The 228,165-nt window shown below is 71.7% G+C and carries 196 protein-coding genes, 4 tRNA genes, 1 pseudogene and 1 riboswitch (1 of these 202 only partly in view); of the genes and pseudogenes, 87 read left to right on the plus strand and 114 right to left on the minus strand.

Annotation, left to right across the window (positions count from 1 at the left end; all coding sequences use genetic code 11):
- Positions 1-435: 435 nt before the first annotated feature.
- A complete protein-coding gene (locus ABZT74_RS02410; RefSeq protein WP_356433051.1) occupies positions 436-2,004 on the plus strand; it encodes an RICIN domain-containing protein in 1,569 nt (522 codons plus the stop codon).
- Between the two features lie 157 nt (positions 2,005-2,161).
- On the opposite strand, the gene hutI is transcribed toward ABZT74_RS02410, so the two are convergent.
- From hutI to hutU, 4 genes are all read right to left on the minus strand, one after another.
- Entirely contained in the window at positions 2,162-3,337 is a 1,176-nt protein-coding gene (gene hutI / locus ABZT74_RS02415; RefSeq protein ID WP_356433053.1) for an imidazolonepropionase, read from the minus strand.
- A 137-nt stretch (positions 3,338-3,474) separates the two neighbouring features.
- Positions 3,475-4,833 carry a formimidoylglutamate deiminase gene (locus ABZT74_RS02420; protein ID WP_355872249.1) on the minus strand — a complete coding sequence of 453 codons (1,359 nt, stop codon included), beginning with the start codon at positions 4,831-4,833 and terminating at the stop codon, positions 3,475-3,477.
- Positions 4,830-6,053, minus strand: a complete 1,224-nt coding sequence (locus tag ABZT74_RS02425) for an allantoate amidohydrolase (RefSeq protein ID WP_356433055.1) — start codon at positions 6,051-6,053, stop codon at positions 4,830-4,832. The genes ABZT74_RS02420 and ABZT74_RS02425 overlap by 4 nt, the downstream gene beginning before the upstream one ends.
- A complete protein-coding gene (gene hutU, locus ABZT74_RS02430) occupies positions 6,050-7,723 on the minus strand; it encodes a urocanate hydratase (protein WP_355872254.1) in 1,674 nt (557 codons plus the stop codon). The genes ABZT74_RS02425 and hutU overlap by 4 nt, the downstream gene beginning before the upstream one ends.
- A 175-nt stretch (positions 7,724-7,898) precedes the next feature.
- On the opposite strand from hutU, the gene ABZT74_RS02435 reads away from it, so the two are divergent.
- The 5 genes from ABZT74_RS02435 to ABZT74_RS02455 all read left to right on the plus strand — a co-directional run bounded on the left by ABZT74_RS02435 (position 7,899) and on the right by ABZT74_RS02455 (position 12,218).
- Positions 7,899-9,542 (plus strand): diaminopimelate decarboxylase, encoded by a 1,644-nt coding sequence (locus ABZT74_RS02435; protein ID WP_356433057.1) that lies wholly within the window; start codon positions 7,899-7,901, stop codon positions 9,540-9,542.
- 473 nt (positions 9,543-10,015) lie between these two features.
- The gene (locus ABZT74_RS02440; protein ID WP_081217681.1) at positions 10,016-10,423 is read left to right on the plus strand and encodes a hypothetical protein; all 408 of its coding nucleotides are present in this window, start codon (positions 10,016-10,018) and stop codon (positions 10,421-10,423) included.
- A gap of 92 nt (positions 10,424-10,515) precedes the next feature.
- Positions 10,516-11,247 (plus strand): transcriptional regulator, encoded by a 732-nt coding sequence (locus tag ABZT74_RS02445; RefSeq protein ID WP_355872517.1) that lies wholly within the window; start codon positions 10,516-10,518, stop codon positions 11,245-11,247.
- A 64-nt stretch (positions 11,248-11,311) separates the two neighbouring features.
- Entirely contained in the window at positions 11,312-11,827 is a 516-nt protein-coding gene (locus ABZT74_RS02450) for a roadblock/LC7 domain-containing protein (protein WP_355872259.1), read from the plus strand.
- 16 nt (positions 11,828-11,843) lie between these two features.
- Entirely contained in the window at positions 11,844-12,218 is a 375-nt protein-coding gene (locus ABZT74_RS02455) for a hypothetical protein (protein WP_351427757.1), read from the plus strand.
- Between the two features lie 22 nt (positions 12,219-12,240).
- Here the strand turns inward: ABZT74_RS02455 and ABZT74_RS02460 are convergent, their stop codons facing one another.
- The 3 genes from ABZT74_RS02460 to ABZT74_RS02470 all read right to left on the minus strand — a co-directional run bounded on the left by ABZT74_RS02460 (position 12,241) and on the right by ABZT74_RS02470 (position 15,459).
- Positions 12,241-12,810: a hypothetical protein gene (locus tag ABZT74_RS02460; RefSeq protein ID WP_356172212.1), complete on the minus strand. Its 570-nt coding sequence runs from the start codon at positions 12,808-12,810 to the stop codon at positions 12,241-12,243.
- A gap of 163 nt (positions 12,811-12,973) precedes the next feature.
- Positions 12,974-13,921, minus strand: coding sequence for a MurR/RpiR family transcriptional regulator (locus ABZT74_RS02465; RefSeq protein ID WP_356433059.1), 948 nt, complete (start codon positions 13,919-13,921; stop codon positions 12,974-12,976).
- A complete protein-coding gene (locus ABZT74_RS02470; protein ID WP_356433061.1) occupies positions 13,918-15,459 on the minus strand; it encodes an aromatic amino acid ammonia-lyase in 1,542 nt (513 codons plus the stop codon). Before ABZT74_RS02470 ends, ABZT74_RS02465 begins: the two co-directional genes overlap by 4 nt.
- Before the next feature lie 142 nt (positions 15,460-15,601).
- Here ABZT74_RS02470 and ABZT74_RS02475 point away from each other — a divergent pair, with 142 nt between their 5' ends.
- From ABZT74_RS02475 to ABZT74_RS02495, 5 genes are all read left to right on the plus strand, one after another.
- The gene (locus ABZT74_RS02475; protein WP_356433375.1) at positions 15,602-16,636 is read left to right on the plus strand and encodes an ATP-binding cassette domain-containing protein; all 1,035 of its coding nucleotides are present in this window, start codon (positions 15,602-15,604) and stop codon (positions 16,634-16,636) included.
- A complete protein-coding gene (locus ABZT74_RS02480) occupies positions 16,633-17,274 on the plus strand; it encodes an ABC transporter permease (protein ID WP_355872270.1) in 642 nt (213 codons plus the stop codon). The genes ABZT74_RS02475 and ABZT74_RS02480 overlap by 4 nt, the downstream gene beginning before the upstream one ends.
- Positions 17,274-17,936, plus strand: a complete 663-nt coding sequence (locus ABZT74_RS02485; RefSeq protein ID WP_356433064.1) for an ABC transporter permease — start codon at positions 17,274-17,276, stop codon at positions 17,934-17,936. The genes ABZT74_RS02480 and ABZT74_RS02485 overlap by 1 nt, the downstream gene beginning before the upstream one ends.
- Positions 17,937-17,949: 13 nt before the next feature.
- The gene (locus ABZT74_RS02490) at positions 17,950-18,885 is read left to right on the plus strand and encodes an ABC transporter substrate-binding protein (protein WP_356172221.1); all 936 of its coding nucleotides are present in this window, start codon (positions 17,950-17,952) and stop codon (positions 18,883-18,885) included.
- 93 nt (positions 18,886-18,978) lie between these two features.
- On the plus strand, positions 18,979-19,416 hold the full coding sequence (locus ABZT74_RS02495; RefSeq protein WP_355872273.1) for a hypothetical protein: 438 nt from the start codon (positions 18,979-18,981) through the stop codon (positions 19,414-19,416).
- 513 nt (positions 19,417-19,929) lie between these two features.
- Here the strand turns inward: ABZT74_RS02495 and ABZT74_RS02500 are convergent.
- The gene (locus ABZT74_RS02500; protein WP_355872276.1) at positions 19,930-21,324 is read right to left on the minus strand and encodes a cystathionine beta-synthase; all 1,395 of its coding nucleotides are present in this window, start codon (positions 21,322-21,324) and stop codon (positions 19,930-19,932) included.
- A 144-nt stretch (positions 21,325-21,468) separates the two neighbouring features.
- Here ABZT74_RS02500 and ABZT74_RS02505 point away from each other — a divergent pair, with 144 nt between their 5' ends.
- From ABZT74_RS02505 to ABZT74_RS02515, 3 genes are all read left to right on the plus strand, one after another.
- Positions 21,469-22,497, plus strand: a complete 1,029-nt coding sequence (locus tag ABZT74_RS02505) for an SGNH/GDSL hydrolase family protein (RefSeq protein ID WP_356172224.1) — start codon at positions 21,469-21,471, stop codon at positions 22,495-22,497.
- 730 nt (positions 22,498-23,227) lie between these two features.
- Positions 23,228-24,448: an acetyl-CoA C-acetyltransferase gene (locus tag ABZT74_RS02510; protein WP_356172227.1), complete on the plus strand. Its 1,221-nt coding sequence runs from the start codon at positions 23,228-23,230 to the stop codon at positions 24,446-24,448.
- 294 nt (positions 24,449-24,742) lie between these two features.
- Entirely contained in the window at positions 24,743-25,549 is an 807-nt protein-coding gene (locus ABZT74_RS02515) for a hypothetical protein (RefSeq protein ID WP_356172230.1), read from the plus strand.
- A 60-nt stretch (positions 25,550-25,609) separates the two neighbouring features.
- On the opposite strand, the gene ABZT74_RS02520 is transcribed toward ABZT74_RS02515, so the two are convergent.
- A complete protein-coding gene (locus tag ABZT74_RS02520) occupies positions 25,610-25,921 on the minus strand; it encodes a hypothetical protein (RefSeq protein ID WP_355872286.1) in 312 nt (103 codons plus the stop codon).
- Positions 25,922-26,025: 104 nt separating this feature from the next.
- Between ABZT74_RS02520 and ABZT74_RS02525 the strand changes: the two genes are divergently transcribed.
- Positions 26,026-26,256: a DUF4287 domain-containing protein gene (locus ABZT74_RS02525; RefSeq protein ID WP_355872289.1), complete on the plus strand. Its 231-nt coding sequence runs from the start codon at positions 26,026-26,028 to the stop codon at positions 26,254-26,256.
- A 107-nt stretch (positions 26,257-26,363) separates the two neighbouring features.
- Here the strand turns inward: ABZT74_RS02525 and ABZT74_RS02530 are convergent, their stop codons facing one another.
- From ABZT74_RS02530 to ABZT74_RS02540, 3 genes are all read right to left on the minus strand, one after another.
- Positions 26,364-27,245, minus strand: coding sequence for a Bax inhibitor-1/YccA family protein (locus tag ABZT74_RS02530; protein ID WP_356172236.1), 882 nt, complete (start codon positions 27,243-27,245; stop codon positions 26,364-26,366).
- A gap of 215 nt (positions 27,246-27,460) precedes the next feature.
- Entirely contained in the window at positions 27,461-28,666 is a 1,206-nt protein-coding gene (locus ABZT74_RS02535; protein ID WP_356433066.1) for a 4-hydroxybenzoate 3-monooxygenase, read from the minus strand.
- A 144-nt stretch (positions 28,667-28,810) separates the two neighbouring features.
- Positions 28,811-28,893, minus strand: a tRNA-Leu gene (locus tag ABZT74_RS02540).
- A gap of 416 nt (positions 28,894-29,309) precedes the next feature.
- On the opposite strand from ABZT74_RS02540, the gene ABZT74_RS02545 reads away from it, so the two are divergent.
- Together ABZT74_RS02545 and ABZT74_RS02550 are read left to right on the plus strand one after the other, a co-directional pair.
- Positions 29,310-30,080, plus strand: coding sequence for an ABC transporter ATP-binding protein (locus ABZT74_RS02545; protein WP_355872296.1), 771 nt, complete (start codon positions 29,310-29,312; stop codon positions 30,078-30,080).
- A 135-nt stretch (positions 30,081-30,215) separates the two neighbouring features.
- Complete coding sequence (locus ABZT74_RS02550; RefSeq protein WP_356433068.1) at positions 30,216-32,744, plus strand: ABC transporter permease; 2,529 nt, start codon at positions 30,216-30,218, stop codon at positions 32,742-32,744.
- Between the two features lie 86 nt (positions 32,745-32,830).
- On the opposite strand, the gene ABZT74_RS02555 is transcribed toward ABZT74_RS02550, so the two are convergent.
- The 9 genes from ABZT74_RS02555 to ABZT74_RS02595 all read right to left on the minus strand — a co-directional run bounded on the left by ABZT74_RS02555 (position 32,831) and on the right by ABZT74_RS02595 (position 43,575).
- Positions 32,831-34,120 carry a cyclopropane-fatty-acyl-phospholipid synthase family protein gene (locus ABZT74_RS02555; protein WP_356433070.1) on the minus strand — a complete coding sequence of 430 codons (1,290 nt, stop codon included), beginning with the start codon at positions 34,118-34,120 and terminating at the stop codon, positions 32,831-32,833.
- 249 nt (positions 34,121-34,369) lie between these two features.
- The gene (locus tag ABZT74_RS02560) at positions 34,370-35,764 is read right to left on the minus strand and encodes an NAD(P)/FAD-dependent oxidoreductase (protein WP_164370913.1); all 1,395 of its coding nucleotides are present in this window, start codon (positions 35,762-35,764) and stop codon (positions 34,370-34,372) included.
- Positions 35,765-36,195: 431 nt separating this feature from the next.
- A complete protein-coding gene (locus tag ABZT74_RS02565) occupies positions 36,196-37,137 on the minus strand; it encodes a Ppx/GppA phosphatase family protein (RefSeq protein ID WP_356172247.1) in 942 nt (313 codons plus the stop codon).
- Positions 37,134-37,703: a DUF501 domain-containing protein gene (locus ABZT74_RS02570; protein WP_356433072.1), complete on the minus strand. Its 570-nt coding sequence runs from the start codon at positions 37,701-37,703 to the stop codon at positions 37,134-37,136. The genes ABZT74_RS02565 and ABZT74_RS02570 overlap by 4 nt, the downstream gene beginning before the upstream one ends.
- 40 nt (positions 37,704-37,743) lie before the next feature.
- Entirely contained in the window at positions 37,744-38,220 is a 477-nt protein-coding gene (locus tag ABZT74_RS02575; protein ID WP_356172253.1) for a septum formation initiator family protein, read from the minus strand.
- A gap of 125 nt (positions 38,221-38,345) precedes the next feature.
- On the minus strand, positions 38,346-39,632 hold the full coding sequence (eno, locus tag ABZT74_RS02580) for a phosphopyruvate hydratase (RefSeq protein ID WP_355872310.1): 1,287 nt from the start codon (positions 39,630-39,632) through the stop codon (positions 38,346-38,348).
- Between the two features lie 343 nt (positions 39,633-39,975).
- On the minus strand, positions 39,976-40,683 hold the full coding sequence (locus ABZT74_RS02585) for a transglycosylase family protein (protein WP_356433074.1): 708 nt from the start codon (positions 40,681-40,683) through the stop codon (positions 39,976-39,978).
- A 4-nt stretch (positions 40,684-40,687) separates the two neighbouring features.
- A riboswitch (cyclic di-AMP (ydaO/yuaA leader) is annotated at positions 40,688-40,879 on the minus strand.
- A 183-nt stretch (positions 40,880-41,062) separates the two neighbouring features.
- Entirely contained in the window at positions 41,063-42,043 is a 981-nt protein-coding gene (locus ABZT74_RS02590) for a transglycosylase family protein (protein WP_356433076.1), read from the minus strand.
- 260 nt (positions 42,044-42,303) lie between these two features.
- Entirely contained in the window at positions 42,304-43,575 is a 1,272-nt protein-coding gene (locus ABZT74_RS02595) for a cytochrome P450 (RefSeq protein WP_356433078.1), read from the minus strand.
- A 156-nt stretch (positions 43,576-43,731) separates the two neighbouring features.
- Here ABZT74_RS02595 and ABZT74_RS02600 point away from each other — a divergent pair, with 156 nt between their 5' ends.
- Positions 43,732-44,937 carry a globin domain-containing protein gene (locus tag ABZT74_RS02600; RefSeq protein ID WP_356172262.1) on the plus strand — a complete coding sequence of 402 codons (1,206 nt, stop codon included), beginning with the start codon at positions 43,732-43,734 and terminating at the stop codon, positions 44,935-44,937.
- Positions 44,938-44,950: 13 nt separating this feature from the next.
- On the opposite strand, the gene ABZT74_RS02605 is transcribed toward ABZT74_RS02600, so the two are convergent.
- The 6 genes from ABZT74_RS02605 to ABZT74_RS02630 all read right to left on the minus strand — a co-directional run bounded on the left by ABZT74_RS02605 (position 44,951) and on the right by ABZT74_RS02630 (position 52,354).
- Positions 44,951-46,021 (minus strand): nucleoside triphosphate pyrophosphohydrolase, encoded by a 1,071-nt coding sequence (locus ABZT74_RS02605; RefSeq protein WP_356172265.1) that lies wholly within the window; start codon positions 46,019-46,021, stop codon positions 44,951-44,953.
- 82 nt (positions 46,022-46,103) lie between these two features.
- Positions 46,104-46,763 carry a SurA N-terminal domain-containing protein gene (locus ABZT74_RS02610; protein WP_356172267.1) on the minus strand — a complete coding sequence of 220 codons (660 nt, stop codon included), beginning with the start codon at positions 46,761-46,763 and terminating at the stop codon, positions 46,104-46,106.
- A 137-nt stretch (positions 46,764-46,900) separates the two neighbouring features.
- A complete protein-coding gene (locus ABZT74_RS02615; RefSeq protein ID WP_355872329.1) occupies positions 46,901-47,728 on the minus strand; it encodes a glycoside hydrolase domain-containing protein in 828 nt (275 codons plus the stop codon).
- A 274-nt stretch (positions 47,729-48,002) separates the two neighbouring features.
- Positions 48,003-49,484, minus strand: a complete 1,482-nt coding sequence (locus tag ABZT74_RS02620) for a serine/threonine-protein kinase (protein ID WP_355872522.1) — start codon at positions 49,482-49,484, stop codon at positions 48,003-48,005.
- A gap of 38 nt (positions 49,485-49,522) precedes the next feature.
- Positions 49,523-50,128, minus strand: a complete 606-nt coding sequence (locus ABZT74_RS02625) for a hypothetical protein (protein WP_356433080.1) — start codon at positions 50,126-50,128, stop codon at positions 49,523-49,525.
- 198 nt (positions 50,129-50,326) lie between these two features.
- A complete protein-coding gene (locus ABZT74_RS02630) occupies positions 50,327-52,354 on the minus strand; it encodes an N-6 DNA methylase (RefSeq protein WP_356433082.1) in 2,028 nt (675 codons plus the stop codon).
- A 298-nt stretch (positions 52,355-52,652) separates the two neighbouring features.
- Between ABZT74_RS02630 and ABZT74_RS02635 the strand changes: the two genes are divergently transcribed.
- A complete protein-coding gene (locus ABZT74_RS02635) occupies positions 52,653-53,402 on the plus strand; it encodes a hypothetical protein (RefSeq protein WP_356172275.1) in 750 nt (249 codons plus the stop codon).
- 76 nt (positions 53,403-53,478) lie between these two features.
- Here the strand turns inward: ABZT74_RS02635 and ABZT74_RS02640 are convergent, their stop codons facing one another.
- Positions 53,479-54,213: an HNH endonuclease family protein gene (locus tag ABZT74_RS02640; protein WP_356433376.1), complete on the minus strand. Its 735-nt coding sequence runs from the start codon at positions 54,211-54,213 to the stop codon at positions 53,479-53,481.
- 170 nt (positions 54,214-54,383) lie between these two features.
- Here ABZT74_RS02640 and ABZT74_RS02645 point away from each other — a divergent pair, with 170 nt between their 5' ends.
- On the plus strand, positions 54,384-54,566 hold the full coding sequence (locus ABZT74_RS02645) for an Rv0909 family putative TA system antitoxin (RefSeq protein WP_356433084.1): 183 nt from the start codon (positions 54,384-54,386) through the stop codon (positions 54,564-54,566).
- A gap of 263 nt (positions 54,567-54,829) precedes the next feature.
- On the opposite strand, the gene ABZT74_RS02650 is transcribed toward ABZT74_RS02645, so the two are convergent.
- Positions 54,830-55,792, minus strand: coding sequence for a hypothetical protein (locus ABZT74_RS02650; RefSeq protein WP_356433086.1), 963 nt, complete (start codon positions 55,790-55,792; stop codon positions 54,830-54,832).
- Between the two features lie 108 nt (positions 55,793-55,900).
- On the opposite strand from ABZT74_RS02650, the gene ABZT74_RS02655 reads away from it, so the two are divergent.
- Positions 55,901-56,491, plus strand: a complete 591-nt coding sequence (locus ABZT74_RS02655) for a TetR/AcrR family transcriptional regulator (RefSeq protein WP_356433088.1) — start codon at positions 55,901-55,903, stop codon at positions 56,489-56,491.
- A 94-nt stretch (positions 56,492-56,585) separates the two neighbouring features.
- On the opposite strand, the gene mfd is transcribed toward ABZT74_RS02655, so the two are convergent.
- The 3 genes from mfd to ABZT74_RS02670 form a co-directional block, all read right to left on the minus strand.
- A complete protein-coding gene (gene mfd, locus ABZT74_RS02660) occupies positions 56,586-60,137 on the minus strand; it encodes a transcription-repair coupling factor (protein WP_356433090.1) in 3,552 nt (1,183 codons plus the stop codon).
- A 344-nt stretch (positions 60,138-60,481) separates the two neighbouring features.
- A complete protein-coding gene (locus ABZT74_RS02665; protein ID WP_356433093.1) occupies positions 60,482-63,046 on the minus strand; it encodes an FtsX-like permease family protein in 2,565 nt (854 codons plus the stop codon).
- Positions 63,043-63,831, minus strand: a complete 789-nt coding sequence (locus tag ABZT74_RS02670; protein WP_355872349.1) for an ABC transporter ATP-binding protein — start codon at positions 63,829-63,831, stop codon at positions 63,043-63,045. Before ABZT74_RS02670 ends, ABZT74_RS02665 begins: the two co-directional genes overlap by 4 nt.
- A 493-nt stretch (positions 63,832-64,324) precedes the next feature.
- Here ABZT74_RS02670 and ABZT74_RS02675 point away from each other — a divergent pair, with 493 nt between their 5' ends.
- The 3 genes from ABZT74_RS02675 (at position 64,325) to ABZT74_RS02685 (ending at position 68,434) form a co-directional block, all read left to right on the plus strand.
- On the plus strand, positions 64,325-65,827 hold the full coding sequence (locus tag ABZT74_RS02675) for an MFS transporter (protein ID WP_356433377.1): 1,503 nt from the start codon (positions 64,325-64,327) through the stop codon (positions 65,825-65,827).
- 598 nt (positions 65,828-66,425) lie between these two features.
- Positions 66,426-66,803 carry a DUF485 domain-containing protein gene (locus ABZT74_RS02680; protein WP_355872530.1) on the plus strand — a complete coding sequence of 126 codons (378 nt, stop codon included), beginning with the start codon at positions 66,426-66,428 and terminating at the stop codon, positions 66,801-66,803.
- Positions 66,800-68,434, plus strand: coding sequence for a cation acetate symporter (locus tag ABZT74_RS02685; RefSeq protein WP_356433095.1), 1,635 nt, complete (start codon positions 66,800-66,802; stop codon positions 68,432-68,434). The genes ABZT74_RS02680 and ABZT74_RS02685 overlap by 4 nt, the downstream gene beginning before the upstream one ends.
- Before the next feature lie 120 nt (positions 68,435-68,554).
- Here ABZT74_RS02685 and ABZT74_RS02690 read toward each other — a convergent pair whose 3' ends face one another.
- From ABZT74_RS02690 to ABZT74_RS02700, 3 genes are all read right to left on the minus strand, one after another.
- Positions 68,555-69,442: a cellulose-binding protein gene (locus tag ABZT74_RS02690; protein WP_356433097.1), complete on the minus strand. Its 888-nt coding sequence runs from the start codon at positions 69,440-69,442 to the stop codon at positions 68,555-68,557.
- 372 nt (positions 69,443-69,814) lie between these two features.
- A complete protein-coding gene (locus ABZT74_RS02695) occupies positions 69,815-72,685 on the minus strand; it encodes an SUKH-4 family immunity protein (protein ID WP_356433099.1) in 2,871 nt (956 codons plus the stop codon).
- A 7-nt stretch (positions 72,686-72,692) separates the two neighbouring features.
- Positions 72,693-73,751: an SMI1/KNR4 family protein gene (locus ABZT74_RS02700; protein ID WP_356172294.1), complete on the minus strand. Its 1,059-nt coding sequence runs from the start codon at positions 73,749-73,751 to the stop codon at positions 72,693-72,695.
- 228 nt (positions 73,752-73,979) lie between these two features.
- Between ABZT74_RS02700 and ABZT74_RS02705 the strand changes: the two genes are divergently transcribed.
- On the plus strand, positions 73,980-74,483 hold the full coding sequence (locus ABZT74_RS02705; protein WP_355872359.1) for a YwqJ-related putative deaminase: 504 nt from the start codon (positions 73,980-73,982) through the stop codon (positions 74,481-74,483).
- 80 nt (positions 74,484-74,563) lie between these two features.
- Positions 74,564-75,097 carry an SUKH-3 domain-containing protein gene (locus ABZT74_RS02710; protein ID WP_356433101.1) on the plus strand — a complete coding sequence of 178 codons (534 nt, stop codon included), beginning with the start codon at positions 74,564-74,566 and terminating at the stop codon, positions 75,095-75,097.
- Positions 75,098-75,361: 264 nt separating this feature from the next.
- On the opposite strand, the gene ABZT74_RS02715 is transcribed toward ABZT74_RS02710, so the two are convergent.
- Positions 75,362-76,741 (minus strand): histidine kinase, encoded by a 1,380-nt coding sequence (locus tag ABZT74_RS02715; RefSeq protein ID WP_356433103.1) that lies wholly within the window; start codon positions 76,739-76,741, stop codon positions 75,362-75,364.
- Between the two features lie 166 nt (positions 76,742-76,907).
- Here ABZT74_RS02715 and ABZT74_RS02720 point away from each other — a divergent pair, with 166 nt between their 5' ends.
- The 7 genes from ABZT74_RS02720 to ABZT74_RS02750 all read left to right on the plus strand — a co-directional run bounded on the left by ABZT74_RS02720 (position 76,908) and on the right by ABZT74_RS02750 (position 82,627).
- Positions 76,908-77,783, plus strand: a complete 876-nt coding sequence (locus tag ABZT74_RS02720; protein ID WP_356172304.1) for a hypothetical protein — start codon at positions 76,908-76,910, stop codon at positions 77,781-77,783.
- 15 nt (positions 77,784-77,798) lie between these two features.
- Positions 77,799-77,870, plus strand: a tRNA-Gln gene (locus ABZT74_RS02725).
- A 116-nt stretch (positions 77,871-77,986) separates the two neighbouring features.
- Positions 77,987-79,435: a bifunctional UDP-N-acetylglucosamine diphosphorylase/glucosamine-1-phosphate N-acetyltransferase GlmU gene (gene glmU / locus ABZT74_RS02730; RefSeq protein WP_356172307.1), complete on the plus strand. Its 1,449-nt coding sequence runs from the start codon at positions 77,987-77,989 to the stop codon at positions 79,433-79,435.
- A 125-nt stretch (positions 79,436-79,560) separates the two neighbouring features.
- Positions 79,561-80,535: a ribose-phosphate diphosphokinase gene (locus ABZT74_RS02735; protein WP_355872372.1), complete on the plus strand. Its 975-nt coding sequence runs from the start codon at positions 79,561-79,563 to the stop codon at positions 80,533-80,535.
- A gap of 212 nt (positions 80,536-80,747) precedes the next feature.
- Positions 80,748-81,344 carry a 50S ribosomal protein L25/general stress protein Ctc gene (locus ABZT74_RS02740; protein WP_355872374.1) on the plus strand — a complete coding sequence of 199 codons (597 nt, stop codon included), beginning with the start codon at positions 80,748-80,750 and terminating at the stop codon, positions 81,342-81,344.
- A 73-nt stretch (positions 81,345-81,417) separates the two neighbouring features.
- A complete protein-coding gene (pth, locus tag ABZT74_RS02745; protein WP_355872376.1) occupies positions 81,418-82,029 on the plus strand; it encodes an aminoacyl-tRNA hydrolase in 612 nt (203 codons plus the stop codon).
- 100 nt (positions 82,030-82,129) lie between these two features.
- On the plus strand, positions 82,130-82,627 hold the full coding sequence (locus ABZT74_RS02750; protein WP_356172313.1) for a hypothetical protein: 498 nt from the start codon (positions 82,130-82,132) through the stop codon (positions 82,625-82,627).
- Between the two features lie 117 nt (positions 82,628-82,744).
- On the opposite strand, the gene ppc is transcribed toward ABZT74_RS02750, so the two are convergent.
- On the minus strand, positions 82,745-85,477 hold the full coding sequence (gene ppc, locus ABZT74_RS02755; protein ID WP_355872381.1) for a phosphoenolpyruvate carboxylase: 2,733 nt from the start codon (positions 85,475-85,477) through the stop codon (positions 82,745-82,747).
- 349 nt (positions 85,478-85,826) lie between these two features.
- Between ppc and ABZT74_RS02760 the strand changes: the two genes are divergently transcribed.
- Complete coding sequence (locus ABZT74_RS02760) at positions 85,827-86,840, plus strand: fatty acid desaturase (protein ID WP_356433106.1); 1,014 nt, start codon at positions 85,827-85,829, stop codon at positions 86,838-86,840.
- On the plus strand, positions 86,837-87,517 hold the full coding sequence (locus ABZT74_RS02765; protein ID WP_355872386.1) for a TetR/AcrR family transcriptional regulator: 681 nt from the start codon (positions 86,837-86,839) through the stop codon (positions 87,515-87,517). Before ABZT74_RS02760 ends, ABZT74_RS02765 begins: the two co-directional genes overlap by 4 nt.
- Positions 87,518-87,524: 7 nt before the next feature.
- On the opposite strand, the gene ABZT74_RS02770 is transcribed toward ABZT74_RS02765, so the two are convergent.
- Positions 87,525-87,944, minus strand: a complete 420-nt coding sequence (locus ABZT74_RS02770; RefSeq protein ID WP_356433108.1) for a glyoxalase — start codon at positions 87,942-87,944, stop codon at positions 87,525-87,527.
- Positions 87,944-88,756, minus strand: a complete 813-nt coding sequence (locus ABZT74_RS02775; RefSeq protein ID WP_356433110.1) for a trans-aconitate 2-methyltransferase — start codon at positions 88,754-88,756, stop codon at positions 87,944-87,946. The genes ABZT74_RS02770 and ABZT74_RS02775 overlap by 1 nt, the downstream gene beginning before the upstream one ends.
- A gap of 150 nt (positions 88,757-88,906) precedes the next feature.
- Between ABZT74_RS02775 and ABZT74_RS02780 the strand changes: the two genes are divergently transcribed.
- The gene (locus tag ABZT74_RS02780; RefSeq protein ID WP_081217735.1) at positions 88,907-89,404 is read left to right on the plus strand and encodes a MarR family transcriptional regulator; all 498 of its coding nucleotides are present in this window, start codon (positions 88,907-88,909) and stop codon (positions 89,402-89,404) included.
- Here ABZT74_RS02780 and ABZT74_RS02785 read toward each other — a convergent pair.
- Positions 89,363-90,130, minus strand: a complete 768-nt coding sequence (locus ABZT74_RS02785; RefSeq protein WP_355872393.1) for a response regulator transcription factor — start codon at positions 90,128-90,130, stop codon at positions 89,363-89,365. The genes ABZT74_RS02780 and ABZT74_RS02785 overlap by 42 nt on opposite strands.
- Positions 90,131-90,385: 255 nt before the next feature.
- Here ABZT74_RS02785 and ABZT74_RS02790 point away from each other — a divergent pair, with 255 nt between their 5' ends.
- A complete protein-coding gene (locus tag ABZT74_RS02790) occupies positions 90,386-90,859 on the plus strand; it encodes a GNAT family N-acetyltransferase (protein ID WP_355872535.1) in 474 nt (157 codons plus the stop codon).
- Positions 90,860-90,932: 73 nt separating this feature from the next.
- Here ABZT74_RS02790 and galK read toward each other — a convergent pair whose 3' ends face one another.
- The 3 genes from galK to galT are packed head-to-tail and all read right to left on the minus strand — an operon-like array spanning position 90,933 to position 94,138.
- Positions 90,933-92,075 carry a galactokinase gene (gene galK, locus ABZT74_RS02795; protein ID WP_355872538.1) on the minus strand — a complete coding sequence of 381 codons (1,143 nt, stop codon included), beginning with the start codon at positions 92,073-92,075 and terminating at the stop codon, positions 90,933-90,935.
- 12 nt (positions 92,076-92,087) lie between these two features.
- Positions 92,088-93,053, minus strand: a complete 966-nt coding sequence (gene galE, locus ABZT74_RS02800) for a UDP-glucose 4-epimerase GalE (protein WP_356172322.1) — start codon at positions 93,051-93,053, stop codon at positions 92,088-92,090.
- Positions 93,050-94,138 (minus strand): galactose-1-phosphate uridylyltransferase, encoded by a 1,089-nt coding sequence (gene galT / locus ABZT74_RS02805; RefSeq protein ID WP_356433112.1) that lies wholly within the window; start codon positions 94,136-94,138, stop codon positions 93,050-93,052. The genes galE and galT overlap by 4 nt, the downstream gene beginning before the upstream one ends.
- 179 nt (positions 94,139-94,317) lie before the next feature.
- Between galT and ABZT74_RS02810 the strand changes: the two genes are divergently transcribed.
- The 4 genes from ABZT74_RS02810 to ABZT74_RS02825 all read left to right on the plus strand — a co-directional run bounded on the left by ABZT74_RS02810 (position 94,318) and on the right by ABZT74_RS02825 (position 98,836).
- Entirely contained in the window at positions 94,318-96,018 is a 1,701-nt protein-coding gene (locus ABZT74_RS02810; protein ID WP_356172325.1) for a sodium:solute symporter family protein, read from the plus strand.
- A 40-nt stretch (positions 96,019-96,058) separates the two neighbouring features.
- The gene (locus ABZT74_RS02815) at positions 96,059-96,388 is read left to right on the plus strand and encodes a hypothetical protein (protein ID WP_356172328.1); all 330 of its coding nucleotides are present in this window, start codon (positions 96,059-96,061) and stop codon (positions 96,386-96,388) included.
- 209 nt (positions 96,389-96,597) lie between these two features.
- Positions 96,598-97,884 (plus strand): M48 family metalloprotease, encoded by a 1,287-nt coding sequence (locus ABZT74_RS02820; protein ID WP_356433114.1) that lies wholly within the window; start codon positions 96,598-96,600, stop codon positions 97,882-97,884.
- 55 nt (positions 97,885-97,939) lie between these two features.
- A complete protein-coding gene (locus tag ABZT74_RS02825; RefSeq protein ID WP_356172334.1) occupies positions 97,940-98,836 on the plus strand; it encodes an NAD(P)-dependent oxidoreductase in 897 nt (298 codons plus the stop codon).
- A gap of 89 nt (positions 98,837-98,925) precedes the next feature.
- Here the strand turns inward: ABZT74_RS02825 and ABZT74_RS02830 are convergent, their stop codons facing one another.
- From ABZT74_RS02830 to rsmI, 10 genes are all read right to left on the minus strand, one after another.
- A complete protein-coding gene (locus ABZT74_RS02830; protein WP_355872408.1) occupies positions 98,926-99,636 on the minus strand; it encodes a response regulator transcription factor in 711 nt (236 codons plus the stop codon).
- 248 nt (positions 99,637-99,884) lie between these two features.
- Positions 99,885-101,822 (minus strand): PQQ-binding-like beta-propeller repeat protein, encoded by a 1,938-nt coding sequence (locus ABZT74_RS02835; RefSeq protein ID WP_356433117.1) that lies wholly within the window; start codon positions 101,820-101,822, stop codon positions 99,885-99,887.
- 79 nt (positions 101,823-101,901) lie between these two features.
- Complete coding sequence (locus tag ABZT74_RS02840; protein ID WP_356433119.1) at positions 101,902-103,740, minus strand: PQQ-binding-like beta-propeller repeat protein; 1,839 nt, start codon at positions 103,738-103,740, stop codon at positions 101,902-101,904.
- Between the two features lie 356 nt (positions 103,741-104,096).
- Entirely contained in the window at positions 104,097-105,902 is a 1,806-nt protein-coding gene (locus tag ABZT74_RS02845) for an ABC-F family ATP-binding cassette domain-containing protein (RefSeq protein WP_355872416.1), read from the minus strand.
- Positions 105,903-106,016: 114 nt separating this feature from the next.
- Positions 106,017-106,919: a 4-(cytidine 5'-diphospho)-2-C-methyl-D-erythritol kinase gene (locus ABZT74_RS02850; RefSeq protein ID WP_356433120.1), complete on the minus strand. Its 903-nt coding sequence runs from the start codon at positions 106,917-106,919 to the stop codon at positions 106,017-106,019.
- On the minus strand, positions 106,916-107,869 hold the full coding sequence (rsmA, locus tag ABZT74_RS02855; RefSeq protein ID WP_355872422.1) for a 16S rRNA (adenine(1518)-N(6)/adenine(1519)-N(6))-dimethyltransferase RsmA: 954 nt from the start codon (positions 107,867-107,869) through the stop codon (positions 106,916-106,918). The genes ABZT74_RS02850 and rsmA overlap by 4 nt, the downstream gene beginning before the upstream one ends.
- Positions 107,870-108,239: 370 nt before the next feature.
- Positions 108,240-109,724: a ubiquitin-like domain-containing protein gene (locus tag ABZT74_RS02860; protein ID WP_356433378.1), complete on the minus strand. Its 1,485-nt coding sequence runs from the start codon at positions 109,722-109,724 to the stop codon at positions 108,240-108,242.
- A gap of 472 nt (positions 109,725-110,196) precedes the next feature.
- Positions 110,197-111,087: a TatD family hydrolase gene (locus tag ABZT74_RS02865; protein ID WP_356433122.1), complete on the minus strand. Its 891-nt coding sequence runs from the start codon at positions 111,085-111,087 to the stop codon at positions 110,197-110,199.
- 67 nt (positions 111,088-111,154) lie between these two features.
- Positions 111,155-111,619: a hypothetical protein gene (locus ABZT74_RS02870; protein ID WP_356172351.1), complete on the minus strand. Its 465-nt coding sequence runs from the start codon at positions 111,617-111,619 to the stop codon at positions 111,155-111,157.
- A gap of 231 nt (positions 111,620-111,850) precedes the next feature.
- The gene (rsmI, locus tag ABZT74_RS02875; RefSeq protein ID WP_356433124.1) at positions 111,851-112,708 is read right to left on the minus strand and encodes a 16S rRNA (cytidine(1402)-2'-O)-methyltransferase; all 858 of its coding nucleotides are present in this window, start codon (positions 112,706-112,708) and stop codon (positions 111,851-111,853) included.
- A 95-nt stretch (positions 112,709-112,803) separates the two neighbouring features.
- On the opposite strand from rsmI, the gene ABZT74_RS02880 reads away from it, so the two are divergent.
- The 5 genes from ABZT74_RS02880 to ABZT74_RS02900 all read left to right on the plus strand — a co-directional run bounded on the left by ABZT74_RS02880 (position 112,804) and on the right by ABZT74_RS02900 (position 119,661).
- Positions 112,804-114,543: a phospholipid carrier-dependent glycosyltransferase gene (locus ABZT74_RS02880; RefSeq protein ID WP_355872432.1), complete on the plus strand. Its 1,740-nt coding sequence runs from the start codon at positions 112,804-112,806 to the stop codon at positions 114,541-114,543.
- Positions 114,544-114,784: 241 nt separating this feature from the next.
- Complete coding sequence (locus ABZT74_RS02885; RefSeq protein ID WP_356172357.1) at positions 114,785-116,407, plus strand: penicillin-binding transpeptidase domain-containing protein; 1,623 nt, start codon at positions 114,785-114,787, stop codon at positions 116,405-116,407.
- A 104-nt stretch (positions 116,408-116,511) separates the two neighbouring features.
- Positions 116,512-118,182 carry a penicillin-binding transpeptidase domain-containing protein gene (locus ABZT74_RS02890; RefSeq protein WP_356172360.1) on the plus strand — a complete coding sequence of 557 codons (1,671 nt, stop codon included), beginning with the start codon at positions 116,512-116,514 and terminating at the stop codon, positions 118,180-118,182.
- A 106-nt stretch (positions 118,183-118,288) separates the two neighbouring features.
- Positions 118,289-118,819: a YbaK/EbsC family protein gene (locus ABZT74_RS02895; RefSeq protein ID WP_356433126.1), complete on the plus strand. Its 531-nt coding sequence runs from the start codon at positions 118,289-118,291 to the stop codon at positions 118,817-118,819.
- Positions 118,816-119,661, plus strand: coding sequence for a DMT family transporter (locus tag ABZT74_RS02900; protein ID WP_356433128.1), 846 nt, complete (start codon positions 118,816-118,818; stop codon positions 119,659-119,661). Before ABZT74_RS02895 ends, ABZT74_RS02900 begins: the two co-directional genes overlap by 4 nt.
- A gap of 44 nt (positions 119,662-119,705) precedes the next feature.
- Here the strand turns inward: ABZT74_RS02900 and ABZT74_RS02905 are convergent, their stop codons facing one another.
- The 4 genes from ABZT74_RS02905 to ABZT74_RS02920 all read right to left on the minus strand — a co-directional run bounded on the left by ABZT74_RS02905 (position 119,706) and on the right by ABZT74_RS02920 (position 123,565).
- Entirely contained in the window at positions 119,706-120,866 is a 1,161-nt protein-coding gene (locus tag ABZT74_RS02905; protein WP_356433379.1) for a serine hydrolase domain-containing protein, read from the minus strand.
- 74 nt (positions 120,867-120,940) lie between these two features.
- Positions 120,941-121,732 carry an ABC transporter ATP-binding protein gene (locus ABZT74_RS02910; protein WP_356172367.1) on the minus strand — a complete coding sequence of 264 codons (792 nt, stop codon included), beginning with the start codon at positions 121,730-121,732 and terminating at the stop codon, positions 120,941-120,943.
- A complete protein-coding gene (gene cbiQ / locus ABZT74_RS02915; RefSeq protein WP_355872446.1) occupies positions 121,732-122,493 on the minus strand; it encodes a cobalt ECF transporter T component CbiQ in 762 nt (253 codons plus the stop codon). Before cbiQ ends, ABZT74_RS02910 begins: the two co-directional genes overlap by 1 nt.
- A gap of 1 nt (position 122,494) precedes the next feature.
- On the minus strand, positions 122,495-123,565 hold the full coding sequence (locus tag ABZT74_RS02920) for an energy-coupling factor ABC transporter permease (RefSeq protein ID WP_356172369.1): 1,071 nt from the start codon (positions 123,563-123,565) through the stop codon (positions 122,495-122,497).
- 283 nt (positions 123,566-123,848) lie between these two features.
- Between ABZT74_RS02920 and ABZT74_RS02925 the strand changes: the two genes are divergently transcribed.
- Positions 123,849-124,205 carry an SsgA family sporulation/cell division regulator gene (locus ABZT74_RS02925; protein WP_355872452.1) on the plus strand — a complete coding sequence of 119 codons (357 nt, stop codon included), beginning with the start codon at positions 123,849-123,851 and terminating at the stop codon, positions 124,203-124,205.
- A 4-nt stretch (positions 124,206-124,209) separates the two neighbouring features.
- Here ABZT74_RS02925 and ABZT74_RS02930 read toward each other — a convergent pair whose 3' ends face one another.
- Together ABZT74_RS02930 and ABZT74_RS02935 are read right to left on the minus strand one after the other, a co-directional pair.
- On the minus strand, positions 124,210-126,426 hold the full coding sequence (locus ABZT74_RS02930) for an MMPL family transporter (protein WP_356433130.1): 2,217 nt from the start codon (positions 126,424-126,426) through the stop codon (positions 124,210-124,212).
- Positions 126,427-126,586: 160 nt separating this feature from the next.
- The gene (locus tag ABZT74_RS02935) at positions 126,587-127,177 is read right to left on the minus strand and encodes a TetR/AcrR family transcriptional regulator (protein ID WP_355872458.1); all 591 of its coding nucleotides are present in this window, start codon (positions 127,175-127,177) and stop codon (positions 126,587-126,589) included.
- Positions 127,178-127,373: 196 nt separating this feature from the next.
- On the opposite strand from ABZT74_RS02935, the gene ABZT74_RS02940 reads away from it, so the two are divergent.
- Complete coding sequence (locus ABZT74_RS02940) at positions 127,374-130,646, plus strand: S41 family peptidase (RefSeq protein ID WP_356433133.1); 3,273 nt, start codon at positions 127,374-127,376, stop codon at positions 130,644-130,646.
- 76 nt (positions 130,647-130,722) lie between these two features.
- Here ABZT74_RS02940 and ABZT74_RS02945 read toward each other — a convergent pair whose 3' ends face one another.
- From ABZT74_RS02945 to ABZT74_RS02960, 4 genes are all read right to left on the minus strand, one after another.
- On the minus strand, positions 130,723-130,917 hold the full coding sequence (locus ABZT74_RS02945; protein WP_356172378.1) for a hypothetical protein: 195 nt from the start codon (positions 130,915-130,917) through the stop codon (positions 130,723-130,725).
- Between the two features lie 140 nt (positions 130,918-131,057).
- A complete protein-coding gene (locus ABZT74_RS02950; RefSeq protein WP_355872466.1) occupies positions 131,058-131,942 on the minus strand; it encodes an SDR family oxidoreductase in 885 nt (294 codons plus the stop codon).
- Positions 131,939-132,904 carry an alpha/beta hydrolase gene (locus tag ABZT74_RS02955; protein WP_356433135.1) on the minus strand — a complete coding sequence of 322 codons (966 nt, stop codon included), beginning with the start codon at positions 132,902-132,904 and terminating at the stop codon, positions 131,939-131,941. Before ABZT74_RS02955 ends, ABZT74_RS02950 begins: the two co-directional genes overlap by 4 nt.
- Positions 132,901-134,433 (minus strand): NAD(P)/FAD-dependent oxidoreductase, encoded by a 1,533-nt coding sequence (locus ABZT74_RS02960; protein WP_356172383.1) that lies wholly within the window; start codon positions 134,431-134,433, stop codon positions 132,901-132,903. The genes ABZT74_RS02955 and ABZT74_RS02960 overlap by 4 nt, the downstream gene beginning before the upstream one ends.
- Before the next feature lie 298 nt (positions 134,434-134,731).
- On the opposite strand from ABZT74_RS02960, the gene ABZT74_RS02965 reads away from it, so the two are divergent.
- On the plus strand, positions 134,732-135,373 hold the full coding sequence (locus ABZT74_RS02965) for a MerR family transcriptional regulator (protein ID WP_355872547.1): 642 nt from the start codon (positions 134,732-134,734) through the stop codon (positions 135,371-135,373).
- A gap of 64 nt (positions 135,374-135,437) precedes the next feature.
- On the opposite strand, the gene ABZT74_RS02970 is transcribed toward ABZT74_RS02965, so the two are convergent.
- Positions 135,438-136,241 carry an exodeoxyribonuclease III gene (locus tag ABZT74_RS02970; RefSeq protein ID WP_356433137.1) on the minus strand — a complete coding sequence of 268 codons (804 nt, stop codon included), beginning with the start codon at positions 136,239-136,241 and terminating at the stop codon, positions 135,438-135,440.
- A 139-nt stretch (positions 136,242-136,380) separates the two neighbouring features.
- On the opposite strand from ABZT74_RS02970, the gene ABZT74_RS02975 reads away from it, so the two are divergent.
- Positions 136,381-136,857 (plus strand): GNAT family N-acetyltransferase, encoded by a 477-nt coding sequence (locus ABZT74_RS02975; protein ID WP_355872477.1) that lies wholly within the window; start codon positions 136,381-136,383, stop codon positions 136,855-136,857.
- A gap of 135 nt (positions 136,858-136,992) precedes the next feature.
- Here the strand turns inward: ABZT74_RS02975 and ABZT74_RS02980 are convergent.
- From ABZT74_RS02980 to galU, 7 genes are all read right to left on the minus strand, one after another.
- Positions 136,993-137,066 (minus strand) — tRNA-Ala (locus ABZT74_RS02980).
- Between the two features lie 97 nt (positions 137,067-137,163).
- A complete protein-coding gene (glpR, locus tag ABZT74_RS02985; RefSeq protein WP_356433140.1) occupies positions 137,164-138,447 on the minus strand; it encodes a gephyrin-like molybdotransferase receptor GlpR in 1,284 nt (427 codons plus the stop codon).
- A gap of 173 nt (positions 138,448-138,620) precedes the next feature.
- Positions 138,621-139,310, minus strand: a complete 690-nt coding sequence (locus ABZT74_RS02990) for a GNAT family protein (RefSeq protein WP_203661077.1) — start codon at positions 139,308-139,310, stop codon at positions 138,621-138,623.
- Positions 139,307-139,846 carry a MogA/MoaB family molybdenum cofactor biosynthesis protein gene (locus ABZT74_RS02995; protein WP_355872484.1) on the minus strand — a complete coding sequence of 180 codons (540 nt, stop codon included), beginning with the start codon at positions 139,844-139,846 and terminating at the stop codon, positions 139,307-139,309. The genes ABZT74_RS02990 and ABZT74_RS02995 overlap by 4 nt, the downstream gene beginning before the upstream one ends.
- Positions 139,843-140,355 carry a cyclic pyranopterin monophosphate synthase MoaC gene (moaC, locus tag ABZT74_RS03000; protein ID WP_355872487.1) on the minus strand — a complete coding sequence of 171 codons (513 nt, stop codon included), beginning with the start codon at positions 140,353-140,355 and terminating at the stop codon, positions 139,843-139,845. The genes ABZT74_RS02995 and moaC overlap by 4 nt, the downstream gene beginning before the upstream one ends.
- 161 nt (positions 140,356-140,516) lie before the next feature.
- Positions 140,517-141,839, minus strand: coding sequence for a gephyrin-like molybdotransferase Glp (gene glp / locus ABZT74_RS03005; RefSeq protein ID WP_355872490.1), 1,323 nt, complete (start codon positions 141,837-141,839; stop codon positions 140,517-140,519).
- Between the two features lie 5 nt (positions 141,840-141,844).
- Positions 141,845-142,747, minus strand: a complete 903-nt coding sequence (gene galU, locus ABZT74_RS03010) for a UTP--glucose-1-phosphate uridylyltransferase GalU (RefSeq protein ID WP_356172395.1) — start codon at positions 142,745-142,747, stop codon at positions 141,845-141,847.
- Between the two features lie 132 nt (positions 142,748-142,879).
- Here galU and ABZT74_RS03015 point away from each other — a divergent pair, with 132 nt between their 5' ends.
- Entirely contained in the window at positions 142,880-143,455 is a 576-nt protein-coding gene (locus ABZT74_RS03015) for a 5-formyltetrahydrofolate cyclo-ligase (protein ID WP_356172398.1), read from the plus strand.
- Positions 143,456-143,553: 98 nt separating this feature from the next.
- On the opposite strand, the gene ABZT74_RS03020 is transcribed toward ABZT74_RS03015, so the two are convergent.
- The gene (locus ABZT74_RS03020; RefSeq protein ID WP_356433142.1) at positions 143,554-146,310 is read right to left on the minus strand and encodes a penicillin acylase family protein; all 2,757 of its coding nucleotides are present in this window, start codon (positions 146,308-146,310) and stop codon (positions 143,554-143,556) included.
- Positions 146,311-146,517: 207 nt separating this feature from the next.
- Here ABZT74_RS03020 and ABZT74_RS03025 point away from each other — a divergent pair, with 207 nt between their 5' ends.
- The 6 genes from ABZT74_RS03025 to mscL all read left to right on the plus strand — a co-directional run bounded on the left by ABZT74_RS03025 (position 146,518) and on the right by mscL (position 152,658).
- Positions 146,518-148,107: a potassium/proton antiporter gene (locus ABZT74_RS03025; RefSeq protein ID WP_356433380.1), complete on the plus strand. Its 1,590-nt coding sequence runs from the start codon at positions 146,518-146,520 to the stop codon at positions 148,105-148,107.
- 262 nt (positions 148,108-148,369) lie between these two features.
- A complete protein-coding gene (locus tag ABZT74_RS03030; RefSeq protein WP_356433144.1) occupies positions 148,370-149,632 on the plus strand; it encodes an MFS transporter in 1,263 nt (420 codons plus the stop codon).
- Positions 149,633-149,700: 68 nt separating this feature from the next.
- Positions 149,701-150,024: an FmdB family zinc ribbon protein gene (locus ABZT74_RS03035; RefSeq protein ID WP_356433146.1), complete on the plus strand. Its 324-nt coding sequence runs from the start codon at positions 149,701-149,703 to the stop codon at positions 150,022-150,024.
- 163 nt (positions 150,025-150,187) lie between these two features.
- Positions 150,188-151,066, plus strand: coding sequence for an S-methyl-5'-thioadenosine phosphorylase (locus tag ABZT74_RS03040; RefSeq protein ID WP_356433148.1), 879 nt, complete (start codon positions 150,188-150,190; stop codon positions 151,064-151,066).
- Between the two features lie 512 nt (positions 151,067-151,578).
- Complete coding sequence (locus tag ABZT74_RS03045) at positions 151,579-152,073, plus strand: hypothetical protein (protein WP_356433150.1); 495 nt, start codon at positions 151,579-151,581, stop codon at positions 152,071-152,073.
- Positions 152,074-152,187: 114 nt separating this feature from the next.
- Entirely contained in the window at positions 152,188-152,658 is a 471-nt protein-coding gene (gene mscL, locus ABZT74_RS03050) for a large conductance mechanosensitive channel protein MscL (RefSeq protein ID WP_356433152.1), read from the plus strand.
- Positions 152,659-152,680: 22 nt separating this feature from the next.
- Here mscL and ABZT74_RS03055 read toward each other — a convergent pair whose 3' ends face one another.
- Positions 152,681-152,863 carry a hypothetical protein gene (locus ABZT74_RS03055; RefSeq protein ID WP_356433154.1) on the minus strand — a complete coding sequence of 61 codons (183 nt, stop codon included), beginning with the start codon at positions 152,861-152,863 and terminating at the stop codon, positions 152,681-152,683.
- 124 nt (positions 152,864-152,987) lie between these two features.
- Here ABZT74_RS03055 and ABZT74_RS03060 point away from each other — a divergent pair, with 124 nt between their 5' ends.
- The 4 genes from ABZT74_RS03060 (at position 152,988) to ABZT74_RS03075 (ending at position 157,613) form a co-directional block, all read left to right on the plus strand.
- Positions 152,988-154,211 (plus strand): low temperature requirement protein A, encoded by a 1,224-nt coding sequence (locus ABZT74_RS03060; RefSeq protein WP_356433156.1) that lies wholly within the window; start codon positions 152,988-152,990, stop codon positions 154,209-154,211.
- Between the two features lie 64 nt (positions 154,212-154,275).
- Complete coding sequence (locus ABZT74_RS03065) at positions 154,276-155,304, plus strand: P1 family peptidase (RefSeq protein ID WP_355882965.1); 1,029 nt, start codon at positions 154,276-154,278, stop codon at positions 155,302-155,304.
- Between the two features lie 175 nt (positions 155,305-155,479).
- Positions 155,480-156,706 carry an Ig-like domain-containing protein gene (locus tag ABZT74_RS03070; protein ID WP_356433158.1) on the plus strand — a complete coding sequence of 409 codons (1,227 nt, stop codon included), beginning with the start codon at positions 155,480-155,482 and terminating at the stop codon, positions 156,704-156,706.
- 157 nt (positions 156,707-156,863) lie between these two features.
- The gene (locus tag ABZT74_RS03075; protein WP_355882971.1) at positions 156,864-157,613 is read left to right on the plus strand and encodes a DUF6227 family protein; all 750 of its coding nucleotides are present in this window, start codon (positions 156,864-156,866) and stop codon (positions 157,611-157,613) included.
- Positions 157,614-157,659: 46 nt separating this feature from the next.
- On the opposite strand, the gene ABZT74_RS03080 is transcribed toward ABZT74_RS03075, so the two are convergent.
- From ABZT74_RS03080 to ABZT74_RS03100, 5 genes are all read right to left on the minus strand, one after another.
- Complete coding sequence (locus ABZT74_RS03080; RefSeq protein ID WP_355882973.1) at positions 157,660-157,917, minus strand: hypothetical protein; 258 nt, start codon at positions 157,915-157,917, stop codon at positions 157,660-157,662.
- A gap of 109 nt (positions 157,918-158,026) precedes the next feature.
- Positions 158,027-160,171: a fructose-specific PTS transporter subunit EIIC gene (locus tag ABZT74_RS03085; RefSeq protein WP_356433160.1), complete on the minus strand. Its 2,145-nt coding sequence runs from the start codon at positions 160,169-160,171 to the stop codon at positions 158,027-158,029.
- A gap of 142 nt (positions 160,172-160,313) precedes the next feature.
- A complete protein-coding gene (gene pfkB, locus ABZT74_RS03090) occupies positions 160,314-161,267 on the minus strand; it encodes a 1-phosphofructokinase (RefSeq protein ID WP_356433162.1) in 954 nt (317 codons plus the stop codon).
- Between the two features lie 97 nt (positions 161,268-161,364).
- Complete coding sequence (locus tag ABZT74_RS03095) at positions 161,365-162,126, minus strand: DeoR/GlpR family DNA-binding transcription regulator (protein ID WP_355882981.1); 762 nt, start codon at positions 162,124-162,126, stop codon at positions 161,365-161,367.
- A 344-nt stretch (positions 162,127-162,470) separates the two neighbouring features.
- Complete coding sequence (locus ABZT74_RS03100; protein ID WP_356433164.1) at positions 162,471-164,024, minus strand: MFS transporter; 1,554 nt, start codon at positions 164,022-164,024, stop codon at positions 162,471-162,473.
- Positions 164,025-164,086: 62 nt separating this feature from the next.
- On the opposite strand from ABZT74_RS03100, the gene ABZT74_RS03105 reads away from it, so the two are divergent.
- Positions 164,087-165,061 (plus strand): YafY family protein, encoded by a 975-nt coding sequence (locus ABZT74_RS03105; RefSeq protein WP_356433166.1) that lies wholly within the window; start codon positions 164,087-164,089, stop codon positions 165,059-165,061.
- A gap of 196 nt (positions 165,062-165,257) precedes the next feature.
- Here the strand turns inward: ABZT74_RS03105 and ABZT74_RS03110 are convergent, their stop codons facing one another.
- On the minus strand, positions 165,258-165,932 hold the full coding sequence (locus tag ABZT74_RS03110; protein WP_356433381.1) for a TetR family transcriptional regulator: 675 nt from the start codon (positions 165,930-165,932) through the stop codon (positions 165,258-165,260).
- Between the two features lie 626 nt (positions 165,933-166,558).
- Positions 166,559-167,557, minus strand: a complete 999-nt coding sequence (locus ABZT74_RS03115; RefSeq protein WP_355882989.1) for a sigma-70 family RNA polymerase sigma factor — start codon at positions 167,555-167,557, stop codon at positions 166,559-166,561.
- A 168-nt stretch (positions 167,558-167,725) separates the two neighbouring features.
- Between ABZT74_RS03115 and ABZT74_RS03120 the strand changes: the two genes are divergently transcribed.
- A complete protein-coding gene (locus tag ABZT74_RS03120) occupies positions 167,726-168,250 on the plus strand; it encodes an N-acetyltransferase family protein (RefSeq protein WP_356433168.1) in 525 nt (174 codons plus the stop codon).
- A gap of 62 nt (positions 168,251-168,312) precedes the next feature.
- On the opposite strand, the gene ABZT74_RS03125 is transcribed toward ABZT74_RS03120, so the two are convergent.
- Positions 168,313-169,119 carry a class III extradiol ring-cleavage dioxygenase gene (locus tag ABZT74_RS03125; RefSeq protein ID WP_356433170.1) on the minus strand — a complete coding sequence of 269 codons (807 nt, stop codon included), beginning with the start codon at positions 169,117-169,119 and terminating at the stop codon, positions 168,313-168,315.
- A 142-nt stretch (positions 169,120-169,261) separates the two neighbouring features.
- On the opposite strand from ABZT74_RS03125, the gene ABZT74_RS03130 reads away from it, so the two are divergent.
- The gene (locus tag ABZT74_RS03130; protein ID WP_356433172.1) at positions 169,262-169,771 is read left to right on the plus strand and encodes a MarR family transcriptional regulator; all 510 of its coding nucleotides are present in this window, start codon (positions 169,262-169,264) and stop codon (positions 169,769-169,771) included.
- 135 nt (positions 169,772-169,906) lie between these two features.
- On the opposite strand, the gene ABZT74_RS03135 is transcribed toward ABZT74_RS03130, so the two are convergent.
- Complete coding sequence (locus tag ABZT74_RS03135; protein ID WP_356433174.1) at positions 169,907-171,451, minus strand: MFS transporter; 1,545 nt, start codon at positions 171,449-171,451, stop codon at positions 169,907-169,909.
- 259 nt (positions 171,452-171,710) lie between these two features.
- The gene (locus ABZT74_RS03140; protein WP_356166947.1) at positions 171,711-172,358 is read right to left on the minus strand and encodes a TetR/AcrR family transcriptional regulator; all 648 of its coding nucleotides are present in this window, start codon (positions 172,356-172,358) and stop codon (positions 171,711-171,713) included.
- Between the two features lie 810 nt (positions 172,359-173,168).
- On the opposite strand from ABZT74_RS03140, the gene ABZT74_RS03145 reads away from it, so the two are divergent.
- The 4 genes from ABZT74_RS03145 to ABZT74_RS03160 all read left to right on the plus strand — a co-directional run bounded on the left by ABZT74_RS03145 (position 173,169) and on the right by ABZT74_RS03160 (position 177,949).
- The gene (locus tag ABZT74_RS03145) at positions 173,169-174,443 is read left to right on the plus strand and encodes a M6 family metalloprotease domain-containing protein (protein ID WP_355883007.1); all 1,275 of its coding nucleotides are present in this window, start codon (positions 173,169-173,171) and stop codon (positions 174,441-174,443) included.
- A gap of 186 nt (positions 174,444-174,629) precedes the next feature.
- Entirely contained in the window at positions 174,630-176,675 is a 2,046-nt protein-coding gene (locus ABZT74_RS03150) for an IclR family transcriptional regulator C-terminal domain-containing protein (protein WP_356433176.1), read from the plus strand.
- A gap of 153 nt (positions 176,676-176,828) precedes the next feature.
- Positions 176,829-177,734: a ScbR family autoregulator-binding transcription factor gene (locus ABZT74_RS03155; protein WP_356433178.1), complete on the plus strand. Its 906-nt coding sequence runs from the start codon at positions 176,829-176,831 to the stop codon at positions 177,732-177,734.
- A gap of 142 nt (positions 177,735-177,876) precedes the next feature.
- Positions 177,877-177,949 (plus strand) — tRNA-Arg (locus ABZT74_RS03160).
- A gap of 71 nt (positions 177,950-178,020) precedes the next feature.
- Here the strand turns inward: ABZT74_RS03160 and ABZT74_RS03165 are convergent.
- The 14 genes and pseudogenes from ABZT74_RS03165 to ABZT74_RS03230 all read right to left on the minus strand — a co-directional run bounded on the left by ABZT74_RS03165 (position 178,021) and on the right by ABZT74_RS03230 (position 186,160).
- Positions 178,021-179,171, minus strand: a pseudogene (locus tag ABZT74_RS03165) (site-specific integrase).
- Complete coding sequence (locus tag ABZT74_RS03170) at positions 179,171-179,359, minus strand: helix-turn-helix domain-containing protein (RefSeq protein ID WP_356433181.1); 189 nt, start codon at positions 179,357-179,359, stop codon at positions 179,171-179,173. Before ABZT74_RS03170 ends, ABZT74_RS03165 begins: the two are co-directional and overlap by 1 nt.
- Complete coding sequence (repSA, locus tag ABZT74_RS03175; RefSeq protein ID WP_356433183.1) at positions 179,356-180,738, minus strand: replication initiator protein RepSA; 1,383 nt, start codon at positions 180,736-180,738, stop codon at positions 179,356-179,358. The genes ABZT74_RS03170 and repSA overlap by 4 nt, the downstream gene beginning before the upstream one ends.
- Positions 180,735-180,938, minus strand: coding sequence for a hypothetical protein (locus ABZT74_RS03180; RefSeq protein ID WP_356433185.1), 204 nt, complete (start codon positions 180,936-180,938; stop codon positions 180,735-180,737). The genes repSA and ABZT74_RS03180 overlap by 4 nt, the downstream gene beginning before the upstream one ends.
- Entirely contained in the window at positions 180,938-181,123 is a 186-nt protein-coding gene (locus ABZT74_RS03185; protein ID WP_356433187.1) for a hypothetical protein, read from the minus strand. The genes ABZT74_RS03180 and ABZT74_RS03185 overlap by 1 nt, the downstream gene beginning before the upstream one ends.
- A 90-nt stretch (positions 181,124-181,213) precedes the next feature.
- Positions 181,214-181,771, minus strand: a complete 558-nt coding sequence (locus tag ABZT74_RS03190; protein WP_356433189.1) for a GGDEF domain-containing protein — start codon at positions 181,769-181,771, stop codon at positions 181,214-181,216.
- A gap of 89 nt (positions 181,772-181,860) precedes the next feature.
- Positions 181,861-182,169, minus strand: a complete 309-nt coding sequence (locus tag ABZT74_RS03195; RefSeq protein WP_356433191.1) for a SpdD-like protein — start codon at positions 182,167-182,169, stop codon at positions 181,861-181,863.
- A gap of 23 nt (positions 182,170-182,192) precedes the next feature.
- Entirely contained in the window at positions 182,193-182,348 is a 156-nt protein-coding gene (locus ABZT74_RS03200; protein WP_148014056.1) for a hypothetical protein, read from the minus strand.
- Positions 182,349-182,358: 10 nt separating this feature from the next.
- Positions 182,359-182,550 (minus strand): mobile element transfer protein, encoded by a 192-nt coding sequence (locus tag ABZT74_RS03205; protein ID WP_190034181.1) that lies wholly within the window; start codon positions 182,548-182,550, stop codon positions 182,359-182,361.
- Between the two features lie 18 nt (positions 182,551-182,568).
- A complete protein-coding gene (locus ABZT74_RS03210; RefSeq protein ID WP_356433382.1) occupies positions 182,569-183,243 on the minus strand; it encodes a DUF2637 domain-containing protein in 675 nt (224 codons plus the stop codon).
- Positions 183,243-183,446: a hypothetical protein gene (locus ABZT74_RS03215; RefSeq protein ID WP_356433194.1), complete on the minus strand. Its 204-nt coding sequence runs from the start codon at positions 183,444-183,446 to the stop codon at positions 183,243-183,245. Before ABZT74_RS03215 ends, ABZT74_RS03210 begins: the two co-directional genes overlap by 1 nt.
- 83 nt (positions 183,447-183,529) lie before the next feature.
- Positions 183,530-184,885 carry an FtsK/SpoIIIE domain-containing protein gene (locus ABZT74_RS03220; protein WP_356433196.1) on the minus strand — a complete coding sequence of 452 codons (1,356 nt, stop codon included), beginning with the start codon at positions 184,883-184,885 and terminating at the stop codon, positions 183,530-183,532.
- 2 nt (positions 184,886-184,887) lie between these two features.
- The gene (locus ABZT74_RS03225; protein ID WP_356433198.1) at positions 184,888-185,241 is read right to left on the minus strand and encodes a hypothetical protein; all 354 of its coding nucleotides are present in this window, start codon (positions 185,239-185,241) and stop codon (positions 184,888-184,890) included.
- Positions 185,242-185,380: 139 nt separating this feature from the next.
- Positions 185,381-186,160, minus strand: coding sequence for a GntR family transcriptional regulator (locus ABZT74_RS03230; protein ID WP_356433200.1), 780 nt, complete (start codon positions 186,158-186,160; stop codon positions 185,381-185,383).
- Between the two features lie 18 nt (positions 186,161-186,178).
- Between ABZT74_RS03230 and ABZT74_RS03235 the strand changes: the two genes are divergently transcribed.
- Positions 186,179-186,643 carry an NUDIX domain-containing protein gene (locus ABZT74_RS03235; RefSeq protein WP_356433202.1) on the plus strand — a complete coding sequence of 155 codons (465 nt, stop codon included), beginning with the start codon at positions 186,179-186,181 and terminating at the stop codon, positions 186,641-186,643.
- A 66-nt stretch (positions 186,644-186,709) separates the two neighbouring features.
- Positions 186,710-187,036, plus strand: a complete 327-nt coding sequence (locus tag ABZT74_RS03240; RefSeq protein WP_356433204.1) for a hypothetical protein — start codon at positions 186,710-186,712, stop codon at positions 187,034-187,036.
- Positions 187,037-187,384: 348 nt separating this feature from the next.
- On the opposite strand, the gene ABZT74_RS03245 is transcribed toward ABZT74_RS03240, so the two are convergent.
- Positions 187,385-188,557 (minus strand): AAA family ATPase, encoded by a 1,173-nt coding sequence (locus ABZT74_RS03245; protein WP_356433206.1) that lies wholly within the window; start codon positions 188,555-188,557, stop codon positions 187,385-187,387.
- Between the two features lie 339 nt (positions 188,558-188,896).
- The gene (locus ABZT74_RS03250) at positions 188,897-189,166 is read right to left on the minus strand and encodes a barstar family protein (protein WP_356433208.1); all 270 of its coding nucleotides are present in this window, start codon (positions 189,164-189,166) and stop codon (positions 188,897-188,899) included.
- Positions 189,167-189,467: 301 nt separating this feature from the next.
- Here ABZT74_RS03250 and ABZT74_RS03255 point away from each other — a divergent pair, with 301 nt between their 5' ends.
- The 3 genes from ABZT74_RS03255 (at position 189,468) to ABZT74_RS03265 (ending at position 191,000) form a co-directional block, all read left to right on the plus strand.
- A complete protein-coding gene (locus ABZT74_RS03255; RefSeq protein ID WP_356433210.1) occupies positions 189,468-189,656 on the plus strand; it encodes a hypothetical protein in 189 nt (62 codons plus the stop codon).
- A gap of 86 nt (positions 189,657-189,742) precedes the next feature.
- Positions 189,743-190,309 carry a Uma2 family endonuclease gene (locus ABZT74_RS03260; RefSeq protein WP_356433212.1) on the plus strand — a complete coding sequence of 189 codons (567 nt, stop codon included), beginning with the start codon at positions 189,743-189,745 and terminating at the stop codon, positions 190,307-190,309.
- Positions 190,310-190,559: 250 nt separating this feature from the next.
- Positions 190,560-191,000, plus strand: coding sequence for a hypothetical protein (locus ABZT74_RS03265; protein WP_356166964.1), 441 nt, complete (start codon positions 190,560-190,562; stop codon positions 190,998-191,000).
- A gap of 315 nt (positions 191,001-191,315) precedes the next feature.
- On the opposite strand, the gene ABZT74_RS03270 is transcribed toward ABZT74_RS03265, so the two are convergent.
- Positions 191,316-191,786, minus strand: a complete 471-nt coding sequence (locus ABZT74_RS03270; RefSeq protein WP_355883515.1) for a VOC family protein — start codon at positions 191,784-191,786, stop codon at positions 191,316-191,318.
- Positions 191,787-192,206: 420 nt separating this feature from the next.
- On the opposite strand from ABZT74_RS03270, the gene ABZT74_RS03275 reads away from it, so the two are divergent.
- A complete protein-coding gene (locus tag ABZT74_RS03275) occupies positions 192,207-194,240 on the plus strand; it encodes a cell wall-binding repeat-containing protein (protein ID WP_356433215.1) in 2,034 nt (677 codons plus the stop codon).
- A gap of 79 nt (positions 194,241-194,319) precedes the next feature.
- On the opposite strand, the gene ABZT74_RS03280 is transcribed toward ABZT74_RS03275, so the two are convergent.
- The 5 genes from ABZT74_RS03280 to ABZT74_RS03300 all read right to left on the minus strand — a co-directional run bounded on the left by ABZT74_RS03280 (position 194,320) and on the right by ABZT74_RS03300 (position 199,865).
- The gene (locus ABZT74_RS03280) at positions 194,320-195,126 is read right to left on the minus strand and encodes a hypothetical protein (protein WP_356433217.1); all 807 of its coding nucleotides are present in this window, start codon (positions 195,124-195,126) and stop codon (positions 194,320-194,322) included.
- Positions 195,126-195,665, minus strand: a complete 540-nt coding sequence (locus ABZT74_RS03285; protein WP_356433219.1) for a SigE family RNA polymerase sigma factor — start codon at positions 195,663-195,665, stop codon at positions 195,126-195,128. The genes ABZT74_RS03280 and ABZT74_RS03285 overlap by 1 nt, the downstream gene beginning before the upstream one ends.
- 158 nt (positions 195,666-195,823) lie before the next feature.
- Complete coding sequence (locus ABZT74_RS03290; RefSeq protein ID WP_356433221.1) at positions 195,824-197,500, minus strand: M48 family metallopeptidase; 1,677 nt, start codon at positions 197,498-197,500, stop codon at positions 195,824-195,826.
- A 140-nt stretch (positions 197,501-197,640) separates the two neighbouring features.
- Entirely contained in the window at positions 197,641-198,516 is an 876-nt protein-coding gene (locus ABZT74_RS03295; RefSeq protein ID WP_356433223.1) for a calcium-binding protein, read from the minus strand.
- A gap of 116 nt (positions 198,517-198,632) precedes the next feature.
- Positions 198,633-199,865, minus strand: a complete 1,233-nt coding sequence (locus ABZT74_RS03300) for an MFS transporter (protein ID WP_356433225.1) — start codon at positions 199,863-199,865, stop codon at positions 198,633-198,635.
- Between the two features lie 229 nt (positions 199,866-200,094).
- On the opposite strand from ABZT74_RS03300, the gene ABZT74_RS03305 reads away from it, so the two are divergent.
- The 4 genes from ABZT74_RS03305 (at position 200,095) to ABZT74_RS03320 (ending at position 203,779) form a co-directional block, all read left to right on the plus strand.
- A complete protein-coding gene (locus tag ABZT74_RS03305; protein WP_356433227.1) occupies positions 200,095-201,102 on the plus strand; it encodes an ArsR family transcriptional regulator in 1,008 nt (335 codons plus the stop codon).
- A gap of 9 nt (positions 201,103-201,111) precedes the next feature.
- Complete coding sequence (locus ABZT74_RS03310; protein ID WP_356433229.1) at positions 201,112-201,615, plus strand: glutathione peroxidase; 504 nt, start codon at positions 201,112-201,114, stop codon at positions 201,613-201,615.
- Between the two features lie 66 nt (positions 201,616-201,681).
- A complete protein-coding gene (locus ABZT74_RS03315) occupies positions 201,682-202,548 on the plus strand; it encodes a MerR family transcriptional regulator (RefSeq protein WP_356433231.1) in 867 nt (288 codons plus the stop codon).
- Between the two features lie 295 nt (positions 202,549-202,843).
- Positions 202,844-203,779 carry an alpha/beta fold hydrolase gene (locus ABZT74_RS03320; RefSeq protein ID WP_355883482.1) on the plus strand — a complete coding sequence of 312 codons (936 nt, stop codon included), beginning with the start codon at positions 202,844-202,846 and terminating at the stop codon, positions 203,777-203,779.
- A gap of 42 nt (positions 203,780-203,821) precedes the next feature.
- On the opposite strand, the gene ABZT74_RS03325 is transcribed toward ABZT74_RS03320, so the two are convergent.
- Positions 203,822-205,687: an MFS transporter gene (locus ABZT74_RS03325; RefSeq protein ID WP_356433233.1), complete on the minus strand. Its 1,866-nt coding sequence runs from the start codon at positions 205,685-205,687 to the stop codon at positions 203,822-203,824.
- Positions 205,688-205,890: 203 nt separating this feature from the next.
- Positions 205,891-208,203, minus strand: coding sequence for a D-alanyl-D-alanine carboxypeptidase (locus ABZT74_RS03330; protein ID WP_356433235.1), 2,313 nt, complete (start codon positions 208,201-208,203; stop codon positions 205,891-205,893).
- Position 208,204: 1 nt separating this feature from the next.
- Here ABZT74_RS03330 and ABZT74_RS03335 point away from each other — a divergent pair, with 1 nt between their 5' ends.
- The 4 genes from ABZT74_RS03335 (at position 208,205) to ABZT74_RS03350 (ending at position 211,523) form a co-directional block, all read left to right on the plus strand.
- Positions 208,205-208,753, plus strand: coding sequence for a hypothetical protein (locus ABZT74_RS03335; RefSeq protein WP_356433237.1), 549 nt, complete (start codon positions 208,205-208,207; stop codon positions 208,751-208,753).
- Between the two features lie 217 nt (positions 208,754-208,970).
- Positions 208,971-209,726: a GPP34 family phosphoprotein gene (locus ABZT74_RS03340; RefSeq protein ID WP_355883470.1), complete on the plus strand. Its 756-nt coding sequence runs from the start codon at positions 208,971-208,973 to the stop codon at positions 209,724-209,726.
- 425 nt (positions 209,727-210,151) lie between these two features.
- A complete protein-coding gene (locus ABZT74_RS03345; RefSeq protein WP_355883467.1) occupies positions 210,152-211,009 on the plus strand; it encodes a helix-turn-helix transcriptional regulator in 858 nt (285 codons plus the stop codon).
- Between the two features lie 304 nt (positions 211,010-211,313).
- Positions 211,314-211,523: a DUF397 domain-containing protein gene (locus ABZT74_RS03350; RefSeq protein WP_164371720.1), complete on the plus strand. Its 210-nt coding sequence runs from the start codon at positions 211,314-211,316 to the stop codon at positions 211,521-211,523.
- 121 nt (positions 211,524-211,644) lie between these two features.
- Here ABZT74_RS03350 and ABZT74_RS03355 read toward each other — a convergent pair whose 3' ends face one another.
- Positions 211,645-212,484 carry a hypothetical protein gene (locus ABZT74_RS03355; protein ID WP_356433239.1) on the minus strand — a complete coding sequence of 280 codons (840 nt, stop codon included), beginning with the start codon at positions 212,482-212,484 and terminating at the stop codon, positions 211,645-211,647.
- A gap of 106 nt (positions 212,485-212,590) precedes the next feature.
- Here ABZT74_RS03355 and ABZT74_RS03360 point away from each other — a divergent pair, with 106 nt between their 5' ends.
- Positions 212,591-213,376 carry an SDR family oxidoreductase gene (locus tag ABZT74_RS03360; protein ID WP_355883460.1) on the plus strand — a complete coding sequence of 262 codons (786 nt, stop codon included), beginning with the start codon at positions 212,591-212,593 and terminating at the stop codon, positions 213,374-213,376.
- 380 nt (positions 213,377-213,756) lie between these two features.
- On the plus strand, positions 213,757-215,334 hold the full coding sequence (locus tag ABZT74_RS03365; RefSeq protein WP_356166997.1) for a sodium:solute symporter family protein: 1,578 nt from the start codon (positions 213,757-213,759) through the stop codon (positions 215,332-215,334).
- A gap of 16 nt (positions 215,335-215,350) precedes the next feature.
- Here the strand turns inward: ABZT74_RS03365 and ABZT74_RS03370 are convergent, their stop codons facing one another.
- The gene (locus ABZT74_RS03370; protein WP_356167000.1) at positions 215,351-216,466 is read right to left on the minus strand and encodes an ADP-ribosylglycohydrolase family protein; all 1,116 of its coding nucleotides are present in this window, start codon (positions 216,464-216,466) and stop codon (positions 215,351-215,353) included.
- A 266-nt stretch (positions 216,467-216,732) separates the two neighbouring features.
- Here ABZT74_RS03370 and ABZT74_RS03375 point away from each other — a divergent pair, with 266 nt between their 5' ends.
- The gene (locus ABZT74_RS03375; protein WP_356433383.1) at positions 216,733-217,542 is read left to right on the plus strand and encodes a helix-turn-helix transcriptional regulator; all 810 of its coding nucleotides are present in this window, start codon (positions 216,733-216,735) and stop codon (positions 217,540-217,542) included.
- Positions 217,539-217,757: a DUF397 domain-containing protein gene (locus ABZT74_RS03380; RefSeq protein ID WP_356167002.1), complete on the plus strand. Its 219-nt coding sequence runs from the start codon at positions 217,539-217,541 to the stop codon at positions 217,755-217,757. Before ABZT74_RS03375 ends, ABZT74_RS03380 begins: the two co-directional genes overlap by 4 nt.
- Before the next feature lie 3 nt (positions 217,758-217,760).
- Here the strand turns inward: ABZT74_RS03380 and ABZT74_RS03385 are convergent, their stop codons facing one another.
- On the minus strand, positions 217,761-220,154 hold the full coding sequence (locus ABZT74_RS03385) for a tetratricopeptide repeat protein (protein WP_356433241.1): 2,394 nt from the start codon (positions 220,152-220,154) through the stop codon (positions 217,761-217,763).
- A gap of 284 nt (positions 220,155-220,438) precedes the next feature.
- Positions 220,439-223,033, minus strand: a complete 2,595-nt coding sequence (locus tag ABZT74_RS03390; RefSeq protein WP_356433243.1) for a bifunctional FO biosynthesis protein CofGH — start codon at positions 223,031-223,033, stop codon at positions 220,439-220,441.
- Between the two features lie 198 nt (positions 223,034-223,231).
- On the opposite strand from ABZT74_RS03390, the gene ABZT74_RS03395 reads away from it, so the two are divergent.
- A complete protein-coding gene (locus tag ABZT74_RS03395) occupies positions 223,232-224,773 on the plus strand; it encodes a CehA/McbA family metallohydrolase (RefSeq protein WP_356433245.1) in 1,542 nt (513 codons plus the stop codon).
- 94 nt (positions 224,774-224,867) lie between these two features.
- On the opposite strand, the gene ABZT74_RS03400 is transcribed toward ABZT74_RS03395, so the two are convergent.
- The 3 genes in view from ABZT74_RS03400 to ABZT74_RS03410 are tightly spaced (at most 14 nt apart) and all read right to left on the minus strand, a layout consistent with a single transcriptional unit that may run on beyond the window.
- The gene (locus ABZT74_RS03400) at positions 224,868-226,337 is read right to left on the minus strand and encodes an aldehyde dehydrogenase family protein (RefSeq protein WP_356433247.1); all 1,470 of its coding nucleotides are present in this window, start codon (positions 226,335-226,337) and stop codon (positions 224,868-224,870) included.
- A complete protein-coding gene (locus tag ABZT74_RS03405) occupies positions 226,334-228,064 on the minus strand; it encodes a D-aminoacylase (protein WP_356433249.1) in 1,731 nt (576 codons plus the stop codon). Before ABZT74_RS03405 ends, ABZT74_RS03400 begins: the two co-directional genes overlap by 4 nt.
- 14 nt (positions 228,065-228,078) lie before the next feature.
- A protein-coding gene (locus ABZT74_RS03410) for an LLM class flavin-dependent oxidoreductase (RefSeq protein WP_355880174.1) crosses the window boundary here: on the minus strand, positions 228,079-228,165 show its 3' end. Its footprint extends 1,032 nt past the window's final position; only the last 87 of its 1,119 coding nucleotides appear in the window; the start codon falls outside the window, past its right edge — the gene reads right to left on this strand; its stop codon occupies positions 228,079-228,081.

Here is a 228,165-nt window from a genome sequence, read left to right on the forward strand (position 1 = left end):
CGTGCCGCAAACACCCCTTAATTAAACGGCTGCTTGCAGCCACTTGTGGCTCCCCGTTCTGACCTTTTCGTACTTGTACCCGCCCCAGCGGTAACGGGCCGCCCCCACCGCGGGGGGCCGCGGCGCCGATGGCGCCGGACCGCTCCGTTTTCCGGCCACCCTGGTCTCCTTCCGGCCGCCCGCCCCGTCTCCGGGGAACTTCCGCGCCGTCTCCGGAGAACTCCCGCGCCGCCGGGCGGCTTCCTCGCCACGCGGGGAGGTTCGGTGCCGCCCAGGGAACGTCGGCGCCGGACAGAAGAGTTCGGCGCCGGTCCGCGAAATTCCACTCTGCAACTCTTTCCCCGGAGGGCCATCCCCGCCACTATGGGCACCCCAAACTGGCTGGTACGTCAGGACGGGGCGAGTGGAGCACCACGTGCGAGGAGGCGGACGAACATGGCGCAGGGCGACCCGGCCGACAGAAACGACGCGGCCGAGGGCAACGGACTGCCGGCGGACGCGTCCGACACACGGCTGACCGAGCTGCTGCGCGGCGGCACCTCGACCGCTTACGCCGCCCTCCAGGAGCTCCGCGGACGCCACCGCGCCTCGGTCCTCGCCTACGCGCGGCTGTGCACCACCGGTGAGTCCGGAGCCGGACAGCTCGCGGCGCAGACCTTCACCCTCGCGGCCCGCGAGACGGCGCGCGGCATCGACCCGAACGTCCCCTGGCGGCACCAACTCCTGCTGCTGGCCGGGCGGGTGGCCGCTTCGTGGGCCCGGGACCAGCGGGCCGCGGGACTGGACCCCGGCCTCCTCCTCGTCCTCAGCACTGCGGGCCCCGACGGTCCCGTCCCTTCCCTGCTCCCCGCCTTCCAGTCCCTCCCGTCCCGGGCCCAGGGCCTCATCTGGTACGCGATCGTCGAGCGTGAGCCCGCGGAACGCACGGCGGTCCTGCTCGGCCTCGCCCCCGGCGACATCACCTACGGCACGGACCAGGCGCTCCAGTCGCTGGGCCAGGCCTGTCTGAAGTCCCGGCTGGCCGCCTCCGACGATCCGCGCTGCGGAGACTTCCGCCGGCTGATCGAGGAGTCGGTGCGGCCCGACAACCCCCGCTCCAGCAAGGACCTGCACGCCCACATGGCGCACTGCGGGCACTGCTCGACCGCGTACGGGGAACTGACCGCCCTGCGCGACCACCCCCGCTGCGCCCTGGCCGAGGGCCTGCTGCCCTGGGCCGGTACGGCGTATGCCGCGGACGACGTGTCCGGGACGCGGCCCGCCCCCTCCGCGCCCCCGACCGGACACAGGGCGCCGGCGCTGCCCTGGCCGCCGTCGCGCCGGTTCGTCCTGACCTCGGCCGCGGCGCTCGGCGTGGCCCTGGCGCCGGTCCTGTTCTTCCTGCTCTCCACGACCGGAACGCCCTCCGCGGACACGGCGGGCTCCGTCTCCACACCGTCCGGCCGACCCCCGGTGACGGTGACGGCGACGGTCCCGGTCACCCCGTCGGCCGCCGCGCCCTCACCCTCGGCGACCTCCGGGTCACCCTCCCCGGCCCACCGTTCGAAGTCGCCGAAGCCGTCGAGCCCGAAGCCGACCCCGACCGTCACGTTCCGGCCTCCCGGCAGCGGCTACGCCCAGGTGGTGAACGTCGCCTCGGGCCTGTGCCTGGACATCCACGACGGTGGCCTCGAGAAGGGCACGGACGTCGTCGCGGCGCCCTGCACCTCCTCCTCCACCCAGCGCTGGCGCGTCGACGCCGACCTCGGTGCGCTCCGCTCGGCCGCCGACGACGACTTCTGCCTGGACAGCCGCGGCTCCGTCGACAAGGGCGTGGGCATCTGGGCGTGCTCGTCGCTCGACGGCGACCACAGCGACAACCTGCGGTTCACCGTCGACGGCGACGGCGTCATCCGCCCCGCCGTGGCTATCGAGACAGCGGTCACGCCGGACGGCGACGGCGGGCTGTCGCTGGTGCCGCTGAACGGCGGCACCGGACAGCGATGGCGCGCGGGCGCCGCCTGACGGACGGACCTCGCCCCTCCACCCCCGTACCGCGACGCCTCGGACCACGACGCATCGGACCACGACGCATCGGACCTCCGGCTCCCGCTCTCCGGCGCCCAGTCTCCCGGCCCCCGGCTTCCGACCCGCGGGCTTCCGGCTCCCGGGGCTTCGCCCCTCAGACCTCGCGGACGCCCCGCCGCCAGACGCCGCTGACCAGCGGGACGCCGGGACGGTAGGCGAGGTGGACGTGGCTCGGGGCGTCCAGCAGGGTCAGGTCGGCGTACGCGCCGGGGGTGAGGCGTCCGACGTCGTCGCGGCGCAGGGCCCGCGCGCCGCCCGCCGTCGCCGACCACACGGCCTCGTCCGGCGTCATCCCCATGTCGCGGACCGCGAGCGCGACGCAGAAGGGAACGGACGACGTGAACGACGAGCCCGGGTTGCAGTCCGTGGACAGCGCGACCGTGACGCCCGCGTCGATCAGCCTGCGGGCGTCCGGCCACTCGGCGCGCGTCGAGAACTCGGCGCCCGGGAGCAGCGTCGCCACGGTGTTGCCGCTCGCGAGGGCGTCGACGTCGTCGTCCGTCAGGTGGGTGCAGTGGTCCGCGCTCGCCGCGTCCAGCTCGACGGCGAGCTGCACACCGGGGCCGTACGTGAGCTGGTTGGCGTGGACGCGCGGGTGCAGGCCCCTGTCCCGGCCCGCCGTGAGGATCGCACGCGCCTGGTCCCCGTCGAAGGCGCCCTTCTCGCAGAAGACGTCCACCCAACGGGCGTACGGGGCGCAGGCGTCGAGCATCTCGCCGGTGACCAGGGCGACATAGGCGGCCGGGTCGTCGGCGTGGTCCGGCGGGACGATGTGCGCGCCGAGGTAGGTGACCTCGTCGGTGTGGGCGGCGGCGATGCGCAGCGCGCGGGCCTCGTCGGACACGGTCAGGCCGTAGCCCGACTTGGTCTCCATGGTCGTGGTGCCCTGGCGGAGCGCCTCGTGGAGGTAGCGCGTGAGGTTCTGCTCCAGCTCCTCGTCGGTGGCGGCGCGGGTGGCGGCGACGGTGGTGCGGATGCCGCCGGCGCTGTAGGCGCGGCCGGACATCCGGGCGTTGAACTCCTGGGTGCGGTCACCGGCGAAGACCAGGTGCGAGTGGGAGTCGACGAAGCCGGGGATCAGCGCGCGGCCCGCCGCGTCGAACCGGTTGTCAGTGGCGGGTGCTTTGCTGGATTCACCGGTCCACACGACGCGGTCGCCGTCGATGACGACGGCCGCGTCCTGGATCAGACCGAGCGGGGATCCGTCACCTTGGGAGGGATCGTTGGTGACCAGACTGGCGATGTTGGTGATGACGGTCGTGCTGCTCATGGCGTCCTCAGGGGTGGCGGGACTGCGGGTGGGGGGACGGCCGGCGGATACGAAGACGGGGCCGGGGCCGGGGCCGGAGCCGGGGACGGGAGTCCGCCGGCCGCTGCCGGACGACGGGCCCCGCCGTCCGCTCCGTGTCAGCCGCGCAGGGCCTGGACGGCGTTCGCGAGCGCCGTCGGCACATCGGGTACGAGGGTGTGCGCGCCGTCGCGCACGATGTGGCGGCCCGCGACGACCGTGTGCCGTACATCGGCCGCCGTGGCCGCGAATACGGCGGTCTCGGCCCCGAGGCGCGGCAGCGGTCCCGCGGTTCTGACCGAGTCGAGGGCGATCGTCGTGAAGTCGGCGAGCGCGCCGGCCTCGATGCTGCCCGCGTCGTCCCAGCCGAGGGCCGCGTGGCCGTCGGCGGAGGCGGCGCGCAGCAGGGCGGCGGCCGTCCAGTGACCGCGGGTGCGGGTGCGCAGCCGTTCGTTCAGTTCCATCGCGCGGGCCTCTTCGAGGAGGTCGATGACGGCGTGGCTGTCGGAGCCGAGTGACAGGGACGAGCCGGCGCGCTGGAGGGCGACGGCGGGGCCGATGCCGTCCGCGAGGTCGCGTTCGGTGGTCGGGCACATGCAGGTGCCGGTGCCCGAGCCGCCGATGAGGGCGATGTCCTCGTCCGTGAGGTGCGTGTTGTGGACGCCGGTGGTGCGCGGGCCGAGGACGCCGTGGTCGGCGAGGAGCTGGGTGGGCGTGCGGCCGTGCGTGGCGCGGCAGGCCTCGTTCTCGGCGGTCTGCTCCGACAGGTGCACGTGGAGCGGGGCGCGGCGTTCCTCGGCCCAGCGCGCGACCGTGGCGAGTTCTCCGGCGGGCACGGCCCGTACGGAGTGGATCGCCGCGCCGATCCGTGCGTGATCCCGGTCCTTGAGAAGTGAACAGCGTTCCGCCCAGGCCTCGGCGGTGCCGTCGGAGAAGCGGAGCTGGTGCTGGTTGGGCGGCTGCCCGAAGCCGGAGGAGAGGTAGGCCGTGTCGAGCAGGGTGACGCGGATGCCGGCGTCCGCGGCGGCGGCGACGAGGGCCTCGCCCATGGCGTTGGGGTCGGCGTAGGGCGTGCCGCCGTGGGCGTGGTGGACGTAGTGGAACTCGCCGACGGCGGTGACTCCGGCGAGCGCCATCTCCGCGTACACCGCGCGGGCGAGGGCGTGGTAGGTCTCCGGGGTCAGCCGGTCGGCGAAGGAGTACATGATCTCGCGCCAGGTCCAGAAGGTGCCGGAGCCGACCTGGACGGTGCCGCGCAGGGCGCGGTGGAAGGCGTGCGAGTGGGCGTTGGCGAGGCCGGGGAGGGTGAGTCCGCGGAGGATCTCGGCGCCGGGCGGCGGGGTGTCGACGCCGGTGCGGACCTCGGTGACGCGGCCGGCCCGGCCGGCCGTGGAGCCGCCGGTGGACACGGTCACGGCGACGCCCGGCTCGACGTTGGTGTCGAGCCAGGCGTGTTCCAGCCAGTACGTCTGCGTCACCTGCAGGCCAGCCCTTCGAGTACGTCGGCGAGTGCGGTCACCCCGGCCACGCAGTCGTCCTCGGCGGCGAACTCGGCCGGGGAGTGCGAGACACCCGTGGGGTTGCGTACGAACAGCATGGCGGTCGGGACGGTGCCGGAGAGGATTCCCGCGTCGTGTCCGGCGCCGGTGCCCAGTACGGGCACGCCGAGGGCGGCGTCGCGTTCCTTGCCGAGGATGCGGGCGAGTTCGTCGCGCAGGGCGTGCTCGAACTCGACGACGGGGGTGAACGACTCGCGCACGACGTCGAGTTCGACGCCCTGCTCCTCGGCGTGGGCGCGGGCCGCCTTCTCGATGCCGGTGACCACGGTGTCGAGGGTGGCCTGGTCGGCGGCGCGGGAGTCGAGCCAGCCGCGCACGAGGGAGGGGATGGCGTTCACACCGTTCGGCTCGACGGCGATCTTGCCGAACGTGGCGACGGCGCCGGCGAGCCGGGCCTCCTGCCGGGCGCTGAGCACGGTCTCCGCGTACGACAGCATCGGGTCGCGGCGGTCCACGAGGCGGGTCGTGCCCGCGTGGTTGGCCTCGCCCCGGAAGTCGAAGCGCCAGCGGCCGTGCGGCCAGATGGCGCTGGCGATGCCCACCTGGTCGCCGCTGATGTCGAGGGCGCGGCCCTGCTCGACGTGGAGTTCCACGAAGGCGCCGATCCGGCCGAGCCGCTCGGGGTCGGGGCCGATGGTGCCGGGGTCGTATCCGGCGCTCTCCATGGCCTGCGGCAGGGTGACGCCGTCGGCGTCGGTGAGCCGGTGCGCCTGCTCGACGGTGAGCTGTCCGGCGGCCAGCCGGGAGCCGACGCAGGCGAGCCCGAAGCGGGCGCCTTCCTCGTCACCGAAGTTGACGATGGCGAGCGGCCTGGTGAACTCCGCGCCGCGGGCGCGGAGTTCGTCGAGCGCTGCGAAGGAGGACACGACGCCGAGGGGGCCGTCGAAGGCGCCGCCGTCGGGGACGGAGTCGAGGTGCGAGCCGGTGACCACGGCGTCGCCGGCGGCGGGGTCGCCGAGCCAGGCCCACTGGTTGCCGTTGCGGTCGAGTTCGCAGGTGAGTCCTCGGGACTCGGCCTGCTGCCGGAACCAGGCGCGGCAGTCGGTGTCGGCGCCGGTCCAGGCGAACCGGCGGTAGCCGCCGGAGGCGGAGCTGCGGCCGATCGGCAGCAGCTCCGCCCACATGCTGTGGAAGGTCACGCGGTGCCGCCCTCGTCGCCTTCGCGCATCGGGATGCGCACACCGCGCTCGTCGGCGACGGACTCGGCGATGTCGTAGCCGGCGTCGACGTGGCGGATGACGCCCATGCCCGGGTCGTTCGTCAGGACGCGGCGGATCTTCTCGCCGGCCAGCTTGGTGCCGTCGGCGACGGAGACCTGACCCGCGTGGATGGAGCGGCCCATGCCGACGCCGCCGCCGTGGTGGATGGAGACCCAGGAGGCGCCGGAGGCGACGTTCACCATGGCGTTCAGCAGCGGCCAGTCGGCGATCGCGTCGGAGCCGTCGAGCATGGCCTCCGTCTCGCGGTACGGGGAGGCGACGGAGCCGCAGTCGAGGTGGTCGCGGCCGATCGCGAGGGGGGCGGCGAGCTCGCCGGAGGCCACCATGTCGTTGAAGCGCTCACCGGCCTTGTCGCGCTCGCCGTAGCCGAGCCAGCAGATCCGGGCGGGCAGGCCCTGGAAGTGGACGCGCTCGCCGGCCAGCTTGATCCAGCGGTGCAGCGACTCGTTCTCCGGGAAGAGGTCGAGGATCGCCTTGTCCGTCTTGTGGATGTCGGAGGCCTCGCCGGACAGGGCGGCCCAGCGGAAGGGGCCCTTGCCCTCGGAGAAGAGCGGGCGGATGTAGGCGGGGACGAAGCCGGGGAACGCGAACGCCCGGTCGTACCCGGCGAGCTGGGCCTCGCCGCGGATGGAGTTGCCGTAGTCGAAGACCTCGGCGCCGGCGTCCATGAAGCCGACCATGGCCTCGACGTGCTTCGCCATGGACTCGCGGGCGCGGGTGGTGAAGCCCGCCGGGTCCTTGGCGGCCGCGTCGGCCATGTCGTCGAGGTCCATGCCGGAGGGGAGGTACGCGAGCGGGTCGTGGGCCGAGGTCTGGTCGGTCACGATGTCGATGGGGGCGCCCTCGGCGAGCATCCGCGGCAGCAGGTCGGCGGCGTTGCCCAGCAGGCCGATGGAGAGCGGCCGGCGCTGGTCGCGGGCCTCGACGGCGAGCTGGAGGGCGTGCTCCAGGGAGTCCGCCTTCACGTCGAGGTAGCGGTGCTCGATACGGCGCTCGATGGCGCGCGGGTCGACGTCGATGCAGATCGCCACGCCGTCGTTCATCGTCACGGCGAGGGGCTGGGCGCCGCCCATGCCGCCGAGACCGGCGGTCAGGGTGATGGTTCCGGCGAGGGTGCCGCCGAACTTCTTCGCGGCGACGGCGGAGAAGGTCTCGTAGGTGCCCTGGAGGATGCCCTGGGTGCCGATGTAGATCCAGGAGCCGGCCGTCATCTGGCCGTACATGGTGAGGCCGAGGGCCTCCAGGCGCCGGAACTCCTCCCAGTTCGCCCAGTCGCCGACCAGGTTGGAGTTGGCGATGAGGACGCGCGGGGCCCACTCGTGGGTCTGCATCACGCCGACGGGGCGGCCGGACTGGACGAGCATCGTCTCGTCCTGCTTCAGGGTGCGCAGCGTGCGGACCATGGCGTCGAAGGAGCGCCAGTCGCGGGCGGCCTTGCCCGTGCCGCCGTAGACCACGAGCTTGTCGGGGTGCTCGGCGACCTCGGGGTCGAGGTTGTTCTGGAGCATCCGGAGGGCGGCCTCCTGCTGCCATCCCAGGGCGCTCAGTTCCGTACCGCGCGGTGCTCGGACGGGGCGGGGTCCTGACATGGTCTGCCTCCCAGCGGACTGTTGCTATGGATATTCACATCCTCACCTTTTGAATAGGGCTAGTCAATAGGTCCACGGGCTGCTCCTGGCGGTCACGGATGTTTGGCTGGGATCCATGGGCGCAGAGATGGACGGGGCGGGAGATCCGCCGTTCGACGGGGTGAGTGGGGCTGCGATGTCTTCGGCAGGAACGTCAGGACCGTCTTCGGGCGACACGACGGGGAACGGGAACGGCGTACCGGAGCGGGCCGCGGCCCCCGGCGGGAACCGGCCACCGCGGGGCGGCCGGGCCGGCGCCGCGGACCTCGGCGGATTCGGCAGCGGAGCGGACGACCGCGGGGCGGGTGGCGGAACACCCGACCGGAGCGCGGTCGGCGCCACCGACGGGAGCGGCACGGGGAGCGGTACGGGGAGCGACGCCGTGGCGGCGGCGGACGCCGAGCGGGTCGCCCGGAGGGACGACGCCGTGCGGGCCGCCGTGGAGCAGGGCCTCCTCAGCCCGGAGCAGCCCGTCGTCGCCCTGCTCGACGTGCCGGGCATCCGGGCATCGGCCGCCGCGCTGCGCGCCGCCTTCGACACGGTGACCGCGCCCGGCACCCCCGTGCTGCACGCCTTCGCGGTGAAGGCGGCACCCCTCGCGCCCGTCCTGCGGCTGCTGGCCGACGAGGGGATCGGCGCCGAGGTGGCGAGCCCGGGAGAGCTGGCGCTCGCCCGCACGGCCGGGGTGTCCCCCGACCGCACCGTCCTCGACTCCCCCGCCAAGACCTCCGCCGAACTGCGCGAGGCGCTGGCCCTCGGCATCGCGGTGAACGCGGACAACCCGCAGGAACTGGACCGCATCGACGCCATGGTGCGCTCGGCACCCACCCGCTCGCCCATCGGACTGCGGATCAATCCGCAGGTCGGCGAGGGTTCCATCGGGGCGCTGTCCACGGCCACGGCGACCTCCAAGTTCGGCGTCGCGCTCCGCGACGAGGGCGCCCGTGCGTGGATCCTGCGGGCGTACGCCGACCGGCCCTGGCTGACCCGGCTGCACGCGCACTCGGGTTCGCAGGGCATGCCGCTCTCGCTGATGGCGCAGGGCGTGGCGGAGACGTACGCGCTGGCGGAGGAGATCAACCGGCACGTCGGTAGGCGGCAGGTCGACACGATCGACATCGGCGGCGGACTGCCGGTCAACTTCGGCTCCGACGCGACGGCCCCGACGTACGCGCAGTACGCGCGGCTGCTCGCCGAGGTGGTGCCGGGTCTGTTCGACGGGCGGTACGGGCTGGTCACCGAGTTCGGCCGGTCGCTGCTGGCCAAGCACGGGACCGTCCTGGCGCGGGTCGAGTACGCGAAGTCCGCGGGGGGCCGGGCTATCGCCGTCACGCACGCCGGCGTGCAGGTGGCGGCCCGCACGGTGTACGCGCCGGGGGCCTGGCCGCTGCGGATCGCCGCGTACGACGCCAAGGGCCGCCCGAAGACCGGGCCGGACGTGGTCCAGGACATCGCCGGTCCCGCCTGCTTCGCGGGCGACCTGCTCGCCGAGGGGCGGGCGCTGCCGCTGCTCGAACAGGGCAACCACGCGGCCGCGTTGGACACCGGCGCGTACTACTTCGCGCACCACTACGCGTACAACTCCCTCGCGCGGCCGGGTATCTACGGCTTCGCGCCGGCCGACCACGGCACGGGCGGCACGGACGGCACGGACGGCGACGGCGGAACCGGCAGCGGTGGCGGCGGTGTTCGGTTCGCGGTCGTGCGCGAGCCGCAGACGCTGGAGGAGATCGTCGCGGAGTCGGGCGGCACGCACAGCCGGTCGCTCACCTCGCTGTAGGGCCGGCCTCTCCGCACAGGATCCCTTCCCCTTAGGACCCTTCCCCTTGGGACCCTTCGCCGTAGGACCCTTCGCCGCACAATTTCCGCCGGACCCCGGCCCGGTTCCGCTTCCGGATCCGTTCCGCACGGAACCCGAACGCGGGCCGGCGCGTCCGAGGAGCGTGCCGTCGGCGTGCGTCTCCCGCCGGAACCGGCGGCACGACCCGTCGTGTCGCCGTCGCGCGGGCGGCTTCCCGGCGCGTGCGGCAGGCCGCGCGCCCCGGCCGGCCCGCGAACGCCCCCGTCGTGCGCCCCAAGGCCACACAAACCGCCCACCTGCGGTTTCAAGGACGACGGAAAATATGGTCAGTTGACCCACCTTAGTCATCCCGGGCATGTTCCACAGGAAAATGCCGGATCACTCACTCATCGCGCACACAGTGCGTAACTTCTGCGTCACTCGGCCGAACCCTTGGCGGGAGGGGAGACACGGTGCCCGGAATCGACGAGTGCCTGCTGGAAGCCATGACACTGCCCGGTGCGCGGGGTGCCTCGGTGGTCGACTGGACCAGCGGGCTGGCCCTGGGCACGGTCGGCGACGCGCCGGGCGACGACCACGAGACGACCGCGGCGGAGGCGGCCGAACTGGCCCGACTCGCCGCCGAGAACCGGTCGTTCGCCCCGAAGGACGGCTCCGACTGGTCCGAGTGGTCGGACCAGGAGACCCCCATCGAGGACCTGATCATCAGCAACCGCGACAGCTACCACGTCCTCCGGTTCGTGCGGACCAGCTTCGACAGCAGCGTGTTCCTGCACCTGTGGCTGGGCCGCTCGGACGGCAACCTCGCGCTGGCCCGGATCCGGCTCGGCGAGATGGCCGGACGGCTGGTGCTCGTATGACGACCGTCAGAACGCCTCCGCCGCCCCGGCTCCCGGTGCGCGACAGGGTGCCGAGCACCGAGCCGAACACCGACGCGGGCGGCGTCTCGCCCATGCTCAGCCGGCTCGCCGCCGAGCGGGCCACCGGCGTCCTCATCCGCGAACGCGGCACCCTCTACCTCGCCGACGGCGAGGTGGTGCACGCCGAGAGCCCGGCCACCCCCGGGATCGACGTGCTGTTCTCCGCCCGCGGGGTGCTGGGGCCCGAGGTGTGGCGCGAGGCCGTCGCCCTGGCCGGCGCCCGGCGCCGCGTGGGCCGGTTCCTGATCGACAGCGGGCGAATAGCGGAGGGCGCGCTGCAGCTGTGCCACCTCGGCTCGCTGTACGACGCCGCGTACTTCGTGCTCGGACCGAGCAGCACCCCGAGCCGCTTCCGGTACGGCGCCGCGCACTGGCTCGGCCCGCTCCGCCCCGTCCCCGTCGCCGCGCTGGAGCGCGAGACGGTGCGCCGCCGCGAACTGCTGCACCGCATATGGCCCGACGCGGCGACCGACACCGCCCCGCTGCGGCGCGCCGGCCTCGCCGCGGGGCCCGCGGTGCCGCTGCGGCAGGAGGCCGTGCTCGGACGGGTGGACGGTGTCCGCACCGCGGCCGACGTGTCCGCCGCGCTCGGCAGGCCCGCCTTCCACACGCTGGTCGACCTGCGCCGGCTCGCCGCCGCCGGCCTCGTGACGGCAGCGCCCGCACCGCAGCCGCCTCCCGTGCCCGGCGTACTCACCCAGTCCTCCACCGATCCCGACGTCGCCCTGCTGCGACGCCTCAGAGACGCGCTGGAGGCCTTGTGAGTACCGACCCGCGGGAGGCCTTGTGATCCGCGCGCTGCGACAGCGTGCCGAGAGGAGACTGCTGATGGCGGCGGAACCCGAAGTCCTCGACGAACTGCACCGGTTACGGGCCCGTGTGCCCCAGCTGACCGGAGCGCTCGCCGCCAGTGCCGACGGTCTCGTCCTCGCCCACGACACCCCCGGCGTCGAGCCGGACGGTCTGGCCGCGCTCACCGCGGCGGCCCTCGGGGTCGCCATCCGGATGGCGGAGGCCACCGGACAGGGCGACCTGCGCGAGCTGCTCGTCCGCGGTGTGAACGGCTATGTGGCGACCTACGCGGCGGGCGGCACCGCCGTCCTCACGCTGCTGGCCCAGGACCGCGTCAACGTCGGACGGCTGCACCTGGAGGGGCGGCGCTCCGGCACCCGGATCGGGGAGCTGGTCGACGCCGCCGCGGCGCGCGGCGAACCGCCCGCCGCTCCGGCCAAGCAGGCCGCGAAACCCTCGCCGGGCATGCCGCGCCGCCCGCCGCGCGGCACGACGCCCGCCCGGCCCACGACCACTCCTGTCACCAACCACCCCAGCACATCCGAGAGTTGAGAAGGAGCACCACATCATGACGAACACCGAGACCGCCCTCAAAGAGGCTCTGGCGTCCATCGAGGGCGCGACCGGAGCGGCACTCGTCGACTACACCAGCGGCATGGCGCTGGGCACGATCGGCGGCAGCAAGAGCTTCGACCTCACCGTCGCGGCGGCCGGCAACACCGACGTCGTCCGCGCCAAGCTGCGCACCATGGAACACCTGGGCCTCAAGGGCGAGATCGAGGACATCCTCATCACGCTCTCCGACCAGTACCACCTGATCCGGCTGATGAAGGGGCGCGGCGGGAACGGACTGTTCCTGTACCTCGTGCTCGACCAGAAGCGGGCCAACCTGGCGATGGCCCGCCACCAGCTCAAGCGGATCGAGAACGATCTGGAGGTCTAGGGCGGACACGGCCCGCGACGGGTCAGCGACGCCGCGCCCCTCCGGGCGCGGCGTCGCCCGCTGCCGGGCCGGTGGACCGTACGGCCTTGACCGGCTTGCCCGCGGGAGCTCCGGCGCGCGGTCCTAGCCAGTCGACGCGCACCCAGATCAGCTCCTGGCCGGCCTGTTCGATCCGGCCCAGGCGTCCGGCCTTCAGCCACAGTCCGACGCCCGCTCCGGCGAGCAGCATGCCGCCCGCGGCGGGGAGCGCGAAGGAACTGCCGAGCGCGGCGGCGAAGGCGAGCAGCAGCCACCAGCGGTGGCCCCGGCGCCAGTTGCGGACCGTCACGGCACGGTCCTGGAGCACGTCCTGCTTGCCCGCGCGGGCGGCCGACCGGACCAGGACGGCGTACCGCTTCCTGTGCCATGCCGCCACGACGACCGCCGCGACGAGAAACAGCGCGGCCCCCGCGAGGACCCCGATCCTTCGCCCGGTCAGCCCGGGGACGAGCACCCCGACGCCGGCCGCGAACACCCCGCACCACCACAGCGGTGCGGCTCCGGCCCGCACCACGACGGCCATCCGGGCCAGCCCCTGTCCTCCGCGCGCCACGATCTGCCTCCTGTCCCCGAACGTCCGCGTATCGGGACGCGCCACCGGCAGGCGCCGCGCCCGTTGTGTCTTCGGGCGCGCAGGCTAGCCGTGGAACGTGAGACGAATCTGAGAGCCCGCGGGCGTCCCCGCCGTCGGCGGCACCCGGGCGGGAGCGCGCCGCCTACTCCACGAACAGCCCCCGCGCGGCGGCCCGCGCGTCGAACTGCTCCAGCCGCGCCTGGGCGTCCGGCAGGTCGTCGCACATGGCCTCCAGCAGCACGCGGCCCAGCAGCATCGGCGCGCACGCCGTGTCGAAGGCGAGGCCGGTGCCGACGGCGGCGGGGATCAGCAGGTCGGACACCTTGGCCACCGGCGCGAACGCCGAGTCCGCGACGGTGACGACGGTCAGTCCGGCCTCCTTGGCGTAACCGAGGGCGTCGACGACCTCGCGCGGGTGCCGGGGCAGCGCGAAGCACAGCAGGGCGGTGGCTCCGGCCCGGACCGCCGCGTCGATCCGGTCCTGGAGCATCGTGCCGCCCTCGTGCAGCAGCCGGACGTCGGGGTGGACCTTGGCGGCGAAGTAGGCGAAGCCGTAGGCCTGGGAGGCGGCGGCCCGCAGTCCGAGGACGGGCAGGGGACGGGACGCGGCGAGCAGCCGGCCGGCCCGGGCGACGGGCCGCGGGTCGGCGAGCGCCTCGGCGAGGTGACGCAGGTTCTCGATCTCGGCCTCGACGGCCTGCTGGTACTCGTTGTACGCGGTCGTGTCGGTGGCCGGTTCGGCGGGCGCGACCTCGCGCAGGTGCCGGCGCAGCGCCGGGTAGCCGTCGAAGCCGAGGGCGACGGCGAAGCGGGTGACGGAGGGCTGGCTGACCCCGGCGAGTTCGGCGAGTTCGACGCTGGAGAGGAACGGCACGTCGGCGGCGCTGCGCACCATGCTGTGCGCGATGCGCCGCTGGGTGGGGGTGAGCCGGCGTCCCTCGAAGAGGGCCTGGAGGCGTCCGGCGGGGCTGTCGTTCACCCGCGCCCCGCCGTCCTCGGCGGCGCCTCCGGTGCCCGTCGTGCCCCCGCCCGCGGCTCCGGCCCCGTGCGTGCTGCCGGCGTCCTCGCCTGCGGCCCTGTCCGCGCTCATGGCGTACTCCCCCTCCAGATGTCCGTGAACCGGTCGAGCAGTGCGGCGGCCGCCGTCACGTCGTCCGTGAGCGGCCGGTCGGCCTGCTCGGCGTCGAGCACCGCCTCGGCCAGTTCCAGCGCCCGTCCGGCCGGCAGCTCCGGTTCGGGCCGCAGGCCGCGCTGGCGCAGCGCCCGTACGGCGGCGACCAGTTCACAGCCGACGACGAGACGGTACGCGTCGCAGGCCCGCAGCGTCTGACGTGCGGCGAGCGAGGCGAAACTCGCCTGTTCCTCGACGCCTCGGGAGAGTACAGCGTGGCCGAGCGAGGCGGGCGCGGAGAACGCCCGCAGGTCACCGAGCGCGGCACCGGCGGCGTACTCCAGGATCATCACCCCGGAGGACGCCGCCTCCTGGCCCGCGAGGAAGGGGCGCAGCCGGGTGTAGACGGGCTCGTTGAGGGTGGACAGCCGCGAGGTGGACAGCCGCGCCACCTGGGTGACGGCGAGCCGGAAGTGGTCGAGGGCGAGGGCGAGTTGGGCCTGGTAGAAGCCGCCGTGGTGGTAGGCGGCCATGTCCTCGGGGCAGATGAGGGGGTTCTCGGCCGCGGCGTTGATCTCGACGGCGAGGACCTCCTCCAGCGCGTCCGCCGCGTCCTGGGCGGGGCCGTGTATCTGCGGGAGGCAGCGGAAGCCGTACGGGTCCTGGATGCGGCCGAGCGGCGGGGTGGGCCGGTCCGCGGCACCGATCAACTCCCGCATCCTGCGGGCCACTTCGACGGATCCGCGGTGCGGCCGGGCGGCGTGCACGGGGGCCGCGTACGCCTCGTGGGAGCCGTCGACGGCCAGCAGTGACAGAGCGGCGACGACCTGGGTGGCACCGATCAGGCCGCGCAGTTCGTGCAGCGCGAGCGCGGCCTGTCCGAGGGTGAGCGCGTTGCTGCTGATGAGGGCGAGGGCGTCGTTGTTGTCGAGCGGCTGCGGCGCCGGTGCCAGGGCGGCGGGCACGGCACCGCCGGGCCCCCGCCAGGGGTGTTCGCCGGCCAGGGCGAGGCCCAGCTGCGCGAGGGCGGCGATGTCACCGGTGCCGACGGAGCCGAACTCGTTGACGACCGGGAAGGCGCCGGTCTCCAGTGCCTCGCAGAGCGCCGTCACGACGGTGGGGCGCAGGCCCGCGCCGCCGGCCAGCAGCTGGTTCGCGCGGACGGCGAGCATGGCGCGGACCTGGCGGGCGGGCAGCTCCTCGCCGATGGCTCCGGCGTGGCTGCGCAGCAGGCGCAGGCCGTGGCCGGCGGCGGCCTCGGTGGGTACGTCCTCGTTCCGGTTCGCGCCGACCCCGGTGGAGCGGCCGTAGACGCGGCCGGTGGCGGCGATCTGCCGGGCGGCGTCCCAGGACGCCTCGGCGCGCTTCATGCCGTCGGTGCCCGCGACGGGCCGCGCGAGCCCGTCGGCGAGACGGACGACGTCGTCCACTCCGGTGCCCCGGCCGTCCAGGACCACGAGCGGAACGCTCGCCGGGGGTGCCACCACACTCGACGTGTCCACGATCTGAGACGACATCACTCGCACACCCTCCTCAATCCGGACATCGGATCTTGCTCAGCGGTCATGAGAGACCACCGATTACCGCCGACCCGTTGACAACCTATTCAGGTAGAGAGAACTCTGCATGACGATATGCAGACCGGGCAAGGGACACCTCATGATCCAGTTCGACGCGGTCCACAAGCGTTTCCCGAACGGCACGACAGCAGTGCACGACCTCTCCCTGGAGATGCCGGAAGGGGGCGTGACCGTTCTCGTCGGATCTTCCGGTTGCGGTAAGACGACCACCCTCAGGATGGTCAACCGGATGGTCGATCCGAGTTCCGGCACCATCCGCGTCGGCGGCAAGGACGTCCTGGAGCAGGACGCCGCCGAACTGCGCCGCTCCATCGGCTACGTCATCCAGCAGTCGGGGCTCTTCCCGCACCGCACCGTGCTGGACAACGTTGCCACCGTGCCGCTCCTCCTCGGCTGGGGCCGCCGCAAGGCACGCGCCCGGGCCGCCGAGCTGCTGGAGACCGTCGGGCTCGCGGCCGACACCGGCGCGCGGTACCCGCACCAGCTCTCCGGCGGTCAGCAGCAGCGCGTCGGCGTGGCCCGCGCGCTCGCCGCCGACCCGCCCGTCCTGCTGATGGACGAGCCCTTCGGGGCGGTCGACCCGGTGGTGCGCACCCAGCTCCAGGACGAGCTGCTCCGCCTCCAGAAGGACCTGAGCAAGACCATCGTCTTCGTCACGCACGACATCGACGAGGCGGTCCGCCTGGGTGACCGGATCGCGGTCTTCCGCACGGGCGGCCACCTGGTGCAGTGCGCGTCCCCCGCCGAACTGCTGGCCCGCCCGGCCGACGACTTCGTCGCCGACTTCCTCGGCGCCGAACGGGGACTGAAGCTGCTGTCCCTGAAGACGCTCGCGGACGTGCCGCAGGGCCCCGCCCCGCAGGGCACCGGCTGGGAGCTGGTCCTGGACGGCGCCCGCAGGCCCCGGCACTGGCGCGACGGGGACACCGAGATCCCCGTCCGGCCGCTGAAGGACACCGACTCGCTGCTGCGGGCCCTCGACGAGTCGATCGCCTCCCCCACCGGACTCGTCGCCCGCGTCGACGCGGCCGGGGTCCTCACCGGCGTGACGTCCCGCGACGACATCCACGAGCGCGCGGGCCTCGCCCACGCGGAGGCGAGTGCCGCCATATGACCATCGACTGGTCGTGGATCGGCGACCACACCGACGACCTCACCTCCCTGACCGTCTCCCATCTCGAAGCCGCGCTCTCCGCCGTCCTGTTCGGGCTGCTGATCTCGCTTCCGCTGGCCGTTCTCGCCCACCGCGTCCGCCCGCTCCGGGGCCTGCTGCTCGGGCTCTCGAACGTCCTGTTCACGATCCCCTCGATCGCGGTCTTCGTGCTCCTGCTGCCGGTCAGCGGTCTCACCCGCACCACCACCGTCATCGGCCTGACGATCTACACCCTGGTCGTCCTCCTGCGGAACACCGTCGAAGGGCTCGACTCGGTGCCGGCGAAGACCCGGGAAGCCGCGAAGGCCATGGGGACGCGCCCGCTGCGCGTCCTGCTGACCGTCGAACTCCCCCTCGCCCTCCCGGTGATCATGGCGGGCGTGCGGATCGCCACGGTCATGTCGATCTCCCTGGTCTCGGTCGCCACGTACATCGGCGACGGCGGCCTCGGCCAGCTCTTCACCGACGGATTCCAGCGCGACTTCCCGACGCCGGTCGTCGTCGGCGTCGTCCTGACCCTGCTGCTGGCACTGGTCGCGGACGCGCTGCTGGTGGCCGTTCAGTACGTACTCACCCCGTGGACGAGGCGGCGAGCCTGATGTTCGAACTTCTCAGGAACCTCGGCGCGTGGCTGGTCGACGGCGACCGGTGGACCGGCTCCGACGGCATCGCGCACCGGCTGGCCGAGCACCTCCAGTACTCGCTGCTCGCCACCCTCGTGGCCACCGCGATCGCGCTCCCGGTCGGGCTGCTCATCGGCCACACCGGCAAGGGCGCCTTCGTCGCGATCAACCTCTCCTCGTTCGGCCGCGCCCTGCCGACCGTCGGCCTGGTCGTCCTCGTCTTCCTGGCGAGCGGCCTGTCGATGTGGCCGGTCTACATCGCGCTCGTCGCCCTCGCGGTCCCCTCGATCGTGACCAACACGTACGCCGGGATGACCGCCGTCGACCCGGACGTGAAGGACGCCGCGCGCGGCCAGGGCATGCGCGGCCACCAGGTGCTGTTCCAGGTCGAGCTGCCCCTGGCGCTGCCGCTGATCATGACGGGCCTGCGGCTCGCGCTGATCCAGGTGGTCGCGACGGCGACGATCGCCGCGTACGTCTCCTTCGGCGGCCTCGGCCGCTACGTCTTCGACGGCCTGGCCCAGCGCGACCTGGTGCAGGTCCTCGGCGGCGCGGTGCTCGTCGCCGCGGTCGCCGTCGTCCTGGACCTCGCCCTGTCCGCGCTGCAGCGCGTCATCCTCCGCCACCGCCCCGCCTAGGAGCCCACCTCTCATGAACCGTCGTACCCTCCTCGGCGCGCTCGCCGGAGCGGCCGTCTCCGTCCCCGCGCTGTCCGCCTGCGGCAGCGGCATCACCTCCCTCGACGGCGGGGGTTCCTCCGCCGGCGGAGGCGGCTCCAGCAAGGGCGGCGTCACCATCGGCACCGCCAACTTCACCGAGAACCAGGTGCTCGGCCATCTCTACGCCGCCGTCCTGAAGGCCGCGGGCGTCAAGACGACGGTCCGCCCGAACCTCGGCACGCGCGAGATCCTCATCCCGGCGCTCAAGGGCGGCGACATCGACCTGCTCCCCGAGTACCAGGGCGCCCTGCTGCACTACCTCGCGCCGAAGTCGAAGGTCACGGAGGAGGGCGAGATGCAGAACGCCCTCGCCGTGGCCCTCCCCGCGGGCCTCCAGATCCTTCCGTACGGCCTGGCCGAGGACTCGGACGCCTTCGTCGTCACCCGGGAGACCGCGCGGCGGTACCGGCTCGCCTCGCTGGCCGACCTCGCCCGGCAGAACGGCAGGCTGGTGATCGGCGCCGCCCCCGAGGTGAAGACACGCCAGGTCGGCGCGGTCGGCCTCAAGGACGTGTACGGGGTGGAGTTCAAGGAGTTCAAGTCCCTCGACTCCTCCGGTCCGCTGGTCAAGGGCGCGCTGAAGAAGGGCGACGTCGACGTGGCGAACCTCTTCACCACCGACACGGACATCCGGGCCAACGACTGGGTGGTGCTGACCGACCCGAAGAACCTCGTCCCGGGCCAGCACATCGTCCCGCTCGTGGCCGACCGCAAGGCCGACTCCACGGTGCGCAGGGCGCTCGCCCGGCTCGGCAACGTCCTGACGACCGCCCAGCTCACCGAGCTGAACCGCCAGGTGGACAAGGACAAGAAGGACCCCGAGGACGTGGCGAACACGTACGCCGAGCGGCACGGGCTGTCCGCGTAGCGGCCGAGGGGACGGGCGCCGGGGGTCCGCCCCGCCGTAACAGGGGGGCTAACCCCAGTGCCACGGGGCCCGCGGCTGCCTAACGTGAGGGGCATGACCGGTATGGATGCCCGCCACGGCGACGCCGAACTGAAGAAGGAACTCGACGCCACCCTGCACGCGCGCAGGGAGCTCGGCGACGAGTACGAGTCCGCGCTCGTCGACTCGTTCCTGGAGAAGGTCGAGCAGCACCTCGACGGGACGGTGGACCGCCGGGTGCGGCGCCAGCTCGCCGAGCAGCAGATGGTGGCGGCGCGCGGCGCGCGTTCGCCGCAGTCGTCCGATTCCTGGGGCGAGCGGTTCGGCTTCGGGATCGTCTCGCTCGTGCTCGCCGTCCCGCTGTCCGCGATCGGCGGCGGGGTCGCGGACCTGCCCGGGCTGCTCGTCGCCTGGGGCGGCATCGTGGGGGTGAACGTGGTGCAGGCCGCCCGCCTGTCCCCGAACTTCTTCCGCCGCCGCACGTCGGGGCGGGAGTCGGACTGGGAGGACTAGAGGACTAGAGGGCCTGGAGGGCCTGGAGGGTCAGGGGGGACCAGGGGGGACCAGGCGGACCTCGGGGCCAGGGGGACGGACAGACGCGAGGGCCCGGCACTCGATGCGAGTGCCGGGCCCTCGTGACGTGTTGCGCGGGGACCGCCGCACCCCCGTTACCGGGGGGCGGGACGACGGCGGTCCCCGCGAGGGACGCGTGCCGGGTCAGGGCCGGGCGTGCGCGTCCTTGGCGTCCATGGAGGTCCGGGAGCCGCTCCGGAGGTCCTTGGCGCCGTTTTGGCGTCGGCCGGGGCGGGGAGCCGCTCCCGCCCTGCCGACATCCACCAATGTGCCGGACGCGTGTTAAGCGGGTGCTGCGCGGACGTGACGCGCTCGTACCACTTCCGCGAAGTTCGGCCGGACGCGGCGGGAAGATCCATCGGATGATCCGGCGGGTGATCCGCCACCGGTCGGTCGATCGAACAGACGCACGGCGCCGAGACGGTGCCGTGCGTCCTGAACTGCCGGTCCGGACTACTGGCGGACGCCGCCCTTGGCCAGGAAGGACAGCAGGTCCTGGCGGCTGACGACGCCGGTGGGCTTGCCCTCGACCAGCACGATCGCGGCGTCGGCGGTGCCCAGCACGGTCATCAGGTCGCCGACCGGCTCACCCGAACCGACCTGCGGCAGCGGCGCCGACATGTGCTTCTCCAGCGGGTCGTTCAGCGAGGCCCGCTGGGTGAACAGCGCGTCGAGCAGCTCGCGCTCCACGACCGACCCGATGACCTCGGCGGCCATCACGTCGGGGTGGCCGGCGCCCGGCTTCACGATCGGCATCTGCGAGACGCCGTACTCGCGCAGCACCTCGATGGCCTCGCCGACGCTCTCCTCCGGGTGCATGTGGACGAGGGAGGGGATGGAGCCGTGCGCCTTGTCCCTGAGCACGTCGGCGACGCGCGCGTTCGGGCCGGTGTCCTCCAGGAAGCCGTAGTCGGCCATCCACTCGTCGTTGAAGATCTTGCTGAGGTAGCCGCGCCCGCTGTCGGGGAGCAGCACCACGACGACGTCGTCCGGGCCGAGGCGCTCGGCGACGCGCAGCGCGGCGACCACGGCCATGCCGCAGGAGCCGCCGACGAGCAGGCCCTCCTCCTTGGCGAGGCGGCGCGTCATCTGGAAGGAGTCCTTGTCGGACACGGCGACGATCTCGTCGGCGACCGTACGGTCGTACGCGGTCGGCCAGAAGTCCTCACCGACGCCCTCGACCAGGTACGGGCGGCCCGAGCCGCCGGAGTAGACGGACCCCTCGGGGTCGGCGCCGATGACCTGGACCGCGCCGTCACTGGCGTCCTTCAGGTACCGGCCGGTGCCGGAGATGGTGCCGCCGGTGCCCACGCCCGCGACGAAGTGGGTGATCTTCCCCTCCGTCTGCGTCCACAGCTCGGGGCCGGTCGAGTGATAGTGCGAGAGGGGGTTGTTCGGGTTGGAGTACTGGTCGGGCTTCCAGGCTCCGGGCGTCTCACGGACCAGCCGGTCGGAGACGTTGTAGTACGAGTCCGGGTGCTCCGGGTCGACGGCGGTGGGGCAGACCACGACCTCCGCCCCGTACGCGCGCAGCACGTTGATCTTGTCGGTGGAGACCTTGTCGGGGCACACGAAGATGCACTTGTACCCCTTCTGCTGCGCCACGATGGCGAGGCCCACACCGGTGTTCCCACTGGTCGGCTCGACGATCGTGCCGCCCGGCTTGAGGGCGCCGCTCTCCTCCGCGGCCTCGATCATGCGCAGGGCGATGCGGTCCTTCACGGAACCGCCGGGGTTGAAGTACTCGACCTTCGCCAGGACGGTCGCCTGGATGCCCGCGGTCACGTTGTTGAGCCTCAGCAGCGGGGTGTTGCCGACGAGGCTGATCATCGAGTCGTGGAATTGCACCGTTGTCTCCGGAGCTGCGTTTTTGACAGGAATGGTCCCGTCAGCCTACGGCCCTGGGCAGGCGTTCACGCCCCGTTGAGATTGGCCGACCTCCTCTTCGGGGCAAGCAGTGGTTGTACGGCTACGAGGAGGTGGCGGCGACGGATGTCGAGCTTGTCGAGGGCGAGGGTGGCCCGGCGGATCGCTGCGGGAGCGGCGTACGGCGGTGGCGGGGTCGGGCTGGTGGGCGCGGCGGCCGTCGGTCTGGTGCTGGCGGAGGTGCAGCTGGCGAAGCGGCACGTGGGCAACGGGCACGCTCCGTACGCCCCGCGCGCGGACGGTCTCTACGGGTACGACTACGCGGGCGCCTCCCCTGACGAACCGCCGCTGCGTCTGATGATGCTCGGCGACTCGACGGCCGCGGGCCAGGGTGTGCGGCGGGCCCGCCAGACGCCGGGCGCGCTGCTGGCGTCGGGGCTCGCGGCGGTGGCGGAGCGGCCGGTGGAGCTGTGCAACGTGGCGCTGCCGGGTGCCCAGTCGGACGACCTCGACCGGCAGGTCGCGGTGGCCCTGACGGACAGCTCCCAGGTGCCGGACATCTGCGTGATCATGGTCGGCGCGAACGACGTGACGCACCGGATGCCGCCGACGCGTTCCGTACGCCATCTGTCGGCGGCGGTACGGCGGCTGCGGACGGCGGGGGCGGAGGTCGTCGTCGGGACGTGTCCCGACCTCGGGACGGTCGAGCAGGTCCAGCAGCCGCTGCGGTGGCTCGCCCGGCGGGCGTCCCGTCAGCTGGCCGCGGCGCAGACCATCGGCACGGTCGAGCAGGGCGGGCGCACGGTGTCGCTGGGCGACCTCCTGGGACCCGAGTTCGAGGCGAATCCGCGTGAGCTGTTCGGTCCCGACCACTACCACCCCTCCGCCGAGGGGTACGCGACCGCGGCCATGGCTCTGCTGCCGACGGTGTGTGCCGCGCTGAGTCTGTGGCCGGCCGATGAGGAGCGGCCGGACGTCTCGCGCAACGAGGGGTTCCTGCCCGTCGCGCGGGCTGCCGCGGAGGCGGCGTCCGAGCCCGGCACGGAGGTGGCTGCCGCGATGCCCACGGGGCCTCGCGGCCCCTGGGCCCTCCTCAAGCGCCGCCGTCGCCGCCGCCTCCCCGCCACAGACCCGACCCCGGCCCCATCGCCCTGACCCGAACCGCCACGCGCCCAGCCACCTGGGCCCAACGCCGTATACCGGCGGCGGGGACTGCCCCCACAGCTCCCCGCCACCCCGGACCATCCCCGTCCGCGGCCCCGCTGTGCCCGATCGCGCAGTTCCCCGCGCCCCCTGAACCCCGCACCCCGCTCGTACCCGGCTGCGGCCACGCGTGGGCTGATCGCGCAGTTCCCCGCGCCCCTAGGCATCCCACCCCGGCCGGCACCAAAAATCCGACCCCGATGACCGCCCTCCACCCCCACCGTTCCCGGCTGCGGGCCCGCTGTGCCCGATCGCGCAGTTCCCCGCGCCCCTGAACCCCGCTCGTACCCGGCTGCGGGCCCGCGGGGGCTGGGCGCGCAGTTCCCCGCGCCCCTGAACGGCGCGCCCTGCTCGTACCCGGCTGCGGGTACGCGTGGGCTGGGCGCGCAGTTCCCCGCGTCCCTCCGTGTCTCACCGGCGCGGGGAAAATTCAGCCCCTCCGGCGATTGAGGAGCGGGGTCTGGGGCGGAGCCCCGGGTGGGGGACGACACCAGCTCGGGGCCACCCGGCAAGGGAAGGTGAGCAAAACACCCCCCTACCCCCCAAGGCGCCCCCGCCAGAAAAAAGCAAGCGCTTGGAAAGTGCGGCCCGTGTCACACGTCGAGACCGGTGACCCGGGAGGTACGTACGGGTAACTTCCCAAGCAGCCCTGCACACATCCCAGAGCGCCAATGGAGCCGTGATGCCCGAAGCCGTGATCGTCTCAGCCGCCCGCTCCCCGATCGGCCGCGCCTTCAAGGGCTCCCTGAAGGACGTGCGTCCCGACGACCTGACCGCCAAGATCATCGAGACCGCGCTGGCCAAGGTCCCCGGCCTCGACCCGAGGGACATCGACGACCTGATGCTCGGCTGCGGCCTCCCCGGCGGCGAGCAGGGCCACAACCTCGCCCGGATCGTGGCCGTGCAGATGGGGATGGACCACCTCCCCGGCTGCACGATCACCCGTTACTGTTCCTCCTCGCTGCAGACCTCCCGCATGGCCCTGCACGCCATCAAGGCCGGTGAGGGTGACGTCTTCATCTCGGCGGGCGTGGAGATGGTGTCGCGGTCGATCAAGGGCACGTCCGACGGCATGCCGGACACCCACAACCCGCTCTTCGCCGACGCCGAGGCCCGCACGGTCGAGGTCTCCCAGTCGGAGGGCTCGTCCTGGCACGACCCGCGCGAGGACGGCCTGATCCCGGACGCGTACATCGCGATGGGCCAGACCGCGGAGAACCTGGCCCGCCTCAAGGGCGTCACCCGCCAGGACATGGACGAGTTCGGCGTGCGCTCGCAGAACCTCGCCGAGGAAGCCGTCAAGAACGGCTTCTGGGAGCGGGAGATCACCCCGATCACCACGCCGGACGGCACGGTCGTCAGCAAGGACGACGGCCCGCGCGCGGGGGTGACGCTGGAGGGCGTCCAGGGCCTGAAGCCCGTCTTCCGCCCCGACGGCATGGTCACCGCCGCCAACTGCTGCCCGCTGAACGACGGCGCCGCCGCCCTCGTGATCATGTCGGACACGAAGGCCCGCGAGCTCGGCCTGACCCCGCTCGCGCGCATCGTCTCGACCGGCGTCACCGGCCTGTCCCCCGAGATCATGGGCCTCGGCCCGGTGGAGGCCAGCAAGCAGGCGCTCCGCCGCGCCGGCCTCACCGTGGGCGACATCGACCTGTTCGAGATCAACGAGGCCTTCGCCGCCCAGGTGATCCCGAGCTACCGCGACCTGGAGATCCCGCTGGACAAGCTGAACGTGAACGGCGGCGCCATCGCCGTCGGCCACCCCTTCGGCATGACCGGCGCCCGCATCACCGGCACGCTCATCAACAGCCTCCAGTTCCACGACAAGCAGTTCGGTCTGGAGACCATGTGCGTCGGCGGCGGCCAGGGCATGGCGATGGTCATCGAGCGCCTCAGCTAGGACAATCGTGAACTCCCGTTGCCCTGAGGGTGACGGGGGTTGAACGCACGGTGACCGAATCGGCCCAGACTCCCCCAACCACCGGGACTCTGGGCCGATTTGTGATCCAATCCCATCCAAGATGTGACCTATGTCCCTCCCGACAGGCGTTCGCGCAGGTCAAAGTGGTTACGTGGTTAAACCCCGGCCCCAAAGTCCTGTCCCATTTGTGACGTTACGCACTGACAGTTTGGTGGTTCGCCCTTCAAGCTGATGTAGGAAGTCGGGGGCCGACTTTGAACCGGGAGTACGTCAGTGAGCGCCATGCCGATTGCTTTGCTGCTCACCACCGCCGCCACCGCGGCCGTGGGCGTCGCCGCTCTGCGCACCCTGCGGGGTCTGCGCCGGCAGGTCGCGGCCCTGCACAACGAACTGGCCGAGAGCCGCGCCGGTGACGCGCGCGGCCTCGTGCCCGCGGCGCGTGGAGCGGCCGACGCGGACGAGATACGCACCGCCGTGGCCGAGGCGCTCGCCGAGGAGCGGGAGCGCGAGCTCGCCGAGGCGCGGGCCTTCTGGGCCGCCCAGGAGGCGCGGGACGCCTCCGACGCGCCCTCGCTGCTCGGACTGCCCGACAGCGAGCTGTTCCTGCCGCGTCACTCGGACTTCGCGGGCCTGGAGCCCCTGGAGCCGGTGACCGAGGCCGGTCCGGACGTCGAGGACTTCCTCCAGGGCGGCACCTCCGGTGACTCGCCCGAACTCGCCGCGGCCCGCCGCCGGCACCCCTCGCACCCGGACTTCGTCCCCGTCCAGTCACCCGTGGTCAACGACCACGAACGCACGGTGGCCTGCCTGGAGGAGCTCGCCGAGTCCCGTACGGAGCTGGCGGACGTCCGTCCCGGCCCGCTCGGAACGCTCGACGTCTACGTCTTCGCCGACGGCACCACACTGTGCATGACCCCGGGCCACCGCGAGACCGCCGAGCAGCTCGCCGCCGCGCTGGACGCCGGTGAGGCCCCGGTCCTGCTGGGCGGCTCCGGCGTCTCGGGCGCCTACGCCCTGACCTTCGCCTTCGGCGAGGAGAACGTGTACATCCTGGCGGACCGCGTCATAGCGTCGCTGTGACGTCCGCGCCAGGAGCGCGCCGCCGAGCACCACACCGCGCGCCGGAGTCGATCCCGTGGATCAGACCCCGGCGCGTTTCTGTGCCTCCGCGACGAGCGTGACCGCCTCGGCCAGTTCGTCCTCGTCCTTCAGTACGAGCGCCAAGTCGTGCGCGGCGACGGTGATTTGGTCGGCGGCCGCGAACATCCCGGCGTCGGGCATCTCCCGCGGCTCGCCCGAGGGGTCCTCGACCCGCTGGGTGCGCAGTGCGAACTCCCTGGCCAGGCCCAGTGCCTCGGCCGCGGCGCCGCGTTGCAGGCGGCTCTGCGGCGCGGCGCGCAGCCGGTCGGCGAAGTGGTCCACGGCTCGGGTCAACGGCGTCGTATCCAGCACGCCGCGAGACTACGCGCAGCGGCGGGACTGTTGCCAACAACCCAACGCTCAGGCACGGTGGCGTGAAGGACCGGCTTACATCCCCTTTGCGTCCGGAGGCGCCGATGTCCCACGTCTTCTCCGAGGAGACCCATCGCAATCTGCTCGCCCGCATTCCCCATTGCACCGGTCGTGAGATCTCCGACTGGATCCGCACCGTCGACGAAGGCCCCTCCCTCTTCCGCTTCGAGGAGAAGGTCAGCTGGCTCCGCGCCGAGCACGACCTCGCGTACGGCCACGCGAAGGCGATCATCCACGAGTACGACCTGAGGAGGGCCGCGCGCAAGCTCCTGTGAGCGCGCGCACCACCGAGACGACCGGCACCCACGACGAAGGGCCCGCGAACCGGTGAGGTCCGCGGGCCCTTCGTGTCGACGGACGGCCGCCGGGGCCGCCTGCTCGACTAGTCGTCGCCGCTGAAGATGGCGACCAGCCGCAGCATCTCGACGTAGATCCACACGAGCGTCAGGGTCAGGCCGAACGCGGCCAGCCATGCCTCGTCCTTCGGCGCGCCGTAGGCGATGCCGTCCTCGATCTGCTTGAAGTCGAGGGTGAGGAAGAAGGCGCCGATCAGGATCGCCAGGATGCCGACGATCGCGCCCAGCGGGCCGTTGCTGCGCAGACCGCCGTCCGGTGCGACGCCGAAGGCGACCAGCAGCAGGTTCACCGCCAGGACGACGACGAACGCGATGGCGATGGTCATGCCGATGCGCGCGTACCGCGCGGTGACCCGGATCCAGCCCGCCTTGTAGACGAGGAGGGTGGCGCCGGTGACCGCCATGGTGCCGAGCACGGCCTGGAAGGGCGCGCCGGACCACTGCGAGTTGTACATCTCGCTGAGGACCCCGAGGAAGACACCCTCGAAGGCGGCGTACCCGATGATCAGGGCCGGTGTGGCCTTGCGCTTGAACGACTGCACCATCGCCAGCACGAAGGCGACGAGCGCCGAGCCGATGGCCAGGCCGTAGCTGGTGCTGGAGACCGGCAGCAGCGCCCAGGCCAGGACGGCACCCACGACGACGGTGCCGAGGGTCATGGCCGAGCGCAGGACGACGTCGTCCATCGTCATGCGGCCGGCGGAGGCCGGGGCCTGCGGCGGAGCGCCGTACTGAAGGTCCTGCTGTGCGTACGGGTTCTGCGCGTAGGGGTTGCCGCCCTGCTGGGCGTACGGGTTCCCCTGCGTGCCGACAGCGGGTCCCCCGGCCTGCGGCGCCGCGTTGAAGCCCGCGTAGCCGTTGTCGCGGCTGAACCCCCGTCGCGAGAAGACCGGGTTACTGCTCCTCATTTCACTCCTCCATGGCCACCCTCAGTGGCCTTGGCTCAAGAGTAATAGGTAGGCAAAGGACTGACCCTAGTGCTTGGGGAGGATCTTTCCCTTGTGGTGCCACCGTACGCGTGTGCCCCCACGCACGCCCGCACTGGTACGAAGCCGTGACCACCGGCTTCCGAGAGGTCTCGTGCCCTGTCAAGCAGCCTTGATCCCCTCTTATTCCGCTTCGTCTACGACCCGGGCGTCCCGCCCGGTGACGCGGCCTCGAAGGGGAAGCCGGTGTAGCCCTCCGCGAGGTCCGCCGCGGCCGACCGGGAGGCGGCGAACCGCTCCAGCCGGGCGAGCTGGAGGCGGTCCTCGAAGGGGCTCGCGGAGGGGTCGCGGTGCAGCAGGACCGTCATGTCGTACGAGAACCGCTCGGCCTGCCAGACCCGGCTCAGACAGGTCTCGGCGTAGGAGTCGAGCAGGGCGGCCGATCCGGTGTCCCGGAGACTCACGAGGGCGCGGGCGAAGGTCACGACGTCGCCGACGGCGAGGTTGAGGCCCTTGGCGCCGGTCGGCGGCACGATGTGGGCCGCGTCCCCGGCGAGGAAGAGCCGGCCGTGCCGCATCGGCTCGTGGACGTGGCTGCGCATGGGGGTGACGGACTTCGCCGTGATCTCGCCCCGGCGCAGCCGCCGGCCGTCGGTGGTCTCCAGGCGCCGGTCCAGCTCGTCCCAGATCTCCTCGTCGCCCCAGGACGCGGGGTCGGTGCCCTCGGGCACCTGGAGGTAGAGCCGGGAGACGGTGGGCGAGCGCATGCTGAGCAGGGCGAAGCCGCGGTCGTGGCGGGCGTAGACGAGTTCGTCGTGCGAGGGCGGCACGTCGGCGAGGACGCCGAGCCAGGCGAAGGGGTAGGTCCGCTCGAAGACGCGGGTGAGCGCGGCGGGCACGGCCTTGCGGGCGACGCCCCGGAAGCCGTCGCAGCCGACGACGTAGTCGCACTCCAGGACGTCCTCGCGTCCCTCGTACCGGAACCGCACGCGGGGCCGGTCTCCCTCGGCGCCCTCCACGGCCAGTGCCTCGGCCCCGAAGAGCAGCGGGCCGCCCTCGTCGAGCTGGAGCGCGATGAGGTCCTTGCACACCTCGGTCTGCGCGTACACCATCACCGACCGTCCGCCGGTGAGGGCCGGGAAGTCGATGCGGTGGCGCTGTCCGGCGTACCGCAGCTCGATCCCGTCGTGGCGCAGCCCCTCCCGGTCCATCCGCTCCCCGGCGCCCGCCGCGCGGAGCACGTCGACGGTTCCCTGCTCCAGGATTCCGGCCCGCTGCCGCTGCTCCACATAGGCGCGGTCCCGGCTCTCCAGGACCACGGCGTCGATCCCGGCGCGGTGCAGCAGCCGGGCCAGCAGCAGTCCGGCGGGACCGGCCCCGACGATCCCCACGGTGGTACGCATCGGCACGTCCCCTCATCTCCCTTTGTTCGTCTGGTGAAATTTCCTTCACCTTTCTCCCGGGAGTCTCCGCCGCCGCACGACCGCTGTCAACGGTTCGCCCCGGAGGGCGCGGGAAGGTACGGGAGAGCGCGAGGAGATCGGAGGTGCCCGGAGCCGGACTTGAACCGGCACGCCCGCGAGGGGCAGCGAGGTTTAAGCTCGCCGTGTCTGCATTCCACCATCCGGGCAGGCCATGGGCTCCGCATCGAGATTCCGAGCCTATCGGGGCCCGTCCCCCGAACAGCGGGCGGGCGGACCGATGTTGTCTTATTTTATTGACGTCTGAGGGTGCATCAGCACCCGGTACGGGCCATCAGCACTTGCCAGCAGCCTTCCGGACGGTCTCGGCCCCCGTATACGGAATGACGGAATTTCACCGTCCGGGCGGAGCCGGCCCCGGTCGCGCGGGCGCGGCCTCCGGTGGAGCGCGACCCGGAGGACCCTCAGGGCAGACCCGTCATCCCCAGGTATGACACAACGGCTCGCGGTGCGACCGGAGTCTGCCCCCGGAACCGGAACAGCGGCTGACTCCGGGGCGCGGATCGGCACGGACGATGGAATCCGTCCCTCGCACATCTCGTCGTCCCGACAGGAGCACCCTCCCGTGACCACCACTCCCCTCGCCGGTACAAGCACCGCGGTCGCAGCCCGCGCCACGGAACTGTCGAAGGTCTACGGGCAGGGCGAGACCCAGGTGGTCGCCCTCGACCAGGTCTCCGTCAGCTTCCGTCAGGCCGAGTTCACCGCGATCATGGGCCCGTCCGGCTCGGGCAAGTCCACGCTGATGCACTGCGTGGCCGGCCTGGACACCTTCTCCTCGGGGTCGGTGCGCATCGGCGACACCGAACTCGGCTCCCTCAAGGACAAGCAGCTCACCAAGCTGCGCCGGGACAAGATCGGCTTCATCTTCCAGGCGTTCAACCTGCTGCCCACGCTGACCGCCCTGGAGAACATCACGCTGCCGATGGACATCGCGGGCCGCAAGCCCGACAAGCAGTGGCTGGACACGGTGATCCGGATGATCGGCCTCGCGGACCGGCTGGGCCACCGGCCCTCCCAGCTCTCCGGCGGCCAGCAGCAGCGCGTCGCGGTGGCCCGCGCCCTCGCCTCCCGGCCCGACATCATCTTCGGCGACGAGCCGACCGGAAACCTCGACTCGCGCTCCGGCGCCGAGGTCCTCGGCTTCCTGCGCAACTCCGTACGGGAGTTGGGGCAGACCGTGGTGATGGTGACCCACGACCCGGTGGCCGCCGCCTACGCGGACCGGGTCGTCTTCCTCGCCGACGGCCGGATCGTCGACGAGGTGTACGAGCCGACCGCCGACTCCGTCCTCGACCGTATGAAGCAGTTCGACGGCAAGGGCCGCACCAGCTGACCCCGGCCGGGCGGCCCACCCGGACACCCCGGACCCCGGCCCCGGCACCCCGCACCTCCTCGGCGGCCCCGCACCCCTTCCGCGCCCGCTCGCGGCTTCCCGCGCCCTCCTGCGACTCCTGGACTGAGAAGACCCATGTTCCGTACCGCCTTGCGCACCGTGTTCGCGCACAAGGCCAGGCTCCTGATGACCGTGCTCGCCGTACTGCTCGGCGTGGCGTTCGTGTCGGGAACCCTGGTCTTCACCAACACCATCTCGGACGCCTACCAGAAGAGCTCCGCCAAGGGCTTCGACCAGGTCGACGTCGCCATCCGCCCGGAGAGCGCCGAGGACAAGGGCGACACCGTCGGCGCCACCCACAAGCTGACCCGGCCGCTGCTCGACAAGGTGGCCGAGGCACCGGGCGCCGCCTCCGCGATCGGCGTGGTCGACGGCTTCACCGCCATCGCCGACAAGGACGGCAAGCTCATCGGCGGCGGCTTCCAGTCCCAGGGCGGCAACTACTGGGGCGACAAGGACCCCCGCTACCCGCTGACGGCCGGTCACGCGCCGCACGGCACCGGCGAGGTCGCGATCGACGCCGAGACCGCGAAGCGGGCCGGGTACCACGTCGGCGACACCGTCCGGCTGTCCGTCGACGGTCCCGTCCTCGAGCCCGTCGTCACCGGCGTCTTCACCACCGACGACGGCAACGTCGCCGCGGGCGGCAGCCTCGCCCTGTTCGACACGGCCACGGCCCAGACGCTGTTCCACTCCGCCGGCTCGTACGACGAGATCGACGTCGAGGCCGCCGCCGGCACCAGCCAGACCGCGCTGCGCGACGCGCTCGACGACATCGTGCCGAAGGAGGTCGCCTCCACGACCACCGGCAGGCAACTCGCCGACGACCAGGCCGAGATGATCTCCTCGTCGATGAGCGGCATGAAGACGGGCCTGCTGGTCTTCGCCGGGATCGCGCTGTTCGTCGGCACGTTCATCATCGCGAACACGTTCACCATGCTGGTCGCCCAGCGCACCAAGGAGCTGGCGCTGCTGCGCGCGGTCGGCGCCTCCCGCCGCCAGGTCACCCGGTCCGTGCTGCTCGAGGCCTTCGTGGTCGGCGCGGTCGCGGCCGTCGCCGGACTCGCCGCGGGCATCGGCATCGGTGCGGGAATGCGCTCCCTGATGGGCACCCTCGGCGCCACCGTCCCGGACGGCCCGCTCGTCGTGTCCCCGGGCACGGTCGCCACCGCGCTGCTCGTCGGTGTCCTCATCACGATGCTCGCCGCGTGGCTGCCCGGCCGCCGTGCCGCGAAGATCCCGCCGGTCGCCGCGATGAGCAGCGTGCACGCGAAGGCGACGACGAAGTCCCTGGTACTGCGCAACACGATCGGCGCGCTGTTCGCGGCCGCCGGTGTCGCCGTCGTCCTCGCCGCGACGACGATGGACGGCTCGGACGGCCAGGCCCCCATGGGCCTCGGCGCGGTCCTGCTGATCATCGGCGTCTTCGTCCTCACCCCACTGCTGTCCCGCCCGCTGATCGCCGCGGCGGCCCCCGTCCTGCGGATCTTCGGCATCTCGGGGAAGCTGGCCCGGCAGAACTCGGTGCGCAACCCGCGCCGTACGGCCGCCACCGCCTCGGCGCTGATGATCGGCCTCACCCTGATCACCGGCATGACGGTGATGGCCGGCAGTCTGCAGAAGTCGATCGACAAGATGGCCAGTTCGGCGATCAGCGCGGACTACGTCGTCTCGATGGCGAACGGCAACACGCTCTCCCCGGACGTCGAGAAGAAGCTCACCGGGGTCGACGGGGTCACCGACGTCAGCCCGCTGCGCAACGCGCCCTCCCGCATCGACCGGCAGACCGAGTACCTGACCGGCGTCAACGGCGCGGCCATCGGCAAGCTCACCGATCTCACCGTCAAGGACGGCTCGTTCACGGTCGGCGGCCCGCGCGTGGTGGTCGACGCGGACACCGCCGCCTCCCACGGCTGGAAGGCCGGCTCCGCCTTCCGCGTCTCCTACGAGGACGGCAAGCGGCAGAACCTGACCGTCGCCGGGGTCTACGAGGGCAACGAGCTGATCCAGGGCATCATCCTGGACAACGCCACGCTCGCCCCGCACCAGAGCCGTGTCTCCGACATGCAGGTCATGGTGAAGACGGCGGACGGCGCGTCGGACGCGGCCAAGAACCGGCTGGAGAAGGCCCTCGGCGACAACCCGGCGATCACGGTCCAGGACAAGCAGGACCTCTCCGACAGCATCGCCAAGATGTTCACGCTGATGCTGAACATGCTCTACGGGCTGCTCGCGATGGCGGTGATCGTCGCCGTCCTCGGCGTCATCAACACCCTCGCGATGTCGGTCTTCGAGCGCTCGCAGGAGATCGGCATGCTCCGCGCGATCGGCCTGGACCGCAAGGGCATCAAGCGGATGGTCCGCCTGGAGTCGCTGGTCATCTCGCTCTTCGGGGGTGTCCTCGGCATCGGTCTCGGCGTGTTCTTCGGCTGGGCGGCCGGGCAGCTGATCGGCAGCAGGATGCCGACGTACGAACTGGTGCTGCCCTGGGGCCGGATGGCGGTCTTCCTCCTGCTCGCGGCGGCGGTCGGTGTCCTCGCGGCGCTCTGGCCGGCCCGCCGCGCGGCCCGCCTGAACATGCTGACGGCCATCAAGTCGGAGTAGCGGCCCGGATGCCACGAAGGGTGAGGGCCCCGTTCCCGGCACGGAACGGGGCCCTCACCCTTCGGTCGTGCCCGGCCGCCCCCGGGTCAGTTCCAGGTGCGCGCCCGCAGCGGCATCCCGGACGCTCCGGTTCCCTCCGGTGTCTTCACCGCCAGGACCTGGTTGACGCCGATGTTGTTGCGCTCGAAGGCCAGCGCGCTGGCCGCCATGTACAGCAGCCAGACGCGGGCCCGGCCGGGGCTCGTGAGGCGGACGGCGCGGGTCCAGTCGGCCTCCAGGTTGGCGACCCAGCGGCGCAGGGTGAGCGCGTAGTGCTCGCGGATGGACTCCACGTCGCGCACCTCGAACCCGGCCCGCTCCAGCTGCGTCACGGTCGTCCCGACGGGCGCGAGTTCGCCGTCGGGGAAGACGTAGGCATCGATGAACTCGTCGACGGCGTAGGCCGACTCGTCGTGCCGGGGCCGCCGGCCGATCTGGTGGTTGAGGAGCCGTCCGCCCGGCCTGAGCAGCCGGTTCAGCACCTCGGCGTACTCCAGATAGCGCTCGGCGCCGACGTGTTCGGCCATCCCGATGGAGGAGATCGCGTCGTAGGGCCCGTCGGTGACCTCCCGGTAGTCCTGCACCCGGATCTCCACCCTGTCGGTCAGGCCCTCCTCGGCGACCCGCTTGCGGGCGTAGGCGGCCTGCTCCTGCGACAGCGTCACCCCGACCACGGTCACGCCGTACTCACGGGCGGCGTGAATGGCCATCGAGCCCCAGCCGCAGCCGACGTCCAGCAGCCGCTGACCGGGCTTCAGGTCGAGCTTGCGGGCGATGAGTCCGAGCTTGTCGCGCTGGGCGCCCTCCAGGGTGCCGCCGTCCTGCCAGTAGGCGCACGAGTAGACCATCGAGGGGCCGAGGACGATCTCGTAGAAGTCGTTGCCGACGTCGTAGTGGTGGCTGATGGCGCGTCTGTCGCTGCGCCGGGTGTGCAGGTGCCGGCGTCCGCGCGTCTCCTCGGCGGGCGGCGCGGGCGGCAGCGGCGGCCCGGCCAGCTTCACCAGCCCGCGCACCGCGGCGCGCACCTCCGGGTCGCGCAGCGCCTCGCCGAGCCCGCGTGCGTCCTCGCCGCGCTCCCAGACCAGCCCGGACATGTGGCCGAGAACGGTGTAGAGGTCGCCCTCCACCCCCAGGTCGCCGGAGACCCAGGCCCGCGCGAGACCCAGTTCGCCCGGCTTCCACAGCAGCCGGCGCAGGGCACGGCGGTTGCGCACGACGAGTGCCGGAGCGCCGGGCGGCCCGGCTTCGGATCCGTCCCAGGCACGGATACGCAACGGGAGCGGAGCTCCCAGCAACTGTTCGACAAGGCTCTTCAGCCGCGGCGCGGCGTCCTGCATGACGTACACCTCCGAGACAACACTCCCGAACGCTCCAACACCACGTAAACACCTACCCACCCCTCGCGCAGTCCCCTCCACGCGTCACGGGTTGGCAAAATACGTGTACACACCATGCTTTCTGTGCCGGTTCGCCCGCGCTGTCCGTCCCGGCACCCCTCCCGCGGGAACGCCGAAGGGGCCGCCCGCACCACGGATGGCGGGCGGCCCCTTCGGGGCGTGCGGTGACCGGAGGTCAGGAGGCCTCGGTCAGGAGGCCTTGGCCTTCTCCTCGGACTTGGCGGCGGACGCCGGGGCGGCGGCGGCCGGAGCCGGCTTGGCGGCCTCGTAGAACTCCTCGCGCGGCGTCTCCATGGCGCCGAGGGAGACCACCTCGCGCTTGAGGAACATGGCGAGCGTCCAGTCCGCGAAGACACGGATCTTGCGGTTCCAGGTCGGCATGGCCAGACCGTGGTAGCCACGGTGCATGTACCAGGCGAGACGGCCCTTGAGCTTGATCTTCATCTTGCCCATGACGATCATCGCGACGCCCTTGTGGAGGCCGAGACCGGCCACCGCACCCTTGTTGGAGTGCGCGTACTCCTTCTGCGGGAAGCCCCGCATGCCGGAGACCACGTTGTCGCCGAGGACCTTCGCCTGACGCAGCGCGTGCTGCGCGTTCGGCGGGCACCAGGCGTTCTCGACGCCGGCCTTGCGGGCGGCCATGTCCGGCACCTGGGCGTTGTCGCCCGCGGCCCAGATGTAGTCCGTGCCCTGCACCTGGAGGGTGGTCTGCGTGTCCACGTGGCCGCGCGGGCCGAGGGGCAGGCCGAAGCGGGAGAGAACGGGGTTCGGCTTGACGCCGGCCGTCCACACGATGGTGTTGGAGTCGACCTCGAGGCCGTTCTTCAGCACCACGTGGCCGTCGACGCAGGAGTCCATGGAGGTGGAGAGGTAGATCTCCACACCGCGGCTCTCCAGGTGCTCCTTGCCGTACTGACCGAGCTTCGGACCGACCTCGGGGAGGATCTTGTCCGCGGCGTCGACGAGGATGAAGCGCATGTCCTCACGGGACACGCTGCTGTAGTACTTGGCCGCGTCGCGGGCCATGTCCTCGACCTCGCCGATCGTCTCGGCGCCGGCGAAGCCGCCGCCCACGAAGACGAAGGTCAGCGCCTTGCGGCGGACGTCCTCGTCCGTGGTGGAGTCGGCCTTGTCGAGCTGCTCGAGGACGTGGTTGCGCAGGCCGATGGCCTCCTCGATGCCCTTCATACCGATGCCCTGCTCGGCGAGGCCGGGGATCGGGAAGGTGCGGGAGACCGCGCCCATCGCGATGACGAGGTAGTCGAAAGGCAGCTCGTACGCCTCGCCCACGAGGGGGGCGATCGTGGCTACCTTGCGGTCCTGGTCGATGGTGGTGACCCGGCCGGTGAGGACCTCCGCCTTCGGCAGCACGCGTCGCAGCGGGACGACGACGTGCCGAGGGGAGATGCTGCCGGCGGCGGCTTCGGGGAGGAAGGGCTGGTAGGTCATGTACGACCGGGGGTCGACGACCGTGACGGTCGCCTCTCCGTAGCGCATCTTCTTGAGAATGCGCCGAGCTGCGTACAGGCCTACGTACCCACCGCCTACTACGAGGATCCTGGGACGCTCCGTGGTGCTCATGCCATCGAGTATCCACCCGGTCATGGGGGGTCGCTCGTGCGCCCCTTCACAAGCTTGGGCGGGTGCTCTGTTACACTGCGCGGCCCGCCTGAGCGAGGGCATGGTCCGCGGGGGCGGCCGACGTACGGTTCGTACCCTTGTCAACACCGCGTGAGCTGCACTCCGACCCGTTCGGCCCAGTGGGCAACTCCCCTGTTTCACCGGCCGGAAACACGCCCGCAACGCTCCGTCGGAGCCGCTCCGGAGGCGCCCGGACCCCGCCCGGAGGCCCAACCGGCCCCTTCCACGCCCAGCAGGGGTTTTTTCCTTGTGAAGAACTTCACGAACTTTCTCGGCGAGGTCCGTCCGAGGAGCTCCACAGACCCCCTCGGACGCGCTCATACGCTAGCCGACCTGCTCAGCCGAGGCTACTGATCAGTAGCAAAGGAGACCTAGGCCACCGACCACGCGATGCCGTCGAGGATGTCGTGCTCGCTCACGACGACCTCCCGGGCGCCGGTGCGCTCCATGATCGACAGCAGGACGAGGGCGCCCGCGCCGATCACGTCGACGCGCCCCGGATGCATGGAGGGGACCGCCGCGCGCTCGGCGTGGGTGGAGCGCAGCAGCCACTCGGTGATCTCGCGGACCCGCTCGACGGGGATCCGCGAGTGGTGGATGGCCGCGGGGTCGTAGGCGGGCAGGTCCTGGGCGATCGCCGAGACCGTGGTGACCGAGCCCGCCAGGCCGACGAGCGTGCGCGCCTCGCTCAGCGGGACGGTCTCGGCGGCCAGGTCGAGGGCCGCCTCGATGTCGGCGCGCATGGCAGCGATCTGCTCGGCGGTGGGCGGGTCGGTGACGCCGCCGTCCCGCACGAGGTGCCGCTCCGTCATCCGTACGCAGCCCACGTCCACGGACCGCGCCGCGCGCACCGCGTCGGCGCCGACCACGAACTCCGTCGAGCCGCCGCCGATGTCCACGACGAGGTAGGGCTTGGCGAGGTCGTCGCTGCCCTTCAGCTCCAGGGTCGCGCCGGTGAAGGAGAACTCCGCCTCCTGGTCCCCGCTGATGACCTCGGGCTCGACGCCGAGGATGTCGAGGACGCCGCGCACGAAGTCGTCGCGGTTCTCGGCGTCCCGGGAGGCGGAGGTGGCCACGAAGCGGAGCCGCTCGGCGCCGTGCTCCTTGATGACCTTGGCGTACTCGCGGCACGCGGCGAACGTCCGCTCCAGCGCCTCCGGCGCGAGCCGTCCCGTCCGGTCGACGCCCTGGCCGAGCCGCACGATGGTCATCCGGCGGTCCAGGTCGACGAGTTCCCCGGTCCGCGGGTCCGCGTCGGCGACCAGCAGGCGGATCGAGTTCGTACCGCAGTCGACGGCGGCGACGCGGGTCACCGGCCGGCCTCGTCGACGGGCTCCGCGGACTCCGTGGGCTGCGCGGTGTCGCCGGGGAGCGTCACGCACGCGCCCTTGCGCCACCACTCCGGCAGCATCGCGATGGTCTCGTCGCCGAGCGGGTTCACGCCCGGTCCGGCGGCCAGCGAGTGGGCGACCAGGACGTGCAGGCACTTCACCCGGTCCGGCATGCCGCCCGCGCTCGGGAAGCCCGCCAGGACCTCGATGGCGTCACGGCGCGCGATGTAGTCCTCGTGGGCGGCGCGGTAGGCGGCGGCCAGTTCGGGGTCGGTCGCCAGCCGGTCCGTCATCTCCTTCATGACCCCGTTGGCCTCCAGCGTCCCGATCGCGGACGCGGCCCGCGGGCACGTCAGGTAGTACGTGGTCGGGAAGGGCGTGCCGTCGGGGAGGCGGGGTGCCGTCTCCACCACGTCGGGCTGACCGCAGGGGCAGCGGTGCGCGATCGCGCGCAGCCCGCGCGGCGGCCGGCCGAGCTGCTGCTTGAATGCCTCGACGTCGGCGTCGGTGGGCTCGGTGCGCGGGGTGGTCGGCGGTGGCGTTTCCATGCCGTGAGTCACGTGTCTTTCTGGTCAGTTCAGGGGTTCGTCACTGGTCGGCGGCGTCGGACTTGTCGACGCCGTCCCAGACGTTGGTGTACCAGGGGCGGTCGGCGGCGCCCTGGCCGGCGCGGGCCTGCTTCGCCGCGTCCGGGTCGACCACGACGTAGCCGGTCTCGCCGGGCATCACGTAGTGCAGCCGCTGCCGGATCTGCTGCTCGGCGTACGCGTCGTCCTGCCAGCGCGCCTTCAGGTCGCGCAGCTGCTCGACCCGTTGACGGGCCTGCTCCTGCCGGTGCTCCAGGTCGGCGACCTCGGCACGCTGGGAGACGTACTGCCGCATGGGGTACGCGAGCGCGACGATCAGGGAGCACAGGACGAGCGCGAGGAGCGCGGCCCGGCCGGTGAGCCGGGAGCGGCGGGCCTGCCGTTTGGTCTGGGAGCGGTAGACCCGGGCCGCCGTCTGCTCACCGAGCAGCTTGAGCCTGGTCGAGGTGGAGAACCGGTCCCGGTCCTTCACGGCCATGAGTCCCGCCTCCCCAGTACCGGCCCGCCGTGGTGCGGGCCCGTCACGTGCGTACGTCCCCGCACACGGTACGGGACCGAGTACGGGGACGTACGTACGACGCTGCCCAAGCGGGCGGGCGGTGCTCAGCCCTTGAAGCGGGGGAACGCGCTGCGGCCGGCGTACACCGCGGCGTCGTCGAGGATCTCCTCGATGCGCAGCAGCTGGTTGTACTTGGCGACACGGTCCGAGCGGGCCGGGGCGCCGGTCTTGATCTGGCCGCAGTTCACGGCGACCGCGAGGTCGGCGATGGTGACGTCCTCGGTCTCGCCGGAGCGGTGGGACATCATGCACTTGAAGCCGTTGCGCTGGGCCAGCTCGACGGCGTCCAGGGTCTCGGTCAGCGAACCGATCTGGTTGACCTTGACGAGCAGGGCGTTCGCGGAGCCCTCCTCGATGCCGCGGGCCAGGCGCTCCGGGTTGGTGACGAAGAGGTCGTCGCCGACGATCTGGACCTTGTCGCCCAGCCTGTCGGTGATGACCTTCCAGCCGGCCCAGTCGTCCTCGTACAGCGGGTCCTCGATGGAGACGAGCGGGTACGCGGAGACGAGCTCCTCGTAGTACTCCGTCATCTCGGCGGCCGAGCGGGACTTGCCCTCGAACTCGTACTTGCCGTCCTTGTAGAACTCGGACGCGGCGACGTCGAGCGCGAGACCGATCTGCTCACCGGGGATGTAACCGGCCTGCTTGATGGCCTCGACGATGAGGTCGAGGGCGGCGCGGTTGGACTCCAGGTTCGGGGCGAAGCCGCCCTCGTCGCCGAGACCGGTCGACAGGCCCTTGGTCTTCAGCACCTTCTTGAGCGTGTGGTAGACCTCGGCGCCCCAGCGCAGGGCCTCGGAGAAGGACTCCGCGCCGATCGGGGCGATCATGAACTCCTGGATGTCCACGTTCGAGTCGGCGTGCGACCCGCCGTTCAGGATGTTCATCATCGGAACGGGCAGCAGGTGCGCGTTCGGGCCGCCCAGGTAGCGGAAGAGCGGCAGGTCGGACGCCTCGGAGGCGGCGTGCGCGACGGCGAGCGAGACGCCGAGGATCGCGTTGGCGCCGAGCGAGCCCTTGTTGTCGGTGGCGTCCAGGTCGAACATGGCCTGGTCGATCAGGCGCTGCTCGGTGGCGTCGTAGCCGACGAGCTCCGGGCCGATCTGCTCGATGACGGCGAGGACGGCCTTCTCGACACCCTTGCCCCCGTAACGGTTGGGGTCACCGTCACGGAGCTCGATGGCCTCGAAGGCACCGGTGGAGGCGCCGGACGGAACGGCGGCACGACCCGTGCTGCCGTCGTCGAGGCCGACCTCGACCTCGACCGTGGGGTTGCCTCGGGAGTCCAGGATTTCCCGGGCTACGACGACGTCGATGGACGGCACGAGCATCTCCTTCTGGGATGTGACGCGAATACGCAGGGCTTGGCTAGTCCTGCGGGACGAGCCTAACCGGCCCGAGGGGATCGGCCAGCCGATCGACCATCCCTTGGGCAGAACTCGGGGTACATATTGTTCCCGATCGGAACAAAAAAGAAAGGAAAAACCCCGCCCCGGCGCGTACGGGGGAACACGCGCCGGAGCGGGGAGTCCGTGGGGACGGGGACCCTCGGTGGGGATCGGACCCGGAGGCCGGGTCCGCGAGGGGTCGTCCCGCAGCCGGGCGGAGCCGCGGGGCCGGGTCGTGGTCGCCGTCCGCCGAGGGCGACCACGTCCGGCCGGTGTGCGGCCTCACTCAGTGCAGGTGCAGCTGCTGGCCGGGGAAGATGAAGTCGGCGTCGTCCACGATGTCGTGGTTCAGCTTGAACAGCTTCTGCCAGCCGCCCTTGACGTGCTTCTTCTCGGCGATCGCGCTGAGGGTGTCGCCCTTGACGACCTTGTACTCGCCGTCACCCTTCTTGACCTTCTTGCCGGTCGGGGTGGTGACGGTCTTCTTGGCGGCCGGGCGCTCCTGCGAACGGGAGGCGGGCTGCTCCGACGTACGGGTGTCGGAGCCGGTGGACGCCGAGGAGCCGGAGGAGGTCGACGGGGCCGACGGGGTCGAGGGGGTGGAGCTGCCACCGCTGTACGCGGCGCTCGACAGGCCGGTGCCGCAGGTCGGCCAGGCACCCTTGCCCTGCGCGGCGAGGACCTTCTCGCCGACGGCGATCTGCTGCGACTTCGAGGCCTGGTCGGCGGTGGAGGCGTAGGCGGTACCGCCGTACGCGGCCCAGGTGGAGGACGAGAACTGCAGGCCGCCGTAGTAACCGTTGCCGGTGTTGATCGACCAGTTGCCGCCGGCCTCGCACTGGGCGACGGCGTCCCATTCGGAGCCGGTCGCGGCGGAGGCGTTGCCCGCGGCCATCAGCGGGGCGGCGATGGCGACACCGGTGACACCGGCGAGCGTGGCGACACGAGTGGCCTTGTTCGGGCGGCGGTGCTTGCCCTTGCTGGAAAACAGCATCGAGTGATCCCCTCACCGACGCCTGCGAGGTGAGCTGTCGGGTTCGGGCCGGTTGAGTTGCCCGGCCGCACGTCCCCGGTCCCGTCTCGGAACCACAGCGCGCGGCTTTACCCCAAGCCGTCCCCGGGGGTCTCTCAACTCCCGGTCGCGGCACTTACCTTGGGTCCCCCGCTCCTGCCTACGGCGCTTGACGCGACGACTGTTCCCGTACGGCCGCTGGCAGGATTCGGCGTTGCGACCGTCGGGGCCCGCTGTGGCGAGCGGTCACGACCGTAAGCAGTCGATCGCCTGATTTTCAAAGACGATCAGGGCTTCTGAGACTCATGTCTCACTCGCACCAAACCGGACATTCCCCAGCGAACCATGACGCGAACTCCCGCTACTTTTGCACCGTTTCGCTATCAACAGCAAGGCTCTGACCGGGGAGGATGAGGTTCGGATCGATGCCCACGGTCTTCTCGTTCGCGGCGTACAGGTCGGCCCATCCGCCCGTGACGTCAAGGTCGTCGGCGATCGTCCAGAGGCTGTCACCGGCGCGCACGACATAGGTGTCGTCGCCGGCGTCGCGCGCGTCGTCCGAGCCGCGCGAGGCGTGCCGTCCGGACGCGCTGTCGGCGCGGCTGTCGGTGGCGGCGCCCTTCGCGTCCTCGTCGGCGCTGCCGCCGCGGTGCCGCCCGGGCGTGGCGGACGCGTCGTCGGAGGGCTCCGAAGAGGTGCCGCTCCGGCCGGACTTGTCCGACTTGCCCGACTCGGACTCGTCGGCCGTCGCCTTGTCCGAGCTGTCCGAGCCGTCCCCGTCCTGCGAGTCGGCGGACTTCGCGGTGTTCTCGGTCACTCCCGGCGAGGCGGTTTCACTCGAACCGGATGAATCCGACGATCTGGACGATTCGGTGGAAGGGGAGGAACTGGGCGACGTGGACAGGCCGCTCGAACCGGAGTCGCTCGTGTCGTCACCCATGCCCGTGTCGACATCGACCTCGGCCGAGGTCTTGCTGAGCCCGGAGAGCGGGCCGCAGGTCGGCCAGGCGACGAGGCCCTGGTCGTCGAGCACCTTCTCGGCGACGGCTATCTGCTGCGAGCGGCTGGCCTGGTCGGGGCTCTGGGCGTACTCACGGCCGCCGTACTTCTCCCAGTTGTCCTGGGTCAGCTGGAGCCCGCCGTAGTACCCGTTGCCGTTGTCGGCGCTCCACGCGCCGCCGCTCTCGCACTCGGCCACCCGGTCCCAGGTGGTCCCGTCGGCCGCGCTCGCGCTCGATGCCCCGAGGAGCGGGATCGCGATGGCCGATCCGGCCACTCCCGCGGCGACGATGAGGGCCGGGGCCTGACGGGGGCGCCGGTGACGGCCGTTCCCGGAGAGCATGCGGAAGCCTTTCGCGTGACAACGGGGTGACTACGGCACCTACGGCGAAGTGACGATCGCCGGGGCCGCATTGATGGGTGAACGTATATGGACTCGAACGCTTGTCACAAGTCGATGCAGCGCAGATCACGTGAAGATCACAGATATGACGGCGTGTCAGTTGACGGCACCCTCCGAGACGGTCCGCGGGATGCCCTCCCGGTACCCGGGGATGCCCCGTCGACGCGGCGGCCCGGCGCCCCGGATGAACCGGTTCCGGACTATCCGACCGGGGTGAACTCCACAGGAAGCGTCCGCAAACCACGCATAATGAGCCCGCCACGCCACCGCAAATCGGCCGAATCTCCGGCGAGTCGGAGGTCGGGGAGCCGGGTGAGGAGGGTGGCGAGCGCGGTCTGCCCCTCCAGGCGGGCGAGCGGCGCGCCCAGGCAGTAGTGGATGCCGTGGCCGTAGCCGAGGTGCTGATTGTCACGCCGGGAGAGATCGAGGGTGTCCGGCTGCTCGAAACGCTCGGGGTCGCGGTCCGCCGCCGCGAGGACGACGAGCACGGGGTCGCCGGCGGCGATGTCCTGACCGCCGATCCGCACGTCCTCGGTCGCGAACCGCCAGGTGGCCAGCTCCACGAGCCCGTCGTAACGCAGGAGTTCCTCCACCCCCGTCTCCAGCAGGCCGCTCTCCCCGGCCGCGAGGGAGGCCTGGAGGCGGTCCCGCTGCTCGGGGTGGGTCAGCAGGGCGTACAGCCCGTTCCCGATCAGATTGACCGTGGTCTCGAACCCCGCGAAGAGCAGGATGAAGGCCATCGCGGCGGCCTCGTTCTCCGTGAGGTGCTCGCCCTCGTCGGAGGCGCGGATCAGTCCGGAGATGAGGTCCTCGCCGGGCGCCGGCTCGGCGGAGAGCGCCTCGCGCTTGCGGTGGATCAGCTCGGCGAGATAGCCGCGCATCTTCTTGACGGACCGGGCGACCCCGCCCCGCGGACCGCCGCCGTGCCTGATCATCATCCCCGCCCAGTCCCGGAAGTCGTCCTGGTCCTCGCGGGGGACACCGAGCATGTCGCAGATGGCGTAGATGGGGAGCGGGAACGCGAACTCGTGGATGAGGTCCGCCGACCCCTTCTCCGCGAACCGTCCGATGAGGTCGTCCGTCAACTCCTGCACCCGCGCGGAGAATTCGGCGACGCGCCGGGGCGTGAACGCCTTGCTGACGAGCCGGCGCAGCCGCGTGTGGTCCGGCGGGTCGATGTTCAGCAGATGCGTCATCAGCTCGGCCTTGCGCTCCCCCGGGATCCCCGTCCTGCCCTTCGCGTGCGCGGACTCGTCGTGGTGCGCGGGGTTCTTGGAGAGCCGCTGGTCGGCGAGGGCGAGCCGGGCGTCGACGTACCGCGTGACGAGCCAGGCCTCCACCCCGCTGGGCAGCCGCGTCCGGTGCACCGGCGCGTGCTCCCTGAGCCAGGCGTACGCGGGGTAGGGGTCGGTGGCGAACTCCCAGGTGAAGAGTTCGGGGGCGGGGCTCGCGGAGGTCTCGTGCTCGGTCACTCCCCGACGGTATCCGCCGGAGGCCGGCACGCAGGGGCGGGCCCGTCCCTGGGGGCAGCGCGCGGGAGCGGGCAAACACTCGTCCGGTTCGCCCTGGGCTGTCCGCACATCGGAGGCTGTTTGACTCGGCTGCTCGGCAGCTCCCACATTCACGCAGTGGACCCCGACATACTCAAGTCCAGCTTCGCGGTCGTGGAGCGGCGGGCCGAGTTCGCCGTCAAGTACTTCTACGCGCACCTGTTCCGGCACAACCCGGAACTCCGCGAGCTGTTTCCGACGGACTTCCCGGAGGACATGGAGCGGCAGCGGGACCGGCTGTTCGCGGCGCTCACCTTCGTCATGGACCGGCTCCAGGACCCCGAACTGCCCACCTACTTACGCGATCTCGGGCGGGACCACCGCAAGTACCTGGCCCAGCCGGACCACTACGCGGCGGTGGGCGCGAGTCTGATCGCGGCCTTCGCGGCCGTCGCCGGATCGGCCTGGAGCGGCGAGGCCGAGAAGGCCTGGTCGGAGGCGTACGGGGCGATCGCGAACATCATGCTCCAGGGCGCCTGGGAGGCCCAGCACCAGGGCGAGCCCGGCTGGTGGGACGCGGAGATCGTCGCCCGCACCCGGCACGGCGACGACCTCGTGGTCCTCACCCTGCGGCCACGGCAGCGCCTCACCCACGCCGCCGGCCAGTACGTCAGCGTCAACATGCCGCATCTGCCGGGCATCTGGCGCCCCTACTCCCTCGCCAACGCGCCCCGGCCCGACCGCACCCTCGACCTGCACATCAGCCGCGTCGAGGGCGGAGTGCTCTCCACCGCTCTGGTCCGCCAGACCCGCGTGGGCGACGTCCTGCGGCTCGGCGCACCCGGGGGCGACCTCACCCTGCGGACCCCGGCGGACCGGCCGCTGACCCTCATCGCCGCCGGCACCGGCTGGGCGCCGGTGAAGGCCCTGCTGGAACAGCTCGAACCCGCCCACGAGGCCCGCCTGTTCCTCGTCGCCCGCGACATCGCGTACCTCTACGACCAGCCCTCCGTGGACCGCCTGCGGGCCCGGCTTCCCCGGCTCAGCGTCACCCACATCACCCCCGCGCCCGGCCGCCCCAAGGCCCAGGCGACCGAACGGCTGCTGACCGCGCTGGGCAACCGGGCGGGCTGGACCCGGCACGACGTCTACCTCGCGGGGCCGCCCGACCTCGTCGAGGCGGTCGCCGACACCCTGCCCACCCTCGGCACACCGGACGGCCGGCTCTTCCACGACCTGCTGCCGCCGACCGGCGCAACCCGCCCGCTGGGCTCGGCCGAGTGGCTCCTCGACCGCCCGCGGCCGAACTGGCACAACCCGACGGGACGCGCCCCGGGACCCTGAACCCCCGCTCCCGTCAGGCGTCTTCCTGCTCCTCCTCCTGCTCCTCCTCCTGCTCCTCTTCTTCCTCCTCCTCCTTCTGCTCCTCCACCGGGGCCGCCGCCCGCTCCCGCGCGAGGATCGCGTCCCGGTACGCACGGGCCGCCGCCCGCAGCGCCGCCTCCGGGTCCACTCCCCCGGCCTCGGCCCGCGCCGCCAGGGCCAGCAACTCGTACCCCACGCCCTCGCCCACGGGGAGCGGCACGCCGAGGCCCGCCGTGCGCACCCGGGACGACAGCTTCGCCGCCAAGGCCAGGCCCGGCTGGCCTAGCGGCACGCCGTCGGTGACGGAGGTGCGCCGCTTCTCCTCGGCCTTGGTGCGCAGCCAGTGCTCCTTGACCTCCTCGGGCGTCGTCGCCGTCGCGTCGCCGAAGACATGGGGGTGGCGGTGGATCAGCTTGGCGACGATGCCGCCCGCGACGTCGTCGATCGAGAAGGGCTCGTCCTGGTCCTCCTCGGCGATGCGGGCGTGGAAGACGACCTGGAGCAGCACGTCGCCCAGCTCCTCACGCAGCTCGTCCCGGTCGCCGTCCTCGATGGCCTCGACGAGTTCGTACGCCTCCTCAATGCCGTACTTCGCGAGGCCCTTGTGGGTCTGGCGGGACGACCAGGGGCATTCGAGGCGAATGCGGTCCATCACCTGCACCAGGTCGAGGAGACGGGCGCCCGGCAGGTCGTACGAGGCGGGGAGCAGCTCCAGGTCCGGCATGTGCACCCGGCCGGAGCCGGCCAGCCGGGCCAGGCCGTCGGTGAGCCGGGGCTCGCCCTCTCCGGTGGCGACGACGACCAGGGACCGGCCGCCCGCGCAGGCGTCGACCAGGTCCTCGGCGGCCGGGGACACCTCCTCCACGGTGATTCCCGCCTCGCGCAGATACGGCACCTGGGGATGCGCGCCGTCGGCGCACAGCACCCGGTCCGCGCCGTGCAGCGCCTGCCAGGCGGGCCACGACAGCAGTCCGGGAGCGACGCGGTGGCTGGTGGTGAGCAGGACGATACGGCCGGGGTCGGTGGCGGTGGGGCCGCCCTCGGAGCTGCTGGTTGCGTTCACCCCTCGAACGTAACCCACGCCGCCGACGGCCCCGGAAGTTGTCCACAGGCCTGCCGGGGACCGGTGCCGGCCCCCGCGCGGATCACGTCGTCTGCTGGGTCCCCGCCGACGTGACCTCGCGCAGCCACGGGGTCTTCGCGTCGACCCGGCTGCTCTTCTGGACGTCCCAGGCGCCGTAGCGCGGGTTCAGGTCGACGTGGAGCTGCTTCGAGGCGGTGGACATCGCCTTCCAGAAGACGGCCTTGCCGGCGGTGGTGTTCATGTCGGCGCCGAGCGCGGAGGCGAGTTTCTGCGCCTCGATCTCGGTGCGCAGGCTGTCGTCGAGACGCTTGGGCGCGACCCCGTAGTTCTGCAGCCAGGCCGTCTCCAGGGCCTTCGAGCCGCCCGCCTGCTGTTCGAGGGCGGACCGCATCTGCTGCGAGTCCTTGCGGGTCACGCTCACCCCCTCGTTCTTCGCCGCGCGGTCGAGGACCCGGTCCAGGACCATGCCGTGCAGGGTGTCGCGGGTGAGCGTGCCGGTCTTGGCGATGGCCTGCTCGTACTGCGCCTCGTCCTTGGTGGCGGCGCGCTGCGCCGAACGCACCTCGTTCACCCGGCTCTCCAGCTGCGCGACGGTGATCCGCTGGCCTCCGACGACCGCGGCCGCGCCCGGATGGGCGTCACTGCCGCAACCGGTGAGCAGGGGGGCCGCGGCGACGATCGCGGCGGAGAGAACGAGCGCGGTGCGACGGCGGCGGTGCAAGGAAGCCTCCCGAGGAGATTGTGCGGCGGTGCACAAAGTCTTGCGGTGATCGATGGTAGGCAGTGGCTCGCCTCCCGGCCAGCCATTCGACCAACGATTCACGACGACTTCGGGCACCGCCGCACCTCACATCGCGATCAGCCCGTGATCGCGACGGGCGCGTCCCACGCGTCCCGGTCCACGGTGATCGTGTAGGCGCCGCGCGTCTCCTTGCTGTTGACCATGTACTGGTGCGCGCGGCTGTGGTTGGTGAACTGCGTCGAAGCCCACGGCCAGTCGGCCGTCGTGGTGTTGTTCTTGTCCCACAGCGCGTACCAGAGGTTGCCCGGCAGGTCCGTCTTGTCGCTCGCGGTCGCGATCGCCTTGGCGCTGGAGCTGGTGAACCCGTAGTAGCCGGTGCGGTAGGTCTTGGCGTGCAGGGTCTTGTCGAAGGCCCGCACGTACGTCAGCACGGCGTCGTTGCACGCCTTGTTCGTGACGTCGTACGACTCCATGTCGAGGTAGATCGGGCTGCCGGCCTTCATGCCGAGGGCCGAGGCCTTGGCGACCGCGTCCGCGCCGTCGCTCGCGCCGAGCGAGGCGGCCGTCGAGGCGGTCATCTTCTCGGGGCTGCTCCCGGTCTGGCAGGACGGCTGCGCGCCGACGTACAGGGGGACCAGTTTCCAGCCGAGCGCGCTGACCGACTTCACCCAGGAGGCGGTCAGGTTGGGCTGCGCGCAGCCGCGGTTCCTGCCGCCCACGTAGACGGCGGCGGCTCCGTAGAAGCCGGTGTGCCACGCCTTCATCGCGGACAGCGAGGGCGCGGCGCAGGCGTCGAACGCGCGGCCGGTGAAGGTGCGCTGCGCGGGCCACGTGGTCGCGGCCATCGAGGTCTGCGCGGCGATCCCCGCTCCGGCGACGACCGCGGCACCGGCCGCGGCCCAGGCCACGTATCTGCGCCTCTTGGAATGCCGATGACTGGACATGAAAGTTCCCACCCCATGGTTCAACTGAGTCGACCGGTGCGGCCGGCAAGACGGTTCGAGCGGCACGACGGGTACGGCCGTGGGGCCGCCGCGGTGTGCCGGGTGCGTGGGTCGCACGGCCGCGCGGCGCGGCCGGACGGCGGCCGCGCACGCGCGCGTGGCGCACGGAAGATCGCAACCTACCCGGCGCGGCCCCTCCGGCAGGGAAACCCCGCATCCGGATCATCACAAACTTCGGCCAAGGTGGCGCAAAGCCGCCGGTGTACGGGCCCGCTCAGCCCCGTACCTGCCCGAGCCACTGGAGCGTGCGGCGGATCTCCCCCGCCATCGGGTGCCCGGGCCCCCGCAGCCTGTCCACGTCGTGCAGGAGCCGGGCCAGCGTGTCGTGGGCGGCGGCCCGGTCCCCGAGCGCGAGCAGCAAGTGGCCCATCCTGCGGCGCACTTCGAGGGCGATCTCCGGGTCCCCCGCGACGTACTGGTTCTCGTAGTACGGGAGCAGCGCGCGGTACTCCGCCAGGGCCGCGGCGGGTTCGCCGAGCTGCTCCAGGCACTGGGCCGCGTCGTAGCGGAAGCGCAGCGACTGCGGGTCGGCGTGGCCCGCCTCGGAGGCGCGTTCGTCCGCGAGACGCCGCAGTTCGGGCAGGGCGCGGCGGTACTGGCCGTCGTCCATGAGCGTGGCCGCGTACTGCTTGCGCAGGGTGCGCACCACGGGAGAGTGCTCGCCGTGCTCGGCGGCGGCCGCCGGAAGGATCGAGCCGAGGATGTCCACCGCCTGCGTGATGCGGCCCTCGCCGAGCAGCCGCTTCACCTCGTCCACGGCACCCGCCACGTCGGGCTTCTCCACCGCGGGCGCGGCCTGCGGCTGGGACGCGGGTGTCCGCGCCCGGTCCGGCCAGGGGGCGTGCGGGCGCAGGAACGGCCGCGTGGGATCCAGCGGCGCGCCGGTGGGCATGCCGCGCGCCGGCAGCAGCGGAAGGAGCTGCTCGTACGTCTCCTGCGCCGAACCCGGGCGGTGCTGCGGGTCCTTGGACAGCAGGCGCAGCACCAGGTCCTCCAGCGCGGGCGGCACCTCGGGGCGCAGCCTGCGCACCGGCAGCGGCGGCTCGTACAGGTGGCGGTGCAGCACGCCGAGCGCGGTCGAACCGGAGAACGGCACGTCCCCGCTGAGCAGTTCGTGCAGCAGCACACCGAGCGCGTACAGATCGGTGTACGGGCCGACCGCGCCGCCCATCGCCTGCTCGGGAGCCATGTACGCGGGGCTGCCGATGGGCGAGCCGGTGTGCGTCAGACGCGTGGTGTCGGTGTCCATGACGGAGGCGACGCCCAGGTCGAGGACGGTGACCGTGCCGTCCTGCTTGACCATCACGTTCCGCGGCTTGAGGTCGCGGTGCACGATCGGCACCGCGTGCACCGCGCTCAGCACCGCGCACAGCTGGGCGGCGACCGCGACGGCCCACTGCCACGGGTAGGGGTCGTGCTCGGCGAGGTGGTCGGAGAGGTCCGCCCCGTCGACGTACTGCATGACGAGGAACAGCTCCTCGCCCACGCTGCCCGCGTCGTGGACCGTGACCAGCCCGGGGTGGTCGACCTGCGCGGTCACCCGGCACTCGCGCACGAAACGGCGGCGCAGCTCGTCGGCCTCCTGGCCCGCCACCTTGTCCGGGCGCAGCAGCTTGACCGCGACCCGCCGGTCCAGGCGCTGGTCGTAGGCCGTCCAGACCTGGCCCATGCCGCCCTGGCCGATGAGCGTGGACAGTTCGTAGCGGTCGGCGATCACCCGGCCCGTCGCCACGCTCACCTGCCGTCCCCGCCGTCGGTGCGGCCGTCGCGCTTGCGGAGGTAGTCACTGAGCTCGTCGAGCTCGGCACGCACCTGGTCGATCCGCACGGGCGCGGGCCGCTGCGGCGGAGGCGGCACGACGGGCGGCTGCGCCACGGGCGCCTGCTGGTGCGGGACCGGCGTCCCGTACGGCGATGGGGTGCCGGCGGTCTGCGGGTAGCCGTAGTGCGGGCCGGGGTGCGGGGCCTGGTGGAGCGGCACCGGGTAGCCGGCCGGGGTGAGCCGGTTGTAGTGGCGGATGTCCGCGAACAGGAAGTACCCGGTGCAGGCCGCCGCGTTGAGCAGCAGGATGATCATCCCGACGTTGCCGTTCGGGCTGCTGAAGTCGTCGGTGTGGTCGGTGCTGAGGTACGCGAAGCTGATCCCCATCGCCAGAAGCGACCCGAGGAAGATCCACCAGTCCACGGCCCGGCGGGTCACCAGCGCGACGCGCAGCGTGGACCCCCACGCCAGGAAGCCGATGCTCAGGAGCGGCAGCGCTCCGAAGATCACGCGCAGCACGACCAGCAGCCCGGTCGGGGGGCGCTTCGGCGGAGGCGGCGCGTAGCCGTGGCCGTGCATGGCTGCTCCTGGAGGCCTGATGGGGACGGACGTACGAGTTGGAAGTCCGAGCGTATAGGCCGACAAGGACAACCGGTCCCGGGTTGTACCGAACCGTTGTCGCGCTGATCACTTCACGTGCTCCGGCGCTCTCGGCGAGCCCGTGCGGGAACCCGTCGTTCCGCCCGCCGGGGACGGCCGCGCCGTCGCCCGCGCGGGTCAGTCGGGGGCGACCGTCCCGTCCGTCAGGCCGTCGTACATGCCGCGTACGAGCTGCTCCCCGAGTCGGCCCGCGCGCCGCAGCGCGTCCTCGAACTCGGCGAGGGCGCGGAAGCGTTCGCCGTAGCGGAGCTGGTCCTCCAGGGGCAGCCGCGGCAGGTGCAGCCGCCGTACGTCGAGCCGGGTGGCGGTGGACGCGTAGCTGCTGGCCTGCCGGTTGTTGGCGGTGCCGCGCAGGAAGCCCGCCAGGAACCACGGGTCCAGCGCGGCCCGGTCGGGGCGCAGCAGCGTGAGGTTGCGTCCCAGCACCGCCCCCGCCGTCTCCGCGTCGACCACGCGCGCGACGGATCCGCCCCCGAGCACGGGGACCACGACATCGCCCGCCTCGACCAGCACGGTCTCCTCGTCGCCCTCGGGAAGACTGCCGGAGGCGGCGGTCCCGGCGAGCACGTCGTGGTCGGTGAGCACCCTCGCGCGCGCGGGGGCGCTGCTCCCGCCCGTACGCAGCAGAAGGGCTCCCCCGCGCGCGAGTTCGCCGACGGTGATGAGCGGCCAGCGCACGGCGGGCGTGTGCAGCGCCTCGGGGGGCGTGAGGCCGGCGGCGAGCCGCAGGGTGTCACCGAGGTCCTCGCGCACGCTCGCGAGCCGCTCGGAGCCGCCTCCCGCCGCGGCCGGCGGCAGATGGCGGGCCGGCGCCAGGTCCACGTCGTCGTCGAGGAGTTCGATGACCGGCACCGAACGGCTGAACCCGGGCTCCTCGCGCGCGCTGCCCGCGCGCTCGAAGGGCCGCCAGGCGTCGAGCACCGCACCGCGCACGGCGGCCCAGTCGAAGGTACGGCCCTCTCCGGCGGCCGCCCCTGTGTCCACGAGCAGCAACTCGGGCTGCGCGGGCGCCTTCTCGGGCCGGCGCAGCACCCAGACGTGCAGGGGGATGTTGTACGGGGGTGCCGCGCCGATCGGCAGCGCGATCACGGCCCGCAGGGCGCCCCGGCGCAGCAGGTCGGCGCGGATACGGCGGCCCGAGCGGCGCGAGGCGGCGGCGGGCGGCATGAGGACGACGGCGGTGCCGCCGTCCTTGAGGTGCGCCAGCGCGTGCTGCACCCACGCCAGTTCGGACTCCGTACGGGCCGGGAAGCCGTACTCCCAGCGGGCGTCGTAGGCGAGTTCGTCGTGTCCCCAGTTGCGTTCGTTGAACGGCGGGTGGCACAGCACGACGTCGGCGCGCAGGTCGGGGTGCGCGTCCGCGCGGAGACTGTCCCCGGCGGCGGTGCGCACGGCGGCCTTGCCCTGGAGCGCCAGCCGCAGCGCGGAGAGCGCCGCGAGCTCGGGCGCGCTGTCCTGCCCGAACAGCTCCTGTCCGGGGCGGGCGGCCACGGCGCGCAGCAGGGCGCCGGTGCCGCACGCCGGGTCGAGCGCGGTGCGCGCCGGTCCCGCGAGTTCCGCCATCAGCGTGGCGAGGCCGGCCGGAGTGAGCGTGTACTGACGGGGGTTGGCGTCGAGGTGGCGTCCCAGCAGGAACTCGTACGTCTGCCGCGCGCCCAGCTCGGCGGCCAGTTCGGCCGCGCCGCGCAGCAGGGGGGCGGAGGTGAGCAGCTCCGGGCCGGCCGGGGTGTTCACAGCGCGTTCGCGCGGGGGGCCGAACCTCGGGGTGATCACCTGGTCGAGGGCGGCGGGCAGCAGCGCGGCGAGCCGTTCGTCGGAGCCCGCGCTCAGTTCGAGCCAGTCGGTGGGGCGGTCGTGGATGAGCAGGAGCACGCAGCCCGCGTGGACCAGGGCGGCGACGGGGCCCGCGGGGTGACCGGCGAGTTGTTGCCAGACGCGTTCGCGGAGCGGGACCTCGGCGAGTTTTCCCTGGTCGCGTAGCCAGGCCTCGACATCGGTGAGGGCGAAGGAGGGGCTGGCCTCGGTGCCGCCGACCGGTTTGGGGAAGTCGGCGTGGCGGCGGCGCCAGTTGCTGACGGCCGCGCGTCCGACCCCGGCGAGCCGTGCGATTCCGGCGGCGGTCACCTCTGTCGCGTTGTGCTGCACCCGCCCGGCTCCCCTCGTTCTGGTCGGCGCCCCCTGTGACCCCGGTGGCCCGTCGTCGCCCCCGCACCGCAGTCCCGTTGTTCCGGTGTTTCGGTGTTATCGGTGTGTGACGCCGAGCATACCGGCGCATGCAAGATCTACCCCTTCACAGGCGTGTACACAACCTCTTCCGTGAACCGTGTTGACTCAGTTCACAGGCTCTGCTGTTATTGACCCATCGAACGGACAGGCCGCCGGAGTGATCCGGTCGCCCCTGCCTTTGCCGACAGCGCCACCCACACCACGCCAAGGAACTCTTATGCGTCGCACCGCACTTGCCGCTCTCTGCCTCGCCGCCGCGGCCACCGCCGGTCTCACCGGTTGCCTGTCCGGCGAGACCAAGGCGGACAGCAAGCCGAAGGGTCCGTTCGCCGGTCTGTCCGGGGGCGAGATCGCCGACCGGGCCGTGAAGGCCACCGACGGCGCCGCCTCACTCCGGATGAAGGGCGACGTGCCCGACGACGAGGACGGCGGCACCATCCGTATCGACATGGCCCTCAGCAAGAAGGGCGACTGCGCCGGCACGCTGGGCATGGGCGGCCAGGGCAAGGCCGACCTCATCAAGACCGGCGACACCGTCTACATGAAGTACGACGAGGCGTTCCTGCGCGCCCAGGGCAAGGGCGACTCCAAGGCCGACACGGACGCGGTCGTGAACATGCTGGCAGGCAAGTGGACCAAGATGTCCGCGACCGGCGCCGACGCCAAGGACATCGCGGGCTTCTGCGACCTCGACTCGGTGCTCGCCGGCGCGGAGGACGTGAACTCCAATGCCACGCGCGGCAGGACGACCACGGTCGACGGGACCGAGGCGATCATCCTGCACGAGAAGGACGGCAAGGACCGGTACACCCTGTACGTCGCCACGAAGGGCAAGCCGTACCTGCTGCGGGTCGACAGCACCTCCGCCAAGGACCCGGGCACGATCACCTTCGGCGACTACGACAAGCCGGTGCCCGCCGCCAAGCCGACGGGCACCGTCCTCGACATCGACAAGCTCGGCAGCTGACCGGCCCGGACACCAGGTGCGGCAGCCTGCCCTGCACCCGGCCGGGGCGCACCCGGGGCGGCGTCCGGCGCGACGGCTAGTTCGCGGTGAACCTCTTCGGGGCGTCGGTCGGGTTGCCGCCCGAGGGGAGCTTCTGGCCGGGACAGCCGGACAGGACCTTCTTCATCGCGGCCTTCTCGGAGCCGGTGACCCACAGCCCGTACTTCTTCTTCACGGCCACCTGCCCCGCGACGTACGTGCAGCGGTAGTTCTTGTTCGGCGGGAGCCAGGTCGCCGTGTCGCCGTCGCCCTTGCTGCGGTTGGCGCTCGCGCCGACCGCAGCGAGGTTGAGCGGGTCGTTGGCCATCGCTATCCGCTTGCTCGCGTCCCAGTACTTGGCGCCCTTCTGCCAGGCGTCCGAGAGGGCGACGAGGTGGTCGATGTCGACCAGGCTGCGCCCGCGCGTGAAGGTGACGTCCTTGCCGCCGTAGGGGTCCGGTTCGAGGACTCCGTGCGACACCCTGCACTTGCCGTCGCTGAACTTCACGTCCTTGAGGTCCCGCTTGAGGATGTCGTCGCGGGTGTCGCACCGGTTCGAGTCGGTGTCGGCCCAGGCCGTACCGAACCGCTCCCGGCTGTAACCGGTCTTGGGGGCGCGCCCCTTGACGGTCAGCGAGTCCACCGCGGAGAGCGCGGCTCCGCCGCCACCGCCACCGCCGCCGCCCGCCGTCTCCTCCGGTCCCGCGGAACCGATGGCGTCCTCCTTGCAGCCGCTGACCCCGGCACCGAGCACGATCAGCACCGCAGCGGCAGCAGCCGCCCCACCCCTCATACGCACGACAAACGCCCTCCCCTTCGCCACCCCGGGTCCGCCCCGCCCGGACGTGCTTCCCCTCTGCCCAACCTATCGGGGCCTACTCCCGGGTCATACCCGACCCAACGGGCAATTGGCGCACGCCCGGCGTATCGTCGGTGGTGAGTCACCCCCGGAAGGAGCTCTGGATGGGCATCTTCGACAGGTTCAAGAGCAACCGCGCGGCGCAGGACAAGGCGAAGGACGTGTCCGACGCCGCGGAGAAGCAGGTCAACAAGAAGACCGGCGACAAGTACACGGACAAGGTCGACGACGCGCAGGGCAAGGCCGAAGGCGCGATGGGTATGGACCGTGACCGCGACCGGCCTTGATCGGTCTTGACCGGCCCGGACAGCCATATCCGGAGCGGTGTCCACCCGGGCACCGACGACCTCCACAGTCCGCCGCGCTCCGAGGTGACGGTGTCTCACAGGACGCCGACAGGTCAGTGATCCCACGTCCGGCGTGAACCGGCCGGTGGCCCCGACCCGCCTCCCGCGCCTCGCACGTCCCGCCCCACCACGGTGTCCCACCGGGTGGGGCCGGCGCCGTCATGGCCCGTGCGCGGCACGGGCCCCCGGGTGGCCCACACGTCTCACACCTTTCCTATCCCCAGCGTCGTCTCCGAGGGCAGCAGCCCCGAGCCGATGACGGCCACCCAGAACTCGCCCAGCGCCGACGCGAGACGCTCGACGGCGTCCGGACCGATCGACTGCCATGGCCCGGCGGCCAGTTGGTCGGTGCGGTCCTCGACCCGGCGGCGCAGCGCGCGGCCCGCGTCGGTCGCGGCGCCCTTTCCGTCCACCAGGCCGCGAGCCGCGAGCCGCTCCCGGCCCGCGGTCCATTCCCGCGGGCTCCAGCCACGGCTCTCGAAGCGCTCCACCGAGGCCGCGCCTATCGCGGCGAACGAGACGAGGGACTCGACCGGATCGAGACCGGCGACCAGCAGGGCCGCGAGATGGCCGTCGCCGCGGTGTTCGCGCAGGATCGTCGCCGCGTGCCACAGCTGGAGGTGCGGGGCCTCGGGCCAGTCCAACGCGGCGTTGGCCGCGGCGAGCGGCCGCCCCTCCGTGCCGGCCGCCTCGGCCGCGCGCCGGGCGAGAGCCGCCGCCTCGACCATGACGGGCCCGGCGACACCGTCACCCAGCAGGGCGCGGTAGGCCCGGTCGACGGCTCGCTCCCGTGCGGCGAGCACCTCCTGCGGACTCGCCGTCCGCCAGGCCGGCCCGACGTGTTCGTCGACCATGCGGGGGCTGAAGCTGTAGAAGGCGGAGGCCACCCGCTCCGTCCCGACGGGGCCCAACGGAGCCGCGCGGTAAGGGAAGTAGCTGGGCCAGCGCTCCTCGGTCCCGAACCCGAGCGCGGCCGCCTCCTCGAAGCTCTCCGGCGCGTAGTAGAGCACCGCGTGCAGGGGCTCCAGCAGGTGCCACAGCCGGCGCACCTGGCCCGGCTCGACCCCGCCCGGGCCGGCACTCCCCTCCGCCGCGGCCACCGCGCCGCCCCCGGCGCTCCCCCCGGAGCGATCCGCCCCGCCGATCCCGCTGACGTTCCCCGACATGACCGCACCCCTTGTCACGTGACGACACGCTCCACAACTTGACACCGACAAGATTGCCCGACCGCGCCACAACTTGTCAATGACTAGATTCCGCGTACGCTTCTGCCCATGAATCCCGCCCCGCCCAGCGACTCCGCGCGCCCGTACCACCACGGGGACCTGCGGCGCGCCATCCTCGGCGCCGCGCTCGACGTCATCGCCGCCGAGGGGCCCGCCGCGCTCAGCCTGCGCGACCTGGCGCGCCGCGCGGGCGTCTCGCACGCCGCCCCCGCGCACCATTTCAAGAACCGCACCGGGCTGCTCACGGCGATCGCGGCGGAGGGCTACGCGCTGCTGGCGGCGGCGCTCGACGCGGCCGGAGACCTGCGGGACGCGGGCGTGCGCTACGTCCGCTTCGCGCGGGAGCATCCCGCCCATTTCCAGGTCATGTTCTCCCCGGAGCTGCTCCGTGGGAACGACCTGGAGCTGACGGCGGCCAGGACCCTCGCGGGCGAGCGGCTGCGCGCCGCCGTCTCCGCGATCCCCGCCGAGGGCCGGGGGGACGACGCCGGGCTCGCCGGCGTCGCGGCCTGGTCACTCGCCCACGGTTTCGCCACGCTCCTGCTCAGCCACAACCTGGACGGCCCGATGGGCGACCGGGACCCCGACGAGGTGTTCCACGCCCTGGCGGGCATGCTGTTCCGCCCCTCGCAGCCCTGAACCGGCCGCGAGACCGACGGGCCCGGGGCCGACGGGTGGCGGGAGCCCCGCCGTCGGAGACCGCCGGCCGCGCGCTCCCGCCACCCGTGCCGGGCTACGACCCGAGGATCGTGGCGAGGAACTCGCCGGTCCAGCCGAGGAGTTCGCGGCCGACCAGCGGCTTCCCGCCCACCCTCGCCGTCTTCGGGCGGGGCACCAAGAGCTGGCGGGCGGCCGGCTTGATGACCGTCCCCGGGTAGAGGCGCTGAAGACGCAGCTCCTGGGACTCCCTCAACTCCACCGGCGCGAAGCGGATGTTGTTGCCCTGGAGGACGATCTCCCCGACCTCGCAGCTCCGCGCCAGCATCCGCAGTCCCGCGACGAGGAGCAGGTTCTCAACCGGCTCGGGCAACTTGCCGTACCGGTCGACGAGTTCCTCGCGTACGGCCTTGACGTCCTCCTCGGTGTTCGCGGAGGCGATGGACCGGTACGCCTGCAGGCGCAGCCGCTCGCCCGGCGCGTAGTCGTGCGGGACGTGCGCGTCGACCGGCAGCTCGACCTTGACCTCCAGCAGCGGCTCCTCCTCCACCCCGCCGTCCAGCGCGGCGCGGTAGTCCGCGACGGCCTCGCCGACCATGCGGACGTACAGGTCGAAGCCCACGCCCGCGATGTGGCCGGACTGCTCACCGCCGAGCAGGTTGCCCGCGCCGCGGATCTCCAGGTCCTTCATCGCCACGTACATGCCCGCGCCCATCTCGGTGTGCTGGGCGATCGTCGCGAGCCGCTCGTGCGCCGTCTCGGTCAGCGGCTTCTCCGGCGGGTACAGGAAGTAGGCGTAGCCGCGCTCGCGGCCACGGCCGACACGGCCGCGCAGCTGGTGCAGCTGCGAGAGACCGAAGTTGTCGCCGCGCTCCACGATCAGCGTGTTCGCGTTCGAGATGTCGATGCCCGACTCGACGATCGTCGTGGAGACGAGCACGTCGAACTTCTTCTCCCAGAAGTCGACGACCACCTGCTCCAGGGCCTGCTCCGACATCTGGCCGTGGGCCGTCGCGATCCGCGCCTCGGGCACGATCTCGCGCAGCCGGGCCGCCGCGCGGTCGATGGACTCGACGCGGTTGTGGATGTAGAAGACCTGTCCCTCACGCAGCAGTTCACGGCGGATCGCCGCGCCGATCTGCTTCTCCTCGTACGGGCCGACGAAGGTCAGCACGGGGTGCCGCTCCTCCGGCGGGGTGGTGATCGTCGACATCTCGCGGATGCCGGTGACCGCCATCTCCAGGGTGCGCGGGATCGGGGTCGCGGACATCGTCAGGACGTCGACGTTGGCGCGGAGCTTCTTGAGCTGCTCCTTGTGCTCGACGCCGAAGCGCTGCTCCTCGTCGACGATGACCAGCCCCAGGTCCTTGAACTTGGTCTCCGAGGAGAACAGGCGGTGGGTGCCGATCACGACGTCCACCGAGCCCTCGCGCAGCCCTTCCAGGGTCGCCTTCGCCTCGGTGTCGGTCTGGAAGCGGGACAATGCGCGGACATTGACCGGGAACTGCGAGTAGCGCTCGGAGAACGTGCCGAAGTGCTGCTGGACCAGCAGGGTCGTCGGCACCAGGACCGCCACCTGCTTGCCGTCCTGGACCGCCTTGAACGCGGCGCGGACCGCGATCTCCGTCTTGCCGTAGCCGACGTCGCCGCAGATCAGGCGGTCCATCGGGACCGTCTTCTCCATGTCGTCCTTGACCTCGGCGATCGTGGTGAGCTGGTCGGGCGTCTCCACGTACGGGAAGGCGTCCTCCAGCTCGCGCTGCCAGGGGGTGTCGGTGCCGAACGCGTGCCCGGGGGCGGCCATCCGCGCCGAGTACAGCTTGATGAGGTCGGCGGCGATCTCCTTGACGGCCTTCTTGGCGCGCGCCTTGGTCTTGGTCCAGTCGGCGCCGCCGAGGCGGTGCAGGGTCGGGGCCTCGCCGCCGACGTACTTGGTGATCTGCTCCAGCTGGTCGGTGGGGATGTAGAGACGGTCGCCGGGCTGGCCGCGCTTGGCGGGGGCGTACTCCACCACCAGGTACTCGCGGGTGGCGCCCTGGACGGTGCGCTGCACCATCTCGATGTAGCGGCCGACACCGTGCTGTTCGTGGACGATGTAGTCGCCGGCCTCCAGGGTCAGCGGGTCGATCGTCTTGCGGCGGCGGGCCGGCATGCGGGCGCCGTCCTTGCCGGCCGCCTTCTGGCCGGACAGGTCGGTCTCCGTCAGCACGGCGAGCCGCAGCGCCGGGTCCACGAACCCGTAGTCGATGGAGCCGCACGACACGTGCACGACCGAGGGGCCGATCTCGGTGAGGTCGATGTCCAGGCGGGCGGCGATGCCCTCGCCGCCGAGCACCTCGGCGGTGCGGGCGGCCGGTCCCTGCGCCTCGGTGACGTAGACGGCGCGCCAGCCCTCGGCCAGCCAGCCCTTGGTGTCGGCGAGCGCGCGGGCGGTGTCGCCGCGGTAGGTCTCGGTGGCGTGCATGCCCAGCTTGAGGGTGTCTCCCGCCGCGCCCGGGGCGAAGTCGGCGAGTTCCCCGTCGGCGGAGAACGGCGACACCGACCACCACATCATGTCCAGCTCGCGCGCCCGCTCCCGTACGTCGGCGATGGACCGCAGCGAGGCGGCGCCGACGTCGATGGGTGCCTCGCCGCCCCCGGCGGTGGCCGCCCAGGACGCCTGGAGGAACTCCTGCGAGGTGGCCACGAGGTCCGCGGCGCGGGTGCGTACCCGCTCGGGGTCGCAGACGACGGCCATCGAGCCCTTGGGCAGGACGTCGAGCAGCAGCTCCATGTCGTCGACGAGGACGGGGGCGAGGGACTCCATGCCCTCCACGGCGATGCCCTCGGCGATCTTGCCGAGGAGGGCGCCCAGCTCCGGGTGGGCCTCGGCGAGTTCCGCGGCCCGTCGCCGGACGTCCTCGGTGAGCAGCAGTTCGCGGCAGGGCGGCGCCCACAGGCCGTGTTCGGCGACCTCCAGGGACCGCTGGTCGGCGATCTTGAAGTAGCGGATCTCTTCGATGTCGTCGCCCCAGAACTCCACGCGCAGGGGGTGTTCCTCGGTGGGCGGGAAGACGTCCAGGATGCCGCCGCGGACGGCGAACTCGCCGCGCTTCTCGACGAGTTCGACTCGGGAGTACGCGGCTGCCGCCAGCGCCTCGACGGTCTCGCCGAGGTCGGCGGTGCGGCCGGTGCGCAGGATGACGGGCTCCAGGTCGCCGAGGCCCTGCACCTGCGGCTGGAGCACCGAGCGGACGGGCGCGACGACGACGGACACGGGGCCGGTCTCCGGGTCGTCGGGGCGGGGGTGCGCGAGCCGGCGCAGCACCGCGAGGCGGCGGCCGACGGTGTCCGACCGGGGTGAGAGCCGCTCGTGCGGCAGCGTCTCCCACGAGGGGTAGTCGACGACGCCCTCCGGGGGGAGCAGGGAGCGCAGGGCGGCGGCCAGGTCCTCGGCCTCCCGGCCCGTCGCGGTCACGGCGAGGACGGGGCGCCCTGCCTCCCGGGCCAGCGCGGCGATCGCGAAGGGCCGCGCGGCGGGCGGGCCGACCAGGTCGACGTGCATCCGGTTGCCGTCGGTGGCGGCCTTCACCGCTTCCGTGAGGGCGGCGTCCTTGACGACGGCGTCGAGCAGACCGTGCAGGCTCATGAAGGGCTTCCATCCCGGGGAGTGGGCAACGCGAGGCGCCCGACACGTGGGACGGGCCGGGGCTATCCAGCCTACGACTCCGCGCCGACTCCCGCGTGGCCGTTCATCGCGGGGCCCGTCACCCAGCGTGACGCACACCGGGCGGGCAGGGCGCTTCCCGGTGTCCCCGCCCGGCGAGCGGGCCTGTTCGGTGGGCCGGGCGCCGGTCCCTCCGGCCGACGAGGAGGCTCCGGACGGACCGAGGGCCCGGTCCGAGGAGCGTGCTGCTCCTCGGACCGGGCCCGTCCGCCGCGACCCCCGTGCGCGGTGGTCCGGTGCGGCCGTCTCCGGCCGTGATCGCCTGGCTACTCGGTGGCGATGGCGTTCAGGACGTTCATCCGGCCAGCCCGGAACGCCGGGATCAGGGCGGCGAACAGACCCACGAAGGCCGAGCCGATGAAGACCCCGATGATCGTCGGCCACGGGATGTCCAGCACCTTCAGTCCCTCCAGGGCGAGGAGCTTCTGGGCGGTGGCGCCCCAGCTCATGCCGAGCCCCAGTCCGAGGAGGGCGCCGAAGAGGGCGATGACGACCGACTCCAGGCGGATCATGCGGCGCAGCTGGCGGCGGGAGAGACCGATGGCACGCATCAGGCCGATCTCGCGGGTCCGCTCGACGACCGAGAGCGCCAAGGTGTTGACCACTCCGAGGATCGCCACCACGATCGCGAGGCCGAGCAGGCCGTAGACCATGTTCAGGAGCTGGCCGACCTGGTCCTTGAGCTCCTGCTTGTAGTCGGTCTGGTCGCGCACCTGGTACTGCGGGTACGGCTCCATGGCCTTCTTCAGGGCGGCGTAGGCCTGCTTCTGCTGCCCCTCCTTGGCCGTGGCGAACATGATCTCGTTCGGCGGGATCTTGCTCGCGGGCACGTACTTCTTCATCGTCTCGATGCTGGTGTAGCGGGCGCCCTGGTCGATGGCGACGTCGTCGTCCGTGATGGCCGCGACCTCGAGCTTCGCCGTGGAGCCGCCCTTGAAGGCGACGCTGATGGTGTCGCCGACCTTGACGTGGTGCTTCTTGGCGTAGTCCGAGCCGACCGACATGGCGTTCGTGCCGTACGCCGCCGACAGCTCACCGGCGGTCGTCTTGCGCCGCAGGTCCTGGGCGTACGAGGGGTCGGCCGCGGTGATCTCGTAGTCGTCGACCTTGCCGTCAGGCGAGGTCATCTTGGCCGCGAGGTCCTTGTAGCGCGTGACGTGTTCGAGGCCCGGGGTGTCCTGCATGGCCTTCTCGGCCTGCGGGACGATCCGCTGCTGCCCCTGGACGATGAAGTCCGCGCCGACCGACTTGTCGAGTTCGTCGGTCGCCGAGGCCACCATGGACGAGCCGACCACCGACAGGCAGGCGACCAGGGCCAGGCCGATCATGAGGGCCGCGCCGGTGGCGCCCGTGCGGCGCGGGTTGCGCAGCGCGTTGCGCTCGGCGAGCCGGCCGACCGGGCCGAACATCCGCAGCAGGACCGCGCTGATCACCCGGACCACGCCGCCGGCCAGCAGCGGGCCGACGATCACGAAGCCGATCAGGGTGAGGACGACTCCGGCACCGAGCACGAGCGAACCGTCGCTCGCCTTGTCCGCGGTGGCCGCCAGGTAGAGGGCGAACGCTCCGGCGCCGGTCAGCACCAGGCCGATCAGGCCGCGGACCAGTCCGGCGCGGCCGTCGGCCGGGGTGCCGGCGTCGCGCAGCGCGGCCATCGGCGAGACCTTCCCGGCGCGCCGGGCCGGGAGGTAGGCGGCGAGGACGGTGACGACGACGCCGAGGATCATGCCGATGACGGGGGTGGCCGTCTTGACGGTCAGGTCACGGGTGGAGAGGTCCATGCCCATGGACGACATGAGCTTCATCAGGCCGACCGCGAGGCCGACGCCCGCGGCGACGCCGAGGACGGAGCCGATGAAGCCGAGCAGCAGCGCCTCGACCAGTACGGAGCGGTTGACCTGCTTGCGGGAGGAGCCGATGGCACGCATCAGGCCGATCTCGCGGGTGCGCTGGGCGACGAGCATCGAGAAGGTGTTGATGATCAGGAAGATGCCCACCAGGAACGCGATCCCGGCGAAGCCGAGCATGGCGTACTTGATGACGTTCATGAACTCGCCGACGCCCTTGCGGTTCTCGTCGGCGTTCTCCTTCTGCGTCTGGATCTTGTAGGACCCGTCGAGCGCGGTGGAGACGTTCTGCTTGAGGCGCGCGTCCGAGACGCCCGCCGCGGCGGTGACGTTGAGCTGGGTGAACCGGCCGGTGGAGCCGAGGAGTTCGCGCTGGGCGGTCGCGGTGTCGAAGTAGACGACGGCGGCACCGGGGTTGGTCACCTTGAAGGTGGCGATGCCGACGATCCTGGCCTTGAAGTCGCCGGTGACGGCGATGGTGCGCAGTTCGTCGCCCATCTTCAGGTGGTGCTTGTCGACGGTGTCGGCGTCGACCATCACCTCGGTCGGTCCGCGCGGGGCGTGGCCGGAGGTGATCTCCATGGAACGCAGGTCGTTGTGCGTCCAGTTGCCGGCGATGGTCGGGGCGCCGGTCGTGGAGCCCATGTTCTTGTTGTCGCTGTTGACGACGGTCACGTTCATCGAACTGACGGCGCCCTCGGCCGACTTGACGCCGTGGGCCTGCCTGGCCTGCGCCAGGGTGGAGGCCGGCACCGACTCGGGCTTGCCGTTCTGCGGGGTGTCGTCGCTCTTCGCCGCCTTCGGCAGCACTGTCACGTCGGAGGAGGTGACCGCGAAGAGCTTGTCGAACGTCGTGTTCATCGTGTCCGTGAACACCAGGGTGCCGCAGACGAAGGCCACCGACAGCAGGACGGCCACGGCGGACAGTGCCATGCGTCCCTTGTGCGCGAAGAAGTTGCGCATCGAGGTCCTGAGGACGGTCATGACGTCCGCCCGCGGGAGTCGAAGTCCTTCATGCGGTCGAGGACCTGGTCGGCCGTCGGCTGGTGCATCTCGTCGACGATCCGGCCGTCGGCGAGGTACAGCACGCGGTCCGCGTACGAGGCGGCCACCGGGTCGTGCGTGACCATCACGATGGTCTGGCCCAGGTCGTCCACCGAGCGGCGCAGGAAGCCCAGCACCTCGGATCCCGCGCGGGAGTCGAGGTTTCCGGTCGGCTCGTCACCGAAGATGATCTCGGGGCGGGCGGCCAGTGCCCGGGCCACCGCGACGCGCTGCTGCTGGCCGCCGGAGAGCTGGTTGGGGCGGTGCTTGAGGCGGTCCGCGAGTCCGACGGTCTCGACGACCTGGGCGAGCCACGCCTTGTCGGGCTTGCGGCCCGCGATGTCCATCGGGAGCGTGATGTTCTCCAGGGCGTTCAGCGTCGGCAGCAGGTTGAACGCCTGGAAGATGAACCCGATCCGGTCCCGGCGCAGCTGCGTCAGCTTCTTGTCCTTGAGGCCGGTGATCTCGGTCTCGTCGAGGAAGATCTGGCCGGAGGTGACGGTGTCGAGGCCGGCGAGGCAGTGCATCAGCGTGGACTTGCCGGACCCCGAGGGGCCCATGATCGCGGTGAAGCGGCTCCGCTCGATGTCCACGTCGACGTGGTCGAGGGCGACGACACGGGTCTCCCCCGACCCGTACGCCTTGACGACCTGCCGCGCTCGCGCGGCAACGGCCGTACGCCCTCCAGTGCCCCCGTGCCTGGGAATGGTTACAGCCGATGTCACGGTATGTCTCCTATGTCGGCCAGCAGGGCGAGCTGCTGAGCTGCGAAGGTCTCGAACGGTCGGGAAGGGCGGCGGTGTTCGCGCTGCCCTCGGTGTGGTGCGCCGCCGAGGTCCGGCGGTGCGCTGCCCACGTCCGTAAGTCTGGTGCCGGCGGAGGGTCGGGCGCGCTGGTGCACGGCCCCGTCTTCTGCTGGGGAAAACCCCACCCCCCAAGGTGTGGTCCGTACGAGGCGAACCCGCCCTCCGACGACGTAAAGCCAGGTTAAGGAAGCACCCCGGCCCGTCTCGTCCTCCGCCGGGACGAACCCTCCCCGACCCGTAGTAAGGAGGTCCCCCTAGGGGACCTCCACCCTTCGGTGGACAACTCCTCGGGGTCGCCTCCACCCCCGGGCCCCCGGTGCCCGCCCTCCCGCGACCCGGTCCCCCGGTGGCAAGCTGGTCCCGGCAGACGGACGCAAGGGGAGGGAACCCCGTGGGCGAGGGGGACACCGGGATACCGGTCGTACAGGAGAAACAGCCCGTCAGGGACCGTGCGGACGACCGGCGCCGGCGTGCCGTCGTCGCCGCGCTCATGCTGGCGATGGGCCTGGCCGCACTCGACTCCACCATCGTGTCGACGGCCGTCCCGCAGATCGTCGGCGACCTCGGCGGGTTCTCCGTCTTCTCCTGGCTGTTCTCGGGCTATCTGCTGGCCGTCACGGTCACGCTCCCCGTCTACGGCAAGCTGTCCGACACCTTCGGCCGCAAGCCGGTCCTCGTCGCGGGCGCCGCCGTCTTCCTCCTCGGCTCGCTGCTCTGCGCCACCGCCTGGAACATGGCCGCGCTCATCGCCTTCCGGGTCGTGCAGGGCCTGGGCGGCGGCGCCCTCCAGGGCACCGTGCAGACCCTTGCCGCCGACCTGTACCCGCTGAAGGAACGCCCCCGGATCCAGGCCAAGTTGTCCACGGTGTGGGCGACCTCGGCGATCGCGGGCCCGGCTCTGGGCGGAGTCCTCGCCGCGTACGCCGACTGGCGGTGGATCTTCCTCATCAACCTGCCCGTCGGCGCCGTCGCCCTGTGGCTGATCGTCCGGCACCTGCACGAACCGCAGCGGGCCCCGCTGACCCGGCGGCCCCGCGTCGACTGGGCGGGTGCCCTCGCCGTGTTCGCCTGCGGCGGCGTCCTGCTGACCGCCCTCGTGCAGGGAGGTGTCGCCTGGAGCTGGCTGTCGGCGCCCTCGCTCGCCCTGTTCGGCACCGGACTGGCGCTGGTCGGTGTCGTCGTCGCCGTCGAACGGCGCGCCGCCGAGCCGATCATCCCGGGATGGGTGTGGCGCCGCCGGACGATCGCCGCGGTCAACCTGGCCCTCGGCGCGCTGGGCCTGCTCATGGTCGCGCCGACGGTCTTCCTGCCCACCTACGCGCAGGCCGTCCTCGGTCTCGCCCCGGTGGCCGCCGGATTCGTGCTCTCCGTATGGACGTTGAGCTGGCCCGTGTCCGCGGCGCTCAGCCAGCACGTCTACCGCCGGATCGGCTTCCGCAACACCGCGATGCTCGGCATCGGCACCGCCACCCTGCTCCTGCTCGCCTTCCCCTTCCTCCCCTATCCCGGCGAGCCGTGGCAGCCCGCGCTGCTGATGCTGCTGCTCGGCGGCGCGCTCGGGCTCTTCCAGCTCCCGCTGATCATCGGCGTCCAGTCCACCGTCGGCTGGGCCGAACGCGGGACGACCACCGCCTCCGTCCTCTTCTGCCGCCAGACCGGACAGACCCTGGGCGCCGCCCTGTTCGGCGCCGTCGCCAACGGAGTGCTGGCCGCGCGGCTCGGCGGCGCCGGAGACCTCGACGCGGTGACCCGGGCCCTCGACTCGGGCGCACCGGCCGGACATCTGCGGCACGCGGTCGCCGACGCCGTCCACGCCGTCTACCTCGGTGCCGCGGGCGCCGCCGCCCTCGCCTTCCTGGTGCTGCTGCTCGTCGCGCCGCGCCGCTTCCCCGTCCTCAAGGACGCCACGGACTGAACGGGGGCCGGCACCGGGGCGCCCGGGGGCCGGTCCGGACACCGCCGCGCACTCCGCCCTCCGCGCGCTCCGCCCTTCGCGCAGCCGCCGGAGCGGGCACCGGCCCCACCCGGAGAAAGCGCGTGCGCATCCCACCCCTCACTCGGCGCACTCGGGCCCCACACGTGAAGGCCGCCGAAACCCCTCCGGAACTCCGGCGGAACTCCACAGGTGAACGCGGGTAACACCCCAGGTCACCGAAGTAAGCGCATACCGACCGACCAGTTCGGTGAAACCGCTACGCACGCGAGCTACCTACGAGTAGCGTGCGCTGCTCACCCCCCAGCTCCCTGCGGTCCCCGCACCGGACCCGAGCCACGCAAGGAGAACCGGGATGCCCGACGCATTCTCGTCCCCCGAGCACCCAAGGCCACGTCGACAGCACCCGCATCAGCCGTACCGGCAGAACCCGCCGTACGGACAGAGTCCGCCGAACCCACCTGCCCAGCCGCCGGGAAACCCCGCGTATCCGGCGTATCCCCCGTACCAGCCGCCTCGGACTCGGCCCCCGCACGATCCGTACCAGCCGGATCAGCCGGACCAGCCGGACCAGCCGCACCTGACCTATCCCTGGCAGCCCCGGCCGAAGCCGCCCGAGCCGGTCCGGCGGCGGGTGCCGCGGCATCGCGCGCTCGGACAGCACAGCGACATCAGGGTGCTGCGCGGCGCCTACCGCCGGCAGCGCCGGGTCGCGACCCTCACCGCGCTCGGCTACTTCACCCTCTTCCTCGTCCTGTCGGCGTTCGCCCCGTCGCTGATGACGAGCACGGTGTCCGGCGGACTGTCGACCGGACTGCTCCTCGGCCTGCTCCAGGTCCCCGTGACCTGCGTGGCGATCGGGCTCTACGAGCACACCGCGCGCCGGAGCGTCGACCCGATCGCCGACCGGATCCGCCAGCAGGCCGAACTGGACGCACGACGGGAGGCCGCACGATGACCGGGTTCAGCAGTTCCGCGCAGACGATGTCACTGGTGGCGTTCACCGCCGTGGCCACGATCACGCTCCTGCTGTGCGTGATGACCGGCCCGGACCGCGACGACCTCGACGAGTTCTACACCGGGTACGGATCGCTCTCCCCGATGCGCAACGGCCTCGCGATCGCCGGCGACTACATCTCCGCGGCGACCGTGCTCGGCACCAGCGGCGTCATCGCCCTGGCCGGCTACGACGGAGTCGTGCTCGCCCTGAGCACCGCCCTGTCCCTGATGCTGCTGATGTTCCTGCTGGCCGAACCCCTGCGCAACGCGGGCCGGTTCACCATGGGCGACGCCCTCGCCCGCCGCACCCCGGGCCGCGCCGTCCGCAACACGGCCTGCGCGGTGACCATCATCGCGCTGCTGCCGCTGATGCTCGTCCAACTCGCGGGCGCCGGTGACCTGCTGGCCTTCATCCTGGGCTTCTCCAGCGACTCCCTGAAGACCGGCTGCGTCATCGGCCTCGGCGCGCTGATGATCAGTTACGCGGCGATCGGCGGCATGAAGGGCACCGCCCTCATCCAGATCCTGAAGATCGTGATGCTGCTCGGCTCGGGCGCCGTGGTCGCCGCCCTCGTCCTGAACCGCTTCGACTGGAACCCCGGCACGCTCCTCGACAGCGCCGCCGCCAACAGCGGCGTCGGCACCGCCTATCTGCACTCCGGGCTCCAGTTCGCGGGCGGCTCCAGCCCCCGCCTGGACATGATCACCTCGGAGCTGACGGTCGTCCTCGGCGGCGCCTGCCTCCCGCACGTCACCATGCGCATGTACACGGCCAACAGCGCCCGGCAGGTGCGCCGTTCGCTGTCCTGGGCGGTGCCGTGCGTGGCCCTGTTCGTCCTGATCATCAGCGTGATCGGGTTCGGCGCGACCGCCCTGGTCGGGCGGGACGCGATCGTCGCGGGCGACCCGCAGGGCAACACGGCCTACCTGCTGGGGTCCAGGGGCGTCTTCGGCGCGTCCGTCTCCACCGCCGAGACGCTGCTCTTCACCACCGTCACGACGGCGATCTTCCTGACCCTGCTCGCCTCCGTCGCCGGGATGATCCTGGCCTGCGCCAACTCGCTGGCCCACGACGTGTTCGCGCACAGCCGGCTCTTCCGGGGCCGCCGCCGCGACGACGAACTCTCCCCGCGCCGCGAGATGCTCCTCGCCCGCCTCTCCGCGCTGGCGGTGGGCGGACCGGCCATCCTGCTCGCCACCCTCGCCCAGCACCGCAGCCTGCAGCCCCTGATCACGCTGTCGTTCTGTCTCGGCGCCTCCGCGATAGCGCCCGCGCTCGTCTACAGCCTCTTCTGGCGCCGCTACACCCGGACCGGCCTGCTCGCCACCCTCATCGGCGGCACGCTCACGGTCCTGTTGCTGATGCCCGGCACCAACCTCGTCTCCGGCTCCCCCACCGCGGCCTTCCCGGACGCCGACTTCAACTGGTTCCCGTTCACCACCACGGGCATCGTCTCGATCCCGCTGGGCTTCGCCTACGGCTGGCTCGGCACGGTGGTCTCGGGCCGCCGCAAGGCGGAGGAACAGCGCCGGCAGTACGAGGCGGTGGAGGGCTGGATCCTGGCGGGGGCGGTGCGGAGGGGGAGGTGAGGGGTTCCGGGACGCTCCGCTCCGGGACGGGCGGACCGGGGGGAAAGCCCGCCCCGGAGCGGCCAGGACGGCCCCCCGGAGCGGCGGAGACAGCGGTGACCGAGCAGCCCGGCCCCGGGGCTACTCGGCGGGGGCGCGCCCCGTCAGGGAGGTGAGGCTGCTGCGTACGTGGTCCATGTGGGCCCGTACGTCGTCCCACCGCTCCCCGTGCTCACGCAGTACCCGTTCGGTCTCCCGGGCGATCCGTTCCTCGCGGACCCGCGCCTCGGCGAGCACCTCGGCCGCCCGCGCCTCCGCCTCGTCCTGACGGCGCCGGTCCGACTCCTCCGCCTCGGCGAGGACCCTCGCGGCCTCGGCGAGCGCGGCCTCGGCGCGGGCCGTCCGGTCGTCGTGACGCGCCTCGAACGCGGCCTCCCTCTCGGCGGCGGCCCGTTCGGCCTCCGCCAGGCGCGCCGCCTGCTCCTTCTCCTGCTCGACGAGGAGCCCCTCGGTCCGCCGACGCACCTCACGCAACGCGGCCAGTGCCTCGCCCCGGTTCTCCTTGACCTCGCGCCGCGCGGAGATCCGTACCTCGTCGGCCTCGGCCCGTGCGGCGAGCAGTCGTTGCCGGGCGCGCTCCTCGGCCTCGGCGCACACCTCGTCGGCGTACGCCCGTGCCGCCTCCCGTAGCGCGCGGTCCGCCGCCTCGGCCTCCTCCAGCGCCGACCGGGCCTCCTGCCGTGCCGCTTCGCGCAGCGCCTCGGCCTCCTCCTCGCCGAGCAGGAAGATCCGCCGGGCCCGCTCGCCGAGTTCGTCGTACGTCTGCGGGACGAGTCCGGCCACGGTCTTGCGCATCCGCTCCGCCTCGGCCTCCATCTCCTTCTCCAGCACGGTCAGCCGGGCGGCCCGCTCCCAGGCGGCGTCGCGGTCCCCGGAGAGCGCCGCGGCGTACGCGTCGACCTGTTCGGGACGGTAACCACGTCCCCGTACGGCCATGAAGCCGTGCGGCGACACCGATGTGCTGCTCATCCTTTGACCCCTCTCCGCCGACCCACACAAAATGACGATTTGGCGCACATCTTGATGGATCACACGGAAGTGTTCATAACGCGACACTCCGCCCGCAGGTTCGGACACGAAGGGGTCGTTCACACGTCATTTGAGGTCAGGGGCCCGCGGTGAGGCAGCGCGCCGGGCGCGGAAGGAGGACACCCGACCCTTCGTACGGACCCCTGCGGCAGCGCGTTCCGCACACCGCGCGCCCCCGGCCCGCACCCTCGCGGGCAGCAGGGGAACGCCCGCCCACGCGACGAGGCGCCCGCCCCGTCACCGGGCGGACGCCTCGTCCCTTCGCGCAGCGGTCCCGCCGCCGCCCCTCCACTCCCTGCCGCGGCTCCGCGGCTACAGGAGTCCGTCCCACATCTGCTCCAGCAGGACCGACCACCAGCTCTCGGGCGAGCCGAGCGCAGCGGGGTCGAGCGCGGCGAGCTGGGCCTGGAAGTCGACGGTCCAGCGGCCCGCCTGCTCCTGGTTGAGCCCGAACCGGAGCCGCCACATCCGGCCGAGCAGCGCGAGGCAGCGCGCGAACTCGGGCAGCCCCGTGTTCACGAACTGCGGCGGCACCGGAGCACCGCCCGGACCGGCCTCCACCGGCACCGCGACGATGTTCGCCGTGCCGTACTGGACACAGATCGCCTTGCCGAAGTCGCTGCCCATGACGAGGTACGAGCCCGCGTCGAGACCGGCCGCCACCCCGCGCTCCTGCGCCAGCTCGGCGAGCGTCGGCACGGGCCGGCCCGGCTGGGCCTGCGCCCAGAAGAACGGCCCCATGTCGAGCGGCAGTCCGGCCACGACCAGGGTGTGCGCCACGATGTCGGGCACCCCCTGCCGCGACACGGCACCCTGGTCGAACCGGAACACGCCGGGCCCGAACGCCGCCGCCAGCTCCTGCCCGATCGCCTCCGGCGGGACCGGCGGCGCGGGGTGCACCGGCGGGATCGGCGCCCGGACCGGCGCGGGACGCGCGGGCCCGTCCGCCACCTGATGCAACTCACCCTGATGCGACAGGAGTTGGTGCATCCCCTGCTGCCGGCTCGCATGGTCGGTGCCGTACGGCGCGATGCTCGTGATCCGCGCCTGCGGCCAGGTCTCCCGGATCATCCGCGCGCAGTAGGCGCCCGGCAGTTCACAGGACTCCAGCTCCGTGTGCAGCTCCAGCACCTGCTGCGGCGGCACGTTCATCGCACGGAGTTCGTGCAGGATCTGCCACTCCGGGTGCGGAGTGCCCGGCGCGGACCGGCGGATCAGCTGCTGCTCCGAACCGTCCTGCGCGCGGTAGCGCAACACGGCCTGGTAGCCGGGTCCGACGGTCGGCTGCTGCGCCTGCGGATAGCCGTACGCGGGCGGCTGCTGACCGGGCAACGGCCCGGGCACGCCCGGCGGCGTGCCGGGAGACTGCGGCGGGAACGGCCCGCCCGGGCCCCCCGCCGGGGGACCTCCGAACACCGTCGCCGCGTGGTGCGCCCCGCCCGGAGGCACAGCCCCGGGAGGCTGCGGCGCACCGGGAGCACCCGGCGGCTGCGGAGCGCCCGGGCCGCCCACCGGCGGCCCGGCGAACATCGTCGCGGCGTGGTGCACACCGTCACCGGGAGGCGTACCGCCCGGCGTGTTCGGCGCGCCCGGTCCGTTCTGCTGCTGCCAGGGAGCGCCCGGCGCACCGGGTGCGCCCGGGGCGGCCGGCGGCTGCGGAGCGCCGGGACCGCCCACGGACGGCCCCGCCAGCATCGTCGCGGCATGGTGCACACCGTCGCCCGGAGGCGTGGCTGCGGGCGGCCGGGGTGCGCCCGAGGGGCCCTCCGGCCCGTCGGGACCGAGCTGCGGCACGAGACTCGTCGGCACGTACCCGCCCGCGGGAGCACCGGGTCCGGGGGGCGGCGGCACGCTGCCCGGCCGTGCACCCGGCACACCCGGAGCGCTCGGCGGATGCGGTGCCCCCGCACCGGCGGGGCGGGCCCCGCGCGGCGGCTGGGCCTTGCTGGTCGCCGCGTCGGCGATGTCACCGGCGTGCGGCGGCAGCGGCCGGCCCGGCGCCGCGGGCGGCGTACCGGGAGCACCCGGAACCGGCGGAGCGGCGGGCGGCGGAGTGCCGGGCCCCTGCGGGAACCCGTACGCGGGCTGCGTGCCCTGCGGACCACCGGGAGCGGGCGCAGCGGGCGGCGGCGTGCCCGGACCCGCGCCCGGGCCCTGCGGATAGCCGTACGAAGGCGCCGCGGGCGGCGGACCCGCGGGCTCACCGTGTCCCTGCGAGGAGCCCGACGGCGCACCGGAACCGGGCTCCTCGACCTTCGGCGCCATGGCGGTGCGCGGAAGCCGGCTGCCCCCGGACATCAGGGCCGTCTTGGCCTCCGGCAGCGCGGTGGGCGGCGGGGTGCCGGCGTCGTCGGAGCCGGTCAGCGGCGGCGCGAACACCGTCGCCGGCAGCGGCACCGAACGGTCGTCCCCCGCATCGGCGTTCGTGTCCGTACCGGCCCACGGCGTCGCGTCGGCGGGCACGCCCGGCGTCGTGTCCCGCAGACCCGGATCCGCGTCGTCGCCGGCCGCGGCGGCCGGCCACGGCGTGGCACCACCCGGAGCGGACGGCACACCCGGCGGCGGAGTGGCCGACGAGGGAGAGGACGGCGGAACCGGAGCCGACGGCGCGGAAACAGCACGCTCCCCCGGCGCGAAAGGAACGCCGCGCGCCCCCGAATGCCCCGATGCACCCGGAAGCGAACTCCCGCCCCCCGAAGCACCGTTCACGGACCCGTCCCCCGAAGCCTCGGCAGCGGCGGCAGCGGCGGCCGGACGGGAACCCGCCCCGTCCGACACCGACGACCCCGCCCCCGCACGCCGGTCCGGAATACCCATCCGGTCCGCGGCCTCCTGCAACCACTCCGGAGGACTCAGCAGGAACGACGTCTGGTTCAGATCCACCCGCGCCGCAGGCTCCGGCGCCGGTTCCGGAGCACCGTCCGGCACCCCGTACTCCTCCTCGTACCGGCGGATCACCTCACCCACCGGCAACGCAGGCCACAACGTGGCCTCCCCGCTGTCCCGGGCGATGACCAGCCGCTGCGCGCCCCCGTCGGAACGCGGCCCCTCGGCCCGGTCCTCCGCCCACACCACGAAACCGAGCTCGAACTCCCGCACCCGCACCTCACGATGCTGGTACCCGGGCACATCCCCGTTGATCCACTCCTCGGCGCGCTCCTGCGCCTGCGCGAACGTCACCATCGCAAGCTCACTCCCCCACCGAAGAAACGGAGGACACCGAAGCCGCCGGCCCCTCGGAGTCCGACGCGACGGGCACCGCGTACGCGAAACCGCCGTCCACCATCAGATTCGCCACCGTCTCCAACTCCGGCGGATTGCCCGCGAGCCGGGACAGGAACACGTCGAAGTCCTCACCGCACGGCAGCAACAACCGCTGCACCCGCTCGGCCGGCGGCCACGCGTCCTCGTCACGGGCATCGTCGAACGCGCAGAACCAGACCGAACCGATCCGGTCACCCTTCACCTTCACCGCCAGCAGACCACCCTGCACGAACCCCACACCCAGGTAGTCCTTGGTCAGATGGTCGCGCAGACACTTGTTGACATACACCAGGTCGTTCACCGCGGCCTCGTCCCGCACCGTGAAGAACGGCTGGTCCACCAGCAGCCCCAACTCCGCGTCGAGCGCGGCACCCACCGGCGCACAACCGCCCGCCGCCTTCAGGAACGACCGATAGGCGCCCGGCAACCGGTAGCCGAGATCCTCCTCGACCCCCTGCACCTGCTCCTCCGTCACCGCCACCGACGACCTCGGCAGCCCGAAGTGCGCGGGCCGCGTCTCCTGCAAGGGCCGCGTCCCCCGCTTCTCCTGGTCCACGGCCGTCGTCGCCACACCACCGTGATGCCGCAGCAACGCCTTGACCTCGACCGGCACCAGCTCCAGCCGCCTGGTCCCCGCCACGTGGTGCCACGTCCACCCGTGCGGCGTCGCCACCGACGGAATCGTGTCCCACAGATCGTGCCCGGCCGCGGCCAGCGCCGCGTTCGCCGAGACATAGTCCGTCAGCCGCAACTCGTCGACACCGAACCCCTCCGGGGGCTCGGCGATCTCCGCCGCGGCACGCGCGTAGAGCGAGAAGTCGGGATAACCGTGCTCGTCGATCCGCACACCCCTGGGATGGCGGGACGCCCGGACAGGATCCGGAAAATGCACGACTTGCCCGGCATAGGCCGCGTTCGGCGGCACGGCTTGCCCCCCGGCCTGGCGGCTGGGAGGTGCCCCCAGCCCGAGCCGACCTGTCGTCATCGCTGTTGCCCCCTGCGGCGTTCTCAATAGCTGGATGGAGCCCGGATGTCGACAGCCTATGCGGTCGTACGACACCGGTCACCGGGCCTCCGCTTCCGTGACCAGCCGTCACCCCGCCGTGACCCACAGCCGAAGACCGGGCGTGTCGCGACGCCCCAGCTTCCGCACACGCCACGGCATTTGGCAGTCTGTCTCCGCACCGGGGGATGCACGGGAGGGAAAAAGATCATGAGCGCGACGCATACGGGCACGTCCGGGGATCCCCGGGTCGGCTGGAGCAGCACCGAGGCACCGCACACCCCCGCCCTCCTGCACCGACGCGACGGCATACTCCCCACCGTCGCCGCCGCCCTCTCCGTCCGCGGCGCCACCCTCACCGGCACCGCAGCCCGCGGCGACCAGCCACCCGCCCTTCACCCACTGGTCCAGGACTTCCTCGACACCCTCACCAACGCCCAGCGCGACCGCTTCACCGGCCGCTGCGCCGAGGCCATCCTCATCTCCCGGCACATCGCCTCCGCCGACGCCGACCGCAGCAAGCGCGCCGCCCGCAAGCCGATGACCAACGGCGAAGCCCGCAAGGCCCTCAAGCAGGCCAAACTCACCGCCCGCCGCATCCGCGAGGACGGCGACCCCCTGCACGGCAGCTTCGCCGCCCCCTGCCGCTCCTGCACCGCACTCAGCGACCACTTCGGCGTCCGCATCATCGACCCGTCGGCACAGGACGCCTGAACACCCCCCACCCCCGCACACGTATTCAGCAACGGCGTCCCGCGACGCCGCCGTCCCATCCCCCGACGAACGAACGGCAGATGCAAGCAGAACGCTCCTCCTCCAAGCTCACCGCTCCCCCCGGGCCCGGGGGACCCACCTCGACACGCTTCCCCGAACCCGTGGACTCCGCGCTGCGCTCCGCGGGATGGCAGCCCGGACGCTGGGACATAAAGCAGGCCGAGTACTGGGCGGACGCCCTACGAGGCCACGCGTCGCCCGCCGGACACCGGCACGCCGTGTTCCCCGCGGCGGTCGAGGCGTGGGCGGAGTTCGGAGGACTGCACATCACCGCCCCCGGCCCCGGACGACAGGTCGCACCCGCCGCACTCGACCTCGACCCGCTGCACGGCCTCCACCTCGCCCGCACCCTCGCCGACCTCGGCCGCGCCCTCGACACCGAGGTCTGCCCCCTCGGCGAGGAGTCCGACTCCCACGCCCTCCTCGCCATCGACGCCGAGGGCCGCGTCTACGCCCTCGACCACACCGGCGACTGGTACGTGGGCGCCCACATCGACGCGGCGCTCACCACCCTCCTCACCGGCACACCCCCCATCCGCCTCACGACGGCGTAACCCCCAGGCTCCTCCCGCCCCCTCCGCCCCGAACCCGGGGCGCCGCCCCGGACCCCGCTCCCCAAACGCCGAAGGGGCCGAAATTCCCGCACCCGGCGTCCGGCGGAAGGGGCCGTGCCGGCACATCAGACGCCCGTCGCACACGCCAGGATCGAGCGGCGTTCCCAGTGGCCCACGTCTGATGCGACGCCGACGCGCGGACGCACCCGCGCGGCGCCGACCCCTCACCGGACCGGAGCCGCGACAGCCGACACAGCGAACCCGCTACGCCGGGATGACCGCCGACACCCGGAATCCCCCCGCGTCCGTCGGACCCGACACGAACGCGCCCCCCAACGCCGCCACCCGCTCCTTCATCCCCAGCAACCCGTTGCCCCCACTCGGCAACCGCACCGACGACCCCGACCCCACCTCAGGCGGACACTCGTTCTCCACCTGCATCGCGATCTCCGACATCCGATGCGCCAGCCGCACATACGTCTTCGCACCCGCCGCGTGCTTGTGGACGTTCGTCAACGCCTCCTGCACCACCCGGAACGCGGTCTGCTCGATCTCCCGCGCGTACGCCCGCACATCCCCCTCGACCGACAGCGCCACGACCATCCCGGCCGCCGCCGACTGCCCGATCAGCTCGTCGAGCTCCGCGAGACACGGCCCCTCCACGACACCACCGGCACCCGGCCCCGCACCCGCCCCGGACCCGTCCGCCGCCCGCGAGGCCGCCACGGCCGCCGCCGCACCCACCGCCGCCAACGGCACCGCCGCGGTCGCGGGCACCGAAGCCGCCGAGGCCGAGGAGGAGAACGCCACCCGCGCGTCCGACCCGCTCCCCGTCCGCAGCACACCCAGCATCTCCCGCAGCTCCGTGAGCGCCTGCCGCCCCATGTCCCCCACCAGCGCGGCGTTCTTCACGGCCTTCTCGGGATCCTTCCGGGCGATCGCCTGAAGCGCCGCCGCGTGCACGACCATCAGGGACACCCGATGCGCGACGACGTCGTGCATCTCCCGCGCGATCCGCGTGCGCTCCTCGTTACGCGCCCACTCCGCCCGCTCCTCCGCCCGCTCGGCGAGCAACTGCAGCTCACGCTCCAGCGAGTCCGCCCGCTCCCGCAGGCTCTCCATCAGCCGGCGCCGCGCCCCCATGTACAGACCGAGAAGCACGGGCGGCGCCGTCATGCCGATCGCGGTCGTGATCGAGGCGAAGGGAACGAACCAGTCCCCCATCGTCACGTCGCCGCTCATCACACCCTGATGCGTCCGCACGAACGTCACGATCAGCATGCCCGCGAAGGACATCGCCGCGAGCGCGGCGGTGATCCGGCGCGGCAGCTCGGACGCGGCGAGCGTGTACAGCCCGACGAGGCCCATCAGGAACCCCATCTGGGCAGGCGTGATCGCGATCGACACCAGCACGACCGCGATCGGCCACTTCCGCCGCACCAACAGCATGGACCCGGCGATCACCCCGAAGACGACACCGATCGGAACGGGCAGCCCCGCGTCGTGCGCGAACCTGACCCCCTCGCCGCCGCACTCGGCCGCGGACGCCAGCGCGAGCCCCGCGTCCAGCACGGCACTGCGCCACCTGACCCACCACCACGGGCCGGTCCCGGCCGCGGTGTGCTCTTCCCCCGTCGTGGTCATGACTCCAGCCTACGGGCGGGCCCCGCCCCTTTTCCGGTGAGTTTCACCTACTGGCCTACACCACCCACCCCCTCGAACAGAAGCGAAATCAGCAGTTATCCCTCGAACTGTTGACTGACTCACTGTTCGGCCCCGGAAGGTCCGATTCCGTCCGGACGATATGCCCATGGCACATGCACAGCGCGGATACGACGACTTCGAGGCACTCCGGGAACAGGCGCAGTCCCTCCGCAGGGCCGGCCTCAGCCGTCGCCGGATCCGGGACCGCATCCAGGTCCACAACAACGACATCCTCAACCGCCTGCTGGACGGCGATCCCCCTCCCGACCGCCCCCGGCACCCGCGGGCGAGGGACGACCTCCGCGCGAGGGCCCGCGAGCTGCGCCTCCAGGGCTGGACCTACGACCGCATCCAGATCGAACTGGGCTGCTCGAAGAGCTCGATCTCGCTGTGGGTGCGGGACCTGCCGCGCCCCGAGCGGCGCGACCCCACCGAGCAGGCGAAGCTGGCCGCGAGGAAGCGCTGGGAGCACGAGCTGGCCTTCAGGGACGAAGACCGCAAGCGCACCAAGGCGACCGCCTCCCACGAGATCGGCGCGATGAGCCGGCAAGAGCTACTGGTCGCCGGCGCCGCTCTGTACTGGGCGGAAGGGACGAAGGACAAGCCATACGCCCGCCGGGAGACGGTCGCCTTCGTCAACAGCGACCCGGGCGTGATCCGGTTCTACTTGGCATGGTTGGCCCTCGTCGGCATCGAGCCCGAGCGTCTCCAGTACCGGGTCATGATCCATGCGACAGCCGAGGTGGACGCCGCCGAACGCTTTTGGGCCGAACTCGTCGGCGTCGATGTCACCGAGTTCCAGAAGACGACCATCAAGAAGCACAATCCCAAGACCGTCCGGAAGAACGTCGGCGACAACTACCGTGGCTGCCTCGTCATCCGCGTAACCAAGAGTGCCGAGCTGTATCGCCGCATCGAGGGATGGTGGTCGGGCATGGTGGAGTCCGCCCTGAGGGATCATGCGCCGCCCCTCCTCCGGTAAGGTCTATGGCAGCAATCCGCCGTGGGGTAGCGGCATCCCGCAGGCCTTTGGAGCCTTGAGACGCTGGTTCGAATCCAGCCGGCGGAGCTGCTCGACTCGGGCCCTGACACCACTGTCAGGGCCCGCTCTCATATCCCTCCTGATACGCCCCGGTATCCTGCGGATGTCCACACCCCAAGCATCCGAAGCCGAAGGGCATTCCCGTGAGCGCCAATCGCCCGGCAGCCGTCGTCGTTCTCGCAGCGGGTGAGGGCACCCGTATGAAATCGGCCACACCCAAGGTCCTGCACGACATCTGCGGCCGTTCCCTCGTCGGTCATGTGCTCGCCGCGGCAGGCGAGTTGGACCCCGCGCACCTCGTCGTCGTCGTGGGTCACGCCCGCGAGAAGGTCGTCGCCCACCTCACGGAGATCGACCCGGCCGTGCGGACCGCCGTGCAGGCCGAGCAGAACGGCACCGGGCACGCCGTGCGGATGGGCCTGGAGGAGCTGGGCGGCGTCGTGGACGGCACCGTCGTCGTGGTCTGCGGCGACACCCCCCTGCTCAGCGGCGGGACGCTGCGCGCGCTCGCCGAGACGCACGCCGCCGACGGCAACGCCGTGACGGTGCTGACCGCCGAGGTCCCGGACGCCACCGGCTACGGCCGTATCGTGCGGGACGGCGCCAGCGGCGCGGTCACCGCGATCGTGGAGCACAAGGACGCGAGCGACTCGCAGCGCGCGATCCGCGAGATCAACTCCGGCGTCTTCGCCTTCGACGGGCAGCTCCTCGCGGACGCGCTGGGCAAGGTGCGGACGGACAACAGTCAGGGCGAGGAGTATCTGACGGACGTCCTCGGGATCCTGCGCGAGGCGGGGCACCGCGTGGGCGCGGCCGTGGCGGGCGACCACCGGGAGATCGCCGGCATCAACAACCGGGTGCAGCTGGCCGAGGCGCGCCGCATCCTGAACGACCGGCTGCTCACCGAGGCGATGCTGGCGGGTGTGAGTGTCGTGGATCCGGCGACGACGTGGGTGGATGTGACGGTCACGTTCGAGCAGGACGCGATCGTGCACCCGGGGACGCAGTTGCAGGGTGCGACGCATCTGGCGGAGGGTGCCGAGGTGGGTCCCAACTGCCGTCTGAAGGACACCACGGTGGGTGCGGGTGCCCGGGTGGACAACACGGTGGCGGACGGTGCCGAGGTGGGTCCGCAGGCGTTGGTGGGTCCGTTCGCGTATCTGCGTCCGGGGACGAGGCTGGGCCTGAAGGCGAAGGTCGGCACGTACGTGGAGACGAAGAACGCGACGATCGGTGAGGGGACGAAGGTTCCGCATCTGTCGTATGTCGGGGACGCGACGATCGGCGAGTACTCGAACATCGGTGCCGCCAGTGTGTTCGTGAACTATGACGGACAGGACAAACACCACACGACGATCGGCTCGCACTGCCGTACGGGTTCGGACAACATGTTTGTGGCTCCCGTCACGGTCGGGGACGGCGCGTACACGGCGGCGGGGTCGGTCATCACGAAGGATGTGCCGGCCGGTTCGCTGGCCGTGGCCCGTGGCCAGCAAAGGAATATCGAGGGTTGGGTGGCCCGTAAGCGTCCCGGGAGCGCGGCGGCGAAGGCCGCGGAGACGGCTGCCCGGGGGACGGAAAGCGAAGGCTGACCGGAAAGCGGTGCCTCTGCGACGGCGTACCGTGATAGGTGCACACCCCAGCTGAGACGTCCTCTCGCAGCCCAGCTGAGACGACCTCTCACGCCCACTGAGTAGACCTCTGAGGAGACAGTGCTGTGACCGGGATCAAGACGACCGGCGAGAAGAAGATGATGTTCTTCTCCGGCCGCGCCCACCCCGAGCTTGCCAAGGAGGTCGCCCACCGGCTGGGTGTCGCGGTCGTCCCGACGAAGGCCTTCGACTTCGCGAACGGCGAGATCTACATCCGCTACGAGGAGTCCGCCCGCGGCGCCGACTGCTTCCTGATGCAGAGCCACACGGCTCCGATCAACAAGTGGATCATGGAGCAGTTGATCATGATCGACGCTCTGAAGCGGGCCTCCGCGCGGAGCATCACGGTGATCGTGCCCTTCTACGGTTACGCGCGTCAGGACAAGAAGCACCGTGGACGTGAACCGATCTCGGCGCGTCTGATCGCGGACCTGATGGAGACGGCCGGCGCGGACCGGATCCTCACGGTCGATCTGCACACGGACCAGATCCAGGGCTTCTTCGACGGCCCGGTGGACCACCTGTTCGCGCTGCCGATCCTGGCGGACTACGTGGGCGCCAAGGTCGACCGGTCCAAGCTCACGGTCGTCTCCCCGGACGCCGGCCGGGTGCGGGTCGCGGACCGCTGGTGCGACCGTCTCGACGCTCCGCTGGCCATCGTGCACAAGCGCCGCGACAAGGACATCGCCAACCAGGTCACCGTTCACGAGGTGGTCGGTGACGTGAAGGGCCGCGTGTGCGTGCTCGTCGACGACATGATCGACACGGGTGGCACGATCTGTGCCGCGGCGGACGCGTTGTTCGCGCACGGTGCGGAGGACGTCATCGTGACGGCGACGCACGGTGTGCTGTCGGGTCCCGCGGCGGACCGTCTGAAGAACTCGAAGGTCAGTGAGTTCGTGTTCACGGACACGCTGCCGACGCCGGGTGAGCTGGAGCTCGACAAGATCACGGTGCTGTCGATCGCGCCGACGATCGCGAACGCGGTGCGTGAGGTCTTCGAGGACGGTTCGGTGACGAGCCTGTTCGAGGAGCAGTAGGCCTCGGTTCCGCCGGTCCTCTAGATCGATTTCTTGTACGGCCTCCCCGCCCCGTAAGCTGTCACAGTTGCTCGGCGAGGGAGGCCGTTCCGCTGTCATCGGCGGGTACGGCGGTCCGTTATCGACGCGCTCTTCGTAGCAGGCCGATGGTTTGGCCGGGTGACCTTTTCCCCAGGCTTTCCAAGTTTTCGCCAGTTCTACGAGGAGTGAACATGTCCGAGGTCAAGCTCGCCGCCGAGAACCGCACCGAGTTCGGCAAGGGTGCCGCCCGTCGTATCCGCCGTGAGAGCAAGGTTCCCGCGGTCGTCTACGGTCACGGCACGGAGCCGGTCCACATCACGCTGCCGGGTCACGCGCTGCAGCTCGCGCTGCGTACCCCGAACGTCCTGCTGAGCCTGGACATCGAGGGCAAGACCGAGCTGGCGATCCCGAAGGCCGTCCAGCGTGACGCCATCAAGGGCTTCCTCGAGCACGTCGACCTGCTCCTCGTGAAGCGCGGCGAGAAGGTCACCGTCGAGGTGTTCGTGCAGACCGAGGGCGAGCTGGCCCCGGGCAGCTTCCTGCTGGAGCACGTCCTGAACACGCTGACCGTCGAGGCCGAGGCCACGCACATCCCGGAGTCGGTCACCGTCTCGATCGAGGGCCTGGAGGCCGGTGCCTCCATCCACGCCAAGGACATCACGCTCCCCAAGGGCACCACGCTGGCGATCGACGAGGACGCGGTCGTCCTCCAGGTCCTCTCCGCGCAGGCCGAGGAGCCGGCTTCCGAGGACGACGCCGCCGCGGACACCGCGTCCGTCGAGGCCTGATCCTCGCCGCCATCCGCATCTGTGCCGGCCGCCGCTCCTGTCAGGGGCGGCGGCTGTCGCGTATCAAGGACACATGGGAGAGACGGACGTGACGACCGACGCCACCGGGCCGTGGCTGATCGTGGGCCTGGGCAATCCGGGCCCGGAGTACGCCATGAACCGGCACAACGTGGGCTTCATGGTGGCCGATCTGCTGGCGGGGCGGATCGGGGGGAAGTTCAAGCGGGCGGGCAAGGCGCAGGCGCAGGTGATCGAGGGGCGGATCGGGCCGCCGGGTCCGGCGAACCGGCGGGTGATCCTCGCCAAGCCGATGTCGTACATGAACCTGTCGGGTGGTCCGGTGACGGCGTTGCGGGACTTCTACAAGGTGCCGACGGGGAACATCGTGGCGGTCCATGACGAGCTGGACATCGACTACGGGGTGCTGCGGCTGAAGCTGGGGGGCGGCGACAACGGTCACAACGGGCTGAAGTCGATGACGAAGGCTATGGGCGCGGACTATCACCGGGTGCGGTTCGGGATCGGGCGGCCGCCGGGGCGGATGCAGGTGGCGGATTTCGTGCTGAAGGATTTCGCGTCGGCGGAGCGCAAGGAGCTGGACTACTTCGTGGACCGGGCGGCGGACGCGGTGGAGGCTCTGGTGATCGAGGGTCTGGAGCGGGCGCAGGGCACGTACAACTCCTGAGGCCGGGGGTGGTGCCCGCACGGCTCGGTGGGGGGTCGTTGTGCGGGTACAACTGTGGACTTGTCCCCGCCGGAGTTGACCGAGTGCTCAGCCATGGCCAATGATCCCCGCCATGCCTGCTGTCACCTCCCGTCAGAGCGCGTACGCGGCGCTGCGTCTCGGGCGGCTCGCGGCGATGGGCGCGGTCACGCTGCTCATCCTGGTCGCGGGTGTCTGGGCCTCCTGGGGCACCGCTCAGCACGTGATGCTGGGCAAGGGGCGGGAGCGGGGCACGCTGGCGGTGGTGTCGTGTGCGGACGGGACGTGCTGGGGGCCGTTCACTCCGCTGTCGCCGGGTTACCGGGCGCGGGACCGGGTGAGTATCGGCCAGGAGCCCGCGGTGCGGAAGGGCCGGTCGTACACGGTGACGGTGAAGCCGGACAGTGACGAGGTGGTCCGCAGTGGTCCGGCGGGTCTGCTGTACGCGTGGTCGCCGCTGGCCGGTGCCTTGTTGCTGGCGTCGGTGGTGGTGGCGGGCGGGCTGCGGCTGACGCGGCTGGGCTGGGTGATGGCGGGTGCGGGTCTTGCCCTGCTGACGGCGGCGTTCGTGGCGCTGTAGCCGCTCCGAGAGCTGTCCACGCCCGGTTATCGCTTCCCAGGACGCCGAAGGCGCCCTCCCCGTGCGGACGGGGAGGGCGCCTTCGTGTTCGCCGGGCTGTGCCGCCCGGCGAGAGGCTCAGCCGGTGTTGCGCAGGCCCGCGGCGACGCCGTTGACCGTCAGGAGCAGGGCCCGCGAGAGCAGCGGGTCGGGATCCTGGCCGGCGGCGGCCTCGTCGCGCTGGCGCTTGAGGAGGGCGACCTGGAGGTAGGAGATGGGGTCCAGGTAGGCGTCGCGGATGGAGAAGGTCTGCTGGAGCACCGGGTTGGTGTCGAGCAGCTTCTGGCCGCCGGTGATGCGGAGCACCTCCTGGACGGTGAGTTCGTGTTCGGCGCGGATGGTGTCGAAGATGTGCTTGAGCTCGTCCGGTACGAGGGTGTCGACGTAGTGGCCGGCGATGCGCAGGTCGGTCTTCGCGAGGGTCATCTCGACGTTGGAGAGGAAGTTGCGGAAGAAGTGCCACTGCTCGTGCATCTCGTCGAGCATGGTGTCCAGGCCGGCTTCGCGCAGGGCCTTGAGGCCGGAGCCGACGCCGAACCAGCCGGGGACGATCTGGCGGGACTGGGTCCAGCCGAAGACCCAGGGGATGGCGCGCAGTCCGTCGAGCGAGACGCCGGAGCCGGGGCGGCGGGAGGGCCGTGAGCCCAGGTGCAGGTCGGCGAGCTGGTCGACCGGTGTGGAGGCGAGGAAGTACGTCGGGAGGTCGGGGTCCTCGACGAGGCGCCGGTAGGCGGAGTGGGCGGCGTCGGAGACGACGTCCATGGCGGCGTCCCAGCGGGCGAGGGCCTCGTCGGACTGGCGCGGCGCGGTGTGCAGGGCGGATGCCTGCAGGGTGGCGGCGACGGTCAGTTCGAGGTTCTCGCGGGCGAGGGAGGGGACGAGGTACTTGTCGGAGATGACCTCGCCCTGCTCGGTCACCTTGATCTCGCCTTCGAGGGTGCCCCAGGGCTGCGCGAGGATCGCGTCGTGCGAGGGGCCGCCGCCGCGGCCGACGGTGCCGCCGCGGCCGTGGAAGAGGCGCAGGCGGACGCCGTAGCGGTGGGCGACGTCGCGGAGCCGGCGCTGGGCGCGGTGGATCTCCCACTGGGAGGTGGTGATGCCGCCGAACTTGGAGGAGTCGGAGTAGCCGAGCATGACCTCCTGGACGTCTCCGCGCAGCGCCACGAGGCGGCGGTAGGAGGGGTCGGAGAGCATGTCCTCCAGGATCGTGTCCGCGGCCTTGAGCTCGTCGGTGGTCTCCAGGAGCGGCACGATGCCGATCTTCGCCCAGCCGGCGTGCAGGTCGAGCAGGCCGGCTTCGCGGGCGAGGACGGCGGCGGCGAAGACGTCGTCGGCGCCCTGGCACATCGAGATGATGTACGACTCGATGACCTCGGGCCCGAAGATCTTCAGGGCCTTCTTGACGGTCTCGAAGACGCCGAGCGTCTTGTTGCCCGCGGCGTCGAGGGGGGCCGGGGTGGGGGCGAGCGGGCGGCGGGAGCGCAGTTCCTTGGCGAGGAGCTTGGCGCGGTAGTCGCGCGGCATGTCCACGTAGCGCCAGGACTCCTCGCCGAGGCGGTCGAAGAGCTGGCCGAGGGCGTGGTGGTGGGCGTCGGCGTGTTCGCGGACGTCCATGGTGGCGAGCTGGAGGCCGAAGGCGGCGAGGGTGCGGATGGTGCGGTTCATCCGGCCGTCGGCGATGAGGCCGCCGCGGTGTTCGCGCAGGGAGGTCTGGATGAGGATGAGGTCGCGCAGGAGTTCGGCGGTGCCGAGGTAGTCGCGGCCGTCCTCGTGGGCGGTGCCCTTGGCGAGGCGGAGCTTGGTGTTCTCCAGCTTCTGGCGGATGCAGGTGGCCTTGAGCCGGTAGGGCTCCTCGGCGTTGAGGCGCTTGTAGCGGGGGCTGATCTCCGGGAGGCGTCCCAGGTCGTTCTGGAGGGATTCGAGGAGGTCGTCGTTGGCGCCGGTGTAGCGGATGGAGTTCGAGAGGAAGCCGCGGAGTTCGTCGATGAGGTCCAGGGCGTCGTTGATGCCGTGTTCGTGCTGGAGGATCAGGACGTCCCAGGTGACCTCGGGCGTGACGTTCGGGTTGCCGTCGCGGTCGCCGCCGATCCAGGTGCCGAAGGTGAGGGGGCGGGTCTCGTCGGGGAGGACGACGCCGACGCGTTCGAGTTCGGCGGTGAGGTCCTCCAGGACGTCGCCGACGGCGCCGGCGTGCAGTTCGTCCAGGTAGTAGATGGCGTTGCGGGCCTCGTCGGCGGGTTCGGGGCGGACGACGCGGAGCTCGTCGGTCTGCCAGACGAGGTCGATGTTCTCGGCGAGGCGGGTGTCGTGGCGGCGGCGGTCGGCCTCGATGACCGGGGTCTCCAGGAGGGCCGCGATGCGGCGCAGCTTGTTGAGGACCGAGCGGCGGGCGGCTTCCGTGGGGTGTGCGGTGAAGACGGGGCGGACGTTGAGGTTCTTGACCGTCTGGCGCAGGTGCTCGGGGTCGGCGTCCTTGAGGCGGTCCGCGGTGCGGGCGAGGAGGCTGCCGTCGGCGGCGCGCCGGGCGCGCAGCTCGCGGCCTCGGTGGACCTGCTCGGTGACGTTGGCGAGGTGGAAGTAGGTCGAGAAGGCGCGGACCAGCTTGGCGGCGGTCTCCAGTTCGGTGCCGCGCAGCAGCTCGGCGGCGGCCTCGCCGTCCTCGCGGGTCAGGCGGCGGACCTTCTCGACCAGTTCCAGGAGCTCGGTGCCCTCCTGCCGTACGAGGGTCTCACCGAGCAGGTCGCCCAGGCGGCGGATGTCGGCGCGCAGCTCGCTGCTGGTCGTCGTGGTCTGGTCGTCGGCACTGCTCACAGGTGCGGCTCCTTGCAGTGGTGAAGCTCGTCTGAAGAGTGGGGAATCTCGTCTGAAGCTCGGCTGGGAGGGAACCCGGGTGTTCGACCGCGCGGCGGCTGCCGCTCGGCGAGGAGGCATCCGGGAAGAATCAGAACGGACCGCGCTGTCCGACCGACTCCAAGGATAGGTGTCCATGCGGACGCGCAGGCTGTCGGGCTCTTGCCGCCGGGCTGCGCGCTGACATACTTACGACGCCGTAGGTTACGGACCCGTAGGGTCTCCCGTCGTTCGACGGGTGGACCGTGGGGGCCGCACCCGGACTCTCTTCCCCGCCCTTCATCACCTTCGAACCCCACAGGGGACGCCCATGACCACGAGTTCCGATGTGATCGACGACGCCCCGCAGGCGGACGGCGACGGCACCCGGCTTCCCGCCGCCACGCTGGGCGGGGAGAAGAAGGGGTCGCTCGAACAGCTCACGCTTCTCGGCTTCATCGCGGTTCCGTTCGTCGCGCTGCTCGCGGCGGTGCCGCTGGCCTGGGGGTGGGGGGTGAGCTGGCTGGATCTCGGTCTGCTGGTCTTCTTCTACTACCTGGGTTGCCACGGTGTGACGATCGGCTACCACCGCTACTTCACGCATGGCTCCTTCAAGGCGAAGCAGCCGCTGCGGATCGCGATCGCGGTGGCGGGTTCGATGGCGGTCGAGGGGCCGCTGGTGCGCTGGGTCGCGGACCACCGCAAGCATCACAAGTTCTCGGACGCGGAGGGTGACCCGCATTCGCCGTGGAAGTACGGCGAGACGGTCCCGGCGCTGATGAAGGGCCTGTGGTGGGCGCACATCGGCTGGATGTTCGACGAGGAGCGGACGCCGCAGGAGAAGTACGCGCCCGATCTGGTCAAGGACCCGGTGATCCGGGCGATCTCGCGGCAGTTCCTCTTCTGGACCCTGCTCTCGCTGGCTCTGCCGCCGCTGATCGGCGGTCTGGCGACGATGTCGTGGTGGGGGTCGTTCACCGGGTTCTTCTGGGGCTCTCTCGTGCGGGTGGCGCTGTTGCACCATGTGACCTGGTCGATCAACTCGATCTGTCACGCGGTCGGCAGGCGTCCGTTCAAGTCGCGCGACCGTTCGGGCAACGTGTGGTGGCTTGCGGTGCTGTCGTGCGGCGAGTCGTGGCACAACCTGCACCACTCCGACCCGACGTCGGCTCGGCACGGTGTGGACCGCGGCCAGATCGACTCCTCGGCGCGGATCATCCGCTGGTGTGAGCAGCTCGGCTGGGCGTACGACGTGCGGTGGCCTTCGCGCTCGCGTCTCGATTCCCGCCGGAACAGCGACGGGGGCAGCTCCCGGCGCAAGACGCAATCCGCTGAAGCGGCATGATTGACGGCGTGGCGACCGACTCCAGCAGCACCTCAGGCAGCAGTGAGAAGCCGCGGCGCGCGCGCCGCACCCGGATGACCGGGGCGGAGCGGCGTCAGCAGTTGCTGGAGATCGGCCGCACCTTGTTCGCGGCAAAGGGGTTCGAGGGCACGTCGGTGGAGGAGATCGCGGCGAAGGCCGGGGTGTCCAAGCCGGTGGTGTACGAGCACTTCGGCGGCAAGGAGGGCCTGTACGCGGTGGTGGTGGACCGGGAGATGCGCCGGCTGCTGGACATGGTGACGAGTTCGCTGACGGCGGGCCATCCGCGGGAGCTGTGCGAGCAGGCGGCTTTCGCTCTTCTGGACTACATCGAGGAGTACACGGACGGTTTCCGGATCCTGGTCCGTGACTCCCCGATCCCGCAGTCGACGGGTTCGTTCGCGTCGTTGATCTCGGACATCGCCACCCAGGTGGAGGACATTCTGGGCCGCGAGTTCAAGAGCCGCGGTTTCGACTCGAAGCTGGCTCCGCTGTACGCGCAGGCTCTGGTGGGCATGGTCGCGTTGACGGGTCAGTGGTGGCTGGACGTCCGCAAGCCCCGCAAGGCGGAGGTGGCGGCGCATCTGGTGAACCTGGCCTGGCACGGTCTGGACGGGCTGGAGCCGAAGCCCCGGCTGATCGGGCACCGCAAGGCCTAGGTGCGGCCTAGGAGTGTTCTTCCGGGCGGGACCGCTCCCCTGTGGCGGTCCCGCCCGGAAGTGGTTCGGGGAGGGGTTCGAGGAATTCGAGGCGGTTGCCGATGGGGTCCTCGGAGTAGAAGCGCCGGTGGCCGGGCAGCTCGTCGTCCCAGGTGACGGGGGCGCCGGTGGCGGCGATCCGTGCGGCGTAGGCGTCGATGCCGGTGACCCGGAGGCCTGGGTGCGCTTTCTTGGCGGGCCGGAAGCCGGTTTCGACGCCGAGGTGGAGCTGGACGGCTCCGGCCCGGAACCAGCAGCCTCCGCGGGCGGCGAGGGCGGGTGGTTTGGGGGTCTCGGTCATTCCGAGGCCGTGGACGTAGTAGGCGCGCAGCCGGTCCTCGGATCCGGGTGGGGCGGCCAGCTGGACGTGGTCGACGGCGGTGAGCATCAGCCCTTCTTCCGGGCGACGGCGAAGAGCCGGCGGAACGGCAGGACGGTGCCGTAGGACTGCTCGGGGTAGGCGTCGCGCAGCAGGTCGCGGTAGGCGGTGAGGAAGCTGTCGCGGGCCTCGGGGTCGTCGGCGAGGGTGGTGAGGACGGGCCGCAGTCCGGTGCCCTTGGCCCAGTCGAGTACGGCGTCGGGTCCGTTCAGGAGTTGCAGGTAGGTCGTCTGCCAGATGTCCGTGGTGCAGCCGAGGGCTTCGAGGCGGTCCAGGTAGACGAGGGGGTCGTGGACGGAGTCGGTGGTGCGCAGGACGCCCGCGAGGCGGGTCTTCCAGCGGGCGGAGCCGGCGAGGTCGCGCATGAGGACGTGCAGGGGCGCGTCGGTGTTGTCGGGCATCTGGACGGCGAGGGTGCCGCCGGGCGCGAGGGCGTCGAGCCAGCCGGGGAGCGCTTCCAGGTGTCCTGGCACCCATTGGAGGGCGGCGTTGGAGGCGATGAGGTCGTACGTCTCGGTGGGCGCCCAGTCGGTGAGGTCGGCGTGGGTGAAGTCGAGGCGGCCGCCGCCGGGGGTGGGCCCGGCGTACTCCTCGGTCCTGGCGAGCATCTCGGCGGAGTTGTCGTAGCCGGTGATGTGGGCGGTGGGCCAGCGGTCGGCGAGCTGGACGGTGACGTTGCCGGGGCCGCAGCCGAGGTCGGCGATGCGGGCGGGGTCGGCGGGGAGGTCCGTGATGCGGGCGAGCAGGTCGGCGAAGGGGCGGGCGCGGTGTGCGGCGTGGTGCAGGTACTGGTGGGGGTCCCAGGTGGGGGTGGCTGCCATGGGCGGGTCTCCTCGCGGGTCGGCGGAGTGGTGGCGGCGCCGGGCGGGGGCCGGCCGTTCCGGTGCTCCAGCCTCACCCGAAAGTCTCTTGACGTCAAGAGACTCCACATCAAGAGACTTCATGTCGACACAACCACTACACTGATCGTCATGGAGGACGAGGTCGATCGGCTGGTCGCTGCGTGGCGCCGGGAGCGCCCGGACCTCGACGTGGAGCCGCTGGAGGTACTCAGCCGGGTGAGCAGGCTCGCCCGGCATCTGGACCGTGCGCGCCGGCTGGCGTTCTCCGAGCACAGCCTGGAGCCCTGGGAGTTCGACGTCCTGACAGCGCTCCGGCGCGCCGGATCCCCGTACCAGCTCTCCCCCGGACAGCTCCTCACCCAGACGCTGGTCACGTCGGGCACGATGACGAACCGCATCGACCGTCTGACGAAGAAGGGCCTGGTGGAGCGCCTCCCGGACCCGAGCGACCGCAGAGGCGTGCTCGTCCGGCTCACCGAGGAGGGCCGCGACCGTGCCGATCAGGCGCTGGCCGGGCTGCTCGAACAGGAGCGGGCGATCCTCGCGGAGCTGAGCCGCGGTCAGCGCGGTGAACTGGCCGGGCTGCTACGCCAGTTGACCGCCCCGTTCGACAACATCCCCGGTTAGGTCGACGGGTCCGACCCCGGCACGCCGGGCGAGGGCCACGGCGGCGAGGGTGGAATGCACGCCGAGCTTCCCGAGCACGTTCTGCATATGGGTGCGGACGGTGTGCGGGGAGAGGAACAGCCGCTCCGCCACGGCCTTGCGGCCCAGTCCGGCCACCATGCAGCGCAGCACCTCGCGCTCACGGGGCGTCAGCGACTCCACGAGCCGCTCGCTCTCGGTGCGGTGCTTGCGCGCGGCGGTCAGCTCCCGCAGCACCCCGGTGAGCAGGGCGGGCGGCAGATGCGTCTCGTCTCGCAGGACACCCCGTATGACGGTGAGCAGCCGTGACAGCGAACAGTCCTTGGCGACCCAGCCGGAGGCGCCGGCCTGCAGGGCGAGCGCGGCCCGGCGCGGGTCGTCCTTCTCCGCGAGGACGACGGTGCGGACGCCCGGCTGCCCGGTGCGCACGCCGGCGACCAGCGAGATGCCGTCCACCAGCCCGTCCTCGTTGCTCTCCTGGACGGGCACCGCCGGACGCGTGCCGGGCACGTTGCCGCCCAGGTCGGCGTCGACGAGCAGCACGTCGAAACGGCGGCCCTCGGCCGCGGCGCGTTCCAGGCAGCGCAGCGCGGCGGGCCCGCTGCCTGCCGCGGACACGTCGACATCGGGCTCGGCCGCGAGAGCTGCGGCGAGCGACTCGGCGAAGATGCGGTGATCGTCGACGACCAGTACTCGGATGCGAACCACTCAAACCCCCACTGTCGGGGGACGGTCGGTACGGGTACGGCGCCCGAAGTGATCCCGAGCCAGCTTGCGACCCGGAAGCGGGGTGCCGCAGCCGCACGGCCGCCGCCGTGCTGGAAGTGCTACCCCCACTTCGGGCGTCGTACCCGACTGTCTCGCCCCCTGATCAGCACCGGCCCCCACCGGTACTGCTCATCAGGGTACGGGCGGGGGCGGGGAGCGGAAGGCAATTTGCAGAACTGGTTGGCCAGCGCGTTTATGGTGAGCCGTATGTTTCGTATCGAGACAGGAGACGACAAAGACCGTCGGGATCTGCTCCGCCGGCGACTCCTGGAGACCAACACGGCGGCGTCCCCGGTGCTGCGCGCGCTGCGCGGGACCCCGGCCGAGCGTCAGCGTCCGCTCCACCTGTGGGTCATGGACGAGGCGGATGAACTGGCCGGCGGGCTGGTGGGGCACACGTGGACGACCTGGCTCCACGTCACCTACCTGTGGGTCGACGGCCGCCATCGCGGCACCGGTCTCGGCAGCCGGCTCCTCGCCGAGGCCGAACGGGCCGCGACGGAACGCGGCTGCGACGCGGCCCGCCTGGAGACCTGGGACTTCCAGGCCCCCGACTTCTACCGCAGACACGGCTACGAGGTGGTCGCCGTGATCCCCGACTACCCGCCGGGAATCACGGAGTACACCCTGACGAAGCGCTGGAAGGGGTTCAGCCCCTCCGGCGATTGAGGAGCGGGGACCCGGGGGCAGCGCCCCCGGGTAAGGGACGGGTTGGGGCGGAGGGGGCGAAAGAGCCCGTCGTTCAGCCGACCCGCCGGGCCCCGGCCGAGGGAACGGCGGGAAAGATCCGCGGGCCGGTGAAGCCCGCCGACAGGAACGCCTCCGCGACCGCCTTGCTGACGGAGTCCACGTCGGCGGACTCCAGCAGCACGATCGCGGACCCCCCGAACCCCCCGCCGGTCATCCGCGCCCCCAGCGCCCCCGCCGAGTTCGCCGCCGAAACGGCGAGATCCAGTTCGGGGCAGGAGATCCGCAGGTCGTCCCGGAGCGAGGCGTGACCGTCCGTCAGGACGGGTCCGATGGCGCGGACGTCGCCCGCGTCCAGCAGCGCGATGACCCGCTCCACCCGGTGGTCGTCGGAGACGACGTGCCGGACGTAGCGGCGCACCCGCTCGTCGGACAACTGCCCGAGCGCCGCGTCGAGATCCTCGAAGCGGACGTCCCGCAGGTGGGAGACGCCCAGCTGCCGGGCCCCCTCCTCGCAGCCCGTGCGCCGCTCGGCGTACGCCCCGTCCCCCAGCGCGTGCTTGACGCGGGTGTCGACGACGAGGAGTTCGAGCCCCTGCGAGGCGAGGTCGAAGGGGACCTGCCGGATCGACAGGTCCCGGCAGTCGAGGTGCAGGGCGTGGCCCTCGGTGCAGCACGCCGACGCGGTCTGGTCCATGACCCCGCACGGCACGCCGACGAAGTCGTTCTCGGCGCGCTGCGCGACGCGGGCCAGCTGGGGGCGGCCGAGGCCGAGGCCGTACAGCTCGTCGAGGGCGACGGCCGTGACGACCTCCAGGGCGGCGGAGGAGGACAGGCCGGCGCCGGTGGGGACCGTGGAGGCGAGGTGGATGTCCGCGCCGCCGACCGCGTGGCCGGCCTCGCGCAGCGCCCACACGACACCCGCCGGGTACGCGGCCCAGCCGGTGTCCGAGCGCGGCACGAGTTCGTCGACCCGCAGTTCGACGACGGGGCCGTCGATGTCCGCCGAGTTGAGCCGCAGCACCCCGTCGGACCGGCGGGACACCGCCGCGACCGCCGTGTGCGGCAGCGCGAGCGGCATCACGAACCCCTCGTTGAAGTCCGTGTACTCGCCGATCAGGTTGACCCGGCCCGGTGCCGCCCAGACGCCCTCGGGCGCGGCTCCGTACAGCTCCTCGAAGCCCTCACGTACCCCCACCTGCTCCACGTGCTATCCCTTCGCTACGTTCTGTGCGAACTCCCACGCGTCCGCGACGATGCCCGCGAGATCCGCGCGGGACGGGTTCCAGCCGAGCCGCTCGCGGGCGGTCTCCGCGGAGGCGACGAGCACCGCCGGGTCGCCGCCGCGGCGCGGTGCCACGACCTCGGGGATCGGGTGTCCGGTCACCTGGCGCACGGTCTCGATGACCTCGCGTACGGAGAAGCCGTTGCCGTTGCCGAGGTTGCAGATCAGGTGCTCGCCGGGCGAGGCGGCGGCGACCGCCAGCAGGTGCGCCTCGGCGAGGTCCGCGACGTGGATGTAGTCGCGGATGCAGGTGCCGTCCGGGGTCGGGTAGTCGTCGCCGTAGACGGAGATGGCGTCGCGGCGGCCCTGGGCGACCTGGAGGACCAGCGGGATGAGGTGCGACTCGGGGTCGTGCCGCTCGCCGCTGTCGCCGTACGCGCCGGCCACGTTGAAGTACCGCAGCGAGACCGCGGCCAGTCCGTGGGCGGCGGCCTCGCCGGTGATCATGTGGTCGACGGCGAGCTTGGAGGCGCCGTAGGGGTTGGTGGGGCGGGTCGGCGCGGACTCGACGATCGGGGTGGTCTCCGGCTCGCCGTAGGTCGCGGCGGTGGAGGAGAAGACGAGCCTGCGCACGCCGGCGTCGCGCATCGCGGCGAGCAGGGCCATGGTGCCGCCGACGTTGTTGTCCCAGTACTTCTCGGGCTTCACCACGGACTCGCCGACCTGGGAGAACGCGGCGAAGTGCAGGACCGCGTCGTACGAGGAGTCCAGCCACTTGGCGGCGTCGCGGATGTCGCCCTCGACGAAGGCGGCGCCGGCGGGGACGCCCTCGCGGAATCCCGTCGAGAGGTTGTCGAGGACGGTGACCTCGTGGCCCGCCTCGAGCAGGTGGCGGGCGACCACGCTGCCCACATAGCCGGCTCCACCGGTGACCAGGTACTTCCCACTCATGAACTCGCTACCTCTCGCAGTCGCTGAGCCGCGGTCTCCGGCGGCACGTCGTTGATGAACACGCTCATGCCGGACTCGGAACCCGCGAGGAACTTCAGCTTGCCGGAAGTGCGGCGAATGGTGAAAAGCTCGAGGTGGAGCGCGAAGTCGTCGCGGTTGACGCCCTCGAACTCGTCGAGCGGGCCGAAGGGGGCCTGGTGCCAGGCCGCGATGTACGGCGTCGGGGACCCGCTCGCCCCGTCCTTCGCACCGTCCGGTCCGTCGAAGATCCGGTCGAAGCGCCTCAAGAGTTCCAGGTAGACCTGGGGGAACTCTGTGCGTGCCCCTTCGTCGAGGCCGAGCAGGTCGGGGACGCGGCGGCGCGGATAGAGGTGGACCTCGTAGGGCCAGTGCGCGGCGTACGGCACGAAGGCGACCCAGTGGTCACTCGACAGGACGACACGTGAACCGTCCGCCAGCTCCTTCGCGACGACGTCGTCGAACAGGTTCTCGCCGCCGGTCGCCTCCTTGTGGGCCGCGAGGGACCGCAGCATCAGGGCGGTACGCGGCGTGGTGAAGGGGTAGCCGTAGATCTGCCCGTGAGGGTGACCGAGTGTCACGCCGATCTCGGCGCCGCGGTTCTCGAAGCAGAAGACCTGTTCCACGGAGGGAAGATGCGACAGTTCGGCCGTGCGGTCCGTCCATGCCTCCAGCACGAGTGCCGCCTGCCGCTCCGTCAGGTCGGCGAAGGACGCGTCGTGGTCGGAGGTGAAGCAGACGACCTCGCACCGGCCCGCGTCGCCGGCCAGCGAGGGAAAGCGGTTCTCGAAGACCACGACGTCGTACGAGGAGTCGGGGATCTCGCTGAACCGCTCGCCCGAGGACGGGCACAGCGGGCACTCGTCGGCCGGGGGGTGGTAGGTGCGGCCCTGGCGGTGCGAGGCGATCGCGACCGAGTCGCCGAGCAGCGGGTCGCGGCGCACCTCGGAGGTGGTGACGGTCGGGTCGAGCGGGCGACGGTCCACCGCGTCGCGGACCCGGTCGTCCTCCGCGTCGTAGTAGATGAGCTCACGACCGTCGGCCAGCCGGGTCGAGGTCTTCTTCACTGTCGGACTCCCCATCCACACCCGATCAAACCTTCAAACATAACCGAACATAACAAACCACAAGGCCCCAGCGCCGTCAACATCACAATCAAACAAAGGACACCATCGGAAGTGTTCATTTCTTAGAAGCGGCGGCGTAGGTTCCGGTTCGATACGTTCACGCGACGAAGCGAGTCCTGATGCAGTCCCCCACACATCTCCCACCATCGGCCGGCATGCTGGCCGCCGAGCTGCGACTCCCCACGAACGCACTCGACTACACGATCCTCGGCATCTACTTCGTGGTCGTCCTCGGCATCGGCTTCGCGGCCCGCCGTTCGGTCAAGACGAGCCTCGACTTCTTCCTCTCCGGGCGTTCGCTCCCCGCCTGGATCACCGGCCTCGCGTTCATCTCGGCCAACCTCGGCGCCACCGAGATCCTCGGCATGGCGGCCAACAGCGCCCAGTACGGCGTCTACACCGTGCACTGGTACTGGATCGGCGCCATCCCGGCGATGGTCTTCCTGGGCCTCGTGATGATGCCGTTCTACTACGGCTCCAAGGTCCGCTCGGTGCCGGAGTTCCTCTACCTGCGCTTCGACAAGTACGCGCACCTGCTGAGTTCGATCCTGTTCGCCTTCGCCGCGATCCTCATCGCCGGCGTCAACCTGTACTCGCTCGCGATCGTCGTCGAGGCGCTCCTCGGCTGGCCGCAGTGGGTGGCGATCGTCGTCGCCGGCTTCTTCGTGCTCGCGTACATCACCCTCGGCGGACTGTCCTCGGCGATCTACAACGAGGTCCTCCAGTTCTTCGTGATCCTCGCGGCGCTCATCCCGATCGCGGCCCTCGGCCTCAAGCGGGTCGGCGGCTGGGACGGCCTGACGGACTCGCTCGACAAGACCCACGGCGGCGACTTCACGACGGCCTGGGGCGGCACCGGCATCGGCAGCGTCAACCCGCTCGGCGCCAACTGGCTGACCATCGTGCTCGGTCTCGGCTTCGTGCTGTCCTTCGGCTACTGGACGACGAACTTCGCCGAGGTGCAGCGCGCGCTGTCCGCGAAGAACCTCTCCGCGGCCAAGCGCACCCCGCTCATCGCGGCCTACCCGAAGATCTTCATCGTCTTCCTGGTGATGATCCCGGGCCTGGTGGCGGCGGTCCTGGTCCCGAAGATCGGCATGAAGGGGTCGGGTCTCCAGTACAACGACGCGATCCCCTATCTGATGCAGGAGTTGCTGCCCAACGGTGTCCTCGGCATCGCGGTGACCGGTCTGCTGGCCGCGTTCATGGCGGGCATGGCGGCCAACGTCTCGTCCTTCAACACGGTGTTCACGACCGACATCTGGGCGCGGTACGTGGTCACGGACCGCGAGGACGCCTACTACGTGCGCTTCGGCCGCCGGATCACCGTGATCGGCGTCCTGGCCTCGATGGGCACGGCCTTCCTGGCCTCGTCGTTCTCCAACATCATGAGCTACCTCCAGACGCTCTTCTCCTTCTTCAACGTGCCGATGTTCGTGGTCTTCATCGTCGGCATGTTCTGGAGGCGCGCGTCGGTGAAGTCGGGCTTCTGGGGACTGCTGGCCGGTACGACGGCCGCGATGGTGAACTACTTCGTCTTCTACAAGCAGGGCATCATCGGCTTCCCGTCCGACCAGGGCGCCAACTTCGTCTCCGCGATCGCCGGCTTCGTCGCCGGTGCCGTGGTCATGGTCGCGGTGTCGCTGTTCACCGCCCCGAAGCCGGCCGAGGAGCTGGAGGGCCTGGTCTACGGCACCCGCTCCCCCGGCATGGAGGAGCCGCCGGCCGCCGGCGACGACGCCTGGTACCGCAGGCCCGCGCTGCTGGGCTGGGGCGCCGTGATCCTGGCGGCCGCCTGCTACATCCCGTTCTCGCTCTGACGAGGTCCGACGGGTTCTGACGAGGGAGAATCAAGAAACCATGTCCGACTATTCGGAACGCGACGTCCAGCGCGAGGTCACGGAGCTTCAGGCGAAGTCCGCGACCGCCGCCCGGCTGTTCGACATCCGCCGCATCATCGGCGGCCTGTTCGTGCTCTACGGCATCATCGTCACCATCGCCGGCATCACGGCCTCCGACGCCGAGATCGACAAGGCCGTCGGCGTCAACATCAACCTCTGGACCGGCCTCGGCATGCTCGCCCTCGGCCTGTTCTTCCTGGCGTGGCTCTGGCTCCGCCCCCTGCCCCCGACGGTCCCGGACGACACACCGGACGCCACGCCGGACGGGACCACCCCGCCCGCGGAGTAGCTCCGCCGGACCAACCCCCCTGCCCGGGGCCGGAGTTCCCACGGGAACCCGGCCCCGAGGCATGCCCCGGCCGGACACCCGGACCGGAACGAACCGCCAACTCCGCCCGGACCAGGCGCTTTACGCGATGACACCGATGTGATCAGCTTCGCCGTGTCATGTACAGACGGTCTCTGGGGAGGGACCGTGGGGGCAGGGGAGAGTCCACAATGCACACCACCGCGGAGGAATCGGTCCGGGCGTGCCCGGACTGCGGGACCGAGATCCGCGTCCACGGCAGGTTCAGCGCGTGGTGCGCCGCCTGCGAGTGGAACGTCGACCCGGCCCCGCCCGAGGAGAGTCCGGGACGGCTCGCGCGGGCCCGGCGCGCCCGGACCCGCCGTTACAGCGAACGGCTGCTGGCCGAACTGACCGCGGGCAGGGCCCTGCGCGCCCGGCGCGACACCGCCTCGGTGCTCGCCTACGCGCTCGCCCTCGCCGTCCACGCCGTGACCGTGGCGGCCGTCGCGGCCGGCATCGGTCTCCTGATCCGGGGATGGGGCGGCTTCGGCATGGTGCCGGGCCTGCTGCTGCTCGCCCTCGCGTGGTCCCTCAGGCCCCGGCTGCCGCGCCTGCCCGAGGACGTGCCCGTGCTGCACCGCGCCGACGCACCGGAGCTGTTCGCCCTCGTCGACGAGGTGGCCACCGTCGTCGGCACTCGCGGAGTCGACGCCATCGCCGTCGACGGCATGGTGAACGCGAGCGTCGGGACCTACGGGATCCGCGACCGCCGGCTGCTCACCCTGGGACTGCCCCTGTGGGAGGTCCTCACCCCGCAGCAGCGGATCGCCCTGCTCGGTCACGAACTGGGCCACTACAGCAACGGCGACGCGCGCCACGGCCGGGTCGTCGGGGCCGCCTACCGCTCGCTCGGCACCTGGCAGTACTTCTTCCACCCCTATCCGGAGCCCACCCTGCTCGCCGTCGTCGTCAACGCGTTCTACGCCGTGCCGCGTTGGCTCCTGGCCGGGCTGCTGCTCCTCCTCGATCTGCTGACCCTGCGCGCCTCCCAGCGCAGCGAGTACCTCGCCGACCGGCTGGCCGCCCGCATCGGGTCCACCCAGGCAGCGGTGGAACTCCTCGACCGGCTGCTCGTCTCCGAGTCGGCCAGGGTCACGCTGATGCGCGAGGCCAACGGTTCCGCGCTGCGGGGACCGGGCGGCAACCGGCGCGACGACGAGCGGATCGACGGGCTGTGGGAGCGTCTGGCCACCGACCTGAACTCCGTCCCGGAGCACGAACGCGAGCGTCAGCGCCGGGCCGGCATCCGGCGGGGACACAGCGTCGACTCCACCCACCCGCCGACCCATCTGCGCCAGACCGCGCTGCTGATCGCACCACCCGTACCGCCCGCGGTCGTCTCCGACGCCGACCGTGAGGGGCGCATCGCGGCGGAGCTCGCGGGCGCCCGCAGGACGGTGGCCCGGCGGATCCTGCTGGACGGCTACGGCGCCTGACCGCCGAAGGGCGGGGCGTCGCGCATGAATCGTGCCCAGCGGGAAGGCTGACCCCATGAACGAGACACTCACCGTCAGCGTCCTCGGTACCGGGATCATGGGGGCCGCGATGGCCCGCAACATCGCCCGGGCCGGGCACACCGTCCGGGTCTGGAACCGTACCGCCGCCAAGGCCGAGCCGCTCGCCGCGGACGGGGCGTACGTCGCGGCGTCCCCCGAGGAGGCCGTGCGGGGCGCCGATGTCGTCCTGACCATGCTGTACGACGGGCCCGCGACTCTCGACACGATGCGGCAGGCGGCGCCCGGACTGCGTGACGGGGCGGTCTGGGCGCAGTCGACGACCGCCGGGATCGACGGCGTCGCGGAACTCGCCGGCTTCGCCCGCGCGCACGGGCTCGCGTTCTTCGACGCGCCCGTCCTCGGGACACGCGCCCCCGCCGAGGCCGGACAGCTGACCGTGCTGGCCGCGGGCCCGGTGGCGGCGCGGGACGCGGTGACGCCGGTCTTCGACGCGGTCGGCTCGCGGACCGTGTGGACCGGGGAGGACGGCGCGGCGGGCAGTGCCACCCGGCTCAAGCTCGTCGCCAACAGCTGGGTCCTCGCGGCCACCGCCGCGGCCGGCGAGGCCCTCGCGCTGGCGAAGGGTCTCGGTGTGGACCCGCAGGACTTCTTCGGCCTCATCGCCGGCGGCCCGCTCGACATGGGATATCTGCACGCCAAGGCCGGTCTGGTCCTGGAGGATCGGCTGTCCCCCGCGGCGTTCGCGGTCACGACCGCCGAGAAGGACGCCCGGCTGATCGTCGCGGCCGGGCAGCGGCACGGCGTGCGGCTCGATGTCGCCGAGGCCGCCGCCGAACGCTTCGCCCGCGCCGCGGCCCGGGGCCACGGGGACGAGGACATGGCCGCCGCGTACTTCGCCAGCTTCGAGGAGGGCGAACCCCCGGCCCGGTAAGCGTTCTCTGACCACCGGGGATCACCGAGATCACCGGGACCTCAAGTCCTCACGGCCTGACGGCCTGGCGGCCTGGCGGCCTGGCGGCCTCAGAGGATGTCGTTCTCCGAAGGGTGCGGTGCCGCCGGCGAGGGGATCGGGCCCGCGCGGTCGAGCAGTCCGGTGCGGGCCGCGAGCGCCGCCGCCTCCAGACGGGAGCCGACGCCCAGTTTCATCAGCACCCGCTGGACGTGGGTGCGGGCCGTCGAGGGCGCGATGCCCATGCCGGCCGCGATGAGCCGGGTGTCCTCCCCGTCCGCGACCCGCACGAGGACCTCCACCTCGCGGGGCGTGAGCATCTGGAGCAGGCGCTGGCCCTCGTCGTCGGGCTGGGCCGCGGGGTTGAGCAGTTCGCTGAACGCCCCTTGGAGGAGCTGCGGCGCGACGGCCGCCTCGCCCGCCCGCGCCTTCATGATGGCGCGCTCGACCCCCTCGATGCGCTCGTCGTGCCGTACGTAACCGGAGGCGCCCGCGGCGAACGCGGCGGCGATGCCGCGCGGGTTCGGGACCGGACCGAGCACCAGGACCGCCACCTGGGGGCGCTCCCGCTTGATCCGCACCACCGGGTCGAAGATGCCCGGTTCGGACGGCGTCGCGGTGCCGATCAGACAGACCTCGGGCGCCCGGGTGATCACCAGCTCCGCCGCCCCCGCGGCAGGCGCCGCCGCGGCGAGCACCCGGTGCCCGCGCAGCTTCAGTGCCGAGGCCAACGCCTCGGCCAGCAGTCGGTGGTCATCGACCACCATGAGCCGCACTCCCATCAGGCAACCCCCCAGTCCCCCCAAGCATCCCCACTGGTTCCCCGTGGTTGAGAAGCCCCCCGGCTCTCCATCCCCCGGAAGCTACACGCTTGTTCGACGTTGCGCTTCCCCTACTGGAGAGAAGTGCCCCGGAATATCGAATTCTCTCCCAATAGGGAGTGATGCGGGGTACGCGTGCGGCCCCGCCCCTGAACAGGGGCGGGGCCGCATACGCGACGACAACCGAACGAAAGAGTCCGCTTCGTGGACTACTTGGTTCCGAAGGCGATCGCCAGGTACTCCTTGTCGCCCGTTGTCGACGGCTTGTCCGCGAAGACCTGGGACATGTACAGGTGCCCGTCGTGGAAGAGGATCTCGGCGTACTCCGGGAGCATGCTGGACTCGGCGTCGCGCACCGACTGGTCCCCCGGGTTCTCCAGGAGCTTGGTCGCCTTGAACGAGGTCCCGTCGATCGTGACGATCTGCCCGCCCTTGTCGTACGGCGGCCGCTTGTACGCGAGGAGGTTGGTGCCGTCCATGCGCAGCGGGGTGATGGTGTAGCCGTCGCCGGCGTCCGCGCGCTGGCCGGTCTGCTTCCCGGTGGCGAGGTCGAAGGCGACGATCTCGTTGCTCCGGCTGTACTTGCCGGTACCGTCGTGCTCCTCGGTCGGGATGTACAGCTTGTCGTTGCCGACGGCGAGCGAGGAGCAGTACTCGATCCTGGTGATGCCGTCGCAGCGGGCCGCGTACGTCTTGCCCGGCGCGGAGATCTTCGTGCGCAGCGTGCCGGTCTTGTTGTCGATGGAGAAGAAGTCCGAGATGCCGCTGCCGTCCCCGGCGGAGTCGCCGACGTCGGCGGCGACGACCAGCGGGTCGGTGGAGACGACGCTCGCGTACTCGATGCCGGGCGACATCTTGTACTCGGAGATCACCTTCCCGGTCTTCGGGTCGATGGTCTGGATGTGCAGCTGGCGGGAGCTGCCGTACGCGCCGCACTTGCGGACCGCGACGAGCTTCGCACCGCCGCCGTAGCCGGAGTCGTAGCAGCTGTCCGCGGACTTCGGGGCCCACAGCACCTTGGCGGTGGAGATGTCGAACGCGCCCCCGCCGCTGGTGCTGCCCGCGGCGACCGTGTTGCCGCTGACCGTCACGTTGTCGAGGTTGATCGGCTGGTCACCGGACTTGATCGTCCGCGTCCAGAGCTTCTTGCCGGCGTCGAGGTCGATCGCGGCGAGCTGGCTGCAGCCGTGCGACGGTTCCGCCTTGGTGGGCATGGCGGGCTCGTAGATGATCGCCGTGCGGTCGGAGTCCGTGGTGTGCCGGCTGGCCTGGCAGACGGGACCGGGGAGCTTGATCGTCCAGGTCTTCGCGCCGGAGTCCGGGTCGTAGCCGTTGATCTCGGCGACACCGCTCTTGGCGTACACCTTGTCGGTCAGCCAGGAGCCGACCGTGGTCACGCTCGTGTCGTCCTTGGGAATGGCGGGCGCGGGGATCTGGAACAGCGGGCTGGAAGAGGTGCTGGCCGGCACCTTCTCCTGTCCGTTGGACGAGGTGCCGCCGGTGCCCTTGCCGTCGCCGCCCTTGCCACCGGTACCGCCGCCCGAGTCGGCGGAGGTCTTCTTGTCGTCGTTCTTGCCGTTCGCGTACAGGACGCCCCCGCCGATGATCAGCGCGACCGCCACGACGGCCGCCACGATGATGACCAGCTGGGCGTTGAACTTCCCTCCGCCGGAGCCCTGTTGGGGAGCCTGCGGCTGCATCGGCGTGGTCTGCTGCTGCGGATAGCCGTAGGGGCCGGGCTGTGCGGGCGCGCCGTACGGGGGCTGCGGCTGGCCGGGCGCGCCGTAGGGGCTCTGCGGCTGGCCCGGGTAGCCGTAGCCGGGCTGGGCAGGGGGCGGCGTCTGCGGGTAGCCGTAGGGCTGCTGCGGCGGGGCCGCGGGCGGAGCCGTCTGCGGGGGCGGGGGCGGAGTCTGCGGGTAGCCGTAGCCGGGGCCCTGCGCGGGCGGCGGAGGCGGCGTGGGCGCGCCGAAACCACCGGGCGGCGGACTCTGCGGCGCGCCGAACCCACCCGGCGGCGGGCTCTGCGGGGCACCGAACCCACCGGGCGGCGGGTCCTGGGGCGCCCCGAAGCCGCCCTTCTGGGGCTCCTGCGGCTCGGGCTGGTCCGACGGGGGCTGGTTCGGCGGTGGCGGGGGCGGCTGGCTCATGGCGTGGGTACCTCGGGGGACGAAGGGGCGGCGGGCCGGTGCGCGCGGGGATCGCGCGGGAACGGGAGGCGGGCTGCGGTCACTTGCCGTAAGCCAGCATCAGCTTCTCCTTCGCCTCGTCGTTGCCCGTCAGCCGGGTGGTGGAGATGTAGAAGCGCCCGTCCACGTAGGCGACGGCCTTCGAGAAGAAGCTGCTCTCGATGTTCGCCGTGCCCTGCGGGTTCTGGAGGAGGGTGGTGGGCGTGTGACTGCCGGTCGTCGGGACGGACACGACGCGTCCGCCGCCGTCGTACGACGCCTCGACGTAGGCGATGAGCCTGCCGCCCTCGGTCCTCATCGGCATCATCGTGGCGTCCGCGGGGGACTTGACCCGCCACTTCTCCTTGCCGGTCGCCAGGTCGAACGCGACGATCTCGTTGGCCCCGGTCTTCGCGTCGGTCGGGAGGTACAGCGTGTTCGCGTCGGCGACGGCGCCGAAGCAGCCGGTCAGGTCGCGGTTGAGGATCGCGAAGCCGCACTCGGGCGCGAAGCCGTCGTCGCTCTTGAGCTGCGCGCGGATGGCGCCGTTGCTCCCGTTCAGGACACTGACGTTGACCGTCTTCTTCGCGTCGTTGGTCAGGTAGAGGACGACCGGGTCCACGGAGTAGGCGCGCTGCACCTTCCACCCCTTGGCGACCTTCATGGTCCACTTCGCCTTGCCGGTGGCGGGGTCCAGCTCCTGCACCTCGTCGTGCTCGGTGTCGCTGCCCGCCCCGCAGGAGGAGACGGAGAGCAGCTTGCCGCCGCCGGCGAACCCTGCCGGGTAGCAACTGGCGCCGTACTTCTCCTTGTCCCACAGCTTCTTGCCGCTGGAGACGTCGTACGCCGTGCCGGACATCGAGCGGCCGACGGTCAGGGTGTCGCCGGTGATGGACAGTTCGATCGAGAGCGCGCTGTCGAACAGCCCGCCGTCGGCGACCTTCCCGCTCCAGCCCTTGGCGCCGGTGTTCAGGTCGATCTGCTGGAGCTGGTTGCACTTGGCGCCGCTGGCGGCGCCGCTCATGTACGCGATGACGACCTTGTCGTCGGACGTCTTCTGCGGCGTGACGGCGCAGATCTTCTGCGGGAACGTCAGCGCGTCCCAGGCCGGCCGGCCGTTGCCGGTGTCGAACGCGAAGACCTGCTTGTACGCGGCCTTGACCGCCGCCTTGCCGGTGATCCACAGGCCGGGGGCGTCGGCGCCCGAACCGGGGGCGTCCGGCGCCGACTTGTACCAGAGCACCTTCGCCTCGCCCGGCTTGCGGCCGGCGTTCAGGTTCTCCTCGTCCGCGCCGCCGTCGCCGCTGCCGTCGCCCGGGTTGACCGGGTCGTCCGACGCGGACGCCTTCGGGCTCGGGCTCTCCTTGGCGACGGGCTTCTTCCCGTCGTCGCCGTTGCCGGTGACCGCCCATACGGTGCCGCCGACGACGAGCAGTCCGGCCACGGCCGCCGCGACGACGAGCGCGGGCCTGCCCTTGAACGGGTTCTTCGAGCCGCCGGGCGGCGGGGTGCCGGGGCCGCCCGGATACGTGGGCTGCTGCGGGTAGCCGTAGCCCGGCTGCTGCTGCGGATAGCCGTAGGGGCCGGGCTGACCGTAGGGCCCGGGCTGGGCGTACGGACCCGGCTGCTGCGGCTGGCCGTACGGTCCCGGCTGCTGCGGGTATCCGTAGCCGGGCTGCGGGGGCGGCGGTGCGCCCTGCGGCGGCGGGGGCGTGCTGGGGGGCGTGGCCGGCGGCGGACCGGCGGGAGGGTTCTGCGGCGGATTCCCGGGCGGGTTCTGCGGTGCGCCGAAGCCGCCCTGCGCGCGCGGGTCCCGCGGTGTGCCGGAACCGCCCGTCGGCGGCTGGTCCTGCGGTGCTCCGAACCCGCCCTGCGGCGGCTGACTCGGCGGCTGACTCATCAGCGCTTCCCCCTCTTCACTGATGTGGCGCCCCATCGGCGGCGTTGGATCTCCGCCACACCCGGTGGTTCTCAGACTGTTCTCAGACGGCTCTTTCTATCACTGCGGGGGGCGCGGGCAGGGGGCCGGTGCGCGCCCTGTTCCCAAGGGAGGACCGGGCTGTGATGCCGTCGTTACGCGTCTTCACGGGGCCTTCACGCCGGACGCGCGGGGGGAGTTCATCATCGGGCGAGCTGGTTCCTCCCCGGTTCGGGAAGGGGCGCACTCCCGAACTCAGGGGCGCCCACCGGGAGGCGCACGCCGTCCCGGCGGGCCGTGCGCGCCCGACGATCACGCCGGGCGGGCGCCCCCTCGGGTCACGCGTCCTCGGCCAGCTCCAGCCAGCGCATTTCCAGCTCCTCGCGCTCACCGGTCAACTCACGGAGTTCGGCGTCGAGTTGGGCGACCTTCCCGAAGTCCGTGGCGTTGTCGGCGATCTGCGCGTGCAGCTTGGTCTCCTTCTCGGACATCTTGTCCAGCTGCCGCTCGATCTTCTGGAGTTCCTTCTTGGCGGCCCGCGCGTCCGCGGCGGAGGCCGACTTGACGGGGGCGGGGGCGGCAGCGAGGACGGCGGCCGCGGCCACCTCCTCCATCTTCCTGCGCCGCTCCAGGTACTCGTCGATCCCGCGCGGCAGCATGCGCAGCGTGCCGTCGCCGAGGAGCGCGAAGACGTTGTCGGTGGTGCGCTCGACGAAGAAGCGGTCGTGGGAGATCACGATCATGGAGCCGGGCCAGCCGTCGAGGAGGTCCTCCAGCTGCGTGAGGGTCTCGATGTCGAGGTCGTTCGTGGGCTCGTCGAGGAAGAGGACGTTCGGCTCGTCCATCAGCAGGCGAAGGATCTGGAGCCGCCGGCGCTCACCGCCGCTGAGGTCCCCGACCGGCGTCCACTGCTTCTCCTTGTTGAAGCCGAAGGTCTCGCAGAGCTGCCCCGCGGTCATCTCCCGCCCCTTGCCGAGGTCGACCCGGTCGCGGACGGCCTGGACCGCCTGCAACACCCGCAGGTTCGGGTCGAGCTCACCGACCTCCTGGGAGAGATAGGCGAGCTTGACGGTCTTGCCGGTGACGATCCGGCCGGCGACGGGCTGCCGTTCGCCGTCGCTGCGGGCGGCGTCGGCCAGGGCGCGCAGGAGCGAGGTCTTGCCCGCGCCGTTCACGCCCACCAGGCCGACCCGGTCGCCGGGCCCGAGCTGCCAGGTGAGGTGCTTGAGCAGCACCTTCGGCCCGGCCTGCACGGTCACGTCCTCCAGCTCGAAGACGGTCCTGCCGAGCCGCGAGTTGGCGAACCTCATCAGCTCGCTCTTGTCGCGGGGCGGCGGCACGTCGGCGATCAGTTCGTTGGCGGCCTCGACGCGGAAGCGGGGCTTGGACGTGCGCGCGGGCGCGCCGCGGCGCAGCCACGCCAGCTCCTTGCGGACCAGGTTCTGCCGCTTGACCTCCTCGGTCGCGGCGATGCGCTCCCGCTCGGCCCGGGCGAACACGTAGTCCGAGTAGCCGCCCTCGTACTCGTAGACCGCGCCCTTCTGCACATCCCACATGCGGGTGCAGACCTGGTCGAGGAACCACCGGTCGTGGGTCACGCAGACGAGCGCGGAACGGCGCTCGCGCAGGTGGCGGGCCAGCCAGGCGATGCCCTCGACGTCCAGGTGGTTGGTGGGCTCGTCGAGGATGATCAGGTCCTGCTCCTCGATGAGCAGCTTCGCGAGCGCGATACGGCGCCGCTCGCCACCCGAGAGCGGACCGATCACGGTGTCGAGGCCCTGCGGGAAGCCGGGCAGGTCGAGACCGCCGAAGAGACCCGTCAGCACGTCCCTGATCTTGGCGTTGCCCGCCCACTCGTGGTCCGCCATGTCGCGGATGACCTCGTGACGGACGGTGGCCGTGGGGTCGAGCGAGTCGTGCTGGGTGAGCACGCCGGTGTGCAGGCCGCCGGAGTGGGTGACCCGCCCGGTGTCCGCCTCCTCCAGCTTGGCGATCATGCGGATCAGGGTGGTCTTGCCGTCGCCGTTCCGGCCGACCACGCCGATGCGGTCCCCCTCGCTGACGCCGAGGGAGACCCCGTCGAGCAGTGCACGGGTGCCGTACACCTTGCTGACGGACTCGACATTGACCAGGTTGACGGCCATTTCTCTCCTGAACAAGGGGGACGATCGACCCTCAAGGGTAGTCCGCGGGGCGGGCGTCCCCTCCCGCGCGCTCCCCCGGCCCGCTCCCTGCCCGTCGGAGGGCCGGACCGCGGGTCAGCCGAGGATCATCGCGCCGGGTGCCGGGGACCGCGTGACGCGGACCGATCGGCAGGTGCCCGACGCGCTCAGCGCCTCGGCGGCCGTCCGCGCGGTCACCGCGTCCGGGGCGAGGAACGCCGTGGTCGGCCCCGAGCCGGAGACGAGCGCGGCGAGCGCGCCGGCCGAGCGGCCCGCGACGAGGGTGTCGGCGAGGGCCGGGAACAGGGAGAGGGCCGCCGGCTGGAGGTCGTTGGAGACGGTGCTCGCGAGGGCGGCGGCGTCCCCCTTCGCCAGCGCGTCCAGCAGCTCCTGCGAGGCGACCGGCTCCGGGACGCGGACACCCTCGTGCATCCGGTCGAACTCCTGGAAGACCGCGGGGGTCGACAGCCCGTGCTCGGCCATCGCGAACACCCAGTGGAAGGTCCCGCCGACCTCCAGGGCGCGCAGTTGCTCGCCCCGGCCGGTGCCGAGCGCCGCCCCGCCCAGCAGGCTGAACGGCACGTCGCTGCCCAACTCGGCGCAGATTTCGAGGAGTTCGGCGCGCGAGGCGTTCGTGCCCCACAGCGCGTCGCAGGCGAGCAGCGCGCCCGCCCCGTCCGCGCTGCCGCCCGCCATGCCGCCGGCGACGGGGATGTCCTTGGCGATGTGGAGGTGGACGGCGGGGTCGACGCCGTACCGGCGGGCGAGTTCGAGGGCGGCACGGGCCGCGAGGTTCGTACGGTCCAGGGGCACCTGGGCGGCGTCCGGGCCCGCGCAGGTGACGCGCAGCTCGTCGGCCGGGGCGACCGTGACCTCGTCGTAGAGGCCGACCGCGAGAAACACGTTGGCCAGGTCGTGGAAGCCGTCGGGACGTACGCCGCCGACGGCGAGCTGGACGTTGACCTTGGCAGGGACGCGTACCGTCACCGTCTCCGTCACGGCTGGGTCGACTCCTCGTGCTCGGCCTGCTCGGCGGTCCCGGCCTCGGTGCGGTAGCGGCGGGCGTTCCTGGTGTCCGCGCCCTTCGCCTCGCCGCGGTTCTCCGCGATCCGGGCGAACTCCTCGACCGTCAGGGACTCGCCGCGGGCCTGCGGGGAGACACCGGCGGCGACGAGCGCGGCCTCGGCCGCGGGGGCCGAACCGGCCCATCCGGCGAGGGCTGCGCGCAGCGTCTTGCGGCGCTGCGCGAAGGCCGCGTCAACGGCGGCGAACACGTCGTTCTTCGGGGCGGAGGTGGAGATCGGCTCGGCACGCCGGGTGAGCGACACGAGTCCGCTGTCGACGTTGGGGGCCGGCCAGAAGACGTTGCGTCCGATGGAGCCGGCGCGCTTGACCTCCGCGTACCAGTTGGCCTTCACGGACGGCACGCCGTACACCTTCGAACCGGGCGCGGCGGCGAGCCGGTCGGCGACCTCCGCCTGGACCATCACGAGGGTGCGCTCGATGGTCGGGAAGGTGTCGAGCATGTGCAGCAGGACGGGCACCGCGACGTTGTACGGGAGGTTCGCGACCAGGGCGGTCGGGGGCGGGCCCGGAAGCTCACGGATCTGCATGGCGTCCGAGTGGACCAGCGTGAACCGGTCGGCCCGCTCCGGCATGCGCGCCGCCACCGTCGCGGGCAGGGCGCCGGCGAGGGTGTCGTCGATCTCGACCGCGACGACCCGGTCGGCCGTCTCCAGCAGGCCCAGTGTCAGCGAGCCGAGGCCGGGTCCCACCTCCACGACCACGTCGTCGGGCCGTACCTCCGCGGTCCGCACGATGCGGCGCACCGTGTTCGCGTCGATCACAAAGTTCTGGCCGCGCTGCTTGGTGGGCCGTACGCCGAGGGCTGCCGCGAGTTCGCGGACGTCGGCGGGGCCCAGGAGGGCGTCGGGGGTGGGGCTGGTCACGCCCCAAGGGTACGGGTGCGAACCGGCCCACCGGGCTCACGCCCCTCGCCGTCGACGCGATCACCGGGACGGAGCCTCCGTACGACCACCTCACGCGGGGCCCCGGGAGCCGGGACACCCGGACACCGCGACCCGGCCGGGCACCCGTTCGGCGCGGGGCGTCCGGGTCGGGGCGTCCCGGCCCGGGACGTCGGAGGCCCGCCGGTCACGCGGAGCCGCGGCGCCTCTCCGCATCTGAGGGACGGCACGGGCGCCGCGGGCGTGCCCTGCCGTGGAGGGCGGCTCCGGCCTCGAAGTCGCCCCGCCCGTGCGGGGGGCCCAGCGACGTGAACCCCTGCCCGCGCGGGGCGGGCACCCGCCCCGGGTGGCCTCAGCCGTGGAGGCGGGCTCCGCAGTGGGGCCAGGGGCTCGCCCCGCTGCGCACGTACAGCTTCTTCGCGCGCAGGGTCTGTTCGGCGGCGGGCGCGTCCTGGGGACGCCCGCTGCCGCCGAGGGTCTGCCAGGTGTGGGTGTCGAACTGGTAGAGGCCGCCGTAGGTGCCGGACGGGTCCACCGCGCCGGGCCGGCCGCCGGACTCGCACGCGGCGAGGCCCGACCAGTTCAGGTGGTCGGCGCCGTCGACGGAGGCCGGGTGCGGCTTCGTACCGACCCGGACCAGCTGGACCTGCGGTTCCCGCACCACCTCGGCACGGATGCGGCGCGGCTTCTCGCGGACGCCGTTGACGGTCCGCAGGGCGTACGTCACGCGCCGCGCGCCGAACCGGCCGGGCCGTTCGACGACCTCGCTGCCCTTGAACAGCGAGGCGTCCTCGGTGCGCCGGACCTCGAACGGAATCCGTTCCTCTCGGACCTCCCGGGTCCCGGTGACCCGCAGGACGGTGACCGTCTGCCCGTCGCGCGGGAAGCTCCCGGCCGGGACGGACGTGGTGTCCTGCCCGTGCAGGGCGATCCCGGCCGCCTCGACGGCCTCCCCCACGCTCGCCGCGTTCGTGCGGACGGTCCGGGCCCTGCCGTCGGCCATGATCGTGACGGTGCGCTCGGTCCGCACGTCGAGCTCCAGCCCCGCGCGCCCGATCGGCTGGGAACGCGAGGCCGACAGGTACGCGCCCTCGGCGCGCACCCCCAGCTGTCTGAGCGCCCCCTCGACGGTGGGCGCGGTCGTCCACACCCGGCGCCGGATGCCGTCGATGGTGAGGCTCACCGGCCGTCCGTAGTGCACCGCGACCTCGTCACCGCTGGTCAGGGGTGTGCCGGGGGCCGGTGCGACCACGTCGTGCGCGCCCACCTTCACGCCCTCGTCGGCGAGCAGCTCGCTCACGTCGTCGGCGAAGGTGTGCAGCGTGCGCGGTCTGCCGTCGACGCTGAGTTCGATCGCCTTGTCACTGGCGACGAAGGCGGAGGTGCCGCCGGCCAGGAAGGCGACGACCAGGGCCTGCGGGAGCAGCCGGCGCAGCGCGTCGGGCCGGTCGGTGACGCGTTTGCGCCGGGCCGCGCGGCGCGCGTCGGCCCGCCCGCCCGTGGGCCGGACCCCGTCGACCGCGGCGGAGCGGGCGGCGTCGCGGTCGGGCACGGTGACGACCACGGTGTCCGCGAGCGCGACCGCGTCGGTGAGGACGACCGTGTCCGCCTGCGCGAAGCCGCTCCCGTCGGCGACGGTGTCGGCCTGCGCGAACCCGTTCCCGTGCACGGTCGCACCGGCCTGGGGAGCCGCGTCCGCGTACTGGCGCGGTTCGGGGAAGGCACCGTGGGTCACGGGCGCGCCGGGCGGGTACGCCGTCGCGGGTCCCGGGGTGCGCGCCTCGTACGCCGGGCGGTAGGTGTCGGCGTACCCGTGGCCGTACGGCTCCCAGCGCACGTACTCGACGTAGCCGGAACCGGAGCCCGACCGGGGGCCGGAGTGGTCCCCGTACGCGCCATAGGCCGCGTACGCCTCGAACGCCCCGGAAGCGTCGCTGGGGCCGCCCGGTCCGCCCGGTCCGGGAGCCCCGCCGGGTCCGCCGGCTCCGCCCCCCGCGTCCCGTGCCCGGTCCTCGTCGCGCTCGTCGTGCCCGCCGAGCGCGTCCGCCCCGGCAGGCGGGCCGGCGGCCACGGCGGCGCCGGCGGCGTCGACGACCGTGGTGGCGTCGGCGCCACCGGTCGGTCCGTACGTCTCGTACTGCTCGTACCGCGAGCTGCTCACGACGACACGCTCCAGGGGTCCGGATCGGGCGACCAGAACCTAGCGGAGCGGTCGTCACTCTCCCAAGCAACGCGACTACGCTGTGTCGCGATACTCCCCCGCCGGAGACAGGCGTCCGACCAGGGAAAACCCCCGGAGCCGTTATCGCTCAGTAATCGAATGCGCGCGCGGTGTTGGCGGACAGCGAGGTCGCGAGGGTGTCCTCGTCGATCCCGCGCACCGCGGCCATGGCGCGCACCGTCACCGGAACGAGATACGGCGCGTTGGGCCGTCCGCGGTACGGCGCCGGGGTCAGGAAGGGCGCGTCCGTCTCGACGAGGACGAGGCCGAGCGGGGCCACGGCGAGCGCGTCGCGCAGCGGCTGGGCGTTCTTGAAGGTCATGTTTCCGGCGAAGGACATGAAGTAGCCGGCGCGGGCGCAGACCTCGGCCATCGCGGCGTCGCCGGAGTAGCAGTGGAAGACGGTCCGCTCGGGGGCGCCCTCCTCCTTGAGGATGCGCAGCACGTCGGCGTGGGCGTCGCGGTCGTGGATGACCAGGGCCTTGCCGTGCCGCTTGGCGATCTCGATGTGGGCGCGGAAGGAGCGCTCCTGGGCCGCCTTGCCCTCGGGGCCGGTGCGGAAGTTGTCGAGGCCGGTCTCGCCGACGCCCTTGACCTGCGGGAGGGCGGCGAGGCGGTCGATCTCCGCGAGCGCCTCGTCCAGCGCCGCGTCGCCGCCGGGCTGCCGGGCCCCCTGCCGGGACCAGCCGTCGGGGTCCCCGTGCACGATCCGGGGCGCCTCGTTGGGGTGGAGGGCGACGGTGGCGTGGACGGCGTCGTACGCGGCCGCCGTCTCGGCCGCCCAGCGGGAGCCGTTCAGGTCGCAGCCGACCTGGACGACGGTCGTGACACCGACCGACGCGGCCTTGGCGAGAGCCTCCTCGACCGTGCCGGACTGCATGTCGAGGTGGGTGTGCGAGTCGGCGACCGGGACGCGCAGGGGCTCGGGGAGCGGGGGCGCGGCGTTCTTGTCGGAGGCGCCGGAGACGGAGGAAGGCATGCCCCGATCCTACGAAGGGGGCATGCCGTCCTTCACGTCGCGGCCGTCGCCGCCCCGGGCTGCGGGATCAGCCGGCCTTGCGGTGCTGGAACGGGTGCAGCAGATCCGACAGGTGCCAGTGGTGCGGTTCCTTCGGCGTCTCGGAGGAGTCGCCCGCAGCGGCCCCCTCCGTTCCCTCCCCGGGCTGTCGCGGTACCGGCCGGGGCTTGGCCACGGAGTGCAGGGAATCGAGGACGGACGACACCTGTCCGGCGCGCATGATGCGCACCACGTGGCTGTCGCAGTAGAGGCAGGAAGGACGGCTGAGCGGCGACGGCACGGTCCGGCCGTCCGCCACGTACGTCACGAACTCGGCGCCGTCCGCGTCGTGGTGGTGCTCGATCGCGTAGGACTGCTCCCAGCCGTGCCCGCAGCGCATGCAGGCGAAGGAATACGATTCGTGGACAACGGCCGTCGCCGCACTGCGATGCCCGGTCTGTTCGGTGACCTGACCCGCGGCGACGCCGCCGGTCCGTCCTGTGGTCTCACTCATTCCGACTGCTCCTCTTGTCCGCTGGACAAGCACCTCCGTGGACGGATTTCCCCCTGGATTCCGCCGTTGCGCCGGAGGTGAGGGACGGGTGCGTCCCTTCATCCAGTGGACGCTTCTCCCGGCGCGAACGCATCCGCCCTGTCGACTGTTGGAGCCGTTTTGGCCGTTCCTTGTCGGAACGGCCCTGCCACGCGGCCTGAGCTTTGCTTTTGAAGCCGCTCCTTTGCCCTTCTATGGGGTGGTTCGAGCAGCGTTCTTTGCCGCGACCACGGCATCAAAGACGTCACGTTTGGGAATTCCGGCTTCCGCGGCGACGGCGGCGATCGCCTCCTTGCGCCGCTCCCCCGCCTCCTCGCGCACCTGCACCCTGCGCACCAGCTCGGTGGCGTCGAGTTCCTCCGCGCCCTTGTCGGGGGCGCCCTCGACGACCACGGTGATCTCGCCGCGGACCCCTTCGGCGGCCCAGGCGGCGAGCTCGCCCAGCGGCCCGCGCTTGATCTCCTCGTACGTCTTGGTCAGCTCGCGGCAGACGGCGGCGCGGCGCTGGGTGCCGAAGACCTCCGCCATCGCGGCGAGCGTGTCGTCGAGCCGGTGCGGGGCCTCGAAGTAGACCAGCGTCCGGCGTTCCTCGGCGACCTCCCGGAGCCGGGAGAGACGCTCGCCGGCCTTCCTCGGCAGGAAGCCCTCGAAGCAGAACCGGTCGACGGGCAGCCCGGACAGGGCGAGCGCGGTGAGCACGGCGGACGGGCCCGGTACGGCGGTGACCTTGATGTCCTTCTCGACCGCGGCCGCCACGAGCCGGTAGCCGGGGTCCGAGACGGACGGCATCCCGGCGTCGGTCACCAGCAGCACCCGCGCCCCGCCGACGAGCGCCTCGACCAGCTCCGGGGTCCGCGCGGCCTCGTTCCCCTCGAAGTAGGAGACGACACGGCCGGAGGTCTGGACGCCGAGGGCCTGGGTGAGCCGGCGCAGCCTGCGGGTGTCCTCGGCGGCGACGACATCGGCTCCGGCCAGTTCCGCGGCGAGCCGTGGCGGCGCGTCCGAGATGTCGCCGATGGGGGTGCCTGCCAACACAAGGATTCCTGTCACGCTCCCATCCTCGCAGGGGTACCGTCCTACAAGCTCATCCGGCCGGAAGGGCCCGGGCGCGGGACTCCCACAGACGCGTTCCCTACGATGGCGCGGTGACCAGTACCGCGTCCTCCACGGACACCCGGCAGGGCCAGGCCGCCGACGATCAGCGGCCGTCGTGGCAGCGGCGGCTGCGCCGATTCGGCTACACGGCGCCGCCCAGAAGCGATGTGCGCGACCGTCTCGTCCCGCCGTACCCCGAGCCGGGGTCGCGGATCTGGGCCGCCCTCGGTCTGCGCCAGGAGGTCGCCGACCGCTTCCACCGCTGGTCGGGGTGGGGTGGCCCGCTGCTGGTGACCCTGTTCGCCGGGCTGCTGCGGTTCTGGAACCTGGGCAGCCCGAAGGCGGTGATATTCGACGAGACGTACTACGCCAAGGACGCCTGGGCCCTCATCCACCGCGGGTACGAGGTCAACTGGGCGAAGGACGCCAACGACCTGATCCTCCAGGGCAACGGCAACGTCCGGATCCCCAGCGACGCCGCCTACGTCGTGCACCCGCCGGTCGGCAAGTACGTCATCGGGCTCGGCGAGTGGATGTTCGGGTTCAACCCCTTCGGCTGGCGCTTCATGACCGCGGTGCTCGGCACGCTGTCGGTGCTGCTGCTGTGCCGGATCGGACGGCGGCTGTTCCGCTCGACGTTCCTCGGCTGTCTCGCGGGCATGCTCATGGCGGTCGACGGCCTGCACTTCGTGATGAGCCGCACCTCGCTGCTCGACGGCGTGCTGATGTTCTTCGTGCTCGCGGCCTTCGGCTGCCTGGTCATCGACCGGGACAGGGCGAGGGCACGGCTGGCCGCCGCGCTGCCCGTCGACGAGGACGGCACGGTCCGCCCCGACGCGGACACCGCCGAGTCCACCCGCCTCGGCTGGCGGCCCTGGCGCTGGACGGCGGGCCTGATGCTGGGTCTGGCGATCGGCACGAAGTGGAACGGCATGTACGTCCTCGCCGCGTTCTGCGTGATGGCGGTCCTGTGGGACGTGGGGTCCCGCCGGGTCGCCGGCGCCCGCCACCCGTACACGGCGGCCCTGAAGCACGACACCGGCATCACGTTCCTCGCGACGGTCCCGGTCGCGGTGGCCGTCTACCTGATCTCCTGGACCGGCTGGATCCTGTCGCCGACCGACGGCAGCGGCGGCTACTTCCGGAACTGGGCGGCGACCGACGGCCGGGGCGGGAACTGGACGTACCTCCCCGACTGGGTGCGCAGCCTGTGGCACTACGAGCACGAGGTCTACAAGTTCCACGTCGGCCTCTCCTCTCCGCACACCTACCAGTCCAACCCGTGGAGCTGGCTCGTCCTCGGCCGCCCGGTCTCGTACTTCTACGAGTCCCCGCTGCCCGGCAAGGACGGCTGCCCCTCCGACGCGGGCGACAAGTGCGCCCGCGAAGTGCTGGCCCTCGGCACACCCCTGCTGTGGTGGGCGGCCTGCTTCGCGATCCTCTACGTGCTGTGGCGCTGGGCGTTCCGCCGCGACTGGCGGGCGGGCGCGATCGCCTGCGGCATCGCCGCCGGCTACCTCCCCTGGTTCCTGTACCAGGAGCGCACGATCTTCTACTTCTACGCCGTCGTCTTCGTGCCGTTCCTCTGCCTGGCCGTCACGATGATGATCGGCGCGATCCTCGGCCCACCGGGCGCGACGGAACGCCGCCGCCTGGTCGGAGCGGTGTCAGCGGGCGTCCTGGTCCTCCTGATCACCTGGAACTTCATTTATTTCTGGCCCCTGTACACAGGCACCGCGATCCCCATCGACCAGTGGAGATCGCGAATGTGGCTGGATACGTGGGTCTAGCCGGGCATCGGACCAGGAGGGCGCGGCCGGTGGCCGCGCCCTCCTGGCGTTGCGTGGCCGGAACCGGTGCACCCGGTCCCGTCGATAGATGGCGTTCACACCCATAACCACCCGCCCCCGCGCTAACGATTCGGAGAAACCGCTGTCATCGCAGCCCCACCCGCCTCTACAGTTCGGGGAGAACGACTTTTCTGAACGCGTTCAGAAGTTCGGGGAAGGGTTCACGGGGAGGGATCGCGCGATGCGCAAGGGGGCCAAGGCTGCCGTCATCGGCAGTGTGTTCGCCGTCGTACTGGGGGGCGCCGGGTACGGCGCGTACAACTTCGTCACCGCGGTCAGCGGGGGCACCGGGTCCGCGGGGCCCGCACCGGTCAGAACCGGGCCGCCGAGCGGCTCCGAGGTCAAGGAGACCAGCCGCGCCTTCTTCGCGGCCTGGGAGAACGGCGACGCGGCGAAGGCGGCGGGGTACACGAACTACGAGTCCGGCGCCCAGAGCCTGCTCGCCGGGTACAGCGGAGCCGCGCACCTCACTCATGTGCGGATCACGCCGGGCACGGCGTCCGGGGCGAGCGTGCCGTTCTCCGTGAAGGCGACGGTGTCCTACGACGGGAAGACCAAGCCCCTCGCCTACGACTCCCGGCTGTCCGTGGTGCGCGGGGAGACGACCGGCAAGGCGCTGGTGGACTGGAAGCCGTCCATCGTCCACCCGCAGCTGAAGGACGGGGACACCCTGGTCACGGGCGAGTCGGCGAGCCCGGCGATCGAGGCCGTGGACCGGAACAACGTTGTCCTGACGAAGGACAAATACCCCTCGCTCGGACCGATCCTGGACGCGCTGCGCGACAAGTACGGCGACAAGGCGGGCGGTACGCCCGGCATCGAGCTGGCGATCCACCACGGGACCACCGAGGCCCCCGACACCACGCTGGCCACCCTCGCCGAGGGACGTCCCGGCAAGGTCCGTACGACACTCAGCGCGAGCGCTCAGGCCGCCGCCGAGAAGGCGGTCGAACGGTACGCGGAGTCGTCCGTGGTCGCGGTGAAGCCGAGCACCGGCGAGGTGCTGGCCGTCGCCAACCACCGCCAGGACGGCTTCAACGCGGCGTTCCTCGGCAAGCTCGCCCCCGGATCCACGATGAAGATCATCAGCGCGGCGACCCTCATCGACAACGGCATCACGACGTCGACCGGCCCGGCGCCCTGCCCGCCCACGGCGACCTGGCAGAGCCAGACCTTCCACAACCTCAAGGGCATGCAGCCGCAGGAGAACGCGACGCTGTCCGACAGCTTCTCCCGCTCGTGCAACACCGCGTTCGTGAAGTACGCGGACGAGGTGAAGGTCGACTCGCTGACGAACGAGGCCCAGCAGCGCTTCGGGCTCGGCCGGAACAACTGGAAGACCGGCATCGAGTCCTTCGACGGCTCGGTGCCCGCCTCCGGCGGCCCCGACACCGCGGCCAACATGATCGGCCAGGGCCAGGTCCAGATGAGCCCGCTCAACATGGCCTCGGTCACGGCGACCGCCATGACGGGGGCCTTCCGGCAGCCGGTCATCGTGGCGCGCTCCCTCGACGGCCGCGAACTGGCCACCGCCAAGGGCCTGTCCGGCGGCACGGTCGCACAGCTGCGCACGATGATGAACCGCACGGCGGTCAGCGGCACCGCCGCCCAGGTGATGGCCGGACTCGGCGGCAGCATCGGCGCCAAGACCGGCTCCGCCGAGGTCGACGGACAGACCGTCTCCAACAGCTGGTTCACCGGCTACCGGAACGACATCGCGGCCGCCGCCATGACCCAGGAGGGCGGACACGGCGGCGACGCGGCCGGCCCGATCGTCGCAGCAGTGCTACGAACGGGTGGCTGAGGCCACTTCGCACAGGGCGGGACCCTAGGGTGGGGAACCTCGTTGAGGAGCGAGAGGCGCGGGGGCGCCACAGGGCACCAGGGGACAGCGGAGGACGAACAGCTGTGGGCAAGAGAAGACGGGTCGCCGAGCGGCGCAGTACGAGACAGCCCGCCGTGATCGGCGGAGTGATCGCGGTGGTCGTCGCCGGCGGCGCGTTCGGCGCCTACAGCCTGTACGGGGGCAGCGCCGCCGGGGACGACACGTCCACCGGCACCGCCCGCACGAAGGTGAAGACGGGCCCGCTGACCGCGACCGAGATCCACACCGCGTCCACCGCCTTCCTCACCGCCTGGCAGAAGGGCGACGTCGCCGAGGCCGCCGCCGCCACCGACGACTCGGCCTCCGCCACGGCCGCCCTGACCGGCTACGGCAAGGACGCCCACATCAGCGGCGTCACCCTGACCGGCGGCAAGCCGTCGGGCACCGACGTGCCCTTCACCGTCAAGGCCACCGTCGGCTACAAGGGCACGTCCAAGCCCCTGACGTACTCCTCGAAGCTCACCGTCGTGCGGCGGGCCAAGGACGGAACCGCACTGGTCGGCTGGAAGCCGTCCGTCGTCCACCCGGACCTCCAGGACGGCGACCGGCTCGTCACCGGTGCGTCCGGGACACCGCCCGTCACCGCCCTCGACCGCGACGGCGGGGAACTGACCACCGCCAAGTACCCGTCCCTGGGCACCGTCCTCGACGGGCTGCGCGAGAAGTTCGGCAAGACGGCCGGCGGCAAGGCCGGCATCGAACTGCGCGTGGTCCGCAAGGCCGCGAAGAAGGGCGCCCAGAAGACGCCCGACAAGACCCTCGTGACGCTCAGCGAGGGCACCCCCGGCAAGGTGACGACGACCCTCGACCCGGCCCTCCAGGCGGAGGCCGAACGCCGGGTCGCCGCCAAGGAGAAGGCGTCGGTGGTCCTGCTGCGCCCCTCGACCGGCGAGATCCTCGCCGTCGCGAACACCTCCCACGGCTTCAACACCGCCTTCCAGGGCTCCCTCGCGCCCGGCTCCACCATGAAGGTCATCACCGCCTCGCTGCTCTTCGACAAGGGCCTGGCCTCCGCGGACAAGCCGCACCCCTGCCCCAAGACGGCGACGTACGGCGGCTGGAAGTTCCACAACGACGACGACTTCGAGATCAAGGACGGCACCTTCAAGGCGAGCTTCGCGCGGTCCTGCAACACCGCCTTCATCACGCAGGCGAAGAAGCTCGAGAACGACGACCTGACGAAGCAGGCCCAGCAGGTCTTCGGGCTGAGCATGAACAACTGGGCCGTCGGCGTCCCGTCGTTCGACGGTTCGGTGCCGGTGCAGAGCGCCGCGCAGATGGCGGCGTCCCTGATGGGCCAGGGCGGTGTCCGGATGAACCCGCTGAACATGGCGTCCATCGCCGCCACGGTCAAGACGGGCACCTTCCACCAGCCGTACCTGGTCTCGCCGACGGTCGACCACCGCACGCTCGCCAAGGCCTCCCGCACCCTGTCGGCGTCCACGCTCTCCCAGCTGCGCGAGGTCATGCAGTACACCGCCGCCGCGGGCACCGCCGCCGAGGCCATGTCCGGCCTCGGCCCGGACTACGGCGCCAAGACCGGATCCGCCGAGGTCGACAACCAGAAGCAGCCCAACGGCTGGTTCACCGCGTGGAAGGGCGACCTCTCGGGCGCGGGCGTCGTCCAGCAGGGCGGCCACGGCGGTGACACGGCGGGCCCGATCGTCGCGGCGCTGCTGAAGGCGGGCAGCTAGTCCACCCACCCGCCCGGGCGCCCTCCGCGGGCGCCCCGCCGAGCCGTTCCCGGCGGGACGGGAACCCGGTCGCGTGCCGCGTACACCGACCGCTAGCGTGCTGCCCATGACCGCCACCGATGAGAACGCCGCGCCAGACGCCTCCCGTGGCGAGGACGCCGTCCACCCCCGCTTCGCCGTAGCACTGCGGGAGTTGGGGCTCGACGAGCTGTGCGGACGGGTCCGGCGCTTCCCGGACGCGACCCGCACCGCCGCCGAGGCCGCCGCCGCGGTCGGCTGCGACCTGGACCAGATCTGCAAGTCCCTGATCTTCGCGGCGGACGGCGTGCCCGTGCTCGTGCTGATGGACGGCGCCTCCCGGGTCGACCTGGAGCGCGTACGGCTGGCGCTGGGTGCCGAGAAGGTGACACGGGCGCGCGCGGACCTCGTACGGGAGACGACGGGGTACGCGATCGGCGGGGTGCCGCCGTTCGGGCACCGGACGAGGACCCGGGTCCTCGCCGACCGTTCGCTGCTCGGCCACGCCACCGTGTGGGCCGCGGCGGGCACCCCGTACACCGTCTTCCCGATGGACCCCGAGAGCCTGGTCGCGCACGCGGGCGGCACGCTGGTGGACGTGCGCGAGCGCGCCGAATGACACCGCTCGTCACCGCGGCGGTGCTGCTCGCCGCCGTCACGCACGCGTGCTGGAACGCGATCGCGCACCGCATCACCGACAAGCTCGTCGGCTTCACGCTGATCGCCGGCGGGGGCATGCTGATCGGCCTGGTCATGGTGCCGTTCGTGCCGTTCCCGGCGTCCGGGGCCTGGCCGTACCTGATCGCCTCCGCCGTCATCCACGTCGCGTACTACATCCTGCTGATGCGCTCCTTCCGCCTCGGGGACTTCGGGCAGGCCTATCCGATAGCGCGCGGCACCGCGCCCCTGATCGTCACCGTGCTCGCGGCGGTCTTCGCGCACGAGGTGCCCGACGGATGGGCGGCCTCGGGCGTCGCCCTGTCCTGCGCCGGGCTGACCGGGGTCGCGCTGTGGGGGCTGCGCGGACGGCGCCCCCACTGGGCGGCGATCGGCGCGGCCCTCGCGACGGGCGCGTCGATCGCCGCGTACACGGTCGTCGACGGTCTGGGCGTACGGGCCTCCGGCAGCTCCCTCGGGTACATCGCCTGGCTGATGGCGGTCGAGGGTGTCGTGATCCCCGCGTTCGCGATCCACCGCTGGCGCGGCGACACCGTGGCGGTGCTGAAGCCGGTCGCCGCGGTCGGGTTCCTCGGCGCCGCCCTCTCGGTCGCGGCGTACGGGCTGGTCCTGTGGGCCCAGACACGGGCCGAACTGGCGCCGATCGCGGCCCTGCGGGAGTCGTCGATCATCGTGGGCGCGGCCATCGGCGCGGTGTTCTTCAAGGAGCGATTCGGGGCGCCCCGGATCGCCGCGGCCGGCCTCCTGGTCGTCGGCATCGGGCTGATGCTGCACACCGGATAGCCGCCGCGAACCCGCCGGTCCTCGCCCGCTGCCGCCGGCCGGCTCTACGCGTCGACGGCCGCCCGCACCGCCCGTACCAGCGCCTGCGCCCGAGCGTCCGCCGTCACGCTCGTGCGGAAGCCGTTGGTGACGTAGCCGAAGGCGATGCCCGACTCCGGGTCGGCGAAGCCGAGGGCTCCACCGCGGCCGGGGTGGCCGAACGAGCCCGGGGAGAGCAGCGGCGAGGCCGGGCCGTGCAGCATGTAGCCGAGGCCGAAGCGGGTGTTGACCACCAGGACCCGGTCGGGTCCGGCCGAGTGCTCCGCCCGGGCCTTCGCCGTCGTCTCCGGCGAGAACAGGCGGACGCCGTCCACCTCACCGGTCAGCGCGGCGTAGAAGCGGGCCAGTCCGTCGGCGGTGGCGATGCCGTTCGAGGCGGGCAGGACGGCGGCCCGGTAGGCGGGGTCGTTCTCGTCGGGCATCGGCGTGATCGCGGCGAAGGCGCGGCGGGTGAGGCTGTCCGGGTCGGCGTACGCCTCCACGACCGCGCGCTTGGGGCGGGTCCGCAGGCCGCCGGGCGCGGGCGGCGCCTCGACCTGTGCGACCCGGCCCACCCGGCCGGCCTGCTCCGGCGGAAGCCCGACCCACAGGTCCAGGTCCAGCGGCCGGGCGATCTCCTCGGCGATCCACGCGCCGATCGTGCGCCCGGTGACCCGCCGGACCAGCTCGCCCGTCAGCCAGCTGTACGTCTGCGCGTGATAGCCGTGGTCGGTCCCCGGCTGCCAGGCCGGTGTCTGCGCGGCCACGGCCGCCGCCGCGATGTCGGGGTCGGCGGCTTCGGCGGGGGTGAGCGGCCGGTCCAGGGCCGGTACGCCGGCGCGGTGCGCGAGGAGGTGCCGGACCCGGGTGTGTTCCTTGCCGCGCGCCTTGTACGCGGGCCAGTGGGCGGCGACGGGCGCGTCGAGGTCGAGGAGGCCGCGCTGGGCCAGCAGCAGGATCACGGCGGCGGCGACGCCCTTCGTGGCGGAGCGCACGATCTGCGCGGTGCCGTGCTGCCAGGGCTCGGTGCCGTCGACGTCCCGGGTGCCGCCCCACAGGTCGACGACCTTGTGCCCGTCGCGGTACACGGTGACGGCGGCGCCCCGGTCCCCGAGGGCCGCGAAGTTGCGGGCGAACGCGTCCCTGACCGGTTCGAATCCCTCGGCCACGGTGCCGTTCACGTCCACGGGCCCGTCCGCGCCGGCCGTCGCCGGGGTCGCGGTGTACGGCCCGGCCGGCGGTCCGGCGTCCTCTTGTCTCGTCACGCTCCCATTGTCACGGAGCGCGGATCGAAGCCGAAGGGCAGCTCCAGGCGGTGCGTGCGCATCAGCCCGTCGTCGGAGAGCAGCTCGCCGGTCCGGCCGTCGGCGACGATCACGCCGTCGCTGAGGACGAGGGCGCGCGGACACAGTTCGAGGGCGTACGGCAGGTCGTGGGTGACCATGAGGACGGTGACGTCCAGGGAGCGCAGGATGTCGGCGAGTTCGCGCCGGGACGCGGGGTCGAGGTTGGAGGAGGGCTCGTCGAGGACGAGGATCTCCGGCTCCATCGCCAGCACCGTCGCGACGGCGACCCGGCGGCGCTGTCCGAAGGACAGGTGGTGCGGCGGGCGGTCGCCGAAGGCCTCCATGCCGACGCGCTCCAGGGCGGTGCGGACGCGTTCCTCCAGCTCGGCGCCCTTCACTCCCGCGGCGGCCGGTCCGAAGGCGACGTCCTCGCGGACGGTCGGCATGAACAGCTGGTCGTCCGGGTCCTGGAAGACGATGCCGACCCGGCGCCGGATCTCCGCCATGTGCCGCTTGCCGACCGGGAGTCCGGCGACGTGCACCGTCCCGGCGCCGCCGGTCAGGATGCCGTTGAGGTGCAGGACGAGGGTGGTCTTGCCGGCGCCGTTCGGACCGAGGAGCGCGACGCGCTCGCCGCGTCCGACGCTGAAGTCCACGCCGAAGAGGGCCTGGTGCCCGTCGGGGTAGGCGAAGGCGAGGCCGGAGACCTCCAGGGAGGCGGGCACGGCGTCGCCGCCGGGGGGCGGCACGGGGGTTTCGGCAGACATCACAGCGTCCATCCCAGCACACAGACGACGAGGGCGGCGCACGGGAGGGTGAAGGCGTACGACCACTGCGCCCGGGACGCGGTCACCTCGTCGATGACGGGCATGGTTCCGGTGTAGCCGCGGCTCACCATGGCGAGGTGGACACGCTCACCGCGTTCGTAGGAGCGGATGAACAGCGCGCCCGCCGACTTCGCGAGCACGCCCCAGTGCCGCACCCCGCTCGCCTCGAAGCCGCGGGACTCCCGCGCGATGCGCATGCGCCGCATCTCGTCGGTGATGACGTCGCCGTAGCGGATCATGAAGGAGGCGATCTGCACGAGGAGCGGCGGGAGCTTCAGGCGCTGCAGGCCGAGGAGCAGTTCGCGCAGTTCGGTGGTGGAGGCGAGGAGCACGGAGGCGGCGACGCCGAGGGTGCCCTTGGCGAGGACATTCCAGGCGCCCCAGAGCCCGTTGACGCTCAGGGACAGGCCGAGGACGTGGACGTGCTCTCCCTCGGCGACGAACGGCATCAGCACGGCGAAGGCCACGAACGGGATCTCGATCAGCAGCCGCTTCAGCAGCACCCCGGCCGGTACGCGGGCCCGCTGGGCGACCGCGGCGAGCAGCAGGGCGTACAGCGCGAACGCCCACATCGCCTCGCGGGGCGTGGAGACGACCACGATCACGAAGGCGAGGGTGGCGGCGAGCTTGGTGTGCGGCGGCAGGCCGTGCACGGGCGAGTGTCCGTGCCGGTAGAGCTTGTGGGTGTGGCCCGCCCCCATGTCAGACGCCTTCCGGTACGGAGGTGGGCGAGCTGTCGGTCGTACGGCGCCTGCGGATCAGCCAGAAGACGCCGGTTCCGGCGACGACCGTGACGCCGACGCCGATGACACCGGCGAGTCCGCCGGAGACGCGGGCGTCGGAGACGTCCTTGACGCCGTATCCGGCGAGCGGCGAGGAGTCCTCCGTGGCGTGCTTCTCGGTCCTGGCGTCGATGCCCTTGTCCTTGGCGACCTTCTCCAGGCCGTCGGGGCTGGCGGAGGCGTAGAAGCTGACGAATCCGGCGAGGACGAGGGAGGTGACCAGCCCGGTGATCCAGACCCTGCGGTGCGAGGAGCGGGCGGCGACGGGGACCGGCTCGGGAGTGCCGGCGGGCGAGGCGGGTGTGTCGACGAGTTCGCCGTTCACCCGGAGCTTGAGCCGCTGCTGGAGGCCGCGGGCGCCGTACACGAGGTCGGGGCGTACGGCGACCACGGCGCCGACGGTGAGCGCGGTGATGACCGCCTCGCCGATGCCGATGAGGACGTGCACGCCGATCATCGCGGTGGCGACCTTGGTGATCGCGATATCGGTGGTGCCGCCGACCGCGTAGATGAGGGTGAACGCGACGGCGGCGGCCGGGACGGACAGCAGCGCGGCGACGAAGGCCGCGCCGGTGATCGAGCGCCGCGTGCGGGGCAGCACCTTCACCAGGCCGCGGAAGAGGGCGTACGAGACGACGGTGGTGACGATCGCCATGTCGGTGATGTTCACGCCGAGCGCGGTGAGGCCGCCGTCGGCGAACAGGATGCCCTGCATGAGCAGGACGACGGATACGCAGAGGACCCCTGTGTAGGGGCCGACGAGTATCGCGGCGAGAGCACCGCCGAGCAGATGCCCGCTGGTCCCGGCGGCGACCGGGAAGTTCAGCATCTGCACGGCGAAGATGAAGGCGGCGACCAGGCCCGCGAGCGGCGCGGTCCGCTCGTCGAGTTCGCGGCGGGCGCCTCGCAGGCTGACGGCAATGGCGCCGGCGGCGACCACTCCCGTGACAGCGGAGACAGGGGCGTTGATGAATCCGTCAGGCACATGCACCGTTCGATGATAGTGCCCACTTGCGAACTACTTGCAAGAGCGAGGAACCCTCGAATAAGTTCGCGGGCCGCCCGAACGGCCTCCGCGCCGCCGGGCGTGACCAGTGCCTCACCGTGTTCCGTACATGCGCTCGCCGTGACCGGGAAGACGGTTGGGAAGGACACGACGCACATGAGGGAGGGGTCGCGGGCGGCCGGAGAGCGGTTTCCGTGAGATGTGCGACATTGGAATGGTGACGGATTCACACATTCCGCACAGGTTACGCAGCGTGAGGAGTCGGTTCATGTACGCCGTCGAACAGTACGCACGCGCCCACATCGTCACCGACACCGCCGACTCCGCCGAGGACGAACACCGGGCCGTCCCGGTGGCCCTGCGCTACGACCCCGAGAGCGATCCCCCGCAGGTGCACATCACCCTGCCGGGCCCCAAGGAATGGGTCTTCGCCCGTGAACTCCTGGAGCAGGGCCTGCGGGTCCCGGCCAGCAGCGGTGACGTCCGCGTCTGGCCGTGCGGACGCGTGCAGGCGGTCCTGGAGTTCCACTCGCCGAAAGGGGTGGCGGTCGTGCAGTTCGACGCGAAAGCCCTGATCCGCTTCCTTCGTCGCACGTACACGGCCGCCACCCCGGTGGCTCACTGAGGGATCAGACGCGGGCCAGCTCCCGGTCCTCGTCGCCGTCGCGGCGCTTCTCGTCGAGCGCGCGCAGGCCCTCGCCCTCCACGTCCACGTTCGGCAGCGCGCGGTCCAGCCACTTCGGCAGCCACCAGGCGCGCTTGCCGAGCAGGGCGAGCACCGCCGGGACGATGGCCATGCGGACCACGAAGGCGTCGAAGAAGACGGCGATCGCGAGGCCGAAGCCGATCATCTTGATCATCGACTCGCTGGAGCCGATGAACCCGGAGAACACGGCCATCATGATGACGGCGGCCGCGGTGACGACCCGCGCTCCGTGCCGGAACCCGGTGACGATCGCCTGGCCCGGCTTCTCGCCGTGGACGTAGGCCTCGCGCATCCGGGTCACGAGGAACACCTCGTAGTCCATGGCCAGACCGAAGACGACACCCACCATGAAGATCGGCATCATCGACATGATCGGGCCGGTCTCCTCGACACCCAGCAGGCCGGCCAGCCAGCCCCACTGGAAGACCGCGACGACCGCGCCGAGGGCCGCCATCACGCTGAGCAGGAAGCCGAGGGCCGCCTTCAGCGGGACGAGGATCGAGCGGAACACCACGATCAGCAGCAGGAACGCGAGGCCGACGACGAGCGCGAGATACGGGATCAGCGCGTCGTTGAGCTTCTGCGAGAAGTCGATGTTCATGGCCGTGGAGCCGGTGACCAGCACCGTGGCGTCCGTGTCGGCCTTGATCTCACCGCCGGCGCCGCGGATGGCGTGCACCAGGTCCTCGGTCTTGACGGAGGACGGCTTCGAGTCGGGGACCACCGTGATCATCGCGGTGTCGCCGGACTTGTTGGGCACCGCGGGCGACACGCTGACGACGCCCTTGAGACCCTTGATCTCGTCGGTGACCTTGGTGAACGCCGCCTTGGGGGCGTCGCTCGCCTTCGCGTCGACGACGACCATCAGCGGACCGTTGAAGCCCGGACCGAAGCCCTCGGAGAGCAGGTCGTAGGCGCGGCGCTGGGTGGTGGACGTGGGCTGCGAACCGTCGTCGGGCAGGCCCAGTTCGAGGGAGGTCGCCGGGATGGCCGCCGCGCCGAGACCGATCACACCGAGCAGCAGCACGGCGAGCGGACGGCGGACGACGAAGCTCGCCCAGCGGGTGCCCATGTTGGGCTTGCCCTCCTTCTTGGCGGCGCGCCCGCCGCCGAGGAGCCTGCTCTTCTTGCCGGCCGGCTGGACCCTGCGGCCCGCGTAGCCGAGCAGCGCCGGGATCATGGTCAGCGCGATGAGGACGGCGATGGCGACGGTGCCCGCGGCGGCCACACCCATCTTCGTCAGCATCGGGATGTTGACGACCGACAGGCCGACCAGGGCGATGACGACGGTCAGGCCCGCGAAGACCACGGCGGAGCCCGCCGTGCCGACGGCCCGTCCGGCCGCCTCCTCGCGTTCTCGGCCCTCGGCCAGTTCCGCCCGGTAGCGGGACACGATGAACAGGGCGTAGTCGATGCCGACCGCGAGGCCGATCATCATCGCGAGGGTGGAGGTGGTGGAGCCGAGGTCGAGGGCGCTGGCGAGCGCGGTGATCGTCGAGACGCCGATGCCGACGCCGATCAGCGCGGTGAGCAGCGGCAGCCCGGCCGCGATCAGTGAACCGAAGGTGATGACGAGGACGACCGCGGCCATCGCGATGCCGATGACCTCGGTGGACCCGGTCTCGGGTGTCGCCTGGAGCGCGTCACCGCCGACCTCGACGGTCAGCCCGGCGTCCCGCGCGTCCTGGGCCGCCGCGTTCAGGGCGTCCTTCGAGGCGTCCTCCAGCTCCATGCCGGAGACCTTGTACTTCACCGACGCATAGGCGATCGACCCGTCCTTGCTCACGGCGTGGGCCTTGAACGGGTTGTCGACGGAGGTGACCTCGGAGCCGGTGCCGAGCACCTTGACGGCCTTCTCGACGGTCGCCTTGTTGTCGTGGTCCCCGACCTTCTCGCCGGCGGGAGCCTTGAAGACGACGCGTGCGGTCGCTCCGTCGGCGCTCATACCGGGGAAACGGTTCTCCAGCAGGTCGAAGGCCTTCTGCGCCTCGGTGCCGGGGATGGAGAACGAGGATGCCCCGGCGACGTGCGCGGAGGCCGCGCCGACACCCGCGAGGGTCAGCAGCGCCACCCACATCAGGGCGACGAAGTGCCGTCGCCGGAAGGCGAATCGGCCGAGTTTGTAGAGGAACGTGGCCACGAGGGCGAACTCCCGGTCAGGTCGTGGGATGGCAGGGGCTGGTGTGACCACCCGAGTGGGGGCAGGGGTGATCAGCCCGACGACGTGAGCGGCGCGTCAGGTGCAACTACAGGGGCTTGGAGAGGGTGAGGAAGGTGAGAGGGGATGGAGGGCCGAAGAATCAGGCGCCGAGAGCGGGGAGAACCACGGCGTCGATGTACGAATGCAGGAACGCCTGGGTCGGCGGGAGTTCGTCGATCATGGTGCGGGCCGCGAAAGCGCCGATCAGCATGTGCATCACGAACTGCATCGCGGGGTTGTCCGCACGGATCTCACCTCGGTCGACACCACGCTGGAGCACCCGGCGCAGCTCTTCCATCTCCGGCTCGACCAGCCATTCCCGGAACGCCTTCAGCAGCTCCGGGTTTCCGTGTGCCGCCATGGCCAGACCCCGCATCAGCGCGGAGTCCTGCTCCATCTGGCAGTCGTCCTGCCGGAAGGCGAGTGCCTGGAAGTCGCCCCGCAGGCTTCCCGTGTCCACGTCGGAGAACTTCAGCGGCTTCTGGTGCCGCAGCGCTTTCACGACGAGCTCGGCCTTGCCGCCCCACTGGCGGTAGAGCGTGGCCTTGCTGGCACGGGTACGGGCGGCGACGGCGTCCATCGTGAGGGCGTCGTAGCCGACTTCACGAAGCAGGTCGAGCACGGCCGAGTACAGCTCGGCCTCGCGCTCGGGCGTGATCCGACTGCGACGCACCGTTGCGGCCTCAGTCATCCCGGTCACCTCTGCTTCGTACGACACGGATTCGTATGCCTCCGAAGATACCCCCGCAGTCAGCGAAACGAAACCGTTTCGTACGTGGTCTGGGTCACGCGGTACCGCGGAACCGGACGTCCCCGGTACGCGACCGGCGGCGGATTCCCCCGTTCCACAAGTTGCCGGGGCCTCTCCGGGGGAAAAGCATGGGGAGGTGAGCGACGAGTACGAGAACGCGACCACGGACGAACACTCCCCCGGCTACCTGCGCTTCCCGCACCTGAGCGGCGACCGGCTCTGCTTCGTCACCGAGGACGACCTGTGGGTCGCCCCGCTCGACGGCCGCGGGCGAGCCTGGCGGCTCACCGTCGACCGCACCAAGGTCGGCCACCCCCGCTTCTCGCCGGACGGCCGGACCATCGCCTACACGAGCTGGCGCAGCCTCGTCCCCGAGATCCACCTGGCACCGGTCGACGGCGGCCCCGGCAGCCGGCTCACCTACTGGGGCAGCGCGGACACCCAGGTCTGCGGCTGGTCCCCCGACGGCGACATCCTCGCCGTCGCCTCGCACGGACAGCCCTTCTCCTACTTCACCTGGGCCCACAGCGTCCCCACCGACGGCGACCCCGGCGGCAAGCTGCCCTGGGGGCCCGTCTCCGACATCGCCGTCGCCGACATCGACGGCGGGCGCAAGACCCTGCTGCTCACCGGCACGCCCCCGCACGAACCCGCCGTCTGGAAGCGCTACCGCGGCGGCGCCATGGGCCGCATCTGGCTGCACGGCCGCCAGCTCCTCGCCGACATCGGCGGCCACCTCTCCTGCCCGATGTTCGTCGGCGGCCGGATCGCCTTCCTCTCCGACCACGAGGGCGTCGGCAACCTCTACTCCTGCGCCCACGACGGCTCCGACCTGCGCCGGCACACCGACCACGACGCGTTCTACGCCCGGCACGCCGCGTCCGACGGCACCCGGGTCGTCTACCAGTGCGCGGGCGACCTGTGGATCGTCGACGACCTCTCCCCCGCGTCGGTCCCGCGCCGCCTCGACGTCCGGCTCGGCGGCCCGCGTGCGGGACGGCGCCCGTACCAGGTGCCGGCCGCCCAGCACGTGGACAGCATCTCGGTCGACGAGACGGGACGGGCCAGCGCCGTCGTCGTCCGCGGCAGCCTGTACTGGCTCACCCACCGCGACGGCCCCGCCCGCACCATCGCGGACACCCCCGGCGTCCGCGTCCGCCTCCCAGAGATGCTCGGCTCGGGCGGCCAGGTCGCCTACGTCACCGACGCGGAGGGCGAGGACGCCGTCGAGATCGCCTACCTGCCGCGGGCGACCGGCGACCGCGAACCGCGCCGCCTCGCCTCCGGCGACCTCGGCCGCGTCCTGGAACTGGTCTCGGACCCGCAGGGCGAGCGCCTCGCCGTCGCCTCGAACGACGGCCGGCTACTCCTGCTGGACGCGACGGAGGAGTCCACCGGAGAGGCGACCGAGCTGATCCGGTCCATCAACGGCCCGGTCACCGACCTCGCGTTCTCCCCGGACGGCGCCTGGCTGACCTGGTCGCACCCAGGGATCGGCCGCTCCCTGCGGCAGATCAAGATGGCCCGCATCAAGGACCGCCTGGTCGTCGACGTCACCAACGGCCGTTTCGAGGACGAGAACCCCGTCTTCACCCGGGACGGCCGCTACCTCGCCTTCCTGTCCTGGCGCGGCTTCGACCCCGTCTACGACGTGCACACCGGGGACCTGTCCTTCCCGCTCGGCTGCCGCCCCTACCTGGTCCCGCTGTCCTCCGCCACACCCTCCCCGTTCGCCCTGAACCCGGACGGGCGGCCGGTCGCCGGCGGCCTCGACCCGGTCGAGGAGGAGTCGGACGACGGCACGGCGGCGACCGTCGAACTCGAAGGCCTGGAGAGCCGGGTGACCCCCTTCCCGGTCACCGCCTCCAAGTACTCGGCGCTGTATCCGGTCGCGGGCGGCGGTCTGGTCTGGCTGCGCTGGCCGATCTCCGGGGCGCTCGGCGAGACCTTCGCCAACCCGGACGACACGACGGGCCGTCCCACCCTGGAGTTCTTCAACATCACCAAGGCGAAGAAGTCCGAACTCGTCGACCACCTCGACTGGTTCGCGGTCAGCGGCGACGGCTCCCGGCTCGTCGTCGTCGACGAGGGCGACCTGCGCGCCGTCCCCTCCACCGAGTCCGGCGACAGCGACTCCACCGTCTGGATCGACCTGCGCCGCATCCTGCACGAGGTCGACCCGCCCGCCGAATGGCGCCAGGCCTACGAAGAGGCGGGCCGGATCACCCGCGCCTACTTCTGGGACCCGGACATGTGCGGCATCGACTGGGACGCCGTGCTCGCGCAGTACCGCCCCCTGGTCGAACGGGTCGCCTCCCCCGACGAGTTCGCCGACCTGCTGCGCGAGGTCCTCGGCGAACTGGGCACCTCGCACGCCTACGTCAGCGCCGCCCGCCGCAACGAGGGCCCCGCCCACTACCAGCGCCGGCAGGGCCTGCTGGGCGCCAACCTCGTTCGCCGCGACGGGAACTGGATGCTCAAGCGGATCCTGCCCGGCGACTCCTCCGACTCCAAGGCGCGCTCCCCGCTCGCGGGCACCGGCATCCGCGCGGGCGCCGTCCTCACCCACGTCGACGGACGCCCGGTGGACCCGGTCACCGGCCCCTACCCCCTGCTCGCCGGCGCGGGCGGCACCACGGTGGAGCTGACCTTCCGGCCGGCCGAGGGCGAGGGCCGCTCCCGCCGGGTCGCGGTGGTCCCGCTCATCGACGAACGCCCGCTGCGCTACCAGGACTGGGTGGCCAAACGCCGCCAAGTCGTACGGGAGTTGAGCGGCGGCCACTGCGGCTATCTGCACATCCCGGACCTGGGCGGCTCGGGCTGGGCCCAGTTCAACCGCGACCTGCGGATGGAGGTCTCCCGCCCGGCCCTCATCATCGACGTACGGGGCAACGCGGGCGGCCACATCAGCGAGCTGGTCGTCGAGACCCTGACCCGCCGCATTCTCGGCTGGGACCTCACCCGCAACGCCCAGCCCGTCTCGTACGCCTCCAACGCCCCCCGCGGCCCGATCGTGGCCCTCGCCGACGAGGCGACCTCCTCCGACGGCGACATGATCACCGCCGCCTTCAAGCTGCTGAAGATCGGACCCGTGGTGGGGCAGCGCACCTGGGGCGGTGTCGTCGGCATGACCGGCCGGCACCGGCTCGGCGACGGCAGCGTCATCACGGTGCCGATGAACGCCGCCTGGTTCGACGCCTACGGCTGGTCCGTCGAGAACCACGGCGTCGCCCCCGACCTGGAGATCCTGCGCACCCCGCTCGACTGGGCGGAGGGCCGCCACGCCCAGCTCGACGACGCCATCCAGCTCTCCCTGGACCTGCTGCGCAGCCGGCCGCCCGCGTCCCCGCCCGACTACTCGGACGTCCCGGACAGGACCCGCCCGAAACTCCCCCCACGTCCGAGCTGACAGCGGTCCGGTCAACGCCGAGTCGGGGTGCCCCCCGTAGGGAGGGCACCCCGACTCATGCAGGACGGAAAGCCGATCAGGCGTCGAAGTCCTGGTCGAAGCGGTCCTGCGCCTCGTGCCGGGCACGGTCCGTGGCCGGCATGGCGTGGTCACGCTCCTGACGCTCCTGCGGCGAGCGCTCGGCGGCCTCGTCGCGCGCGGCGCCCGGCTTGCCCTTGGCCTTCTGCTGAAGACGCTCGGCCTTGTCCTTGAACTGGTCCTGCATGCCCATGAGATTCACTCCCGTAGTGGGTGAGGGGGGTTGAGCCCGATCCCGTTGTGAGGGACGGGTGTTCGGGCCTCGACCAGACTGACACGCAGGGACGGACCACGCATTTCGATCAGTCACGCTCCGTGAAACCCCCCAGTGAATCAGGGTGCCGACGCCTCCCGCTCGTGCTCGTCGGCCGCCCCGCCGGCCCCCACGAGCCCCGTCCGCACCGTGCCGAGCCGCGGCTCGAACCGCCGCATCTCGCGCTGCCCGACGGCCCCGATGATCCCGGGCAGGTACCCGCGGATGCCCTGCATCCCGCGCAGCCACCACTGGGCGTACACATGGCTGGAGCGGCGCTCGATGCCGGCCACGATCCGGTCGACGGCCGGGCCCAGCGGATACGTCTTGTTCGACGGCCACGGCAGCCGCTGCCGCAGCTCCTTCATCACCTCGTCCTGGTCGGCGCCGCGCACCATGTCGGTGTCGGTCCACGACAGGTACCCGACGCCCACCCGGACGCCCTTGTAGCCGACCTCGGCCCGCAGGCTGTGCGCGTACGCCTCCACGCCGGACTTGGACGCGCAGTACGCCGTCATCATCGGAGCCGGTGTGATCGCCGCCAGCGACGCGATCTGCAGCAGGTACCCGCGGCTCTCCATCAGCACCGGCAGGAAGGCCCGCGCCGTCACCGCCGACCCGATCAGGTTCACCTCGATCACCCGCCGCCAGGCGACCGGGTCGGAGTCCACGAAGGGACCCCCGCTCGCCACCCCGGCGTTCGCGACGACGATGTCGACCTTGCCGAACCGCTGCTTGACCTCCTGCGCGACCCGCGCCATCGCCTCGTGGTCGGTGACGTCGGCGTACCAGTGGTCGCTCTCGCTGTGCAGCCGCTCGGACACCTGCTTCAGCGCGTCCGCCTCCAGGCCGACCAGCGCGATCTTCGCTCCGCGCGCGGAGAGCTTGCGCGCGAGCAGCTCCCCGACACCGCGCGCCGCCCCCGTGACGACCGCGACCTGTCCTTCGAGACTCACCTTGCTCATGCGCCCTCCCTGATCTCTTCGGTCTCTTCGCTCTCTACGCTCTCTTCGATCTCTTCGGCGGTCCGCGTGTACGTCGTGACGAGTTCCCGGATCCGGGCGGTCACGAGCTCCGGTGCCTCGATCGGCGTCATGTGCCCGACCCCCGCGAGTTCGGTGCTGCCGACGCAGTTCGGCAGGGCCGCCACCAGGGCCCGCGCGTGCACGACCGGGGTCAGCCGGTCCGCCGTGCCCGCGATCACCGCCGTCGGCACCCGCAACTCCCGTACGCCGTGGTCGAGATCGAGCGACTCCAGCACGGCCGACCAGGCGTGCCGCACGGTCCGCGGGCAGGCGTGGACGATCCGCGCGCAGGCGTCCACCATCAGCGGGGACGAACCCGCGCCCATGGTCGCGTACTTGAGGATCCGGCGGGCGACCGGTGTGACGGGCCCGAGCGGCGCGCGGGAGCCGAGCACCGCCCCGGTGACGCGTGTCCGGAGCCGGCCGGCCCGCAGCGGGACGACCCGCGACTCGGCGACCAGCCGTGTGCTCCCGGTGCTGCACAGCAGCGCCGCCGCCGCGTGCTCCCTGAAACGGGGCCGCGTGGACGCCGCCATCAGCGTCATCCCGCCCATCGAGTGCCCTACGAGCACGGCCTTCTCGCCCGGTGCCAGCGTGGCCGCGAGCACCGCCTCCAGGTCGTCGGCGAGCGCCTCAGTGCTGCACAGCTCGCTCGCCGGGCTGCGCCCGTGACCGCGCTGGTCGTAGGCGACGACCCGGTGGTCGACGGCGAGGTCCCGGATCTGCGCCGCCCAGAAGGCCGTCGAGCAGGTCCAGCCGTGCGCGAGGACCACGGCGGGCGCGCCCTCGGGGCCGTGCACCTCGATGTGCAGGGTCGCGCCGTCCGCGGAGCGCGCGACCAGTTCCCGTACGGGCGCTGGAGGCGCGTACACCCCGTGCGCGTCGTGCGTCAGCCTGCTCACGCCTCCGCCACCGCCTTCTTCTCGCGGGTGCTCGTCACAGCCGGTCCGGGCTCGGGTTCCGCCGCCCGCACCACCTCGTACTCCGCGAGGTCGACCCGGCGCGTGGCGCCCCGGAACTCCGTCGTGGTGCCGGGCCACACGGTGGTGTTGACGCCGTTGGCGTCGAGGTACCAGCTGGTGCAGCCGCCGGTGTTCCACACGGTGCGCTTCATGCGTTCCTGCACGCGGTCGTTCCAGGCGTCGACGGCGGCGGGCCGCGCGTCGAGCGCCACTCGCCCGCCGAGGACGTCCAACTGCCGTACGAAGTCGGCCATGTAGTTCAGCTGGGACTCGATCATGAGGATCATCGAGGAGTTCCCGAGGCCGGTGTTGGGCCCGATGATCGTCATCCAGTTGGGGAAGCCGGCCGCGGTCGCGCCGCGCAGCGACTTCATGCCGTCCTTCCACGCCTCGGCCAGCGTCCGGCCGTCCGCCCCGACGACGCGGTCGGCGATCGGCATGTCGGTGACGTGGAAGCCGGTCCCGAACACGATCGCGTCGGCCTCGGCCCTGCTGCCGTCGGCGGCGATCAGCGTGGAGCCCTCGATCCGGGCGAGCCCGGAGGCCACGACGTCCACGTTCGGCTTCGTGAGCGCCGGATAGTAGGCGTTCGACAGCAGGATGCGCTTGCAGCCGATCCGGTAGTCGGGCGTCAGCTTCGCGCGCAGTGCCGGGTCCTTCACGGCCCGCGCGATGTTCCGCTTGGCCAGCCGCTCGACCAGGCCGAGTTCGTCGGGCCGCTTGGTGAACGCCTGCACCTGCAGTTCCCGGATGCCCCACAGCAGTCCGCGCCGGGCCTGCGTGGTGAACGGCAGCTGCCGGTGCAGCCACCGCTCGACGCCGGTGATCGCCCGGTCGACCCGCGGCATCACCCACGGCGGGGTGCGCTGGAACAGGGTGAGCCGGGAGACGTCCGGCTGGATCGCCGGCACGATCTGGATGGCCGAGGCCCCGGTGCCGATCATGGCGACGCGCTTGCCGCGCAGGTCGTGGTCGTGGTCCCAGCGGGCGGAGTGGAACACCTTGCCGGTGAACGTGTCGATCCCCGGGATCTCCGGGATCTTGGGGTCGGACAGCGGACCGGTCGCGGAGACCACGAGGTCCGCCGTCAGATAGCCGCTGCTCGTCTCGATCCCCCAGCGCAGCTTCTCCGCGTCCCAGGTCATCATCCGCACCTCGGAGTCGAAGCGCAGGTGCGGCCGCAGCCGGAAGACGTCCGCCACGTGCTCCAGGTAGGCCCGGATGTGCTCCTGGCCCGAGAAGGTGCGCGGCCACTCGGGGTTGGGCGCGAACGAGAACGAGTACAGGTGCGAGGGGACGTCACAGGCGCACCCGGGGTAGCTGTTGTCCCGCCAGGTGCCGCCCACGCTGGCGGCCCGTTCCAGGACGACGAAGTCGGTGATGCCCTCGCGGCGCAGCCGCACCGCGGCTCCCAGTCCGCCGAACCCGGACCCGATCACCGCCACCCGTACATGCTCGTGCTCGGTCATCCCGACGCCTCCCAGGTCCGCACGACTCTGCCAGTGAACACTGGCGCAATCGGAGCGTAGAACAGCTTCGTACTGATGGGTAGGGGTCGCGCGTGGGAAAGTTACCGGGGGTACGACGTAGGGTGCGCAGGTGGCCGAGGGATCAGGAAAGCGGGGCGCCGGGGCGCGAGCACGGGGCGCGCGGACGCCGGAGAACGGCGCGCGTGGCGCCGGCTCGGGGGCACGCGCGGCCCGCGAGCAGGGCCCGGGCCCGCTCACCGACAGCGGCCTCCGGGACCCCGGCGGGCACGAGTACCGCATGGAGGAGCTGGCCGAGAAGGCCGGCATCACCGTGCGCACCCTGCGGTTCTACCGGGAACGCAAGCTCATACCGCCGCCCCGGCGCGAGGGCCGCATCGCCTGGTACGACGACACCCACCTGGCCCGCCTGCGCACCATCTCGGCGCTCCTGGAACGCGGCCACACTCTCAACGGCATCGCGGAGCTGGCCGAGGCCTTCGACCACGGGCGGGACGTGGGCGAGCTGCTCGGCCTGGGCGAGCCCACCGAGGAGACCCCGGTCCGCCTCTCCCCCGAGGAACTCGCGGACGTCTTCGCCGGGCAGGCGACCCCGGAGAACCTCGCCGCCGCGCTGGACCTCGGCTACCTCGGCACGGACGGCGGCGAGATCGTACACATCAGCCGCCGCCTGCTGGACGTCTCGGCCGCGCTGGTCCGCGAGGGTATCCCGCTCGCCGACGTCCTGCGGGCGGCCCGCCGCGTACGCGACCACACCGACGCCCTGGCCGAGCTCTTCACCACCCTGGTCCTCACCGAGGACCGCACCCCGCAGGACCTCCAGCGCCTGCGCCCCCTCGCGAAGAGCGTGGTGGAGGCGGAACTGTCCATGGCCCTGGACCGGCGACTGCGGGGCAACGAACACGACGACCACAAGGACTGAGCCCCGCCCGGGGCCCGCCGCGCAGGGGATCGCGGTGCGCGACGCGACCCGGACGCCGCCCGGCTCAGAGGTCGTAGACGACCGTCACCGGCGCGTGGTCGGACCAGCGCTCCTCGTGCGTGGCGGCGCGCTCCACGAACCCCTTGACCGCCTTGCCCGCGAGCCCCGGCGTGCAGACGTGCAGGTCGATCCTCCACCCTGAGTCATTGTCGAAAGCCCGCCCCCGGTACGACCACCACGAGTAGGGCCCCTCGGTGTCCGGGTGCAGGGCGCGGACGACGTCCACGTAGCCGCCGTCGCCCGCGTCGAGGACCTGGCCCAGCCAGTCGCGCTCCTCGGGCAGGAACCCGGAGTTCTTCCGGTTGGCGCGCCAGTTCTTGAGGTCGGCCTCCTGGTGGGCGATGTTCCAGTCGCCGCAGACGACGACCTCGCGCCCGTCGGCGGCGGCCCGCTCCCTGAGCCCCTTGAGGTGGCCGAGGAACTCCGCCATGAAGCGGATCTTCTCGTCCTGCCGCTCGGTGCCGACCTCGCCGGAGGGCAGATAGAGGCTCGCCACGGTGACGCCGGGCAGGTCCGCCTCGACATAGCGGCCGGAGGAGTCGAACTCCTCGGACCCGAAGCCGACGCGGACGGCGTCCGGCTCGCGGCGTGTGTAGAGGGACACACCCGCGCGTCCCTTGGCGGCGGCGGGGGCGTGCACGACGTGCCAGCCGTCGGGCGCGCGCACCTCCTCGGGGAGCTGCCCGGGCTCGGCCCGCACCTCCTGGAGGCAGAGCACGTCCGCGGAGGTCTCCGCGAGCCACCCCACGAAGCCCTTCTTCGCGGCGGCCCGGAGCCCGTTCACATTCACAGAGGTCACAGTCAGCACCCAGGCACGATACTGAACCGGTGCGCCCGGCCCGAACTCGATCACCCGCCCGGCAGGGCGTGAGTCACCGATCACGCCGGCCGCGCACGACGTGTCACCGCCCCCTCACCCGCCACCGCATAGATGTACGGCATTCCGCATGAACATCCGCCAGGTCCCCTTCGACCACCCCGACGCCGTCAAGCTCAACGACCAGGTGCAGGCCGAGTACGCCGAGCGCTACGGCGACGACGGCGACGCCACCCACCTCGACGCGTGGATGTTCGCCCCGCCCGTGGGTCTCTACCTGATCGCGTACGACGAGCGGGACCGGCCGGTGGCGACGGGCGGCTGGCGCACCCAGGACGAGAACGCCGAGGCCTACTCGGACGGCGACGCCGAACTCAAGCGCATGTACGTGGTCCCCGAGGCCCGCGGTCTCGGTCTCGCCCGGCGCGTCCTGGCCGCCCTGGAGGAGGACGCCCGCACGGCGGGCCGCGTCCGCATGGTCCTGGAGACCGGCGCCAAGCAGCCCGAGGCGGTGTCCCTCTACACGTCGAGCGGCTATGCCCCGTGCGCGAAGTTCGGCTACTACCGCTTCCACGACCTGAGCCTCTGCTACGCCAAGGCCCTCTAGGACCTGGCGTCCGGAGCGGTCGGCAGCCGCGGCGGGCCTCCAGCGGCCCGCCGCACGGCGGGAGTTGTCCCCGTCACGGTGCGGACATGGCAAGAGCCCCAGCCGGATCTCTCCGGCTGGGGCTCTTGGCTGCGGTGGACCTGTGGGGATTTGAACCCCAGACCCCCTCGATGCGAACGAGGTGCGCTACCAGACTGCGCCACAGGCCCTTGCAACGAGTGAAACTCTAGCATCCCGATCGTGGTGCTCGGAAATCCGTTCCTGGCTGGTCAGCCAGGCCCTCCCGGGCGCCGCTCGTCCGGCTCCTCACTCGTTGGCCGCGCGCGGCCGTTCGCCGTCCTCGTACTGGTCGAAGAGCGGGGTGCGGCCGCGTTCACGGGCGCGTCGCGCGGACGCGGCCCGGCGGGCGTCGCTGCGGCCGTCGTCCGCCGACTCCGCGCAGTCGTCGTCGCACTCGGGGTTCTCCTCGGCCGGTTCGGCCTCGTGGACGCTCGGCTCGACGGCGCTCGACCGCGCGGAGCTCCACGCGTCCGGCGCTCCCAGGTCGACGTCGGACGTGGCCCGTGGCGCGACGGGCGCGGTCACATAGGTCGGCAGGGGAACCGGCACCGGGTCCCAGCTGTCGCCCTGCCGGGGGCCGCGCCGGCGCTCGCGCTGCTGGTCGACCCACTCGGCGTGGTCCGTCTGCTCGACGAGGGCGCGACGGTCCGCGGCGAGTGCGGAGAGCCCGGTGTCGGTGTCGGCCGCTGGGCCTTCCTCCGGTTCGTCGACCGCGAGGTCGGCGGCCGCCCGGCGGCGCGGCTGACGCTCCCGCAGCCGCTGCGCGGCGACCTCGGCCCGGCGGCGGTCCATGGTGTAGGTGAAGCGCCGCCGCTCCTGGGCCCGCAGGTACACGATGTAGGAGCTCAGCATCACGGCCGGCACGGCGGGCGCCCAGAGGAGCCCGAGGCCGCCGACGGCCGCGACGATCGCGCCGAACGTGAAGGCGAGGAAGAGCAGGACCGTCGTACGCCGGCGGCGCGCGAGGACCTTGACGCGCCGGGCCCGCGCCTCGGCTTCCGCCGAGGGCGCCCGCCGCACGCCGGGTGCGCGGCCCGCCGCGGACGACGTGGCCTGCTGGGGCGCGGACTTGGCCGGGTGTCTGGGCGCGGACGCGGACGACTGCTGCGGTACGGGCCGGGGCGCGCCCGGTGTCTCGTACGCGCCGCCGTCCCTGCCGGACGTCCGGCCGCCCGGGGTCTGTTCCGCCTGGGCCGGCTCCGGTGACTGCACCCGCTCCTGGACCTGCGGCCGGTGCTGGACCGCCGTCTGGGGCCGGGTCGGAGGCATGGCGAAGGACCGGACGTCCACCGAATCGGTGGCGTCGTCCGGGTCGGCGTCGGGCTCCCCCTCGTCGGCGGAGCGCGCCTGCAGGTCCTTGGCGTACCGACGCTCCATGCCCGCCCGTCCGGACAGCAGCCGGATGGCGGTGCTGAAGCGTTCCGTCGGACGGGCTTCGTTCAGCTCGTCCTGCCTACGGAGCCACATCGGCACCAAGTAGGCGGCCCAGGCCCCGACGATGACTGCGTAGATGAGGCCGCTGCTGCTCACGCCTCACACGGTAGAGGGGTTTGTGTGAGGCCATCTGCCAATTGCGCCGGTGTGTCGCACGATCTGGCTGATATTTCGAGCTTTTTTTGTGACCGATGCGATCAGCAGGCCGCCTGGAGCGCGAATTTAATGCCCCGAGCTGATCGCTCGGCGATCAATTTCGAACACCCATTTCATTTACCGGCGTTGCCCGGCGTGCTCGGGTTCTGCGATCCCGACTGATCCGGTCCCAGCTGTTCCGGCCTGGTCTGGACCGATCGGCCGCGGCGCCAGCGCGCGAGCAGTCCTTCGGGCACTTCCTCCGCGGTGAGCGCGAAGACGAGATGGTCCCGCCACGCGCCGTCGATGTGGAGATAGCGCGGGCGAAGCCCTTCCTCGCGGAATCCGAGTTTCTCCACGACCCTGCGGCTGGGCCGGTTCTCGGGGCGAATACAGACTTCGACGCGGTGCAGTCCGACGGTGCGGAAGCAGTGGTCGGTCACCAGCGCGACCGCCGTCGGCATCACACCGCGGCCCGCGACCGACTGGTCCACCCAGTAGCCGACGTGACCCGAGCACATCGAGCCCCAGGTGATCCCGGCGACGGTCAACTGGCCCACCAGCCGCCCCTGGTACTCGATCACGAAGGGCAGCATCCGGCCCGCGTTGGCCTCGGCCCGCAGGTGCCGGACCATCTGACGGTAGGTCGGCCGGTGCGCGATCGGTCCGCTCGGCGTGGGCGGCGGGATGGTCGCCTCCCAGGGACGCAGCCAGTCACGGTTGCGCCGGTTGACCTCACGCCAGGTCCGCTGGTCGCGCAGCCTTATCGGCCGGAGGACGACGTCGCCGTCCACCAGCTCGACGGGCCAGGACGGGCTGTTCACCTCGCACCCCCACTGCCACCGGGTCTGAGGTGGTCGCCGCCGCGGAGCTGGTCGACGGCGTGGACCAGGAGAGGCTCCAGGACGGCCAGGCCGTCCTTCACCCCGCCGGGGGAACCCGGCAGGTTCACGATCAGTGTCCCCCGGGCGACGCCGGCGAGCCCGCGGGAGAGCGCCGCCGTCGGCACCTTCTCCCTGCCGAACGCCCTGATGGCCTCGGGAATGCCCGGGATCTGGTGGTCGAGCACCCGCAGCGTCGCCTCGGGGGTGCGGTCGGTGGGCGAGATCCCGGTGCCGCCGGTGGTGACGATGACGTCGTAGCCGGCGTCGACACCGGCCCGCAGCGCCGTCTCGACGGGGTCACCGTCGGGCACGACCTGCGGTCCGTCGACCGCGAAGCCGAACTCCGCCAGGCCGGCGGCGATCAAGGGTCCGCCCCGGTCCTCGTAGACACCGGCGGAGGCGCGGTTGGAGGCGGTGACGACCAGGGCGCTGTAGGACGCCGGGAGGGCGCCGCCGGGGCTGCTGTCGTCGCTCATGTCCGGCTCCAGTCGCCGGACTTCCCGCCCGTCTTCTCTTCCACCCGTACGTCCGTGATGACCGCTCCCTTGTCGACGGCCTTCACCATGTCGATCACGGTGAGCGCCGCGACGCCGACCGCCGTGAGGGCTTCCATCTCGACGCCGGTGCGGTCGGTCGTCCTCACGGTGGCCGTGATCTCGACGGCGTCGTCCGCGACGGACAGGTCGACCTCGACGCCCGACACGGACAGCGGGTGGCAGAGCGGGATCAGGTCGGGGGTGCGCTTGGCTCCCATGATCCCCGCGATGCGGGCGGTGGCGAGGGCGTCACCCTTGGGAACTCCCTCGCCGCGCAGCAGCTCGACGACGCGGGGCGAGACCAGGACGCGGCCACTGGCGCGCGCGGTGCGCGCGGTCACGGCCTTCCCGGACACGTCGACCATGCGGGCGGCGCCCGCCTCGTCGACGTGCGTCAGTCGGTCCTGCACAGGGGGTCCGGAGGTGTCCCCCCGGGACGGAACAGTCATGTGCGTGGGCGCTCCCGGTCAGGGCCCGTCGCGGTGCGGCGCGTGGGCCTGGTGTGCGCGACACGTTACCGCCCGGTCGTCCGCCGCCACGCCTCCGTGATGAGCGTGCGCCCCTCTCGTGACCCGGCTGTGCGTCGGCGGGCGGCGCGGCTCCGGGCCGCTCAGCCGAGGAGGACGACCTCGACGTCGGTGCCGGGCTCGACCGAGGTGGTGTTCTCGGGGACGACGATCAGCGCGTCGGCGTGCGCGAGGGCGGCGACCAGGTGTGATCCGGCGCCGCCGACCGGAGTCACCGTGCCGTCCGCGTAGGTGCCGCGCAGGAACTGGCGGCGGCCCTGGGGCGAGGTCAGCGCCTTGTCCGTGGCGAGGGTGGCCCGGGTGGTGGGCCGGTGGACGTCCTTCAGGCCCGCCAGGGTGCGGATGGCGGGCCGCACGAAGAGCTCGAAGGAGACGTACGACGACACGGGGTTGCCCGGGAGGGCGAGCAGCGGGGTGTGGTCGGGGCCGATGGAGCCGAAGCCCTGGGGCTTGCCGGGCTGCATGGCGAGCTTGCGGAAGTCGATGCCGCCGCCTGCCTCGTCCTCGTCGCCCACGGAGGACAGCGCTTCCTTGACGACGTCGTAGGCGCCGACGCTCACGCCGCCGGTGGTGACGACGAGGTCGGCGCGGATGAGCTGGTCCTCGATGGTGGCGCGCAGGGTCTCGGCGTCGTCGGCGACCGCGCCCACGCGGTAGGCGATGGCGCCGGCGTCGCGGGCGGCCGCGTACAGGGCGAAGCTGTTCGAGTCGTAGATCTGGCCGGTGCCCAACTCGTCTCCGGGCTGCGCGAGTTCGCTGCCGGTGGAGAGGACGACCACGCGCGGGCGGGGCCGTACGCGCACGGTGGCCCGGCCGATCGCGGCGAGCAGGCCGATCTGCGGCGGGCCGAGGATCGTGCCCGCTTCGAGGGCGCGGTCGCCCGCCTTCACGTCGCTGCCCGCGGCGCGCACGTGCGCGCGTGCCTCGGCCGCGCGGTGGACGTGCACCTGCCCGAAGGCGCCCTCGGGGGAGGCGCTGTGCGCGCGCATCCCGGTGACCGGGCCCTCTCCCAGGCCTCCGTCCGTCCACTCGACGGGGACGACGGCCTCGGCGCCGGACGGCAGCGGGGCACCGGTCATGATGCGGACGGCCTGGCCGGGGCCCACGTAGGGCGCCTCGGCCTGGCCGGCCGCGACATCGCCGACGACCGTCAGGACCGCCGGGTACTCCTCGCTCGCGCCCGCGACGTCCGCGACCCGGACCGCGTACCCGTCCATCGAGCTGTTGTCGAACGGCGGCAGGGACACCGGCACCGTGACGTCCTCGACCAGGACACAGCCCTGGGCGTCGAGGAGTTGCAGCTCGATGGGTTCGAGGGGGCGGACCGTGCCGAGGATGTCCTCCAGGTGGTCGTCCACCGACCAGAGGTGATCCTGGCCGGCGGTGCGGGTCGCGGCGGTGCTCAAAGTCCCTACATCTCCTCGGCTACGTAACTTCGAAGCCAGGTCCGGAAGTCCGGTCCCAGGTCTTCACGTTCGCACGCGAGTCTGACAATGGCACGCAGGTAGTCGCCACGGTCGCCGGTGTCATAGCGGCGGCCCTTGAAGACGACGCCGTGCACGGGGCCGCCGACCTTCTCGTCGGAGGCGAGCTGCTGGAGGGCGTCGGTGAGCTGGATCTCGCCGCCGCGGCCGGGCTCGGTCTTGCGCAGTATGTCGAAGATGTGGGGGTCGAGGACGTAGCGGCCGATGATGGCGTAGTTGCTGGGCGCGTCGGCCGCGTCGGGCTTCTCGACCAGGCCGGTCACCTTCACGAGGTCGCCCTCGCCCGTGGGTTCGACGGCGGCGCAGCCGTAGAGGTGGATCTGCTCGGGCGCGACCTCCATGAGGGCGATGACGCTGCCGCCGTGCTGCTCCTGGACCTGGACCATGCGGGCCAGCAGGGGGTCGCGCGGGTCGATCAGGTCGTCGCCGAGGAGGACGGCGAAGGGTTCGTGGCCCACGTGCGGGGCGGCGCAGAGCACGGCGTGACCGAGCCCCTTGGGGTCGCCCTGGCGCACGTAGTGCATGGTCGCGAGGTCGCTGGACTCCTGGACCTTGGCGAGCCGGCCGGCGTCGCCCTTCTTCTGGAGCGCCGATTCGAGCTCGTAGTTGCGGTCGAAGTGGTCCTCGAGCGGACGCTTGTTGCGGCCGGTGATCATCAGGACGTCGTCAAGACCCGCCGACGCGGCCTCTTCGACCACGTACTGGATCGCCGGCTTGTCGACGACCGGCAGCATCTCCTTGGGAGTGGCTTTGGTGGCCGGCAGGAACCGGGTGCCGAGGCCTGCCGCGGGAATGACAGCCTTACTGATCCTGGGGTGCGACTCAGTCATGCCAGAACCATATCCGGTGGCTATGTGCTGAATCTGTGGCTCCGGTTAATTCGCTCTCATATGAGCGCATTGAGAAGACTACGGGAGCGACCTGTGAGCGACCTGGGACCCGAACCGGACCCTACGAAGCGAATGTTGCGCCGAGGGTTCCTGTCGGTGAGAAGCGGGTTGACGGACGATGACGTGCGGAAGTCCGCCGCCGCGCTCGCCGTCCGGGCCCTGGAGCTGCCCGAACTGGCGCACGCGCGCTCGGTGGCGGCGTACGTCTCCGTGGGGAGCGAGCCCGGCACCCTCGCGCTCCTGGACGCGCTCCACGCGCGCGGGGTGCGGGTGCTGCTTCCGGTCCTGCTGCCGGACAACGACCTGGACTGGGGCGCGTACGAGGGGGCCGGCTCCCTCGCCCCGGTCCGGCACGGCGCGAGAATGGCCCTTCTGGAGCCCGTGGGCGAGCGGTTGGGCCCGGACGCCGTCCGCGGCGCGGACGTGGTCCTGCTCCCCGGTCTCGCCGTCGACGGGCGCGGGATGCGGCTGGGCCGCGGCGGGGGCTCCTACGACCGCGTCCTGGCCCGCCTGGAGCGGGCGGACGCCGATCCCGCGCTGGTGGTGCTCCTGTACGACGCCGAAGTCGTCGAGCGGGTACCGGCGCAGGCCCACGACCGGCCCGTCCACGCGGTGGTGACCCCCTCCGGGGTGCGGCGCTTCCGCTGACCCGCCCCGGAACGCGAAGTGGCCCTCCACGCGTGCGTGGAGGGCCACTTCGGCCGGGCAGCACGCGGGGTGTCACACCCCGCGTGCTACTGGAGCTGTCAGGGTTCGAGGACGAGGGTGTCGCTCGTCCTCTTGCCGACGGCCTTCTCCGAGAACGCCCAGGGCAGGAGTTCGCCCTTGGCCCAGAGATCCGTCTGGTCCGTGTAGTGCGCGCTGTAGGCGTGCCCGCTGGCTCCCGACAGGTTGATCCACTTCGACTTGTCGAGGTCGCCGAGGTTCACGACCATCCGCATCGAGGGGACCCACACCACTCCGTAGCCGCCCGCCGCGTTCCAGCCGGTCGCGTTGACCGTCGCCTCGCCGCCGCCGAGCTTCCAGGGGCCGCGGTTGAGCATGTACTGGAGGAAACGGGGGCCTTCGGTACCGAGGGTCTGGTTCTTCAGGAACAGGCGGTGCAGCCTGCCCCAGCTCCAGGTGTCGATGTCCTTGCCGAGCTTGGCGGTCAGCTCCCAGCGGGCGTCCCGCATGGCGCGTCCGAACAGCTCGTCCCGGGTGTCGGTCGCCTTCTGGGTGCGCGTCTTGGGCAGCTTCCACCAGTCGTTCTTCTCGTCGTTCATGATCTTGCGGACGACCTCGAACCAGCGGTCGCCGCCGTCCGGCTGCGCCTGGTCCGCGTCGCGCTCGCCGCACTCGCGCACCTTCTGGTCCTCGTCCGCGGGACCCGTGGTGTCGACCCGGTCGACGTTCAGGCACTGGCCCTTGACCCGCAGTTCCTTGGGCAGCTTGTTGCCGAAGGCGAGCTTGAGGATGTTGCGCCAGGTGGCGTTGAAGTAGGCGGCCGCCGCGGAGTCGGAGTCCTGGGTGTAGTCCCAGCCCTCCAGGAGCTTCTGCGCCTGGCGGACGTCCTTGTCGGCCACGTCGATCTTGAGCAGCTTCGGCACGATCAGCTTGGCGATCTCGCTGCTGTTGTCGAGCTGCATCTGCCGCATGTCGTCGGTGGAGATCTTGCCCCCGCCGTTGATCTTCGACTCGATCAGGTCGTTGATCCGCTGACTGCGCGTGCCGTAACCCCAGTCCGTGGTCAGCGTGTAGGGGTACTTGTCCTTGTCGACGACCGCCTGGTTCGCGGTGACGATGTAGCCGCGCTTCGGGTTGTACTCGTAGGGCAGCGCGGACTGCTTGATGTAGCCGGTCCAGCGGTACTTGGACTCCCAGCCGGGCGAGGGGAGCGAACCGTCGTCGCCCTCGGCGCGGGTGGGGATTTTGCCGGGCAGCTGGTAGCCGATATTGCCCTCGGTGTCGGCGTACACGAGGTTCTGCGAGGGCACGTCGAAGGACGTGGATGCCTTGCGGAACTCGGTCCAGTCCGACGCCTTGTCCATCTCGAAGACGGCGTCCATCGAGTTGCCGGGGTTCAGCGCGGTCCAGCGCAGCGCGATCGCGTAGCCGTCCCCGCGGTCGGGCGCCCCGGAGTCGACGGTGGCCTTCTTGCCGACCTTGACCAGTTCGTCGTCACGGTCGGAGAGCAGTGGCATGCCGTCCTCGGTCGACCGGACGACGATCGTCTTGCTCGCAGCGCCCGCGACCTTGATGGTCTCCTTGCGGGTGGTGAAGGGCAGCACCTTGCCGTCGTACGTGTAGCCCTCGCCGGTGATCTTCTCCAGGTAGAGGTCGGTGACGTCGACCCCGGAGTTGGTCATGCCCCAGGCGATGTCCTGGTTGTGGCCGATGACCACGCCGGGCATCCCCGCGAAGGTGTAGCCGGCGACGTCGTACTGGCACTTGGCGGAGAGCGACGTGCAGTGCAGGCCCATCTGGTACCAGACCGAGGGCAGCGAGGCCGACAGGTGCGGGTCGTTGGCGAGCAGCGGCTTGCCGGTGATGGTGTGGCTGCCCGAGACGACCCAGGAGTTGGAGCCGATGCCGTTGCCGTTGACGCCGACGGCGGTGGGCACGTTGTCGAGGACGTCGTAGAGGCCCGAGAGCTGGCTCTGGAACCCGGAGGGCGCCTCGGTGTTGCCCGCGAGCCCCGTGCCCGCCGTGGACGCCGAGCCCGAGGCGGTGCCGGCCGGGGAGTACGTCCCGGAGACGCTGTCGTACGCGCCCTCCTGGACGATCGCCTTGTTCCGGCTGTAGGGGTACTCCGGGTAGAGGTCGGCGATCTGCTTCGGGCCGAGCCGGCTCGTCATCAGAGAGCGGTCGATCTCGTCCTGCATGTTGCCGCGCAGGTCCCAGGCCATCGCCTTGAGCCAGGCCACGGAGTCGACCGGGGTCCACTGCTTGGGCGAGTAGTCGTTGCTGAAGCCGAGGGCGGCGTACTCCAGGGAGATGTCCTTGCCGTCCTTGCCCTTCAGGTAGGCGTTGACTCCCTTGGCGTACGCCTGAAGGTACTTCTTGGTGGAGGCCGACAGCTTGGTGTCGTACTCCTTCTGCGCCACCCGGTCCCAGCCGAGGGTGCGCAGGAACTCGTCGTTCTTGACCTGCCCGCTGCCGAACATCTCGGACAGCCGACCCGAGGTCATGTGGCGGCGCACGTCCATCTCGTAGAACCGGTCCTGCGCCTGGACGAAGCCCTGGGCCATGAACAGGTCCTCGTCGGACGAGGCGTAGACCTGGGGGATCCCGTTGCCGTCGCGCTTCACGTCCACCGGGCCCGAGAGACCGTCGAGCTTTATGGAGCCCTTGGTCTGCGGGAAGGAGGCGCGCACGGTGCTGACGCTCCAGTACGCGCCGAAGGCGATGCCCCCGATGATGGCAAGAACCAGGACAATCAAGAACAGTCGGGCTTTGCGCCCCTTCTTCCTGCCGGACTTGCCGGGCTTTTGGCCGGAAGAGGCGGTGGTGTTGGGGGGCATCGCTGTCCTTGCTGTCCTAACGCGAGCGGCAGGCGGTCCTGGAGTGCTGGAGCAACCATAGGCGCAGGGCCAACCGCGCCTTGACGCGGAGTGGGGAACCGGGAAGCACGAGCGTTCGATCTTGCCTCCCGGAACGTCAAGAAAGCGTCAAGAGTTAGGTAAGGTAACGAAGTACTTGCACTGAAGTACCCGGCTTCCGGTGCTCGGATCCGCGTACTCGTCCCGGCGGGACCGGATCGGCGAGAAAGGAAACAGCCCCTGACTGTCCACCACCTCAACCAGCTCCTGCTCGTATGCGCGCTCGTCCTGCTCGTCGCCGTCGCGGCGGTCCGGATCTCCTCACGCAGCGGGCTCCCCACCCTGCTCGTGTACCTGGGGATCGGCGTCGCCATGGGCCAGGACGGCGTCGGCGACGTCCACTTCAACAACGCCGAACTGACCCAGGTCATCGGATACGCGGCCCTGGTCGTGATCCTGGCCGAGGGCGGACTCGGCACGAAGTGGAAGGAGATCAAGCCGGCCCTGCCGGCGGCCTCCTCGCTGGCACTGGTGGGTGTCGCGGTGAGCGTCGGCGTCACCGCGACGGCGGCGCACTACCTGATCGACCTTGACTGGCGGCAGGCCCTCATCGTCGGGGCGGTGGTGTCCTCGACGGACGCCGCGGCGGTCTTCTCCGTCCTGCGGAAGATCCCGCTGCCCGCGCGCGTGACGGGCATCCTGGAGGCCGAGTCCGGGTTCAACGACGCCCCGGTGGTCATCCTCGTCGTCGCGTTCTCCACCGCCGGACCGGTGGAGCACTGGTACGTACTGGTGGGTGAGATAGCCCTGGAACTCGCGATCGGCGCCGCCATCGGGATCGCGGTCGGCTGGCTCGGCGCCTTCGGACTGCGGCACGTGGCGCTCCCCGCCTCCGGCCTGTACCCGATCGCCGTCATGGCCATCGCCGTCGTCGCCTACGCCGCCGGAGCACTCGCGCACGGCAGTGGGTTCCTCGCCGTCTACCTGGCCTCCATGCTGCTCGGCAACGCGAAGCTCCCGCACTGGCCCGCCACCCGCGGCTTCGCCGAGGGGCTCGGCTGGATCGCCCAGATCGGCATGTTCGTCCTGCTCGGCCTGCTGGTCACACCGCACGAGATGGGCGACGACGTCGTGCCCGCGCTCCTCGTCGGCCTGGTGCTCACGATGGTGGCGCGGCCCCTCAGCGTCATCGTCAGCCTGGCGCCCTTCCGCATGCCCTGGCAGGAACAGACCCTGCTCTCCTGGGCGGGCCTGCGCGGCGCCGTGCCCATCATCCTGGCGACCATCCCCATGGTGAACGGCGTCTCGGACAGCCGGCGGATCTTCAACATCGTCTTCGTCCTGGTCGTCGTCTACACCCTCGTCCAGGGCCCCACCCTGCCCTGGCTGGCCCGCAAACTCCGGCTCGGAGCACCCCCCGGCGCCGCCGACCTCGGCATCGAGTCGGCGCCCCTGGAACGGCTGCGCGGCCACCTGCTGTCGGTCTCCGTCCCCGAGGGGTCCCGGATGCACGGCGTCGAGGTGGGCGAGCTGCGGATGCCCCCGGGCGCCGCGGTCACCCTCGTCGTACGGGAGGGGAAGTCCTTCGTCCCCATGCCCACGACGGTGCTGCGGCTCGGCGACGAACTGCTCGTGGTCGCCACCGACCCGGTCCGCGACGCGGCCGAGAAGCGGCTCCGCGCGGTGGGCCAGGGCGGCAAGCTGGCCGGCTGGCTGGGCACCGGCGAGGTCGCCACCGAGAACCAGCGCGGCCACACGGCCCACCAGAAGGGCCTTTAACGGGACAACAGGGGGCAGTGGGCATTCCCAGGCGCGCGCCGCTACGGTGCTCCCTTTCACAGGCAAGGGGGGTGCCCGCCCCTGTAGGATGAAGGCACACCTAGATCGGACCAACTCTGCCTGACGCAGAGCTGGCGCGACCGTATGGCGGCCGTGACGCCCTCCTGCCGAGGACGCCGGTATCTACCGCAGATCCGCGCAAGAGGACAGCTCTCGGCGCCCCCGCACGGGCGCGCTACCAGGCGGCAGAAAGGCACGGGCCGTGGCATCCACGGTCACCTCCCGTCCTGGATACGGACAGCTGCTGCGCACCCGCGGCGCCTGGACGTTCCTGCTCCCCGGATTCGCCGCACGGCAGCCCTTCGCCATGCTGACGATCTCCATCGTGCTGCTCGTGCAGCACACCACCGGCTCGTACGGGGCGGCCGGCGCCGTCGCCGCCGTCACCGGCGTCGCCATGGCCCTCTTCGCGCCCTTCACCGGGCGGCTGGCCGACCGCCACGGGCAGCGGGCCGTTCTGCTGCCCGGCGTCCTCGTGCACGCCGTGGCAGGCCTCTCCCTGACCGCGCTGGCACTGGCGGACGCCCCGCTGTGGGCGCTCTTCGCCGCCGCCGTACCCACCGGCGCCTCGGTTCCGCAGGTCGGCCCCATGGTCCGGGCCCGCTGGGGCGTGAAGCTCCAGGGCTCCCCCCTGATGACGACCGCGGCCGCCTTCGAGTCCGTCACCGACGAACTCACCTTCGTCTTCGGCCCGCTGCTCGCCACCGCCCTGTGCACGGGCGTCAACCCCGCCGCGGGCCTGCTCACGGAGGCCTCGCTGACCCTCGTCGGCGGCCTGCTGTTCGCCGCACAGAGGAGCACCCAGCCCTCCGTCTCCGCCGACCGGCACACGCGCGTGGAGCACGGTTCCGCGCTGCGCGTCCCCGGGGTGCGCGTCCTCATCGTGACGTTCCTGGGCATCGGCTCCGTCTTCGGAGGCATGCAGGTCTCCCTGGCCGCGTTCAGCGAGTCGATCGGCGAGCCCGGCCTGAACGGCGTCCTGTACGGCGTCTTCGCGGCGGGCAACATGGTCTCCGGCATCGTCTGCGGCGCCGTCGCCTGGAAGATCGCCCCGCAGCGGCGGCTCCTCGTCGGGTACGCCGCCCTCGCGCTGACCGCCTCCGGACTGTGGGCCGCGCACTCCGTGATCGTGCTCTCGGGCATCGGCCTGCTGGTCGGCATGTGCATCGCCCCGGCCCTGATCACCGGCTACACCCTGGTCGAGAGTCTGGTCCCGCAGGGCGCCCGCACCGAGGCCTTCACCTGGCTCACCGGCGCGGTCGCGCTCGGCCAGGCGGCGGCTGTCACGGTCGCCGGCCAGCTGGAGGACCACGCCTGGGACGGCGCCGGCTTCCTGGTGCCGATGGCCGGTACGGTCCTTGCGCTGGCGACACTCCTGACCCTGCGGTCACGTCTCTCCACGAGCGCCCCGAGCAGGACGGTCGCACGTGGCGTCGGTCACCGAGTGCCGGTGACAGTGGACTGATCCCGCGGAATACGTCACTATGGACCGTCGTTAGCACTCATTGAGTGAGAGTGCCAGGAGGAAGACAAGTGCCGACCTACCAGTACCAGTGCACCGAATGCGGCGAGGGCCTCGAGGCGGTGCAGAAGTTCACCGACGATGCCCTGACCGAGTGCCCCAACTGCAGTGGCCGCCTGAAGAAGGTGTTCTCGGCCGTCGGCATTGTCTTCAAGGGCTCCGGCTTCTACCGCAATGACAGCCGCGGCTCCTCGTCGAGCAGCTCGCCCGCGTCCAAGCCGTCGACGTCCACCGCGGCGTCGTCCGACGCGAAGTCGACGTCCGGCTCGTCGCCCTCGTCGTCCTCGGACGCGAAGTCGTCGGGCTCCGGCTCGGCCGGCAGCTCCGCCGCCTAGGACCTCCGCGGCCGGCCAGGGCGACCGCCCCGGCCCCGTGAGGCTTTTTCCAGGCTCGTTCACGCCCGACCCCGTCGCCCTGTGACGACGGGGTCTTCGGCGTTCCCCCGGCCCCGTAGGCCCTGTCGGCCCGATCCGGACGACAGGCCCTAGGGTGCGGTCCATGGCGAATACGGACAACCCACAGAGGCCGGCCGCGGAGCACGCGACGAGCCGCGCCGAGATCGGTGTCATCGGCGGCTCGGGCTTCTACTCCTTCCTCGACGACGTGACCGAACTCCAGGTCGACACCCCTTACGGCCCTCCCAGCGACTCCCTGTTCCTCGGCGAGATCGCCGGCCGGCGCGTCGCGTTCCTCCCCCGCCACGGCCGCGGCCACCATCTGCCGCCGCACCGCATCAACTACCGGGCCAACCTGTGGGCGCTGCGTTCCGTCGGCGCGCGTCAGATCCTCGGGCCCTGCGCGGTGGGCGGTCTGCGCCAGGAGTACGGGCCGGGCACCCTGCTCGTCCCGGACCAGTTCGTGGACCGTACGAAGTCGCGGGCCCAGTCCTACTTCGACGGGCTGCCGCTGCCGGGCGGCTCCGTGCCGAACGTGGTGCACGTGTCACTCGCCGACCCCTACTGCCCTGTCGGCCGCGAGGTCGCCCTGGAGGCCGCCCGCGGCCGGAACTGGGAACCGGTGGACGGCGGCACGCTCGTCGTCGTGGAGGGTCCCCGATTCTCGACCCGGGCCGAGTCCCTCTGGCACCAGGCACAGGGCTGGTCGGTGGTCGGCATGACCGGGCACCCGGAGGCGGCGCTCGCCCGCGAGCTGGAGCTCTGCTACACGTCGTTGACGCTGGTCACCGACCTGGACGCGGGCGCCGAGAGCGGCGAGGGTGTCTCCCACGACGACGTGCTGAAGGTGTTCGCGGCGAACGTGGACCGGCTGCGGGGCGTGCTCTTCGACGCGGTCGCGGGGCTCCCGGAGAACGGCGCACGGGACTGCCTGTGCACGACGGCCCTGGGCGGGATGGACCCGGGGTTCGACCTGCCGTAGGCGCCGCGGGGCCTTCGGGGCCTTCGGGTCCTTCAGGTCCTTCAGGTCCTTCGGGGCGGATCTTGCCGGGGTGCCGCTTGGGGGCTGGTGGCGGACGGGCCCGGGCGGAGTGGTGCGGGGCCGGAGTGGTGCGGGGTGGGGCGGCACGGGGCGAGCGGGAGTGGTGCGGGCGGGTCGAGCCGGAGTGAAGCGGGCGGGGCGGAACGTCCCGTTCGGGTGAGGGAGTTGTCCACAATCCGTCGACGGTCCACCGGCTCCGGCGGGCACCGTCGCGAGGCCTCATCGTGGGATCGCAAGCCGGTCCCTCGTCACAGGTGGTGGTCTCCATGGCTCAGTACACCCGCCCCGTTCAGCCCGTCCCGCAAACCCAACTCCCGCCGCGGTCACAGCAGACGGCAGCACTCCATCCGCGGCCACAGCAACCCGCACCGCCCCGCCGCCAACGCCCTTCGCGGGAACAGCACACGGGACTCGACCGTCCACCCGGCACGGACGCTCCTCCGACGTGCGCCGTGCCGCTCTTCGCGCCGGTCCATGTGCGCGGCGGGCGGTACCGGCTGCGGCGTCTCGTGCGGCACCGGAGGCGGGCGATCGCCGCGGGCCTGGCGATGACGGCGGCCGCGCTCGTGGCGGCCGGCCCGCAGGACGCCGAAGGGGCGCGCGGACACCCGGTGCCCACTCCGGCCGCCGGTGTCGCCCCCACCGCCGCCGGATCCGGCCCCGCGCGCACACCCGTGACGCGCCCCGTGCGGACCGTGACGGCTCCCGTCCGGATCGCCGACGGTGCGACGGTCGGGCTGCTGCACCCCGGCGACCGCGTGGACGTGGTGGCCGCGGACAGCGGTGGCGCGGTGCGGGTGGTGGCGACCGGTGCGCGTGTCACCGAGGTGCCGGACGTCGGCGCCACCGAGACAGGGGCGCTGGTGGTCCTCGCCGTACCCCGCCCGACGGCCGTGCGGCTGGCCGGCGCGGGCACGACGTCACGGCTGGCGGTGACGTTGCGATGAGGGGAGAAACCATGCCAAGTCCCTCGTTGGAGCGCCCCAATTGGACACCACCGGCAGGCCCTGCCGTAGGTTTCGGAGCTGCTTGTTCCACGACTTGTGCAGAGGGGCCTCCTGGTGAGCGAGAAGCAGCAGCCCGGCGTCTGGGAGGGCTTCAAGGCCTTCCTGATGCGCGGCAACGTCATCGACCTGGCCGTCGCCGTGGTCATCGGCGCAGCCTTCACCAACATCGTCAACTCCGTGGTGAAGGGCATCATCAACCCGGTGGTCGGGGCGATCGGGACGAAGAACCTCGACAACTACAGCTCTTGTCTGCAGGACCCGTGCACCGGCACCGGCGACACCGCCGAGGGCATCCGCATCATGTGGGGTTCGGTGCTGGGGGCCACGCTCAGCTTCGTGATCACGGCCGCCGTCGTGTACTTCCTGATGGTCCTGCCGATGGCCAAGTTCCTGGCCCGGCAGGCCGCCCGTCAGAAGGCGAAGGAGAGCACCCAGGAGGTCATGGACTTGACCGAGCTGGAGGTGCTCAAGGAGATCCGCGACGCGCTGGTCGCGCAGCGGGGCAACGGCCACCGCGAAAGCTGACGGCGGGCCCCTGGGGCCGCGCTCAGATGTGGTGGGGCGGCTTCTCGTCGAGGAAGCGCTTCAGGTCGGCGGCACTGTCACCGGTGCTGTCGGCCTGCTCTCCCCATCCGCGGTCCGTGTCGTCCGAGGACTGCTGGCTCAGCGGGTCGTCGAAGACCAGCGCCGGCTTCGGATCGCACGGTTCGGAGGCGGGGGCGTCACTCATGCCTCCAGAGTACGTCGCGGGCGGCAGGGGTCCGGCGCGAAGCCGCCCGGGGGACTTCGGCGCCACGGCCACCCGAGATCGTCTTCACACCAATTCGCGGCGCTTTTCTGCTGTGCTTGGCCGCATGACCTCCCGTTCCACTCCCGAGTCCACCGCGGCGGCACGGCCCGCGAGCCGTCGTCCCCTGCGCAGAATGACCGCCCGCGGGCGCGAAGAGGCGCACCGGGTGGCGTCACCGCTGGAGCTCTTCTTCGACCTGTGTTTCGTGGTGGCCATCTCGCAGGCCGGCGCCGAGCTGGTGCACTCCGTGGCGGAGGGACACGCGGGCAAGGGCATCCTCAACTACGCGATGATCTTTTTCGCCATCTGGTGGGCGTGGATGAACTTCAGCTGGTTCGCGTCGGCGTACGACAACGACGACGTGCTCTACCGGATCGTCACCCTGGTGCAGATCGCGGGCGTGCTGGTGCTCGCCGCCGGGGTCTCGAAGGCCTTCGAGAGCCACGACTTCATGGTCGTCTGGATCGGCTACGTGATCATGCGGTTCGCACTGATCACGCAGTGGCTGCGGGTGGCGCGGTCCACGGAGGGCGCCGAAAGAACGATGGCCCTGCGGTACGCGGGCGGCGTGCTGCTCTGCCAGGTCGGCTGGCTCGGCCTGGTGCTCGCGCCCGAGGCGGCCCGCCCGTGGGTGTTCCTCGTCGTGGCGATCGCCGAGTTGTGCGTCCCCCTGTTCGCGGAGAAGGACCATCCGACGTCCTGGCACCCGCACCACATCTCCGAGCGGTTCGGGCTGTTCACGATCATCGTGCTGGGCGAGACGATCGCCGCGGCCACGGTCGCGGTGAAGTCCGCGGTGGACGAGCACGACGCGCTGGGTGAGCTGCTGCCGATCGCGGCGGGCGGGCTGCTGATCGTGTTCTCCGCGTGGTGGATCTACTTCGTGGTGCCGATCCACGGTCACCTGCGGACCAGCGGCCAGGCGTTCCTGTGGGGGTACGGGCACTATCTGATCTTCGCGTCGGCCGCCGCGATCGGGGCCGGCCTGGAGGTTGCGGTCGAGCAGGCGGTCGGCACCGCGCATATCTCGACCCTCGCCGCGTCCGCCGCGGTGACGCTGCCGACCGCGCTGTACTTCCTCGCCGTGTGGGTGCTGCACTCCCGCTACTTCAAGGTGGGCATCGGTCAGCAGCTCGTCCTGCCGACCACCGCCCTGCTGGTCATCCTGTGCACCTTCCTCGGCGACTGGGCGGTGCCCGCCGCGGGCGTCGTCACGGCGCTGGCCGTGGCGCTGGGCGTGGCGCTGTCGGCGCGGATGGTGGCGCGCGAGGCGACGGTGGGCGCGTAGCCGCGCGGGAGTCGAGGTCCCCCGGTGCGGCTGCGCGGGGCCGGGGCCGGGGAACACTGGGCGCATGACAGTTGACGCTCTGACGGATGTGGCCGGTCTTCGGGTGGGACACGCGACGCGTACCGGCGACGGGTGGCTCACGGGGACGACGGTCGTGCTCGCCCCCGAGGGCGGTGCGGTCGCCGCCGTGGACGTGCGGGGCGGCGGGCCCGGCACCAAGGAGACCGACGCGCTCGATCCCCGCAACCTCGTGCAGAGGGTCGAGGCGGTGGTGCTGACCGGCGGCAGCGCCTACGGGCTGGACGCGGCGTCGGGCGTGATGGCCTGGCTGGAGGAGCGCGGGCGCGGGGTCCGGGTGGGGCCCGACCCGCTGCACGTCGTACCGGTCGTGCCCGCGGCCTGCGTCTTCGATCTGGGCCGGGGCGGGGGTTTCCGGTGCCGGCCGGACGCCGCCACCGGGCGGGCCGCGGTCGAGGCGGCGGACGCGAGCGAGCCGGGCGCCGAGGTGCCCGAGGGAGGGGTGGGCGCGGGGACGGGAGCGGTGGTCGGGGAGATGAAGGGCGGGGTCGGGACGGCGAGTGTCGTGCTGGGGTCCGGCATCACGGTCGGCGCGCTGGTGGTGGCCAACGCGGCCGGCTCGGTGATGGAACCGGAGACGGGCGCGTTGTACGGGGAGTTGATGGGGGGACGTGCGGCGTATCCGGCCGCGCCGGTGCACGCGGCCGCTCGGCGGCGGCTCGCCGAGTCCGCGGCGAAGAACGCGCCGCCGCCGCTGAACACCACGCTGGCCGTGGTCGCGACCGACGCCGACCTGACGCGCGCGCAGGCGCAGAAGCTCGCGGGCACGGCGCACGACGGGATCGCCCGCGCCGTGCGGCCGGTGCATCTGCTGAACGACGGGGACACGGTGTTCGCGCTGGCCACGGGCGGCGTCCCGCTCGACGCCGGGAACCCGCTCGCGTTGAACGAGATCCTCGCGGCGGGCGCGGACCTGGTGACGCGCGCCATCGTGCGGGCCGTGCGCGCCGCCGGTCCGGTGGACGGACCGGGCGGGGCGTGGCCGTCGTACGAGGAGTTGTACGGAAGGGGGTAGGGCCTGGACCGGACGACGGGTTCCAGGGGGTGTCCGGCCTTCGGGCTGGGCGATTGTCCTGGTTCTGTCACGTGACGGTCCCCGGCCCGAGCCGACGGGAACCCCTCACGGCGCCGCTCGCTCTTTCACCCCGTACCGCAGCGGACGCCGCAGACGACGACAACGGGGAGCAGCCGTGACAACGCCGAACAGGACAGCGCGCGCACTGGGGGCCTGTGCCGCCCTGATGATCGGCGCCCTCACCCTCACCGCCTGCGGCGGCGACGCCAGCGCCGACACCACGGGTGGAAACGACGGCAAGGGCGGCGAGAACTCCGCCCGGACGTCCACGGCCCGGATCGTCATCTCGGCCAAGGACGGCTCGACGAGCGCGTCCATCAACGCGACGGGCGTGAAGGTGAGCCACGGCAGGCTGACCGACGTGAAGATGACGGTCGCCGGGAGCGGGACGGCCGTACCGGGGGCGGTCGCGGCGAACGGCGGCTCCTGGAAGCCGAAGGGGCAGTTGGAGCGGGGCACGAAGTACCAGATCTCGGCGACGGCGAAGGACGCGGAGGGGCGGACCGCGGCGGCCAACTCGATCTTCACCACGGTCTCTTCGGGCAACAGCTTCATCGGCACGTACACGCCGGACGACGGGGCCACGGTCGGGGTCGGCATGCCGGTGTCGTTCACCTTCGACAAGGCGATCGGCGACAAGAAGACCGTCCAGTCGCACATCGAGGTGACTTCCAGCAGCAGCCAGCGGGTCGTGGGCCACTGGTTCGGGGCACAGCGCCTCGACTTCCGGCCCGAGGAGTACTGGAAGGCCGGCTCCAAGGTCAGCATGAAGATCGACCTTGACGGGGTCGAGGGCGCCAACGGCGTCTACGGGGTGCAGAAGAAGACCGTCACCTTCACCGTCGGCCGCTCCCAGGTCTCCACGGTCGACGTGAACACCCAGACGATGACGGTCGTGCGGGACGGAAAGACCCTCAAGAGCGTGCCGATCTCGGCGGGCAGCCCCGAGCACACCACGTACAACGGGCAGATGGTGATCTCGGAGAAGTTCGCGCGGACGCGGATGAACGGTTCGACGGTCGGGTACGGCGGCGAGTACGACATCCCCGACGTGCCGCACGCGATGCGTCTGACGTCGTCCGGGACGTTCATCCACGGCAACTACTGGTACAGCCGCGGGGACGCGCCCTTCGGCCGGCAGGGCACCAGTCACGGCTGTGTCGGTCTCGCCGACGAGCAGGGCACGCAGGGCGCCACCCCCGCCAAGTGGTTCTTCGACAACTCGCTCGTCGGGGACGTCGTGACGGTCAGGAACTCCCCCGACAAGACGGTCGCACCGGACAACGGGCTCAACGGCTGGAACATGTCGTGGAGTGCCTGGACCGCCGGAAGTGCCGTCTGACGAGGGCCTTTTGAGTGCCGGGCGGGTCATGCGGGAACTCCCCGCGCGGCCCGCCCGTTTTCCGTCCGTACGTTTTCTCGGTTCGCGGACATGATGTCCGACCGAGGGGCTACGGTATGCACCCACAAGGTGACATGCAGCAACGCCGGGAGAAACCTTGAGCGTTCCGTACGAGACAGCAGCGTACGAACCACCCGAGTCGCCCGAGTCTCCGGAGGAGCATCTCGAAAGGCTTCTGGGCCGCGCCCTGAACTCGTTCGAGCTGCCCGACGAGACGATACGGCTTCTCGACTGCGCGCTGGCGCACGACAGCTCGTTGCACTCCGCGCACCACAGCGCCGGACTGCACCGGGAGACGTACCGGCACACGTGGCTGCTCTCCGACGGCTCGGCCGTCACGCTGTGGGAGCTCGTGCACAACACGGCGGTCGGCCGCGACGCACAGCACGAGGTGTACATCGACGAGGAAGAGGTGCGGGCGGCCACGGCCCGGCTCGCTCTCCCGCCGGACGCGCCGGACTTCGAACTGCCCGCGTTCGTGCAGTTGTCGTCGATTCCGGAGCCGCGGCACACGTACGTGCCCGACGCCTCCGCGGATCACGCGCGCCGGCTCCTGCGGCGCGCGGAGAACGCGGACGGGCCGGACGCCGAGCTGTCGGCGCTGCTGCTGCGCGAGGCGTTCGCGCACCAGATCACCCAGGCCTTCGGCCGCCCCGGACGCACCGGACAGGCGGGGCTGTCCTTCTCGCTGTACGAGCACGCGTTCCTGCTGCGGGACGGGCAGGAGATCTCCCTGTGGGAGGTCGAGCACACCGCGACGCCGGACCGCCGGCACATGTGCGAGGTGTACGCGACGGAGGACGCGGCGCGGGACGCCATGGAGCGGCGCGCGGCCCGACTCGGCTGACCGGCCGCGCGACCCCGAGGACCTACGGACCTGCGGACTCGTCGCCCTATGGCCGGCTGTCGCTGAACTGCCGTACCAGGCGCGCGAATGCGGCACGTTCCTCGGGAGTCAGTTCCACGGATTCCGAGTCGGGGCCGGAGCGGCGCTGACCGGGCAGGGCCCGGAGTGCTTCGCCGGGATGCGGCGTCACGGCGCCGGAAGGCCCGCCGCGCAGCAGGCGGGCCAGGCCGACGACCCAGACGGCGGTCGCCAGCGCGAGGAACGCCACGCCGGTCAGCTGGAGGATCGACACGTGCTCGGGCATGCGCCCCAGTAGACACCACGGTCCGGGACTTTGGGCCCGGACCGTGACGCATCTCGCAGAAGCGGTGAACGCCTCACAGCTGCCCCAAAGGGGCACGGTGACGGGCGGTTCAGGCCGCGACCGGCTCCTTCGAACCGGTCGGGGACGCCGCGCTGGTGCCGGTGCTTTCGGCGCCGGTGCCCGCCGGGGACTGTTTGCGCAGGCCCTTCAGGACGACGACCAGCGCGGTGGTGACGCCGACGCCGGCGGCGATGGCGATCAGGTAGAGGAACGGGTTGCCGATCAGCGGAACCACGAAGATGCCGCCGTGCGGGGCGCGCAGCGTGGCGCCGAACGTCATCGACAGGGCACCGGTGACAGCGCCGCCCGCCATCGCGGAGGGGATGACGCGCAGCGGGTCGGCGGCGGCGAAGGGGATCGCGCCCTCGGTGATGAAGGAGGCGCCCAGGACCCAGGCGGCCTTGCCGTTCTCGCGCTCGGCCGGAGTGAAGAGCCTGGCGCGCACGGTCGTCGCGAGGGCCATCGCCAGCGGCGGGACCATGCCCGCCGCCATCACGGCCGCCATGATCTTCATCGCCGAGTCGCCGGGGTTCGTGACGGCGATCCCGGCGGTGGCGAAGGTGTAGGCGACCTTGTTGACCGGGCCGCCGAGGTCGAAGCACATCATCAGGCCGAGCAGGGCGCCGAGCAGGACGGCGTTCGTGCCGGTGAGGCCGTTCAGCCAGTCGGTCATGCCCTTCTGGGCGGACGCGATGGGCTTGCCGATCACCACGAACATCAGGAACCCGACGACCGCCGAGGAGATCAGCGGGATCACCACCACCGGCATGATGCCGCGCACCGCCGCCGGGATGCGGACCTTCTGGATCGCCATCACCACGCCACCGGCGATCAGGCCCGCCGCGAGGCCGCCGAGGAAGCCCGCGTTGATGGTGAGGGCGATCGAGCCGCCGACGAAGCCGGGGACGAGGCCGGGCCGGTCCGCCATGCCGAAGGCGATGTAGCCGGCCAGGACCGGGATCAGGAAGTTGAAGGCGACGCCGCCGATCTGGAACAGCAGCGCACCCCAGCTGTCCGCCTGGGTCCACACGAAGTGGTCCATGACGGAGGGTGCCTTGTTGACCTGCCAGCCGCCGATCGCGAAGCCGAGGGCGATGAGCAGACCGCCCGCGGCGACGAACGGGACCATGTAACTCACCCCGGACATCAGCCAGGTGCGGAGCCGGGTGCCGTAGCCCTCGCCGGCTTCACCGGTGCGCTCGACGGGCGTGCCGGGGGACGATCCGGCGGAGGCCGGTCCGGCGGTCACCTCGCCGCGGGCGGCCTTCTCCCGCACCTCGGCGACGAGTTCGGCGGCCCGGTTGATGCCCGCCTTCACACCGACGTCGACGGTCGGCTTCCCGGCGAAGCGCTCCTTCTCCCGTACGGGCACGTCGTGCGCGAGGATCACGCCGTCCGCCGCCGCGATCACCGCCGGGTCGAGGCGGGTGAAGCCGGCGGATCCCTGTGTCTCCACGACGAGTTCGACCCCGGCCTCGCGGCCCGCGTTCTCCAGGGACTCGGCCGCCATGTAGGTGTGCGCGATGCCGGTGGGGCAGGAGGTGACGGCGACGACACGGAACGGGCGGCCTTCCGGAGCGGCGGTGTCGCCCGGCGCCGGGGCGGATCCGTCCTCGGTGGTCGCGTCCGGCGCCGGGGCCGCGTCGGCGGCAGCGGCGCCCTCGGCGGAGGCCGTCGAGGGCACGGAGGGCGTGGAGGCCGTCGGCGGCTCGGCGTTCCCGGCGGGTGCGGGGGCGTCCTCGGGCGCCGCGGACCGGTCGCCGCGGATGAGCGCCGCCGCGGTCCGCGTGTCGTCCACCGCACGCAGCGCGGTGGTGAACTCGGCGTTCGTCAACTGCCGGGCGAGCGCCGACAGGATGGTGAGGTGGGCGTCGTCCGCGCCCGCCGGAGCGGCGATCAGGAAGATCAGGTCGGCGGGGCCGTCGGGTGCGCCGAAGTCGATCCCCGCGGCCTTGCGTCCGAAGGCGAGCGTCGGTTCCGTGACGTGTTCGCTGCGGCAGTGCGGGATGCCGATGCCGCCGTCCAGGCCGGTCGGCATCTGGGCCTCGCGGGCGGCCACGTCGGCGAGGAAGCCGTCCAGGTCGGTGACCCGGCCCAGGGCCGCCATGCGCTCGGCGAGGGCACGCGCCGCCGCCTCCTTGGTGTCGGCGGACAGGTCGAGATCGACCAGGTCCGCGGTGATCATCTCGCTCATCGCGGGCTCCTTCGCTCGCGTATCGCCCGGGGGGAGTCATGGGCGGGAACGGAAGTGGGGACGGGGACGGAAGTGGGGACGGCGACGAAAGGGGGGACGGGGTCGGGGACGGGGGTGCTCGGTTCGGCGGGGGCGGGGCCGGTCATGCCACCGGCTCCGTCAGGGGGCGGGACTCCGGGACCTCCGTCGTGACGGTCACGGTGTCCGGGGCGAGGTCGTCGGGACCCGGCATCACGCTGCCGGGGAGCTGGACGGCGGCGGCGCCGTGCGCGACCGCCGAGGCGAGGGCCGACGGCCCGCTGCCCCCGGCGATCAGGAACCCGGCGAGCGAGGCGTCACCGGCGCCCACGTTGCTGCGTACGGTGTCGACGCGGGCGCTGCCGAACCACGTGCCGGCGCCGTCGACGAGCACCTGCCCGTCGGCGCCCAGGCTCGCGAGCACGGCGCGCGCGCCCATCGCGCGCAGTTCCTCGGCCGCCTTCACCGCGTCGCCCACCGTGGCGAGGGGACGGGCGACCGCCGCGGCGAGTTCCTCGGCGTTGGGCTTCACCACGTCGGGCCGCTCGCGCAGCGCCGCGAGGAGCGCCGGACCGGAGGTGTCCAGCGCGATCCGGGCGCCCGCCGTGTGGGCCCGGGCGACGAGTTCGGCGTACCAGGAGGGGGCGAGTCCGCGGGGCAGGCTGCCGCAGCAGGTGATCCAGCCGGTGTCGGCGGGGCGGTAGACGCGGCGGACGGTCTCCAGCAGGAGTTCGGCCTCGGCGGCGCAGAGGTCGGGGCCGGGCGCGTTGATCTTCGTCAGGGTGCCGTCCGGCTCGGCGACCGAGATGTTCGAGCGGGTGGCCCCGGCGACCGGGACCGGGGCGACCTCGATGCCCTGGGCGGCGAGGAGTTCGGCGACGAGCGCGCCGGGGGCGCCCCCGAGGGGCAGGACGGCGACCGTGTGCCGCCCGGCGGCGGCGACCGCTCGCGAGACGTTCACGCCCTTGCCGCCGGGGTCCACGCGTTCCCCGGTGGCCCGGATGACCTCGCCGCGGTCGAGCGCGGGAACCTCGTACGTACGGTCCAGCGAGGGGTTGGGGGTGACGGTGAGGATCATGCGCTCTCGTCTCTCGGCACGTGGTTCTCGTCTCTCGGCGCGTGGCTCTCGGCTCTCGGCACGACGTGCCGCGCTCCGTGGGGTCCGGCGACAGCCCCTAGACGCGGAGCACTTCGGTGCCTCCGCCCTCGACGGCGGAGGCGTCCTCGGGGTCGAGCCCGCGATCGGTGATCAGCAGGTCCACCTCGCCGAGGTCGCCGAAGCGCGCGAAGTGCTCCTGGCCGCTCTTGGAGGAGTCCGCGAGCAGGACGACCCGGCGTGCCGCGTGCAGGGCGGCGCGCTTGACGGCCGCCTCCGCGAGGTCGGGTGTGGTCAGTCCGCCGGAGGCCGAGAAGCCGTTGGCGGCGACGAAGACGACGTCGGCGCGGATCTCGGCGTACGCGCGCAGCGCCCAGGCGTCCACCGCGGCACGCGTCCGGGTGCGGACCCGTCCGCCGACGAGGTGGAGCTGGACGCCGGGGTGGTCGGCGAGGCGGGCCGCGATCGGAAGGCTGTGGGTGACGACGGTGAGCGTGGCCTCCAGCGGGAGGGACGCGGCGAGCCGGGCGACCGTGGAGCCGGCGTCCAGGATCACCGTGCCGTCGTGCGGCAGTTCGGCGATCGCGGCCTCGGCGATACGGTCCTTCTCGTCGGCGGCGGTCGACTCGCGCTCGGCGAGGTCGGGCTCGAAGTCCAGGCGGCCCGCGGGGATCGCGCCACCGTGCACCCGGCGCACCAGTCCGGCGCGGTCCAGCGCCTTCAGATCCCGTCGGATGGTCTCCGCGGTGACCTGGAACGTGTCGGCCAGCGACAGGACGTCCACCCGGCCGCCGTCACGGGCGAGCCGCAGGATCTCCTGCTGCCGCTCCGGTGCGTACATGTCCGTTCGCCTCCGCCTGATGTCCGAACCTGTGGATTCAGACGGAGGCTACGCGCGAATGTCCGCGAAGTAAACAGGTTCGGGGCCGGTTCGGGCATGAACGGACATCGAGGGGCTCGGGGGGCGAGCGGCCGGGCTCACCGGACGCCGGGGTTCGCGGGCGGCCGAGATCGTCGGACGGCAGCGGGTCGTGGGCGGCCGGAGTTCGCGGAAGAGGAACCCGAAGGGGCCCGGCACCTGAAGTGCCGGGCCCCTTCGACCGGTCGACGCGAGACTCAGCCCGCTGGGCCTTCTCAGGCCGCTCAGCCTTCTCGGTCACTTAGCCTTCGCGCCGCTCAGCCCTCTCAGCCGACGAGTTCCGGCTGCTTCGGGTCGGCCTCTCCCGTCACGACCTCGTCCTCCACGCCCTCCACGTGCTGGGCGGGCTTCCTGGGCAGCGCGAACATCACCAGGAAGATGAGGACCAGGACCGCGGCGACCCAGCCCAGCGCGTGCTGGAAGGCGTTCGCGAAGGCGGGGCCCACCTGGTCGGCGGTCAGACGGTCGCCGATCTCGCCGAAGAAGACGACCGACACCAGGCCGAGGCCGAGCGCGTTGCCCATCTGCTGCACGGTGTTGATCAGGCCCGACGCCGAGCCCGCGTGCTCCCGGGGGACGTCCGAGAGCACGGCGTCCGTCAGCGGGGCGACGATGAAGCCCATGCCCGCGCCCATGACCACCAGCGGAAGGGCCATCTGCCAGGGGGCGATGTCCATGCCGTACCGGTCGGACTCCCAGATGTAGAGCAGGACTCCGAGCGTCATGAGCAGGGCGCCCGCCTGGAGCACCTTGCGTCCGAAGCGCGGGACCAGCAGCTGCACGGACATGCCCGCCGCCGCCGAGACCGCGATCGAGAACGGCACTCCGGTGAGCCCGGCCCGCAGCGCGGTCCAGCCCAGGCCGACCTGCATGTAGAGCGTCCAGACCAGGAAGAAGATGCCGAGCGCGATACCGAAGACGGTCTGCACGGCGATGCCCGCCGCGAAGCTCTTCACCTTGAACAGCGACAGCTCGACGAGCGGCGAACCGTCCCGCGCCGCCTTCCGCTTCTCGTACGCGACGAGCACAGCGAACACGACGGCGGAGCCGGCCATCGACAGGTACCCCCACAGCGGCCAGCCCAGCTCACGGCCGCGGGTCAGCGGGTAGAGCAGCATCAGCAGGCCGAGGGTGACGAGGGCGACGCCGACCAGGTCGAGCTTGAGGGCGCGCGGGGCCTTGGACTCGCTGATGAAGCGGCGGCCGAGGATCAGCGCGACGACGCCGACGGGCAGGTTGATGAGGAAGATCGGCCGCCACTCCAGACCGAAGAGGTTCCACTCGGTGAGCAGGGCGCCGAGCAGCGGGCCGGAGACGGCGCCGAGTCCGACGATCGCGCCGAACAGGCCGAAGACCTTGCCGCGTTCGTGCGCGGGGAAGGTGGCGTGCACGATCGACAGCACCTGGGGCACCATCATCGCGGCCATGGCGCCCTGCAGGATGCGCGAGGCGACGAGCATCTCCGGGTTCGCCGCGAAGCCGCACAGCGCGGACGCGACGGTGAAGCCCGCTATGCCGAGGAGGAAGAGCCGCTTGCGGCCGTGGATGTCACCGAGTCGCCCACCGGTGATGAGTCCCGCCGCGAAGGCCAGCGCGTATCCGGCGGTGATCCACTGGATCTGGCTGAACGTGGCGTGCTCGTTCCGCTGAATCGACGGGATCGCGATGTTGACGATCGTGACGTCGACCAGGTCCATGAAGGCGGCGGTCATCACGATGGCGAGGGCGAACCAGCGGCGGCGGTCGGCCGCGCTGCCGGCGGCCGGCCCGCCGGGAAGATCGGAGGTCTCTGTCGCAGAGGACTCGGTGGTGGAGGTCATGCGGTCAAGCTAGTGCCCCATTAGGTCAGATCGTGTCCTAGTGGTGCGGCACCCTGGAGGGCATGACGACGGACACCCCGGCGCGACTCCTCCAGCTCCTCTCCCTCCTCCAGACGCCCCGCGAATGGCCCGGCGGCGAGCTGTCCGAGCGGCTCGGGGTGTCCCGGCGCACGGTCCGCCGCGACATCGACCGGCTGCGCGAGCTGGGCTATCCGGTGCAGGCGAGCAAGGGCGCCGACGGCGGATACCGGCTGGTCGCGGGCAAGGCGATGCCGCCGCTCGTCCTCGACGACGAGGAGGCGGTGGCGATCGCGGTGGGCCTGCGGGCCGGTGCCGGTCACGCGGTCGAGGGCGTGGACGAGGCGTCCGTACGGGCGCTCGCCAAGCTGGAGCAGGTCCTGCCGTCCCGGCTGCGGCACCGCGTGTCCACACTCCAGGCCGCGACGACACCGCTGACCAGCGGGGACGGCGCGAGCATCGCGCCCGAGACGCTGACCGTGATGGCGTCGAGCGTGGCGGGCCGGGAGCGGTTGCGGTTCGCCTACCGCTCGGGGGACGGAACCGCGTCGCGGCGGCTGACCGAGCCGTACCGGCTGGTGTCCACCGGCCGCCGCTGGTACCTCGTCGCGTACGACCTCGACCGCGAGGACTGGCGGACGTTCCGCGTCGACCGCGTCACCGAACCCGTCGCGACCGGCGCCCGGTTCACGCCGCGCGAGCTGCCGACCGGGAGCGCCGCCGAATACCTGCGCCAGTCGGTGTACCGGCGCCAGGAGACGTACGCCTTCGACGTCACCTTCGCCGCACCGGCCGACTTCGTCACCGCACGCCTGCCCGCCTGGCTCGGCGCCCCCGAACCGGTCGACGAGCACACCTGCCGGCTCCGCGCCTCCTCCGGCGACTCCGTGGAGTGGCTGGCGGTGCGGATAGCGATGGTCGACTGCGAGTTCACGGTCCACGAGCCCAGGGAACTGAGCGACTACGTAAGAGACTTGGGCGCGCGCCTCAGCCGCGCGGCGGGCGACGCCGGGGACTGACGCCGTACGTGAGGGACGCGAGGGCGTGACGAGCCTGCGCTCCGTGGCCCACCGGTAGACCGGCGGACCGGCCGACCGGCGTGCGGGGTTGCCGCTTCGGTGTCGACCAGGATGACTCCGAGAGTGTCGGGGTCTGTGTGCGTGGTGACCACCGTGGGCCGCGAGGTTGCGAGGGCGACGGGACCCAGGCCGCTCCTCACCCCGTTCGCATGCTCCACGGGAAGCCGTCCAGCGCTTCGAGGTTGCGCAGCGCGAGGGCGACGGGGCCCGCCGGTCCGTCGGAGGTGGCGTCGCCCGCCGCCCAGGCCTCGACGGCCACGCGGACGGCCGCGCTGGCCACGGCGGCCGTGAACCGCAGCCCGGCGTCGAGATCGGGGACCGCCGCGACCCCGGGCACCACGGAACCCTCGGCCGCCACCGGACCGGGCCCCTCGCCCGGAGTCCCCGCCTCGGTCACCGCCCCTGCCGCCCCCGCCGTCCTCGCCGCCAGCACCGACGCGAGCGTCCGCTCCGCCGTCTGGCACGCCTCGCCCCAGACCCGGAGCAGGGCCGGGTTCGCCTCGGCCAGCCTCAGCAGGGAGCGGACCCAGTCGAGGGACTCGTACCGGACGCCGACGCCCGGGGTCAGGGTGGAGACGACCGCGTGCCGGAGCGCCTCGGGAACGGGCAGGCCGGCCGGTGCGTCGCGGACCGCCTCGGCCCAGCGCTGGGCACCGGCGGCGAAGAGCGGGCCGAGCGACTCCTCCTTGGCGGCGAAGTACCGGTAGAAGGTGCGGGGTGCGATTCCGGCCGCGCGGGCGATGTCCTCGGCGCGGGTGGCCCGCAGCCCGTTGCGCATGAAAAGACCCGCGGCGGCCCGGGCGATCTCCATACGGGTGGCCGCCTTGCGCCGCTCGACGAGCGAGGGGCCTTCCAGGGCCGCGCGCCCGGCGGGGTCGAAGGCGGTGCCGGAGCCCGCTCGGCCGGTCGAGGCGCCTGCCTCATGTTCACTACCGCTCACGAACGGCAGGCTATGCCGCTGTGGCAGAATCTGCCATCCGGGTCACCCCGGGGTTCAGGTCCGGGGTGGCCCGTCTTAGCGTGCCCAAAAACCCCACGCGGCCCCACGGACCCCGGCTCGAAGCTCTCGCTCGCCGGGACCACCGGACGAAGAAGTGGAGCCGGGCCCCGGCGCCAGGGGGGGGAAGGCGCCGGAGCCCGGCTCTGGGAGAGTCCCGGCGCGGGGGGGGTGTGCGTCGGGACTCGGTTCTTGGGGGCGTCTCACGTCCGCCCGGACGGAGCCCTGAACCCTGGGCCCTGAAGTCTTGTTCCCTGAGCCCAGCAGGTTGAAGCGGTCTTACATGGCCATGTCTGGTCGACTTGTGGCCAACGTGGCACGCGTGCCCCTGCGCGAACCGGGCGAGCGGGGTCTCGTACCCCGTCCGCGAGTGAACCCGTACGGCGCACTCGCGTCGCTCGCCCCGCTCGTCACGGACACGTCCCGCACCCTCGCACGGGTCACGCCGCCGCGTCGAATCCGGTGTCGCGCGCCAGCTTCTTCAGCTCGAGCAGAGCGTGCTTCTCGATCTGGCGGATCCGCTCGCGGGTCAGTCCGTGCTGCTTGCCGACCTCGGTCAGCGTGCGCTCCCGGCCGTCGTCGATGCCGTACCGCATCTTGATGATCGAGGCCGTGCGCTGGTCGAGGCGGCCGATCAGGTCGTCCAGCTCCTCGCTGCGCAGCAGGGTGAGGACCGACTGCTCGGGGGACACGGCCGAGGTGTCCTCGAGGAGGTCGCCGAACTGGGTCTCGCCCTCGTCGTCCACCGCCATGTTCAGCGAGACCGGGTCGCGGGCCCAGTCCAGGACGTCACCGACACGCTCCGGCGTCGTGTCCAGCTCGGCGGCGATCTCCGCGTGCTCCGGCTCCCGGCCGTTCTCACGGTTGAACTCGCGCTGCACGCGACGGATCCGGCCCAGCTCCTCGACCAGGTGGACGGGGAGGCGGATCGTGCGCGACTGGTCGGCTATGGAACGGGTGATGGCCTGCCGGATCCACCAGGTGGCGTACGTGGAGAACTTGAAGCCCTTGCGGTAGTCGAACTTCTCGACCGCGCGCACCAGGCCCGCGTTCCCCTCCTGGATCAGGTCGAGCAGGGGGAGGCCGCTGCGCGGATACCGGCGCGCCACGGCCACGACCAGCCGGAGGTTCGAGCGGATGAACACGTCCTTCGCGCGCTCGCTGTCGGCGACCAGCGCCTCCAGCTCCTCGCGTGAGGCGTCCGCCTGGGCCTCCGCCTCGCCGTCGAGGATCTGCTGCGCGAACACACCCGCCTCGATGACCTGGGACAGCTCGACTTCCTTGGCGGCGTCGAGCAGCGGCGTACGCGCGATCTCGTCGAGGTACATGCCGACCAGGTCGCGATCGGCGATCTCGCCGCCAACGGCGCGAACACTGCGTGCCGCGTCGGTGGTCTCGCCGGTGGCGGACTTACGACGGGCGACGGCACGGGTTGCCATGCGTGCTCCCTTGCGATGGTGGGCTTGCGGGTGGTCATGGACTTCCGTTCACCATTCCGGGTGCCCGGCATCCGAAGGAAACAACGACTGGAATCAGGACAGAATTCCCAAGGAGCCCCTGGATTTTTCTGATCATGCAGTACCCTGTCGCACCACACGGGAGGGCGGATGCCGTCGGAACGTACAGAGGTGCAGGTCAGACCAGGAGTCGCCGCCGACCTCGCCGCCCTCACCGGCCTCTACAACCACTACGTGCGGGAGACGCCCGTCACGTTCGACACGGTCCCCTTCACGCCGGAGGAACGCCGGCCGTGGCTGCTCTCCCACCCTGAAGACGGACGGCACCGCCTGATGGTTGCCACGGACACGGACTCACAGGCGATTCTGGGGTACGCCACATCCAGCGCCTTCCGCGTGAAGCCCGCGTACGAGACCTCGGTCGAGGTCACCGCGTACGTCACCCCGGACGCCGGGGGCCGTGGCGTCGGCACGCTCCTCTACGAGGCCCTGTTCGCGGCGCTCACGACCGAGGACGTGCACCGGGCCTACGCCGGGATCGTGCCGCCCAACGAAGCGTCCGTGCGGCTGCACGAACGCTTCGGGTTCCACCACGTGGGCACCTATCGCGAGGTCGGCCGCAAGTTCGGCCGCTACTGGGACGTCGCCTGGTACGAGAAGGACCTCACCGCGTGACACCGGGCGGGACCGCGGCTCGCTGAACCCCGGCCCGCCCCCGCTGCGGGCGGTCCCCGCACTCAGCCGAACTGCACCGACCGCTTCGCCATTCCCAGCCAGAACCCGTCGATGACGGACCGCTGCCCGTCCAGTTCACCGGCGGCGTCCGCCGCGCCCATGGTGACGAAGAGCGGGGCGAAGTGCTCGGTGCGCGGGTGGGCGAGACGGCCCGCCGGGGACTTGCGCTCGAAGTCGAGCAGCGCGTCCACGTCACCGGCCTCCAGCGCGCGGTGCCCCCAGTCGTCGAACTCGCTCGACCAGGTGGGCACTCCCCCGCCGGTGTGCCGCAGCGCCGCGAGGTTGTGGGTGAAGAAGCCGGAGCCGACGATCAGCACGCCCTCGTCGCGCAGCGGCGCCAGCCTGCGTCCGATCTCGAAGAGCCGGACCGGGTCGAGCGTCGGCAGGGAGACCTGCAGCACCGGGATGTCCGCATCGGGGAACATCTCGACCAGCGGGACGTACGCGCCGTGGTCGAGTCCCCGGTCCGGGATGTCCTGCACCGGCGTGCCGGGCGCGCGCAGCAGTTTCCGTACGGACTCGGCGAGCCGCGGGGCACCGGGGGCCGCGTAGGTCACCTGGTAGTAGTGCTCGGGGAAGCCCCAGAAGTCGTAGACGAGCGGGACCGTCTCGGTCGCGCCGAGGGCGAGCGGGGCCTCCTCCCAGTGGGCGGAGACCATGAGGATGGCCTTGGGGCGGGGCAGGTCCGCGGACCAGGCGGCGAGCTGACCGGGCCAGACCGGGTCGTCGGCGAGCGGCGGGGCGCCGTGGCTCAGGTAGAGGGCGGGCATGCGCTCCGGTGCGGGGCGCTCCTCGGTGGCGGCGGACATGGCGGCTCCCTCCAGCGGGTTCACGCTCGATCGTACGGCGCGTTGCTTGATATTTGAAGCAGTTGCTTAAAGTCTCAAGTTCTTCGACGAGGCTACGCCCGGTTTGTTTAATTTTCAAGAAGGGGCTCGTACAGTGGAGTACATGAACACGGCATCCGCTCCCGCTGAAGAGCCGCGCTGGCTCACCGACGAGGAACAGCGCATCTGGCGCGCCTACATGCACGCCACGACCCTCCTCGAGGACCATCTCGACCGCCAGCTCCAGCGCGACGCGGGCATGCCGCACATCTACTACGGCCTGCTCGTCCAGCTCGCCGAGGCCCCGCGCCGCCGGCTGCGGATGACCGAACTGGCCATGAACGCGAAGATCACCCGGTCCCGGCTCTCACACGCGGTCGCCCGGCTGGAGCAGAGCGGCTGGGTGCGGCGCGAGGACTGCCCGTCCGACAAGCGGGGTCAGTTCGCGGTGCTGACCGACGAGGGCTACGAGGTGCTGCGGCGTACCGCGCCGGGCCATGTGTCCGCCGTGCGCCAGGCCCTGTTCGACCGCCTCGGCCCCGACCAGCAGAAGGCCTTCGGCGAGGCCATGCGGATCATCGCCGAGGGGCTCCAGCCGAAGGACGCGGGGGCGGACCTGCCCTGGCTGCGCTAGAGCGCCTCCGCGGACATGGGACTGCCCCGGCTCCCTGTGCTGGGAGCCGGGGCAGTCCCCGGAGTCGTACGGACGAGGCGTCCCCACCCCGCGTCCGTACGCGAAGTCCCGAAGAACCGGAGTGAGTCGGTGCCGTCAGTGGGCGATGACGGGCACCTTCAGCTCGTCCTCCGCGCCCTCGCCCGCGCCGGAGACCACGTTGGCGTCCGGACGGCCGGTGTTGATGAGGGTGAAGGCGATGCCCGCGGCGAGCACGAGGATGCCGACGGCCAGCCAGATCGCGATGCTGTAGCCGTGGACGGCACCCTGCGCCTGCACCAGCTTCTGCTGCGCGGGCGACGTGGCGCCGGCGATGTGGTCCGTGATGTACGCGGTCGTCGCCGAGGCGGCGAACGTGTTCAGCAGGGCCGTACCGATCGCGCCGCCGACCTGCTGCGAGGTGTTGACCATCGCGGAGGCGACACCGGCGTCACGCGGCTCGATGCCGTACGTCGCCAGGGACATGGCCGGCATGAACGCCGTACCCATGCCGAGGCCGAGGAGCAGCAGGCCCGGCAGCACCACGGTGCTGTACGAGGAGCCGATCTCCAGCTGCGTCAGGAGCAGCATGCCGACCGCGGCGACCAGGAAGCCGGGGCCCATCAGCAGACGCGGTGCGACCCGGGTCATCAGGCGGGCACCGATCTGCGTGGAGCCCGTGATCATGCCCGCGACCATCGGCAGGAAGGCGAAGCCGGTGGAGATGGGCGAGAAGCCCTTCACGATCTGCAGGTAGTAGGTCAGGAAGAGGAACGTGCCGAACATCGCGATGATCGCGAGGCCGAGGGAGAGGTAGACGCCACCGCGGTTGCGCTCGGTGAGGACACGCAGGGGCAGCAGCGGGGCCTTGACCTTGGACTCGGTGTAGACGAACGCGGCCAGCAGCAGGGCGGCGGCCACGAACAGGCCGAGCGTCACGGGGTCGCTCCAGCCGTCGGACTCGGCGCGGGTGAAGCCGTAGACCAGGGAGACCAGTCCGAGGGTGGACAGGACGACGCCGGGGATGTCGAGCGGCGAACGGTTGCGGCCGCCCTTCGGCTCACGGATGACGAAGTACGCGCCCGCGGCCGCGACGATCGCGAAGGGGATGTTGACGAAGAAGGTCCAGCGCCAGTTCATGTACTCGGTGAGGACACCGCCGAGGATGAAGCCGACGGCGCCACCGCCACCCGCGATCGCACCGTAGATGCCGAACGCCTTGGCGCGCTCCTTGGCGTCGGTGAACATGACGGCGAGCAGCGAGAGGGCGGCGGGCGCGAGCAGTGCGCCGAACACACCCTGCAGGGCGCGGGCGCCGAACATCATCGCGCCGCTCTGGGACGCGCCGCCGAGTGCGGAGGCGAGGGCGAAGCCGACGAGGCCGACGACGAAGGCGCGCTTGCGGCCCCAGATGTCGGCGATCCGGCCACCGAAGAGCAGGAGACCGCCGAAGGCGAGGGCGTAGGCCGTGACGACCCACTGCCGGTTGCCGTCCGTGATGCCGAGGTCCTGCTGGGCGGAGGGCAGCGCGATGTTCACGATCGTCGCGTCGAGCACCACCATCAGCTGGGCGAGCGCGATGAAGACGAGCGCTTTCCAGCGATTGCTGTGCGCGTCGGACTCCTGGTCCGGGACTGCTTTGGTCGTTGCTGTTTCAGACATGGGGATACCCACTCCGGGACTTCGTAGCGAAAAAATCCAGTGAAACCAGTGGAAAGGGACGGCTCGTCGACGGTGACGGCCGGATGCGCGGGACGGCTCGTCGACGCGTGCCGATTGCCGGGTGCCGAAGGCGCGTCGCGCGTGATGGGGACGCGGGCTTCGCGCGGTCGGTTGTGTGGTCGAGGGCGATCTTCAGATGCGGGTTCGGGTCACGAGGGCCGAGCGGGTACGGTCGCGGGTCGCGCGCCGGGTCCGGCGGTCAGCAGCCTCGTCGCAGTTCCTCCACGGTGGCGGCCGTTCCGGGCAGTTCGGAGCGGGCCGGAGCCCGCATTCCGTCCAGGAACAGCTGCAGATGACGGTGCACGAATCGGTCGATGCCCTGGCACGCGGTGCCCGGCAGCGGCCTGGTGAGCTGACTGACGGCGATCATGAGATCGCCCAGCTCGACGTCGGGGCGCAGCTGTCCGGCCTCGCGGGCGCGGGCCATCAGCCGCTCGATCAGGTCGGTGATCCGGTCGCGCGCCGCGACCAGGTCGGGGTGGTGCTGGTCGAAGCCCTCGGCGAGCATCGGGCACAGGGCGCCGATCCGCTCGTCGGCGGCGAAGTGAACGAAGCCGCTCAACGACTCGAAGGCGTCGCCGCCCCGGGCCAGCGCTTCCTCGACCCACTCCGAGGTGCGGTCCATCACCGAGCAGACGACCTCGCGGGCGAGAGCGTCGCGGTCGGGGAAGTTGCGGTACACCGTGGCGTTGCCGACGCCGGCCCGGCGGGCGATCTCGTCGAAGGGCACCTCGGCCCCGAACTCGACGAACATCTCGCGGGCGGCGGCGACGATCCGCTCCCGGTTGCGCAGGGCATCGGCACGGGGCCTGGCCACTTTGCGCTGCACGGGGGGTGCGGTCTGCACGGTGTACTCCTCGAAGCATCTCGGTGTCGGATAGCGATCCGGGGACTGGGTCCCCGCTTCGCTCGGACGTAGAGCTAAACGGGGAAACGATCCCCGGTTATTTCCCGACGGGCGAAGAACATTGTGTGACCTGGGTCACATCTCCGTCCGGGGTCGCCGCGGCCCCGGAGCAGGGGGATCCCGGGCCCGCTTCCAGGCCCGCTTCCGAGCCATTCGAGGCCCGGCCGGAGATGGCCCGGGGAAGGCCCGAGGATGTCACGGGGAAGACCTCGTGACAGGACGGGGTCCAGCCAGTGGCGTGCCGCCGGCCCGCTCCCGGGCCCTTCCACCCCCGCCCCCGTCCCGCTTCCGGCCCGCTCTCGTCCCGCTTCCGGCCCGCTCTCGTCCCGCTTCTCGCTCTCGCGGGGCTTGTCGGGCGGGGGGCAGGCCTTCTACCGGCCGGGCCGAAGCCCCATCGGTCCACTCCGAACCGTGCCGAAGGCCAGCGGGGTTGAACCCGACCAGGTCGCCGGGGCTGAACCCGACCGGGCCGCCGCTCCGAACCCTTCCGAAGCCCGCCAGGGATGACCGGATCAGCTCGCTCCGAAGCCTTGGAGGAGCTCGCCGGGGGCTGAACCCGACCAGCTCCCCCGAACCCTCGCGAAGGTCGCCGGGGCCGAGCCCGACCAGCTCGCTCCGGACCGTCGCGAAGCGCGCCGGGGATGAACCCGATCGGGCTCATCCAGCGCGCGCCCGGCGCGTCGGCCACCCAGGGTGATCGAAAGGGTGCAGTCCGAGACCGGCGGCTGCCGCGGAGCGAAGGGCCCCCGTATGCAGCCGTCCAGCCGCCGGATACGCCCGCGCCGTCTGGCCGCGCTCGCCACGGTGACCGTCCTGACGCTGGCCGTCAGCACCTCGGCCGGCAGCGGACACCTGACGGCGGGCTCGGCGACGGCGGGCTCCGTGCCGCTGGCCCGGTCCAAGGGCCTGGGCCCCTGCACGATCAGCGGTCCGGCGGGCATCCAGATGGGCGAAGGCATCCCCACGGCCCCCGGCTACGCCCGCTCGACCGGTACGGTCCGGGCACTGACCCTGATGGTCGACTTCTCCGACGCGCCCGGCAAGGGCAGCGCGCTCGACCGGTACGGCGAGTTCTTCCCCAAGACACAGGAATGGTTCCGCACCGGCTCCTACGGCCGCCTCGACTACCGCCCCGACGCCCCCGTCCGGCACTGGCTGCGGATGCCCAAGGCGTTCAAGGACTACGGCATAGAACGCGGCGCGCCCTTCGACCCCGGGTACCGCGAACTGGTCCAGGACATCGTGGCCGCGGCCGACCCCGAGGTCGACTTCCGCTCGTACGACATCCTGAACGTGCTGGTCACACCCAACGCCGGGCCCTCCGCACTGGACACCGTGCTGTCCGTGACGTTCGCCGGCAACACCGAGGCGCCGGTCGCGGACGGCGTCCCGGTCTCCAACGCGTCCTTCGTCTACAGCCGCCAGGACGACGGGTCCGGGTCGTACGCCGACACCGGCTACCGCGTCCTGCCGCACGAAAACGGCCACACCTTCGGCCTGCCCGACCTCTACACGCAGGCCGGCGGCGGGGCCGTCGGGCACTGGGACATCATGAGCGAGGACTGGGGGGCCGACAACGACCTCCTGGGCTGGCACAAGTGGAAGCTCGGCTGGCTCGACGACTCCCAGATCCGCTGCGCGGCGGGGACCGGGACCACCGAGTACACGCTGACCCCGCTGGAGCGGCGCGGCGGCGCCAAGCTCGTCGTCGTCCCCCTCGGCCCCAAGAGCGGTTACGTCCTCGAACTGCGCACCCGCGCCGGCAACGACTCCGCCGTCTGCAGCCCCGGCATCCTCGTCTACAAGGTCGACACGGACGTGGACACCGGGAACGGGCCGGTCACGGTGACCGACGCGCACCGCGACAGCGGCGGCTGCACCCGCTCCCCGAACGTGCACGCCGAGCTCTCCGACGCGCCCTTCTCCCCCGGCGAGACGTTCAAGGACACGAAGGCCGGACTCACCGTCCGGGTCGCGGACGCGGATACCGAGGGGAAGTATCGGGTGTACGTGACGCGCCACTGACGTCACCACCGACGGCCGGACGAGCTGCCGTACGCCCGTCGGGACGGGCGTCGGGACGGGCGTCGGCGACCGACCGGCACCGGGCCCGGGAGCGGCCGACCTGCCCCGTCGGCCGGGCACGCACTACCGTGGCTCATCTGAGACCCGCCACACGGTGACTCTTCCGAGAGCCGCAACGGAGAGCCCATGTCATCGAATGCCACGCCGTCGAATGCCACGCCGCCGCGTGCGACGCCGCCGACCGCAGCCCGGCCGGGAGCCATGCCGCCGAACGGCTCGTCGGCAGGTGCCCCGGAGGGCTCCGTGGACACCTCGGCGCATGCCTCGGCGGACGTCCCGGAGAGCGACCCCGCTCCCGTGATCCCCTCCGCGAGCGCACCCGGCGCACCCGCGGGAGTCTCCGCGAACGCCCCGACGGGTGTCCCCGGTGAGGCAGGTGTCCCCGGGGAGGCGGTCACGCCGCTGATCAGGGGGATCGCGGTGCTGCGACGGCTGACCGCGGCGGACGGGTCCTCCAGCCTGAGCGCCCTGGAACGCGCCACCGGCCTCGCCCGGTCCACCGTCGACCGGATCACGGCGACCCTCGCGCGCATGGGATACGTACGCCTCGACGGCCGCGACGCCGTCCTCACCCCCCGCCTGATGGAACTCGGCAACGCCTATCTCGCGGCCCTGCGGCTCCCCCGCCTGCTCGGGGCGCACGCCGACGCGCTCGCCGACGAGCTGGACGAGTCGGTGTCCCTCGCCGTCGGGGACCGCGACGGCATCCGCTTCATCCACCAGGCGACCCGGCGACGCGCGATGTCCCTCAGCTTCCGCATCGGCGACCGGCTCCCCGCCGAACGCACCGCCCCGGGATCACTGTTCGCCTCCGAGTGGAACGAGGAGGAGTGGGCGCACTGGCGGCGGCGCCGAGCCACCGATCCCGAGGACCGCGGCTTCCCCGCCGTACCGGCCCGCAGCAGGCCGTACGCGGAGGAGCGCGATGGGCCGGACGCGGAGGGGGCCGGGAGGTCGTCGGCTGAGGGCGGCGGGGGGTCGGTCGCGGAGAGCGGTGGAGGGCGGCGCGCGGAGAGCGGCGTGTCCGGCACCGTCTCGCCGAGTCGACTCACCACGGTCGGCGACGACTTCGCGGAGCGGGCGGCCGAGGCCGGCAGGCAGGGCTGGGCGTCGGACGACCAGCTGATCGAGCCGGGACTGGTCGCCGTCTCGATGCCGGTGCGCGAGGGGGGCCGGATCGCCTGCGTGGTGAACGTGGTGAGCCACACCAGCCGGCACAGCGCGGCCGACCTGCGCGAGACCCTGCTGCCACGCCTGCGGACCGCGGTGGCCGCCATGGAAAGGGAGTTGACGCTGGAGAGGGCGACCCCGCTCCCGGATCACGTGGGGCACGCCGACCCGGGCAGGCCGACGCCCTCGGGCCTCGCCGACTGGACCAGCGCCTCCAAGCACGAACTGGGACGGGAGTTCGTCGAGTCGCTGGCCCGCGGCCTGACCGTGATCACCGCGTTCGGCGAGGGCCGCGGCGAACTCACCCTCACCGCGGTGGCCCAGGCGACGGGGCTCGCCCGCGCGACCGCCCGCCGCGCCCTGATCACGCTGGAACACCTCGGATACGTCACCGCCCACGACCGCGTCTTCCGGCTCACCCCGCGCGTGCTCGGCCTCGGCTACCCGCCGCTCTCCCGGACGACGCTCCCCGAGATCGCGGCGCCCCACCTGACCGAACTCTCCCAACAGCTGCACGACTCGGTGTCCCTGGCGGTGCTGACCGGCGACGAGATCCAGTACACCGGCCGCGTCTCCACCAGCCGCGTCATGAGCGTCAACATCACCGTCGGCACCCGCCTGCCCGCGTACGCCACCGCGCTGGGCCGCGTGATTCTGGCCGATCTTCCGGAGGGACAGGCTCCGCTGCCAACGGAGTTGAACCCGCTGACCCCGCGCACCATCACGGACCCGGAACGCCTGAAGGCGGAACTGGACCGCGTACGGGAGGCCGGATACGCGCTGGTGGAGGGCGAGTTGGAGGAGGGCCTGCGGTCGATCGCCGTTCCGGTGCGGGACCGCGCGGGACGGGTCGTGGCCGCGGTGAACGTCGCCATGCACAGCACCCGCCGCACCGCGGAGTCGTGCGTCCGCGATGTCCTGCCCGACCTGCACGCGACGGCGACACGCGTCGAGGAGGACCTGCGCATCGCGGGCTGCTTCCGGCAGGTACCGCTGAACTAGCGGGCCCCCGCGACCCGATGGCGTGAAGGTGATCGGTGGGGGACGGCCTCGTTGACAGATCCAAAAGGGAATTCCTAGCGTCGCCCGCGGCAGACGGAACCGGCTGGACGACAGAAGCCCGGGTGATCGCGTCGTGGTGAGGCAGGAGCCGTGGTGAGGCAGGAGAGGTCCGAACGAACCCGGCGCAACCTCGTCGGCGCGGCGTCGACGGTGTTCGACCAGTCCGGCTACGAGCGCGCCACCCTGTCGGCGATCAGCGAGCGCGCGCGGGTCACCAAGGGCGCCCTGTCCTTCCACTTCGCCGCGAAGGCCGACCTGGCGCGGGCGGTCCAGGCGGACGCCTGCGCGGTGTCGGGGGCGGCGCTCGCGGAGATCGCGCGGCGCGAGACCCCGGCGTTCGAGATCGCCACCGCGATGACGCACACCGTCGTACGGCTCGTGGAGAGCGACGCCCTCGTCCGCGCGGGCGCCCGCCTCACCCAGGAGATCCGCACCCCGGACGATCCGGCGCTCCACGTCCACCTCAACTGGCTCGGCGCGCTGCACGGGGCCCTGCGCCGGGCGAAGGCCGACGGCTCGCTGCTCCGCGAGGTCGACGTCCCGACGGCGGCGTCACTGCTCCTGTCCCTCATCACGGGCACGACGACCCTCCCGCACATCACCGACCGCGGCCCGACCCCCTCGTACTGGGCCCACCGTCCCTCCCCCGAGCCGGGCGCCCGGCAGCACGAGACGGGAGACGGACTCCGCGAGGCGGGAGACGGGCAGCACGACTCGGGCGACCGGCGGCGTGACTTGGGAGACCGACTCCGCGAGACGGGAGACCGGCAGCACGAGACGGGAGACAGACTCCGCGAGGCGGGAGACCGACTCCGCGAGGCGGAAGACCGGCAGCACGACTCGGGCGACCTGCCGCGTGACTTGGGAGACCGCCCGCGTGAGGCGGGAGGCCTGCCGCGTGACTTCGGCGACCGACCGCGTGAGACGGGAGACCAGTGGCTGACGCGCGCACTCCACCTGATCCGCCCGGCCCTCTCCCACCCCCGAGCCGCCCCCTGACCGAACGCCCACCCGACCGACCCCGACCGACACGGGCCCACGCCCACCCGCTCCGACCAACGCCGACCTGCACGAACGGGAACTTTTCCAGCCCCCAGCCCACATCCGCTAGGCTAGCCACCGGATCGCACACGATCCGCACGCCTTCGTAGCTCAGGGGATAGAGCACCGCTCTCCTAAAGCGGGTGTCGCAGGTTCGAATCCTGCCGGGGGCACATGGGAAAAGGCCCCGGACCGATCATGGTCCGGGGCCTTTGACATCCAGTTTTGACATCAACGAGCACGGTCACTGACGGCCGGGGCGCTTCCTCAACAGCCGGTCCATGTGACTCATGGCTTCGCGCTGGGTGTCCTGCACGACGTGCGTGTACACGTCCATGGTGATGCTGATCTGTGAGTGGCCCAGGATCTCCATCACGACACGGGGCGCGACTCCGGCCGCCGTGAGCAGGGTGGCGGTGCCGTGCCGAGCGTCGTGCAGTCGGATCACGCGAAGGCCGGCGGACTCGGCAACGCGGGTGAAGGAGCGGTAGACGTTCCGCGGCTCGACCTGGCGGCCGGTGCGGGTGGTGAAGACGTAACCCGACTCGTTCCACTCCTCCCCCGCTTTGGCGCGTGCGGCAGACTGCCGCATCCGGTGCCAGCGGAGCGGGGCGATGCAGAGCGCGGGCAACGGAACGACACGGCGACGACGGCTCTTGGGATCGTCGTCGTACAGGACACCGCGACGGCGCTGAGTCTGCTGCCGGACGTAGAGAACCCGGTTGTCCAGGTCGAGATCCGACCACCGGAGTCCAATGATCTCGCCCCGCCGGAGCCCATCGCGATGGCGAGCACGAAGGCCGCGTAGAGCGGATCTCGTCGCGAGGCCGCGAGGAAGTCCAGTGTCTCGTCCAACGTCCAGGGACTCAGTTCCTTGTTGTCCGTCCGGGGCGGCTCGACGAGCTTGGCGACGTTGCGCGCGATCAACTCCTCGCGGCAGGCCGAGGACAGGGCGGAACGCAGCACGCGGTGAGACTCCTTGGCCGTTGCCGCAGTGGTGTCCTTCTCCATACGAATGAGGAAGCGTCGGACGTCCGCGACGCCAAAGGATTCGAGCCGCTTCGAGCCGAGCAGCGGCACGAGATAGAGCCGGACGTGTGCCTCGTACTTGTCGTACGTGCTGAGCTTCCGTCGGGGCTTGATCACGTTCTCCAGCCAGTACGGCAACCACTCGGCGAGCTTGGCCGATCGGGTGGGCACGGGCACGCCCTGGTCGACCTTGGCGAGCAGCTCGCGCCGCTTGGTGTCGCACTCGGTCCACGTCTTGCCGTAGGCGAACTTGCGGGCCCGAGTGCCGTCCGGTTGGAGGACGTAGACGGCGCACTGATACCGCCCGTCCTTGCGCTTGGTGATCGTGCCCGCGCCGTTGGGATTGCGCTTGCGCTGGCCGGCCATCAGGCAGCCTCCTCGATCTGGCCGAGGATGAAGTCCCGTACGGCGTCGGCGGGGATACGGCGAGCGCCGTCAATCTTGATCGATATCAGGCGGTGCGAGCGGATCAGGTCGTAGACCTTCGAGCGTCCGAGCTTGAGCAGTGCCATGACGTCCGGCACGGTCAGCAGCTCAGCGGTGGCGGTGGTCACGCTGCGGCTCCTTCCGGGGCGAGTTGGTCGCGTAGGGCTTCGCGGGCGGTGTCGCGGTTGTGCTGGAGGTCGCGGGCGATGGTGGCGGCGAGGGCGGATTCGCCGGGGGTGTGGCCGTGGCCGGCGTACTGCCAGTCGGCCAGGACGAGGACGGTGTCCGGCTCGCGGTCCTCGATGCCGAGGGCGGCGCGTTCTTGTACGGCGCGGAAGTCGGCTCGGGCCTGGCGGAGTTCGCCGAGGGTGGTGGAGTAGCGGCGGGACTTGGAGGAGAAGTGACCGCGGAAGCCGAGCATGTGAGCCCAGGCCCACAGCCGTCGTTCGGGGTAGAGCGGATCGAGGTGCTTGCACGCTTCGATGAGGCGGCGGGTGTGGTCGGGGATCTGGTGGCGGTCGAGTTCGGAGAGTTCGCCGATGCGTCGGTCGAGGCTGCCGGTGTTCTCGGCGGCTTTGGTGGCGTACTTGGCGACGTAGGAGGCGACTGCCTGTTCGGTGATGTCGGAGCCGTCTCCGAACGCCTTCACGGGGCGCACGTCGAGCTGCGTTCCCCATCGGAAGGTGCGGGCGGGTTCGTCCTGGACGGCCGGGACGGAGACCGAGGTGTAGGAGTGCGCCGCGGCGGCGTGGATCGCGTCGGTGAGAAGGCCGGCGCTCGCCCAGGACGGGGGCGTGGTGTCGGGTCCGTCCGGTCCGTCGAGGCGGATGACGGCGTGGAAGTGCAGGGCGCCGCGCTTCTGGAACTCGGCGACTTTGCCGTACGACACCCGTGCGTGGGCGGGCAGTTCGCTCCGTGTGAGGCCGGCGCGGGCGGCGATCTCGCGGCGGAGCCGGGTGGTGAAGCGCTGCCAGAGGTCGCCCGCGTGGTTGTTGAAGAGGACAGCTCCTGCGTAGTCGTAGGTGGCTGGGTCGAGTGCCGTTCCGAGGGTGGGGTCGTCGGCGGGGTGGTGGGTGCCGCAGCGGCAGATGCCTCGGTCGGGGCGGTTGTGGACGGGGCCGAAGGACGGGGCTGTGAGGGTGGCGAAGACCCTGGGGTGATCGCGGACGCTGGAGGGGATGTCGCGGCGGTCGTCGCCCGCCAGGCCCGCGCGGATCAGGTGGTAGGTATCGCCCGCGTACGTCCAGGCGCAGGAGGGGCAGCGGGAGGCCCGGCGGTTGCCGCACGCGACTCGCAGTCGTCCGCCGGGCTCGGATTCGGTCGAGTAGTGATGGAGAGTCTCGCCGGTGGTCTTGTCCTTGCTGAGGGTCCAGCCGGTGAGGTGGATGGGGTCGGCGCAGCCGCCGGTACGGCGGATCTGCTCGTGCCAGCGGTCGAAGTCGTCGGCCGAAGCCACCCTCAGTAGATCGCCGAGGGTGACCGGGTCGAGCTGCGTTGCGAGGTTCAACGGCGCCATCCCCGCTTCTGAGGGGTGCTGGCGTTGCTGCTGGACGCCTCGTTGGAGGAGCGGCCGGCGCGCTTGGCCTGTGCGGTCCGGTCCTTGTCGTGCAGGTTGTGTGCCCTGACGATCTTCTTCAGGCGGTCGTAGTCGCCGTCGATCGGGTCCGGCGGAATGCGGTCGACTCCTCGGCTCCAGTTGCGGGGCATCAGACGCTCACCGCCTGGCGCACGGCGGGGCGGGTGGTGGTGCCGGTGCCGTGGCAGGCCGGGCAGTGGGCGGTGATGGTCCGCAGGTGTCCACGGCGGTTGCGGCCGCCGAGGGTGACGGCTGCCGAGGCGAAGCCGTCGCAGTTGGGGCAGATCCGGGACCGAGTTCGGGCGCGGGGAGTCATGCTGGGAGTTCCTTTCGATTGCGGTTGGAAGGGGCCGGACCGTCCGGGCGGCGGCGATGCTTGGCGGCTTGTGCGTCGCCCGGAGGTCGGTCAGATGGAGGCGGGGCGTTGTCCGCGGCGGGTGGCATGTCCCTTGGCCGCGTACATAGCGGCGTCGGCGGCGGCCAGGGCGTCGGGGAGTGTTCGGATGGGCAGGTCGGCGAGGCGGCACGAGCCCAACGAGGCGGCCAGCGGCAGCATCTGCCCGGCGTGGAGGAAGGGCCGGTGCAGAGCACGGCTCAACTCCCCCAGCTGGGGACCGGCGAGGAGACCGACGACGGCGACGAACTCGTCACCTCCGAGCCGTCCCGCGATGCCGTGCCGACCGCACCAGTTGGTGAGGCGGGCGCCGGTCGCGGCGAGGGCGGAGTCCCCGGCGGCGTGGCCGTAGGAGTCGTTGAGGATTTTGAAGCCGTCCAGGTCGACCAGGACGACGATCGCGTCCGAGTGCCGGCGGATGAAGCGGATGGTGCGGGCAGTCCATCCGGCTCGGGTGTACAAGCCGGTGAGTGGGTCGCGGCGGGCGGCGGCGAGCCGGTGGGCGAGGAGCCCGGAGTGGGTGGCCCAGCCGACTAATGGCAGGACGGCGGCGAGCGATTGCGTGTCCACGGTTCTCCCTCTGCGGCGGTTGGAAGGGGTGCGTGAGCCGTCCGGACGGCGGCGATGCTTGGCGGCTTGTGGCACCGTCCGGAGGCCGGTCAGCGGCGCCTGTTCTCGGAGGTGATCAGCGAGCGGATAACCAGGGCGCAGATGGCGACGGACGCACCCGTGATGGCGACCGCGAGGAGCATGGAGACCAGGACGGCTCCGACGACCAGGACCACGGCCGTCCCTCCACCGACGAGGGCGATCACGGCGCCGGGGGTGAGCTGGACAGTCGGCCGGGCCGATGTCGGTGTCGGCGTGGAGGCGGGGGCGGCCTGGATGACGGTGGTCGGCTCGACGACGGCGGGCGGGGCGACACGGCCGGTGGGCTGGGGCATGGTCGGGACCTTGGGGCGGAGCATGGTGGATCTCCCTTCGAGGGCGGCTACTTGACGGCGGTGTCGATGGCGGGAGCGAGCAGGCTGTCGGCGAGGAGGTAGCCGCCGAGGAGGAGGACGGCGACGAGCCACCAGGGCGGGCGGATGAGCTTGACGCCGAGCGAGCCGACGACGATCAGGGCGAGCCAGAGCGGAACCTGCACGGGTGTCTCCTCAGCGGGCGGGGCAGCGGTGGGTGCGGGCGGCGAGCTGGGCGGCGGTCTGGCTGGAGTAGTCGGCGGACCAGCCGCAGTGGTCGTTGGTGCACACGGCGGCGTGCTTTGTGTGGCCGTGGCGGTCGCGGTGCGTGCCGATCTGCACGGGGCCGATCCGCATCAGGGAGTGGAAGTTGTCGCGGGCAGGCATGGCGGTTCTCCCTTCGTTTCAGGCGAGTTGGGCGGCGATGGCGTCGGCGAGCTGGGGCGGGACGCCGAGGCGTGCGCGCAGGGTGTCGGTGTCGATCGGGGAGCCGGTGCGGGTGTGGTGGTCGGCGGCGAGCTTGCGGGCGTGGTCGACCAGCGCGGCCGGGACCGGCGGAGGCGGTGAAGCCGGGGCAGCGGGGGCGAGCGCCGGGGTGTTCTCGACCGCGGGGAGCGGGGCCGGTTCGGGCTCCGGGTCGGGGGCGGATTCCTGTTCCACCTCTGGTGCCGGAACCGGTGCTGCGGGTGCCGGCCGAAGGGGCTCGGGATCCTCGGACGTGTGGGAGTGGGCGAGGAGTGTGCCGCCGAGGAAGGCGAGTGCGGGCCATCCCGCGATGCCGAAGCGCAGCCAGGCCGGTGGATGGGCGAGGTCGAGGAACCCGGCGGTGGCGACGTTCGCGCCGAGCGAGGCCACCAGGGCGATGAGGAACCAGCACCAGGCCAGCCGCGACGGGCCGTCCGAGCGGAGCCGACGCCAGGCGGCGACGAGGAGCAGATCGACGCTGATCGGGTAGGCCCAGGCTTTCCAGCCGTCCTGCCCGGCGGCATCGGCCAGGTCGTGGAGATGGGCGAAGGACAGGGCACCGGCGATGACGGCCTGGACGAGGACGGCGTCGACGCGGAACGCGGGGCGAGCCATCACGCCCTACCGGGATAGTCGGGGCCGCCGGCGGGGTCGTAGCCCGGCGGGAACATGCCGGGCGGCGGCTCGGGCAGCGATGCGGCCAGGCACGGGCCGATGGTGTCGATGAACGCGTCGTCGGCACCGGGCATGTCCGCGTAGAGGGCCAGTGCTCCGAGCATCAGCACGGTGCGGTGGAAGTCCTCGATGTGTTCGCACATGGGGATCGGTCTCCCTTCTTTCAGGCATGGAGGGGGTAGGGACCTGGCGCGAGACGGTCACGCCAGCCGAGGAGAGGGAGGTGTCAGGCGGTCGCGGGAGCGTTCTTGGCGAGCGGCTCGGAGGCCGGGGCCAGGGACCCGACGACGGGCCGGAAGGGCGCGAGCGCGGGGACGTCCGGGGTGCGGTCGGCGTACCGGTTGCAGATGTTCACGGCCTGGCGCAGCGAGGTGTGCGGGGCGCGGATACGGGCCCAGCCGCCGGAGGAGTCGCCGGTCACGGCGATGCCGGGGGTCTCGGTGGGGATCTGGATGGCGGCGAGGACGGCGTCGGGGGCGATGTCGCCGAAGGCCATGTTGGCGGAGGATTCGTCGTTGACGCGGTGAGCGGTCCGGCCGGTGAGCTGGGCCCGCAGCATCGTGATGCCCTTGCCGAGTTCGGAGCCGAAGCGCTGCCCGCAGATCTCCAGATAGATGCCGGCGGCCCGGCCGAGCTGGGCGAGCCGAACCAGGGCGGTGATGATCCGGTCCCGGCGCTTCTCCTCGTCCTTGGACGCGAACAGGGCCAGTTCGGCGACCTCGTCCACCAGGACCACGATCGGGACCGGGCGCAGGTGGTCGGGTAGATCCCAGATGTCGGAGGCGATCTCCGCGTCGGCGACGTTCACCGTGATCCGCTGCTCAGCCCTGATCAGTTGGTAGACGTCTCCCATGTGGATGACAAGGGCTTCGAGCAGGTCGAGGGCAGCGTCCGGGTTGTCAGCGAGCGCGGAGAACCGGCGAGCCAGCGGGAAGAGTTCGACTCCCTGCTTGCAGTCGATGCCGACCAGCGCGACGTCCAGCGGGGCCAGACCGACGACCAGGTTGCGCTGGAAGACGGACTTCCCGGACTCCGTGGCCCCGAGGATCAGACCGTGTGGGACGGCTCGGTAGTCCCGGTAGTGGACGGACCCGTCCTCGCGCAGGGCGACCGGGACGCGCATCGGAGCGGGATCGGTCCTCGTGGGCATGTGGACCCGTTTGAGGACGTCGTAGCCCGTCATCCGTACCTCGACCACACCCGAGCGCAGCTCACGGGAGGTAACGCCGTACATGGCGAAGGAGTGGCGCAGCCGGTCCGTGGCGGCTGAGACGTCGAACGCGTCCTGGCCGGGGCGGAGTTTGAGGCGGAGGACCAGGCCGGTCCGGGTGGGGCGCAGACGCAGGATGCGCGGGGCGCGGGACTCCGGAACGGGCCGGTTGGCGATCCGGGCGAGGGCCAGGCGCCAGCGTGAGGGCGGGACGGTCAGCCTGCACGCGTCCATCACTGACGTGTAGTTGACCAGCACCCGCCCGATAGCGAAGGCAGCCCCGAAGACCAGCCAGTACCAGGCGGGACGCCGCCACCGCAGGAGCACCGCCGCAGCAACGACCAGCACCAGCGCGACTGTTAAGACCTTCATGATCAAGCCGCCTTGGACGCCGAGCCAGCGCCGGCGAGCGAGGTGACGGCGACCGCGCGGAAGGCGATCCCGTGCCGCTTCTGGCCGTTGAACTCGTTCTCCCACGCCGAGGCGACCAGGCCCGTCAGCGCGACCGGGGTACCCATGGCCAGGTCCTCGGAGACACCCGGCGCCGGAACGGTGAGCTTGAGGATCTCCACCTCGTCCGGCGTGGAGAACATGACCTCCACCGTCATCAGCGTGACGCCGTCCTTGTCGAGGGCGATCTCACCGGTTCGGCGGTCCTTGACCTTCGGCTGCGGAGCCTTGGCGACCATCACGGTCGCGTTCGTGGTGTCGACGGGAATCTGACGCACAGCGATTCACTCCTCTATAGAGGCTGGACTCCGTCACTCATGTATATGAGTGACATGAAGAAGAGTGCATGACTCCTATACATGAGTCAACCCGCCGCGAAGAAGAACTCGCGACGGGCTGAGGGGAGTTGAGGACGCGTCAGTCGGCGGCCGGGATCCGATACTCGAAAACGAACTGGTCAGCGGCCATGAGCGTGTCGCAGACCTCGACCACGCGACCCTCGGTCGTACGCGCTTCACGGATCAGGTGGATGACCGGTGCGCCGGGGCTGAGAGCCAGCTCCGAGGACTCCGCCTTGGAGGCCGGCCGACCTTGCAGGGTCTCGACGAACTCCTCGAACTCGTGCCCGTGGTCTTCGAGTCGGGCGTAGATGCCGCCACCGCCGGGGTTCTCGGCGAACAGCTCGGGGATGTCCTTCACGACGTCCCACGGCAGGTACGACGTCGCCGTCTCGACCGGCGTACCGTTGCGGAAGTAGAGCCGCCGCCGGGCGAGCACCTGAGTGCCGGCGGGAACGCCCAACCGCTCCGCGGCATCCTCCGGGGCCTCCATCGGCCCGATGTAGAGGACGCTCACCTTGGCCGTGGCGCCAGACTGCGCGGACTCGGCGAGATAGGCAGCCTTGCCACCCTGCCGAAGGGAGCGCCGGAAGCGGTCAGAGGACCGATGGCGCACGGGCGGCCGATCCTTCACGATCGAGCCCTTGCCATGCCGTGTCTCGACCAGCCCGCTCGCACGCACCTCGACCATGGCCTTACGGATCGTGCCGCCTGAAACGCCATAGCGGTCGACCAGCTCGGACTCACTGGGCACCATGTCACCTGGCGCCAGGACACCGGCCCGGATCTGCTGCACGATCTCGTCGGCGATCTGTACGTAGCGAGGTACGGACCGCTCACCTCCTACTGCTGTTCCCATAGTCCTTCTCTTCCTCCTATGCTCCTGCACATGAGTAACAGTGCCCAGGAAGGCGAGTCAACGCCGCTCCACTCCGTGTCCGTAGCCGGAGTGGTCATCGGCGAGGACGGCCGACTCCTGGCGATCCGCCGCGCGGACAACGGCACTTGGGAACTTCCCGGCGGCGTACTCGAACTCGACGAGACCCCCGAGGCCGGCGTCGCCCGCGAGGTCTTCGAGGAGACGGGCATTCACGTCGAGGTCGACCAGCTCACCGGGGTCTACAAGAACACCACCCGGGGCATCGTCGCCCTGGTCTTCCGCTGCAAGCCCTCCGGCGGCACGGAACGCACGTCCAGCGAATCAACCGCGGTCGACTGGCTCACACCCGAAGAGGTCAGCGAGCGCATGGCCGAGGTCTTCGCGATCCGGCTCCTGGACGCCTTGGACGGGAACGGGCCTCACGTGCGGAGTCATGACGGCCGGCAGCTGCTTCGTGGTTAGGGCGCGCTGATGCCGGCTCCAGAGGGGCCACGGCAGAAGCCGAGGCAGCTGACGCAGCTCGGAGACGTGCACGACTTCCTCGACGAGGTTCGTTTGCGGCCTGGGATGTGGCTGCGTGGCAGTTCCTTGCAGCACCTTGAGTCGATGCTCATCGGATACCGAGCCGCCTTGGGAGTGCACGGCATCCCGGAGGACTTCGACTTCTGGAGTCCCGGCAGTCGGGGGCCGTTCGCGGAGTGGCTCTGTCAGCGCCTGGGCCACAAAACCCCCAGCCCTCTGGGATGGGCGGTCGAGATCGAGCGCGAGGCCGAAGCGACGAACAAGCCCGCGGTGGAGCTGTTCTTCAGCTTGCTGGACGAGTACCGCGCGGAGCGCAGCGAAGCCAAGGGATAGAACTTTCTCTACTTCATCAAGGCCCGCGCACGGCGCGGGCGCGCGCCGCCTCTGCGGCGCGGCCTGCCTCCTGTCTGCGCCCCGGCTGGCCGCGCCCGGCGGCGCGCTCGGCGGCTGCGTGCATGAAGGTGGGAGAGACCCCCTATGGCTGGGGCGGTCGGCTCCACGGCTTTAGGCAGCCACTTTGGGGCGAGCCTCTAAGATCATGGCCCCAACGTCGTGCTTTACGGGCAGGTCCACTGACTGCCCGACTCGCCATGAGCTTACGGGGCCATGATCACTCGCCCCAAAGCAGCTCCAGCCCAAAGCCGCTCCGCCGACCTGGTTGCTACGGCGCATCCGTGAAGACTATTCGAATATCTCTGCCGCATACTCCTCGGGAATTTCACCTTCGGCCAGGGAGGTGAGAATTGCAAATGATTGCAGAAGTGGATTGTTGAAGCGATACGTGTAGCGGCGTTCGGTGCCTTCGCGTTTCAGGACGCATCCTCGATCATATTCAGTGAAGGCCTTAAGGTGCGTGGCGAAGGCGGGAATCTCGTACGGTCGCCCCATCAGCTTACTCATGGGATCGCGCACGGCACTTGCTGTAAATTGACCGAGGCGGTTCTTGTCGGCGAGGGCGCACGCCGCAAGAACACGAGAGAATAGTGTTCCAGGGCGCGGGCTTTGAATCGCCGTCTGATACTCGCGGACCAGAGAATGCTTCTCGACTGCCTGATTGATGGCCGCGTTCACGTCTTCTTTAGTCACGGTGAGGCGGTCGTCGGAGACGGCATGCTGGCCCGCGTACAGGCTGAGCAAGTGGACATAATGGGGAAAGCCCTCGGAGAGCCTGCTGATTCGTTGGCGTGCATCCATTTCGATTTGCATGTCAACGGCTTTCAAGCCGGTGTCTACGATGTCGGCCAACTCGGGCTGCGACATGCGAGGCATTCGGACTTCTTCGACTGCTCGTTGCACCGACTGGTGCTCACCGAAAAGCTGATCGATGGAGTCCGCCACGCCGACAATAACCAGCTTAGTCCGGACAAGGTGATCGGAAAGAGCCTTGATGAGGTCAGCCATCAAGGATAGGGAATTGTCATCCTCAATCCTGTCGTATTCATCAAGGATGATAACACTGGCGTTCGGCAGGGATTGCAGTTGAATTCGCACGGCGTCAGGGTCGGGCGTCCCGTAGGTCCAGGCGTCAGGAACCTCTCGACCGGCGGATTCCAGCACTTTTACCCAGATGCTGCGGAAGTTATCCTGAGTGCTGCAATTCACCCTTACGGCTATTCCGAATTCAGGGGAAATGGGCTCCAGGATTTCAGCCAGGATATTTGCAAGGGATGTTTTCCCTACGCCGCGTTCGCCATAGAGCATGACGTGACGTCCAGGCTGGGCAATGGCTGACGTCACCTCCAGAATCTGGTCAACGCGGCCGGCGAAGAAGTTTCGACTCGCCACTGGCGCGCTCGGCGTGAAGACCTGAGCCAACCTGAAGAAACGCTGCATCTTCGGTTTGTCCTTGACCATGCCGAACCCCCACCTAGATCACCAACTGACACTCTATTAAAGCATTAACGCCCCTTAGGTGCAGCTAGTAAGTGGTGTGGGCAGGGTGATTTATACATGTATAGGTTGACTGCTACAGAGGCGGTCCGCTCCGTGTAGGGGTAGCTGAGGACTGCAGGGCCTGCCAGCCCGCCCTGGGCAGCGCTCCCTCATGCTGGGCCGCCCCTGGGCCGTCCGAAGCCGACCAACGCTGACAGAGGACGCCTACGGGTGACCACCCCCACCCCGCTCTGGCCTGGGCTCCCGGCGATGATCTGCCACGCTGGTCGTGTTATGCCTGCACCCGGAGATTGCTCATCGCTAGGCATACTCAGCGACGAACTCGGCGCGGTACGTGGCTTGGTAGTCGTCGAGTGCCCGCCGAAGCATGGCGGCTCCGCGGGGGACGCCGGCCGCGAGCCGCTCCCAGCCAAGGAAACTCACACGATCTGGGATGCTCACCAGGCCGGTGATGGCGTCCCAGAAGGCATCCCAGTTCATCCCGTAGAAGTCCGGGAAGCTCAGCTCTCGCTTCAGGAGCAGGTGCAGGGCGCGCTCGTCGGTCACCTCGCTGACGTCAATGGTGATCATGGCGCCATGCTTCCACGTGGTTGCATCGATCTGACATCCACGAGTGACATCAACGACGCCGGACGCCAGCAGTCCTAGGTGGCCCTGCCTGGTCCACGTGGCCCGGTGACTCCCCGGCAACGCTGAGGAGCGATCGAACTCCTAAAGCGGGTGTCGCAGGTTCGAATCCTGCCGGGGGCACAGAGAAACACCAGGTCAGGAGCCCTTTCGTCCACCGGACGGGAGGGCTCCTGAGTTCGCGGCGCAGGATGAGCTGCCACAGCGTCGGCACGAGAAGCTGGTCGGCCGCGTGGAATCACGGATGAGGTCCGTCCTCAAGCCTCAGTACGAGGGGTACTACGGGCAACTCGTCCTGAGCGGCGGCGACCTCGAAGAGATGGGCGAGCTGACGGACGTACGGCGTGCGGCCCGGGGGCCGGGCGCCGCCTCGGCCGGCAGCCCGTCACCAGAGCCTGCTGGTCGGATGGCGCCCGGCGGGGAGGGTGTGTGAGCGGGATCAGGGTGTCGGACGGATGGCAGACAGTACGCTGATTCCGGCTGAATCAGGCCCGCCCGACGGGTGTCCGGAGGAACGTCATGACTGCCGAGACAGTGGCCCCCGCATGGATGCACGAGCAGATCACGGCGGAGCAGTACGACTCCTGGTCCGAGGAGCAGTGTGCGGGGATCGAGATCGTGGACGGCATGGTCGTCGTCAGTCCGAGTGCGTCCCAGCGGCACAACCGCCTCGCCCGGATCCTGGCGAACGCACTGGACGCGGCGGCCGGACCGGACTGGAACGCCGACACGGCCTTCGATGTCCGCCTCCAGGACGTGCCGCTCACCAACCGCCGGCCAGACGTCGTGATCTATCGGGCAGACACCATCGACGTCACACCCACGCGACCCGAGCATGTGCTGTTGGTGGCCGAGGTCGTCTCACCAGGGTCGGAGACCACTGACCGGATCGTGAAAGTGGACCAGTACGCCAAGGCCGGTATCGCGTTCTACTGGCGGATCGAGCAGGCCGCAACGGGCGTTCCGCTGACCTATACCTATGTCCTCGACCCGGCGACCAACAGTTACCGGACCGGCGACATGTTCACCGGTGCCGTCAAAGTCTCCGCTCCCTTCACCGTCGAGATCGACCTCGGCCAGCTCTGATCTCGCTCCGGCGTCAGCAGGACAAGCCTCCGCGCGGGCGCGATGCGTGAGCAGGCGGTCCGGCGTGCGGTGTCACGAGGGGATGGGGACGCCGCCGCGGGGCGCTGATCAGGCAGAACAGCAGCACACGCTGCAGGCCGTGACAGGCGGACGTCTCAGCTACCCCCGCGTCGTCGCGCGCAGACGACCGCACGGTGTCCCGGCTGGCCAGAAGCCTATGATCAGGCCACTAGTACAAGGGAGGCGGGCGATGAACGGCCGCACGTGGAAGTGGGCGCTGATAACAGCCCCGATAGTGCTGTCGGTCTCTGCCTGCGTGGGATGGGGCGGCTATCCGCCGGCGAAGAACGTCCGCGAGTCTCAGCTCATAGGCACTTGGCACAACAAGAAGTGCGACACCACGGTGACCTTGAACCCGGACGGGTCGGCGTCCGCCATCGGCATCCCGACTGAGATGGAACTCGACCACAAGGTCACGCACAGGGTCAGCGGGGATGGCACCTGGAGGATCGACGAGTTCAGCGGTGAGCAGCAACTCGACGTGAAGGTGAAAGTCCAAGCCGCCTCGTACAGCGCCTTGCTGGAGGATTTCGACCTCTACAGAGACAAGGGGCGCTTGCTGGTGGCTCTGACCGTAGGGGACCCCGACGATGACAACTGGTGCATCCTGACCAGAGACTCGAAACGGTAGCCAGTACCCCAACCGCTGGACAGCAAGAATTGGGGAAGTGAGGCCCCTCTGGCATCCACGGCTGACATCAACGAGCCCGGACGGCGGCATACGGCAGCACCCTCGAACGACCGCTGGACCAGCCGTCGACGGCGCCCGGGGCGGACCCGGTCGGACCCCTGAAACAGGTGCCGCAGGTTCGCGGCCCGCCGGGCGCAACGGAAAAGGCCCCGAACCGATCATGGTCCGGAGCCTTCGGGCGGGGGCCCGCCGTCGACGACCGCGTCGCCAAGCACCGTGCGCGGCGCTTCCCCGCGCGCCCTGCGCGGTGCTCGGTCAGGCGGGCGTGCCGGCGTCCTGCGGGGAGGCCGTGGCCGCCTCGGGGCCCTGTGCCACCGCGGCCGGGTCCATCCACATGACCTGCCAGCCGTGGCCGTCGAGGTCGAAGAAGCTGCGTGAGTACATGAAGCCGTGGTCCTCGGCCCCGTCCGCCTCGGTGGCGCCCGCCGCGAGCGCGGCGGCGCTGACCGCGTCGACCTCGTCACGGGAGGCCACGCTGAAGCAGTACAGGGCCAGCGTGTGCGTGGTGGGGTCGGCCATCGGCAGTTTCGCGAACTCCGCGAACTTCTCGCGGCTGAGGAGCATGACGAAAGCGTGCTCGCCGACCAGCATGCAGGCGGAACTCTCGTCGGCGAACATCGGGTTGAAGCCGAACCCGAGCTTGGCGAAGAACGCCTTGCTCTGTTCGAGGTCCGCCACGGGGAGGTTCACGAACAGCATGCGGCCGGGGTGGGCGGGATTCGTCATGGCGGGTCTCCAGTCGGTGGTTCGATGGCGTACGTCCTGGTAGACCGGCCCGGCCGGCGGAACTCATCGGTGCATCCCCACCGGCTTCCCGCACAGCGGCGCCTTGCGCGGAGTCCGGGTTCGAGGCGCCGATGCTCCGCCGGTGATCCGACAGCAGGTCCGGCAGCAGGTCCGGCAGGAAGTCAGGCAGGAAGTCGGGCAGGAAGTCGGGCAGGAGTCCGGCAGGAAGCAGACAGGAGGGTGGAAGCCGGTGCTCTTCCGGCACGTCCCGGTTGTATCTGCCATGTTTCCTGTGAGAACTCTGTTCCCCTCGGGCCACCTCCACCGTTACGGTGATCCGACTGTCGTCAAGGAACGTGAGGTTTCCGTTCCGCGTCGGGGAGACGAACGACAGACCTTTGATCACTCTTGTGGGGGCACATGAAGATTCACAGACGCCGCGTGCTCGCGGCGCTGGGCACCGCGGTGGCCGTGGCGGCGGGTATGGCTGTCGCTCCGGGCGCTGCGGCCTCCGGTCCGGTGACGTGGAACGCGAAGGACGGGATGCTCGCGTTCCGCAACGGGGCCGAGCAGAGCCTGCAGCTCGTGAAGCCGGGCAGCAGCACGTACACCACCATCGCGGACCAGGCATCGCAGCCGGCCTGGGCGCCCGACGGCAGCCGGATCGCGTACGTCCGCGACGGCCGCGTCGAGACCCGCCGGTACACCGGCTCCACCCTGGTGAAGATCCAGGAGAAGAGCAGCTCCGTGGGCAGCGCGAGCGATCCCACCTTCGTCGGCGGCGGCGGGATCATCGTCTACTCGGCGAGCGGCCGGCTCCGCTGGGCCGACTCCGACGGTTCCCGCTACGCCCAGCCGCTGTTCTCCACGGCGCAGGACGGCTGCGACCGTCAGCCGAGCGGCTCGGTCAACATGCTGATCGCCTTCGTCCGTACGGGAGACACCTGCGGGAGCCCGACCGGCTCGGCGATCTGGCTGTTCGACGCGGACACCCAGGGCTTCACCACGCTGGCGGACAACGGCTCGCACCCGGCGATCTCGCCCGACGGCACGCGCGTCGCCTTCGTCCGCACGGTGGACTCGGTCGGCGAGCTGTTCGTGATGAACGTGGACGGCACGGGAGAGCAGCAGCTCACCACCGGCGCGGACGCCACCACTCCGGAGTGGGCGCCGACCGGCACGAAGATCGCGTTCAACACCGGTGACGACGACGCCTCGTCGACCCGCGTCCTGAACCTCGCCGACAGCTCGATCTCCACGCTGCCGATGCCGCCCCACACGTCGTCGACCGTCGACGTCGCCTGGCAGCCGCTGCGCAACCAGAACACCGGCCGCGTCTGGGGCGCCGACTCGGCGGGCACCAACATGGCCGCGTCGCGCTGGACCTGGAACACGCTCGGTCAGAGCGAGCCGGGTCTGGTCGACGCCAAGTCGGCCGTCCTCATCAACCAGGACAGCCCGTCCTACGCGCTGACCGCGCAGTCGCTCGGCGGTCAGAAGCAGGGCCCGGTGCTGGTCACGTCGAAGTCCTCGCTGTCGTCGGCGGCGCAGGCGGAGCTGAAGCGGACGCTGAAGCGGGGTGCCACCGTCTATCTCGTCGGCGGTACCGACATCCTCTCCAGCTCGGTCTCCAGCAAGGTCAGCTCGCTCGGCTTCACCCCGAAGCGGCTGGCGGGCACCTCCCGCTACTCGACGTCCGTGGCCGTCGCCAAGGCCGTGACCGGTTCGCCGGACTACGTGTTCGTGGCCACCGGCACGGACTACCACTCGGCGCTCGCGGCCTCCGCCGCCGCCGGGTCGCTCGGCTACGGGGGCAAGGGCACGGTCGTCCTCAACGACGGCAACACGCTGACGTCGTCCGTGAAGTCGTACCTGAACTCGCTCGACCCCGACGAGACGATGGTCGTCCCCGTCGGCACCTCGGCGAGCTACGCGCTCACGCACACCTACTTCTCCAACTGGCCCGACACCTGGACGTATTACCCGGTCAGCGGCAGCGGGCACGACGGCACCTCGGTCGCCCTCGCCCGGTTCTGGTGGTCGGCGCCGTCCCAGGTGGGCCTGGCGTGGACGGACAGCTGGCGCGGTGGCGTCTCGGCGGGCGCGGGCATGCTCTGGTACGGCCCGATCCTGTGGTCCGACGACTCGGCCCTGACGGAGACGGACGCGACGTACCTGCGCCAGCAGGCCGCAGGCGTTGGCGCCGTCTTCGCGTTCGGCGGGACGACGTCCATCTCGTCGTCCGAGCTGACGGCGGCGGGCTCGGCGATCAGCGCGGGCACCTCGAACGTGTCGTACTTCCCGTACTACAAGGGAGTCGACGCCGCGTCGCAGAAGTCGGCGCTCTCCGCGCCGCTCGCCGGTCAGGCCACCGGCGTGACCGGTCCCGCGCGGGACGTTCCGGCGGCACCGCGGCCGGACCTGGCGTCGGTGCGCACCACGCACGGCAAGTAGCGCAGACACCCACCGGTCGGCCCCGGGTGCACCACGCACCCGGGGCCGACCGTGTCGTACGCGCGGACGCGACCGCCCGCTACTTCGTGACCTCCGCCGACTTGTACGTCGTGGAGGCCGGGGCCATGCACGCGAACCAGTTCGCGGTGGGGTAGCCGTCGACCGAGCGGATCACAGCCTGGACGTTGTGCAGGGCCGAGTTGTCGGGGGCGCGGTCGGCGAGGGTCGTGCTGCCGTCCTTCCAGTGGCAGGCGACCTGTTTCGCGGTCGTGGCGACGGTGCCGACGACCAGGCGCAGGGGGCCGCCCCGGTCGGTGAGGGGCAGGGGGATCGCGTTGATCTGTTTCCCCTTCGGCCGGGGCAGCTCGGCGACGGTGTCGAAGACCACCAGGTGGGTGCGGTTGTCGCCGTATCCGCGCAGGACGAAGTAACTGGTCCGGCCCACCAGGTCGGACGGTCCGCCCGTGGTCACCGGGGTGAGCCCCCAGCTGTTCATGGCCTTCAGCTGCCGGGCGGCCTCCGCCCTGTCGCGCGGCGCCGTCCACACCTGCATGTTCACCCCCCACCGCTTGCCGTCGTACATGCCGAAGCCCACGTGCGAGATCCGCGGCTCGTCCACCTGGCGTTCGTACGCCGGGGCGGGTTTCGTGGGCGAGGTGTCGTCGCCGGTGCCGGGCAGCCCGGTCATGGTCAGGGCCCCCGTCGATCCCGCCAGCACGACCGCGGCGACCGCCGTGAGGGCCCGCCGGCGTGCCCGGCGCCTGCCGCCCGCGCGCATGACCGCCTGGACGGGAGCGGCGCCGACCTCGAACTCGTCGGCGATGTCGGTGAGAAGAGGGGAGATCTCCCTCGGTGCCATGGTGTCGTTCTCTCCGTCCGTGCTCATCACTTCCGCCCCCTATGCGCCACGACGTCGTTCAGCGCCGGCAGGGCGCGCAGCTTCGCTATCCCCTTGGACGCGTTGCTCTTGACCGTGCCGACCGAGCAGCCCATCGCTTCCGCGGTCTGGGTCTCCGTGAGGTCGGTCCAGTAGCGCAGGACGACCGCCTCCCGTTGCCGGGGCGGCAGTTGGGCCAGTGCCGCGAGCAGTGCGCCGCGGTCGTCGGCCCGGGCCATCAGGTCCTCGGTGCCGGCCACCTCGCCGACGAGGTCCGCGTCGTCCCGCGGTGCGAGGAACTCCTTCAGCTTCCGTCGGTGCCTACGGGCGTGCAGGTTGATCATCACGCGTCTCACGTACGCCTCGGGATCGTCGGCGGCCCCCACCCTGCGCCAGGCCGCGTAGACGCGTTCCAGCGTCGACTGGGCCAGGTCCTCGGCGGTGTACCGGTCCCCGGTGAGAAGAAACGCCGTACGCATCAGCCGTGGCCAATGGCCCGTCATGAACTGCTGGAACTCCGCGTCCCGGGCCTGCTTGCCGTCCCTCATGAACACCTCCTACACAGGAAAAGGAGTCCATGGACCGACAGGACCGTTGCCTCTCTCGTGGACCTCGGCCAGAAGTCTCCCCGGCCACGGCAACGGCACCCGCGCCGGGGCGGCGGCCGGGGGCATCCCCGGCGCGGGCGTGCGCTCGACGGGGATGTCTACAGGGACTGCGGGCGGCGTACTGGGGGCAGGGCGAGCAGGGTGCGCAGGGGTGCGGTGTCCGGGGTGTCGGCGACCGCCGCGTCGAGGGCGGCGTCGAATCCGGTCTCCCAGGCGTCGGGCAGGGCCAGTCCCGGGCGGCCGGACCAGCCGGTGTCGGGGTGCGCCGCGCCCTGGGCGATCAGGTGGAGGTGGAGGAGTCCGGCCAGCGCGTCCCACAGCGCGGGGCGGATGAAGTTGCGTGCCGACAACCCGGTCAGGCGCGACGCCTGCGCGGGTTTCGGCATACGGTCCGCGATCTCCATCCACAGCAGGCCGTCGTCCAGCGCGTTCAGGACGTCCTCCAGGCCGGGCTGCCCCGCTTCCGGCCGTGTCGCGGGGTCCGGGACGGACAGTGCCGTGAACGGGGTCGCCGGTGAGGTCACGACGGCTACGGCCGCCGGGGCGTGGGCCGCCGGTCCGTGTGGCACGGTCGCGCCGGGCTCCCGCGTCGCCCCGGCACGAAGGCTGCGTCTGACCGCCGTCAGGAGCGGTCGGGCCCAGTCGACCGCGTCCGCCTCGGCTCTCGCCATGACGAGGTCGGGCCAGTCGAGGCGGCGCATCGTCCAGGCGTCGCCGGAGAGCGCGCTCCCTTCCAGCTCCCCCAGCAGGCTTCCCTGGTCGCGCAGGAGTGAGGAGGCCGGCGGTGCCGCCGGGTCCTCGGCCACGCCGTCGTCAGGGAGCGCCTCGATCAGCGCCACGCGTTCGGTGATGGGCGGGTGCGAGTCGTACGGAGAGGGCTTCGGGGTCCGCCGAGCGGCGGCGAGCGCGGCCAGCGCCTGAGGATCGTGGGCGGCCAGCATGCGGGCGAAGCCGCCGAAGAACTCGCCGACCGGCGGCAGGGCCGAGACCGGGGTGCCCATCAGAGCGTAGGTGGCGATGTAGTGGTCGAAGGCAGCGTCCAGGACGGCGATCCGGCGCAAGGCGGCGGCCGTCGTGGCACGGCCGGCCCGGCGGGCCGCCGCCTGGTCGGCGGCGAGTTCCTGGCGGCGGCCCGTGGACTGCGAGACCTTCAGGAACAGCTGGGCGTAGCGGACGTAGAGACGGCCGACGAGGACGGACGCGCCGTTCTCGGTGTGCCGGAACGCGTTCACCGTGTGCAGGACGGCCGCGCGGCCCCTCATGGTGACGACGGCGAGCCGGGTGTCCTGGTTGCTGAAGTGGCCGAACTCGTGGGCGAGGACGGCCCGCAGTCGTGGCACCGTCAGCCCGGCGAGCAGCGGTACACCCAGGTACAGCCGGCGTCGGCCGGCCAGCAGGCCGAGCAGACGGGCGCGTTCGGCGACCGAGGCGTTGAGGTCCTCCGTCAGGAGCACCTCTTCCGGGGGCCTCGTGCCGGCCGCGCGGGCCGCTTCGAGGACCTCCGCCCACAGCTCGGGCTGCTCGCGCGGGGTGACCGGCCTGCCCGCCTCCTCCGCGCTCCGTCCCCCGGCCAGCAGGAACGCGAACATCCCGAACAGGATCGGCACCACCAGGGCCAGGCTGGTGGCCACCGCCGTCACCACCAGGTAGGGAGACCGTGTCACCCACGGCAGGCTGAACACGAGCCAGTCGGCGACGCCGACGAGCGCAAGCAGGACGGCGCCCATCAGATAGAAGCCGACCAGTAGCGCGAGCGCGCGCAGAGAAGCAGTCATCGAGCGGTCCCCCCACAGGACGTACGGACGCCGACCGGTGCGGGGCACCGGCGGAGTCTGGATCCTATGGCCCAGGTCAGGCGGGGGGCAGCCCCAAATGATGGGGGCTGCCCACCGCCCGCTCGGGATCGGGGCGGGCCTCAGTCCTGGTACACCTGGTTGACCCCCGCGCCTCCCGACAGGCTGTCCTGTCCCGGGCCGCCGTGGAGGAGGTCGTCGCCGGTGTTGCCGTGGATCGTGTCGGCGCCGGGGCCGCCGTAGAGGCGGTCGTTGCCGCGGCCGCCCTCGATGGTGTCGTCGCCCTCGTTGCCGTAGACGATGTCGTTGCCGTCGTCGCCGTAGAGGGCGTTGGCGTAGTCGGTGTACTCCTCGTCGGACTCGCTGACGCCGCCGATGAGGAGGTCGTCGCCCGCGCCGCCGTGGCAGGTGTAGCCGCAGGCGGAGAGGGTGTCGTTCCCGGCGCCGCCGAACGCGCCCTCGCTGTAGACGCCGCCTCCTCCGGACAGGTGGTCGTCGCCGTCGTCGCCGTAGAGGACGTCGCTGCCGTGGCCGGTGAGGGTGTCGTCGCCCGGGCCGCCGTGGATGCGGGAGTAGCCGCTGTTGTCGGGGTCGACGCGCGCGGTGTCGTCACCGTCGCCGAGGTCGACGATCAGGGTGTCGAGGTCGGACGCCGAGGTGTTGGGCTCGGTGACCGTGCAGACGGCCTTGGTGGTGTCCCGCGCGTCGGGGCGGACGCAGCCGGCGCCGGGCGTGATGGTCACGGTGTCGTCGAACGTGTAGATGTAGTCGGCCAGTTGGGAGTCCGGGTCGGTCGGGCCGAGCGCCCAGTCGATCGTGAGGTGGTTCGTCTGCCCGGCGGCCGCCGTGTAGAAGAGCTTCTGGCCGGTGGAGACGGCGGTGGCGCCCTGCGTGGTCGCGGCTCCGGCCGTGGGCACCGCGACCGCCGCGGACACGGCGACGGTCGCCACGGCGAGCGCGAGCGCCTTCGGCAGGGCGGCGGTGGGTCGACTGAACATGGTTCTCCTCGGTCGGGCCCCGGATCGCTTGCGCTCGAATACGCGCGTCCGGGCACCCCGTTCGACCGGGGGAAGGGTGGGGCGGTTGTGACGCGGACGTCCCGAAACCGGTGTCTTCAGGGAGAGTTCACCGGTGATTGGCTCCCGTTTGGTGTGGGCTCCTCCCGGTGTTGGCGGTCCGGGGACGCCGCCCTCCCCCGGCGCAGCGACGGCGCCAGGGTCAGCGTCACCGCGATCGACGCCGCCGCCATGACGGTCATCGCCGTTGCGGGCGAGGCGAGTTGGGCCACACCTCCGGCGAGCGCCGCGCTCACGCCCTGCATCGTGAGCATGCCCGCGGTGTGGAGACCGAGGGCGTGACCGCTGAGGTCGTCGGGGATCAGGGCGACCAGTCGTTCCTGCTGGATCAGGCTCGACCCGAAGCCGACCGAGGCGACGGTCACGCAGGCGGCGGCCACCCCGGTTCCCGGCCGGAGCACGAAGAGCAGGTACGGCGCGGCGAGGAGCAGCAGGAACGGGATGCCCAGACGGGCCCGTACCCGGGGTGTCAGGAGACGGCCGGTCGTCACGTCCCCGAGGAACATGCCGAACGCGGCGAAGGCGAACAGCACGCCGGCCCGGCTCGGCGCGTACGACACGTACAGCGACTCGCAGCCGACGACCAGGCCGTTGGGCACCCAGAGGAGGAGATAGAGGGTGCGGCGTTCCGGTGAGGAGAAGAGGCGGGCGTTCGTCCGCCAGGTGCGGGCGATCGACGGGCGGCCGGAGGCGCGCGGGGCGCGGGGTGTCAGACCGAGGCGGGCGGTCAGGGCCGACGCCAGGTAGAGCCCGGCGGCCAGGAGGAGCGTGACGCGCGGGGAGAGGAGGACCACCAGGACGCCGCCGGCCGCGTATCCGGTGATCTGCGCGAGGCCGCTCATCATGTTGAAGACCGAACGCCCCAGCAGATAGCCCTCCTTGGCGAGGATCTCGTTCAGCAGCCCCCACTGGACGCCGCCGCCGAAGGACTGGATCAGGCCGAGGAGCAGCAGGAGGGCGAAGATCGCCCCGACCGGGAGGCCGGGGACCGCCATGACGGCCGTGCCGAGCCCGAAGAGGAACGCGATGCCGGACACCGTCGCCTGGGGCGGCAGCCGGTCGGCGGCCGACAGCATGGTGGTCGCGCCGACCACCTGGGCCAGCGCGGGGCCGAACATGCTGAGCGCGGTGAGCAGCGGGGACTGTGTCGCCCGGTACACCAGGGTGGCGAGGGCGAGGCCGCTCACGGTCGAGGCGGCGGTTCTGAGGCAGGCGGACAGGAACAGCGGGGTGAACTCCCGCGTGCGGAAGAGCTCGGAGTAGCTGCGCATGCGGGGAGTCTCCGGCCCGGACGCGAGGCCCGATATTGTTTCGCGCACCCGCGAAACGTCCCCGCGACCCCGGGGGGAACCCAGAACGCGCCGTCCCGGGGAACGGAGGGCGCACCGTCCCCCATGGGCCTGGGCGGCCGGCCCCCATGCGCCTGGGCGGTCCGACCCCCGTGCGCCTGGGCGCACCGTCCCCGGGGACCGCCGGAAGAACCGAGGAAAGGACCTCAGGATGGGCTGGTGGCAGGTCAACGCCGACACGCTCGCCGGAAGCCGCTTCGTGCTGTCGCCGCTCGCCGAGACGTTCGCCTGCCTGAAGCTGCTGCACACCGGCGTCGCCACTCACCCCGGCGAACAGGCCTGGCTGGACGTCCACCTGCCCGCGTACCGCAGGCGGCTGGCCGCCGACCCCGTCACCGGGCGGCTCGTGCGCTCGGGGCTCGGGCGCGGCTGGATCGCCGACTTCCTCACCCCGACCCCGTACGGCGACGAGAGCTTCGAGACCGAGATCGCCCGCGTGCGCAAGGCACCGGCCGAGGAGGCCCGCGCCCACCTCGTCCGCTCCACGGGCGGCCCGCTGCCCGCCGTACTCGCGGACCGCGACGACCTGCCCGAGCGCGCCGCCGCCCTGCTCACCGCCCTCTGGGAGGAGTCCGTACGCCCCGACTGGCAGCGGCGGCGGCGCGTCCTGGAGGCCGATGTGGTCGCGCGGACAGCGCAGTTGGGCCAGGGCGGCTGGGCGGCGGCCCTGGACGGGCTGCGGCCGGGGACCCGCTGGCTCGGCGAAAACCGCCTCCAGGTGAACCTCCAGGAGTACCCGCCGCGCGAGATCTCCGGCGCCCAGCTGGTCTTCGTGCCGGTCACGCCGAGGACCGGGTGGGTGTCCTGGGAGGACACCCGGCGCTACGCCGTGGTCTACCCGTGCACCGGCGCCCTGGCCGACGCGGGGACGGCGGCGGTTCCGGAGAGTCTCGGGGCGCTGCTCGGCAGCGCCCGCGCCCATGTCCTCGTCCTGCTCGACTCACCGCTCTCCACCAGCCAGCTCGTCGCCGTGACCGGGCAGCGGCTCGGATCGGTGGGCCGGCATTTGCGGGTGCTGCTGGACGCGCGGCTCGTGCGGCGCAGGCGGGCGGGCCGGTCGGTGCTGTACTCGCGGACGCCCGCCGGTGAGGTGCTCGTCACGGCCCAGCGCGAGGGGCGGGAGGACGGTGCCGACGGTCCCGTCGTCCACCGGAGTTAGCATCCGCTCATGACTACTGACCACTCTGACTCTGTGCTCGACATCGAGATCGGCTCCCTCCAGGGGGGCTCCGCCGACCTCTCCCAGTACGCGGGCAAGGCTGTCCTCGTCGTGAACGTGGCCTCCAAGTGCGGGCTGACCCCGCAGTACGCGGGTCTGGAGCAGCTGCACGAGCGCTACGCCGGGCAGGGCTTCACCGTCCTCGGCGTGCCCTGCAACCAGTTCATGGGCCAGGAGCCCGGCAGCTCCGAGGAGATCGCCGAGTTCTGCTCCGCCACCTACGGCGTGACCTTCCCGATGACCGAGAAGGTCGAGGTGAACGGCGACGGGCGGCACGGCCTGTACGAGCGCCTGGTGGACACCGCCGACGCCGAGGGGCACACCGGCGACATCCGCTGGAACTTCGAGAAGTTCCTGATCGGCCGGGACGGCACCGTCGTCGGCCGCTTCTCTCCGCAGACCGAGCCCGAGTCCGCCGAGCTGGTCTCCGCGGTCGAGAAGGCCATCGACTGAACCCTTTCGTTGACCTTGCCCCTGGGGCAAGGGGCAGCGTCCTCGTCACCGGGCGGCCCTCGCCCGGTGACGGAGGATGACCGGGTGGACAAGGACCTGCTCACCATCGGCGCGTTCGCCTCGCGGGCGCGGCTGTCGGCCAAGGCGCTGCGCCTGTACGACCGCCTCGGGCTGCTGCCCCCGGCGTACGTCGACGAGGTCAGCGGCTACCGCTACTACCGCGCCGGGCAGACCGAACGGGCCCGGCTCGTCGCGCTGCTGCGCCAGCTCGACATGCCGTTGGCGCGCATCGCGGACGTGGTGGAGGCGTCGGAGTCCGACGCGGCCGCGCTGCTCGCCGCGTACTGGGACGGCGCCGAGGCACGGTTCGCCTCGCAGCGGGCCCTCGCCGAGTACCTCCGTGGACGTCTTTCCGGGAGGAGTTCCGAGATGTACGAGAAGTTCGTCGTCGAGACCGCCGAGGTGCCCGAGCAGGCCGTGCTGAGCGAGACACGGCACGTTCTCGCGCCCGAGCTGCCGGTGTGGATCCCCGGCTCGCTCGGACGGCTGGAGCAGGGGGCCGGGGAGGCCGGCGGGATCACCGGCCCGCCCTTCGTCGTCTACCACGCGGAGGTGAGCGTGGAGAGCGACGGGCCCGCCGAGTCCTGTGTGCCCGTCGCCGACGAGGCCGCCGCACGGGCCTGGGCGCAGCGGCAGGGCCGGGCCACCGGGGCGCGGGTCCGGGTGGAGCCCGCGCGGCGCCTCGCCTACGTCCGGATCACCAAGGCCCAGGTCGCGCACCCGCAGATCCTCGCCGCCTTCGAGGCCGTCGAGCACTGGGTCGCCGGGCAGGGGCTGTCCGTCGACGGCCCGTGCCGGGAGATCTACTTCGCCGACTGGGACGCGGCCGGCCCCGGGGACCCGGTGTGCGACGTGGCGTTCCCGGTGAGGTGACCGACCGGCCGGGTCGCCGGCCGGGGAGGTGACCTACCGGCCGTGGCAGGCCGGGGAGGCCGGTGACAGGCGATGGAGGGCCCGTGGAGCCGGGGGCCCGTGCCGGAGTCCCGTGGCGTCAGGGGCCGTCGGCGCGGCCGGGCGGCGCGACGGGACGGAGGGGGTGCGCGGCCGGTGCGCCGCGCCCACCTTCGGGTGAAGCTGACTCCACCTTCGTGTGACGGAGCGGGCACGGCTCCCGGGAGCCGTGTACCAGTGGGAGTTTCGGTGATCTCGTCCCTCCCGGGAGTTCCTTGTGCCTTCTGTCGCCTCCTCGGTCCACGTCCCCTCCCAGACACCGGGAGGCGGGGCGTCCACGGAAGTCGAGGAGCGCCCGCTCTCGTGGGAGGGGTACGCCTACACCGCCCGGATCGCCCGGCGCGGCGCCCCGGTCACGGAGCCGCTCCTCGTGCTCGGCGGCTCCGACCAGACGCGGTACTCGTGGGTGCGCCACGAGCGGTGGCTCGGTGAGCTGGGGACCGTCGTCACGGTGGACCTGCCCGGCTTCGGGGACGCGGACTTCCTGCCCGCCGAGCACGGCATCGACTTCCTGGCCGAGTGCGCGGCCCACATGCTGCGCGAGCTGGGGCTCGGCCCGGTGAACCTGTACGCCGGCTGCTACGGCGGGGCGGTCGGCCTGCGGCTGGCCCAGCGCCACCCGGAACACCTGCGGCGGATCGCGGTGCAGGGCATGTCGGACCACGTCCCGGGCTGGTTCGCGAAGGCGCTCGTGGGCTGGGTGCGGATGCTGGAGGAGGGACGCGTCGAGGAGACCGCGGAGGAGTTCGTACGGTGCTTCGTGCCGCCGCCGGGAGACCTCACCGTGCGCAAGCACACCGCGCTGGCCCGCCTGATGTACCAGCAGTTCGCGGCGCAGACCCCGCGCGACGTGGCGGTGACGGTCGAGCGGAACCGGCGGCTGCTGGCCCACGAGTGGTACCGGCGCGCTCCCGTGCCCGCCGTGCCGTATCTCGCGTTCACCGGCGAGCACGACACGCTCACGACGCCCGACATGGTCCGCGCGGTGGCGGCGGACCTGCCGGGCGCACGCTTCACGACGATCGCGGAGTGCGGGCACCTGGCCCACCTCCAGCGGCCGCAGGACTTCTGCGACCTGCTCGTGCGGTTCTTCCGCGACGAGCCGCTGGAGGACGCGGGCCTGACGTACTGCGGCCCCTTCGAGCGGAACTGAGGCCGGGCCCCCGGCGGATCCGGGGCCCGGCCCTCCGGCGGTCTAGCGCAGCTCCTCCGGGCACGGGGTGCCCCGGGGGAGCTGGTACGGCGCCGCGAGCCGGTAGGTGCCGGGCCTCGGCGCCAGCAGCTCCGTCCACTTGTCGCCCGCCGCGGTCTCCTCCGTCGGCATCAGGCAGCCGTTGAGGTTGTCGTACGTCTTCGCGGTGCCCTCCGCGCGCCCCTTCGAGGCCTTCGTCTCCTGCGGCGGCTTCAGGCTCTTGCCGTCCGCGTCGACGATGCTGAGCCACGGCGAGTACGGGATGCGGATGAGGATGCGGCCGGCTTCCTTCACCTCGATGGTCAGCTCGCCCTGCTCGGCCCGGTCGACGACGGCGTGCGGCTCGGCGAGCGGGGCCGGGTCGGTGACGGTGAACAGCTGCCAGTTGGCGTCGCCCCACACCTGACGGAGGTAGGGCATGCCGCGCTGCACCAGCTGGCGCTCGCGTTCGCCGCCGTCGCCGTCCGGTTCGCCCTTGGGCAGCACGACGTAGTGGACGGCCCAGCGCTGCAGCCACTCGTGGTAGTTCGCCGAGTTGAGCGTGTCGTCGTAGAAGAGCGGGTTGCGCTCCATGTCGGCCTGGCGGTTCCAGCCGCGGGCCAGGTTCACGTACGGGGCCAGGGCGGACGCCTCGCGGTGCGAGCGGGCCGGGACCACCTCGACGCGGCCCTTCTCGGCGTTCACCACCTGGAGCTGGTTGACCAGCGGAGCCAGTTCACGCGCCCAGGACGCGGCCGGGGTGGTGTGCACGACGTCGTCCACCGACTTGATGCCGACCCACGCGTTGAAGCCGACGAACGCGATGACGATGGCGTACCACTTGCGCGACTTCGGGACGGCGAAGGGCAGCGCGGCGATCAGCGCGACACCGCCGAAGAGCATCGACAGACGCGTGATGTTCGACCCGATCTGCGAGCTGATCAGCCAGACGCCGAGCACCGCGAGCCCGGAGACCGCCGCCGTGATCCGGACCGTCTTCCACTCCTTGGGGACCAGGAAGAAGACCAGGACCGCGTACAGGAACGGCAGGATCACCGACCAGACGGCCATCGGCTGGGTGCCGGAGAAAGGGAAGAGCCACGCCGAGACGGCGACGACGATCGCGGGGGCGATGCCCAGGGCGTAGGCGCCCGGGCGGCGCTTCTGGAGGAACAGGGCGACCGCGATCAGGCCCACGAACAGTCCGGCCACCGGCGAGGCGGCGGTCGCGAGCGCGGCGAGCGGCGCGGCGCACAGCGCCTTCGCCCAGCGCTTGTAGCGCCAGCGATGGGGCCAGCAGAAGACGACGGCGACGGCCGCGAGCGCGAACACCGTGCCGAGGCCGTACGTCACCCGGCCCGAGGCGGCGTTGCACAGCAGCGCGAAGACACCGGCGAGCGCCGGGGCCGTCGGGTTCCGGACCGCGCGGCTGCGGATGAGGATCATCGTCAGCAGCCCGGCCGAGAGGGTCCCGGCGATCATCATCGTCGTCCGGACGCCGAGCACGGACATCAGGTACGGCGACACCACGCTGTACGACACCGGGTGCATCCCGCCGTACCAGGCGAGGTTGTACGCCGAGTCCGGGTGCCGGCCGACGAACTCCGCCCACGCGTCCTGCGCCGCCAGGTCACCGCCGCTGTTCGCGAACGTGAAGAACCACACGACGTGCAGCACGCCGGCGAGGACGGTGGAGAGCAGGACGGGATGGCGTCGGAAGAGGTTGGGCCGAGCGGTGCCGGACGACGCTACCGCTGCGGCCGCGCCGGGCTCCGCGGGGCCGTCCGCGTCGTCGAACGGCTCGGGGGGACGGCCGCGCAGCGGTATTCGCCGGTCCGTTCCAGGACCCGGATCGGCGTCGTCGGCGTGGGTCGGCTCCGCTGTCGCCACTGCAAGGTTCTCCCCGTGTCCCGTTGTCCGTTCTGGGCCGGGACCCGCGGCTCGCGAGCAGCCCCGATTGTCGCGACGCTAGCACGCGCTCCGCCGGACAGCGCCCGAGTGGGGCGCGGTCCGGCGGAGCGCGGTGCGGGTGCCGCTGCCCCGCTCACGTCACCGACCCGTCCGTGGACACGTCGTCGGCGACCCCGGTCGGCTCAGCCGACGCGGGTCAGCTTCGCGCCGAGACCGGGCTCGGCGAGGTCCGACTGCAGCGCGACCGGAATCTTGACGGAGCGGCTCGATCCGTCGCCGACCGTCAGCCGCCCGACGACCGTGCCGGCCTTGCCGGTGTGCGGGACCGCGGTGTCGCCCGCGCCGATCGACAGGTGGGTCTTGAGACCGGGCCAGCCGACCGCCGTCATGTTCCTGGTGGCGACGACCGGGGTCCGGCCGCCGAGCTGGTCGTCCACGTAACCGACGACCTGGCCCTTCTTCACCACGGTGGCGGTGGTCAGGCTCTTCTGGACCTTGTCGATCAGCTTCTGGCTGTTGGTGAGCGCCAGGTGCAGGCTGTCCCAGACCTTGCCGGTGCCGGCGTTCTGGTTCATCACCGCGCCGTAGATCGTCTGCGTCTTGCCGTCGACGTTCTTCGTCGCGGCCCACACCAGGTTGCCGCCGGCCGGCGTCGAGGAGCCGGTCTTCAGGCCGATCACGCCGACCTGCTGCACCAGCAGGTCGTTGTTGTTGTAGATCGTGTTGTCCAGCCCCGGGATGTCCGCCTTGGCCATTCCGACGACACTGCGGAACACGTCGTTCTGCATGACCTTCCTGGCCAGCTTGATCTGGTCGACGGCCGTGCTGACCGTGGTCTTCTGCAGACCGCTCGGGTCCGTGTACGTCGAGTTCGTCATGCCGAGGTCCTTGGCGGCGGCGTTCATCTTGGCGACGAAGCTCTTGCTGTCGGAGTCCCAGCGGGCCAGCAGCCGCGCCACGTTGTTGCCGGAGGGGATCATCAGCATCTGGAGCATCTGGCGCTCCGTGAACTGCTGGCCCTTCGACATAGCCGCAGTCGACTCGTCGGGCAGCTTCGACTCGTCCTCCGCCTGCTGGTCGACGGTGATCTTCTCGCCGTCCTCGTTCCCCTTCAGCGGGTGCTCCTGGAGGATCACGTACGCCGTCATGATCTTGGCGACGCTCGCCACGGGAGCGGGGGTCTGCTTGCCGTCGGTGCCGAGGCTGCCGACACCGTCGACCTCGATCGCGGACTGACCCTGGCCGGGCCAGGGCAGGTCGAGGGTGCCGCCGTCGAAGGTGTAGGTCTCGTCGGCGGTGAGCGCGAGGGCCGGCGTCGGCAGCGGACGGAAGGCCTGTGCGACCGCAAAGATCACCACGAGCAGCAGGACCAGCGGCGTCCAGATCTTGACCCGCCGCACGATCGTGCGGACCGGCGTCTGCGGGGGCGGCGGGGTGTTGGTCAGCTCGGCGAGCAGGTCCAGCGGGGGCTTCGGCGGAAGCGGCTGCTGCGTGGTGCGCTCGGGCCCGACCTGCGGGACGACCGCGGTGGCCGAGGCCGGCCTGTCGGCACCCGCCGGGGCGGCCGGCGGCTTCGGGCGCGCCGGGGCGGCGGCCTCGTCGAGCGACTTGAGGGCGACGAACCGGCTGGTGCGCTCGGCGTCGGCGACGGGCTTGGCCGCCGGTTCCTCCGCGGGCAGGTCGGCGGCGGCCTTGTCGCCGGTCTTGTCGCCCGTCTTCCCGTCGGCCTTCCCGTCGGCCTTCTTGGCGCTCGGGCGCCGGGCGGCGTCGCCCAGCTTGAGCATGGTCGTGGGCTGGTCCACCGCCGGCCGCGGCGCCTTGAAGACGGCGGTCGCCCGGTCGACGGGGGGCTCGTCGGCGGGGGCCGCGTCGACGGGGGGCTGCGGGGCGGTGTCGCCGTCGTGGGTGGCGTCCGGGCCGGCGTCGCCGGGAGCGGCTCCAGGGGCGCCCTCAGGCGCGTCCTCGGGGGCGTCCTCGGGTGCCGGGGCCGCATCCCGTACGGACGCGGCGCGGGAGCTGTCCTCGGGCTCGGCGTCCTCGGCGTCCGTGGCGTCCGTGGCGTTCTCGGACTCGGGCTTCGCGTCCTCGGGGCCGGGCTTCGCGTCCTCGGGGCCGGCGTCGGACACGGCGGACTCGGGTGCGGCATCCTCGGGCTCGGACGGCGCGGAGGCGGGTGCCGTGTCCGGCGTGGCGGCGTCCTCGGGTTCGGGCTCGTCCGTGCCGGACGTCTCGCCGGAGGCGGTGTCAGGCTCCGGGTCCGTGCGCCGCTCGTCGGCGGCGGGTACGGCGTCGGCGGTGGTGTCCGTCGTGGCGTCCGGCTCGGACACCGCGCCGGAGGCGGCGGACGCGCCCGAGCCCTTCCCGGCGTCGTCGTCGGCTTCGGCCTCGCCGCTGTCGGCGCTCTCCGCGGCCGCGGAGTCCCCGCCGTCGGCCTCGGTCTCGTCGGCCGCCGGGGCGGCGTCGGAGCGGTCGGCACGGTCCGTACGGTCCGTCACCGTGACGCCGCTCGCGGCACCGTCACCGGCCCCGGACGCGCCCGGGGAGGCCGGAGCCTCGCCCGACCCCGAGACCCACGCGGCGACCGCCGCACGCAGCCGGGTGTCGCCCTCGGCTCCCGCCTCGGCGGCGTCCGTACCCGCCGCGGACTCCGCGGCCGGCCCGGACCCCGGAGTGCGCGAGGCATCCGTGGCCGTGGCCGTAGCCGTGGACTCTGTCGTGGCCGACGCCGCCGGCTCCGCCGCACGGAGGGTGTCCGCCGACAGGGCCTTCGTGGAGAAGACCGCCGTCGCCTGGTCCACCCGGACCGTGGCGGCCCGCTCGCGGGCCATCGCCATGCGCGGATCGGCCGGAGCCGCGCCCGGTGCCGACGACGGCGCGGCGGCCCCCGGCGACGCCGAGGACGCCGTCGACGACGGATCGCCCGACCGCGCCGGACCCGGAACCGGCGCCGGGGTCACCGGCGTCGCTTCTGCCGACGACGCCGACGACTCGTTCTGCTTCGACCTGTCGGGGGACTCGCCCGCCACCGATGCCTCCTCCATGTGACGCACGCCCTCCGCGCGCCGAACCGAACCGTCAAACCCTTTACCCGCGGCCCGGACATCGCTGTCCGAACCATGTACCAGTGTCCTGTGTGAGGGATTGACCCCTGCGGTAGACGAGAACGACATACCTACTGGTTCCACTACATTCCGGTCACGCACCCTCGACAGACCAATGTGAGAGGGGTCACCCTGTCATTCATCCACGCGGGGAGGCATGGATGGGCAGGAGCCGCAGAACAATTCCGGAGGAGCTTCTGTTGCTGGCGTTGGACCCGACCACGGGTACCACCGCGCAGCCGCAGTCGCTCGACCTCGGTCTGGCCGGAGCGCAGCTAGTAGAGCTGGCGCTGGCCGGACGGATAGCCCCAGACGGGGATCGTATCGCCGTGGTGCAGCCACGGCCGACTGGAGATCCAACACTGGACTGTGCGTTGGAACTGCTTCGCCGACGCGGAGCACCCGTACGCGCGGTCAACTGGATTGGCGGGCCCCGGCTGGGGCTGCGCCAGACCTATCTCTCGCATCTGGAGAGGTGCGGCATGGTTCATGCCGTGGCCGGCCAGATGTGCGGGGTGCTTCCGACGACTCGCTATCAGGCGACGGACACGGAAATCAGCCGGGAGATCAGGGTCCGGCTGGACAACGCGATCCGCACCGGCGTCCCGCCGGACCCGCGGACCGCGGCGCTCGCCGCGCTGGCCCATGCGGTCGGACTCGGCAAGCACCTGTATCCGGGTAACGAGGGACGTTCGTCCCGCTCCCGGCTGCGGGACCTGATCAGGCACGACCCCATGGGCGGACTCGTGGCACACGCCGTGATGGACGTTCAGAACGGTGTGGCCGCACAGCCGCGCCGCAGCCCGGCACCGGCAGGCCGTCCGGCCACCGCCGGAGTCAGGTCCGCACCGGAGACCGCGCGCGGTGTTCCGATGCAACCGCGTCACGGGTCGATGGCGCGCGCCGTGGTCCACTGAGCCGCAGTCCCACGGCAGACCGAACGACTCGCACCACCCGCAGCACCAGCACCGCCGCAGGACATCAGCGCCGCACCGCAGTCCCCATGATCCGGTTCGGGAGCCGCTGGCTCGCGCGGGGCGACAGGACCGTACGTCCGGACGACGACACGGTTTTGCCGCCCCGCGCGGCCGCATTCCGCGGCGGGTCCGGCGGTCGGCTCCGGGGCCGGACCGCGCGACCGAACAGGGCGAGCGGACCGGGCGTCGCGACCGTCGGTCACGCGCCAAGGGCCCGCGCGTGGACGCGGATACCCGCCGAAACCCCGAATGTGCGCGTACCCAGCGCATATCCGCTGTTTCCCAGCGGTAGAAAGCACCTTGGTGGCAATCTGCTCAACAGCAGATACGCAAAGTAGAGCCCCGCAGCCGGAGGTGCACGTCCCGTGGCGTCAAGTGTCAATCCCACCGTCCGACGACGCCGGCTGGGCCAGGAGCTGCGCCGGCTCCGCGAGCTCAAGGGCATGACGGCCGAAGAGGTCGCCGAGCGACTGCTGGTCTCGCAGTCGAAGATCAGCCGCCTGGAGAACGGGCGGCGCAGCATCAGCCAGCGGGACGTCCGCGATCTGTGCGGGGTCTACGAGGTCGAGGACCACCGGATCGTCGACTCGCTCATGCAAATGGCCAAGGACTCGCGCCAGCAGGGCTGGTGGCACTCCTTCGGCGACATCCCGTACAGCGTCTACATCGGTCTGGAGACCGACGCGGCGAGTCTGCGCGTGTACGACCCCCAGGTCGTCCCCGGCCTGCTCCAGACCCGGCCGTACGCCGAGGCCCTGATCGCGGGAGCCCTGCCGGAGACCGCGGCCGCCGACATCGACAAGCGCGTCCAGGTCCGCCTCAAGAGGCAGGAACGAATCTCCGCTCCGGACAACCCGCTGCGCCTGTGGACCGTGCTCGACGAGGCCGCCCTGCGCCGTGCCGTCGGCAACCGCTCCCTCATGCGCGAGCAGCTGGAGTACCTCGTCGAGCAGTCCCAACTGCCGCACGTCACCGTGCAGGTGATCCCCTTCGAGATGGGCGCCCACCCGGGCCTCAACGGCCAGTACGCGATCCTGGAGTTCCCCGACGCGGCGGACTCCAGCGTCGTCTACATCGAGGGCGTGACGAGCGACCTGTACCTGGAGAAGGCGAACGACGTCCAGAAGTACAGCGTGATGTACGAGCACCTGCGGGCCCAGGCCCTGAACGTGGAGCAGTCGCGTCAGTTCATCGCGGACCTCGCCAAGGACTACGCGCGCTGAGGCGTGCCCGAGAGGAACCGGGGCGGGCCGAAGGGGACATGTGAAGGCCCCTCGCGGAGAAGGTGCCGGACCCTACACCTTCGGCACCTGAACATGGAAGACCCCACTGGAATATGCCATCCAGTCGAGTGAATAGTCGCTTCGCCAACCGATGTTGGCGAGTAGCGTCGATCACGCCACCGAATGAACAACGTTGGCGCAAACCGAGCTGCGGATTCCGTACCGGATCCGCAACCCGGTGACAGCGCGTCGATGGCGTCGAAGGCGGCAACTCACCGAAGAACGACTGCTTTCTGGAGCGATCATGGCAATTCAGCAGGGTGCCACCGACACGTGGACCAAGTCTTCCTACTCCACCGGCAACGGCGCCTGCGTCGAGGTCAAGTCCCCGGTTCTCACGGCGATGGCCGTGCGCGACTCCAAGGTTCCCGCCGGCCCCACGCTGGCCTTTCCCGCGGACGCGTGGAACACCTTCGTGGCCGAGGTCGGCCGAGGAGCCTCCGACCTCGTCTGACCCCACATGACCCGACACAACTTCATACGTTCCACCGACAGAGCCCTCTCGACCGGCCCGCCGTCCTGGCCGAGGGGGCACCCTCTTTTTTGGGCTCGGTTCGCCTCCGGTTGCCGTCGGTTCAGCGGAGCTCGTCCACGTAGCGGTCCGTTCCCGGGACCGTGGGGATGAAGGGGGCCAGCAACTCCAGCCGACCCAGGCTCGATTCGGCCAGCGCCTCCTCCAGGCCCGTGAAGTGCTCCTCCCAGCAGTCCCGGGGGTCCGCCTCCAGGAACCACAGCAGGGTGAGCCGGGTGTCCACGCCCTCCACCTGCTTCACGTACGTCATCCGGTCGCCGGGCAGCGGGGTCGGCCGGAAGACGGTCACCAGGGCCGCGGGCGAGCCCGCCAGTCGCTTCGGCAGATGGCGGGAGCGCAGCCATTCCAGCAACTCCGCCCGCTGCTCCGCTGACTCGGCGTCGACGACCTCCAGCACGAGCCCCGCGTAGGGGTGGTCGAGGGCGTGGAAGTCCCGGGGCCCGGCGGCTCCGTCCCGGTAGACCGTGGCCTCGTGGTCCTGGAAGGCCGTGAAGACGTGCGTACGGTCCTGGTAGACGCGGCCGTCCCGGTTCAGCCGCCGGTTGATGCCGACGGTCCACTTCATGTGGTCGTCGTAGCGGCCGTCGGTGACCCAGTACGTGGACAGGTAGCAGCCGGCGGTGACCGGCTGCGCGACCGCCGACTTCTCGGGGCCGCGCAGCAGTTGGAGGTCGCGGGTCGCCACCCAGCGGCGCCCGGCGTACATCCAGGGCATGGCCATCGCGCCCGCGTAGTAGTGGTCGTCCTCGTACCAGCGGTTGTAGGCGTACTCGTGGCCCGGGTGCGGTTCGACCAGGGTGATCAGGGCGTGGCCCGGGCGGACGCCGTACGGGCCGAGGGCGGCCAGTTCCGCGTAGGTGTCACTGCGGGTCTCCTCCGACATGACGGTCCCCTTCCTCGGCGGAGCGTGCGCGGGGCTTCCTTCCTCCGCCGGACGCACATACTCTGACGCTCCGTCAGACAATTTGCCAGAGTCGGGGAGGCCCCGGATGTCACTGCTGACCGGCAGGACCGTCGTGGTGTCGGGCGTCGGAGCGGGACTCGGCCACCAGGTCGCGGCGGCCGTGGTGCGCGACGGGGGGAACGCGGTGCTCGGCGCGCGCACGGAGGCGAACCTGGCGAAGTCCGCGGCCGAACTCGACCCGGAGGGCGCTCACACGGCGTACCGGGCGACGGACATCACCGACGAGGGGCAGTGCGAGGCGCTGGCCGCGCTCGCGGTGGAGCGGTTCGGCAGGATCGACGCGGTCGTCCATGTCGCCGCCTGGGACAGCTACTTCGGCGGCCTGGAGGACGCGGACTTCGCGACCTGGCAGTCGGTCATCGACGTGAACCTGCTCGGCACGCTGCGGATGACCCGCGCCTGCCTGCCCGCGCTGAAGGAGCGCGGCGGTTCGGTGGTCGTCATCGGCACGCAGTCGTCCGTCGCCGCGCCGAGCCAGGTGCGGCAGGCGGCGTACGCGGCCTCCAAGGGCGCGCTGACGAGTGCGATGTACTCCATGGCCCGGGAGCTCGGCCCGCACCGGATCCGGGTCAACACCGTGCTGCCCGGCTGGATGTGGGGCCCGCCCGTCGAGGCGTACGTACAGTTCACGGCCTACACGGAGCAGGTCCCCGAGGCGGACGTGCTGCGCCGCCTCACCGAGCGGATGGCGCTGCCGGAGCTGGCCACGGACGGGGACGTCGCGGACGCCGCGGTGTTCCTGGCGTGCGACCGGGCGCGGGCGATCACGGGGCAGTCGCTGCTCGTGAACGCCGGCGAACTGATGCGGTAGGCAGTACGGCCCGAGTGGCCCCCTCTCCCAGGCGCACGGGACCCGCATCCCGTACGGCTGTCGACGCGTCGTTGCTCTGTGGGTCTGGCGAAGTGCCCGCTCATCGTGTGTTCCACGTCACGAGCACGACAACAGCCAGACGGGTAAAGTAGAGGCAAAATCGTTCTGCTTTCTGATCTGCGTTCATATCTGTGACCGCGCGAGGTCTTGACCGGCCGGTCGGACCAGCGGTTCAATCCCCCAAGTCCCCGCTCCCGCACGGGGCCCCGCCCCTCCGTCGAACGCCCGGCTCCGCCCGGGCGTGGAGGGACCTCCATGTGTACTGGCGAAGTGCCGTCCGGTATCTGCAGGTTCACAAGGCGGACCCCTGGAGGGGGCACATGAACGGTCTCGACTGGGCCGTCCTGGTCGCGTATTTCGGTGTCATGACCGCGATCGGCATCTGGTCCCACAAGCGCGTGGACGACGTCAGCGACTTCTTCACCGCGGGCGGCAAGATGCCGTGGTGGCTGTCCGGCATCTCGCACCACATGTCGGGCTACAGCGCGGTGATGTTCACCGGGTACGCCGGCATCGCGTACACCTACGGCATCACCTCGTACGTCACCTGGGCACTGCCCATCGCCATCGGTGTCGCCATCGGCGCCAAGGCCTTCGCGCCCCGGCTCAACCGGCTGCGCTCACGCCTGCACGTCGCCTCACCGCTCGAGTACCTCAAGGACCGCTACAACGTGCAGACCCAGCAGGCGCTGGCGTGGTCCGGCATCCTGCTCAAGATCGTGGACGTCGGCGCGAAGTGGGCGGCCATCGCCACCCTGCTCAGCGTCTTCACCGGCGTCACGCTCACCCAGGGCATCCTCATCACCGGCGGCATCACGGCGGTGTACTGCACCATCGGCGGTCTCTGGGCCGACGCGCTGACCGAACTCGGCCAGTTCATCATCCAGTTGATGGCCGGTATCGCGATGCTGATCATCGCGCTGAACAAGATCTCCGACCAGGGTGGCCTGTCCAAGGCGCTGGACTCGCCGAAGCTGCACGGTCACGCGGACGGGTTCGCGGGCCCGTACATGACGGTGTTCTTCATCGCGTACCTGTTCATCAAGCTGTTCGAGTACAACGGCGGCATGTGGAACCAGGCGCAGCGCTACATGGCCACCGGCAGCGCCAAGCAGGCCACGCGGTCCGCGTTCCTGTCCGCCGGACTGTGGTTCGTGTGGCCGGTCATCCTGTTCATCCCGATGTGGCTGTCGCCGCTCCTGGTGACGGCGCAGAAGCCGGACGGCTCGGACGCGTACGGCCTGATGGCCGACCAGTTGCTGCCGCACGGGCTGTTGGGCCTGGTCGTCGTCGGGTTCTTCTCGCACACGATGGCCATGTGCTCCTCGGACGCGAACGCCATCGCGGCCGTCTTCACGCGGGACGTGGTGCCGGCGTTCTCGCGTGCGGCACGCGCCTGGGACACCCGCACGGGGCTGATCGCGGGCCGTGTCACCACGGTCGCCTTCCTCGGCTTCTCCATGGCGGTGGCCACCCAGGTCAACTCCCCGACGTTCAAGGACATCATCACCGTCGTCATCAAGTGGGTGGCGGGTCTGATGGGGCCGATCGCGATCCCGTTCATCCTGGGGCTGCTCCGGCCGTTCCGTAAGTCGGGCCCGACAGCGGCGCTGACGAGCTGGGCGTGCGGTCTGCTCGCCTTCTTCTTCGTCAACTACAACCTGGACTTCTCCCAGCGCACCGACGTGAAGCTGGAGTACCAGGTCGCCCTCCCGATGGTCATCTCCCTCGTCCTCTACATCGTCATCGGCTTCGTGAAGCCCGAGGACACCCCGGAGCGGGACGCGATCATCGAGTTGATCAACACGGACCCCGACGGGACCTCGTCCGCCGAGGCGACGGTTCCGGCTCCGGCCGGGGCGGCCGACGACGTGGTGGGGGCGCCGGTGAAGGACTAGGACCGGCGCGGCCCGCTCAGCCCCGCGGGTACCGGGCGAGCCAGCCCGGGGACGAGCCCGCGGGGCCGTGCAGGGCGGGGCCCTGCGTCATCTCCATGGCGAAGTCGTCCGCGAGGACCAGCAGCGAGGGACGGCCCTCCAGTTCGGCCAGCCAGGCCGGCGGGAGGGCCGTCTCGCCGTGCAGGGCACCCAGCAGGCCGCCGGTGAGCGCGGCGGTGGCCGCGGAGGGCCCGCCGTGGTTCACGGCGAGGCACAGCCCGTGCCGGACGTCGTCGCCGACCAGGACGCAGTACACGGCTGCGGCCAGCAGCCCTTCGGCCGCTCCGTCCCCGGCGAGTTCCTCGACCCGGCCCGGCGACGGCATGCCCTGCCGTACGGCGCCCAGGGCGTGCTGGAGCGCGTCGGTGACCTGCTGCTGCCCCGGGCGGCCCGCGAGCAGCGCGAGGGCCTGCTGCACGGCCGCGTCGAGGCTCTCGCCGCGGGCGAGCGCGTGCACGACGACGGCGTACGCGCCCGCCGACAGGTAGGCCGCGGGGTGCCCGTGGGTCTGCGCGGCGCACTCGACGGCGAGCTGCATCACGAGCTGCGGCTCCCAGCCGACGAGCAGCCCGAAGGGCGCGGAGCGGGCGGCGGCCTCCGGGCCGGACTCACCGGGGTTCTTGGGTGCGTCCAGCGTGCCCATGATGTCGTCGCCGAGGCCCAGCAGACAGGCCCTGGCCGGGTCGCGGCGGGCGTAGAGCCACTCCTCGCGGGCCAGCCAGCCGTCGTCCTTGCGGCGCTCGTCGGGCCCCCAGTCGCTCTGGGTGGCCGCCCAGCGGCGGTAGGCGCGGTGCACGTCGGTCGGCGGGTGCCAGGCGCCGGTGTCCCGGCGGACCTGCGCGCGGATCAGACCGTCGACGCTGAACAGCGTGAGCTGGGTGAGGTGGGTGACGGCGCCCCGTCTGCCGTACGCCGGGGCCAGGTCGAGAAGCCCCTCCGCGCCGTGCGCCTCCCGGATCTCCTCCAGGGTCAGCGCGTCGACCGGCGCGCCCAGGGCGTCGCCGACGGCCGCGCCGAGCAGCGTCCCGCGGACGCGGCTGCGGAAGTCCTGCTGTTCCGCCCGTCCCCAGACGGCACCGGCTGTCGCACCCACCGAGACCTCCCCAGGCACCGTCCCTATGTCCGACAGCTCAGCACTGTAATCGAACGGGAACGGTCGGTTGTCGTTCCGGATCCAGATGCGGGACGTGATGCGAGTGGTAGGAAGCGGTCACGTATGGACGGCGCGGGAGACATCCGCACTCTCGTCACTCTGCGTGGCCACTTCTGGCTAGCCTGAACGGTGTTGAGGACGGTATGGGCGATACAGCCGATACGGCCGGTACGGGCGACGCGGCCGAAGGGGGCGGGATGGGCGAGGTGGAGGACGAGGAGGCCGCGGCCGTACTCAGGGCGGTCGGCCGGCAGATCAAGTCCTGGCGGGAGGCGGCCGGTCTGCGCCAGGCCGAGTTCGGCGCGGCCATCGGATACGGCGAGGAGATGGTCTCGTCGGTGGAGCGGGGTCGCCGGGCGCCGAAGCCCGAGTTCCTGGACAAGGCCGACGACGTGCTCGGCGCCGCCGGGAAGATCTCCGCGATGCGCAGGGACGTGGAGGAGGCGCGCTACCCGAAGAAGGTCCGGGACCTGGCCAAGCTGGAGGAGGCCTCGGTCGAGCTGGGGGCGTATGCCAACCACTACCTCCACGGGCTGCTCCAGACTCCCGACTACGCGAGGGCCTTGTTCACCATGCGGCGGCCGTCCTACACGGAGGACGAGATCGACCGCCACGTCAGCGCCCGCATCTCGCGCCAAGGCATCTTCGAACGCCTGCCTCGCCCGACGCTCACCTTTGTCCAGGAAGAGGTGACGCTACGGCGGCCCATCGGAGGGAGGATGGTGCTCCGTCAGCAGCTCGAACACCTCCTGGAAGTCGGCCGGTTACGACACGTCGAGATCCAGGTGATGCCGACGGACCGTGACGACCACGCGGGCATGGGAGGTCCGATCCGTCTGCTGAAGCTCCAGGACGGCAACACGGTGGCTCATGAGGAGGGACAGACCTACAACCGCCTGATCAGCGACCCGAAGGAAGTGCAGCCCCTCGACATGCGCTATGGGATCATCCGAGCCCAGGCTCTCTCGCCACGGGAGTCAACGACCCTCATCGAAGAGGCACTTGGAGAGATATGACCTTCGCGCACGCCAGCGATCACGACTCCGCCCTGGAGTGGTTCAAGAGCAGCTACAGCAGTAACGAGGGTCCGGACTGCGTCGAGGTCGCGATCGCCGGCGATACGGTCGGGGCCACCGTCCACGTCCGTGACTCCAAGGACGCGCACCGCGCCCGCCTCACGTTCTCCGACGGCACCTGGTCGGACTTCCTGGCGTTCACCGCCGGGCGCTGAGGCTCACTCCGTCTCGGCGGTCCGGGCCAGGATCGCCGTCCGCCGGCTCAGCGCCCACGCGTACCCGGGCCGCAGGGCGATGGCCCGGTCCAGGTCCGCGAGCGCCTCGGCATGGTGGCCCAGTTCGCTGCGGGACACGGCCCGGCTCGCGTACGCCGACGCGTACTCCGGGTCGAGGGCGACGGCCCGGTCGTACTCGGCCAGCGCCTCCGCGTGCCGTCCCGCGACGCGCAGCGCGTCGCCCCGTTCGCACGCGCCCCACGCCCAGTCGGGCTGGAGGGCCACGGCCCGGTCGAGGTCGGCCATCTGCCGGTCCTCCTCGCCGAGCGCGCGCCACACCCGGGCCCGGCGGGCCAGCGCCCACCCGTACTCGGGCTTCAACTCCACCGCCCGGCCCAGATCGGCGAGGGCCTCGTCGAGTTCGCCGCGGCTCAGCCGGGTGGCGCCGCGGGACGCCCAGGCGAAGTCGCGGGCGGGGTCGAGGGCGATGCCCCGGTCCAGGTCGGCGAGCGCCGCGTCGTAGTCGCCGAGGGCCCGGTGGTACTCGCCCCTGACGGACAGCGCCCGGCCGTCGTCGGGGGCCAGGGCGAGCGCCCGGTCCAGGTCGGCGATCCCGCCCGCGTAGTCCCCCGACTCGGCCCGTGTCATGGCTCTGCCGCGGTAGGCGCGGACCAGCCCGGCATCGAGCGCGAGCGCCCGGTCGTACTCCGCCGTCGCCTGCTCGTACGCCCCGTCGTGCCGCAGGACACTGCCGCGCACCGAGCGCGCGACGGCCTCGACGTCCGGGGCGAACCCGGCACGGTTCAGGAGGAGTTCGAGGGCCGCGGCCGGTCCGCCGTCCTCCAGGGCCCGCCACAGGTCGCTCCCCCAGCGGGCCGGCGCCTCGGCCTCGGCGTCCCGGCCGGCCTCCGCCAGTGCCCGCGCCCACTGCCGGGCGGGCACCTCACCGGCGCCGCAGGCGTGCACGACGTCCCGCAGCACGACCGGCAGCGCCGTCCGGGGCGCGGCGCACAACAGGTGGTACGACTCGGCGAGCCGCAGCTCGCGCCACCCGTCCCGGGTCCACAACTCGTCCTCGTTCTCGCCCGTTTCGGCCTCCTGCCGCCACCGGCCGAAGGTCTCCGCGAGCCTGGTGTGCCGGACGGTCCAGCCGCGCGGCGACCGGAGCCGCTGGGAGCGGAGCATCGGGGCCCGTACGACGTCGTGGTACTGGATGCCGCCGCCGCGCTCGGTGACGAAGGGCAGGCCGCGCAGCCAGTCGTACAGGGCGTCGGCCTCGTCGTCGGGGCGTTCCGCGGCGGCCCGGAAGACGTCGGCGTCCAGCCGCCGGGGGAAGGCGCAGTTGAGGGCGACGGCGCGGCGCACGGGGTCGTGTTCCCACTTGAGGAAGCTGTCGACGGCCGTGGCGCTCGGGTCGCCGACGTCGTCGGGGTCGGCCGGGCGGGCCTCGGCGAGGGTCGAGACGAGGACCGGGAGGCGTCCGGTGAGGCGCAGGATCTCCTCGACGACCGGCTCCGCGACCACGCCCCGGCCGGCGAGCACCTCGCGCGCCTCCTGCTCGGTGAAGGGCAGCAGGGGCATCTCGGCCACCGAGTCCGAGCAGCTTCCCCAGCGGTCGAGGTCCAGCGGGTTCCGGCCCGCCGTCACGACGACCACGTTCCCGGGCATGGCTCCGTGGCGTTCCAGGGCCATCGTCGCGTGCAGCCAGGCGTCGAGGAACGGCCCGGTCCGCTCGTAGGTGTCGAAGAACAGGACCTGGCGGGGGAACCGGGCTGCGGCGCGGGCCAGTTCCTCCAGCAGCACCGGGGTGAGGACCTCCTCGGGCGACATGACGAGCCGTACGTCGTCCCGGCTGCGGAAGTGCGCGCTCAGCCCGGCCCGCATCCGGTCGGCGGCGCCCGCGAGCAGGCCCGGATCGACGGCCCCGGCGAAGGGCCCGACACCGGGGACCATGCCGATGCCCACGAGGCCGGCCCGTGCCAGGGTCATCCCGGCGGCGGAGGGCTCGCCCGGGGCGGCCTCCCGGGTCAGCGAGTCGGCCTCGTGGCGCCGCTCGCGGTACCGGTCCAGCAGCCGTTCCAGGTCCTTCAGGCGGCGTCCCTGGCGGGCGAACCCGGCGCACACCGTCTCCAGCGCCTCGGGCACACTGCCGGTGCTCTCGTCGACGTACGCGGTCAGCGCCCCGGCCTCACGCGCGAGCTGCTCCAGCTCGCGGACGAGAAACGTCTTCCCGACACCCGCGTTGCCGTGCACGTGGAACAGGAACCGGCGCCCGGGATCGCGCACCGGCACGTCGAAGTTCCGTAGGAACGCGGCCCGTTCGGCATCCCGCCCGACGAACGAGAGCCGCCTGCGCTCCTCGATCAGCTCCTGCATCGACGGCTGCGCGCCCACCATGCGTCCCTTCCCTCCCCCGCCGGCCCGCCCGGACCACCTCTCCAGTCTCGCCCAACTCGGAGGCGTGCAGGCGTGATCGGCCGGTTCCGAACGGGCGACGGCCCGCCGGAACGGGTGTTCCGGCGGGCCGTCGTGAGGTCAGTACGCGGGGGTCAGCACACCCTGCACGAGCGGCTACGACTCAGCACAGACAGGGGTCCGTGCCCCACCCCAGACCGTCGGCGTCCCCCAGGGCCCCGGCATACGCCTGCACCTCGTCCATACAGCGCCGAAAGGGTTTTCTGTCACTCCAGGACCGGGAGCAGCTCCGGCAGGTGGCCGTCCGAGGCCGCCGCCGCGCGTTGCCGTTCCTCCGGGACCTCGCCGTAGGTCGTCGTGCGGGGCCTGGCCGGGCGGCCCGCCGCCTCGGCCACCGCGATCAGGTCCTTGACCGATTTGTAGGAGCCGTAACTGGAGCCCGCCATGCGGGAGATGGTCTCCTCCATGAGGGTGCCGCCGAGGTCGTTCGCGCCGGAGCGGAGCATCTCGGCCGCGCCCTCGGTGCCCAGCTTGACCCAGCTGGTCTGGATGTTGGGGATGTGCGGGTGCAGCAGGAGGCGGGCCATCGCCATGACCGCGCGGTTGTCGCGGGTCGTCGGGCCGGGGCGGGCGATGCCGGCGAGGTAGACGGGGGCGTTGGTGTGGATGAAGGGGAGCGTCACGAACTCCGTGAAGCCGCCGGTCTGCTGCTGGATGCGGGAGAGCGTGCGGAAGTGGCCGAGCCAGTGCCGGGGCTGGTCGACATGGCCGTACATCATCGTGGAGGACGAGCGGATGCCGAGTTCGTGGGCCGTGGTGACGACCTCGATCCAGGTCGCCGCGGGCAGCTTGCCCTTCGTCAGGACCCAGCGGACCTCGTCGTCGAGGATCTCGGCGGCGGTGCCGGGGATGGTGTCGAGGCCGGCTTCCTTGGCGGCGGTCAGCCACTCGCGGATGGACAGGCCGGTGCGGGTCGCGCCGTTCACCACCTCCATCGGGGAGAAGGCGTGGACGTGCATGCCGGGGACGCGCTCCTTGACCGCCTTCGCGATGTCGAAGTAGGCGGTGCCGGGCAGGTCCGGGTGGATGCCGCCCTGCATGCACACCTCGACCGCGCCGACGTCCCACGCCTGGGCGGCACGGTCCGCGACCTGGTCCAGGGAGAGCGTGTACGCGTCGGCGTCGGTGCGGCGCTGGGCGAACGCGCAGAAACGGCAGCCGGTGTAGCAGACGTTGGTGAAGTTGATGTTGCGGGTGACGATGTACGTGACGTCGTCGCCGACCGCGGCTTTGCGGACGTCGTCGGCGATCCGGCACAAGGCGTCCAGCGCCGGGCCGTCGGCGTGCAGCAGGGCGAGCGCCTCGTCGTCGGTCAGCTTCGTCGGGTCGTCGGCGGCGGTCGCCAGCGCGGCCCGTACGTCGGTGTCGATGCGGGACGGCACCATGCCGGGGGCCGCGGCCTCCCGCAGGGCCTCCCAGTCGCCGTACACCGCGTCGAAGTCGTCGCGGCGGTCGCCGGTGCGGCCCTCGGTGTCGATGGTGTGGTGCAGGTCGGTGCGCCCGGAGGACGTGAAGGCCTCCTCGGGCTCCTGCCAGGGGTGGCCCTCGACGACCGCGTCCGGGAGGGCGAGTCCCGTCTCCGGGTCGGCGAGCGCCCGGACGTGCGGAAGCAGCCGGGGATCCAGCCAGGGCTCGCCGCGCTGCACGAACTCGGGGTAGACGCAGAGGCGTTCGCGCAGTTCGAAGCCCGCCTCGGACGACTGCTCGCGCAGCAGCTCGATCTGCGGCCAGGGGCGTTCGGGGTTGACGTGGTCGATGGTCAGCGGGGAGACCCCGCCCCAGTCGTCGATGCCCGCGCCGATCAGCCGGCCGTACTCGCTGTCGACGAGGTTGGGCGGCGCCTGGAGGCAGGCGGCCGGGCCCATGATGTGCCGGGCGACGGCGACGGTGGCGATCAGTTCGTCCAGCTCCGCGTCCGGCATCCCGCGCATCGCGGTGTCCGGCTTGGCGCGGAAGTTCTGGATGATCAGTTCCTGGATGCCGTGGTAGGCGCGGGAGATCCGGCGCAGCGCGAACAGGGAGTCGGCGCGCTCCTCGTACGTCTCGCCGATGCCGATGAGCAGTCCGCTGGTGAAGGGGACGGAGGAGCGGCCGGCGTCCTCCAGGACCCGCAGCCGGACGGCGGGCTCCTTGTCCGGGGAGCCGTGGTGGGGGCCGCCGGGCTCGGACCACAGCCGGGTCGCCGTGGTCTCCAGCATCATGCCCATCGAGGGCGCTACGGGCTTGAGCCGCTGGAAGTCGGTCCACGACATGACACCCGGGTTGAGGTGCGGCAGCAGGCCGGTCTCCTCCAGGATGCGGATCGAGATGGCCCGTACGTACGCGATCGTGTCGTCGTACCCGTGCGCGTCCAGCCACTCGCGGGCCTCGGGCCAGCGGTCCTCCGGCTTGTCGCCGAGGGTGATCAGGGCTTCCTTGCAGCCGAGTTCGGCGCCCCGGCGGGCGATGTCGAGGACCTCGTCGGGGGACATGAACATCCCGTGGCCGGCCCGGCGCAGTTTGCCGGGGACGGTGACGAAGGTGCAGTAGTGGCACTTGTCCCGGCACAGCCGGGTGAGCGGGATGAACACGCTCTTGGAGTAGGTGATGACCCCGGTCCGGCCGGCCGCTTCGAGGCCCGCGTCACGCACCCGGGCGGCGGAGGCCGTCAGGTCGTCGAGGTCCGTGCCGCGGGCCTGGAGCAACACCGCGGCCTCGGTCACGTCGAGCGCGACGCCGTCCCTTGCGCGCTTGAGGGCACGCCGCATGGAGTTCGCCGTCGGCCCGGATCCGGGAGTCGCGCCCGTCGCGGAGGTCGTCATCCTTCGAGCATACGATCGCGTTGATCAGGCGTTACAGGGCATGGCCGATTCCGTGCGCGCCGCGCCTCGTTACGAAGGGGCACCGGTGCCGCTCACCTTCCCGTGCCCCGGTGTTCACGGCCCGGCACCAGTCTTGCCGGTGTCACCCCCCTGCCCCAAGATGTCATGTCACTGTCACGCTGATCCCGGGAGCGGCTCATGTGCGAGGACGGCCACGGAAACGGTATGGCACGACGTGCCCTGTTCGTGACGGGAGCGGCCGCGGCCCTTACGTTGGGAAGCGTGACCTTCGCGAGCGGCGCCGACGCGGCCGGCGGATCCGGCACCCCGGCCTCCGGGACCGAGACCCGGACGGTGCGCGGCACCCTGCCCACCGGTTCGCCGGACTTCGTGTACCTGCCGGTCGAAGTCCCGCGCGGGGTGCGGGAGATCAAGGTCGCCTACACCTACGAGAAGCCGTCGGTCCCGGCCGGCACCGCGGGCAACGCCCTGGACATCGGCGTCTTCGACGAGCGCGGCACCGACCTGGGCGGCCGGGGCTTCCGCGGCTGGTCGGGCGGCGCGCGCTCCGAGTTCTTCCTGCGCGGCGACGACGCGACGCCCGGATACATCCCCGGCCCCGTCCGGCCCGGCACCTGGCACATCGCGCTCGGCCCGTACACGGTGGCCCCGCAGGGGCTCACGTACGAGGTCACGGTCACCCTGACGTACGGCGAGCAGGCCGTGACGCCGAAGCCGGTGTACCCGCCCGCCCGGGCCGGGGGCCGCGGCCGCGCCTGGTACCGCGGCGACTGCCATCTGCACTCCTGGTACTCCGACGGCCGCCGCACCCCGGCCGAGATCGCCGCGCTGGCGCGCGCCGCGGGCCTGGACTTCATCAACTCCTCCGACCACAACACCCACTCCTCGCACCCGCACTGGGCCGACCAGGCCGGTGACGACCTGCTGATCCTGCTCGGTGAGGAGATCACCACCCGCAACGGCCACGTCCTCGCCCTCGGCACGGATCCGGGCACCTTCGTCGACTGGCGGTACCGGGCCCGCGACAACCGGTTCGGGAAGTTCGCGCGCCGGGTCCGTGAGGCGGGCGGACTCGTCGTGCCGGCCCACCCGCACGCCACCTGCATCGGCTGCGGCTGGAAGTTCGGCTTCGGGGAGGCGGACGCGGTCGAGGTGTGGAACGGCCCGTACACCCCGGACGACGAGATCGCCCTCGCCGACTGGGACAACATGCTCGTCGCCGCCGTCCGGGGCGGCCACGGCTGGCTCCCCGCGATGGGCAACAGCGACGCCCACCGCGACCCCGACCAGGTCGGCACCCCGCAGACCGTCGTCCTCGCCGACGACCTGACCCGCGAGGCCGTCCAGGCGGGCCTGCGCGCGGGCCGCTCCTACGTCGCCGAGTCGAAACTGGTGTCCCTCGCGTTCACGGCGTCCGGCGGCCGGGGAGAGCACGCGGGTATCGGGGAGCGGCTGAAGGTAGCCGCCGACACCCCGGTCACCGTCCGCGTGGAGGCCACCGGCGCGCCGCGCTGCACGGTCCGCCTCGTCACCGACGAGGGCCTGCTGTTCACCTCCGACCCGCTGCCGGTGTCCGGCTCGGGCACGGTGGAGTGGCGCACGACGGCGGCCTACGCGGCGTACGTGCGCGCGGAACTGCGCCACGAGGCAGCGGCGGGCCCGCTGCCGGGAGCGCTGGCGGCGTTCACGAACCCGATCTTCCTGGGAGAGGCCCGGTAGAGGGCGGACGCCCTCGCCGGCACGGCGGCCGGTGCCGCCGTGCCGGGTGTCGCCGCACCGGGCCGCACCGATGAGGACCGCGGGCCCGGGCCCCTCACCCCGGCCAGACGATCGCCTGGGTCTCGCTGTACGCGTGCAGGGCGTAGGAGCCGACGTCGCGGCCGACGCCGCTCCTCTTGAAGCCGCCGAAGGGCGCCTCCATGTTGCGGCCGACGGTGTTGACGCCGACGCCTCCGGCGCGCAGCCGGCGGGCCACCCGGAAGGCGCGGGCGACGTCGCCGGACCAGACGTAGTCGATCAGGCCGTAGTCCGAGTCGTTGGCGAGGGCGACCGCCTGGTCCTCGTCGTCGAAGGGCACGACGACGACGACCGGACCGAAGATCTCCTCGCGGACCACCCTCATGTCGGGAGTGCAGTCGGCGAGCAGGGTCGGGGCGACGTAGAACCCGGTGTCCAGAGCGGGCCGTTCGCCACCCGCGACCACCCGCGCGCCTTCCTTGCGGCCGAGTTCGACGTAGGCCTCGACCCGGTCGCGGTGGGCCGCCGAGATGACCGGGCCGACGACCGTGGCCCTGTCCCGCGGATCGCCCACCTTCAAGTGGCCCGAGTAGGCGGCCAGTTGCTGCACGAGGAGGTCGTGCACGCCGCGCTGGACCAGGACCCTGGTCGGCGCGGTGCAGATCTGTCCGCTGTAGAAGGAGAAGGTCGTGCCGATGCCCGCGACCGCCGAGGCCAGGTCGGCGTCGTCGAAGACGACCGCGGCGCCCTTGCCGCCCAGCTCCATCAGCTGGCGCTTCATCCCGCGCCCGCACACCTCGGCGATCCGCTGTCCGACCGCGGTGGACCCGGTGAAGCTGACCATGTCGACGTCCGCGGAGTCGACCGCGGCCTCGCCGGACTCGGGGGTGGAGCCGCTCACCACGTTCACCACACCCGGCGGCACCCCCGCCGCCTCCAGCGCCTCGGCCATCCGGAACACCGACAGCGGGTCCTGCGGAGCCGGTTTCACCACCACGGTGTTGCCCATCGCGAGCGCGGGGGCGATCTTGCCGGCCGGGTTGGCCCAGGGGTTGTTGTACGAGGTGATGCAGGTGACCACGCCGACGGGCTGGCGTACCGCGAGCGCGCCCATGACGGCGGCCGCGCCGAACGGCCCCGCCTCGTTGATCTGCGGCGGCAGGGGCTGCTCGACCGGTTCGGGCCGCGCGTAGCGCCGGAACCTGGCCGCCCCGACCCCCACCTGCATGCCGCGAGCCGTCCCGGTGGTGGCGCCGCTCTCGGCCTGGGCGAGTTCGGCGTACGGGACCAGGTGGCGCCCGATGTGGTCCGCGGCGCGGGCGAGGACGGCGCCCCGCTCCTCGGCGGGTGTGCGCGACCATGCCCCGAACGCCTCGCGGGCCGCCGCCGCGGCCGCGTGCACCTGGGCCCGGGACGCCTCGGGGGCGAGCCCGACGACCCGCTCGGTCGCCGGGTCGGTCACCTCGTAGAACCCGTGCTCCGGCGTCACCCAGGAGCCGCCGATGAACAGGCGCTGCTCCGCGGGCCCTGCCCCGTCGCCCGTCACCGGGTGCTCACCGTGCGGGTGTCGCGGCCCGAGCGCAGCACCGTGCCGGGCACGGCACCCGTCACGACGTCGTCCCGGATCGACTCGACGCCGTTGACCCACACGGCCCGTACGCCGATCGCCCGGGAGTCGAGCCGGGGGCTGTCGCCCGGCAGGTCGTGCACGAGGGTGGCCTTGCCCGCGTCGATGCGCTCCGGGTCGAAGAGCACCAGGTCGGCGTGGAAGCCGACCTCGACGCGTCCGCGCTCGCGCAGCCCGAAGAGCCGTGCCGGGTCGTCCGTCAGCATCTTCACCGCCTGCTCCAGGGAGGCGAGCCGGCGTCCGCGCAGACAGTCGCCGAGGAACCGGGTGGTGTACGGGGCCCCGCACATGCGGTCCAGATGGGCGCCCGCGTCGGACCCGCCGAGCAGCACGTCCGGGTGCTGCCAGGTCTCGGCCCGCAGCGCCCAGGAGGCGGGGTCGTTGTCGGTCGGCATCGGCCACAGGACCGTGCGCAGTTCGTCGGCCGCGCAGATCTCCACCAGGCAGGCGAAGGGTTCCTGGCCGCGTTCGGCGGCGATGTCGCGGACCACCCGCCCGGTCAGGCCCTCGTTGGCGGCGCTGTAGGTGTCGCCGATGACGTAGCGGCCGAAGTCGGCGAGCCGCCGGAAGACGCCCGCCTCCTTGCTGTTCGCGCTCCGCAGCATCTCCGCGCGGACCTCCGGGTCGCGGAGCCGCTCGACGCGTTCCGGGACGGGCAGTCCGAGGACCGGCCCCCAGCCGGGGATGAGGTTCAGCGCGCAGAAGGTGCCGAGCGACATGTTCATCGGGGTGAGGATCGGCATGGTGAGCGCGACGACCCGGCCGCCGGACTTGCGGGCGCGCTCACTCGCCTCCAGCTGGCGCGGTACGCGCTCGGGGACGGCGGCGTCGATGGTCAGGACGTTCCAGTTGAGCGGCCGGCCCGCCGCCGCGCTCATCTCCGCGAACAGGTCGATCTCGGCGTCGCTGAACTGGTCGAGACAGCCGGCCACGATGGCCTCGATCTGCGTGCCCTCGTGCTCCCCCACGGCCCTTGCCAGGGCAATGAGTTCCTCCGGGCCCGCGTGCCGGGAGGCGACCGGGCGGCCGTCGCCGTCGGAGTGGGTGGAGGACTGGGTGGTGGACAGGCCCCAGGCTCCGGCGTCCATGGCATGGTGGAACAGGCCGAGCATGGCGTCGAGTTGCTCCGCCGTCGGCTGTCCGCCCACCGCGTCGGGGCCCATCACGTACCGGCGCAGCGCGCAGTGCCCCACCATGAAGCCGGCGTTGACGGCGATCCGGCCTTCCAGCGCGTCGAGGTACTCGCCGAAGCCGTGCCACGTCCAGGGGGCGCCCTCCTCCAGGGCGACCAGGGACATGCCCTCGACCTTGGACATCATGCGGCGGGTGTAGTCGGCGTCCTCGGGACGGTCGGGGTGCAGCGGGGCGAGGGTGAACCCGCAGTTGCCGCCCGCGACCGTGGTGACCCCGTGGTTGAGGGACGGGGTGGCGTAGGGGTCCCAGAAGAGCTGGGCGTCGTAGTGCGTGTGCGGGTCGACGAAGCCGGGGGCGAGGACGAGTCCGTGCGCGTCCTCGCTGGTCCGGGACGGCTCGGTGACCGAGCCGATCACGGCGATGCGGCCGTCCCGGATCCCGACGTCCGCGGTGTGGGCGGGCGCGCCCGTACCGTCCACGACGGTCGCGCCCTTGATCAGGTGGTCGAGCATCGCGGAAGTACCCCCTAGACGGCCTGACGGAACCGCGTCGTGCGGTGCACCGGGTCCGTGTCGATCTTCGGAATGACGTGTTCGCCGATCAGCCGGATCGT

It is taken from the genome of Streptomyces sp. NPDC005302, from assembly GCF_040607345.1.
GTDB lineage: Bacteria > Actinomycetota > Actinomycetes > Streptomycetales > Streptomycetaceae > Streptomyces.

What these genes read in the sequence shown, in the direction of transcription:
- ABZT74_RS02410 (WP_356433051.1), top strand. Translation starts at nt 436, where the DNA reads ATGGCGCAGGGCGACCCGGCCGACAGAAACGACGCGGCCGAGGGCAAC.
- hutI (WP_356433053.1), bottom strand. Translation starts at nt 3,337, where the DNA reads ATGAGCAGCACGACCGTCATCACCAACATCGCCAGTCTGGTCACCAAC.
- hutU (WP_355872254.1), bottom strand. Translation starts at nt 7,723, where the DNA reads ATGTCAGGACCCCGCCCCGTCCGAGCACCGCGCGGTACGGAACTGAGC.
- ABZT74_RS02435 (WP_356433057.1), top strand. Translation starts at nt 7,899, where the DNA reads ATGTCTTCGGCAGGAACGTCAGGACCGTCTTCGGGCGACACGACGGGG.
- ABZT74_RS02445 (WP_355872517.1), top strand. Translation starts at nt 10,516, where the DNA reads ATGCTCAGCCGGCTCGCCGCCGAGCGGGCCACCGGCGTCCTCATCCGC.
- ABZT74_RS02450 (WP_355872259.1), top strand. Translation starts at nt 11,312, where the DNA reads ATGGCGGCGGAACCCGAAGTCCTCGACGAACTGCACCGGTTACGGGCC.
- ABZT74_RS02455 (WP_351427757.1), top strand. Translation starts at nt 11,844, where the DNA reads ATGACGAACACCGAGACCGCCCTCAAAGAGGCTCTGGCGTCCATCGAG.
- ABZT74_RS02465 (WP_356433059.1), bottom strand. Translation starts at nt 13,921, where the DNA reads ATGAGCGCGGACAGGGCCGCAGGCGAGGACGCCGGCAGCACGCACGGG.
- ABZT74_RS02470 (WP_356433061.1), bottom strand. Translation starts at nt 15,459, where the DNA reads ATGTCGTCTCAGATCGTGGACACGTCGAGTGTGGTGGCACCCCCGGCG.
- ABZT74_RS02475 (WP_356433375.1), top strand. Translation starts at nt 15,602, where the DNA reads ATGATCCAGTTCGACGCGGTCCACAAGCGTTTCCCGAACGGCACGACA.
- ABZT74_RS02480 (WP_355872270.1), top strand. Translation starts at nt 16,633, where the DNA reads ATGACCATCGACTGGTCGTGGATCGGCGACCACACCGACGACCTCACC.
- ABZT74_RS02485 (WP_356433064.1), top strand. Translation starts at nt 17,274, where the DNA reads ATGTTCGAACTTCTCAGGAACCTCGGCGCGTGGCTGGTCGACGGCGAC.
- ABZT74_RS02490 (WP_356172221.1), top strand. Translation starts at nt 17,950, where the DNA reads ATGAACCGTCGTACCCTCCTCGGCGCGCTCGCCGGAGCGGCCGTCTCC.
- ABZT74_RS02495 (WP_355872273.1), top strand. Translation starts at nt 18,979, where the DNA reads ATGACCGGTATGGATGCCCGCCACGGCGACGCCGAACTGAAGAAGGAA.
- ABZT74_RS02505 (WP_356172224.1), top strand. Translation starts at nt 21,469, where the DNA reads ATGTCGAGCTTGTCGAGGGCGAGGGTGGCCCGGCGGATCGCTGCGGGA.
- ABZT74_RS02510 (WP_356172227.1), top strand. Translation starts at nt 23,228, where the DNA reads ATGCCCGAAGCCGTGATCGTCTCAGCCGCCCGCTCCCCGATCGGCCGC.
- ABZT74_RS02525 (WP_355872289.1), top strand. Translation starts at nt 26,026, where the DNA reads ATGTCCCACGTCTTCTCCGAGGAGACCCATCGCAATCTGCTCGCCCGC.
- ABZT74_RS02530 (WP_356172236.1), bottom strand. Translation starts at nt 27,245, where the DNA reads ATGAGGAGCAGTAACCCGGTCTTCTCGCGACGGGGGTTCAGCCGCGAC.
- ABZT74_RS02535 (WP_356433066.1), bottom strand. Translation starts at nt 28,666, where the DNA reads ATGCGTACCACCGTGGGGATCGTCGGGGCCGGTCCCGCCGGACTGCTG.
- ABZT74_RS02550 (WP_356433068.1), top strand. Translation starts at nt 30,216, where the DNA reads ATGTTCCGTACCGCCTTGCGCACCGTGTTCGCGCACAAGGCCAGGCTC.
- ABZT74_RS02555 (WP_356433070.1), bottom strand. Translation starts at nt 34,120, where the DNA reads ATGCAGGACGCCGCGCCGCGGCTGAAGAGCCTTGTCGAACAGTTGCTG.
- ABZT74_RS02560 (WP_164370913.1), bottom strand. Translation starts at nt 35,764, where the DNA reads ATGAGCACCACGGAGCGTCCCAGGATCCTCGTAGTAGGCGGTGGGTAC.
- ABZT74_RS02570 (WP_356433072.1), bottom strand. Translation starts at nt 37,703, where the DNA reads ATGGAAACGCCACCGCCGACCACCCCGCGCACCGAGCCCACCGACGCC.
- ABZT74_RS02575 (WP_356172253.1), bottom strand. Translation starts at nt 38,220, where the DNA reads ATGGCCGTGAAGGACCGGGACCGGTTCTCCACCTCGACCAGGCTCAAG.
- eno (WP_355872310.1), bottom strand. Translation starts at nt 39,632, where the DNA reads ATGCTCGTGCCGTCCATCGACGTCGTCGTAGCCCGGGAAATCCTGGAC.
- ABZT74_RS02585 (WP_356433074.1), bottom strand. Translation starts at nt 40,683, where the DNA reads ATGCTGTTTTCCAGCAAGGGCAAGCACCGCCGCCCGAACAAGGCCACT.
- ABZT74_RS02590 (WP_356433076.1), bottom strand. Translation starts at nt 42,043, where the DNA reads ATGCTCTCCGGGAACGGCCGTCACCGGCGCCCCCGTCAGGCCCCGGCC.
- ABZT74_RS02615 (WP_355872329.1), bottom strand. Translation starts at nt 47,728, where the DNA reads ATGTCCAGTCATCGGCATTCCAAGAGGCGCAGATACGTGGCCTGGGCC.
- ABZT74_RS02625 (WP_356433080.1), bottom strand. Translation starts at nt 50,128, where the DNA reads ATGCACGGCCACGGCTACGCGCCGCCTCCGCCGAAGCGCCCCCCGACC.
- ABZT74_RS02635 (WP_356172275.1), top strand. Translation starts at nt 52,653, where the DNA reads ATGCGTCGCACCGCACTTGCCGCTCTCTGCCTCGCCGCCGCGGCCACC.
- ABZT74_RS02640 (WP_356433376.1), bottom strand. Translation starts at nt 54,213, where the DNA reads ATGAGGGGTGGGGCGGCTGCTGCCGCTGCGGTGCTGATCGTGCTCGGT.
- ABZT74_RS02645 (WP_356433084.1), top strand. Translation starts at nt 54,384, where the DNA reads ATGGGCATCTTCGACAGGTTCAAGAGCAACCGCGCGGCGCAGGACAAG.
- ABZT74_RS02650 (WP_356433086.1), bottom strand. Translation starts at nt 55,792, where the DNA reads ATGTCGGGGAACGTCAGCGGGATCGGCGGGGCGGATCGCTCCGGGGGG.
- ABZT74_RS02655 (WP_356433088.1), top strand. Translation starts at nt 55,901, where the DNA reads ATGAATCCCGCCCCGCCCAGCGACTCCGCGCGCCCGTACCACCACGGG.
- mfd (WP_356433090.1), bottom strand. Translation starts at nt 60,137, where the DNA reads ATGAGCCTGCACGGTCTGCTCGACGCCGTCGTCAAGGACGCCGCCCTC.
- ABZT74_RS02665 (WP_356433093.1), bottom strand. Translation starts at nt 63,046, where the DNA reads ATGACCGTCCTCAGGACCTCGATGCGCAACTTCTTCGCGCACAAGGGA.
- ABZT74_RS02685 (WP_356433095.1), top strand. Translation starts at nt 66,800, where the DNA reads ATGACCGGGTTCAGCAGTTCCGCGCAGACGATGTCACTGGTGGCGTTC.
- ABZT74_RS02690 (WP_356433097.1), bottom strand. Translation starts at nt 69,442, where the DNA reads ATGAGCAGCACATCGGTGTCGCCGCACGGCTTCATGGCCGTACGGGGA.
- ABZT74_RS02695 (WP_356433099.1), bottom strand. Translation starts at nt 72,685, where the DNA reads ATGGTGACGTTCGCGCAGGCGCAGGAGCGCGCCGAGGAGTGGATCAAC.
- ABZT74_RS02700 (WP_356172294.1), bottom strand. Translation starts at nt 73,751, where the DNA reads ATGACGACAGGTCGGCTCGGGCTGGGGGCACCTCCCAGCCGCCAGGCC.
- ABZT74_RS02705 (WP_355872359.1), top strand. Translation starts at nt 73,980, where the DNA reads ATGAGCGCGACGCATACGGGCACGTCCGGGGATCCCCGGGTCGGCTGG.
- ABZT74_RS02710 (WP_356433101.1), top strand. Translation starts at nt 74,564, where the DNA reads ATGCAAGCAGAACGCTCCTCCTCCAAGCTCACCGCTCCCCCCGGGCCC.
- ABZT74_RS02715 (WP_356433103.1), bottom strand. Translation starts at nt 76,741, where the DNA reads ATGACCACGACGGGGGAAGAGCACACCGCGGCCGGGACCGGCCCGTGG.
- ABZT74_RS02720 (WP_356172304.1), top strand. Translation starts at nt 76,908, where the DNA reads ATGGCACATGCACAGCGCGGATACGACGACTTCGAGGCACTCCGGGAA.
- ABZT74_RS02740 (WP_355872374.1), top strand. Translation starts at nt 80,748, where the DNA reads ATGTCCGAGGTCAAGCTCGCCGCCGAGAACCGCACCGAGTTCGGCAAG.
- pth (WP_355872376.1), top strand. Translation starts at nt 81,418, where the DNA reads ATGGGAGAGACGGACGTGACGACCGACGCCACCGGGCCGTGGCTGATC.
- ABZT74_RS02750 (WP_356172313.1), top strand. Translation starts at nt 82,130, where the DNA reads ATGATCCCCGCCATGCCTGCTGTCACCTCCCGTCAGAGCGCGTACGCG.
- ABZT74_RS02760 (WP_356433106.1), top strand. Translation starts at nt 85,827, where the DNA reads ATGACCACGAGTTCCGATGTGATCGACGACGCCCCGCAGGCGGACGGC.
- ABZT74_RS02765 (WP_355872386.1), top strand. Translation starts at nt 86,837, where the DNA reads ATGATTGACGGCGTGGCGACCGACTCCAGCAGCACCTCAGGCAGCAGT.
- ABZT74_RS02770 (WP_356433108.1), bottom strand. Translation starts at nt 87,944, where the DNA reads ATGCTCACCGCCGTCGACCACGTCCAGCTGGCCGCCCCACCCGGATCC.
- ABZT74_RS02775 (WP_356433110.1), bottom strand. Translation starts at nt 88,756, where the DNA reads ATGGCAGCCACCCCCACCTGGGACCCCCACCAGTACCTGCACCACGCC.
- ABZT74_RS02780 (WP_081217735.1), top strand. Translation starts at nt 88,907, where the DNA reads ATGGAGGACGAGGTCGATCGGCTGGTCGCTGCGTGGCGCCGGGAGCGC.
- ABZT74_RS02790 (WP_355872535.1), top strand. Translation starts at nt 90,386, where the DNA reads ATGGTGAGCCGTATGTTTCGTATCGAGACAGGAGACGACAAAGACCGT.
- galE (WP_356172322.1), bottom strand. Translation starts at nt 93,053, where the DNA reads ATGAGTGGGAAGTACCTGGTCACCGGTGGAGCCGGCTATGTGGGCAGC.
- ABZT74_RS02810 (WP_356172325.1), top strand. Translation starts at nt 94,318, where the DNA reads ATGCAGTCCCCCACACATCTCCCACCATCGGCCGGCATGCTGGCCGCC.
- ABZT74_RS02815 (WP_356172328.1), top strand. Translation starts at nt 96,059, where the DNA reads ATGTCCGACTATTCGGAACGCGACGTCCAGCGCGAGGTCACGGAGCTT.
- ABZT74_RS02820 (WP_356433114.1), top strand. Translation starts at nt 96,598, where the DNA reads ATGCACACCACCGCGGAGGAATCGGTCCGGGCGTGCCCGGACTGCGGG.
- ABZT74_RS02825 (WP_356172334.1), top strand. Translation starts at nt 97,940, where the DNA reads ATGAACGAGACACTCACCGTCAGCGTCCTCGGTACCGGGATCATGGGG.
- ABZT74_RS02830 (WP_355872408.1), bottom strand. Translation starts at nt 99,636, where the DNA reads ATGGGAGTGCGGCTCATGGTGGTCGATGACCACCGACTGCTGGCCGAG.
- ABZT74_RS02835 (WP_356433117.1), bottom strand. Translation starts at nt 101,822, where the DNA reads ATGAGCCAGCCGCCCCCGCCACCGCCGAACCAGCCCCCGTCGGACCAG.
- ABZT74_RS02840 (WP_356433119.1), bottom strand. Translation starts at nt 103,740, where the DNA reads ATGAGTCAGCCGCCGAGTCAGCCGCCGCAGGGCGGGTTCGGAGCACCG.
- ABZT74_RS02845 (WP_355872416.1), bottom strand. Translation starts at nt 105,902, where the DNA reads ATGGCCGTCAACCTGGTCAATGTCGAGTCCGTCAGCAAGGTGTACGGC.
- ABZT74_RS02865 (WP_356433122.1), bottom strand. Translation starts at nt 111,087, where the DNA reads ATGCCTTCCTCCGTCTCCGGCGCCTCCGACAAGAACGCCGCGCCCCCG.
- ABZT74_RS02870 (WP_356172351.1), bottom strand. Translation starts at nt 111,619, where the DNA reads ATGAGTGAGACCACAGGACGGACCGGCGGCGTCGCCGCGGGTCAGGTC.
- ABZT74_RS02885 (WP_356172357.1), top strand. Translation starts at nt 114,785, where the DNA reads ATGCGCAAGGGGGCCAAGGCTGCCGTCATCGGCAGTGTGTTCGCCGTC.
- ABZT74_RS02895 (WP_356433126.1), top strand. Translation starts at nt 118,289, where the DNA reads ATGACCGCCACCGATGAGAACGCCGCGCCAGACGCCTCCCGTGGCGAG.
- ABZT74_RS02900 (WP_356433128.1), top strand. Translation starts at nt 118,816, where the DNA reads ATGACACCGCTCGTCACCGCGGCGGTGCTGCTCGCCGCCGTCACGCAC.
- ABZT74_RS02910 (WP_356172367.1), bottom strand. Translation starts at nt 121,732, where the DNA reads ATGTCTGCCGAAACCCCCGTGCCGCCCCCCGGCGGCGACGCCGTGCCC.
- cbiQ (WP_355872446.1), bottom strand. Translation starts at nt 122,493, where the DNA reads ATGGGGGCGGGCCACACCCACAAGCTCTACCGGCACGGACACTCGCCC.
- ABZT74_RS02925 (WP_355872452.1), top strand. Translation starts at nt 123,849, where the DNA reads ATGTACGCCGTCGAACAGTACGCACGCGCCCACATCGTCACCGACACC.
- ABZT74_RS02935 (WP_355872458.1), bottom strand. Translation starts at nt 127,177, where the DNA reads ATGACTGAGGCCGCAACGGTGCGTCGCAGTCGGATCACGCCCGAGCGC.
- ABZT74_RS02945 (WP_356172378.1), bottom strand. Translation starts at nt 130,917, where the DNA reads ATGGGCATGCAGGACCAGTTCAAGGACAAGGCCGAGCGTCTTCAGCAG.
- ABZT74_RS02950 (WP_355872466.1), bottom strand. Translation starts at nt 131,942, where the DNA reads ATGAGCAAGGTGAGTCTCGAAGGACAGGTCGCGGTCGTCACGGGGGCG.
- ABZT74_RS02960 (WP_356172383.1), bottom strand. Translation starts at nt 134,433, where the DNA reads ATGACCGAGCACGAGCATGTACGGGTGGCGGTGATCGGGTCCGGGTTC.
- ABZT74_RS02965 (WP_355872547.1), top strand. Translation starts at nt 134,732, where the DNA reads ATGGAGGAGCTGGCCGAGAAGGCCGGCATCACCGTGCGCACCCTGCGG.
- ABZT74_RS02975 (WP_355872477.1), top strand. Translation starts at nt 136,381, where the DNA reads ATGAACATCCGCCAGGTCCCCTTCGACCACCCCGACGCCGTCAAGCTC.
- ABZT74_RS02995 (WP_355872484.1), bottom strand. Translation starts at nt 139,846, where the DNA reads ATGAGCGACGACAGCAGCCCCGGCGGCGCCCTCCCGGCGTCCTACAGC.
- moaC (WP_355872487.1), bottom strand. Translation starts at nt 140,355, where the DNA reads ATGACTGTTCCGTCCCGGGGGGACACCTCCGGACCCCCTGTGCAGGAC.
- galU (WP_356172395.1), bottom strand. Translation starts at nt 142,747, where the DNA reads ATGACTGAGTCGCACCCCAGGATCAGTAAGGCTGTCATTCCCGCGGCA.
- ABZT74_RS03015 (WP_356172398.1), top strand. Translation starts at nt 142,880, where the DNA reads ATGTTGCGCCGAGGGTTCCTGTCGGTGAGAAGCGGGTTGACGGACGAT.
- ABZT74_RS03020 (WP_356433142.1), bottom strand. Translation starts at nt 146,310, where the DNA reads ATGCCCCCCAACACCACCGCCTCTTCCGGCCAAAAGCCCGGCAAGTCC.
- ABZT74_RS03040 (WP_356433148.1), top strand. Translation starts at nt 150,188, where the DNA reads ATGGCGAATACGGACAACCCACAGAGGCCGGCCGCGGAGCACGCGACG.
- ABZT74_RS03055 (WP_356433154.1), bottom strand. Translation starts at nt 152,863, where the DNA reads ATGAGTGACGCCCCCGCCTCCGAACCGTGCGATCCGAAGCCGGCGCTG.
- ABZT74_RS03060 (WP_356433156.1), top strand. Translation starts at nt 152,988, where the DNA reads ATGACCTCCCGTTCCACTCCCGAGTCCACCGCGGCGGCACGGCCCGCG.
- ABZT74_RS03065 (WP_355882965.1), top strand. Translation starts at nt 154,276, where the DNA reads ATGACAGTTGACGCTCTGACGGATGTGGCCGGTCTTCGGGTGGGACAC.
- ABZT74_RS03080 (WP_355882973.1), bottom strand. Translation starts at nt 157,917, where the DNA reads ATGCCCGAGCACGTGTCGATCCTCCAGCTGACCGGCGTGGCGTTCCTC.
- ABZT74_RS03085 (WP_356433160.1), bottom strand. Translation starts at nt 160,171, where the DNA reads ATGAGCGAGATGATCACCGCGGACCTGGTCGATCTCGACCTGTCCGCC.
- pfkB (WP_356433162.1), bottom strand. Translation starts at nt 161,267, where the DNA reads ATGATCCTCACCGTCACCCCCAACCCCTCGCTGGACCGTACGTACGAG.
- ABZT74_RS03095 (WP_355882981.1), bottom strand. Translation starts at nt 162,126, where the DNA reads ATGTACGCACCGGAGCGGCAGCAGGAGATCCTGCGGCTCGCCCGTGAC.
- ABZT74_RS03100 (WP_356433164.1), bottom strand. Translation starts at nt 164,024, where the DNA reads ATGACCTCCACCACCGAGTCCTCTGCGACAGAGACCTCCGATCTTCCC.
- ABZT74_RS03105 (WP_356433166.1), top strand. Translation starts at nt 164,087, where the DNA reads ATGACGACGGACACCCCGGCGCGACTCCTCCAGCTCCTCTCCCTCCTC.
- ABZT74_RS03110 (WP_356433381.1), bottom strand. Translation starts at nt 165,932, where the DNA reads ATGGAGATCGCCCGGGCCGCCGCGGGTCTTTTCATGCGCAACGGGCTG.
- ABZT74_RS03115 (WP_355882989.1), bottom strand. Translation starts at nt 167,557, where the DNA reads ATGGCAACCCGTGCCGTCGCCCGTCGTAAGTCCGCCACCGGCGAGACC.
- ABZT74_RS03120 (WP_356433168.1), top strand. Translation starts at nt 167,726, where the DNA reads ATGCCGTCGGAACGTACAGAGGTGCAGGTCAGACCAGGAGTCGCCGCC.
- ABZT74_RS03125 (WP_356433170.1), bottom strand. Translation starts at nt 169,119, where the DNA reads ATGTCCGCCGCCACCGAGGAGCGCCCCGCACCGGAGCGCATGCCCGCC.
- ABZT74_RS03130 (WP_356433172.1), top strand. Translation starts at nt 169,262, where the DNA reads ATGAACACGGCATCCGCTCCCGCTGAAGAGCCGCGCTGGCTCACCGAC.
- ABZT74_RS03135 (WP_356433174.1), bottom strand. Translation starts at nt 171,451, where the DNA reads ATGTCTGAAACAGCAACGACCAAAGCAGTCCCGGACCAGGAGTCCGAC.
- ABZT74_RS03145 (WP_355883007.1), top strand. Translation starts at nt 173,169, where the DNA reads ATGCAGCCGTCCAGCCGCCGGATACGCCCGCGCCGTCTGGCCGCGCTC.
- ABZT74_RS03150 (WP_356433176.1), top strand. Translation starts at nt 174,630, where the DNA reads ATGTCATCGAATGCCACGCCGTCGAATGCCACGCCGCCGCGTGCGACG.
- ABZT74_RS03180 (WP_356433185.1), bottom strand. Translation starts at nt 180,938, where the DNA reads ATGCCCCGCAACTGGAGCCGAGGAGTCGACCGCATTCCGCCGGACCCG.
- ABZT74_RS03185 (WP_356433187.1), bottom strand. Translation starts at nt 181,123, where the DNA reads ATGACTCCCCGCGCCCGAACTCGGTCCCGGATCTGCCCCAACTGCGAC.
- ABZT74_RS03195 (WP_356433191.1), bottom strand. Translation starts at nt 182,169, where the DNA reads ATGCTCCGCCCCAAGGTCCCGACCATGCCCCAGCCCACCGGCCGTGTC.
- ABZT74_RS03205 (WP_190034181.1), bottom strand. Translation starts at nt 182,550, where the DNA reads ATGCCTGCCCGCGACAACTTCCACTCCCTGATGCGGATCGGCCCCGTG.
- ABZT74_RS03210 (WP_356433382.1), bottom strand. Translation starts at nt 183,243, where the DNA reads ATGGCTCGCCCCGCGTTCCGCGTCGACGCCGTCCTCGTCCAGGCCGTC.
- ABZT74_RS03215 (WP_356433194.1), bottom strand. Translation starts at nt 183,446, where the DNA reads ATGTGCGAACACATCGAGGACTTCCACCGCACCGTGCTGATGCTCGGA.
- ABZT74_RS03220 (WP_356433196.1), bottom strand. Translation starts at nt 184,885, where the DNA reads ATGAAGGTCTTAACAGTCGCGCTGGTGCTGGTCGTTGCTGCGGCGGTG.
- ABZT74_RS03230 (WP_356433200.1), bottom strand. Translation starts at nt 186,160, where the DNA reads ATGGGAACAGCAGTAGGAGGTGAGCGGTCCGTACCTCGCTACGTACAG.
- ABZT74_RS03235 (WP_356433202.1), top strand. Translation starts at nt 186,179, where the DNA reads ATGCTCCTGCACATGAGTAACAGTGCCCAGGAAGGCGAGTCAACGCCG.
- ABZT74_RS03245 (WP_356433206.1), bottom strand. Translation starts at nt 188,557, where the DNA reads ATGGTCAAGGACAAACCGAAGATGCAGCGTTTCTTCAGGTTGGCTCAG.
- ABZT74_RS03250 (WP_356433208.1), bottom strand. Translation starts at nt 189,166, where the DNA reads ATGATCACCATTGACGTCAGCGAGGTGACCGACGAGCGCGCCCTGCAC.
- ABZT74_RS03255 (WP_356433210.1), top strand. Translation starts at nt 189,468, where the DNA reads ATGAGGTCCGTCCTCAAGCCTCAGTACGAGGGGTACTACGGGCAACTC.
- ABZT74_RS03260 (WP_356433212.1), top strand. Translation starts at nt 189,743, where the DNA reads ATGACTGCCGAGACAGTGGCCCCCGCATGGATGCACGAGCAGATCACG.
- ABZT74_RS03265 (WP_356166964.1), top strand. Translation starts at nt 190,560, where the DNA reads ATGAACGGCCGCACGTGGAAGTGGGCGCTGATAACAGCCCCGATAGTG.
- ABZT74_RS03270 (WP_355883515.1), bottom strand. Translation starts at nt 191,786, where the DNA reads ATGACGAATCCCGCCCACCCCGGCCGCATGCTGTTCGTGAACCTCCCC.
- ABZT74_RS03275 (WP_356433215.1), top strand. Translation starts at nt 192,207, where the DNA reads ATGAAGATTCACAGACGCCGCGTGCTCGCGGCGCTGGGCACCGCGGTG.
- ABZT74_RS03280 (WP_356433217.1), bottom strand. Translation starts at nt 195,126, where the DNA reads ATGAGCACGGACGGAGAGAACGACACCATGGCACCGAGGGAGATCTCC.
- ABZT74_RS03285 (WP_356433219.1), bottom strand. Translation starts at nt 195,665, where the DNA reads ATGAGGGACGGCAAGCAGGCCCGGGACGCGGAGTTCCAGCAGTTCATG.
- ABZT74_RS03290 (WP_356433221.1), bottom strand. Translation starts at nt 197,500, where the DNA reads ATGACTGCTTCTCTGCGCGCGCTCGCGCTACTGGTCGGCTTCTATCTG.
- ABZT74_RS03295 (WP_356433223.1), bottom strand. Translation starts at nt 198,516, where the DNA reads ATGTTCAGTCGACCCACCGCCGCCCTGCCGAAGGCGCTCGCGCTCGCC.
- ABZT74_RS03300 (WP_356433225.1), bottom strand. Translation starts at nt 199,865, where the DNA reads ATGCGCAGCTACTCCGAGCTCTTCCGCACGCGGGAGTTCACCCCGCTG.
- ABZT74_RS03305 (WP_356433227.1), top strand. Translation starts at nt 200,095, where the DNA reads ATGGGCTGGTGGCAGGTCAACGCCGACACGCTCGCCGGAAGCCGCTTC.
- ABZT74_RS03310 (WP_356433229.1), top strand. Translation starts at nt 201,112, where the DNA reads ATGACTACTGACCACTCTGACTCTGTGCTCGACATCGAGATCGGCTCC.
- ABZT74_RS03340 (WP_355883470.1), top strand. Translation starts at nt 208,971, where the DNA reads ATGGGCAGGAGCCGCAGAACAATTCCGGAGGAGCTTCTGTTGCTGGCG.
- ABZT74_RS03350 (WP_164371720.1), top strand. Translation starts at nt 211,314, where the DNA reads ATGGCAATTCAGCAGGGTGCCACCGACACGTGGACCAAGTCTTCCTAC.
- ABZT74_RS03355 (WP_356433239.1), bottom strand. Translation starts at nt 212,484, where the DNA reads ATGTCGGAGGAGACCCGCAGTGACACCTACGCGGAACTGGCCGCCCTC.
- ABZT74_RS03360 (WP_355883460.1), top strand. Translation starts at nt 212,591, where the DNA reads ATGTCACTGCTGACCGGCAGGACCGTCGTGGTGTCGGGCGTCGGAGCG.
- ABZT74_RS03365 (WP_356166997.1), top strand. Translation starts at nt 213,757, where the DNA reads ATGAACGGTCTCGACTGGGCCGTCCTGGTCGCGTATTTCGGTGTCATG.
- ABZT74_RS03380 (WP_356167002.1), top strand. Translation starts at nt 217,539, where the DNA reads ATGACCTTCGCGCACGCCAGCGATCACGACTCCGCCCTGGAGTGGTTC.
- ABZT74_RS03385 (WP_356433241.1), bottom strand. Translation starts at nt 220,154, where the DNA reads ATGGTGGGCGCGCAGCCGTCGATGCAGGAGCTGATCGAGGAGCGCAGG.
- ABZT74_RS03390 (WP_356433243.1), bottom strand. Translation starts at nt 223,033, where the DNA reads ATGACGACCTCCGCGACGGGCGCGACTCCCGGATCCGGGCCGACGGCG.
- ABZT74_RS03395 (WP_356433245.1), top strand. Translation starts at nt 223,232, where the DNA reads ATGTGCGAGGACGGCCACGGAAACGGTATGGCACGACGTGCCCTGTTC.
- ABZT74_RS03405 (WP_356433249.1), bottom strand. Translation starts at nt 228,064, where the DNA reads ATGCTCGACCACCTGATCAAGGGCGCGACCGTCGTGGACGGTACGGGC.